A 226,973-nucleotide genomic window follows, 5' to 3' on the forward strand; every position below is an offset into this window, starting at 1 on the left:
GGCGACCCCAAGGGCGTGCATGCCAAGACGCTCGGCCATCCCAGTCATTCCGTGGCGCAGACGCGCACCAGCGCCATTCTCGACTATGGCGACACGGTGCGGTGCGCCCTGTCGATCAACCACGACCACAAGTTCGGGCGCCGGCATCAGGCCTGCGAGTTCCGCATCTGCGGCACCGAGGGCGCCGCCTATCTCAAGCTCGGTCTCAATCTCGATTATCCCCGGGGCGAGGCGGACATTCTGGAAATCTATCCGAAAGGCGGGTCGGACTGGATCGCGGTGCCCTTGACCGGCGAGTGGTTTCCCGACGCCTTTGTCGGGCGCATGGCAAATGTCCAGCGCTTTGCATCCGGCGAAGACGCCGAACTGATCAGTTCGGTCGAGGACGCATGGAACACAATGGCGCTGGTGGAAGCCGCCTATCGTTCGAGTGCGGCGCCGGCGACGCCGATCGCGGAAAGGCCCTGATGGAACAGATCAAGTATTTCGAGGACTACGAGATCGGCTCGACGCGGCTGACCAGCGGCCGCACGATTACCGAGACCGACTTCATCGTCCATGCCGGTCACACCGGCGATTTCTTCCCGCACCACATGGACGCCGAGTTCATGAAGACAACACCGTTCGGCCAGCGCATCGCGCATGGCACGCTGGTGTTCTCGGTCGGCATCGGGCTGACGGCAACGGTCATCAATCCCGTCGCTTTTTCCTATGGCTACGACCGGCTGCGGTTTATCAAGCCCGTGTTCATCGGCGACACGATCCGCACACGCACAACCATCGCGGCCAAGGAGGACGACCCCAAGCGACCGGGTTCCGGACGCGTGATCGAGCGCTGCGAAGTGATCAACCAGCGCGGCGAGGTGGTGCTGGCTGCCGACCACATCTACATCATCGAACGCCAGCCGGCCTGACGCAATGTCCGCCATGCGCCGGTAGCGCGCTTGGTGATGCGCTCCAGACCGAGCAGCAGGACCAGCATTGCCGCCACCAGGATCATGGTGAGTGCCGCCCCGGCAAAGATGTCGCCGCGATCGGTCAGCGAGAAAATCGACACCGGCAGCGCCTGCTCGGCCTCTTTAAGCTTGCCACTGGACAGTGCGGGAACAGACCGCCGGAGGGCCTCGCATTCAAGCAGTTCGCGGACCGCGTAGATTTCGGCGATTTCGGCGCCGTCCATCCCAGCAACATGCGCGACCTTCGTGGGATAAATGGAAACAATGCCTTCCACCTACAATTGGCGAAGCGCGTCCCGGATGGGCATGCGGCTGAAACCAAACTGCCCGGCCGGGTCATCCTGGCGCAATGTGGTGCCGGCCGCCCTCAGCGATCCGCTGGCAATGGGCTCTCGCAGGACATTGGCGACCTGTCCGCCACAGCATGCGGTTTCTCGATCAGGCCTTCCGTGAATCCGCGCAATCGAAGCTCCTGTATCGGTGAGCCTCGGCCTAATGGAAAACCATCGAGGATATAAGTATCCCGTGTGCGAGAACGGTTTGATCTCGAGCAGAAGAGTGGGCCCCGCCCGGCATGGTCCCGGGCAGGAAATCATATTAGTCAATCGACCTTCACGGCGACCACAGCGGCGCAGTCGCCAGCCTTGACCAAGCCTGGAAAATGCCGCGCCGCCAGCATCCCCGACATTTTGGCCCGGATTTCCCGCGGCGCAACGCCGGTGCGGCCGGTGGAATGGATGCGGGCCAGCACCGCGCCTTCTTCGACAGGTTCGCCGAGATCGACCATGGTTTCGATCATGCCGTCGTCCTCGGCGAAGGAGAAGCAATCGCCCGACGGCATGTCGAGCCACTGTGTTCTGCCCGTCTCGACCGCACCATCGACAATGCCGGCATGACGCAGGACATTGAGGATGCCGCGCCGTGCGATCCGCACGGTTTGCGCCCGCGAGGTGCCGCCGCCGCCCAGTTCCGTGCTGACGAAGACCTTGCCCATTTCCTCGGCCGCCGTGTCGTACATGCCGACCGAGTCGATCTCGATCATGCGCATCGAGAATGGTGCCGAGAATGCCGCCACCGCATCGAAGGCTTTCTGTTCCAGCGCCTTGTCGGGCAAGGTGTGTGCGGCGCAGAACGGCACGAAGTCGAGCGTCCTGCCACCGGAATGGAAGTCGAAGACGATGTCGGCGCGGGGGAGCAGTTCGCGCTGGAAATAATCCGCGATCTTCTGCGTCACCGTGCCGTCGGGCCGACCGGGAAAGCTGCGGTTCATGTTGCCCTTGTCGATCGGCGAGGTGCGCGTGCCGGCTCGAAAAGCGGGATAGTTCATCGCCGGCACGATGATCACGGTGCCGCTGACCTGGCTGGGATCGAGCGTGCGTGCGAGCTCGTATAGCGCCAGCGGCCCTTCATACTCGTCGCCATGATTGCCGCCGGTCAGCAGCGCCGCCGGCCCTGTGCCGTTGCGGATGACACAGATCGGGATCATCACCGAGCCCCAGGCCGAATCGTCACGGCTGTAGGGCAAGCGCAGGAAACCATGCTGGACGCCGTCACGATCGAAATCGACGGTCGGCGCGACCGGCGATGGGCGAAGACTTGACATCGGGCTCAATCCTTCACCACCAGCTTGCGCGGCACATTGGCCAGGCACTCCACACCGGTTTCGGTGATCAGGATGGATTCAGTGATCTCCAGCCCCATCGTCTCCAGCCACAGGCCGGTCATGAAATGGAAGGTCATGCCGGGCTTGAGTTCGGTGCGATCGCCGGGGCGCAGGCTCATCGTGCGCTCGCCCCAGTCCGGCGGATAGGAAAGCCCGATCGAATAGCCGGTGCGGTTGTCCTTGACGATCCCGTATTTCTTCAACACGGCGAAGAAGGCATTGGCGATGTCCTCGCAGGCATTGCCCGGCTTTGCGGCGGAAAGGCCGGCTTCCATGCCTTCCAGCGTTGCGTTCTCGGCATCGAGGAATTCCTGCGTCGGCTTGCCGAGGAAGACGGTGCGCGACAATGGGCAATGGTACCTGTTGTAGCAGCCGGCGATCTCGAAGAAAGTGCCCTCGCCCGACTTCATCGGTTTATCGTCCCAGGTCAGGTGCGGCGCGGAGGCGTCGGCGCCCGAGGGCAGCAGGGGCACGATCGCGGGGTAGTCACCGCCAATGCCGTCGACGCCGCGCGTACCGGCATCGTAGATCTCGGCGACGAGATCGTTCTTGCGCATGCCGACTTCGATCTTGTCGACGATGCGCTGGTGCATCGCCTCGACGATGCGAGCGGCCTTGCGCATATAGTCGATCTCGGTTGGGCTCTTCACCGCGCGCTGCCAGTTGACCAGCGCGGTGGCATCGACGAAGCGGGCGTTGGGCAGATGCTTCTGCAGCGAGGCGAAGGCGGCGGCGGAGAACCAGTAATTGTCCATCTCGACGCCGACGGTGAGCTTGCCCCAGCCGCGATCGGTCAGCACACTCGACAGGAAATCCATCGGGTGGCGCTCGGTCGACTGCACATAGTGGTCGGCATAGCCGACGATGTTGCCATCGGCGAGGTAGGCGGTGCGCTTGGCGCCGTTGGCGTCCTGTCCACGGCCATACCAGACCGGCTCGCCCGATGGCGGCACGATGACGGCCTGGTGGACGTAGAAGGACCAGCCGTCATAGCCGGTCAGCCAGGCCATGTTGGAGGGATCGCTGACGATCAAAAGATCGACGCCTTTTGCCTCCATGGCTTTCCGCGTCTTGGCGAGGCGTTCCGCATATTCGCTTCGCGAGAATTTCAGGTTCGGCTGCATTTTGTTGGTCCTCGTTTGTTGGGGCTGGAGCCCGTTTCAACTCCGTTGAATCTGGCTCCAGGGAATTTGTTGATTGAGCATGATCTGCGGGGAAAACCGGTTGCCATTTTCCGGATCATGCTCCTGCGGCCGGCGTCAGCTTTCGAAGATCGTTCCGGCTTTCGCGGCCAGTGCACGGTCGCGGGCGAGCGTGGCGATCGCTGTATCCTGCACGCCCGTGCCGGTCAGATCGGCAATGGTAATGTCGCCGGCCGAGCGCCGGCCGTGCCTCGCGCCGGCGATGATCTGGCCGAGCTCGGTCACCTCCACGTCTCCAGCCATCACGCCCGCCGCGATGGCATGGTGCAATTCGCCCAGGCGCCGCGTCTGTCTCGCGCTATCGGCGACATAGAGATCGGCCATGCGTAGTATCGCCGGCGCTATCTCGTTCTTGTGCTCGGCGTCCGAACCCATGGCGGTGATGTGCTGGCCGGCCGAGACAAACCCTGCCTTGATCAGCGGTTCGGTCGACGGGGTGGTCGTGACGATGATGTCGGCACCGGCAACAGCGTCGGCTGCGTCAGTCTCGGCGCGTACGTCGATGCCAAGCCTTTCGCGTAAGGCGACCGCGGTCACTTCGGCCTTGGCGCCATCGCGCGCCCAGATGCGGGCCTGCGTGATCGGCCGCACCAGCATCAGCGCTTGCAGTTGCAGCCCGGCCTGGACGCCGGCGCCGAAGATCGAGGCGAGCGACGAGTCCGGCCGCGACAGATGCTTGGCCGCGACGGCTCCCGCAGCAGCGGTGCGAACATCGGTGAGATAGCCGTTGTCGAGCAGCAAGGCCTCGACCAACCCTGTCTTCGACGACAGCAGCACCATCATCCCGTTGACGCTGGGCAGGCCAAGTTTGGGATTGTCGAAGAAGCCGGGGCTGATCTTGATGGCGAAGCCATCGATACCAGGCACATAGGCGGTCTTGACATCAACCTCGCCGCGATGCTGCGGGATATCGAGCCGCAGGATCGGCGGCATCGCCACCGGCAGCGTGGCGAGCGCGCGAAAAGCGTTCTCGATGCAGGCGACGGCGTCGAGATCGAGCGTCACGATTGTGCGCAGTTGAGCTTCGGTGAGGATGGTCATCCTGCTCATGCGGCGCGCTCCGAAATCGCTGGCATTTCCCCGCAGACGATTTTCCTGTGCAGTTGCATGTCGATGTTGCGGCCGGAAAGCACAACCACTACCGGCCCCTCCGCCTTGACCTTGCCGGCGAGCAGCGCCGCGATGCCTACCGCACCGGCCCCCTCGACGATCTCGCGTTCCTGTTCATAGGCGTGCCGAATGCCGGCAGCGATTTCGTCCTCGCTGAGCAGGACGACATCGTCGAGCAGGTTACGGCACATGGCGAAAGTCAGCCGGTTGTCGAGGCCGATGCCGCCGCCGAGCGAATCCGCCAGCGTCGGCAGTTCCTCGACCAGCACGGGGCGGCCCGCATCGAGGCTGGCCTTCATTGCCGCCCCNCCCCGCGCGCCATCGACACGCCGACGACTCTTGTTCCGGGACGGATGCCCTTGACGGCGGCCGCCACACCCGAGGCCAACCCACCTCCGGACAGTTGCACCAGCACCAGAGCGGCATCCGGGACCTGCTCCATCACCTCCAGCCCGAGCGTGCCTTGACCGGCAATGATGGCCGGATGATCGAAGGGTGGCAGCATGACAAGCCCCTCCTCCGTCACCAGCCGCTCGACCTCCTGCTGGGCATCGTCCTGGCTGTTGCCGACGATACGGATTTCCGCGCCGAGGCGACGGATTTCGTCCAGCTTATTCTTGGGTACCAGTCGAGACATGCAGATCACAGCACGCATGCCCTCGAGCTTTGCCGCATGCGCAAGCGCACGGCCATGATTGCCGGTCGATGCCGCGACGACGCCGCGCGCCTTCTCCTCGGCATCAAGCGAAGCGACGGCGTTGGAAGCGCCGCGCAGCTTGAAGCTGCCGGTGGTCTGGCGGTGCTCGAGCTTGAGCTGAACCGGAACGCCCAGCCCTTCGGAGAGACTTGCAGAAAGCACGATCGAGGTGCGCTCGATCTTGCCGGCAATTCGCTCGCGCGCGGCACGGATATCGCCAAGGGTCACGGTCGCCATGGTCGTCAACCGCGCGGCAAGGGCAGCGTCATCAGACGGCCGAATTCGGGATGGGCTGTCTCATCACCGGAAAGGCGCAGACAGTTCCAGGCGGTCGCCTGGTTGCTAGTTACCACCGGGCGGCCGATCGCCTGTTCCATGCCGGTGACCGCGAGCGCGCCGCGCAGCGCCGTGCACGACACGAACAGCGCGTCGGCTTGCGGATGCGTCGCCTGACGCGCGAGATCGACGAGGGCTGCCGGGGAAATGCGCGCCATCTCGCGGTCGTCCTCGAAGCCGAGACAGGTGAAGCTTAGGACTTCGAAGCCACGTTCGGCGAAATAGGTCGCCATCGGCCTGGAGGTTTCGACGGTATAGGGCGTGAGGATGCTGATCCGGCGCACGCCGAAGGCGTTCAGCCCGCGCATGCCAGCCATCGGAGGAGTGACAACGGGTATACCGGGTTTGGCGGCCTGGATCGCCGTCTCGATCTCGGCATCGCCAATCACCACCGAGGCCGACGTGCAGGAGTAGCAGATGGCGTCGAGCGGCTCGTCTGGCAGGATCAAGGCAGCGCCCGCCGTCAGCGCCGGCTGCATCTTGCGCAGGTTCTCAGGCGTCGTCGGGTTGGCGTAGGGAATGCGCGCGACATAGACGCCGATGCGTTCGCTCGCCACCATGCGGCGAAAATCCGGCTCGGTCGTGTGGTCGGTGGCCAGGATGATCAGCCCGACACGCCGCTCCAGCGGACGCTCATCGAGCGCTGGCCGGCCGGGCACAAGCTTGATCTCGGACAAGGGCTTCATCTTTTATCTTTCGATCTTGCCGTAGCGGCGTTCCAGCCAGCGCAGCAGCACGACCGAAATCAGGCTGATGGCGAGGAAGAAGGCGCCGACCAGCGTGATCGGCTCAAGGTAGCGATAGTAGGTGTTGGCGACGCTTTTCGCCTGGTTCATCAGTTCCAGCACTGTGATCGCCGAGAGCAGCGGCGTCTCCTTGAACATGGCGATGAAGTAGTTGGCCAGCGCCGGGATCATCGGCGGAATAGCCTGCGGGATGATGATGTGGGACCAGGTCTGCCGCGCGCTGAGGTTGCACGCCTTGGCGGCCTCCCACTGACCACGCGGCACATTGTCGATGCCGGCGCGGTAGACCTCCGCGGTGTAGGTGCCGTAGTGCAGGCCAAGTCCGATGACGCCAGCGACCAGGGGCGGCAATAGAATGCCGATGTCGGGCAAGACGTAGAAGATGAAATAGAGCTGCACCAGGAGCGGTGTGCCGCGGATGAATTCGGCCACCCAACCGACGGTGCGCGACAGCGCCTTGTTGGGCGAGCGGCGCGCCAGCGCGATGCCCAGACCGACGATCGCGGCCAGCACCGAGCCGAGCAGCGTCGCCAGGATGGTGATCTTCACCCCCTGGATCAGCGTCGGCAGGATCTGCCGGACAAAGTCCCAGTCCCAATCCATCAGCGGACCCAATTCATCAGGAATGCTCTGGCCATCAGACGCGCACTCCGTCGAGGCCGCGGGCCATGCGGCGTTCCAGCGAGCGGACACCCCATGAGATGAGCAGCGCCAGGATGAAATAGAGGATGAGAATGGTGGTGAACGGCACCATGGTGTTGCCGGTCTGGGCACGCACCACCTGCGCCTGGAACGTCAGGTCGGCGAGCGAGATCAGCGAGACCACCGATGTCGCCTTGAGCAGCTCGATGGCATTGTTGCCGAAGGTCGGCAGCATCACCAGAAACGCCTGCGGCAGGATGACGTGGCGCATGCCTTGCCAACGGCCGAGATTGAGCGCGATGCAGGCCTCATGCTGTTCGCGGCCGATCGACTGCACGGCGCCGCGCACCACCTCGGCTGCATAGGCGCCCACATTCAAGCCCAGCGCCAACACACCGGCCTGCAGTGGGGTCAGTTCGAAGCCCACCAGCGGCAACACGAAATAGGCGAAGAACAGCTGCACGAAGATCGAGGTGCCGCGGAAAAACTCGATATAGGCCGTGGCCAGGGCCCGTAGCACGAAGAAGCGCGACAGGCGCCCCATGCCGGCGAGAAAGGCCATGATCAGGGCGAGCACCGACCCCATCAGCGTCAGCTCGATGGTGACAAGCGCTCCCTGCAATAACAGGCCGAAATAGCCGGACCACTGGGTCATGGATTAGAAGTTTCCCTACATTGATCGCCAGGCGGACGAGGGGCGGAGCCAATTCTCGGCGCAGCCCCTCCTAGTGCCATGACGACAGCCCTTCGCTGTCGCTTCGGGCGTTCGTTATTCGAAAAAGCCAAGCAATTGGCTTTTCGTCCGCTGAGCGGACCACGCCTCACCCCCGTGAACGGGGAGAAGGAAAAGAGAGCCCCTATTTCGCAGCGCAGAGCTTGTCGCGCGTGGTCGACATAGCCGCCGCCGCCGAGAAGCCGTAGGGCTCGATGATCTTTGCGAACTCACCCGACTTCTTCATCTTGGCGAGTTCGACGTCGAAGGCGTCACGCAACGCCTCGTCGCCCTTCTTGAAGGCGGCGCCGTCACAATAGACCGGCGCGCCCTGCACCGGGGCGATGACTTCGAGGTTCGGATCGGCGGCCTTCTTCATCAGGTCGTTGATCGAAAGCACAGGCAGCGAATAGGCGTCGATGCGGCCGTCCTGCACCATCTTCAGGCCGCTCTGGCCGTCCGGCACGACGATGACGCGTTCGCGTGGCACGCCGGCATTGAGCGCAAGCTTCTCCTCGGTGCCGCCGCCCGGCGCGCCGATGGTGGCGGACGTGTCCTTGGCGACATCCTCGTAGCTCTTGAAGCCTTTCGGATTGCCCTTCTTCACCAGCATCGCCTCGGCGTCGCATAGAACCGGCTCGGAATAGGCAACCGCAGCGCAACGCTCCGGCTTCATGAACAGGCCCGCGGTGACGACGTCGAAGCGGCCGGCTTGCAGGCCGGGAATCATGGCGCCATATTCCGAGATCGAGGCAGCGACATCGGCGACGCCCAGTCGCTTGAATATCTCGCGCGCGACGTCGGGCGCGGCACCCGAAACCTTGCCGTCGGCGGCGACAGCCGTATAGGGCGGCTCATTGGCGATCGCCAAGCGTGCGAAGCCTTGCGACTTCAGCTGTTCGAGCTTGCTGTCGTCGGCCGAACCCGGGATCGAGGCGGCCAGAACCGCCGAAAGCGCGAGACCGGCAACGCCGGCCAGAGTGCCAAGTTTCTTCATTGTTCCCAACTCCTTGTTCTTGTCTTGGTTTGCGTGATCTTAGGACGGCTCAACCGCCCATGGGGACGGCATTGCCGCCTTTGGCATGCGGTCAGACACGGTGTCCGGCCGCGATGATCTTCTTCAGGAACCCTTGCGTGCGCTCCTGCTTGGGATTGCGGAAAATCTCGTCGGGTTTGCCTTCCTCGACTATTCTGCCGCGGTCGAAGAACAGCACCCGGTCGGCGAAGTCGTGGGCGAAACCCATCTCATGGGTGACCAGCAGCATGGTCATGTCGGTCTCGGCGCAGAGCCGCCACAAAACGTTGAGCACCTCCTCGACCAGTTCCGGGTCGAGCGCGGACGTCACCTCGTCGAACAGCATGATCTTCGGCTGCAAAGCGAGCGCACGGGCGATCGCCACGCGCTGCTTCTGACCGCCTGACAGTTGCGCCGGCATCGCCTTCGCCTTGTCGGCCATGCCGACCATCTCGAGCAGTTCCATCGCCCGCTTCTGCGCGGCGGCGCGCGGGGTGCCCTTGGTCAGCATCGGCGCCAGGGTCACATTGTCGATGACGCTCTTGTGCGGAAACAGGTTGAACAGCTGGAAGACCATGCCGGTCTTCTGGCGCATCCGCGCCAGATGGCGCTCGTCGGCCGGCAGCAGCTGACCGTTGCGCTCCATGTGGTAGAGTTGCTCGCCGTCGATCTGGATGTGACCGCCGTCGATGCGCTCCAGCGTCATCAGGATGCGCAGGATCGTCGTCTTGCCCGAGCCGGAGGGGCCGATCAGCGCCAGCTTCTCACGCGGCATGACCTGCATCGACAGGCCGTCCAAAACCTTGAAGCTGCCAAAGCTCTTCGAGATGCTGTCGACTTTGATGATGGGCGCGGTTGCGGACAAATGAATTTCCCCGTGCTGGAGAAGCCTGGTGCCCCTAACGATGCGGAACGCGTCAAATCATGTCAATTGAGAAAATAATATCATGACAATTATTCTGATTGCGCACATTTCCGGTCAGTCACAGCCCGCTTTTTAGACATGCCTTTGTCTTAGGATGCCTTGGTGTAGTTGAGCGGCATGCTCAGATTGCAAGCAGCAGATGCTCCGGATCGCCAAGCAAGAGCTTGGTGACAACGCCGAGACCTGCGCGCAGTTCCCCCTCGGTGGTCGAACCCAGCGAGATGCGCACCGCCGGATGCCAGGGCGTGTCCGAAATACGGAAGGAGGTGCCCGGTGCAATGGCCACGCCTTGCAGCCGGGCCTGGGCGACAAAGCTTTCCTCGGAACGGTCGGCCGGCAGTTGCAGCCAGATATGCAACCCGTCGCGACGGGCACGGTAGTCGACGCCGGCCAGCACCTCGCCAGCGATGTCCTGCCGCCGCCGCAACGCCGCGCGCTGCCACCGCACCAGCTCCATCGCGGTGCCGTCGGTCACCCATTTGGTGGCGATCTCGGCCACCAGCGGTGTCGCCATCCAGTTCGAGACGAGATGCCGGTTGGCGACGGCGGCAACGTAGCGATCGGGCGCGGCGAGATAGCCGATGCGCAAGCCGGGCACGGTGATCTTGGTGAAGGAGGTGACGTAAAGCGTCCGTTCGGGCGCGAAAGCGGCGACCGGCGGCGGCCGATCCTCGACCAACGGACCCAGCACGTCGTTCTCGATGATGGCGATGTCGTGCTTGCGCGCCACCGCCGCGATCTGCTCGCGGCGCACCGCATCCATGAGCGTTGCCGTGGGATTTATGACGGAAGGCTGCACGAAGACGGCGCGGATGTCGGACTGCCGGCAGGCTTCGTCCAGCGCCTCCGGGATCAGGCCATTGCCGTCGATCGGCAGGCCTTGAAGGTTGAAACCGAGATAGCGCGCCAGCGGCACCAGCGTGTGATGGCCGATCGCCTCGGTGGCAACGGTGGAGCCGGGCGGCGCCACGCTCATCAGCGCCACCGTCATGCCGGCGGTGGCGCCATTGGTGAGGCTGATGTTCTGCGCGGAGGCGTCCAGCCCGCACAGCTTCAGCCATTCGACAGCCACGGCACGGTGGCGCGGGAACACCATGTTTGGCCGGAACGACAGTGCCGAACTCGACGGCAGGTTTTCGGCGAGCCAGCCCAGCGCCTGCTTCATCCGTTCCAGGTGCATCGGCTCGCAGACCGGCTTCAGGATCGACAGGTCGATGACTTCGCCCAGGCGCTCCGGCAGATAAGGCGGCTCCGGTTCGCGGCGCTGCGTCTGCACAAAGCTGCCGCGGCCGATCTCGCCCGAAATCAAGCCGCGCCGGATCAGTTCCTCATAGGCACGGCTTACCGTCTGCACTGAAAGCTTGAGGTCGTCGGCCAAGCGGCGATGGGTTGGCAGCCGCGCGCCGTTGGCGAGGCGGCCGTCGTGGATAGCGCGCGCGAACTGGTCGGCCAACGATTGATAGGCAGGCCGCCGGATGAGCGCGGGATCGGGTTGCCACAATGTCATGACTTATTAGAGATCGAAATCAGTGCAATTGACAATCGAAATAATGGGTAATCATGGTAGTCTGTACTAAAAAGTGGATACCGATGACTGCCGCGAAACTCGACGCGATCGACCTCAAAATCCTCGACGCGATTCAGCGTGATGGACGCATCACCAAGTTGGCGTTGGCCGAGCAGGTCGGGCTGTCGCCAACGCCGTGCTGGATGCGGCTGCGCAAGCTGGAAAAGGCCGGGATTGTCTCGGGCTATCATGCCCGGATCGCCATGCGCGTTGTGGCGCCAGTCGCCACCGTGCTGATGGAGGTGACGCTGGCCAGTCACCGCCAGGCCGATTTCGACCGATTCGAGCGCGCCGTCCGCGATGTTCCCGAAATCGTCGCCTGCTGGTCGGTGGGCGGCGGCGTCGACTATGTGCTGAAGGTGATGGCGCGCGACATCGACGCCTATCAGCGGCTGGTCGACGGCTTGCTCGATCGCGAGATCGGCATCGACCGCTACTTCACCTACATCGTCATCAAGACGGTGAAGGATGATATCGCGCTGCCGATAGCGGACCTGCTGCCGGCGTCGACGTAGGCCGGAGAGATCGACTACCCCCTCGTCGCAATAGAGAGACTCTCTCTACGGCCAAGCGTCCAAACAGCCTCTTTGTCTGCCGGTAATAGGTAGTCTCCCCGCATCAAACCGAACCGGGAGGCTTCGACCATGTCCGCGCATTTCGCCCGCTCGCATCGCCACGAAGCGCTCGACCGGCTGGCCGACCGCCGGCTGCTGCGCGAGCTTGCCTATGTCGACGGCCATTGGACGGCAAGCGAGGCAGCCGAGAGTTTCGAGGTCACCGATCCGGCGACCGGCACCACGGTGGCCTTCGTCGCAGCGCTCGATGCCGGCCAGACGGCAAAAGCCATCGACGCCGCGACGCGCGCCTTTCCGGGCTGGCGGGCGCTGCTGCCGCAGGAGCGCTCGAAAATCCTGCGAAAATGGTTCGAGCTGATCATCGCAGCAAAAAACGACCTCGCTCTGCTGATGACGCTCGAGCAGGGCAAGCCGCTCAAGGAGTCGCTCGGCGAAATCGACTATGCCGCCTCTTTCGTGGAGTGGTATGCCGAGGAAGCAAAACGCCTGAACGCTGAGAACGTCACCAGCCATCTGCCGAACGCGGAAATGATGGTGCGGCGCGAACCAATCGGCGTCGTCGGCGTGGTCACGCCGTGGAATTTTCCTTCGGCGATGCTGACCCGCAAGGCAGCCGCCGCGCTTGCCGCCGGCTGCACCATCGTTGCGCATCCGTCTTCTGAGACGCCACTTTCGGCGCTGGCGCTGGCCGAACTCGGCGAACGCGCCGGACTGCCGGCAGGCGTTTTCAACATCGTCACCGGCAAGGCCGCGACGATCGTTGGACGCATTTGCGAAGATGCGCGCGTGCGCGCCCTGAGTTTTACCGGCTCGACCGAGATCGGCCGGCTGATCGCCGCCCAAAGTGCGCCGACGATGAAGCGGCTGGTGATGGAGCTTGGTGGTCACGCGCCGCTGATCGTCTTTGCCGATGCAGATCTCGACAAAGCGGTGACCATCGCCATCGACGCCAAATTCGCCACATCAGGCCAGGACTGCCTTGCGGCCAACCGCATTTATGTCCAGCGTCCGCTCTATGACCGCTTCTGCGCCGCTTTCGCCAAGCGCATCGAGGCGCTGCGGGCCGGCAATGGCCTCGATGACGTCGACATCGGGCCGCTGATGCATGAGCGCGCCGTCAAGAAGGTCGAGGAACAGGTCGCCGACGCCGTGGCCCTCGGCGCGCGTTGCCTCGCCGGCGGCAAGCGCCATCAGGCCGGACCGCTCTTCTACCAGCCGACGCTGCTGGCCGATGTCGCCGAGGACGCGCTGATCATGCGCGAAGAGACCTTTGGTCCGGTCGCCGCCGTCACGCCTTTCGACAGCGAGGACGAAGTCATCGCACGCGCCAATGCGACCGAATATGGCCTGGTCGCCTATCTGGTGACCGAGAACGGCGCGCGCCAGCAGCGCATGGGCCGCGCGCTCGACTACGGCATGGTCGCCATCAACCGTGTGAAGATCACCGGCGCGCCGATCCCGTTCGGTGGCGTCAAGCAGTCCGGCATCGGCCGCGAAGGTTCGCGCCACGGGCTGGAAGCTTTCACCGACCTCAAATACCTCTGCCTCGATGTGGCGTAGGCTCGCACCCGGATCTCTTTCAAGGAGTTAAAAAATGCTCGACCAATCCAACGAACTCGCCGCATGGGATCGCGACCATTTCTTTCATCCCTCAACGCATATGGGCACCCACGCACGCGGAGAATCGCCGACGCGGATCATGGCCGGCGGTGAAGGCGTCACCGTCTGGGACAACAATGGCAGGAAGAGCATCGATGCGTTCGCCGGCCTCTATTGCGTCAATGTCGGCTATGGCCGCCAGAAGATATCAGATGCCATCGCGACCCAGGCGAAGAACCTCGCCTATTACCACGCCTATGTCGGGCACGGCACCGAGGCCTCGATCACGCTCGCCAAGATGATCATCGACCGCGCGCCGAAGGGCATGTCGAGGGTCTATTTCGGCCTCTCCGGTTCGGATGCCAACGAAACCAACATCAAGCTGATCTGGTACTATAACAATGTGCTGGGGCGGCCGGAGAAGAAGAAGATCATCTCGCGCTGGCGCGGCTATCACGGCTCGGGTGTGATGACGGGCTCGCTGACCGGGCTGGACCTGTTTCACAATGCCTTCGACCTGCCGCGCGCACCGATCCTGCACACCGAGGCGCCCTACTATTTCCGCCGCGCCGACCGCTCGATGAGCGAGGAGCAGTTCTCGCGGCATTGCGCCGACAAGCTCGAGGAGATGATCCTCGCCGAAGGACCTGAAACCGTGGCCGCCTTCATCGGCGAGCCGATTCTCGGCACCGGCGGCATCGTGCCGCCCCCCGCAGGCTACTGGGAAAAGATCCAGGCGGTGCTGAAGAAGTACGACGTGCTCCTGGTCGCCGACGAGGTGGTGACCGGCTTCGGCCGACTGGGCACCATGTTCGGCTCCGACCATTATGGCATCAAGCCCGACCTGATCACCATCGCCAAGGGCCTGACCTCGGCCTATGCGCCGCTGTCGGGCGTCATCGTCGCCGACAAGATGTGGCAGGTGCTGGTGCAAGGCTCCGACAAGCTCGGGTCGCTCGGCCATGGCTGGACCTATTCGGCGCATCCGATCTGCGTTGCCGGCGGCGTCGCCAATCTTGAACTGATCGATGAGATGGACCTGGTGCGGAATGCCGGCGAGACCGGCGCTTATTTCCGTGCCGAACTGGCCAAGGCCGTTGGAGGTCACAAACATGTCGGCGAGGTGCGTGGCGACGGCATGCTGGCGGCGGTGGAATTCGTCAAAGACCGCGACGACCGCGTCTTCTTCGATGCTTCGCTGAAGATCGGACCGCAAATTGCCACGGCCCTTGCCGCGAGCGGCGTCATCGGCCGCGCCATGCCGCAGGGCGACATTCTAGGCTTCGCGCCGCCGCTCTGCCTGACCCGCGAAGAAGCCGACATCATCGTTTCGAAGACCGCCGACGCGGTCAAGAGCGTGTTTGCCAATCTCTGAGATCGACCATGAATGCCATGACCAAAACCCTTCCTGCCACCATGGCCGCCGTGCTGCTTACCGGGCACGGCGGTCCGGAAAAACTCGTCTACCGCAGCGATGTCAAAGTGCCCTCGCCTGCTCCTGGTGAGGTGCTGGTGAAAGTCAGCGCCTGCNGAAGATCGGACCGCAAATTGCCACGGCCCTTGCCGCGAGCGGCGTCATCGGCCGCGCCATGCCGCAGGGCGACATCCTCGGCTTTGCGCCGCCGCTGTGCCTGACCCGCGACGAAGCCGACATCGTGGTGGCCAAGACCGCCGATGCCGTGAACAGCGTATTTGCCAATCTCTGAGACCGACCCATGAATGCCATGACCAAAACCCTCCCCGCCACCATGGCCGCCGTGCTGCTCACCGGGCACGGCGGACCGGAAAAGCTCGTCTACCGAACCGACGTGAAAGTGCCTGCGCCCGCGCCAGGTGAAGTGCTGGTGAAAGTCACCGCTTGCGGCATGAATAATACCGATGTCTGGGTGCGCCAGGGCGCCTATGGCACGGAAGAGGACGCGGCCGCCGTTTCGACATGGCGCCGCCAGGGCAACACGCTGACCTTCCCGCGCATCCAGGGCACCGACACTGTCGGCACCATCGTTGCCGTCGGCGAAGGCGTTTCGCCCGATCGAATCGGCGAACGGGTGATGGTCGATTTCTCCATCTACAACCGCGACGACGATTCACTGGCCGACATCGACTATATGGGCCATGGCCGCGACGGTGGTTATGCCGAGTATCAGACCGTGCCGGCCGACAACGCCCATGTTGTCGACACCATTTTGAGCGACGTCGAACTCGCCACCTTCTGCTGCGCCTATCTCACCGGCGAACAGATGCTGGAGCGGGCCAACCTCAAGGCGGGCGAGCGCGTGCTGGTCACCGGCGCGTCGGGCGGCGTCGGCTCCGGCATCGTGCAACTGGCGCGGGCGCGCGGAGCCATTCCTTTTGCTGTCGTGGGCAAAGGCAAGGAAAAGGCGGTGCGCGACATCGGCGCAGAGGCGGTCATCACCCGTGGTGTCGCTGACCTGCCGCAAGCCGTGACCGAGGCGACCGGCGGCCAGCCGATCGATGTGGTCGCCGACCTCGTTGGCGGCGCCATCTTCAACGATCTGCTGCGCATCCTGAGGCCCGAGGGCCGCTACACCACGGCCGGCGCGATCGCAGGTCCGGTCGTCCAGCTCGATCTCAGGACCATGTATCTGAAACAGTTGCAGCTGCACGGCTCGAGCCAGGGCACGCGCGCCGATTTCCGCCGTATCGTTCGCTACATCGAAGAGGGCAAGATCCGGCCGCTTGTCGGCGGCGTCTACAAACTCTCCGATTTCCACCGCGCGCAAGCCGATTTCATCGCCAAGGATTTCGTCGGCAAGCTGGTGGTGGTGCCCGACGCCCTCGCGAGGTGACCTGTCGAAACCTGCATTTCACCTGAAGCTCCCCTCGCCGCTGCTGTCACAACCGCAATGGCTTGCGGACCAGCCGGTAAGCCGCCACAAACGGTGACGCCCGCCGCGCCGTCGGCCCGGGCAGACGGTCACGGGATACAGGCGAGACATGACAGCCCGAATGATACTCCTCGACGCCAAGCCGCTTGGCGTCGAGGATGTCGCCGAGATCGCGCGGCGCAATGCGCGGCTGATCTTGGGCGAGCAGGCGATACGCCGGATCCGGACGAGCCGCGCGCTCATCGAGCAGCTGACGCAACTCGGCAAGCCGATGTACGGCGTCACCACAGGCCTTGGCGCCTGTGTCGACACCCCGCTCGCGCAGGCCGATCTGATCGCCTTCCAGCACAGCGTGCCGCTCAGCCACAGCATGGGCGTCGGCCCGGCCCTTGCGACCGAGGCGGTCCGCGCGCTGATGGCCGCGCGCATTTCGGGCATGGCCGCCGGCGGCACCGGTACTTCCGAACGCGTGGTGATAGGCCTTGTGGCGGCACTCAACGCCGGCGTTCATCCGGTGATCCCGACCTGGGGATCGATCGGAGCTGCGGACCTCGCCCATCTCGGCCACATGGCGCGAGCGCTGCGCGGCGACGGCGAGACGGAGTTCCAGGGCAGGATCATGCCGTCGGCCGAGGCGCTCGCGCTGGCCGGGCTCGAACCGCTCGACCTGCGCGAGAAGGACGGCCATGCCATCATCGTCGCCAACAGCCTGTCGACCGGCACGGCGTGCCTCTGCCTGGAGGATGTCGCCCACCTCATCGACTGGTCGCTGGCCGCGGTGGCGCTCAACCACGAAGCGTTCCGCTCGTCGCTCACCGCCATCGATGAAGCTGCGCTGTCGGCGCGACCAGCGTTCGGCCAGCGGGAGATCGGGGCACGGCTGCGGGCGGAACTCGCAGGAAGCGGGCTGTGGAAGGAGAACGCCGCGCGGCGGCTTCAGGATCCGCTCAGCTATCGCTGCGTGCCGCAGGCATGGGGCGGCCTGTTGCATGCGTTCGAACAGGCAAAGCTGGCAACGGAGATCGAACTGACCCATTCCGGCGACAACCCGGTGATCCTACCTGAGGACGGACGCGTCGTCTCGAACGGCAATTTCGACCTCACCGCGATGACGCTAGCCTGGGAGCAACTCGGCCAGGCGCTTGCGCATTGCGCCGTGGGCACGGCCAATCGCTGCATGAAGCTGATGTCGCCGACCGTGGCGGAACTGCCGCGCTTCCTGTCGGCCAGGGGCGGCAGCCGCCAGGGCTACGCCGAATTACAGAAACCGCTTGCCGCGCTGGAAGCCGAGATCCGGCATCTGGCCAATCCGATTTCGCTCAGCCCGCTTGCCGTATCGGATGGGATCGAGGATCAGTCGTCGATGGCACCACGGGTGGTGGCCAAGACAGCCGAGATTGTCGAACGCCTGCGCTATCTCGTGGCGATGGAGCTGATCTTCGCGGCGACGGGCGTGGAGTTGCGCGGCGTCGTCGCCAGCATGGGCGAAGGACCACGGCGCACCTATGCCGCCGTGCGTGCGCTCGTCAGCCCGCTCGACGACGACCGCGAGATGAGCGCGGACATGACGCGGGTCGCCCGGATGGTGGCGGGTCCCCGAGACTGAGTTCCGGCTTATCGCTGGAAAGGTCCTCTGAGGTTGAGGTTCTCGGCCAGAAGACAGAAGCGGTCGATCAACCGGACAAGGTCTTCGCCCTGCTCGGCGACAACGGCGCCTCGCTCGGCAGGCGAGGTATCGGAGAGAGCCTTCCACAACCGGCCTTGGCGATCGCAGAGATCCGCCAGCTCGGAACATTGGCTAGCGGTCAGTTTCACAAGCTGGCCGGAGGTCACCGGTCCAATGCCTGGAGGCGTGGTTGCTCCAAGGGAAAGATAGGCCGGCGGCACGCTGCCTTTTGCGTTCGTCACCGACTTTCGGCTGATGACATCGAAGATCTGGTCGACGGCCTGCTTGGCGCCGGCGACGCGCGAGGGATGATCCGTATCGGCTGCCGCATGCGGGAGGAGCTCAAGCCTGGCCCCATGCTTCTCGACGAGGCCGAGATAGGGCAGCATCGGCCCGGAAAGGCGTCCGGTCGCGGCATCCTTGAACAGGTCGGCATCGATGGCGGCATGACGCACCCTGCCCGAGGACAAGGCTTCGCCGAGGGCCGCAACGTCGACAAGCTCGCCGCGATCGTAGTTGATCAGCACCGCGCCTCTGTTCATGCGCGACAGGACATCCGCGCCGATGAGCCCGGCATTGGCGTAGCGGCCGGTCTGTGCATCCTGCTTACCCAGGCCGACATGAACACTCAACACATCGGCACCATCAGCCGCATCGACGAGGTCCGCCACATAGACAAAGCCTTCGGCCTCAATCCAGTCCCGATGCCGGGGCCGTGCGTGGATCACCACGCGCATACCGAAGGCCCGGGCCAGTTTGGCGACCTCGCGGCCGATATTGCCGTAGCCGACGATCGCGATCGTCTTGCCTTCGAGCTTTTCGGTCGGGAAATCGCGCAGCTCCCTGCCGGTGTCGAAGGCGCCGCGCGCCACCCGGTTGTGAAGCAAGTCCACCGGGAGATCCGGCAGCACTTTCAGGATCGCCTTCATCACCATCTGCGCCGTGGCGCGGCTGTTGATGCCGGGCGTATTCATCAGCACGGCCGTACCGCCCTCGCCGCTGCCGCCGCCCCAGGAATGCGAGCCCATATTGCCGGTACCGGCGCCGATGCGCACGCCGGCGAGCGGAAAGACGGTTTCGGCGGGCAGGAAGGTCGCGGCGGCGATGACGGCATCATAGCGTCCATCGCCGGCGACTTCGATCAGCTCTTCGCGGGTACTGAGGTCCGGCTGATAGAAGAAATGCACGCGGCCACGCTCAAGCCCTGCTTTGTCGCCAAGCACAGCCCCATGAAAGCGGCCGCCCTTGGCTTCGATATGCGCACGCACCTCCGAAGGGTCGGGCTTTCCGTCGGCATCGAAACGCAGCCCGATCAGATCGCAGACCAGCACGGCGTAGGCGCGTTGGGGATCGACCGGTTCAACGGCGCGGGTGTCGGTATTTGCGATCACGTCGGTTTCCCTCATGCGAGAACGGAGTCCTGCTGGTCCGGCAGGCTTTGAACAATCAGAACCTATCCGCCCGGAACGGCGCGAGATCGATCACCGGCGGCAGACCAGCGGCGAGTTGCGACACGATCTCGCCGTTCAGGTACAGTGCGATGCCGCCATTGGCCCTTGAACGGGCAGGTCGGACGCGCGTAAAATCGCGCTATCTGATTGAGTCTGCTACATTCGTTCGGGCTAATGCCCGGATTGGTCTGGGTATTTCCTTGCACACGGATGCGACCAGCGCGGCCAGGCGCGGCAAATCATTTGCCCATGTGGCGGAAGCCTCCTGGGGCAAGGGCCTCAGCACCTTGCTGCGCATCGTGCGCATGACGCTGCGCCATCCCTGGCAGGTTGCCATCACCCTCATCTCGACCTTTATCGCGGCGACGCTGCAGCTCTTCATTCCGCGTCTCCTGGGGCGCGCCATAGACCAGGCGCAAGGAGTGATGGCGGCCGGTGCCGGCACCGCGGCCGAGCAGGCGCTGTGGAATACGGCGCTGACGCTGTTGGTCGTCAGCATCCTGCGCGGCCTCTTCACCATGGCGCAGAATTACTATGGCGAGGCCGTCGGCCACCGGACAGGCTATGAGCTGCGGCTCGCTTTCTACGAGAAGATCCAGCGGCTGAGCTTTTCCTTCCACGACAAGGTCCATACCGGCGATCTCATCACCCTCGGGCTGCTCGACCTCGACGGCGTGCGCATGTTCTTTTCGACCGGTATCCTGCGCGTGGTGCTGCTTGGCGTGCTGATCGGTGTCGGCGCCTATCTGTTGATCAGCACCGATCTCGTGCTCGGGTTGTTGAGCCTCAGCTTCGTGCCGTTTGTTGCCTGGCGCTCATCGGTGACGCAGCTCCGACTGCGCAGCACCTGGCTGACGCTGCAGGAGCGGCTGTCGGTGCTGAGCCGAGTGATGGACGAGAATCTCGGCGGCATCCGTGTCGTGCGCGCCTTCGCGGCTCAAAGGCATGAACTGGCAAAATTCGACCGTGCCAAACGGGACGCACTGGACCTCGCCAATGAGCGCGTCGAGATCCGCGTCTCGAACACCAGCGCCATGAATTTTTCCTTCCTTGCCGCCATGGGCCTGGTGCTCTGGTTCGGCGGCCAGAAGGTGATCGCGGGTCAGATCAGCGTCGGCACGCTGGCCCAGTTCCTCACCTTCATGACGATATTGCAGATGCCGGTGCGCCAGCTCGGCCTGATGGTCAACTCCTTCGCGCGCGCCTCGACCTGCGGCACGCGGCTGTTCGAACTGCTCGACGCGGAGCTCGACATCGAGGACGCGCCCGACGCAAGGGAGCTCGTCATCACCGAGGGCGTGCTGCGCTTCGACAATGTCGGTTTCCGCTATGAGGGCGCGGGCGAGCGTCCGACGCTTTCCGGCGTTTCCTTCGAAGCCAGGCCCGGCGAAACCGTCGGCATCGTCGGGCCGCCAGGCAGCGGCAAATCGACCATCGCGCATCTGATCCCGCGCTTCTACGACGTGACCTCGGGCGCGATCACCATCGACGGACAAGACATCCGCAAGGTCACGCTGCAATCGCTGCGCAAGGCGGTCGGCGTTGTGCAGCAGGATGCGTTCCTGTTTACCACCTCGATCGAGAACAACATCGCCTACGGCAATCCCTGGGCGCGCGAGACCCGCATCGGCCAGGCCGCCGAATATGCCCAGCTGCACAATTACATCATCGGGCTTCCGGCCGGCTACACCACGGTCGTAGGCGAACGCGGCGCCTCGCTTTCCGGCGGCCAGCGGCAGCGCCTGACCATCGCGCGCAGCCTGATGCTAAGACCATCGGTGCTGGTCTTCGACGATTCCACGGCCGCGGTCGACGCCGGCACCGAGCAGCGGATCCGGGTGGCGATGAAGCGCTTCGCCAGGGATCGCGTGACGCTCATCATTTCGCATCGGCTGAGTTCGCTGATGCATGCCGACCAGATCCTGTTCGTCGAGGGCGGCCGGATCGCGGAACGCGGCACGCATGAGCAATTGCTGGCGCTCGACGGTCGTTACCGCGCGCTTTACGACCTGCAGTTGCGGCCGGACGACGATCGGCTCGAAGGAGCCGCCTGATGTCGACACAGGACGACGAGAAGGAAGACACAAGCCGACGCCCGACCAAGGCCGTCGTCGGCTCGCACCGCGATGAAGAAGAGGTCTTCGGCAAGGCCTACGATCCGCGCATCGTCAGGCGCATCTGGAGCTTCGTCAGACCATATGGGGGCCGGATCTTCATCTCGGTCGCGGCGGTGCTGGTGTTCACGCTGACGCAGTTGGCGATTCCGCTGGTCATCCGCTACGCCATCGATCACGGCATGGCGCCAGGCAGGCTCGACCGTTCAGTGATGATCACCGCGATCGCCGTTTTTGCCGCGATCATCCTCATCAACTATGCCGCCAGCCATGTCCAGGAGAGCGTCGTCGGCAAGGTGGCGGAGAACGTGCTGTCCGACCTGCGCCGCGCCATGTTCAGCCACCTGCAGCGGGTCTCTCTGGGCTTCATGGACAAGACCGAGGTCGGCCGGCTGATGTCGCGCCTGCAGGGCGACGTCAATTCGATGCAGGAATTCCTCGAGACGTCCGTGATGTCGGTTGGCGACATCGTGCTTCTTTTCGGCATCGTCACCGTCCTGTTGTGGCTCGACTTCCGGCTCGGGCTGCTGACGCTGTCGACCATGCCGGCGCTGTTCATCGTGCGCCTGTTCTGGCTGCCGCGCGCCAAGGTCGCCTTCATGGCCGCGCACGAGACCAACTCCATCGCCAACGGGGCGCTGGCCGAAGGCATCCACGGCGTGCGTACGGTGCAGAGCCTGGAGCGCCAGCACGTCAATTTCGATCTCTATGACGAGAAGGTGCTGGCCAATCTCAACGCCCATCTGCGGTCGGCGCGATACGCGCAGGTGATGGTGCCGATCGTAGACACACTGACCGGCATCGCCATGGCGACCGTGATCGTCGTCGGCGGGTCGATGGTGCTGTCGCACAGTCTCGACATCGGCGTGATGGTGGCGTTCCTGTTCTACATCCAGCGCTTCTTCGACCCGATCCGCTCGCTCACCATGCAATACAGCGTCATGCAGCGCGCCATGGCGTCGGGCCAGCGCATCTCAGAAGTGCTCGACGTGCCCGTGGATGTCAGCGACAAGGAAGATGCGGTGGCGCTGTCGCGCGACATGGACGGTTCGGTCGAGTTCCGGAATGTCACCTTCGGCTACCGGCCTAACCAGCCGGTGCTGAAGAACATCTCCTTCCGCGTCAGTCCAGGCGAGACGGTCGCGCTTGTCGGACCGACCGGATCAGGCAAGTCGAGTTCGATGGCGCTGGTGCACCGCTTCTACGATGTCTGGTCGGGTGAGGTCCTGGTCGGCGGCCATGACGTGCGCGACCTGACGCAGGATTCGCTCGGCGATCAGGTTGCCATGGTGCTGCAGGAGCCGTTCCTGTTCTCCGGCACGGTGCTGGAGAACATCCGCTATCACAAGACCGGCGCCAGCCGCGAAGAGGTGGTGCGCGCCGCACAGGCCGTTGGCGCGCATGACTTCATCGAGCAACTGCCTGACGGCTACGACACCGAACTCGAGCAGCGCGGCGGCAATCTCTCGCTCGGCCAGCGCCAACTGATCAGCTTCGCACGGGCGCTGGTGGCCGACGCCAAGATCCTGGTGCTCGACGAAGCCACCGCCAGCATCGATTCCTACACCGAGATGCTGATCCAGAAGGCATTGATCAAGCTGCTCGAAGGGCGCACAGGGTTGGTCATCGCGCACCGGCTGGCGACCATACGGGGCGCCGACCGCATCATCGTGCTGCAGAATGGCGAGATCGTCGAAAGCGGCAACCATGAACAGTTGATGAAGAGAAAAGGTCTCTACGCCCGCCTCTACAACATGAACTACGCTTCCTTCGACGACATTTCCGGGGAGGAAATGGGAACGGACGCTTCGGTCGGCAAAGCGACGTGAGCCGGTGCCGGGTGCGAGGCGACGGATTGCCTGATGCCTCCGACAAGACCTATTTGCGAGATCCCATGACGTGGCCGCCAACGAGTTCCGGCGTCAGGACGTGGCTTTGCCGCTATCAGGCCCAGCAGCATCGCGGCGATCAACACGCCGAGCGACCCGCTGCGCTGTTGCAGCACGCCGCCAAGGCTGGCGCGGGGCCGACGAAGGTGCTGGCGTCACGCCATTTCGGGACGTCTCGACGCCTCGCGGATCGCCTTGTGCACGCCGCGTTGCAAATCCATGAAGGCCGGGGCCTCCATGACCTCTTCCCGGCGCGGGCGTTCGATATCGACGTTGAAGGTCTGCATGATGCGTCCCGGGCCGATCCCCATGACGACGATGCGGTCCGACAGATAAACGGCCTCCTCCACGTCATGCGTGACGAACAGCACCGTGAGCCGGTGCTCCTCCCAGATCTGGGTCAGCAGTTCCTGCATCTGGTGTCGGGTCAACGCATCGAGCGCGCCGAAGGGCTCGTCCATCAGCAGCATTTTGGGGCGATAGGAGAGAGCGCGGGCGATAGCGACGCGCTGCTTCATGCCGCCCGACAGTTCGGACGGGAAGCGATCGGCGCTTTGCGTGAGCTTGACGAGGTCGAGATGCTCGAGCGCGATCTCGCGGCAGGCGGCGCGATCATAGCCGGCGGCCTTCAGGGCAAACTCGATATTCTGCCGCGCCGTCAGCCAGGGGAGCAACGTATAGGACTGGAAGACAACACCACGGTCGAGGCCCGGCTGCAGGATCGGCGCGCCATCGATGCTGAGATCGCCGGCGTCGAAATCCTGCAGTCCCGCGACGATCGACAGCAGCGTGCTCTTGCCGCAGCCCGACGTGCCGACGAGGGAGACGAACTCGTTGTCGGCGAGGTCGAGATTGATGTCCCGCAGCACTTGCGTGCGCCGCTCTCCGGTGCCGAAGCTCTTGTCGAGACCGGCGATGCGCAATTTGGGAACAGTCACCGGCGGTTCCTCATTGCGGGTGGCCTTCCTGTCGGAACAGCACCTTCTCCAGGGCCTTCATGGCCTGGTCGGTGATGAGGCCGAGCACGCCAAGCAGCAGGATGTAACCGATGATGGTGTTTGTCTGGAAATAGCGCTGCGACACGGTAATGCGATAGCCAAGGCCGGATGTCGCCGCGACGAGTTCGGCCAGCACCAGCCAGGTCCATGCCCAGCCGAGGCTGATGCGCAGCGTGTCCCAGATGCCCGGCAAGGCGCTGGGAACGACGATGCGCGTCAGGATCTTGCGGTCCGGCAGACCGAGCGTGCGCCCAAGGCCGATGAAGTCGGTGGGAACCCGTTTCACATTGTCCATGATCATCAGCACCTGCTGGAAAAAAGTGCCGATGAAGATGATCAGGAATTTCTGGGTATCGCCGGTACCAGCCCACAGGATGGAGAGCGGCACGAAGGCGACAACCGGCATGTAGCGGATGAAATCCACCAGCGGCTCGATGGCCGCCTCCCAGGAGCGGAAACTGCCGATCAGCACGCCGATCGGTATGGACAGTGCCGAGGCGAGGAGGAAGCCGATGGAAATGCGGTACATCGAGGCCCTGAGGTCGAGCCACAAGGTGCCGTCGGCGGCGAGCTTGGCGATCTGGGTCGCAACGCTGCCCGGCGACGGCAGGAAGATGGGTTTCACCCATCCCAGCCCGGTCGCCGCCCACCAGGCGAGGCCAAGGCCGACAAAGACGGCCACCGCTATCGCCAGGAAACGCGACCGGGCGATGGGCACGCCGATCCCGGAGGACCGGCGTCGCCTTGCCTGTTTTGCGGCGGGCGCTCGTGCCGGGCGGGCCAAGCCGGTTTTCGCGGGAGGCTCTCCGGACATCCGCGTTACCACCGCGATCCGGATCTCGTCACCGCGCCGCCTTGACGAAGGACGGATCGATCATCTGCTCCGGCGTCACATCGGCCTGCAGAAGCTTGGCGTTCTTGGCGGCCGCTTCGACATCGGCGAATGTCTTGGTGGTAAACTCCCCGGTGAGCGCCGTCTTGTTTTCGGCGAGCGAATAGTAGCGCACCCCGTCGAAAGCGGTGTTGAGGTCCTTGACGTCGGAACCGACCGCCTTGGCGATGATGGCGCGGCCGCCGGGGGTGTCGGCGTTATAGTCCTTGAGCGCGGCGTCCCAGCTCTTGATCATGGCCAGCACCTGGCCGGGTCGCGATTTAATCACCTCGTCGCGCACCACCAGCACGTCGCTGATCAGGCCGGGATCCTCGCCGGCGGTGAACAGCAGCTTGACGTCCTTGTTCTGCGCCATGGCGACAGTGAGGTACGGCTCGTAGGTGACCGCGACCGGCACCTGGCCCGCGATCAGGGCGCCGCCGGCGTCGGCGGCCGGCATCGGAACCGGCTGGATATCGGCGACCGACATGCCGTTCCTGGCCAGCGCGTATTTGAGCAGGATGTCGCTCGTCGTGCCTTCCTCGAAAGCGACCTGCTTGCCCTTGAGATCGGCGATGGAGGTGACATCCTTGCCAGCGACGATGGCGTCGGCGGTCATGGAGACATCGAGCAGCAGCACGATCTTCACCGGCAGACCGGCCGCAACCATGCCCATCGCCGTGTGGGTGGCGATGTTGGCTGCGTCGAGCTGGCCGCTTGCGAGCGCCGCGTTGATATCCTTGTCCTCGGCAAAATTGACGATCTGGACGTCCGACAGACCGTTTGTCTTGAACAGTCCCTTGGCCTCGGCCACGTGCCATTGGCCATATCCAAGCCACGGCTCGATGCCTATCTTGAACGATCCAGCTTCAGGTGTCGTCGGGATGGCAGCATCGGCTGCGTGGGCCACCGGGGCGGTGGCGAGCCCGATCGCGGCGGCCATCACGAGCGCGCGAAATTGTCCTGCTAGGTTAAGCGTCATCTTTCGTTCCCCTTGATGATCAGACCGCTTTTTACCCAGGCATCCGGTCTGGTGAGACTGCGGGGTTCTGCTCTTGCGGCACTGTGCCTCGGCGTCTTGCCCGCCACTTCATGGTTGAAGCGCTAACATATTTCAGCGGCAGCGGCAGCGGATGTCAAGGCTGAAATACATACATGCATATACAAGTTGGAGGAACTCAAATTTCAGGTTGATCCAGCTCGGCGGCTTGCATTGGCTCGTCGCCTTCAGCTCGCTTTGGAAGGCGAGTAGCGGCTGCCGAGCGAGTAGCGGCTGCCGGCATAGGTCAGCTTGCTGATCGTGGCCACGACTGCCCCCGTCCATGTCCTGCGATGCAGGAGAAGGCAGCAACTGCCGACATCGATGCCGAGATGCTGTGCCGTCTCCTTGTCAGCCGGGATCGCGGAGATGATATGCTCGACCTCGGTCACCGGCGTCTTCTGCATCAGGTAGTCATAGGTCGCCGTCTTGGTGAAGTCCTGCTTGTCGTAGTCGGGGATCAGGTCCGGATTGACGAAACGCTCTTCCAGTTGCACCGGCAAGTCGTTCTCGAAATTGACAACGACGGAGTGATAGATCGAAACCCGCTTCGCAAACTCGAACGACAGTGCCAGTTCCTTGGTCGGCATCATCGCTTCGAGAACGAGAACTTCGGAACGATGGCTGTTGCCGCGCTCGACGATCTCCGCCGCGATATTGTTGATCTCGATCAGCGTCGACTGCGGCCGGGGCGGCGCGATGAATGTTCCCACACCTTGCAGCCGGATCAGGAATCCCGCCGAGGTCAGCTCCCGCAGGGCCCGGTGAACCGTCATCCGCGACACGCCCAGTGAGGCCACCAGCTCATGCTCGGACGGCAGCTTGCGGTCCTTGCCCCACCGGCCCGTCCCGATGTTGGTCAGGATGTAGTCCTTCACCTTCTCGTAGAGGGGGCTTGCCGTGTCGGGCAAATCGATCATTTCAAAAACCCTTTCCGGCAGGTTGCCGCATGCGGATGATTGTTTTCAAGCCATCGCTGCTTCCCGCCAACAACCGCTCATAGGCGGCTGGAATGTCGTCCAGACCGATCTCGCAATCCACAAGGGCCAGCAGCGGTTCACTCAGTTCACCCAGCATCCGCACAGCGTCGGGCAATTCGTCCGCGAAAGCATGGCAGCCGAGCAACGCGATCTCGCGTTCGACAAGAACATTGGGGTCGATGTCGAGGCGGCCATGGAAGATGCCGACCATCGCTATCGCGCCACCAGGATCGAGAACGCCGAGTAGCTGGCCGAACGCCGCGACGCTGCCGGTCGCCTCGACGGCCGCCAGCAGCGGGACGCTGGCGGTAGCGGCTGCAACGGCATCGCGGTCGAGACCGACAATCGTGGCGCCCGTCACCCGCGCCACGCGGGCGCAGCGCGCCTGGTTGCGGTCGGCGACAAGCACCGTGCCGGCGAAGGTTCGCGAAAGCAACAGCGCGGCAAGACCGCCGATCGGCCCGCAGCCGACGACCAGAACCGAACCTGCCGTCTTCGGCAGACGCCGCACCGCGTGCAGCGCGACGGCAAGCGGCTCGGCCATCGCCGCGACACGCTCGTCAAGGCTGGCGTCGATTACATGCAGCAGACGTGCGGGCAATACCGCCTGTTCGGCAAAACCCCCGTCGCAGATTTCACCAACGAAGCCCAGCGTGACGCAGAGATGCCGCTTGCCGGCACGGCATTGCGCGCAGTCTCCGCACCAGAAACGGGAATCGGCGACGACCCTGTCGCCGACGGCGATGGTATCGACCCCCTCGCCCAGGGCGATCACCGTGCCGGTCAATTCATGGCCGGCCGTCGAGGGCGACCGGCTTATCCATTGACCGGTGCGGAAATTGTGCAGGTCCGAACCGCAGATGCCGGCGGCATCGACCCTGAGCTTTACCCAGCCTGCATCGGGTATGCCTGGCGCGGCGATGTCCTCGACGCGCAGATCGCCCTGTCCATAAAGTCGTGCCGCCTTCATCGCGATCGTCTCCGCTCAACCGGCGAGGTAGCGGTCGCGGATCTCCGAGACCGCGTTTTCGTGCGAGCTGAAGCCCTCGTAGCGGGCGAGCCGGCGAGCATGCTGCGCCAGTTCCGGATAGGCGGCCGAGGTGACATAGCCGACCGAGGAGCGCTTGACGAAATCCGTCACCGAAAGCGGCCCATAGGTTCGCGCCCAGCGGCTGGTCGGCAGCACCGCATTCGGCCCGAGGACGAAGTTGGCAAGAGTGACCGGCGTATGCGGGCCCATGAGGATTTCGGCCGCCTCGGTGATGGGGCCGAGATGCGCGAACGGCTCCTTCGACAGGATTTCCAGATGTTCGGGCGCGTAGTCGTTGATGAAGCTATAGCTTTCCTCCAGCGACGCCGTCAGCACGATGCCGCCGCGCTTTCCGGTCAGCACCGCCCGCGAGAATTCCACACGCTGTTCGGTCATCCGCGACCAGTGGTCGGGAAGTGCAGCAAGTGCTGCCTCGGCGACCTTGCGGCTGTGCGTCACCAGATAGGCTGAAGAATCCGGCCCGTGCTCGGCTTCGATCAGCAGATCGAGCGCGGCAAGGCCTCCGTCGACACTGTCGTCGGCAAAGATGATGGCTTCCGACGGTCCGGCAGGCAGGCCCGTATTGATGATCGAGGACAGCACGCTCTTGGCCGCCACCACCCAGGGGCTGCCCGGGCCGACAATCTTGAGTGCCGGCTTGACCGTCTCGGTGCCGTAGGCGACGGCGGCAACGGCTTGAGCGCCGCCGCACTTGTAGACGGTCCCGACGCCGGCAAGGCGAGCGGCGACCAGTGTGGCCGCGTCCACCGACCCATCCGGGGTTGGCGGCGTCACGATCGCGATCCGCGGCACGCCGGCAATCACAGCCGGAACCGACGTCATCATCGTCACCGACGGGAAGGCGCCCTTGCCACGCGGCACGTAGAGCGCGACCGATGCGATCGGCGTGTACCTGTCGCCGGCATAGGCGCCTGGCCGGATCTCCTTGAGCCACATGGTTTCCGGCTTCTGCTCCTCATGAAAATGCCTGATATTCTCGATGCCGAACCTGATGCTCTCCACGACATCCTTCTCGACCTTGTCGAAGGCGGCGTCGAACTCCGCTTCCGACACTTTCAGTCCGCCTTCCGCCACATTGGCCTTGTCGAACTCCCTGGCGAAGCGGATCAGGGCGGCGTCACCCTCTTCCCTGACGGCCTGGATGATCGGGCGGACCTTTTCGACGAAGGCCGACAGATCGCCCTCGGCGCGTTTCAGCAGACCGGCCCGTTGCGTGGTATCTAGGGATGACAGATCGTGGAAGCTGATGTCGGACATGGGGTGCTCCTTCTGTTCAGAGCAATGCGCCGGCCGGTCACATTGCGGAAGACTTTGTTCCCGAACTGGGCGAGCCGCCTCAGATCGATGCGAGGAAACCGCCATCCACCGGAATGGACTGGCCGGTAATGTAGGCTGAGGCGTCCGAAGCAAGGAACACGGCGACGCCGTGCAAGTCGCGCAGATCGCCGAAACGATGCTGCGGGATCTTGCCGAGCATGGATTGCCGCCACGCCTCGTTGGCGTAGAACACCTCTGTCATCGCTGTCCTGAAATAACCTGGGGCGATGGCGTTGACCCTGATGCCAAGCTGCGCCCATTCCGCTGCCAGCGCCCGGGTCATGCCGAGCAGGCCCGACTTGGACGAGCCGTATGGCACCGCCGTCGGAATGCCGACTTCTGAAGTCAACGAGCAGAGATTGATGATGGCGCCGGGACGCCCGGCGTCCCGCATCTGCCGTGCCGCCGCCTGAGCGCAGAAGAACGCGCCTTTGAGATTGGTGTCGACGATCCGGTCCCACAGCGGCTCGTCAACGTCGAGCGAGGGCCGGACCTCTTCCAGTCCGGCATTGTTGACGAGAATGTCGAGGCCGCCAAGCAGGCGATCTGCCTCGGCAGCAGCCGTTCGGCACTGGCCGACATCGGTTACGTCAAGCGCAATAGCGTGCGCAACCCCGCCGGCCGCGCGGATGGCCGCCGTCGTCTCGTCAAGCGAGTCCAGGCTACGGGCCGTGACCGCGACGTCGGCGCCGGCCGCGCTCAGCGCCTCGGCGATGCTGCGGCCAATGCCACGGCTGGCGCCGGTGATAAGCGCCTTCCTGCCGCAGAGGTCGAAAAGAGAAGCGTTGCGCATGTGATCCTCCTTGGCCGCTCCTTGGCGCAGAGACTATCAGATCGATTTACATGTACAAGCATGTACAAACAACTTGATTGCGATAGCAGGACGTCATCCGTCGCACGCGCGATCACACAATGGCTCCTCATACAACATGCGACGGGCGGCAGGCCTGTCGTAAATGTCGTGACCTCCCGAAAGCATGCAGGATTGCTGGCGTATCCAACACGAGAGTCTGGGTCTGCCGCGCGTGCAGGATATCGGCCATTGAGAGCTATCGTGCCCCTCAAGCCGGCCGCCTTGTCGTGAAAGCCTCCGTCCATGAACGAAAGCAGCCCGCCCCTGAGCCTCTATCGCGATACGGCTGGCAGCATCGGCAATTACCCCTCCCTTGCCGGCGCGCGGCGGGCGAGGGTCGCCATCGTCGGTGCTGGCTTCACCGGCCTGTCGACCGCCCTGCATCTGGCGGAAGCCGGCGACGACGTCTGCGTGCTCGATGCCTATCAGCCGGGATGGGGAGCGTCGGGCCGGAATGGCGGCCAGGTCAATCCGGGCCTCAAATACGATCCCGACACGATTGAAGCGATGTTCGGCCCCGAGCTCGGGGCGCGGATGATCGACTTCTCCTACGGTGCTCCGGATTTCACCTTCAACCTAATCAAGCGCCTGTCGATCGATTGCGAGGTCCGGCAGAACGGCACCATACGCGCGGCCATCCGGCCGAAGCCGGCAGCCGCGGTGCGGGCCACGGCCAACCAATGCGAGCGGCGGGGGATGCCGGTCGGCTTGCTTGACGCAAAGGCGATGGCGGCGCGAACCGGCACGGACAGATACATGTTCGGCATGTTCGATGCTCGGGGCGGCGACCTCCATCCCTTGAAATACGCGCTTGGCCTGGCGGCCGCCACGCGGAAGGCCGGCGCGCGGATATTTGGCGGCAGCGAGGTTCTCTCGCTCAGCAGGCAGGCCGGGCGCTGGGTCCTCGAGACCGCAAACGGATCCGTCAGCGCCGAGAAGGTCCTTGTCGCGACAAACGGCTATACGGGAAACTTGTGGCCGGGCCTAGAGCAGTCGCTGGTTCCGGTGTTCAGCGCCATCGCGGCGACCGAACCGCTGTCGCCCACGGTCGCGGACGCAATTCTTCCCGAAAGACCGGTCGTCTACGAAGCCGGCAACATCACCGTCTACTACCGCATCAACGCCCAGAACCGGCTCCTGATGGGCGGACGGGGACCGATGAGGCCCATCGGCGATGCTTCCGCCATCCGCTATCTCACCGATTATGCGCTACGGCTCTGGCCGGCGCTTGCTGGAACGGGGTGGACACATGGCTGGAACGGCCGGGTTGCGATCACTAAAGACCATCTTCTGCACGTTCACGAGCCGGAAGACGGCGTGCTGATCTGCCTTGGCTACAATGGCCGCGGTGTTGCCATGGCCTCGGCGATGGGCAATGCGCTGGCAAACCGCCTGCGCGGCGACGAGACCACTCCCTTCCCGATGCCGATATCGGGACTGAAGCCAATCCGGCTCCACCTCTTCTGGCCGCTTGGCGTCAGGGCGGCGATCATTTCGGGCCGGGTGAAGGACCGGTTCGGCCTCTGACGGAAGAGCACGCCGCTATGCTCCGGTCTTAGCAGCGGATAATCTTCGGGCGTGGTCGTCCGTGCATGCGGAGCATCAGCGTCCACTGATTGCGACCGGGCGGCCAGGCGGTGCAATGGAAGTCACCCTGCGGCGCACAGGCGCGTTCGACGGCCGGGCTTCAGACATGCGCCTCAGCGCGCGCCAGGGGTCGGAGCGGGATATGTTCCGAGCACGCTACTCGGCGGCTATCCTGGCGTGCTGCCGGCCGAACAGCGCCACACCGACATCGTCCACGGCGAGGCCAATGCGGGCCCGGATCGCTTCGGATGCCAGCACGCCATCAGCGAAATCCTTCTCCGAGGCGTATACGGCCGTCGGCAGCGCAAAGGCTTCGAAAAAGCCGAAGAGCGGCCGCAGCTGATGCTCGACGATCAATGCATGGCGATCGCCGCCGCCGGTCGCCGCCAACAGCACCGGCTTGCCCCGGAGGGCCGCCGGATCGACGAGATCGAAGAAATGCTTGAACAGACCGGTATAGCTGCCCTTGTAGGTAGGCGAGCCGACCACCAGGACGTCGGCGGCCAGGATCCGCTCGAGGATGGCGCGAGCCTGTACGTCCAAGTCGCGCGTGGCTTTGGCATTGCCAAGGCTGGGACCGAGATCGACGATGTCGTGGGTATTGGCGGCGAGGCCGTATCGTCCGGCGATCTCCGTCACGATATGGTCCACGAAGCCACGGGTCTTGGAGGGCCGCGTGAAGTTGCCGGAGAAGCCGACAATGGCCGGATTGGTCATGATGGATGCCCTGTGATCTTTTCGAACCAGTTCGCCAATGTCCATAGTTTTTATAGACATTGCTGCCGAACAAAAGGAATTCACGGTCGCCGTGTGCCGAAATCGGGAAAGATTTTTTCTCCCGCGGAGCCGCCTTTGAAAAAGCCGCGAGGTTGGCAGCGCGCAAACGTCGTTCGCGATCGCCCGTCTGCATGCCGGATGATGACGTCACCCGATCCAATGTACTTGGCAACTGTCGCACGCGGAGGGCGATGCGACCGTTGGCGAAAAGGGGTGACCATTACCGTTTGTTCGGAACCTGATCGCCCGGCGGCTGTTTTCCGTTCAGTCAAACATGGAGGACGCCATGGCACGCGACAGAACCGAATATGAAACCGGCGCACGGAAGTATCCCGCTAGGACCGGCCCGGATCCGAACGATGATTTCTCGTCTGACGCAGCGGGCAACAAGCCGCCGGCAGGTGGTATGGGGCTTACGCGACCGGCGGATCAGACAAATGAAGAGACACATCAGTCAGAAGGACAGAACCCGCCTCGCAAGGCGACGCCCAGCCCCGCGACGCAGAAGACATCCGGCGCGGGTCCGGCGATCTCCGAGCACTCGAAGGACGCGAAGGCTCCAAGGTCGGGCCGCCAACCCGGCGCCTACGTCAAGGACTGACACGGACGGGCGACGATACCTTCTGACAAGCCTATGCGTCGCGCAGACCCGCCGGTCTGCCGCGCGTTGAACTTTCTTCAGCCGAGGAGACGATCATGCAGACGAAGTCACAAACGGCCGGTGAAGCCGCCAAGCAGCGCCATATCCAGCGCGGCATCGATGCCAAGGACAAATCGAAGCGCAACGGAAAGGCGGAGCACGCCATGCAGGCAGGCGCCCGGACCTATCCCGAGCCGCCCTTCCCCAAGCAACATCAGGCGAAACCCGGGCATGAAGCGGCGATCGAGCCCGCTCCGCTCTACGATGCACCCTACTATGTCGGATCAAAGAAACTCGAAGGGAAGGTGGCTCTCATCACTGGTGGCGACTCGGGCATCGGACGCGCGGTGGCGGTGTTGTTCGCCCGCGAAGGCGCCGACATCGCGATCGTCTACCTGGCCGAGGACAGAGACGCCAAAGACACAAAATCCGCTGTTGAAAAAGAAGGCCGGCGCTGCATCCTGTTGAAGGCCGACGTCAGTGAACGCCAGGACTGCCACGATGCCGTGGCGACCACGGTCGAAGCATTCGGCCGCATCGACGTGCTGGTCAACAACGCCGCCTTCCAGATCCATTCCAGCGACTTCAGCGACCTGACCGAAGAACATTTCGACACGACGCTGAAGACCAATCTCTACGGCTATTTCCATATGGCGCAGGAAGCCGTGCCGCATATGAAGCCGGGCTCGGCGATCGTCAACACGGGTTCGGTAACCGGCATAGAAGGCTCGAAGCAGCTGGTCGACTATTCGATGACCAAGGGCGGCATCCATGCCTTCACGCGAGCGCTTTCGGGCAACCTCATCGCCAAGGGCATCAGGGTGAACGCGGTCGCGCCTGGCCCGGTGTGGACGCCGCTCAATCCGTCCGACAAGGAAGCCGACGACGTCTCGAAATTTGGCGCCGACACGCCGATGAAACGGCCGGCCCAACCGGAGGAACTGGCTCCAGCCTATGTGTTCCTCGCCTCCCCGCACTGCTCAAGTTACATCACCGGCGAGATCCTGCCGATCGTCGGCGGCTACTGAGGTCATCGCAATGTATTTCATTGCCTTGGCGACCGACTATGATGGGACCCTCGCACATGACGGGACGGTCTCCAACAAGACGCTCGCCGCGCTGGAACGGTTCAAGAAAAGTGGCCGCAAACTGCTTCTGGTCACCGGCCGCGAGTTGCCCGACCTTAAGCGCGTGTTTCCCGATGTCGGCCTGTTCGACAAGGTCGTCGCCGAAAACGGCGCCCTGATCTACACACCGGCCAGCGAGGAAGAGCGGGCGATCTCACCATCGCCGGAGCCCGAATTCGTCGCCAGGCTGAAAAAGCAGGGGGTGAAGCCGCTTTCGGTGGGACGGTCAATCGTCGCCACCTGGGAACCGCATCAGGCGACCGTGCTCGAGGTCATCAAGCAGATGGGGCTCGAACTCGAGATCATCTTCAACAAGGGCGCGGTAATGATCCTGCCGAGCGGCGTCAACAAGGCCACCGGGCTGGCGGCAGCACTCGAGGATCTTCACCTGTCGCCGCACAATGTTGTGGGTATCGGCGACGCCGAGAACGATCACGCCTTCCTGAAAGCCTGCGGCTGCAGCGTTGCGGTAGACAATGCCATTCCCGCGGTCAAAAGCACCGCGGACCTGGTCACGCGCGGTGCACGCGGCAAAGGCGTCGAGGAATTGATCGCCAAGCTGATCAAAAGCGACCACGGGATCGTGCCGAAACGTCACGACGGGATTGTCCTGGGATCGTCCGGTGGCGACGACATCTATCTGTCGCCGACCGAAAGCGTGCTCATCGCCGGCAGTTCGGGCATCGGCAAATCCACTTTGGCCACCGCGCTGACAGAACGCTTCGTCGACAGCCGATTTCAGTTTTGCGTCTTCGACCCGGAGGGTGACTATGACGGCCTCGAGGGCGCCGTTCGGCTGGGGGATGCATCGAGCGCGCCGACAAAGGCACAGGTGCTCGACCTGATCGCCAAGGCCGACAGCAATGTCGTCGTCAACGGGCTGGCGCTGCGTGTCAACGAACGGCCTGACTTCTTTGCCGACCTGCTGCCTGGCCTTGGCAGTTTCCGTCGCCGCACCGCAAGGCCGCATTGGCTGGTCATCGACGAAGCGCACCATCTTCTTCCGAAGCGGCGCGACGACACCCGCGCCGTGCTCTCCCTGGAATTGCCGGGCACGATCCTGATCACCGTCCATCCCGAGGCGATTTCGACCGACGCCCTGCGTCTGATGACGGCCGTCATCGCCCTTGGCCCGAAGGCTAAGGACGTGGTGAAGACCTTCTGCCATGAGACCGGCATCGAGCCGCCGAAGGACATTCCCACGCCCAAGGGCGATCGGGTTCTGTTCTGGCGGCCGGGGGCGCGCAAAAAAATCACGACGGTCAAGGTCATAGAACCTCGCCACTCTCTCAAGCGCCACAGCCGCAAATACGCCGAGGGTCAACTCGATGAGACCGGCAGCTTCTATTTCCGCGGTCCCGACGATGCGATGAACCTCAGGGCCCATAATCTGATGATCTTTGCTCAGATGGCCGAAGGCATAGACGACAAGACCTGGGAGTTCCATTTGCGCGCGGGCGACTATTCGAAATGGTTCCGCCACCAGATCAGGGACAAGGACCTCGCCCGCGAAACCGCCGAGGCGGAAAAGGACAGCAAGCTTTCGGCGGACGAGAGCCGCAAACGGGTGCTCGATGCCGTTCGGCGGCGCTACACGGCACCCGCGACTGCGCCCGAGGCGTAACAGCCCGACAGGAGGCGGTCATGAGCGATGACCGGCTGGCAAAGACGATAAAGACGGACGCGGCGAAAATGGACTGTCTTCCCAGCGCGCCAAGGCGAGATCATCCTGCGAACCCGCACGCGCCGGATCATCTTCGTGGCAGGACTGGTCGGCATCCTGACCCTGGCGGCGGTGGTCAGGTTCGCGATCGGTTGAACCTACCTGGCTGCAACAGCCGCCGCGATAGGGCGTATCGGGCAAGGCTGACCGCGCTTGGAACCCGGGCGCCGGCTTGGCGTTCAACCTCCATCGAGAAGGAGAAACGATCATGCCCCGAGGCGAGAAATCCAAATACACCGACAAGCAGGAACGCAAGGCCGATCATATTGCCGAAGGCTACGAGAAGCGTGGCGTCTCCGACAAGGAAGCCGAGCGACGCGCATGGGCGACGGTCAACAAGGACGATGGTGGCGGCAAGAAGGAAGGCGGCTCCGGGCGTGGCAAGCACACGGGGCACCCAGCGGCGCACAAGGGCGGCAAAAGCGGCGGAAAGGCGTCCGCTTCCCGATCGGCCGCCAGCCGGTCCGAATCGGCAAAGAAGGCGGCGGCGACCCGCAAGAGGAACGCCGAACACCACGCCCACTGACCGACCGCGAGGATTGGAACGCCGGCATGAAATCGCGACTCGTCAACGAGGCCAATGGCCAACGGACATTTGTCGTGGTGCTCGACCCCGGCGAGGAAGCGTTCGCGGCGCTGACCAGCTTCGCGGTCGAGCAGAAGATCGGTAGCGCCTCCCTGACGGCGATCGGCGCGTTCCAACTGGCCACCGTCGGTTGGTTCGACCTCGAGGCGAAGACCTATCGAAAAATCCCGGTCGACGAACAATGCGAGGTCCTGAGCGCGATCGGTGATGTCGCGACGGGAGATGATGGCAAGCCAAGCCTTCATGTCCACGCGGTGCTTGGTTTGAGCGACGGCACGACCAAAGGCGGCCATCTGCTCGAAGGCACCGTTCGGCCGACATTGGAAATCACCGTGGTGGAAGCGCCGGGTCACCTGCGCCGCCGCAAGCGAGCTGAATTCGGTGTGGCTTTGATCGATCTCGGTGCCTGAAGCTCCTGCGGCTGGCGGGCTTCGCCGCTGGCGCCGTGCCCCAGAAAGTAAAGGCAATGACGGACAGGTTTGCCCTACCCCTGGACACGCCCCCCATGGAGGCCAAGGCAGCCGACATCCTGCCGGATGGGGAAGGCCTTTGGCAATACGAGCCCAAATGGGACGGGTTTCGCTGCCTCGCCTTCAAAGGCGACACGGATGTCTACTTGCGCGCCAAATCCGGCAAACCTCTCGGCCGTTACTTCCCGGAGCTCGTCGCCGTGCTGCGGCAGGTCGAGGCCCGCAATTTCGTCGTCGATGGCGAGATCGTCATCGAGCTCGAAGGCCAGCTTTCTTTCGACGCGCTACAGATGCGGCTTCACCCAGCCGAAAGCCGCATCCGCAAGCTGAGCGCGCAAACGCCTGCCCGGCTGATCCTGTTCGACATGCCGGTCGCGCCAGGCGACACGATCCTGCTCGGCGAGCCGTTGACGCAACGACGCCTGGCAGTCGAGGGCTTCGTTCGGGACTGCGCCGAGCCTGGGTTGCGGCTCTCGCCCAGCACGACCGATCCGGCGATCGCCAGACGCTGGCTTGAGGAAGCCGGCCATGGTTCCACCGACGGCGTGGTCGCCAAATCGCTGGCCGCCCCCTACCGGCCGGGGGAACGCGCGATGGTCAAGGTCAAACGGCTGCGTACGGCCGACTGCGTGGTTGGAGGATTCCGCTATCTGACCGGCGGCAAGGAGGTCGGCTCGCTCCTGCTCGGCCTTTATGATGAGAGCGGCAAACTCGACCATGTCGGTTTTACCTCGACCATTGGCAGGGATGACCGGGCTGGCGTCACCCGAAAGCTGGAAAAGCTGCGTGGCGGGCCCGGCTTCACCGGCAAGGCGCCGGGTGGGCCTAGCCGCTGGAGCACGCAGCGCAGCGGCGAATGGGAGCCCCTGCGGCCGGAACTGGTGGTGGAGGTCCGCTTCGACCATGTCACCGGCGACAGGTTCCGGCATGGCACCAAACTGTTGCGCTGGCGGCCGGACAAGGCGCCGCGTCAATGCACCATGCAACAGATCCAGTGACGGAGTTCGCGCCGCGGACACGCTTGCGCGTCATTGCGAGATGGCTGGAACAACCGTCCTCACAGCAAGTTGTGCTCCAGCTACACCGCTGGTGGGCTTCACGACAATTGGAGATAAAAAATCATGGCGACTGCGAAGAAAGCGGCAACGAAAGGCCTTGAAGCCCTGTTCCTCGACGGGCTGAAGGACATCTACTACGCCGAGAAGAAAATCCTGAAGGCACTGCCGAAAATGGCAAAAGGCGCCGAATCCGAAGATGTTTCGGCAGCATTCGAGAAACACCTGCAGGAGACCGAGGGCCAGGTCGACCGCCTCGAACAAATCTTCGAACTCCTCGACAAGCCGGCCCGGGGCAAAACCTGTCCGGCCATCGACGGCATCATCGAGGAGGGTTCGGAAATCCTCCAGGAATATAAGGGCGACCCGGCGCTGGATGCTGGGCTGGTCGGGGCGGCGCAGGCCGTCGAACACTACGAGATCGCGCGCTACGGGACGCTGATCGCCTGGGCCGAACAGCTCGGCAAGAGCGACGTGGTCAAACTCCTTAACGAGACCCTCGAGGAGGAGACGGCGACCGACGAGGCACTTTCCAGCCTTGGCGAGGGCGGTGTCAACGAACGTGCCCTGGAACAGGCCGCCTAGCTGGCGAGCTGTTGCCCCGGCGCTTCAGGCGATCCGGGGCAAACTCCCCGGATTTCGGAGAACGACGATGGCCCCCCGCAAAAGAGAGCAACCCGCAGTTCAGAACGAAGACCCGACGGAGACTGAAGGTCCCACGGTAGAGCAGCAGGATTGGGACGCGCTCGCAGGCGCGAGAATCCTTCCGGATGACGTCGAGGTGGAAGACGAGGCCGACGGCGAATTGCCCGAGGAAGATGACGACAACCCCTACCAGGAAAGCGACGAGGCATTGCCCGACGATGTCGAGGAAGCGGTGCTCTCACGCGATCCTTCAAGGGAAGGCGGCCGCTTCGACGAGGAGTGACCAAACGAAGGGCGGATTCCGCTCAGCCGACCGCATGCATCGGGGGCTCTTCGTTCTCGTCAGGATTGGGCAACGGCGCCTCGTCGGGCAATCCTTCCGGCTCCGGTTCGCCGATCGGCTTGGGCTTCCAATTGGGAGCCGGCATGGGTACGTCGCGGTTAGGGTCGGGTTCTCTCGGATCGGGCATCAAATCTGTCTCTCTTTCGGCTTAAGCATGCGGCGTCGACTCTGGCGCAGCACTATCACTCCGGAGCCCGTCCCCAGCGCTCGGGACGGGCACGGAGCTTGCTCGCCAGCTCTCACATCTGTTCATGGGTTCCGCCACGCGTCGTGCCGACGCTGTCGCCGCCTTGTTGGCGCTGATTGTCACCGGCTTCCTGCCGCTGACGTCGGTTCTTATCGTCCATGTTTCTTATGGCTTTGCTGGCCTGCTTTCACGTGTTGTTCGTGGCTACCGCCTTGATTGGGCATCTTCATCTCCATTGAGTTGTGCGAGACGACCACCCGCCTACGGGACGAAAGACGCTGGCGGCCCGGACGTTCCCTCACGTAATAATTCGTGAATCAGACCGCCCATGGGTAAGCCCGATCAGGCGATAAGCTGCTCGATCCTGATGGGAAGATCGCGGATTCGTTTGCCAGTCGCATGGTATACCGCGCTCGCAACGGCGGCCGCCGTGCCGACATTGCCCAGTTCTCCGAGGCCCTTCACGCCTGCCGGATTGACCTCTCGGTCAATCTCCGGAATCAGGATCACTTGGAGATCCTTGATGTCGGCGTTGACCGGCACGAGGTAGTCCTGCAGATCTCGATTGACGTATCGCGCATAGCGGCTGTCTACCTCGGTCGCCTCATGCAGCGCCTGGCCGATGCCCCAGATCATTCCGCCCATCAGTTGGCTGCGCGCCGTGCGCGTGTTCATGATGCAGCCGGCGGCAAAGGCCCCGACAATGCGCGGCACGCGGATTTCCCTGGTAAGGCGATTGATGCGAACTTCGACGAATTCCGCGCCGAATGCATATTTCACCGAATCCTCGTCCTGCTCGCCGCCGTGAAACTCCGGCTGGCCGGCATAGAGCTTCTTGAGCGCTTCGGGGCTCGCCCCCTTGGGCGCATACTCGGCATACTCCTCGATCGCCCCCACCCGCATGGTTTTCAAGACGTCCTCGACCTTTGCCGAAGCGCCGCCCTTGGCAATGATTTTGCCATCGAGGATATCCAGTTCCTCATTGTGGGCGCCGGCAAGCGGACCACCTTCGCCGATCGCCGCGGCAAACAGCTTCGTCCTGATCGCGTCGCAGGCCTTGAGTACCGCCGAACAGACGCTTGCGGTGGAGATAGACCCTCCCGACACGGGCGCCGGAGGCAAGGTGCTGTCGCCCATCTCGACGCTGACCCTGTCCATGGCGACCCCGAGGCGCTCTGCTGCCATCTGGCCGGCGACCGTGCGCACCCCGGTGCCGATTTCATGCGAGCCGCTCTGGACACGTACATCGCCGTCGACGGTCAGCCACACGCGCGCAGCGCAGGGAGCCGATGAGGTCGGATAGATCGCCGTCGCGCAACCCATGCCGATCAACCAGTCGCCGTCGTGCATCGATCCGACCTTGGCGTCCCGCTTCGCCCAGCCGAATGCGTCCGCCGCCTGGTCGTAGCATTGCATCAGCGAGCGGCTCGAGAACGGCTTTCTCCCGATCGGTTCGGCTTTTGGCTCGTTCACCCTTCGGAACTCCACCGGGTCCATGGCCAGCGCCACCGCCATCTCGTCCATGGCATTCTCCAGCGCATAGACGTAAGGCGTTTCGGGAGGCGAACGCATGTAGCCGGGCGTGTTGCGGTCCGCCTGGACCAGCGACACCCGCGTAAGCACCGCGCCGTAATCATACATACGGCCGGTCGCCGACGTTCCCCCGACCACGTAGGGATCGGGTCGCGATGTCACCTCCCAGCCCTCATGCGCGAAAGCTGTTATGCGGCCGTCCTTGTCGGCGCCCATTCGGATCCGGTGTCTGGTCTCGGCGCGATAGGTCTGGGTACCAAACGCCTGCATGCGGCTCACCACGCAACGCACCGGCCGGCCGAGACGCCTTGCAGCGACCGCGACGATCGCCGTGCGGGCCGTCATCGGCCCCTTCGAGCCGAATGCGCCGCCGATGTATGGGCTGACGATGCGCACCTTTGCCGGATCGATCTTCAACTGCCTGGCAAGTTCGGCCTTCCAGCCGGTGACGTTCTGGGAAGGCTCATGGATGGTGAGTTGATCGCCCTGCCACATTGCCGTCGTCGAAAACAGTTCGATCGGGTTGTGGTGCTGCGTCGGTGTCGAATAGCGTGCATCGATCCTGACCGGAGCAGCGGCATAGGCGGCGTCGAAATCGCCAGACTTGACGTCTTCCTTGAACATCGGGCTTTTGCCCGCGGCGGCAACGGTCGTTGCTCCAGGGCTGTCGAAGCCCGCACTCGGTTTCTCCTCGGCGTAGTCGGCGCGGATCAGCAGCGCAGCTTCCTCCGCCGCCTCGAAGGTCTCGGCGACCACCAAGGCAATGATCTGCCCGTCGTGGAAGACCTTCCGGTCATGCAGGGGCGCGATCGAGGCGGCGGCGGTGTTGCCGAATTTCGGCTTGTCCACCGCGTCCATGTCGCCATAGGTCACGATGTCGAGCACGCCCGGCACCGCTCGGGCATTGTCCAGGTGAAGTGCCGTCACCCTGCCCCTGGCGATACTGCTGGTGGCCAGCGCGCCATAGGCGACGTTGGCCGCCGGGAGGTCCGCCGGATAAGTCGCCTGACCGGTCACCTTCAGCCGCCCGTCGATGCGCGGCAGCGGGGCACCCATGTTCTCCTTGGGCTGCGGAGCGGCTGCGTTCATGATCACACCTTCATGTCACGGGTTTCGAGGAGCGCCCGCACCAGCGTCCTTTTGCCAAGCTCGATCTTGAACGCGTTGTGGTCGCGCGGCCTGGCATCGGCGAAAGCCGTCTCCGCGGCCGCCCGCGCCGTTGCCTCATCCAGTATCTTGCCGTGCAGGACCGCTTCCGCTTCCCTCGCCCGCCACGGCACCGTGGCGACGCCGCCAAGTGCTATGCGTGCCTCGCGAACGTTGTTGCCGTCGAGGTCGAGAGCGACCGCCGCGGAAGCCAGGGCGAAGGCATAGGATTCGCGGTCACGGACCTTAAGGTAGCGGGAACGCCGGGTCCAAGGACCCGCGGGCACGTCGATGGCAGTGATGATCTCGTCAGCAGCGAGACCGGTCTCGACATGAGGGGTATCGCCGGGCAAGCGATGCAGGTCGGCGAACCGGATTTCGCGCGCGCCACGCGAACCCTCGACATGGAGGTTGGCGTCAAGGGCAATCAGTGCCTGGGCGAAATCACCATGATAGGTGGCGATGCAGGCGTCACTGACGCCCAGCACCGCGTGTTGCCTATTGAAACCGTCCATTGCCGCGCAGCCCGAACCCGGCTGGCGCTTGTTGCAGGCCCATGAGATCTCCCTGAAATACTCGCACCGCGTCCGTTGCAGCACGTTGCCGGCAAGGCTGGCCATGTTGCGGAGTTGACCGCTGGCTGCCAGCCTGAGGCTGTCGGCAATGACCGGATAATGAAGCCTGACGTCTTTATCGTCAGCCGCCTCGCCCATCCGCACCAGCGCCCCGAAACGAACCCCTTCGGCGGTGACGCGGATTTGCCGAAGCGCCGGCTCGGAGAGACGATTGAGATCGAGGAGGCGGCTCGGTTGGGCAACGTCGAGCTTCATGTAGTCGGCTAGATTGGTGCCGCCAGCGATGAATTGCATGTCTGACTGGGTCGGCGGCCGATCCGGCGCGGCAAAATTCGAAGCGAGGGCGACAGCCGCCGGGATGTTGGCCGGTTGCTCGAGAACGAAAGGACGCATGTCAGGCTCTCCCGGTTTCGTCGCGAGCCTGCACGATCGCCGCCACGATGTTGGGGTATGCGGCGCACCGGCAGATGTTGCCGCTCATATATTCCCGGATATCGGCCTCGGAACCGGCGTGGCCTTCGTTGACGCAGCCTATGGCCGACAGAATCTGGCCCGGCGTGCAATAGCCGCACTGGAAGGCGTCATGGTCGATAAAGGCCTGCTGCATCGGATGCAGGGCGCCGTCGCGCGAGGCGAGCCCCTCCACGGTCGTCACATCCTTGCCCTGCATCATCACCGCGAAGCTCAGGCAGGAGAGGACCCGTTTTCCGTCGACGAGCACGGTGCATGCGCCGCATTGCCCATGGTCGCAGCCTTTTTTCGTCCCGGTCAGCCCAACGTGGTCACGCAAGGCGTCGAGCAGGCTGGTCCTAGTGTCGAGCGAAAGCTCGTAAGCCTGCCTGTTGATACGAAGCGAGGTGACGACCGGCTCCCGGAGCTTGGAACGGGGCGCGGCCACTTCATCCGCCTTGGCCTTAGGAGGCAGGAGCGGTGCGACCGCAGCGGCCGAAACCGTGCCCGTCATGAAACGTCTCCGGCTGAGGCCAATTGGCTTTGAGACGAGGGTTTCGGACATGGCTCCGCTCCTGACTGGTTTCGCCGCTAACCTTTTACTCCGGGCATTGTTCCGAATGCAGCGCGACAAAACCCCTGCCTGATCGCGAAAGGGTGATTTGCTCCCGCGGGTCGGTGAGGCGCGGCTAAAACCGATCGAAGCGGCCGCAACGAGGCTTCTAGAGAGTGGATCGATGTGGGGAAGGCTCGGACTCGCACCGCTGCCGCTGATCCCGGCGGCGGCGACTTGCCGCGACAAGCAAGAAGAACGAAGGTCGAGGCGGCATCCTACTCCATGACATGTGGAGTGTGCCGCTTGTCCTCCTTGGGATCGACGTCAATACGTGCCTTTTTCGGATCGAAGGCGCCATGACGCGCGATGGCCAGGGCCGCGGTATCCGGCGTCTCATATGCCCACATGAAGTCATCGGCCGAGCCGCCGACAGCATGAACGCGCCAATAGCTCGCTGTTCCCTTCAACGGGCATTCGCTGGTGGTGTTGGTCTTCTCGAAGAGGTCGAAATAGATATCCTCGAAGGGGATATAGAATACCGGCTCATGGCCCTCCTCCCGAAGAATTTTCGCACGGTCGCTTGCGGCGACTATCGCGTCGGAGAACCGGACCGTCACCGTGCCGAGGAATGGTTCTATGCTCATGCCGCCGATAGGGCGCCTGGAAATCGCTTCTGAACCTTGCATCTGAATTCTCCTTGGCCAGCGTCTTGATGGTTGGATGACATTTGTCTTCCAAGCGTGAAGTCGAAATGCGCAGCAGTGGATTGAGGTTCCGGTCCCCCCGTAAATCCTGGCTTGTGCAGTCATCAGCCTAGCCGCGCCGGGGAAATCACCGGAGCCTCATCGTTCAGGCCAGCCACGCACGCAGCAGCGGCGTATCGCAATAGGAAATCGGGTTCATTTGGTCGCCGGGGCAGTTGGCTGATCGCCACCGGTCGTCGACTTCGGTCTGGCGTCCTGGTCGACCGGCGGGTTCTTGGTGACGGTGTCGGTGTTGGCCTTCGTCGGCTCGGTGCTGTTGTCACATGCGGTGAGCGCAAGACCCGTTGCCAGGACCAGAAAGGACAGGAACCTCGTCATCGCCATCTCCTCGGGCTGACACTCGACAAACGAGGTTCCGCGATTCTGGTTGCCACCGTGGCCACGCCTTCCAAGGGGGAGCCGTTCCCTTCATCGATTGTTTCCGCGATGTATTCAGTAAGATCGCCCACCTCATCCTGGATGTCCTGCGCCGCGATCCCCTCGTCTTGCGCATCCGCGACGCACTGACTTGCGAGTTCCTCCGCGACATCGATGCCGGACATAGGGATAGACTTGTCAACGACATGTTCTTCGATCCAATCCCCAATGAAGTGGGCTGTTCGATTGACGATCAGGTCGGCGTCCTCGGACAACGCCGCTTCGCGCCTGAGCTTATCCCTGGTTGTCGTTCTCATCGGACACACCCGTTCACTTGACCAATTTCAAACGCCGCTCGGCCGCAAAAGATGCAGGTAAGGAGGAAAATCATGATCGGCCGCACGGCGGGAACGGGTGTCTTTGTCCCGCGTTGTCAGCCACGCTTTGGACATCCTCGAACCCGGTAATGGCTTTGAAACCACAACGAGGTTCTCCGCCGAACGACAAGCAGCCCTCGCTGATCGATGAGGAAGCAGCCAGCCGCGCGGCCTCGACAACCAAGGACGGCAATGCCCCAGCAGGGCGGGAGCCAGGAAGCCGGGGGCGCGACGCCACATGGCCATCTCAAATCACTGGGCTGGGGTGGAAGGACATCTTCTGGCGACTTTGGGAAGAGTTCAACAAGGACCGGGTTCTGCTGGTGGCTGCCGGCGCGACCTTCTATCTCCTGCTCGCCTTGTTTCCCGCCCTGGCGGCCTTCATCTCGATCTATGGCTTCGTCGCGGACCCGGTCACGGTCGCCGACGATGTCGCTTACCTCCAGGGATTGTTACCGCAGGGTGGGCTCGATCTCATCCGCGATCAGCTGCAGGCCTTGGCCCGCCAGAAAGCAGGCGCTCTCGGCACAGGCTTTTTCATTGGGCTGACAATCGCCCTCTGGAGCGCCAACAGCGGCATGAAGGCACTCTTCGACGCGATGAACATCGCCTACGAAGAGCGTGAGAAACGCTCGTTCCTTGTCCTCAATCTGATGTCGATCCTGTTCACGGCCGGAGCCCTGCTCATCGGCATCGTGCTGCTGCTTACGGTGGGTGTTGTTCCGGCGCTGTTGCGCTTTTTCTACCTTGATGCCTGGACAGAAACCGTGGTTGCGGTATCCCGATGGCCCATCCTGGTGGTGTCGATCCTGACCGGCATTTCCTTGCTCTACCGTTTCGGGCCAAGTCGGGAACATGCGAAATGGCGATGGTTGAGCTGGGGAGCGCTTGCGGCAACCGCGGCATGGATCATCGCGTCGTGGCTGTTCTCGTTCTACCTCCAGCATTTTGCCAACTATAACGCGACATACGGCTCGCTCGGTGCCGTGGTCGGCCTGATGATGTGGACATGGATTTCAGTCATCATCCTGATCGCCGGCGCCGCCATCAACGCGGAAATGGAACATCAGACAGCCTGTGACTCGACCACAGGCCCTGCGGTTCCCATGGGTGAGCGCGGCGCGGTCGTCGCCGACACTTTGGGCAAGACTGCGGACTGACGGAACTTTCAGGTAGATTGCGCCATCGCCACCCGCACGAGCGCCAAGGCTCTCCCGCTCAGTCGAGCCTCAAATATTGGCCCGTTGTGTCGGCGTGGGAACGGCCCAGATCCGTGGGCGTTGCAAGGCCATGATCTACACTATTCGCGCGGGCTCTCCAGCCGATGACTCGACCTTGATCCGCCACTATAGAGCACTGTGGGAAAGCCATGGTGTCGATGCGGCCAATATCAAAGGCGACGCCGAGGCGGTGACCGCGGATTTCATAAAATCGGGCCGCCAAAACAACGAACTGGCGACCTTCCTTGCCGAAGCCGATGGAATTTCCCTCGGCTCGCTGGCTTGCCAGATCCAATATCTTCCCTACCCCGATGTCGCATCGTCCAGCCAAGATACCTGATCATGGCGGTGGTGGCGATCGGCCTGTGGCAATAGCGGGGCGTCTGGACCCCCTGGATGACGGGAACCGATCGCCGGTCAGCGCCGCGATCCAAGCGGAACGGATCGTCTCCTTGCCGGTTGTGGAGGAAAGGAGATTTCCAATGTCTGACGGTATCATGTGGCTAATCGTCGTCGCCGGCGGGCCAGCGCTGCTGATCATACTGATCGCCTATGTCCTGGTAACCCACCGTAACCGTGGTCCGGTTGAACGCAGGGAAAGCGACCGCGCTACCGACCAGCTCTACCGCGAGGACGATCGGCGATAGCTTGCGCATTGGGCGGTGTAGGAGGTCGTCGCGGACATGCAACGACCTCCCGCTGGTCTCACCGCATCAAGCACCGCCTCAAGAATGCAAAGAGCCTGTTCCCGCTGATCGTTGCACGGACCCGAGCCGCGGCCCATCGTGCTTTCATGGTGGCACCGACGTGGCAATCACAGACAATGTCGTGGAGTTGCCAGTCGCTCAATTCGAAGAAGCGCTTTGCCTCGCCATATGTGTCGTCCCCCAGACCCGATGCACGCAAGATCGGGTCTTCGAAGGCAACCGCGAGTGCCGATCCTTCCCCACGTGCGATGGCGCGTGCTTCGGGACGCAAATGTTCCGTGCCGGTTAGCGCACCGAGGCATCGTTCGGGATTTTGCTCGAGAAGTTCAGCCCAACGCGCGATGCGTTCATTACGTGTCATTACCGAAAACGGCGCCAGCGGCTCAATCCTGGCGACGGTTTGGAGCTGGTCGAGTGTCTGATGTTTCATGGTCGGCTCCTGTCTGAGAGGGAGAAGCACCCACGCCTTCTGAAGAATTATCGCCCGGCGGAGCTTCGACAAGACGGAGGTTTGACGAATTCGCCACTGGCGACGAACTCCAAAATGATATCGCCGGCAAACAACCGTGGTCAGCTCGCACTACTGCGCCGCCACTTCCTGGCGGAGCCTTCAAACTGAATGCTCGCACGATGCCGTGGCGTCAGAGTTCCAGCAAGGCATAGGGGCGACCGTTCGGTTTGGCCACGTGCATGGCGACGTTGTAGACCTTGGCGCCCCCAGGCGTGTGGCCTTCGTAGGAGCCGCGATGCGCGTGACCGTGCACGACCGCGCTGACCTTGAACCGATCGATCGTCTCGGCAAGGCGTGAAGAGCCAAGAAACGGAAATATCTCCAGCGGTTCACCCTCGACGGTTTCAGCGATCGGCGCGTAGTGGAGGACCACGAGCGTCCGCTTCGCCCGTACCTGGCGCATCGCGTTTTCGAGGCGCATCGCCTCGTTGACACTTTCCGAGACCATCGCCTTGATCGTGGGTTCGCCGAAGGAGCCGAGCATGCGCGATCCGAAGCCGCCAACGAACCCTTTCACGCCGACGAAGCCGACCTCCTCGATTTCGACCGCATGGCCGTCGAGAAGGTGAACATGCGCCTGGCGCAGGATGTTTGCGACGTCGTCCACCGCGCCGGATTCGTAGTCGTGATTGCCGAGCACCGCCACTACCGGGATCGAGCAGTTACGCAGGTCCTCGGCGAGCATCTCCGCCTCACGAGGCTTGCCGAGATTGGTGAGATCTCCCGTCAGGACGAGAATCTCGGCTTCCCTGGATATCTCGCCGAAGAGATCGCGATACGAGGTTCGGGGATCTTCCCTGACATGCAGATCCCCCATGGCGGCAACTTTAAGTGTCCGTGCGCTATCCTTCGGCGCGACGTTCTCCAGGCGGTCAGGCATCACGAAAATCCCCCACACCTCCGACGCCGGCGAAGCCCCATTCCTTGACATCAATCTCGTAGTCGGATTGCGACAGCAGCCGCCCGCGGCAGATCTTCATCCTGGGGGACGGCAATTGCCGTTGCTTTGCGAGGCGGTCGAGCAGTTCATCGAGGAGCCATGCCGGGATGTGATCGCGCTCGCTTGGGTAAATCCATCTGAAGTTGATGAGCTGCATCAGCAGGACCTCCCAATGAACCTCCAGATAGGAAAGCAGCCGGTGCCAATCTATCTGGTCGTGTGCCTTGAGGATCGTGTGGGCGATATCGGCGCCGTCGTGCCGGCCCCTGTCTTGAATGAAGCATTTGGACCAGATGAGTTCGGTCGGTCCGATGATCCGCACACGGCTGCCCAGCAACTCGATCTGTCGGGCATGTTCCAGCCATCGATCGCCGACAGGCATCATGCCGTTGGCCGATCCGAAGATGACGTCGAAGAAATGCCTGCCCTTGAACACCTTGCCAAGCCACCGGTCGTCCTCGATTTCGACGGCATATCCAAGCTCCTTGAAATGGGCGAGGATCCGCGCGTAGTCACCGGCCTTGCAGAAGATATCGAGATCCTTGGTCTGGCGAGTGACGCCGGTATAGGCGCTTACCGCATAGGTTCCAGCAACCAGAAAGGGAATGTCCGTGGCGGTGAGTTCGCGGATCGCTTCCATGTAGAAAACTTCCGCCCCGGCGTGCTTAAGGGTCGGCGCCGCCTTTGCATTGATCAACGGGAGCGAAACCAGAACGTTTTCGCGTGATCGATCCGTGGTCATCAATGATTGCTCCTAGCCCGCCAACCGACAAGTCGGCCGCTGGGACAACAACGTCGACCCCTCCATGGTTCCGCCTTGCGGGCGGGGTGTCCGGTTGGTCACGGAGCGATCCGTTCTGAGCGGCGGAGATTCCGCAGGGAATATGGCCTCAAATGCGATCGAACCCAACCCGATACCCTCGAGATGGGTTCGATGGTGCTTAAACGCCGCAAAGCGCCCCGGCATAGCGCGGCAAGATCGATTTCCGCGATCTCGTCGCTGCGTGCCAGTCAGAGGAACGTGAGCGCTTTCAGGGTCGATTGATTGCGCGTCCGCCGTCGCGATCGATCTCGCCCGGCACGTATTCGCCAGCATTGGCATCGAAGCCGGTCCAGCCATCGGCCTCGTACGATCTGCGGCGTTCGGCCAGGTCCACCGATCGGGATTGCCCCAAAATCTCCTCGGCATTCGGCACAAGTTGGTCCTCAACCCTAGCCGTCACCAAGGTACCGCCGCGGCGTACACCTTCCGCATAGACGTGTGCATCGCGCTCGGGCACCCCCGACTCCGTCAGACCGCCGATGATGCCGCCGGCCGCTCCACCAGCCACGGCGCCGGCAACCGCGCCGGCGGCGGTGGCGGCGAGCCATCCGGCCGCGACCACCGGGCCAACACCCGGAATGGCCATGACGCCCAGTCCCGTGAGCAAGCCCCCGGCGCCGCCGATCACGGCTCCGATTCCGGCACCGCTGCCAGCGTCTTCAGCGGCCTCCGAACGATTTGTGTCGTACCAGTCATCCGAGTTGTTGGCCACGATGCTGATATTGGAATGTGGGACTCCCGTCGCCTCAAGCTCGCCGACCGCATCGGCCGCATCGTCATAATTGTCGAACAGTCCAGTTACCGTCTTCATGTGATTTCTCCTGATCCACGCTCACTTGCTTGCGGCAACGATGTTGCCCTGGTAGTCGAGCCCGACGTTTAGGTTTTCGCCTCCCTTGGCCGCTTGGCCACGCCAGATGCCCTGATCGTCCTTGGTCAGCTTCGATACGTTCGAATATCCCGCATTCTCGATCCGGCTCTTGGCCTGGGATTCGGTGAAGCTGTTTGCGCCGGGGACAAGAGCGGCGGCGTTGGCAGTGTTGTCGGTCTTCACCGCCGGCGTTGTCGCTCCCGTAATGGAATCTTGCCCGGCGGCGATCTTTTCGATCGCCTGCTGGTGCATCTTCAGCGTGCCGACCGTTTGCTGGGCAAAAGTCTTGAGCGCGGCGTTGTCACCCCCGCTTGCATAATCCTCGAACAGCTTGACGGCTTCGTCATGCGCCTTGCGCTGCGCGTCGACATAGGCCGGATCAATCGGCCCCTGCCCGTTCTTGAGCTTATCCAGATCGCCCTGATGCTGAGCATCGAGCGCTGAGGGCACCTTCAGTTTTTGTTCACCGGCGACCGCTTGCAGCTTGGCGTTGGCGGCGCCGTGGTCCCGGATCATCATCTGGGCAAAATCCTTGACGCGCTGGTCCTGGGCCTTGCCCAAGGCAATCTGACTCGAGTCCACTTCAAACTTGCCGCCGACGGCAGCCTTGTCGACAAAATCCTGGGCGCTGTCGGCCGCGAAGGCAGGCATTGCGAGAACCGTGGAAGCAACCGCGAGGGATGCGAGAAGGTGTCGTGTTTTCATTGGCTTTGTCCTTGTCAGTGAGCGAATTTGCGCTGCGTCCTAACAAGCCAAGATGCGCTTTGTTCCGCTCTCCAAGCCCCATGCACCAGACCCCGGCAGAGCCAGAAAACCATGGTGGAGACGAGTGGCTCAGGCGTCGTTATTCCAAATTCCAACGCCAGGTGCACTGGAACAAATCGACCGTCGCGGCGTTAGAGGCCGTCCGCGGAAGGGCTTCGTGGAGCAACAGGGGAAGGTCTTGGAGGGGCGGGTGCGCACAGGCCATTTCAGAAAGCCGATCGTCATTCAACCTGGCCGCATAGACCGCGACAGGGTTGTGGTCTCTGTGTCGGATGCCGCCGAAGTGCTGCTGCGGGACTGGCCGAAGCCGACGTCGGAAAGGCGTCTTGCGGCCATCAAGGCCTGCCTTGCGGTCATGCGTGGCGAAAAGCCTCCAAGGGTTGCACGGCAGGCGTTCATCGTCGCGGCCAAGGACGCCAGGATTCTGCTCGGCGATCAAATTTAGCCCTTGGGCCCATGTGCACCGCAGCCGCTGATTTGGCAGAGCCTGGTTCGAACGAGAGGTCAGTGCCAAGATGTCAATTCCTACACCGGTCTCTGCCAGAGGCGAGATCCAGTCGGGAGAGACGCAGGACAAAACGCCGGGCTTCGATCCTGCCGTTGCTCCGATGGAGACCGATGCCGAGGCGGCGGACACACAAAATCCGCCCCCAACAGAGCCGCCACGTTCCCGCCGGCCGAAATTCGAAAATGAAGCCAGCTTCGCCAACGCGATGCGGCCGGTCGAAGGCGAGCCGGAACCGCGGCCTCGCAGCAACTGGCCGCTGTTGGTCGTTGCAGCCGTCGTTTTGGTAGCGGCCGCGGTTTTTCTGGCGGCGAGCATGCTACGGTGACGGTGACAAGGTCTGCGAGGAAGCGCGGCGACGGCCTATTCGGGAAGATCGGGTGCGCTCTTCATACCGGGAAGTTCGGTCATCGGGCACAGCAGGCGCGGCCGCGCAGGATTAGAGATGTCGAGCTTGTCCCAGGGGATGCGGTATAGGCCGCCGCGACGGCGGAGCCTAAAAAGATCGAGCACGGCCACGCCTATGGCCGAGGCCGAAAGACGCTCGAAAGCAGCGTAGACGCCGACATGGAATTCGGTAACGACGAAATCGTCGCCATCGGGTTCGGCGCGGATTTCCTCGATATAGCCGATGCTCTTGCCCCGCTGCGAAAGCACGCGTCGCCCAGCCAGATGTTCGAGATTGACGATGGTCATCATCAAGCTCCCGGAATGCGTCCGATGACATGATCGCGCAACCAGTCCTGCCAGGCGAAGATCGTGGTCCGACGCACATCGATATCGAACTCGATGTCGACGCCGATATCCTTCACCTTGTGCCAGGCGATCCGATGCGGCTCGCCATGGCGCTTACCACCCAGCTTTGCCGCGAGTTGCGCCATCCATCGTCCCGGCCATGTGCCAAGGCGACGCGCCAAAGTGATGGAGCCGAGTTCGATCGCGACGATCCTTGGGGGCTTGCCCTGGCGCAATTCGGCCACCAACCCGTCGACCTTGCCGATTTTGACCTGGCGGCGGTCGACCACCTGCTTGTCCAGGAGATCACGCAGCAACTCCATCAGGTGCCTCCGAATATCTGCAGCGGGATCGTCACCACGGCCAGCACAAAGCCGAGCGCGATGATGAAGATGACCGCGGCATTCGAGAGAATGCCGTTGCGATGCTCACCGACGTAGCGTTCGTCGTTCAGCAGAAACAGGAATGGAACCACCGTCAACGGCAGGCTGGCTGCCGTCAGCGCCATGGAAAATATGGTGAGCCTCAACGGATCGACACCAAGCATGATCGGGAGGGCCGCAAGCAACAGGGATACCGTATACACGGCGCTGAAGCCTGGATCGTCGCGCGGCTTGCGGTCCTCGCCCCAGGTCCAGCCGAAACCTTGCGCCACGAGGTAAGCCTGTTGCAGCGCGACTTCGAGTGCAGCGCCAAAGCAGGCAATGGCGAGAGAGGCTACGAACAGGATGAAACCCCAGAAGCCGAATACCGGGATCAGCATCAACGGCATTTGGTGATAGTCGTCGACCTGGTTGATGCCGTGCGTCGCCAGCACGAGAGCGGCCACGATCAACACGCCGATCGAAATGGTGCCGCCGAAGGTCATCCCCAGTCCCGCTATGGCCCGATTGGCGCCGAGATAGCTCTTGTCCCACTGGTCCTCGATAGCCCCCGAGGAATAGAACATGAACAGGTAGGGCGATATCGAGGCGCCGAGAATGCTGACCGCCATGAACCAGTAATTGGCGGTATCGTGGGCTGGCAGCGAAGGTACCGCGCCAGCCGCGACCGCCGTCCAATCGGGTTTCAGCATCACGGCCGCGACCACGAAACACAACGTCACCAGGCCCAGCATCGACACGCCTTTCTCGATGAAACCGAACGTGCCTTTCCAGAGCAGCAGCCATGCCAGAAAAGCCACCGGCAGAGCCCACCACTGGAAGCCTATGCCCGAGGCAAGTTCGAGTGCGATGGCAACGCCGCCGATCTCGGCGGAGAGCACCATGAGACTGAGCAGCAAGGTGGCAAGCAACGGCCACACAAAGACGTTGAAACCAAATCTCTCGCGAATGCCGTCGCAGATCGTGTGATGGCTCACCGCGGCGAACCGGCCGGCCATTTCCACCAGAAAGATGATGCAGATGGTGCCGAGGACCACGGCCCAGATCAACTGGAAACCGAAGGTTGCGCCCGCTTGGGCCGCCGTCGCCATCGATCCGACTTCGAGGAAGCCGCCAACGCTGGTCACCACGCCGAGCGATATTTCCACGAGCTTCTTCATGGCTTCGGCGCGAAATATCTGGCATAGGCGGTGGCAAGCGTGCGCGAGCCCTGCCGAAGATCCTGCCTTGCGTTTTGGACCTCCGCTCGACTGTCCGCCTGCAATCCCGCCTCGGCGCGAGCCACCGCGGCCGACAGATGCTTGACCGCTGCCGCCAAAGCAGATTGCTCGGCGGGTTCGGCCGTCCCGGCCGATCGGATTTGTGCCTCGGCGTCGGCCAGGGTCTTGCCGGTCGACCGCAGCGTGCCGGATGTGTATGCGAACGGCGCCGCCCCATCCATCCAGGCATCGAGCACCATCGATACGGTCTGTGCCGCGGAGGCCACCGTTTGTGATTGCTGCTTGATCTGGTCGGAAGACGAGCATCCCGCCAAGACGCCCGTGAGCAACAGCACGCACAAACAACTCAGCCTGGGATAAGGGCCACTAAAGGTCAAAGCCGGCGTTTGATGCGCCACGAGACTGGTCTCCCCGAGCCGATGGAAGTCGCGGTCGGCGTGAATTGATCTAGAGCGCCCGGTTTGCCCGTCAATCAAACGCCACCGCTCGGACAGGCGCCGACCGCGGGACATGAGGACCAGCGACAGTGGCCCGCAGGCCACGACAGAACCAATTCAAGCGGAACAAAGCATCGATTGTGGGATTGGAACAGGGGGGAAAGTGGCGACCCGTCCTGATCGTCGACGTGATGGGCTGCTGGCACAGAGGATTCCGCAATGCCTCGTCTGATAGTCTGGATAGCCATCGTGGCAGTCGTCGTCATTGCGGCTTGGTTGTGGTTCGGCAGCCATAGACCGAGCAACGATGGCGGCAGCCAGCCCGCGCCCCACGCGATCGACCAGAACGGCTAGTTCAATCCTGCTCTATTGGGTCTGTAGGGTTCTCGATCCTGTATTCGTGGACCAGGCCAAGAACCTGTTTTCTCACTGTCTCGCGCGCTTCGGGCTGAATGAAAACCATCAGCCGGTCGACGGTTTCAACGACGGGCCGCGGCAGGTCCGCAACTGCGTCGGTGAGCTCGCTGCCATGTTCATACATGTTGTCCGTCAGCTTCTTGTCCAGATCGGAAAGTATACCCATCACCAAGCTCCATAGCTTTTGCTCTCCATCCTGATAAAGGTCAGTCCAGCGGAGATGTTCCGAGAAGCACGCAAGCTCCTGTCGTCGGTTCGATATGCGAAGCGCGAGCCAGAGCCAGTGGGAAAAACCAGCGGCCAACCAGACCGGGAGCAGAAGAAGCGTCAGACACAACACGGTGGATGACAGACAACGCCCTCGGCTGTGATATGAAGGACGGCGGGACTGTTGACCAAGTTGCGGCTGTTGGCGAGCGGTGAATCACTGCTGCCCCGGCATCTCGGTATTTTCCTTGGGGTCTTTCTTGACTCCCGCGGCCGGTGAGGTGTCGGCCGGAGCGTTGCCGCCCTGGTTCTGTTCAGGCGCTCGTTTCAGGGGCGAGGTGCGCCACCCCATATCGACGTAGAGAAAGCCGATCAGGAAACCGACAATTATGACCCCGGCTATCACCAGCGAGAGTAGTGCGTTGCGTCGTTCCATCCTGCGGCTCCCTTAGCCTGCCGAACAGCCAATGACGAAAATAGTTCCACAGCCAGGTGGCACCGAGGCCGGGCACCGGCCGTCGCCCCAGCAGCGTGGCAACTTAAGGGATCGAGCGCGGCCGGGTCGCGCCAGCGCCGCGCGCTTCGCGGGCTCCGGAAGGTCAAGAAGCGCGAGGTTTGAAATTCGCATTCGCAAGAGCGTCATGAAATCTGCCGTTGCCGATCTGTCGAAACCAGACGCGGCGTCGCTTTGCTGTCGGCTCATGCGCGACNAGCGTCATGAAATCTGCCGTTGCCGATCTGTCGAAACCAGACGCGGCGTCGCTTTGCTGTCGGCTCATGCGCGACTTACGACTCTCGCCGGCGTTACAACCCGACAAGCAACAACGCTGCCCCTAACCACCAGACGGCTTCGGTAATGCCGGTTGCCTCGGCTGCGTGCCTTGCTGGTCCCCGCCGGTACTGGACTGCGGTGTCGGATTGGTATCCGTGGTTGGATTCTTGTCGACCGGCTGGCTGTTCATCGTATCCGTCTTGGATTTGACGGGGTCGGCATTGTTGTTGCACGCCGCCAAAACGAGCAACGCCGACGCCGACCAAATCAACCACATCGCTTTCATGCCGACTTTTCCTGGATGAGTTCGGGTGAAGCAGCCTGCAAGGATCCTATCCGGTCGAACCGGATGGAAAGCCCTTGTTTGACGGCACTTTTAGCCAGCAAATTATCCAGCTCGCTATCGTCGATGGGGCTGCGAACCACCTGACGAATGGCCTTGCACGCCAGCTCGGTCGAGACGAAATCATATCTCCTGCTTCTGGCGGATACATATTGTTCGACCAGCATCTTCACGCGCCTGAGCGCGATTTCATCGGCATATCGCATTTCGTTTCTCCTGCGGCCGAACTGCCGAGTGTGTGGGTTGTTCCCAGATGAACTCAAGACATGACCGCCAAGCTCGTGAGAAAGCCCGCGCCTCCCGGCAGGGGAGCGCGCGGGCTGATCAGGCTGAGGGGAACCCGATCGCGCGGCGTCAAACTAGGGGAGCGACGACGCCGCACGACACCGAACATGGATCGACCTCAGTTGTTCCACTTCGCCGTCCCCGAGTCGTTCGCGCCTGAACGCGCCAAGGGAGTCGACTGGCATGGTCCTCCGGCAGCCAGCATTTCGATCTGGTCCACGCGGAACAATCAGGGACCCCGCTGGTTCGGCCAGAACGGTTTTCGGAGGACATGATGACCAATGCAAAGCTGGCCGTGGTGACGGGCGCATCGAGCGGCATCGGCAAGGAACTTGCCAAACTATGCGCCAAGGACGGCTATAACCTGATCATAGCCGCCGACGAGCCCGCGGTCCAACAGGCGGCCGAGGCTCTGGCTTCGCATAATGTGACTGTTGAAGCCATCGAGGCAGATCTGGCATCCGTCGAGGGCGTCGATCAACTCATCATGCAGATCGGCGATCGCGACATCGACCTTCTGTTCCTGAACGCCGGACGCGGACTCGGCGACGGCTTTCTCGACCAGGATTGGCAGAAAGTTCGCCGGGTCATCGACACCAACATTACCGGCACGGTCTACCTCGCGCATGAACTCGGCGCCAGGATGGCTCGCCGCGGCCGTGGCCGAATTCTGTTCACCGGATCGATTGCCGGCTTCATGCCCGGCACTTTCCAGGCGGTCTACAACGGCACCAAGGCGTTCATCGATTCCTTCTCGATCGCACTGCGCCATGAGATGCAGGACACCGGCGTCACAGTCACGGTGCTGATGCCGGGGGCGACGCAGACGCGGTTCTTCGAACGCGCCGAAATGATGGATACAAAGGTCGGCACCGATGAGAAGGACAATCCGGCCGACGTCGCCAAAACCGGCTATGAGGCGATGATGGCGGGAGAGGAACAAGTGATCAGCGGCTGGAAGAACAAGTTGCAGGTCGCCGCCGCGCATATCACCCCGGCAGGCACGCTGGCCGAACAGCACCGCAAAATGGCCGAGCCGGGTTCGGCGTCCAGAGACTGATCTCTTCCTGTCCGCGAACGCAGGCCCTTTGTGAGTATCGCAAGATAATCGTCGGTGGCAGCCCACTTCGGCTGAACGATGAATTTGCCGACACCTCAAAATAGTCAACGCAGGAGCAACACGATGAAAGCCCTCACATGGCACGGCAAAGGCGATATACGCTGCGATCAGGTGCAGGATCCGTCCATCGAGGATGACCGTGACGTCATCATCAAGGTCACCTGCTGCGCCATTTGCGGCTCGGACCTGCATCTGATGGACGGCTACATGCCGACCATGGAATCGGGCGACGTGCTTGGACACGAGACCATGGGAGAGGTCGTGGAGGTCGGCCGTGGCCATTCCAAGTTCAAGAAGGGCGACCGCATCGTGGTGCCGTTCAACATTTCGTGCGGCGAGTGCTGGTTTTGCCAGAAGGGGCTGTTCTCGCTTTGCGATCGGTCCAATCCCAATGCCAAGCAAGCGGCGGAGGTGATGGGACAATCGCCGGCCGGCCTGTTCGGCTATTCGCATCTGGTCGGCGGCTATTGGGGCGGCCAGGCCGAATATCTGCGCGTTCCATTCGCCGATGTCGGCCCGATCAAGGTGCCGGAAGGCATGGATGACGAGCAGGTGCTGTTTCTTTCCGACATCTTTCCGACCGGCTACATGGCAGCGGAGAACGCCGGCATCGAGCCCGGCGACACGGTCGCGATCTGGGGCTGCGGTCCGGTCGGCCAGTTCGCCATCCAGAGCGCATGGATGCTCGGCGCCGGTAGATCGGAAGAGCACACGTCTNGCTGCCTTCCTCGGCACCGACAGGCCACATGTGCTGCGCGAAGCAATCTACTGTTGCCGCAAGGGCGGCACCATTTCGATCCCCGGCGTGTATATCGGCCTCGTCGATCATATCCCCTTTGGCGCCGCGATGAACAAAGGCCTGACGTTCCGTATGGGCCAGACCCATACGCAACGGTATCTCGAACCGCTTTTGGCCAAGGTCCAGACCGGCGAGATCGACCCGTCCTTCGTGATCACGCACAGGGCCGGCCTCGAAGCCGGGCCTGATCTCTACAAGACGTTTCGCGACAAGCAGGACGGCTGCATCAAGGTGGTCATGCGGCCGCATGGGTGAGCCGTTCATCGGCACGAGAACCGTTTCGTCTTCGCTCGTGCCCTCCCGTTGACGGCGTCGGTGCCGTCGCGGTCGCGGAACTTTCAATCTTGCCGATGATTGAGATCGTTTCGTGCAAGGAAAGGAACCATCATGGCCAAGGAAGATTCTGCCTCGAAACCCGCCGTCCGGTCACCGAACGCCGAGGGCCTGCCGCACCCAAGGAGGGATGCCAGCGACACGGATGCCGGTGCAAAACCGCTGACGCCAAGGACCTCGGGCGCGTCGCGTCCGTCGAGCGTTCCATTGGACAATCCGGTCGCCAACCGAAATGCCGGTCGGCCGCGCCAGGCGAGCACCACGCCCCGGCCCACCGACAAGCCGCTGGATTGATCGCGACGGACTGGCTCTTTAGATCATGACGACTTCTTGGCGCGAAGCGACGCCAGGTCGGCCACGGCAGTGAGGATAGCCGCTTCGCTTGCGGGTTTTGCCACGAATTTGCAGTTTCGGAACCGGGCGGGAAGATCGCCCCGCCCATATCCCGTTACGAACGCGAAAGGAGTGCCGCGAGCCAGCAATATCTCCGCGATCGGCAGGCTCGTTTCGGCGTTAAGTTGAACGTCCAGCAATGCCATGTCGACCTTGTCGGCCTCGACCAGCCGAAGTGCGGCGGCAACGGACGAAACAGGCCCGACCACAGGATAGCCCGCTGCACGCAAGTCAGACGCGACGTCCTCCGCGATCAGCCACTCGTCCTCCACCACCAGAACGCGAGGTCTGTCGCTCACGGCGCGTCCTTGTGGTTTGCCGAAAAAGCGATCTGGACATCGAGGCCGTCCTTGCGGAAGGAGGTGTCGACCTGGCCGCCGAGCCTGTAGCCGATTTCCCCCTTCAACAGGTTCAGGCCGAAGCCGTTGTTCAACGGCTCCTTGACCGGAGGGCCGTCCTTTTCGCGCCAGCCAAGCGTGAAATTATCGCCATCCATCGCCCATCTGACGCCGATCCTGCCTCGAGGCTTGGACAGGGCGCCATACTTGGCCGCATTGGTTGCCAGTTCATGGATGGCCATGCTGAGGGAAAGTCCCTGCTGCGGGCCGAGTCTTACGTCGTCGCCATCGAGTTCGATCCGTTCGATGCCGAACGGCTCGAGTTCCTGGTGGAGCAGTTCCTTGACCGAAGCTTCTTTCCACCTCTCGCGGGTCAGCAGTCCGTAGGCCCGGGACATGGCATGCAGCCGGCCGATCAAGGCCTCCGCGAACTCTTCCTTTGTATCCGAACTGTCCCGCGTCCGGTTGGCGATGCTGGCGATCACCGCCAGCATGTTCTTGACGCGATGGTTGAGCTCCGAGATGAGCACCTGCTGATGCTCTTCCGCCCGCGCCAGGGTGGTAACGTCGACAAGTGTCACCACGACCCCCTGTATCCTGTTGCCCTTGTCCCGATAGGGATTGATTCGGACCATGTGAAACAGACCCCTGGAATCGCGCGCAAGATGGTGGTTCAGGATCTCGCCTGTCTCGAAAACCTTGTCGATGTGCTGCTTCAACTCGGGATAGTCGAGTTGGCTCGACAGATCCGTCAGCGGCCGGCCGACGTCGGAGGGGCGCAGACTGAAGAAGGATGAGGCCGCCGGCGTGAAGGTCCGCACCACAAGACTGCGATCGAGAAAAATGGTCGCGATGTCGGTGCTTTCGAACAGATTGCGCAGATCGCTGTTGGCGTGATCGAGCTCTTCTATCTTGCTGGTCAACTCCGCGTTGATCGTGTTGAGTTCTTCGTTCAGCGACTGCATCTCTTCCTTGGACGCTTCAAGCTCCTCGTTGGTGGATTGCGCCTCTTCGTTGACGGAGACGAGTTCCTCGTTCGACGATTTCACCTCTTCGAGGGCCGTCTCGTATTCCTCTATGGTGGATTGAAGACGCTCTCTTGTGTCTCGCAGTTCCCGCTCGAGATCGGCGGTGCTGTCGCTGTCACGGCTGCCATCGTCCTCATCGGACCGGGCCATGGTCGGGCCAGACGGCTCGAAGAGGACAAGGTAAAGCGGCTCACCATTGCCCCTCTCGGCGAGCGGTTCGATCGTCAGCCTGATCGGTTGGACGCGTTCGTCGTCTTCCTCGACGGCGAGGTTGTCCCGCACAACAGTGCGGCGTGTCGTCGTCGCCTCCCTCAATGCGGCGCGCAGGTCCAACCGAAGCCCGCGGCGCGCCATCGTCAGCAACTGCCGGCTGGGGATGCCTTGCGGCGCTTCGAGGTATCTGCCGGTCCTCGCCGAATAGTAGACGACGTCGCCTTCGGCGTTGACGAGGACATGCGGCGGCGCGAACCGCTCCAGCACCTGCGCCTCGACAGCTTGGCGCAGCGGATATCCGATCGTGCCCTTCTTCAAGCCCGCGGTTTCGGCGGGAAAGACGCCGGAAGGGACATCCCCAATAAGGGCCGGCAGCCTAATATGTGGCGAGGCATGCTCCCGTGCCTGGAAGAGGCGATGTTTCTTGTCGACGGTGGCAAACAGATTTTCGTGCTGCCCGACGCTTTCGGACGTGCCGAGGAAAAGATAGCCACCCGGCTTCAGCGAATAGTGGAAGACAGGAAGAACGCGGCTTTGAATGGCCGGGCCGAAATAGATCAGCAGGTTGCGGCACGAAACCAGATCCATGCGCGAAAAGGGCGGATCGCGGATGACGCTATGCGGCGAGAAGATGCACAGTTCCCGGATCTCGTTGCTGATGACGTAGCTCTCGCCATCGCCGTTGAAAAACCGCTGCTTGCGCTCCGGGGAAAGACCCTGCATCAAGGCTTCGGGATAGCGTGCGGCGCGCGCCACCGCCAGGGCCGGCTCGTCTATGTCGGTGGCGAATATCTGGACGCGCGGAACGGCAGAAAGCGTTTCCATGTGTTCACGCAGCAGGATGCCGATGGAGAACACCTCCTCGCCGGTGGCGCAGCCGGGAACCCAGACCCTAACCGTGTCGGTCGCGGTCTTGCCCTCGAACAGCCTCGGGATGATCTTTCGTTCCAGCAATTCGAAGGCATCGGGATCGCGAAAGAAGTTAGTGACATTGATCAGGAGATCGCGAAACAGGTTCATCACCTCGCGAGGGTCCTTCTTCAGCCAGTCGATATAGGCGCTGATGGACTGAATCTGGGCGATCTGCATGCGCCGCTTGATCCGGCGTAGGAACGTCTTGGTTTTATAGCCTGAAAAGTCGTGGCCGGAGTGGCTGCGTAGAATGCCGTATATCTGTTCGCGGACTTTATCTATGTCGGCCGTATGGTCGTCTTCTTCGTTCGTCAGCCCGTCCAGCGTGTCGAAGCCGCGGGCGTAAGCCTCGAGCTTCGCCCCAATCTCCTCGGCGGGCACGGCAACATCGATGAGCCCGCTGGCAATAGCGCTCTGCGGCATGTCGGGATTGCGCGGACCGTAGCCGTCCGGCGCTTGCGCCACGGTGAGCCCGCCCCGCTCCTTGATGGCCTTCGCACCCAAGGTTCCGTCGGAATCACCTCCCGACAGTACGACGCCGACCGCGTATTCACCCTGGTCTTCGGCGAGTGCGCTGAAGAAGATGTCGATGGGTTTGCGCTCCTGGGTAAGCCCATTGGGCCGCCGCAGGTGCAGCACGCCATTCTCGATGACCAGAGTGACGTTTTCCGGCATCACATAGACATGGTCGGGTTCAACAGCCACGCCGTCCTCGACCACCACGACAGGCATGTCGGTGTAGCGGTCGATGACCTCGTGCAGCAGGCTGTTGCGCTTGGGACTGAGATGCGTGATGATCACGAACGCCATGCCGGGCCGATCGGTGATGCCCTTGAAAAACCCTTCCATTGCGGGAATGCCACCCGCGGACGCTCCAATGCCGACGATGGGGAACTTGATTGATCGGGTTGTCACGGCATGTCCCCCCTTTCGCCCGACCGACATGAAGTCTCTCAAGGTCGGATCGGACAGGACACAACCATATAGCGCGCAGGGAGGATGGAACAAGTCAGCATGCATGACGTTGAACCCGATATCCATGGTGGTTCAATGACAAAACGCTCTGCTGGCCTGAAACTCCTGGCGCCAATGGTGCCGGGGGCGCCTGAATTAATCGAAGGTCTCGATGGGCCCGTCCCGGATCGCATGCTGGCGCTTGCGAAACGATTGCAGGCGGCGCTGGATGACAGGAAAGCGGAAGTGGCTTCTTTGCATCCTAAACTCCGTTCGAAGAAAGGATGACGACGTGCGCGATCTGCGGGGGTTGCATATTCTGATTGTCGAAGACGAATGGTCGATGGCGGGAGATCTTGCGAGGTTTTTCAGCAACATGGGTGCTATCATCCTCGGGCCCGCGGCTACCGTCGAGCAGGCGTCTGAACATACCGATCAAGCCGAAGCTGCGATCCTGGACGTCAATCTTAACGGCCGACGCGTGTTTCCGATCGCCGACAAGTTGATGCGCCGCGGTATCCCGTTCGTATTCTTTAGCGGCGACAACGACATCGCCATCCCCGAGCATCTCCGTTACGCCAGCAATTTGCGGAAATCCTCGGGCAGCAAGGCTGTGTTCAATGCCCTTTTTCCGCCGCAGGGGTCCGAACAAGCGGACATCTCCGTGCCCTCCCCGCCAGACGACGTTTTCACTCTTTTGCCCAAACTGCGCCTCGCGGCGCGTCTTCTGCTGGGGGACGTCAACGCATCGGACCGGCTGGTCGAGAGGACACTCGAGCAAGCGATCCGGGACGTGGACCACCGGCAGCTTGGCCAGTCCACCGAAAACTGGCTCAACGACGTCATGCGAGAAGTGGCAAAAGCCCGCGGCGCAAAGCTGATGCATTGAATTCTCCTGGGCCGAAGCCAAGGCGCTTCCCTGGGGGATTGCTGGATCGCTTTTCTGGCTCAGGGCCCGAAGCAATGGGGCCGTCGATTGTTCCAGCGAATTTCGAGATTTTCTAGGGCCCGCGGCACCGGTCGTAGGCCAGCCTTTCTCAACTCTTGCGATCACGCTCGACGAATTTGTTGAAACGGCTGGATTTTCCGTCGCTGGTCTTGGCCTGATAGAGGAAGGCCAGATCATTCTCGTCGAATATCCGGAAGAACTCGTCCCAATCGATAGGGTCGAATGCTTCCTCGGGCTCGCCAAAGTCGATCCGCAAGATGCCGCCCTCCCCCTTGGTGCGGACCACCGCCGGACGACCTTGTCGCTCCTCGGCCCATTTGCGAATTTCGTCGTGATTGGTGGTCGTCTGGGACTGCGACATTGAAATCTCCCTTGATCATCGGCTTCGCCTTTCGGCGTCACGGCGGCTGTCGAGCGCCCTAACAGCATACCGGCGGCAATGTTCCCGCATTGCGGCCCGATGGCGTTGCGCTTGCTTTCAGACGAAGCCCGCGAAGGGAACTTTGTTGAAGCACAGGGAACAAACCTTTTGCCGAAAAGTTCGGGGCGCCGAGGTCACTTGTCCGAGGAGTCGTCGTGAAACGCATATTGGTTACAGGAGGCTGCGGCTTCATCGGCCGCCACGTCACACAAGAACTCATCGCTCAGGATTATTCAGTTCGTATTCTCGACGCCCTGCTGGAGCAGGTGCATGCAGGCGAAGCAGTCGCGCTTCCCGCCGGTGCCGAACTGATCAAGGGCGACATTCGCGACCGCGAGGCCGTTGCCGAGGCGCTGGAAGGCGTCGACGCTGTCATTCATCTGGCGTCGGAAGTCGGCGTCGGACAATCAATGTACGAGATCGCGCGCTATGTCGGCACCAACGATTTGGGCACGGCGACACTGCTTGAAGCGCTGATCAAGCATCCGGTCGAAAGGATCGTCGTCGCCTCCTCGATGAGCGTCTATGGCGAGGGCCTCTATGCCACGCCCGACGGCCGGCGCATCGACAACGCAAGGCGCAAGACGAGCGACATCAAAAGCGGACAGTGGAATCCGCTGTCGCCGGAAGGCGAACCCCTTTCGCCGCTGCCTACGGATGAAGAAAAACCGGTCGATCTCGCCTCGATCTACGCGCTGACGAAGTACGCCCAGGAACGCGCCGTGCTGATCTTCGGCGAAGCCTACGGCATCGATGCGGTCGCGTTGCGCCTGTTCAATGTCTTCGGTGCCGGCCAGGCGCTATCAAATCCCTATACCGGCGTGCTGGCCAATTTCGCTTCACGTCTCGCCAATGGCCAACGGCCGATGATCTTCGAGGATGGCGAACAGAAGCGCGATTTCGTGCATGTGCATGACGTCGCCCGCGCCTTTCGCCTTGCCCTGCAGCAACGTCAGGCAAAGGGCCACGTCATCAACATCGGCAGCGGCCGCGCCTATGCGATCAGCGAAGTCGCGCGATTACTGGCGGAAGCCATGGGAACCCCGAACCATTCGCCCGAGTTGCTCGGCAAGGCGCGCTCCGGCGACATTCGCAACTGCTTCGCCGATATCTCCAAGGCACGTGAGTTGCTCGGTTTCGAACCCGGCCTGCGATTGGAGAACTCTCTCGGGGATTTCGTTTCCTGGGTGCGCAACACGGCCGCCGTCGACCGCGGCGCCGAAATGAAGCGCGAACTCGAAGAGCGCGGGTTGGTGTCATGAGCCCGGGCGCACGCAACCGACGCGAAGCGCCGGTCGCCATCATCGGCGGCAGCGGCTTCATTGGATCAAACCTGGCCGACAGCCTGTTGTCGGATGGCGAGCCGGTGCTGGTGGTCGATAATCTCAGCCGTCCCGGCGTCGAACAGAACCTGCAATGGCTTGCCCAGAAACACGGTGGCCGTTTAACAGTCGAGACCACCGATGTGCGGGATGCCAATGCCTTGGCGCCAGTTCTGATGAGATCCAAGGCGATTTTCCATCTGGCCGCGCAGACAGCCGTCACCACGAGCCTGGTCCGGCCGGACGAGGATTTCGACATCAACCTTCGCGGCACGTTCAACGTGCTGGAAGCGGCGCGGCTGAGCGGCGAGCGCATCCCGGTGATTTTCGCCAGCACCAACAAGGTTTACGGCAGCCTCCCCGACATCGCAGTTCGCGCGGACGACGACCGCTACATACCTTGCGATAGCGCGATCCAGGCCGGCGGCATCAATGAGGCCCGCGGTCTGGATTTCTGCACACCCTATGGCTGCTCCAAGGGCGCGGCGGACCAGTATGTGCTCGACTACGCCAAATCCTACGGCATGCCCACGGCGGTGCTGCGGATGAGCTGCATCTACGGACCGCGCCAGTTTGGAACCGAGGACCAGGGTTGGGTAGCGCACTTTCTGCTCAGCGCCCTGAGGGGACGGGAAATCACCATCTATGGCGACGGCAGGCAGGTGCGCGACATCCTGCACGTTTCCGATGCGGTCGCCGCCTACAAGGCCGTGCTGGACCGGATCGAGATCACCACGGGCCAGGCATTCAATCTTGGCGGCGGACCAGAAAATGCGCTCAGCCTGCGTATGCTGTTGAGCGAGATCGGCAGCCTGACCGGCCGCGAACTCTCGGTCCGCCACGATGGGGAACGGACCGGCGACCAGCCCTTCTTCGTCGCCGATACCCGCAAGATCGAGACCGCGCTTGGCTGGAAGGCCCAGGTTGCGTGGCGCGAGGGCATTCGCGATCTCGCCGACTGGCTGCAGCGCCACCGGCTCGAGCCCCGCCCCGAAGCCGTGAGGTACGTCGCATGAGAATAGCCCTGGTCAACCCGTCCTGGACATATGACGACAGCATCTATTTCGGCTGCCGCCAACCGCATCTGCCGCTGGAACTAGGCTATTCGAAAGCCCTGCTTGAAGCGGCCGGCCATGAGGTGCTGATGCTGGATGGGCAATTGCAGAAGCTCGATAATTCCGGGCTCTGCGAACGCGTGGTTGATTTCGCACCGGCAATGACGGTCGTCAGCACCGCGCCGACCTATCTGTTCTGGCGCTGCGCACCGCCCGAATTGCGGGTGCCGGCCGACTTCCTCAATCGTCTGGCCGGGCGTGGCGGACGCACGGTCGCGGTCGGCCCACATGGTTCGGCGACGCCGGCGCCGACCTTGCGCAAGCTGGGCGTCGGCATTGTCGTGCGGGGCGAATGCGAGGAAGTCGTCGCGGAACTTGCACGGCGCGACGATTGGAGCGCGGTACCGTCGACCGCCTATCTGCGGGACGCCAAGCTGGTGTCCAACGGAGGCGTCCATGCCAGTTCGTTTGTCGATCACCCGCCGCTGGAATGGCCATCCGACTGGATTGCGGCCCATTCACACCACCATCACCGGTTCGATAACCAACAGCTTGGATTCGGCGCCGAGGTCGAGGCCTCGCGCGGCTGTCCCTACAATTGCAGCTTCTGCGCCAAGATCGATTTCCGCGATGCCTATCGCCGCCGCAACCACGAAGCGGTGGTAACTGAAATCGATCGGCTGATCGCCCAAGGTGTCGGCTACATCTACTTCATCGACGAAATCTTCCTTCCGCAAAAAGCGTTGCTGGAGGCGTTGGTCGGCCGCGATGTGAAATTCGGCGTCCAGACCCGCATCGATCTGTGGAAACCCGAGCTGCTGGAACTGCTGGGCGCGGCAGGCTGCGTGTCCATCGAAGCCGGCCTCGAAAGCCTGACGGTGGAAGGGCGGGCCATGCTGGCGAAGCGTTGCCGGCTGGGCACCGAGGAGCTTGCCGCGCTACTGGTCAAGGCCAGACGCCACGTTCCCTTCGTCCAGGCCAATCTGATCGGCGTCGTCGAGGACGATCCTGCCCTTGTCGATCACTGGCGCGCCCACCTGATCGACAATGGCGTGTGGGCCAATGAACCCGTACCGCTTTATCCATATCCGAGTTCGCCCAGCTATCGCGAGCTTTGGGGCGAACCCGACGACCTTGCCTGGGAGCGCGCCCATGACCATTACCTCGCATCGTTCCAGAAGTTCAGCGACATCCAGGAAAAGCGCCCGCGCCCGCTGGCGGAACTGGAGGCGGCATGTTGCGGACACTGACGCCACGCAAGCGCCGCATCCTGATGACCGTCGACGCCATGGGCGGAGTATGGCGCTACGCGCTTGATCTCGGCCGGGAACTGGTCAATGGCGGCGACAGCGTTGTGTTCGCCGGTCTGGGGCCGCAACCATCCAAGCAACAGGCCGAAGAGGCACGGTCTTTCGCGACGCTCATCTGGCTGAATACGCCTCTGGACTGGATGACCCGCAGCGCCGGCGACCTCGACGGTCTGCCGCTGGAATTGCGTGCGCCCATACGCGACTACGCCATAGACCTTGTCCATCTCAACGGACCGACGCAGGCCGTGGGGTTGGACGCGCCTTGCCCAGTTATAGCGGTCTCGCATTCATGCGTGACGACATGGTTCCATTCCGTCAAGAGACAGGCGTTGGATGGCGCATGGAGCTGGCAGAAAGAGCGCAATAGGCACGGCTTCGACAGGGCAGACGCAGTCATCGCCCCAAGCCGCAGCCATGCCGAGCTGCTCGAGACCTGCTATGGCCCGATCGCACGCCTTCACGTCGTCGGAAATGCCGCACACCCGGTCCCGACAGCAGAAGCCCGCCAGCCGCTCGTCTTCGCCGCCGCCCGCTGGTGGGACGAGGGAAAGAATGTGGCGGTGGTCGACCAGGCCGCCTCGTTGACGCAATGGCCTCTCTTTACAGCCGGTTCGCTTCACGGCCCGAACGGCGAGCGCGCCATCGTCAAGCATGCCGTTCCTCTCGGAGCACTGCCGCATGACGAGGTGCGCTCCTTGATGGCCCGCGCCGGTATTTTCGTGTCTCCGTCGCTCTACGAACCGTTCGGTCTGGCGGCGCTGGAAGCGGCCATGTCGGCAACGCCCCTGGTGCTCTCGGACATCCCGACCTATCGCGAGTTATGGGATGGGGCCGCGATGTTCTTTGACGGGCGCGACCCGCATGATCTCGCTGCCTGCATCAATCGTCTTTCCAGCGATGCCGGGCATAGGCGAGAGCTCGGCCACGCCGCCCTCCGCCGAAGCCGCGGGTACACGCTGGCGAGGCAGGCAGCGGCCATGCGCGATGTCTACGAAAAGGCGGCGCTGGCCGTTGCGGAGCGCTGATCATGCGCTTCTTGTTCTACACCCACTCGCTCGTCTCCGACTGGAACCACGGCAATGCCCATTTCCTTCGAGGCGTCATGCGCGAACTGGTGGCGCGCCGGCATCAGGCCATCGCTCTGGAGCCGGCGGACGGCTGGAGCCGATCGAACCTGCTGGCCGAGAAGGGATCCTTCGCGATCGAACGTTTTCGCAAGGATTTCCCCGAACTGATGCCGGTGACCTATGATGCCGCGTTCGACCATGAAGCCTGGATCGCCGAGGCCGACGTGGTGATTGTCCACGAATGGACCGACCCGAAGCTTGTCGCTCGCATCGGCCGTGCCCGGGCCGATGGCGGCGAATTCACCTTGCTGTTTCACGACACCCATCACCGCGCCGTGTCGGCCACCGAGGCAATCTCGGCGCTCCGCCTGGAACATTATGATGGCGTTCTCGCGTTTGGCGAAGCGCTGCGGGAGAGCTATCTGCGCGCCGGCTGGGGCAAGCGTGTCTTCACCTGGCATGAAGCGGCGGACGATCGCCTATTCAAGCCGCACCCGGAAATCCACGCGACGTCCGACCTGGTCTGGATCGGAAACTGGGGCGACGACGAGCGGACGGCCGAGATCCAGGAGTTCCTGATCGAACCAGTGCGCGATCTCGGTCTTCGGGCCACTGTTCACGGTGTCCGCTATCCCGAGCCGGCACTTGCCGATTTGGCCGCCGCCGGTCTGCGTTACGAAGGGTGGATCGCCAATGCCGACGTGCCGAAGGGGTTCGCCGCGCATCGTGTCACCGTGCACATCCCGCGGCGTCCTTATCGTGAAGGCTTGCCTGGAATTCCGACAATCCGCATGTTCGAGGCACTTGCCTGCGGCATCCCGCTGATTTCAGCGCCTTGGTCCGATGTCGAGCAGCTTTTCAGGCCCGGCGTCGACTTCCTGTTTGCCGAGGATGGATCGCAAATGCGGCAACACCTCCAGGCGGTGTTGGCTGATCCCGATTTTGCGGCCTCCCTGGTGACCTCGGGTCTTGAGACCATCCGCTCACGGCACACCTGCCGCCACCGCGTCGACGAGTTGATCGACGTGCTCAGGCAATGCACGACCCTGCACACCGCCGAGCTGACCTCCGCAAAGGAAGCCGCAGCATGAAGATTGCATTCTATGGATCGAGCCTTTTGTCGTCCTACTGGAACGGCGCCGCGACCTATTACCGAGGGTTGCTGAAGGCGCTTTCGCAACTGGGCTACGAAATCACCTTCTATGAGCCTGACGTATATGACCGGCAAAAGAACCGCGACATCGAGGCGCCTGACTGGTGCTCGGTCGTCGTCTACGAGGCAACCCACCATGCCCTGATGCAGGTGGCGGCGCGTGCCGCCGAGGCCGATATCGTCGTCAAGGCGAGTGGCGTCGGCTTCGAGGACGAGGCGCTGCTGCGCTCCGTGCTCGACCACGCCCGCAGCGACGCGCTCATCGTATTCTGGGACGTCGACGCGCCGGCGACGCTCGCCCAGCTGCGCGACGAGCCGGACCACCCGCTGCATCGTGCGCTGCAAGAAATCGACCTTGTGTTGACCTATGGCGGTGGCGATCCCGTGGTCTGGGCCTATCGTGCCATGGGCGCGAATGAGTGCGTGCCCATCTACAATGCGCTCGATCCCGAAACGCACCACCCGGTCGCCAGCAATGCGCGTTTTGCCTGCGATCTGGCGTTCCTCGGAAACAGGCTGCCGGACCGTGAAGCGCGTGTGGGATCGTTCTTCCTCGATCCTGCAAGCCAGTTGCCGCAACAACGGTTTCTGCTCGGCGGATCTGGGTGGGGCGACAAGCCGCTCCCCGCCAATGTCGGCTGGCTCGGCCATGTCGGGACCCGCGATCACAACGCCTTCAATGTCACGCCAAAGGCGGTGCTGAACATCAGCCGCGACAGCATGGCCGCGAACGGTTTTTCACCCGCCACGCGTGTCTTCGAGGCGGCTGGCGCCGGCGCTTGCCTGATCACCGATGCTTGGCTCGGCGTCGAGCTGTTCCTGAAACCCGACGAGGAGATCCTTGTGGCGCGCGACGGCAGCGATGTCGCCGAAATCATGGAGGCGCTGACCCCCGCCCGGGCAAAGGCGATCGGCCAGGCCGCACTTCGGCGCGTTCTCGCCGATCATACCTACGCATTGCGAGCGGCCGTGGCTGATGCGGTCTTCAAACGGCATTTGACGCAGGGGACCGTGGAGGCGGCCGAATGACCAGGCAGTTGGACATCGTCTTTCTCGGCCTGTCGCTTTCCTCGTCCTGGGGAAACGGCCATGCCACCACTTTTCGAGGTCTGCTGAAAGGTCTCCACCAACTCGGCCATCGCGTGACTTTTCTGGAGCGCGATGTGCCGTGGTACGCCAATCACCGCGATTTGCGCGATCCGGATTTCTGCGCCTTGCGCTACTACGAAACCGTGCACGAACTGCAAAGCGACTACGCACGGTGTCTGCAACAGGCCGATGTCGTGGTGATCGGCTCCTTCGTGCCGGAAGGGCGCGCGGTGATCGACACCGTCGCTTCTCTTAGCAAAGGACAACTCTGCTTTTACGACATCGACACTCCGGTGACCCTGGCGAAGCTGTCGGCGGACGATTGCGACTATCTGAGCTGGCGCCAGATCCCCTACTTCGACATCTATTTCTCTTTTGCCGGCGGGCCGATGCTTGCCGATCTGACACAGACCTTCGGCGCACGCCGCGCCGAGCCGCTCTACTGTTCGGTCGACCCGGAACGACATCACCGCACCGCCGATCCGATCGGCTGGGACCTCGGTTATCTCGGCACCTACAGCGCCGACCGGCAAGCCACGCTCAATGCGCTTCTGCTGGAGCCTGCACGGCGCATGCCGGATCGGCGTTTCGTCGTGGCCGGCTCGCAATATCCGTCCGATATCGACTGGCCCGACAACGTCGAGCGCATCGAACACTTGCCGCCGGCCGATCATGCCGCATTCTACAGCCGTCAGCGCTACACGCTGAACGTCACACGCAGTTCCATGATTGCCGCGGGATGGTCGCCCAGCGTGCGGCTTTTCGAAGCCGCTGCTTGCGGCACGCCGATCATCAGCGACCGCTGGCCAGGCCTCGACAGCTTCTTCCCCGCATCGACGATCCACACAGCCAAGAAGGCGGACGAGATCGTCGCGATCCTGTCCCGGGAATCGACTCGTACACGTCTCGCCATGGCCGACCGGGCACGCGAACTCGTTCTTGCCTCCCACACCGGTGTGGCCAGGGCTCGCGAATTCCTTACGGCGCTTACGCAAAAGGGGGCGGTGGTCCTCGATCTCGATATCGGAAGTGCAGCATGACTGGCAGACAGGAGAAAATCGCGATGCGACAAACAAAAAAAGCGCAAAGGGCAAAGACGGTGCTCGTCGCCGGTGGCGCGGGCTTCCTCGGTTCGCATCTTTGCGAAGCATTGTTACGCGATGGCTGGCGTGTGATCTGCGCCGACAATTTTCTTACCGGTCGCATGGAGAACATCAACGCGATCATGGACCAGCCGGGTTTCCGGTTGATCGAGCAGGATATCTGCCGTCCATTAGACCTTGGCGAGCCGGTGGATCGCATTTTCAACCTGGCATGCGCCGCCTCACCGCCGCGTTACCAGGCCGATCCGATCCACACCACGCGAACCTGTGTCATCGGAACGTTGAACCTGCTCGAACTCGCGGCCCGCAACGACGCGCGATTGCTGCAGGCCTCCACCAGTGAAGTGTATGGCGATCCGGAGCAACATCCGCAGAGGGAGGATTATGTCGGCCATGTGAACTGCACCGGCCCACGCGCCTGTTACGACGAGGGTAAGCGCACGGCCGAGACACTTTGCTTCGATTATCTGCGAGCCGGCAAGGCCGATGTTCGTGTCGCGCGTATCTTCAACACCTACGGGCCGAGAATGGATCCGGCGGACGGCCGCATCGTCTCGAACCTGATCATGCAGGCGCTCGAGAAGCGCCCGTTGACGATTTTCGGCGACGGCATGCAGACGCGATCTTTCTGCTACGTCTCCGATCTGATCGACGGGTTGATGGGTCTTATGGATATCAATCCCAATCCGGGCAAGCCGGTCAATTTGGGTAATCCCGGCGAATTCACCATTGTGCGACTGGCGGCAATGATCAAGGCTATGACCGGCACCAAATCGGATATGACGTTCCTGCCGCTGCCGCAGGATGATCCTCGACGCCGGCAGCCCGACATCTCGCGCGCGAAAGCGCTGCTCGGCTGGACGCCAAGAGTGCCTCTCAACGAGGGGCTCGCCCGAACGATCAGCTATTTCGTCGCGCTTGAAGGCGGCTCGATCGGCGATCAAATGGCAGAACGCTCCACAAGAGCGAGACCCACGTCAGGTGGGCTGCAGAACCTCCCTGCCTGATGCCGGACCACAGCCACATCTTCGCACCGATTGCGCGGAACATCCCCGCAAGCTTGTGGTTTGACGAGAAGACCAGATATGGAGGACCTCCTCATGCACCCCAAGCGATCTCGGACCGATATCGACAAGATGGCGGAACGAGAGACGGCCGCGTATTTGCGGCGAGCCTCTATCACCTATCTGGAATGCTGTGTCAGCCTGATGATGACGCATCTGCAGCGGGAGGAGGTGGCTAGTATTCTCGAGCAGGAAGCAGACATGTTGCGAAGGCTGGACTGACGGCGGCTATCCCCCCCTGGCCTTGCCCAGGAACCGTGTCAGTCCTGCCGCATATCGGTTTGCCGTCTCCTCGAGCCTTGCTTTTTCCCGGCCATTCTCGGATTGAGCGGCCATGCTCCACAGCCCGAGCTGAAACGCCAAATAGCAAGGTTTGAAATAATCGATGAGCCCGGTCTCGATGCGGCTACCCATGCCGCCGATCAACGTCGCCGCCTCGGCTTCGGACAAGTCATATTCTACGCAGGCGCCTGCAATATCCCATTCTATCGGTTGGCAGCCGATCAGATCGTGTCCTCGGCAATGGTCGACAGCATCCGTCTTGATCAGCGTGCCATCGGAACCGACCAGAAACTCCCAGGGATGCAGCCTGCCGTCGATCTCGGCCCGTTCCAACACCTCTGTGGGCGTGTGCTTCGAGAACCAGGTCCGCAGTCTCGCCGCCCGGCTTTCGCCCAAAGCTTCGGAAGCATTGTGAACGGCCATTTCCGCGAGGGCGAGCAATGATGCACCGGCTTCGCAGGTTCGCAGATTGGTCGCGCGCCAGACTAGATAGCGTGTGAACGCCGTGATAAGTCCCTGCCTGGACAGCGGTAGCTGGTCCATCGTCGTGCCATCGGCCCACCGTTCGACCAGAAAACCGTGGCAGAACCCGATGACGTGCGGCCCGAATCCGGCTTGATGCAACATCTTGGCGGCTTGCGTCTTGCGCAGCCCGGTTTCGCCGAGGCCGACAAATTTGACAAGCCAGCGATCTTGACCCGCGGAGGCCAGGAACTTTCGCCGTTCGGTGCCACGTGTGCTCGGTGGCCAGCGCTTTTCGTCGGTATAGTGAAGGGGTCGCCACGCGCCGCCGGATATTTCGGTCAAGCGCAATTTCGGACTGCCGACCGCCTCGGCTACCCAATCGCGCAGTGTTGGACTTTGCGAGCTTTCGGGAAAGGTGCGTTCGAACGTCATCGCCACATGCTTGCGGCAGCGCACCCATGTCTCCCGAACCTCCGGCGACGCTTCGGCGCCCGGATCGCCCGAATGGCTGGGGAACAGGTGAATGCGGTCCGTACCGATGCCCTGTCTTCTCAGCCACGCGACGACGGCATGGACCGAACTTCCCGACAGGCCAGGACCTTCGTCGACGACGGCGAAGCGAGCCGACGGCTCGTTCCTCCAGGCCGCGACCAAACGCGGATCGGCATTGAGGCACCGATCGAAAGGATGCCCGATCGGGCGCACGCTAATGGGCGCCGGCGCACCGATCGCGGCCGCCACCACGGCCGCGAGCCCCAGGCCGATGCTGCGGATGCCGATCACGCATGTGTTCGCATCGAGACCTGATATCCGCGCCGCGCCGAGATAACTCTCTGGATAAAGCGCATAGTGCGCGTAGCCCTCGGCCGAACCGGTCAAAACCTCTGCCTTGCAATCGAGCCCGGCCAGCATTTGGAGAAGTCGCGGGTCGATGCCACCATCCACGGCGAACCCGTTTCGCCACGACCTCGCCACCTCTGCCGCAAGCCCGACCAGTAGCCTGGCGCCTTGCCGTTGCGAAGGCGAATTGGTGTCGACACCCCGGGCCTTGAAGTCGGCATCGGCGAGCCCCTGGACCAGTTCCGACACGCTGACGAACAGCCCGACCAATGCGGCATGGCGCCGGATGCCGCAAGGCAAGCGATCGAGGCCTTGCGCCATTTCGATCGCCGCCTCCTGAAGCTGTCGTGCGTTCTTGGGGCGCTTGTGGTCGCCGTAGACGATCATTAGTCGATTTCCCATGCTTGCCGTGCGGCAACGCGGCGCGTGCAGCTTCGATCCATGCTGCTTCGCGCAATTTTTGACCAAGCCAAGGAACATTCCGGCACGGTGGCGGTTCGGCGCAAGGAACTTACCTTTGAACAGCATAGGGCGGCAGTTTCGTGGGATCGAAAAAAGTTCGTGTTGGTATCGTTGGAGTGGGCAATTGCGCATCCTCCCTGGTGCAGGGCCTTTCCTATTATCGTCATGCTAAAAGCAACGAACCGATCCCGGGGCTGATGCATGCCGATCTCGGTGGCTATCACGTCGACGACATCGAAATTGTCTGTGCGTTCGATGTCGCAAGAAGCAAGGTCGGCCGTGACGTCGCGGATGCGATCTACGCTCCCCCCAACAACACGTTCCGCTTTGCCGACGCGCCAACGACCGGCGTTCGCGTCGAACGCGGGCCGACGCTTGACGGGATCGGCAAATATCTGCGCGACGAAATCGAAGAAGCGTCCGAACCGGTTGCCAATGTCAGCGAGATCCTGCGCGACAGCGGAGCCGATGTGCTGGTCTCCTACCTGCCGGTGGGTTCGGAGGAGGCGACGCACTTCTATGCTGAATGCGCGCTCGAGGCCGGCTGTGCCTTCGTCAATTGCATACCGGTTTTCATCGCCTCGCGTCCGGAATGGCGACGGCGCTTCGAGCAACGCGGGCTGCCGCTGGTCGGCGACGACATCAAGAGCCAGGTCGGCGCCACCATCGTGCACCGGTTGCTGGCCAATCTCTTTCGCGAGCGCGGCGTGCGCATCGATCGCACCTATCAGCTGAATTTCGGCGGCAACACCGATTTTCTCAACATGCTCGAACGCGAGCGGCTGGAATCGAAGAAAATCTCCAAGACGCAATCGGTAACCAGCCAGCTGGATGTTCCCCTGGAACCGGGCAACATCCATGTCGGACCCAGCGATCATGTGCCTTGGCTCACCGATCGCAAATGGGCCTACATCCGCGTCGAAGGGACAACCTTCGGCGGCGTGCCGCTGAATGCCGAGCTCAAGCTGGAGGTGTGGGATTCGCCCAATTCAGCCGGCGTGGTGATCGATGCGGTGCGCTGCGCCAAGCTTGCGCTCGATCGCGGCATTGCCGGGGCGCTGACGGGTCCTTGCAGCTATTTCATGAAATCGCCTCCCGAACAGTTCACCGACGCCGAAGCGCGCCAGCGCACGCTCGCTTTCATCGCCGGCAAGGACGAGCCATTGCTGGATGCCGCGGAATGACGACGACCTTCTTCTTGATCCGCCATGCGGCGCACGACAATGTCGGCTCCTACCTCGCGGGGCGCATGGCCGGCGTATGTCTCGGCGAGGCCGGCAAGGCTCAAGCCGAGCAGCTTGGCGGCCGCATGGCCCGTGAGACCATTGCAGCCATTCTATGCAGCCCGCGCGAGCGCACGCAGGAGACGGCGGTGCCAATCGCTCTCGCTTGCGGTGTCGGCGAAATCGCGATCTGCGCCGAACTCGATGAGATCGACTTCGGCGACTGGTCGGGGAAGACTTTCGACGAATTGAACGGCGATGCCAGTTGGCGCGCGTGGAACGATCAGCGGCAGGAGGCCAGGACTCCGAGCGGCGAAACCATGCTGGATGTCCAGCAGCGCATCGTCTCGCTGATGAACGGCGTCCGCGAGCTGCATCAGAACCAATGTGTCGCCCTGATCAGCCACGCCGATGTGATCAAGGCCGCCGTCTGCAAGGTGCTTGGCTTGCCGGTGGGCGACTGCTTTCGCTTCGACATCGATCCCGCCTCGATCACGACGATCGTATCGGGCGACTGGGGCTCGAAGCTTCTGCGATTGAACGAAGCTGCCTGACGAGGAAATTCCCGATGCGGATGGTCATTTTCGGTCTCACCGTCACGTCTTCATGGGGAAACGGCCATGCCACGTTGTGGCGTGGGCTGATCCGCGCCCTCGCCCGGCTGGGCTGGTCGATCACCTTTTTCGAACGCGACACTCCTTATTATGCCGGGACCCGCGATCTGGATCAGCTCGACGGAGGCAACGTCGTCATCTATCCGGACTGGGAGGACATCCGCCGCGTCGCGGAACGGGCGATGAAGCAAGCGGATGTCGTGGTCGTCACCTCTTACTGTCCCGACGCCGTCGAGGCTTCGCGCCTCGCGCAGCAGGCAAGCCGCGGACTGCGTGTCTTTTACGATCTCGATACTCCAGTCACGCTTGCCCGCGTCGAACAAGGTGAGCGTCCGCCCTATTTCGGACCTGAAGGCCTTGCCGACTACGACCTCGTCCTGAGCTACACCGGCGGCCCGGCAATCGAGGCGCTGAAGACGGTGCTGGGGGCGCGCCGCGTGATGCCGCTCTACGGGCATGTCGATCCGGACCAGCACCGGCCGGCAGAGAAGCGGGCCGAATTCGCCGGTGATCTGTCCTATCTCGGGACCTACGCGGCGGATCGCCAGGCCGGCGTCGAAACGCTTCTGGTCCGCCCGGCCGCGCGCCTGCCCGACCAGCGCTTCATCATCGGCGGCGCACAATATCCGCAGGAATTCCCATGGAGCGACAACATCTTCTTTGTCAGACATCTGCCGCCCGCCGACCATCCGGCGTTCTTCTCCTCGTCGCGACTGACACTGAACGTCACCCGCGAAGCGATGGCGCAAAAGGGCTGGTGCCCGTCGGGACGGCTCTTCGAAGCGGCCGCGTGCGGAGCTGCCATCATCACCGACGCATGGCCAGGGCTTGTGGAATTCTTCGAACCCGGCCGCGAAGTGCTGTTGGCGCGCGACACGGATGATGTTGTCGCGGCACTGCAATTGCCGGAGTTCGAACTCGACGGCATTCGAAGGCGAGCCCGCGAGCGGGTCTTGGGAGAGCACACTTCCGCCAAGCGCGCAGCGGAACTGGACAAAATCCTGGCCGATGCCTTGCGAAACCCAGTCGGCGAACCGATGAAGGAAGCAGTCTGATGTTGGGCATCGTGCCCGCTGCCGGACGCGGCAGCCGCATTCAACCGCTCGGCTTCTCGAAGGAGTTGCTGCCGGTCGGCAGCCGGATCGACGGACAGACCGAACGCCCCTGCGCCGTGAGCGAGTATCTGGTACGACGCATGGTCCAGGCAGGCGTCGACAAGATTTGCTTCATCATCGGATCGGGCAAATCCGACATCCTCGAATATTATGCCGCCGGCTACGGTGAGGCGGCAGCGCTCTTCGTGGTGCAGCCCCAACCCGTTGGTCTCTGCGACGCGATTTTCCGGGCAGCGCCCCTCGTCGCGCCCGACGAGGTCGTCCTCGTCGGGCTTCCAGATACGATCTGGTTTCCCGAGGACGGTTTCTGTCACTTGCCTGACGATCAGCTTTCATTTCTGCTCTTCCCGGTGGATAGCCCGGAATTCTTCGACGCCGTCGTTACCGATGATGACGAGCGGGTGATCGAAGTCCAGGTCAAGCGGCAGGACGCCGCCACGAACTGGGTGTGGGGCGCGTTCAAGATGCCCGGCCATATCCTGCATCGGCTTGCGGCACTCTGGCGCGAGCGGGATGGTCGTGACGAATATATCGGCACGTTGATCAACGCCTACCTTGCGGGCGGAGGTGTGGCCTATGGTGTCAAGGCAGGGTCCGCTTATGTCGATGTCGGTACCTTCAATGGTTATCGCACAGCTCTGCGGTTGCTTGAAAGCGGTGTCCCGTCAGCTCATCACCAGCCCGCAACGATCATGCCCGGCGCGCATTCGCATGTGCCTGTCGTTCCGGGCGAAGGAGCCTGACCATGTTGCATTCCCATGCCGAAATTCGCCGGCGCATCGACGCGCTCGGCCCGTGGTTCCACAACATGGACCTGGCCGGCGTCGAAACCGCGCCCGACCACTTTCTCGGCAACTACCCGCTGATCAAATGGCGCAAATTCGCCGATGCCATACCCGCTGATCTGACCGGCAAGACCGTGCTGGACATTGGCTGCAATGCCGGCTTCTACTCGATCGAGATGAAACGGCGAGGCGCCGCCCGTGTCCTCGGGATCGATTTCGACGAGGCCTATCTGGCGCAGGCCCGCTTTGCCGCCGAGATCGCGGACTGTGATATCGAATTCCAGAAGCTGTCGGTCTACGACGTCGGTGCCCTGCGCGAGACATTCGATGTCGTGCTCTTCATGGGAGTGCTTTACCATCTGCGCCACCCCTTGCTCGCGCTCGACCTAATCCGTGAGCACGTCGCCGGCGACCTGATGATCTTTCAGTCCATGCAGCGCGGCAGCAAGGACCTGCCCGAGTTGGAAGAGAACTATCATTTCTGGACGCATGAGTTGTTCGACCAGCCTCAATTTCCCAAGCTGCATTTCATCGAACACCGCTATGCCGACGATCCGACCAACTGGTGGATACCGAACCGGGCCTGCACCGAAGCGATGCTGCGCAGCGCCGGTTTCGAAATCGTTCTGCATCCCGAGCAGGAGGTCTATTTCTGCCGCGCTGCCGGCGATCCGGCCGGCGGCGGCGCGATATATCCGTCGAAAGGAAAGCTCCATGATTGAAGCCGCGATGATCTGGAACGAGCCCAACAACAAATCGCATTGGGACCCCGAGCTCGACCCCGATTGGAGCCGCTTTGCCAGGATGGCAGTCCTGTCGGCGGACGCGATCGCGTCCGAGAACCCGGCTCTGACAAAAGTGCTTGGCGGCATCTCGCCGATAGACCCCGGCTTTATCACGCGCATGAAGGAATTCGGCGTGCTGGACCATGTCGACGCCGTCGCGGTTCACGGCTTTCCCCTCGACTGGAACCTGTGGCAAATTCAGGAATGGCCGCAGAAGATCGGTGAGATCGCGACCGTCACCGACCTCCCTATCTGGGTCAGCGAAGTCGGCGTATCGACCTTCGGAGCCGAGGAAATACAGGTCTGGGGGCTCAAGCGCACCGCCGAATTGCTGCTCGGCAACGCACCGCGGATCCAGTGGTACAGCCTCTATGACCTTCCGCGTGAATGGGAAGCAACGACGCGGCATCGCGAAGCGGAGGGATCCTCCTATTACCGTCATTTCCACATGGGGCTGCTGCGCCAGGACGGTACGCCGAAGCCGTCGCTGGAAGAATTCCTGCGCTACACACCCGCAATGGGCCTAGTGCAGTGGTTTCATTTCGAGGACCCGCGGCTGGACGATGCCGTCGCCTGGATGAAGCGGCTCGGCGTGACCAATATGCGCACGGGGCTTTCCTGGGCCGACAGTTTCAGGCCGAATGCGTTGGACTGGTTCGACCGACAGATGGAAGCACTCGCCGCTTTCGACGTCACGGTCACCTTCTGCTTCACGCCCGAGCATCGCGGAATGATGCCTCACCACACCAGCCCCCCGCTGGTACCCGAGGAATTCGCCGAGTTCTGCGCAACGATGATCCGCCGCTACGCGCCCGGCATGACGTCCGCCTCGCTCCCGACGCAGCGGGCCTCGGCTGCGTGAGGCTCTCATGCGACCCGATCCGCGATCGTTGGATATCCTGACCGAAGTCGAGGCCGCCTGCTCCGCCGCCAATTCGCTGACTCCGGCAGAACGGCCGGGCCGGCCATGACGCTCACCGTCCTCAATGTCGCCTATCCCCTCGCGCCTGTCGGACCGGATGCGGTCGGGGGTGCCGAACAGGTCCTGACGATGCTCGATCGTGCACTGGTTGGCGCGGGTCATCGGTCCATCGTCGTCGGCTGCCGGGGCTCCAGTGCGAGCGGCACGCTTCTGGAAACACCGGCGGAAGGCGGCGTGCTCGACGAGGCGGCAAAGAGCCGCGCGCAGCAGGCTCATCGAACCGCGATCGCCGCTGCCCGCGCCAGGTGGCCAATCGATGTGGTCCATCTGCATGGCATCGACTTCGATGCCTATCTGCCCGACGATGGCCCGACCTTAGTGACCCTTCACCTGCCGCTGGACTGGTATCCGGCCGGGGTACTGCGCCCGACGCGCGACGACCTGTGGCTTCATGCAGTCTCGGCCGCTCAGCAGAAAACCGCGCCACCCGGCGCCAGACTGGCGCCGCCAATTCCGAATGGAGTAGACATAGAGGCGCTCAGCCTGCTGCAGCCTAAGCGCGACTTCGCACTGGTTCTGAGCCGTATCTGCCCGGAAAAGGGCATCCACCTGGCGCTGGACGCGGCCAAGCAAGCAGGTGTGCCGCTGGTTGTTGGCGGCAAGGTCTATTGCTATGAAACGCACACGCGGTACTTTCGCGACGAGGTCCAAGCTCGCCTCGATGGCCGCCGCCGCTTTCTTGGTCCGCTCGGTTTCACCGCCAAGCGGCGCTTTCTCAACGCAGCACGCTGTCTGGTCATACCGAGCCTCGCCGCCGAGACCAGCTCCCTTGTCGCCATGGAGGCGCTGGCCTGCGGCACACCGGTGATCGCCTTTCCGAATGGTGCGCTTCCGGACGTGATCGAGCACGGCAAGACCGGTTTTCTCGTCAATACGGTCGACGAGATGGCACAAGCCATCGTTGCGGCGTCAAGCCTGGACGCCGGGACATGCCGGGCCGAGGCGCGACGGCGGTTCTCGCTGGAGGGAATGATCTCCTCTTACATGGATGCCTATCAAGCGCTGGCAGGACTTGGCACCGATGCCGGGCGCCTCGCCGTCACGCCGTGAGCAAGCCTGTGTTGCGCGGCGAGATCATCGATGATCCGGCGCAATTCGATACGCTTGCGCCGGATTGGTGGGGATTGTGGGAGCAGAGTTCCTCGGCGACGCCGTTTCAATCTCCCGCGTGGCTGGTGCCATGGTGGCGCACATTCGGGCCCGGCGACCTGGCGACGGTCGCGGTCTGGCGCGGAGGCGACCTGATAGGTCTGGCGCCCCTTTATCTAGAGCACGGAACCGCCGGCTCGAAACTTCTTCCGGTCGGCATTTCGCTCAGCGACTATCTGGATATCCTGTGTGTTCCCGGCATCGAGAACCAGGTCGCAGCCATTGTTGCCGAAAAGATCCTCTCGGTCGGCTGGTCGCAGTGGATCCTGTCGGATTTACCGGAGGGCAGCGCCGCTCTTGCGATTGCGCATCCCGATCTGAAGGCGGGGCGGCCAGCCACTCATGGTGCTTGCCCCGTGCTGGCCATCGCCGGAGACGATACCCTTGCAGGCTGCGTACCCTCCCGACGCCGGCGCCAGTTGCGACGGGCGCAACAGGCCGCATCCAGACGCGGCCGGATCGCGTTGTCGTCGGCACGAGGCGATCCTCAAACCTTCCTCGATCAGTTGATCCGCCTGCACGACGCGCGCTGGGCCGGACACGGAGGTGGCGTGTTGGCCGACGCCGCTGTAGAGGAATTCCACAGGCGCTCATTTCCCTTGCTCGACGCTCGCGGCCTGGTCCGATGCTGGCTTTTGGCAATCGATGGCAGGACGGTCGGGGCCTATTACGGCTTCCACCATCGGGGTCGTGCCTATGCCTATCTCGGGGGCTTCGACCCCGCCTATGCCGAAGAGAGCCCAGGGGCGATCCTGATCGGCCACGCGATCGCGGAATCGATCCGCGAAGGTGCGTGCGAGTTCGATTTCCTGCGCGGCCAGGAAGCCTACAAATATGGCTGGGGCGCCATCGACAGGTGGACGATGCGCCGGGCCTGGACGCGGAGTTGATACCATGCCTGCGACCGGGCCAAAATCCGCTCCGCGCCGCACAACGATCAGATCGGCTGTTGAAGACTGCATGGCGGATGGTGTCTGCGCCGAAGCAGTCGTCGCCAGGCTGGCGCTTCACCTGCAGACGGGGATCAGGGCGGCGGAACTGGCAAAGATCGTGCTGGAAACCATCCCGGCGAATGCGCGAGACGCGGAACGGCTGCAAGAGATAGCCGGGTTGCTTCGCCGCAAGCCAGATGTCTTTGCCACATTGCGAGCGACGGGAGCTGCCGTTCGGCACACACGCGACGAGGGGGAGACCGGTGCCGCCGTCGTCACGCGGCTGGCCTCGAGCTTCGATGCGGCGGCAGCGATTTCGGAGACAGCAAGTGTCCAGCTCGCATCCCTAGGGGATGAGGAAAGGCTCTCAGCCACGACCGACGAAGTCGTCGCCTGGCTCAAGCAGCAGGACTTCTCCGGAACCCACCGGGATATTCTGGACATTGGTTGTGGCATCGGCCGTTTCGAGCATGCGCTTTCCAACTCCTTCAACCGCATGATCGGCATCGACATATCCTCGCGGATGATCTCCATCGCCTCCGAGCGGTGCGCCGCGCTGGGCAATGTCGAGTTGCGACAAACCTCCGGTCTCGATTTGAGCGAATTCGACGACGGCAGTTTCGATTGCGTGCTCGCGGTTGACAGCTTTCCTTATCTGGTTCTGGCCGGCATGGCTGAGGGGCATTTCGATGAGATCGCACGCGTTCTGAAACGGCCTGGCTGGCTCGCCTTGCTGAACTATTCCTATCGCGGATCGCTTTCGTGGGACCGCGCCGACATCGGCCGCCTGGCGGAAGCTCACCAAATGCGGATCGTCATCAACGGCGAGAAGCCGTTTCGGTCATGGGATGGCGAGGTTTTCCTACTTGCTCGAGGCGGCGGAACATTACTGCGCGCCGCCAGTTCGGACGTCGAACCAGAGGCGCCGAAGAGCGGCACCGACCCGAAGGAGGAAAGCATGGCACCCGGCGGCAAGAAACATCGGCCGCGGGAAGCAGCATGGCGATGACCGCGGGCTGGACGGCGATCGCGTCAAGTCCGATCAATATCAGGATCACGCCACCGACCAGGCGCCGAAGGACTGAACGCGGTCGCTCCATGTGCTTGGCCTGCAGCACGGAGGGCCAAGGAAATAAAGCTGTGCAAGGACGGCCGGCAACCCTGCCGGCGGCGGGCATCGCCTTGTAATGTCCGGCATTTGTCACCACACTAAAGTCAAGGACTGCTGGTTATCAAGAGAATATGGATGTCTCATTCGAGCGACGATACCGCGGACCCGCAATTCGGTCTGGCCATGGATCAGGAGATCACTTCTCTCCTGGACGCCATAGAGCAGGAAAAAATCCCGGATCGTCTGACCAGGCTGGCCATGGAGTTGCAAAACGCGCTGGTCGAGAAACGTCGACGTGAGGTGCAGAACTGACTATCTGCGGCTGTCACCCTCTATATCGAGTTGACCATCCGATAGATGATTTCGTCTCTCAATCAATGTCTGCAACGAAGTCTCCCCAAGCAATTCGAGAATATTGGCGCGGGCACGGTTCAGCCGACTTTTTACCGTCCCCACCGCGCAGCCGCATATCTCGGCCGTTTCTTCATAACTCACTCCCAGAACGCCAATCAGCATCAGGACCTCGCGTTGGTGTTCCGGTAGCCTTTGAATGGCGGCGTGGACTTCCTTGCTCTGAACGCTCCATTCCTGGGTGGCTTCCGAAATCGGTCGGGACGACGCGCAGTCGAGCAGGCCTGGCGCTTCCCGGGCAGCGATCTTGACCCGGGTGTAGTAGGTGTTGCGCATGATGGTGAAGAGCCACGACTTCATGCGTGTGCCGGGTTCGAACTTGTCGATGTTGGCGAGACCCTTGGTCAGTGTCTCCTGTACCAGATCGTCGGCATCGTCGGGGACGCGGCAGAAGGTTCGCGCGAAAGCCCGCATGGCGGGTATGAGCTCAACGATGGAAACTTCATTGGTTTCTTGGTCGGCCAAAATGTAGCCTCCGGATGACAATGGTCCAGCTCCCAGAAGAAGAGTGTATGAACGCAGCCCCTGCTAAATGCATGGAAGTTTGGTTCGTTCCTCGCGCTGAAGAGAACTCTTCAGAAATTCGGCGCAGCGCGACATCTCACCCAATCGGTCTATGCCGTCGCCGAGATAGGGATGCCGCCTTGGCGATGCACGCGAGGCGCACCGGTTCTTCACGGGAACAAAGCCGCGCACCGGCAGTTTGACGTCCTGAGTACTTCCACCCCCTCCGGCATCAAACGAGGTATGTCATGGCCAAATCCGCCCGTCGTTCCGCTCGCCAATCGGCAAGTGGACAGGAACCGGATAGCGCGCGCGGAAACGGCGGGGAATTGCACCAGATCGCCGGGGGTGAGACGCCCACTCTGACCACGGCGCTGGGAACACCCGTCTCCGACGATCAAAACACATTGCGGATCGGCGAACGCGGACCAGCGCTGATCGAGGACTCTCATTTTCGGGAGAAGATTTTCCACTTCGACCACGAACGCATTCCCGAAAGGGTCGTTCATGCTCGCGGCTACGGCGCGCATGGTTACTTCGAAACCTACGAGTCTCTGGCCAAATACACACGTGCCGATATTTTCCAGAGGGCCGGCGAAAAGACACCGGCCTTCGTGCGCTTCTCGACGGTTGCCGGCAACAAAGGCTCGTTCGATCTCGCCCGCGACGTCCGCGGCTTCGCGGTCAAGCTATACACCAGGGAAGGCAATTGGGATCTGGTCGGCAACAATATCCCGGTCTTCTTCATCCAGGACGCGATTAAGTTTCCCGATCTGATCCATGCCGCCAAACAAGAGCCGGACCGGGCCTTTCCTCAAGCCCAGACCGCTCACGATAATTTCTGGGACTTCATCAGCCTGATGCCGGAATCGATGCACATGGTGATGTGGATCATGTCGGATCGCGCGATCCCGCGCTCCTTCCGCTTCATGCAGGGCTTTGGCGTGCACACGTTCCGCCTGGTCAACGCGAAAGACGAATCCACCTTCGTCAAATTCATCTGGAAGCCAAAGCTCGGCATGCAATCGGTGGTCTGGAATGAGGCGGTCAAGATCAATGGCGCCGATCCAGACTTTCACCGTCGCGATCTATGGGACGCCATCCAGTCCGGCAATTTCCCGGAATGGGAGTTGACGGTGCAATTGTTCGATCAGACGTTTGCCGACAGCTTCGACTTCGACATTCTGGACGCAACCAAAATTATTCCTGAAGAGGTGCTCGAACCGATCCCGGTCGGGCGGCTGGTGCTTGACCGGATGCCGGATAATTTCTTCGCGGAGACCGAGCAGGTTGCCTTCATGACGCAGAATGTGCCGCCCGGAATTGACTTCTCCAACGATCCGCTTCTGCAGGGCCGCAACTTCTCCTATCTCGATACCCAGTTGAAACGGCTGGGCAGCCCGAACTTTACCCATCTCCCGATCAATGCGCCGAAATGCCCGTTCGCCCATTTCCAACAGGACGGACACATGGCTATGCGCAATCCGGTCGGTCGCGCCAACTATGAACCGAATTCATGGGGGCTGGGACCGCGCGAGGATCCGCAACGCGGCTTTCGTTCCTTCGCCGATGCCGAGGAAGGGCAGAAGGTGCGTCTGCGCGCGGAAAGCTTCGCCGATCACTACAGCCAGGCCCGGCAATTCTTCAACAGCCAGACACCGCCGGAGCAGCGCCACATCGCCATGGCGCTGACCTTCGAATTGAGCAAGGTCCAGGCACCGGCGATCCGCGAACGCATGGTTTCGCATCTGCTCAACATTGATGAAACCCTGGCGACCACCGTCGCCGACAAGCTCGGCATCCGGAATATGCCCGACCCCGCGGAGGCAGCCGTTCCGACGCGCGACGACCTGCCGCCTTCGCCGGCGCTCAGCATCATCGAGAACGGGCCTGACAGTTTCAAGGGCCGCAAAGTCGGCGTCTTGCTTAGCAATGGAACCGACACCGGGCTGTTCGAAGAGCTCCGTTCCGCCATCGAAACGGAAGGCGCGGTGATGGAGGTGATCGCGCCCAAGGTGGGCGGCGTCGATGCGGCTGACGGCAGCCACATCGAGGCGAGGCACATGATCGACGGCGGCCCGTCCGTGTTGTTCGACGCCGTGGTACTGCTTCTCTCCGAGGAGGGTGCCGAGATGCTGCTCGACGAGGCGGCCGCGAGGGACTTCGTGTCAGATGCGTTCGCCCATTGCAAATTCATCGGCTTCACAGCGGCAGCCCAACCTCTCCTGGCAAAGGCGGGCGTAGCTCCCGATGCCGATGAGGGGCTGATCGACCTTGATACCGCAGGTTCCGTGAAGACGTTTATAGAGGCGTGCCGCAAACTGCGGCTGTGGGCACGGGAGACCGCCGTCAAGCTTTGATGCGCAGAGCTATGCGTTGTCACACCGGCGCATGGCTGCAAGGCCCGGTATGCAGCCATGCCCGGGCCCTACGGTTGGCGGGCCTCTCTGGCGGCCTGTTCTCGCTGCCGTTTCAGGACCTCGTCGGTCCCGACCAGCTTCTTTGCTCCGCCTGGAATTGCCGTGGACACCACCGCGGGCGGGTCGCTTGCCGGAAAAGAATCCTCCAACCCTGCCTGCAGTTGATCCTCGAGCGTCTGCGGTTCTTCGGAGCGGCCGGGCGTCCTGCGTGTATCTATCTTCTCCAGCGACTGTTTCTTCTTTGGCGACTCATTGGCTTCCCGGATCAAGGCATAAAGCTGCTCGATCGCGAATTCCTTGATCGTTTCAAAATCGGACCGATCGTCCTGCGTCGCCTCTATCTGGTCGACCATGGCCTTCTCGAACCGCCCAAGGCTTTCACCGCCGCAGGCGTGGGAAAGGCGCAGCAATGCCTCGTGCAGCATCATCGGGGTGAAGTAAGCCGACGCTTCAAGCCTGAGTTGTCGCAGACGATCCGGAGTGGCAGCCTGGAATTTTGACATGGACGGTGTCCTTTCTCTCACGAGCGTGTCAACGACAGTTGATCGCCGATGTTCCACCACGCCTGAACATACTTGATGTCCAGCGACCTACCGGAAACAGCTTGCCGCCCTCTGGAGCAGTCCATTATCTGCGTGACTGGTCATGAGAAGCCGGTTCTCCTGCAAGGGGCCCGACGACGCTTCCAACATGTCACGATTTCTTGTGATGAAGGAACCAACTCGGGATTGACCGGTTCGGACCTCATCCACCGGAGCAATCCTGACATGGCAAATGCAGCAGAAATTCTCGTCGATACACTCATCGCCTGGAACGTCGAGGTGGTGTTCGGCTTGCCGGGAGACGGCATAAACGGCGTCATGGAGGCACTGCGCACCCGGCAGGACAAGATAGCCTTCGTGCAGGTCCGGCACGAAGAGTCGGCCGCCTTCATGGCATGCGCCTATGCCAAATGGACGGGAAAGCTAGGCGTCTGCCTAGCCACATCAGGGCCGGGCGGAACGCATCTTCTGACCGGCCTTTATGACGCCAAGCTCGATCAGGCTCCGGTGCTCGCGATCACAGGCATGCAGTTCCACGACCTGATCGAGACGTTCACCCAGCAGGATGTCGATCTGACGCGCGTGTTCAACGATGTCTCCGTCTATAATGCCCAAGTCGCCGATGCCGCGCACATGGAAAACGTTGCTAGCCTCGCCTGCCGAACCGCGCTGGCGCGCAAGGGCGTCGCCCATCTATCAATTGCCAGCGACATCCAGGAGCAAGAGGCCGACCCCGCCAAGCGCAGCAAGCGCAATCGCCCGGCGCACACGCCGCAGCAAATGTTTTCCGGCCACAGCATGCCGCTGGACGCCGAACTCGACAAAGCTGCCGCCATTCTGAACGAAGCCACGCGGGTGACGATCCTGGCCGGGCGCGGCGCGCTCGGCGCGGCCGCGGAACTTGAACATACCGCGCATCTGCTGCAGGCGCCTGTCGCGAAGGCCTTATTGGGCAAGGCGGTCCTTCCGGACAACCATCCTCACACGACCGGCGGGATCGGCATCCTGGGAACCCTGGCTTCGCAGGAGGCGATGGAAACCTGCGACGCGGTGCTGATCGTCGGCTCCAGCTTCCCCTACATCGAATATTATCCGAAGCCCGGGCACGCCCGTGGTGTCCAGATCGACTGCGACGCGCAGCGGATTGGCCTGCGCTTTCCGGTCGAGGCCGGTCTTGTCGGAGACGCCGCCGAGACATTGCGCGCGCTCAATCAACGTCTGACGCAGAAGCCTTCCGGTGAATTCCTGCAGCGCTCCCAGGAAACCATGAGAAGATGGCGCGAGATGATGAGGCAGTCGGAGGACGCGCGGGCGCAACCGTTGAAGCCGCAAACGATTGCCCGTGCGTTCGGACAAAGACTGGCCGACGACACGATGTTGGCCACCGACTCCGGTCAGAACACGGAGCTTGCCGCCCGCCATGTCGATCTGCGGAGCGGCCAGGCGTTTGGCGTGTCCGGAGCGCTGGCATCCATGGCCAGCGGCCTTGCCTATGCCGTCGCCGCCGGCATAGCATTTCCCGGTCGACCGATCGCAGCTATCGTCGGCGATGGTGGTTTTGCCATGCAACTCGGCGAATTCTCGACGGCTGTGCGCTACAAAATTCCGCTGAAGACGCTGGTCATCAAGAACAACATGCTCAATCAGATCGCCTGGGAGCAGATGATGTTTCTGGGTAACCCGCAATTCGGTTGCGAACTGCAGCCGATCGATTTTGCCATGGCCGCGGAAGCGATGGGCGCGAGCGGTTTTCGCATCGAGCGGGCCGATCAGATCGAAACCGTTCTCGACGAGGCCTTCGCGGCCGAAGGTCCGGTTGTGATCGAAGCACTGGTCGATGCCTATGAGCCACTGATGCCGCCCAAGATGCCGTCGGACTACGCCAAGAACTTCCGCCAGGCCTTGCCACAGACGCCGGGGCACGAACGCATCGAAGAAAATATCGCCCGGGAGCCGGCGAAGTCGATGATGGAGGCCTAGAGCAATACCAGTGAAAGTGCGAAGCAGTCTTGCGTTCAACTTGCAGCCCCGCTGATGTGAATCCGGCCGGCCTGATCTATGGCCGAGCCGCACTGCTCCTGGCCGCGTTCTGGAGAACAAGCGGGCGGCGGCGGGCTTCGCACCTGCCCATCGGCTAGGCCCCGCTCCCGTGGGTGTGCTGAAGAATGGCCGTCCCACATCTTCCAGTTCGCCTTTCTCGGGTGCAGCAGTGTTGCCAAGCATCCTTTTGCAACCAACCGCGTTGTGGCCTTGGCAACGATGGTGGATCCTTCATGGCAGGTTGCGCGCGTCCGTTTACCCGCCTTCGTAAGCGGAAACGACCGCTGATGCCGCTCCCCTTCCCACGGCCGAAACAGTCGGCCGGGACGGCGCCCATGCTGGTCCTGGGCGGATGCAGCGACTGGCAGTCCACGCTCCATCCGCAGGGTGCGAATGCCCGAAGGATATTCGACCTGATCTGGTCCTTCAGTGCCGTTGCGGCGGGCACATGGCTGCTTGTCATGCTGGCCTTGGCGGCAGCGCTTCTGCGTCGCCGACTGGTCGAGACGACGCGCTTGCCATTTGAGATCGATTCCCGACAGGAACGTCGGTTTACGGGCGTTGTCGCAAGCGCCATCGCGTTGGCCGTTCTGGTGCTCGCCATACTGACGACAATGAGCTTTTTCGCGGGCAAATCCATTGCGTCGCTCAGCGGAACGGAAACGCTTACCGTTCGGGTCACCGGGCATCAATGGTGGTGGGAGGTCCGTTACCCCCAAGATGAACCGTGGCAAGCGATCGTCACGGCAAACGAAATCCACATCCCGGTTGGAGAGCCGGTCAAGGTCGAGCTCGATTCGCTCGATGTCATTCATAGCTTCTGGGTGCCAAGCCTTGCCGGCAAACGGGATCTCATCCCGGGCCGGCCAAGCGAGCTCACGCTTATTGCCGATAAACCCGGACTCTATCGCGGCCAATGCGCCGAGTTCTGTGGCTACCAGCACGCCCATATGGCCATCACGGTCGTCGCCGAAAGCCGCAAAGCGTTCGATGCGTGGCGATCCGGGCAAGGGGCCGCCGCGCCGGCGCCCGCCGGTGACGAAGAACACCGCGGCCAACGGGCTTTTCTTTCCACCGGCTGCGCCCTCTGTCACACGATAAGAGGCACACCGGCCAGCGGAACGCTCGGACCTGATCTTACCCATCTTGCAAGCCGACACGCTCTGGCCGCGGATACTCTGGCCATGACCCCCGGGGCGCTTGCTGCCTGGATAGCCGATCCACAGTCCATGAAGCCGGGGGCCAAGATGCCGCGCATTGCCCTCAGCGCCGACGATCTCAATGCCGTCGTCACCTATCTTGGAACCCTGGAATGAGCGGCATTGCGGGAAACCCGGCCGAGCATAAACAGCAGGCCGTGAAAGGCGTACGGGACACCGGCCTGGAAGAGGCGAGGCTGCGCGCCTTTCTGGCGCATGCCTGGAGAACGCCGAGAGGCCTCCACGGCTGGCTGGTCACCGTCGACCACAAGCTGATTGCCCGACGCTATATCGCGACGGCTTTCTTCTTCCTCATCCTTGCAGGTCTGTCCGCCCTTGCGATGCGGTTCCAGCTTGCCCAACCCGAGGCCGGCTACATCGGTCCCGATCTCTACAACCAGCTGTTCACCATGCATGGCACGACGATGATGTTTCTGTTCGCCGTGCCGGTGATGGAGGCGTTCGCCATCTATCTGGTGCCGTTGATGATCGGCACCCGCAATGTCGCCTTCCCGCGCCTCAATGCCTTCAGCTACTGGGTTTATCTTTCCGGCGGGCTGATGATCTGGATCGCTTTTGCCTTCGAAACCGGCGCCGACGCCGGCTGGTTCTCCTACGTTCCGCTCGCCGGGCCTGAATACGGCATCGGCAAGCGCCCCGATTTCTGGGCGCAGATGGTCACTTATACGGAAGTGTCCGCGCTCGCGGTCGCCGTCGAGATCATTGCGACAGTGTTCAAACAACGCGCACCGGGCATGTCGCTGGACCGCATTCCGCTCTATGTCTGGTCGGTCCTCGTCACCGCTTTCGTCATTCTGTTCGCCATGCCCGCGGTGATGGTGTCGAGCACGATGCTGATCCTCGACCGGTTGGTCGGCACGAAGTTCTTCGACCCCGCCGCAGGGGGCGATGCACTTCTGTGGCAGCATCTGTTCTGGTTCTTCGGCCATCCCGAGGTCTACATCATCTTCATTCCGGCGACAGGTTTTGTCTCCACGATCCTGCCGACCTTCGTCCGGCGCCCGGTGTTCGGCTATCTCGGGATCGTGCTGTCGCTGGTCGCGATCGGCTTCCTCTCCTTTGGCCTGTGGGTACACCACATGTTCGCCACCGGTCTGCCGCAGCTCGGCGAGAGTTTCTTCACCGCGTCCTCGATGATGATCGCCATTCCGAGCGGTATTCAGATCTTCTGCTGGATTGCGACGATCTGGGGCGGCCGGCCAATCTTGGCCACGCCCATGCTCTTCGTGCTCGGCTTCATCTTCACTTTCGTGATCGGCGGCCTGACCGGCGTCATGGTCGCCTCGGTGCCGCTCGACCTGCAGGTGCACGATACCTATTTCGTGGTTGCCCATTTCCACTACATGCTGGTCGGCGGCGCCGTCTTTCCCCTGCTCGGCGCCGTCTATTACTGGTTTCCCAAGATCACCGGCCGCATGCTGTCCGAGAGGCTCGGCCGCTGGAATTTCTGGCTGGTCTTCCTCGGCTTCAATCTCACCTTCTTCCCCATGCACATTCTGGGCCTGCAAGGCATGCCGCGCCGCGTCTACACCTATCCGCCGGCGAGTGGCTGGGGCGAGATGAACCTGTTCATCAGCCTCTCGTCGCTGGTGGTGTTCGCCGGCTTTGCTCTTTTCTTCCTGAACATCCTGCTCAGCCTTCGCAACGGCCGCATTGCCGGAGACAATCCCTGGCAAGCGAGCACGCTCGAATGGGCGACGACCTCGCCGCCGCCTTCCTACGACTTTTCGCGGCTGCCGGTGGTAACCCATCGCGAACCGCTCTGGGCGGAGCCCGACACCCTCCCCGTCGTCGAAGGCTTGCGCGTCGATGCCCGCGAGGTGCTGGCCAGCACGGTCGCCGACGCGGTGCCGCGGCTGAGGGTGCCATCGGCCGACAATTCGATTTGGCCGTTGCTGTCGGCCATCGCGGTTGGCGGCGCATTTCTCGCCTCGATCTTCACGCCATGGGCGGTGGTCTGGGGGACGATACCAGCTTCGGTCGGCTTCATCTGCTGGTTCTGGCCGAAAGGCGAACCGGAGGACGAGGAATGAGGCATCGTTCTGTCGCCGATGTCAGCCACCTGCCCACATATGATTTCGGGGCGGCGAGCCCTATGTGGTGGGGAACCCTTGCTTTCATCGCCCTCGAGGCGACAGGTTTTGCGCTGGCGATCGGCTCTTATTTCTATCTGGCCGTGCTGGCCCCGCACTGGCCGATCGGGGTGCCAGCGCCGGATCTGCTGCCGGGCTCTACAGTATTGGCTATTCTGCTCGCGAGCATCGTACCCAACCATATGGTCGACCTTTGGGCGCGCCGTCAGGACCTCGCGAAGGTTCGCCTTGGCATGGTCGTCATGTCGATCGTCGGCATTCTTCCGCTGATCGTTCGCATTTGGGAATTTCCGGCGCTGCGGATTTCCTGGGATCAGAACGCTTACGGGTCGATCGTCTGGTTCCTGCTCGGGCTGCATACGACGCATCTTCTCACCGATGTCGGCGACACCATCGTCCTTGCGGTTCTCATGTTCACGCCAAAAGGCAAGGCGGGCCGCCGCTTCAGCGACGTCTCGGACAACGCCTTCTACTGGGACTTCGTGGTTGTCTCATGGATTGTGCTCTATCTCGTCATCTACTGGGTTCCGAGGATGTGACATGCAGGCGACCCGCACCGGCGTTTCCTGGGCAGGCCTGGTCAGCGGACCAGCCGCGTGGGCGATAACGCTGCAGCTCGATTATTCCATTGCATTCTGGCAATGCCACGCCGGATTTCGTCCCACTGCCTTGTTCTCGCTGACGGGTGCCGCTGTCGCCATGGCAGGCGCGGTGCTGTCGTGGCGCGCCGTTCGCGACCGAAGCCATGGCACGAGCCCGCCCTCGAAGGCGCGCACGCGCGCGTTCCTGGCCAGGACTTCGGTTGGCGTTGGCGCGCTGTTCACCCTCGTGCTGCTGGCACAGACGTTGGCCGGGCTGACCTTCAGCGGGTGCGAGCTGTGAGGATGCCACGGAGCCTGCGATCGGCTATGCGCCGTAGCAGGCGTGCGCTCTGGCTTGCTGCGGTTGCTCCAGCCCCGGCCGTCATCTCCCGGTCGATCGCGGCCTTGCTGGCATCGTTGGCGCTTTGCACGCAACCGCGGGCGGACGAAATCCGGAAGGGTGAATATCTTGCCAGGGCGGCCGACTGCATCGGCTGCCACACATCCAACCCGAGCCGCCCGTTCGCCGGAGGCTATCGCGTGCCGACGCCGTTTGGCGACGTCTATTCCACCAACATCACACCGGATCTCGACACCGGCATCGGACGTTATTCCGCGGACGAGTTCGTGCGGGCCGTGCAGGAAGGGGTGAGGCGCGATGGAGCCAATCTTTATCCCGCCATGCCTTATGACAGCTTCGCCGCGATGAGCCGCGAGGACGTGCTGGCGATCCGGGCCTATCTTCTGGCGCAGCCACCGATCTTCCAGCCGCGCCCGGCAAACATCCTGCCTTTTCCGTTCAACCAGCGCTGGACACTGGTGCTGTGGAAGCTCGCGAACTTGCACAGCGGCGGCTTCGCACCGGATCGGAGCCGAACCGCCGCATGGACCAGAGGGGCCTATCTTGTCGAAGTGCTCGGCCACTGCGGTGCCTGCCACACGCCGCGAAATGCGACATTCGGCATGGATGAAAATCGCGCATTTGCCGGCGGCAATGCCGGCATCTGGCGAGCCTTCAACATCACCAGCGACAAGATCGCAGGCGTGGGCGGCTGGAGCGATGAAGAGCTGTTCCGCTTTCTCAAGACCGGCGCGGTACCAGGAAAGGCGTATGCAAGCGGTCCGATGGCGGAAACGGTCATGAACAGCCTGCAGCATCTTTCGGATGACGACATCCATGCCATGGCCGCCTATCTCAGGGACGTTCCTGCCCAATCCGGAGACGAAAAGCAGCCGCGCTTTTCGTGGGGCAATACGCTGGGGGTCGCGGATAGTGCTGGAAGCAACGGGGCGGCGCAAGGCAGCGGGGCCGCGGCCGGCGGCGATCTCTATCGGTCGCTCTGTTCGGGATGCCACGGGGCGAATGGAGGCGGATCAGCGGACGGCACCGCTCCATCACTGACCCACAACACCTCCCCGGGCGCTGCCATGCCCGACAATGTCGTCATGACGATCCTTGAAGGCGTCAAGGCTGGTGACGTCGCGGGACGCAAATCAATGGCGGCCTTCGGCGGCTGGCTGGACGATGGCCAGGTGGCGATACTTGCAAATTATGTGACCGCGCATTTCGGAAATCCAGACGCCCGCGTTACGGCGGCCGACGTGCGTCAGATGCGGGCAGGCACGTCGACAGGGCGGACAGTCATGATGCTGGCGGGACAGGCGCTGGCGGCCAGTGGCGCCGTATTGCTGCTTGCTCTGCTTACTTTGCTGGCAAAGCGCCTGCGCTCAGCTCATGTGCGCCCATAGAGATAGGCGGTCATTTCGCGCATATACTCTGCAGCAAGAACACCGCCCGATAAGTCGCCCCAGGGAGAAGAGCGACTTCGGGCGGCGCTCCGAGCCTCTGGCTCATTTGTTGCAGTTCTGCACGTTCGACGTCGTGTTGCCGCTGGCGGTGTTGTTGTCGATGTCATTGCCCGCGGCATCCTTGCAGCGGTCGGCCATGCCGTTCGAGTTGGTTGTCGAGTTTGTCGAATTTGTCGTGCTCGGGTCGGCGGGCGTGGTCGTCACACCGGAGCCTGTGCCGACGCCGGTGCCGGTCGTGGTCCCATTGCCACCACTGGTGGCGCCGGAGGTCGAGCCTGAACCATTGCTGGATCCGGTGCCGTTCGACTGTGCCATTGCCGACGTGGCCAGAGCGACCGTAAGCACGGTTGCGGAGAGAAGTTTGGTGATCATTGGAGCATCTCCTTTGGTTGTGTACTGCCTCCATCAAACCTGTCTTTCCCGGATATGTTCCGAATGAAACGCTCTTCAGCGAAATTCTTGCCGGGTGGGATTGTGGTGCCGATGCGGACGCTTTCGACGCGGCTGGGTTTGCTTCCGAGGGTCGGCGATGGGCCTGTCAGCTGACCGGAACGGCAGGTCCGTTCGGACGGGATCACGACCGCGCGCCCGGCACACCACATGATCGGCGTCACCATCATCGAACCATCCGTCAATCCCTTAGTGCCTCGCCAGCTGGACGGTACCCAGTCTTCAAATGTGGATCATATCGGCGCAGGAATATGCGCAGCGGCAGCTCGAACCGAATGTACATCCGCCAAGCGAAAAGAACCGATACGGCTGTGCCGATCACGATGATGAGGTCCGGAGGAATCGGAAACGTGGTCCACACCATCAGAAGCAGCGTTATCGGCAGAGTGTGGATCAGATAAAGCATGTAGGAGGCATCACCGAGAACCGTCCATGCGCTCGGTCGTGCGTCGATCTGCATCGTGCCGAAGACGATCAGCGCCGCCGGGAAACCGTATACCAGCACGCGCTGAAATCCGTTATCGCCAGTGAGAAACTCCATCGTCCCTCCTTGCGGTGCCATCCCAATGAACCCGACAGCTATCATCGCTCCCGCGCCGATCGGCAGGCACCACACTGCCGGTTTCCACTTGGGTGCATAGGCGAGAGCGATGCCAAAGCCGAACTCGATGATCAGCGGGTTGCCAAGAAACTGCAGGACCGGACCAGCCGAGCGAAAGATCATTGCGAGGCCGAAGATTCCGATGAGAGCCGATAGCAGTCGCCGGTCGACGAGAACGATGGTTGCGGCGGCGTAGAAGAGCATTTCGAAGCACAGCGTCCAGGCTGCGGGCAGTGCCGGCGCAGTCATTTTATCTGTAGCGGGCCACAGCAAAAGTGTCGCCACCCCCTCCCGCCAGCCGAAGCCGGTTTTGTAGGCGACGATCGCATAGGGGATGCTGATCAGCAGGTACAGCGGAACGATGCGCCGGAACCGTCTCCAAGCGAAGGATCGCCAAGTCAGGCTAGGTGCCGTCTTGGCAATAATCACCCCTGATATGACAAAAAAGATGTCTACGCCTGCGAAGCCAGCCACCTGAAAATCATGAGGTAAAAGGCCGTTGGACCCAGTGACTTTAACGGCGGTCTGGGCCGCGTGGACATATACGACCATCAGCGCGGCGACGAAGCGAAGTATTTGCAACGACCAGATCAAGGACGAGTCCTGACTATCGGCCGCCAGGCTCTGGTATCGCCCCACCAAGGAATCTCGGCAAGATCATTGGCACCCGCCGAGCGTAATCGTCGTACTCTGGGAAGGTTTTCTGAAGGATAGATTCTTCATTTTTCGCGCGTCTATACTGCAAAAAAAACTGAACCGCACCGAGTGCCACCATCAGCATTGAAAAATGCGAAAGGATCATGCCGAGAACGAATACCCCCTCACAGATGTAAAGCGGATGCCGGACAACCGAATACGGCCCAGTGGTAACCAGCCGACGAGCTGTCGCCATGAGTGAGAAGGATCGACCCAGCCAATAAAGACAGAAAATCGAACTGGCCGTACCGACCAAGACTAGGCAAAGAGCCATCAATTGAGCCGCTTCATTTTGCAACGCCGGTGTCAGGCTCAATGCGAACAGGATCATAAACGTACCAGCTATCGAGGTTACTCTCGGTCCAACTCCCTGCGCAGTTCCCTTTGGAGGAAGGCGGACAATTGTCATCACAAGCTGCAACAACAGAAACACGGTTGATGCCACTTGAGTAACGATGGCGAGCGAACTTGCTGAGGTATCCTGACGGAAATAGAGAAACAGAGGCATCGCGCCGGATGTTGCCAAAACCGCCATGGCGAAGATGATGGCAATTCGGCCAAGAAAATCCTCGTTCAACATTTTCATCCCCTTCCCTAAGCAGTCATTGGAACATGACTTTCGTGCCCCGACAAGAAGATAGTTTCCAAAGCGTTAACGGCTATGCCGTATCAACTTTTGATTAATCTGTCCGGCCTATCGTGGCCAAATGCCGAGCCTTCTTTCCGTGCTTCGTTTCCTGGCGCCGATCTCGATTCTGATTTCAGCAATTACGATGATCGCACTCAATCCACACAGTGCAACGTTTGCGTTTTGGTTGGCGTTGCCTGTGAATGCGGCTGGATGGCCCGCGCGTCCTACAGCAGAGCGGGTTCCGCCGTTCAGTTAAGCTGATTCAGAATTCCAGAGCTGCTCGCCAACACCAAACTTTCATAGATCCCGAGCGCTGTCGTGCAGATCGCCGCGACCGAGATTGGCACGCCGAACGGCACGACGCCTTTGCGGTCGAGATGCTGAACGTAGACGCGGAAGGCGCCGGCGGGCAGCAGGAATGGATTTTTCATGGCTGCTGCAGTGATGAGGGCGAAAACCAGGAGCAGCACGGAAAAAACGGCGAGGTCTTCGCCGCCAGTCAGAAAAGGAACGACCGCCATCAGCTTGACGTCGCCGGCGCCGATCTTGCGCAGGACCCAGAACGGGAACAAGGCAAGAAACAGCACGAGGCCGGCAGACGCGCTCAAGCCCATGTCCCACCAGGATCCTGATCGCAGCACCAGCAACAACAGCGATCCCACACCCAGGCAGAGCAGCAGCAGCACATCGCGATTGGCAATCCTCTGCGTCGTGAAGTCGAGCCACGCAATCCTGGCGAGCAGAGGGATGGCGAGGGCCTTCAACAGCAGTGCTTCGACAAGCAGCATGCTAGCGCTCGATGTTCTGCACGCTCGACGACAGCAGCTTCAGATTGTTGGCGACTGTCGGATCGTTGGGCGCCAGTTCATAGGCCTTGAGAAAATTGCTGCGTGCATCCTGCAGCTTGCCGCGCAGCAGAAAGGAGTAGCCGACATTGTTGTAATATTCGGGCGACGGTCCCATCAGCTTGAACGCGCGGCCATAGGCGCGGTCGGCAAGGTCGAAGCGGTGGATCCGGTCGCAGGAAGCAGCCAAACCCATCCACGCGCCGCCGTCATTGGGCGCCAACTGCGTGGCCTTGAAGAACAAGGCGCCGGAATTGCCGTAGTTTTCGGCGCGGAACTGGTTTTTGGCTTCGGCCACGGCCTGGTCCGATGCGTAATATTCGACATCGCTGACGGTCTTCAATCCATCGAACGTGTCGCCAAACGACGTCACGTCGCCTTTCGACGGTTCGTTGGTGCGCACGACACCGCCAGTGGTGTCTACACCATTTGTCTGGCAGCCGGCTAGGGCTGCCATCAACAGACTTGCGGCGACGACGGTTGCGAGGCGCATTGGCCCTTTCATTTTATCCCCCGAGAGCCCTGCGACTCTATTTTAGAATCAAAGCATATACTTATTCAGAAGAAAATGCCCCTCATACGGATGATAACCGGCAACATGATGACCATCATGACCACGGGGAAGATGCACAATCCCAACGGGATCATCATTTTGACAGGCAAGGCATTGGCCTTCTCCTCAGCGCTCAGAATTCTTTGTCCGCGCATCTCGTCGCTGTAGACGCGCAGCGCATCCGTCAGGCTGGTGCCGAGTTCTTCCGACTGCCTGAACAGCACGGCGAGCGAGCGCGCCTCTTCCAGCCCGATGCGGTCCGCGAGTTCGCGCAGCGCCTCCCGCAACGGCTTGCCGGCGCGCATTTGCAGGTTCATGATCGCAAGCTGGATGCCAAGCCATTTGTGGGTGCCGGCCAGTTCGGCGCCGACACGCTCGACCGCCGCCTCCAAACTCATCCCGGCGTCGGCACAGGTGATCATCATGTCCATGAAATCGGGAAATCCGCGACGATAGACCTGTTTTTGGGCATTCTCGAAGCGATCAAGCAGGATAGCTGGAACCACAATGCAGGCGAGCCCGAACAGAGCCGAACCGGCAAAGGCCATGATAGCGGGGAGTTGGGGCGGGAGTACTCGCACAAGGAGCGCATAGGCAACCAAAAAGCCGATACAGACCGCGCCCAGTCGCGACAAGGTGTAGATGAGCGGAGCACTTGGTTGATAGAACCCGGCGCGAAAAAGCTTCGCCTCTAGCGCATTCGGCTCATTGCGTTCCTTCTCCATCGATCGAAAGTAAGCATCGACCGGACGTTGCGCCGAGATCTTGAGCAATTGTTCCTGACCCGCGAGCGAGCGGTGGTCGACGATGCCTTCCGACGTCAGGCTCTGGGCAACCAGCTTGCGTGTCTGCAACGCCGGCAAGAAGACAAGCGCGCCGAACAGGAACAGCGATACAGCCGCCACGAATACCGCGGTGGAAACCAGGATACTCAGTCCCTGAATGTTCGATAGCAGGTTTATGGCTCGCTCCTGTCAGAAATCGAAATTGACCATGCGATACATGATGAAGTCACCCAGCAGCGCCCATATTCCGAAGGTCACGAACACCGGCGTGATCAGTGGATCGTGCCATATCTGGCCGTAATATGCCGGAGCGGCTAGCTGGAGAATCAGGAACATCACGATCGGAAAAAGCGAGATGATCCACGCGGACACCCGCCCCTCCGACGAAAGCGCCCTGATCTTCATTCTGAGTTTCTGACGTTCGCGCAGAACCGACGAAAGGTTGGCCAGGATCTCGGTCAAATTGCCGCCCGTTTTCGATTGGATCGACAGCGACACCGACAACAGGTGCAGGCCTTCGAAACCGACGCGCTGCGAAAGCTTCCGCACCGCCTGTTCGATACTCAGTCCGAAGGTGATTTCGTCGGAGACAATGCCGAATTCGGTACCGAGCGGATCGGGCATTTCGCGCGCGACCAGACCTACGGCCACCGTTGCCGGGTGCCCCGCCCGCAGTGAACGCACGATCATGTCGAGTGCATTCGGGAGCTGTTTCGCGAATTTCTGGATCCGCTTCCTGCGCGCACGACGCAAAAGGAGAAGTGGCAAGGCAAATCCGGTCACCAGAAAAATCAGGATGCAAGGCAGTACGGAAAAACGCAGAATGAACGAGAACAGCAGCGCAATTGCCAGGGCTGAGAGCAGGAACATCGCGGCGAAAGTCAGCGGGTTTCCGGTAATGCCGGATTGGGTGTAGAGCCTGTTCAGGCCGACCATGCCGAAAAGAAAATCACCCGTATCCGTCAGGCCGCGCTCGCGCAGCAATCCTTGCAAGGTCTTTTCGGCCGGAGCCTCATCGGACAATCGCTTCAGCCGCCGGTTGATCATGCCGGCACGGGATCGGCGATCGGCGAAGGAAAGATACAGCGCCTCGCCGGCGAGAATGACTGCCGCCGCCGCGAGCGTATAAATGAAGTAGAGCAAGGTCTGGCCGGTCGGCATCAGAGCGCAACCTGGGGATTGAAGGCGTCCTTGGCGAAATGGTGCCCGAGCGTTGCCGCTTCCGGGGCAAAACGTGGGCGAACGCCGGTGGCGCGAAATTCTCCGACGATCTGACCGTCAGCCGTCACCTCGCGACGCACGAATGTGTAGATTTCCTGCATCTGGACGACGTTTCCTTCCATACCGGTAATCTCCGATATCGATGTCACGCGCCGGCCGCCGTCGGAGAGGCGCTGTGTCTGCACGATGACGTCGATGGCGGAAGTTATCTGCGCTCTGATGGACTCATGCGTCATCGGCATTCCTGCCATGCCGACCATCTGCTCCAGCCGCGATATCGCATCGCGCGGCGTGTTGGCGTGGATGGTGGTCATCGAGCCTTCATGGCCGGTGTTCATGGCCTGCAGCATGTCGAAAGCTTCCTCGCCACGAACTTCGCCGACGATGATGCGGTCGGGCCGCATGCGCAGCGCGTTCTTGACCAGTTCGCGCTGGCGAACCTCTCCTTTTCCTTCGACACTGGGTGGACGTGTCTCCAGCCGGCCGACATGAGGCTGCTGCAGCTGCAGTTCCGCCGCATCCTCGATGGTGATCAGACGCTCCCTGGACGGGATGTAGCTCGACAGCGCATTAAGCAAGGTCGTCTTGCCGCTGCCCGTGCCGCCCGAAACCAGGATCGATTTGCGCGCCTGCACGGCAATCCGCAACAGTTCGACCATTGGCGGACGGATCGAGTTGAGCGCCACAAGGCGTTCGAGCGAATAGGGGTTCTTGGAGAACTTCCGGATCGACACCAGCGGCCCGTCGACCGAGATCGGCCGCACCGCGATATTGACGCGGGAGCCATCCTCCAGCCGGGCATCGACCATCGGCGAGGATTCATCGACGCGCCGGCCGATGGCGGAAACGATCTTGTTGATGACCCGCAGCAGATGCGCCTCGTCACGAAACCGGATCGCCGTCTCTTCAACCAGACCACGCCGCTCGATGAAGACGCGCTTGTGGGTATTGATCAGGATATCGGTGATCGTGTCGTCCTTGAGCAGCGGTTCGATCGGGCCGAGTCCCAGCATCTCGTCGGCGGTCTCGCTGGTAATTTGATCAAGCTCGCGTGCGTTCAGCGGCACGCTGTGGCTGCGCACGAACTCGCGCACGATTGGGCGGATCTCGTTCAGGATCTCTTCCTTGGACGCGGTTTCGAGCGCGGCGAGATTGAACCGGTCGATCAAATGACGATGCAGTTCGACTTTCAGCGTCAGGAAGTCCTCGCCATGGGGTTCAATATCAGCAACTGGAGAAACCGCCGGAACGATGGGCAGTAAAGTCAGCTGCTCGGCCTTTGTCGCGGCCTGCTGCTCGCTTGGTCCCTTGATAAACCGACCCAGCATAATCCCTTACACCCCTCCAGCGCACATTAGCGGAAACTAAACGTTAACCACCCGACGCACAAGCGCCGGGGCGCCTCACTTGCGGCCAATACTTTCAACATAGTTAAGGAGCGCGCCTGAAAAATATCGTTTTTATTTTAGGCCCCGCGTCGCCAACCATGGCTGAGTGAATAAAGCTTCCAGGAGCGCCGTGTGTCCTTGGTGCTCTAACATCGGCATCCGCTCCATATCTGGCTATAACCCCTTAGATATAAAGGAATATGTTGTGCTGCTAAATTAGTTATGGTTCTATTAGGACGCATGCATAATTGTGAACGAATGGTTAAGGGCGCTTGAAAAATTAGACGAATCAAGCTCTTGCTGAAATTTAAAGCCGCGTTCAACTCCAGAATTCATGTATTGGGAAGTTAAGGAACCGTTAATCCCGTTTGACTCCGCAATTTCTCGGGACCTAGGATCGAGATGACGGGGGATGCTTGGGTATGGAGTTCATCCTTGGCTCTGTCTCGTCGGGTTCAAACCTCCAAAGGGAGAAATTGACATGAAGAAGCTCATGACGATGACCCGGCAGTTCCGCGACGATGAAAACGGCGCTGCCATGGTCGAATACTCTATCCTGATCGGCATCATCGCCGCGGCAACCATCGTTGCGGTCATCGCTATCGGCGGATGGGTCGGCAGCCAGTTCACCGGCCTTTGCGCGAAGCTGAACGGCAAGGGTCTCGACGCTGCTGGCACTGGCAATGGCGCTTGCGTCCCGGCCGCTTGATCGGAAACGCTCTGGCCGGATCGGCCACAAAGGAGTGATAGGCATGAAGCGGCTTATCGAGATAGCCAGGCAGTTCCAGTCCGACGAAACCGGCGCTGCCATGGTGGAATACTCGATCCTGATCGGCATCATCGCAGCGGCATCGATCGTTGCGGTTATTGCCATCGGCGGATGGGTCGGCAGCCAGTTCACCGGCCTTTGCGCCAAGCTTGGCACGAATGGTGTTGCCGGGAGCACTTGCTGAAAACTTCCTGGGCCGGAATCGCTCGATTTCGGCCCAGGATCCTGCACTTTGAAGGGGTTGAAATTCGCCCGGCGGGCGATAGTGGGGTGGGAAGATGCGCGCCAATACGCTTATCATGATTGTCCTCGCCGGCGTGTTCGGCGTGCTGGCGGTGGTGCTCGCCAATATCTGGCTGGCCAGCCAGCGCAATGCCATGGCGAGGACGGAAGACGTCCCGCGCGATACGGTGGTTGTGGCGGCGGTACCTTTGAAATTCGGTGACACGCTGACCGAGGACAAGTTGCGCGAGATCGCCTGGCCGGCGGGCGCGGTTCCGACCGGCGCTTTCAAGACAACGAAAGAAATGCTGGCTGGCGAAGGCATAAAGCAGGCGCTGCAGGCGATCGGCACCAATGAGCCCGTTCTCGCCACCAAGATCACCGGCCCCGGCCAGCGCGCCACGCTCTCGGCGGTGCTTGGCGAAGGCATGAAAGCCGTTTCCATCCGGGTCAACGATGTGCTTGGGGTGGCTGGATTTGTTTTCCCTGGCGATCGCGTCGACGTGCTGCTGACGCGCACGACTCGCGGCGACGACGGGGCAGACAAGAGTTTTGTCGACGTGCTGCTGCAGAGCATGAAGGTGCTCGCAGTCGATCAGGTTGCCGATGTGAGCAAGGATAGCCCGACCGTGGTCAAATCGGTGACGCTGGAAGCCAGCACGAAAGATGCACAAAAGCTCACTCTGGCAGCCGGCGCCGGGCAGTTGTCGCTGGCGCTGCGCCAGGCCGCGGCCAGCAAGGGCGAAACGACGGAGCGTGTGACGCTTTCGGACCTGACTGGCGAAACGCCCGACGACGTGGCCAAGCGACAGGCCGACCTCGACAAGAAAGCGGCCGCGGACGCATTGGCGGAAGCTGAGCGCAAGCGTGCCGAGGACAAGATTGCCGGACTGACCCAGGCCGTGGAGAAGGTGGGAAGCCGCCTTGACGAGTTGGGCAAGGTCAAGCCCGTTCCAGTCGTGGCGTCTACGCCGGAAGTGCGGGAAGTTGTCAAGGAAGTGATCAAATACGTGCAGCCCGAGCCGCCCAAGAACGTGACCGTGGGCGTGTTCCGGGGTGTGAAGCTCGATACATATGACGTGCCGCGACAACCATGATAAGACGCGGCTAGTGAAGTGGGGCTGCCAGCAGTAGCAGCAGTGGGGAGACGGGGATGCAGGGGTTTTGCGTAAGGATGGCTGCGGCCGCGTTGTCCTGTCTGGCGGCGGTGGCGCTATCGAGCCTTTATGCCGATGCAGCCGACCGCTTCATCGACGTGTCGAACCCCAGCGTCCATCGCGTTTTCCTGCCGATGTCGCAATCGGTGACGCTCCAGGTGAATGCCAATCTCGGCGATATCGTCGTCGGCGACGAGAAGATCGCCGATGCTCAGCCAATGACCGACCGCACGCTCTACGTCATCGGCAAGGGCGCCGGCACCACCACGGTCAATCTGTTCTCACCCGACAAACGCTCGCTCGGCGTCATCCAGATCGAGGTCGGCGTCGATGTCAGCGACATGGCGGCGGCAATCCGCCAGGTTTCGCCAAGGTCGCGTATCGAGATCGGCTCGGTCAACGGCCGGGTGCGGCTTGGCGGTCATGTCAAGGACGGCGCCACGCTGGCAGCCATCATGGAAGTGGCGCAGCAATATGGCCCCGACGCCATCATCAATGCCGTCACCGTCGACGACAGCCAGCAGGTCAATCTCGAAGTGCGCGTGCTGGAAGCCAAGCGCAACGCGGGGCGTGATCTCGGCGTGTCGATCGCCAGCACCAACAGCAGAGGCACGACGCTCACCGGAACGGGCATCGCCACCGTCGACAAAGACGGCGAGGTGCTGGGGGCGGCTGGCGTGCTCAGTGGCCTCCTGTCCAATTCCACTCCGTTCGGCGCACTCCTCACTCGCGTCATTGACAGCAACATCAAGGTCGATCTGTACATCGAAGCACTCGAGGCCAAAGGGGTGGTGCGCACGCTTGCCGAGCCCAACCTCACCACGCTTTCCGGCGAACCCGCCAGTTTCAACGCCGGCGGCCAGGTTCCTATTCGCAGCGTCACCAAAGATGGCGTGATCCAGATCGAGTACAAGCAATTCGGCGTCAATCTCCTGTTCACGCCGGTCGTGCTCGCCGACGACAAGATCCACATCCAACTGGCCCCGGAGGTCAGCGACCTGACCGGCTTCACGACAGCCGGCGACCCGATCTTCACCAACCGCAAGCTGGAAACCGTCGTCGAACTACGCGACGGCCAGAGCTTCGCGGTCGGCGGGCTTCTGTCCAGCAAGACGACCAAGCTTCAAAACCAGGTGCCATGGCTCGGCCAGGTGCCGGTCATCGGCACGCTGTTCCGCAATTCGAGCAGCCAGAAGGAAGAGACCGAGCTGGTCGTGATCGTCACCCCGCATATCGTGCGGCCGGTGAAGCCCGGCGAGCAGTTGGCGACACCGTTCGACAAGACGCGGCCAGCCAACGACCCGGAATTCTTCGTGCTCGGCCAGCTCGAAGTGAACAAGGACATGATCCGGAGATATGAAACGGGCGACGGCGTCACCGGCCCCTATGGCCATATGCTGGACTTCAAATCGAAGGACAAGATGCTCTATGTCAAGAAATAGCGCCCTGATCCTCATTCTGTGCGTCGGGTCGCTTTCGGGCTGCGCCGCGGACTATCTGAACCACTACGACTCGGTGACCTTGGCCGCCGGCGACACGCAGAAATACAATTCGATGCTGCAGACGGTCGATCCGCTCAATCCGGCATCCAGGAATACGCATATCGAAGGCGACGGCACGCGCGCCGCCGCCGTTGCCCAAGCCTACAAATATCCACCGCCACCTCCGCCACCGCCAGCGATCACGGTCAATGTCGGCGGGTCGGGCGTGACAAAGCAGTGAGCTGAACGGAAGGATGCGGAGGGCGCCGGGCATGCGAGGGGCCTTGGCGCAGGAAAGCAGAGAGTAAGGTCATGTTGAGGACCATTCGTGCCTTCTGGAACGATCAGCGCGGCGTAGCGATGATCCTCGTGGCGATTATGATACCCGTGCTAATCGGCTTTTCGCTGCTCGCCTTCGATATGAGCCGGGCCACCGGGCTTCACCAACAGCTGCAAAAGGGTATCGACGGTCTTGCATTGGCCGCTGCCGCCGAACTTGACGGGAGGTCGGATTCGATCACTCGAGCCGACCGGGCCGTGACGACCCTACTCGCCAACCAGACCCTGTATTCAGAGCTAGGCGCCGGTCACACTCTCGCTCTGGCAGACGTGACCATCAAATACTTGACCGGGATACCAGCCAGCGACGAAACCACATTGACCAGCGATGGCGTCGATGCAAACGGGGTGAACTGGGCCAGCACCGATCCCAAACTGGTGTCTTTAGCCGAAGTGACGATAAACGCGTCCGGCTTGGCGAAGGGTGCTGGGGCATTCGCAACCATCTTCCCGGCGAGCCTCGTCGGCAGCAAGGACACGATGGACATCCGGGCCCAGGCCGTGGCCGGTTTCGTTCAATCGATCTGTGAAACCGTGCCGATCTTCATGTGCAACCCGTTCGAGACAACCGACCCGTCCACCAGCAAGACAATCCAGCAAGCTTTTGCGTCGGGAGATACTTACGGTCGAGAGTTTCGGATTCTTAAGGCAGACAACGATCCTGGCCCCGGCAATTTCGGACTGATCGACAACAATCTAGCCTCGCTTCGGGATGCCATCGCAGTGGGCTCCGCCGGCACCTGCTATCAACTCGATGCACTGACGACAAAGACCGGCGTCACGCTTGGACAGGTCAATACCGGGCTAAACGTTCGGTTTGACGTTCTCAGCAGTTCGCTGAACAAGCAGGACAAGAACCCGCAGTACCGGCCCGCAAGCAACGTCCGCAAGGGCGCGAAAAGCAACACTTGCAATAAATACGATCCCGTAACGGACGGGTCGGCACTGCCTCTCCCTGACGGCAACAGATATGGCGTCGACAAACCGGGAATGTCCGACAAAATCTCCGCGCAAACATTCTGGAACGCGTACTGGCTGGCCAACCATAAAACGGCCTATACGACATACGTTCCGGCCAACACCAACCCGACTGGCGACAAGACCGCGCCAGCCTCCAGATATGACGTCTACAAGTATGAGATATCGAGCGGCAGCGTAGCGGACCAATCGAACAACCCGACAAAGGAAGTAGGCACGCCGCAGTGCTACAAGGGCACAGGGGTGAGCCCAGATCCCGATCGCCGGCTCCTCAATATGGCGGTCGTCGATTGTCTCGCCAACGCTTCGAAGATCAACGGCCACACACAGCTCAAGCCGGACGGCTATGCCAGCGTGTTCATCAATTCCCCGATCTCAAAGTCGAACAAGAGCGACGATGAAGAATCCACAACCGGCGCGGAGAAGCCTATCAGCCTTGAGATCGTGGATGTAGATGGCGGCTTCGCCAACAATACGCTTGTAGACAAGGCGTTTCGCAACGAAACGCAATTGTACCGGTAGCCCCATGTCGATTAGACAATTCCTCCGGCGGTTCCACCACGACGACCGAGGCTCTGCTTTGGTCGAGATAGCGATCGTCACGCCACTCGTGTTGCTGCTGGCAGCGGGTGTCTTCGAGTTCTCGAACATCTTCAACACGCGCCTGCTTCTCGAAGCTGGCGTAGAGGATGCCTCTCGCTATATGGCGCGCTGCAGCAGTGACTGGAATACTTGTTCAGTGTTGGCAACAAACCTCGCAGTGAACGGGGCCGTCCAGGGCGGTAGTGCGAGGGTTACCGGGTGGACCACGGGTCAAGTCACCATAACGCCAGTACGATCGATCCAGGCGATCGATCCCACGACCGGTACCCAGCTCTATCTCAGCAGCACCGGCACCGTCGTTGTCGTGGAGGTCAGCGCCTCGTATCCGTATCCTACCCTGGGCCTCTGGTCTTATCTCGGCTTTGGTAACGTTAAGCTCACTGTGTTCCATCAGGAGCGTGTCTTGGGATGGTGATCTCGCAAGGCACGTTCTGGAGAAACCAATCCGGCGCGACAATGGTGGAGGCGGCCATCGCCATGCCCATGCTGCTCACCCTGCTGCTTGGTTTTGTCGACTTTGGCTATGCCTTCTACCAATGGAATGCCGGCAACAAAGCGGTGCAGGCTGGCGCCAGGCTGGCGCAGATTTCCGCTCCGATCGCCAGCGGACTTCTGCTCGAGGCAAAAACACCCAGCGACTCGCTGGATGTGGGAAAGGCGGTTCCAGCCAACACTTACAGCTACATCTGTACGGCCAGTGCCGCCGGAGCTGCATCTTGCACCTGTGGAACAGGCGCCACATGCCAGAACCTCAATGTGAACCAGGCAGCTCTCGACTTCATCTTTAACGGCAGCAGCACGCGGCCCGGAATGCTGACATTCCTGCCAACCCTTCTGAAATCCGAGGTCCAAATCCAGTATCAGGCTTCGGGCCTTGGCTACTGGACGCGTCCCAAGGGACCGGTGCCGACGATCACCGTCAGCATCACCAATCACCCGTTCCAGTTCTTCTTCCTGGCCGGTTTTCTCGGTCTCGGAACCATCACCATGCCCTCCATGCTGAGCACGGTCACGGGCGAAGACATGAAAAGCACGTATCCATGAACGCCATCAGCACCAAGGTTACCCCGACCAAGCGAAAGCAGGTCGCGCTGTTTTCCTCCGATGCGAATTTCAAGCGCGATGTGGCGACGCGGCTCGATGCGCTGGCGATCTATGACGTCAGGGTCGCCGAGACGAGCGATTTCCTCAAAGGTCCTCCGGCCGACACGCGTCCGGGCATCGTCATCCTCGATCTCGGCAAGGGCGAATTGCTTGGCAATCCAGGCATCGTCGAGGCGCGCGCGCTGTGGGCCACCGTGCCGCTGATCGCGGTTTCCGACGAGTTGACGTCGGAGCAGACGCGCGTCCTGGTGCGCATGAATGCCTCGGACTGGCTGCACAAGCCGCTTGACGGCAAGGAACTGCTCAACGCCGTCACCTTCCACGACAGCGGCAACCAGGGCGCCAAGAGCCGCATCATCACCTTCATCAGCGCCAGCGGCGGCGCCGGCGCCACCACGCTGGCACTGTCGGCCGCCGAATTCCTGGCCTCGAAATCGACCGAGCGCGCGGCCTCGACCTGCCTAGTCGACCTCGACTTCCAGAGCGCCAATTGCGGCGCCTATCTCAACCTGTTCAACCAGTTCGACCTTGCCGGCATCATCGGCCAGCCGGAACGGCTCGATGTCGAACTGATGGATGTCATCAAGCTGTCGCGGCCTTCCGGCCTGACGCTCTACGCCTTCGAGCGGCCGCAGCTGCCGTTCGAGCCGCAGGGCGCCGATTTCGTCTTCCGGCTGCTCGACCTCGTCGCCTACCGGTTCGACGACATCGTCATTGATCTGCCCAACATCGAAACGCCCTGGCACAATTCCGTGCTGTCGACGAGCGACGAGATCTTCATCGTCTTCGAGCTCAATGTGGCCTCGCTGCGGCAAGGCAAACGGCTCTACAAGAAGATCCGCGAGCTGCGCGGCAATGCCGTCTCGATCACGCTGGTCGCCAACAAGCACAAGCGCAAATGGTTCGGCAACCACTTCTCGCGCAGCGAGCTGGAGAAGATCTTCAAGGCGCCGCACATCAAGTCGGTCGGGCTCGACAATGCCCTGCTGGCCGACGCGCTGAACCGCGCCATGCTGCCGTCCGAAGTGGATGGGCAGGCGCGCTTCAGCAAGGATCTGAAGAAGATGTTCCGCGAGCGGCTCGACGATGCGGCCCGCTAGCGGCCATCGCTTGCGGCTGACAGCCGCCTGCCTCCTCGGCCTGGCGCTGGCGCCCGCGGCCGGACAGACCGCGTGGGCGGACAGCCGCCCGCCTCTGCCGGCCATGGGCCCCAGCCTGCGCAAGACGGTGGCGTTTTCCACCGCCGAGAAGACTGGGACCATCATCATCCGCAAGCAGGAAAAAGCGCTCTACCTGGTGACCGGCAAGGGCGAGGCCCTGCGCTACCGGATCAGTGTCGGACGCGATGGATTTGGCTGGACGGGTACGGTCCAGGTCGGAGCCAAGACCGAGTGGCCGGCGTGGCGACCGCCGAAGGAAATGCGCGCCCGCCAGCCGGAATTGCCTGACATGGTGCCCTCGGGGCCGTACAATCCCCTCGGCGCAAGGGCGCTCTATCTGCTTCGGGACGGCCGCGACACGCTCTATCGCATCCATGGCACCAACGACCCTTCGGGCGTGGGTTTCGACGGCACGTCGGGCTGTTTTCGCCTGACCAATACCGATGTCATCGATCTTTTCAGGCGCGTGCCTGTCGGCACCAAGGTGGTGGTCCAATGACGACGATCAGCGATCCCGACGACCTTGTGATAGCGGTCGAACCACTGTTGCTCGACAGGGAGAAGAGCCGGTCCAGGCTCGCAATTGCCGTCTCTGTCGGCCTGGCGCTGTTTGCCCTCCTGAACGCCACCGCGGCCGTCTATCTCTACCACGGCATCAACGATCTGCGCGCGATCGAGGCGCGGCTGGAGGACCTCGGCCAGTTCGAGCAGCGGATGAGCGCGCGGCTCGACACCGTCAACAATGGATTTCAAAGCCGGTTCGAGGCGCTGGACGACCGGCTGCGGGCGAGCTTCGGCGAGGTCAACGCCAACATCGCCCGGCAGCCACCGGAGATGTCGGGAAATCACGGTGGCGACGAGCCGCGCGTCGTCGAACTGGCCTCACCCGCCGAAGATACGGCGGCGGTCGCCAGCGCCGCCGACGCGGAGCCCGCGATCGAGGAAATGCCGCGGGTAACGCGACGGCGATCGGCTCCGGCGGCGCCTCCCGCGCCGAGCTCCAACTACCAGCGGAGCGTGTCACCGGAAGGCAAGGTCACCTATCACAAGATAAACTAGGTCGGGATAAACTAGGTCGGACTTGGGCGTGGCCGCGTAGCTGCGCTAGAAATCCCGCTGCAGTGCCATGATCCGGACGCGCCGCGATTCAACGCGCATGCCGAGTTCACGGACATAGGCAAGGTGGCAATAGGCGCAGGCGGTGACCCCGATGACCGCCAGCAGGCAGTTCAGCCAGGTGAAGTCCATCATCAGCGAGAACCGAAAGCCACTCGGTGCCGTGAACGCGGCGATGGTGCTGGCAGTCTGCGAGCGGCCGCCGATGAAGATCATCGACGCCGCCAGGATCAAGATGCCATGGTTGGCGAGAAAGAAAGCGGCCGACCTTCTGGCCCGGCTTGCCATCCAGCAGATCCCCAGGGCCGCGCCCAACAAGGCGAAATCCAGGACCATCGACCCTCCCAGATAGACATCGACCTGCTGCCAGACCATGCCCGACGAGGGATGCAAGGCTAGCCAGATCTTCCACATATCCGGGCTTGCGGGGTAGGTTCCGAGCAGGAGCGTCGCCATTCGCTCGGTCGCGAGGATCAGCAGGACACAGGCAGGAAAGGCGAAAAGCACTAGTGGTTGGCGCTTCATGGTACCTCGCAATCTGGCGGACAGATTACGCCCCATGGGTTGCGCAAGGCTTAACGGGGATGGTTCGGCTGAGGCAGGACCGATCAAGCGGCTCGGATCAGGTCGTACAGCCAAGTGCCCCCTTTTGTGTGCCCGACACCCAAATCCCGGACGCTGTCCATGTGATTGCGCCCCTCGACGATGCTGCTCGAAGCCGTCAGGCCCTGCTCCGTCAGGTGATCGGCAAACAATTTGGCCTGCAGGTGAAACGGTTCCGTCTCCCGCTCGCCGACCAGCAGCGTGACCTTTGTCCGCGACGAGTGGGATTTGCTCATCGGCGAATACGCCTCAACTTCCGTGTCGGTCAGGCCTATCAAAGGCTCCAGGAAGGATTGCTGGAGGGGCTTCAAATCGTAGAGCCCGCCGAGCAGAAGTGCCGCCGACGGGGGATGTGCCGACCCCTCGTCGAACAAAAAGGTCGCCAAATGCGCCCCGGCGGAATGACCGCTGACGCTTAGCCGACCGGCATCGCCGCCATGGCTGGCGATATGACCCAGCACCCATTGCCTCGCGCGCCGGACCTGGTCGACGATTGTCGCCATCCTGACGGCAGGCATCAGCGCATAGTCGATCACGACCGCGATTGCCCCGGCGCTCGTCACCGTCTCGGCGATGTAGGAATAGTCGCTTTTGGCGAACATGCGCCAATAGCCGCCATGGATGAAGATGTGCACCGGGAGATCCCTGCGCGCTCCGTCCGGAAAGAACAGGTCGAGGCGTTCGGCCTCGTGCGGACCATAGGCGATGTCCGCCAGCATCGGCAGCGAAGCCCGCGTGACGGCGCTGCGGGCGACGATGTCGGCCACGATGTCATCGAAATCGGCAACGTGGTCGCGGGTGCGAAAAGGGTCCTTCGACATGGAGCCGGCTCAGAAGGTCACAGCGATGTATTTGGCCTCCATGAACTCGGCGATGCCGTGATGCTGGCCCCCTTCCCGCCCGAGGCCACTCTGTTTGACTCCGCCGAAGGGCGCGGCGGGATCCGACATCAGGCCGCGGTTGAGGCCGATCATGCCGGCCTCGATCTCGGCGGCCACCCGCATGCCGCGCGCCACATCGCGGGTGTAGAGATAGGCGGCGAGGCCGAATTCGGTGTTGTTGGCGTGGAAGATGGCCTGCGCCTCGCTCTCGAAGCGGGTGATGGGCGCCACTGGGCCGAAGATCTCCTCATGCGCCATATCGGCGTCCGGCGAGACTTCGGACAAGACGGTCGGCGGATAGAAAAAGCCATCACCTTCAGGCACCGAGCCGCCGCACAGCGCCTTGGCGCCACGGTTGACCGCGTCCTTGACCAGCCGGTCGATCTTGTCGACCGCCTTCTTGGCGATCATGGGTCCACATTCGGTGTCCGCCTTGGTGCCGGCGCCGATCTTGAGCGCAGCCATGCGCTGCGCAAGGCCGTCGGCGAACGCATCGTGGATACCCGACTGGACGTAGATGCGGTTGGCCGCCGTACAGGCTTCGCCGGCATTGCGCATTTTGGCGATCATGGCGCCGTCGATGGCCGCATCGAGATCGGCATCGTCGAAGACGATGAAGGGTGCATTGCCACCAAGCTCCATGGAACAGGAAGTCACATGTTTGGCGGCTTCGGCGAGCAAGGCCCGGCCGATCCCGGTCGAACCGGTGAAGGAGAGCTTCCTGACGCGCGGATCGGCCAGCATGGCCGACGTCAGGGTGCCGGGTGTCGATGTCGTCAGCACGTTCACGACGCCGTCCGGTACGCCGGCTTCGCTGTAGAGCGCGGCCAGCGCATAGGCGGTCAGCGGCGTCTCGCTGGCCGGTTTCAGAATGACCGTGCAGCCTGCCGCCAGTGCCGGTGCGATCTTGCGCGTCGCCATCGCGGCGGGGAAATTCCACGGCGTGATGAGGATGCAGATGCCGATCGGCTGGTAGTCGACGACGATGCGGTTGGCGCCAGACGGGGCGGTGCCGAACTCGCCGGTGATACGAACCGCCTCCTCGGCGTTCCAGCGGAAGAATTCGGCTGCATAGGCGACCTCGCCGCGCGCGTCGCGCAGGGCCTTGCCGTTCTCCAGCGAGATCAGCATGGCAAGCGTCTCCGACCGCTCGACCATCAGCTCGAAACAGCGCCTGAGAATCTCCGAGCGCTTGCGCGGCGCTGTCTGGCGCCACCCCTTGGCGGCCTTGGCCGCTGCCTCGACCGCTGCGGCGGCATCCTCCAGGGTCGCATCGGGGACCGCCGCGATCACCGCGCCGGAGGATGGATCGGTGACCTCAATGAGCCCGCCGTCGGACGACGGCCGCCATTGTCCGCCAATGTAGAGCCGGTGCGGAAAGCCCCGAACGTCGTACGGATCCTGATCGAGAGGGAAGGCATTGTAGGGAAGGTTCATCGTCTTGTTCCTGACGTTCACATGGCGCAGGCGGTGAGATCGCCGTCATAGGCCGCCTGGACAAGGCGGCGCATGGCGGCAAGGTCGAATGGGCGCGGGTTGTTCTTGATCAGGCGATCGATGCCGAGCGCCTGCTCGGCGGTCCAGTCGAGCTTGTCGGCCGGGAGTCCCAAACCGGCCAGCGTCGGGGTGATGCCGATCGCCGCAAACAAGCGCCTGATCTCCTCGATGGTCGCGCCCGCCATTTCGTCGACGCCACGACCATTCGGCTCGAGGCCAAGAGCAATCCCTATCTCGGCGATGTCACCCGCGGCCACACGGCTGTTGTAGCTCATGACATAAGGCATCATTGTCGCCACCCCCAGCCCATGCGGCGTGTGGGTGAGCGCGCCGGCCGGGTATTGCACCGCGTGCGCCGCCGCCGTGCCGGCGGTGCCGAACGCGCAACCCGCAGCCAGCGCTCCCATCATCACGTCGGAGCGCGCCTCGGCGTCGCCGCCGTCGATGCACGCCTTCTCCAAGCTGCGGCCGAGAAGTTTGACGGCCAGCAGCGCGAAATGGTCGGTCAACGGCGTCTTGCCGATGAACACGTGGCGCTGCGGCAGGCTGAAGTCCCCGTCCCGGCGCATGGCCGTGAAGGCCTCGATCGCATGAGTGAGCGCGTCGGCACCGGCAACCGCGGTCAGGCCCGGCGGACAAGTCATTGTCAGTTCGGGGTCGCAGACGGCAACGGCAGCAATAAGATAGGGGCTCGATATGCCGACTTTGAGCGTCCGGTCCGGATCCGATATCACGGCGACAGGCGTCACCTCTGATCCTGTACCAGCCGTGGTCGGCACGGCGATCATCGGCAGGGTCGGCCCCGGGACCTTGAACTCGCCGTAGTAGTGCCGCAGCTCGCCGCCGTGGCTGATCAGCAAGGCGGCACATTTGGCGAAATCGAGACAGCTGCCGCCGCCGATGCCGATCACCATGTCTGGCCGGAAGCCCCTCGCTTCCTTGACGCAGACCGCCACCGAATCGCGCGGCACGTCCGGGAGGACACCGTCGTGAACCAGCACGTCGATTGACGCCGACCGCAGGGATTTCATCATTTCGGCGAACACGCTGGTGCCGGCCAAACGCTGGTCGGTGCAGACCAGGGCGCGGCGGCCATGGCGGCCGGCCACGGCTGGCAGGGCATGACGTTGTCCCGTTCCGAATAGAATTTCACGTGGGAGCCGGAGGGCTGTGAGAAGGCTCATGACAGGCTGCATCCTTGAGGGTGTCGGAGAAACTCGCATTGCAATCCGCACCGAAGGATCCTGAACTGAACGGCGCCGATAAAATCGTATAGGATATAGTATTGCATCGGTCAAACCCTCGTGTTAGCAATCTCCTGTCGAGAGGCGAAAGAATGCAACCTGTCAGCTTGAGCAATAATGGTGAAACGCCCACGGGAGCGGGCCGCATTCAGCGTGCCGGCAGCCTAGCCGAGGACGTCTACGAGGCCATCTTCGCGCAGCTGATGTCGCTGAAGATCGCGCCCGGTTCGCGCATCACCGTCGACAATCTGGTCAAGGAATTCGACGTTTCCCATACGCCGATCCGCGAGGCGCTGGGCCGCCTCGAAGGCGAAGGACTGGTTCTGAAGACGCACCTGATCGGATACCGTGCCGCGCCGCAGATCACGCGGCGCCGTTTCGACGAATTGTACGAAATGCGTCTCCTGCTCGAACCGCACGGCGCGGCGAAAGCCGCTGCCACGATGGATGAGGCCAAACTCGGCACGCTGCTGAAGGCTGCAGGCGTGATGTCGCGCCGCGAGGGCAAGGACGAGCGCCTGCGCTATTCGAACTTCGCCAGGCAGGACGCGATCTTCCATGACAAGATCATGGAATACGCCGAAAACGAGCTCATCCGCGAGACGCTGGGTTATCAACACACGCACTTCCACATTTTCCGCCTGATGTATCATTCCCGCGTGACCGTGGAGGCGCTGGACGAGCATGAGGCGATCCTCGCCGCGTTCGGCTCTGCCGATCCGGATGCCGCCGCGAAAGCAATGCGCGCTCACATCGAGCACTCACGCGATCGCCTGCTGCCGGCCTTCGATTGAGGCCTGAACGAATGTCCGTTACCGCCAATATTGCCGGAGAGGGAGGAAGTGCGCTGCCTGGCGGCAATGCGCCAGGGGTCCTGGAGCCGGTGCTGCGCGCTCAGGGTCTCTCGAAGCAATATGGGCCGGTGACCGTGCTCTCCGACGTCACGCTCGACATCCTGCCGGGCGAAATCCACGCCATCATCGGCGAGAACGGTGCCGGAAAATCCACTTTGATGCGGCTGCTTTCCGGCTATGCCGAGCCGACCCGCGGCACCTTGTCCATGGCTGGTCGGCCGGTGACGTTCGCCAAGCCCGACCAGGCCCAAAAAGCCGGCATTGCCCTCGTCCACCAGGAGATCCTGCTCGCCGAAGCGCTTACGGTGACGGACAATCTATTTCTCGGCCGCGAGCTTTCGCGCCGCCATGTGATGGACGACCGCGCCATGCGGCGCCTGGCAGCCGAAAAGCTGGCACGGATCGGCTGCGCGGTCTCGCCGACCGCGCTGGTGCGCGACATCTCGCTGGCCGACCGCCAGCTGGTCCAGATCGCCCGCGCGCTGCTCGACGACTACAAGGTCGTGATCTTCGACGAGCCGACCGCCGTGCTGACCGACGAGGAAGTGGATCGCCTCCTCGAAATCGTCCGGCAGCTAAAGGCCAACGGCACGGCCGTCCTCTATATCAGCCATCGGCTGGATGAGGTGCAGCAGCTTGCCGACAAGGTGACCGTGCTGCGCGACGGCAGGATGGTCGGCACCTGTCCGGGCACGGCCCTGACCCAGATGGACATGGCACGCCTGATGGTCGGCCGCGAGCTTGCAACGCTCTACCCGCAGAAGAGCGCGCCGTCCGATGAGCCGATGCTGAGCGTGAAAAACGCCACCGTCCCGGGCTACGCCGAAGACGTCTCTTTCACCGTCCACAGGGGCGAAATTCTTGGCTTTGCCGGCATGATCGGCGCGGGCCGCACGGAATTGTTCGAAGGGCTGGTGGGCCTGCGTTCGGCCGACGCCGTGATTGAACTCCAAGGTCGGCCCGTCCGGATCCGCTCGCAACGCGAAGCGATCGATGCAGGCATCGGCTACCTGACCGAGGACCGAAAGAGCAAGGGCCTGCTCCTCGAGGAACGACTGGCGCCCAACCTCACGCTTTCCGCACTTGAACGGTTCCATCCCGCACTGGCTCTCAGCAGACGCCGCGAGTCGGTCGCGCTGACAGAGGCCGTCCGGAGCTACGATATCCGGCTCAAGAGCCCTGGCGTGAAGGCGGGACAGCTTTCCGGCGGCAATCAGCAGAAGCTGCTGCTCGCCAAGGTGCTGCTCACCGACCCCTCTGTGGTCATCATCGATGAACCGACCCGCGGCATAGATATCGCCAACAAGGCTCAGATCTACGCCTTCATCCACGCCATCGTCGGCAGCGGCAAAGCCTGCATCGTCATCTCGTCGGAAATGCAGGAGCTGATTGGCATCTGCGACCGCATCCTCGTCATGCGGGAAGGCCGCCTGACGGGCGAGGTCCAAGGCGCCGAGATGACCGAAAGCAATGTGGCGCTGCTGGCGACAAGCGGCCCGAAACCGAGGCCGAAGGCCGAGGGAGGAACAGAATGGCTGTCATGACCGGATCCCCATCCACGCATCGCGTCGGTGATTTGAACATCACCTGGACCGACGTGGGTCCCTTCCTGGCATTGGCCGCCCTGCTGGTGGTCGGCTTTCTCATCAATCCAGACTTCCTCTCCGCGACCAACCTTGCCAACGTCATCACCCGCAGCGCCTTCATCGCCATCATCGCGGTCGGCGCGACGTTCGTTATCTCGTCGGGAGGGCTCGATCTTTCCGTCGGCTCGATGGCCGCCTTCGTCACCGGCATCACCATCATGTTCATGAACGCCGTGGCGCCACACGCCGGCCTGTGGGCGATCCCGGCTGGAATGCTCGTGGCGATCCTGGTCGGTCTTCTGTGTGGCCTCGCCAATGGCCTGATCGTCACCATAGGCCGGATCGAACCGTTCATTGCGACGCTCGGTACAATGGGCATTTTCCGCGCGTTGATCACCTATCTGACCGACGGCGGCACGATACCGATAGACCGATCGCTGCGCGAAGCCTATCGGCCGGTCTATTTCGGCACCGTCGGTGGTGTCCCTATCCCGATCCTCATATCGGTCGCCGTCGCCGCGATCGCATCGTTCGTCCTCTACAAGATGAAGTATGGGCGCAAATGTGCGGCGGTCGGCGCAAACGAGGACGTCGCGCGCTATTCCGGCATCTCCGTCATCAAGACGCGCACCATTGCTTACATCGTCCAAGGCGTCTGCGTGGCCGTCGCCGCGATCTGCTACGTACCGCGACTGGGTGCCGCAACGCCGACCACCGGGCAGCTTTGGGAACTGCAGGTGATCACCGCCGTGGTGATCGGCGGCACGGCGCTGCGTGGCGGCAAAGGTCATGTCTGGGGAACCGTCGCCGGCGCCGTCATTCTGGAGCTGATCGCCAATCTCATGGTGCTGTCGGACTTCGTCTCCGAGTACCTGGTCGCCGCGGTTCAGGGCGTCATCATCATCATCGCGATGCTCATTCAGAGGTTCTCGAATTCGAAATAGCCCCGCGTCCGGACCACACGGGTGCGTCTTTGCAGGTCCAATCTGGGAGAAGAAAATGTTCAGTAAAAAATGGATGGCTGCGGCCGCGCTCGGCTCGCTGCTGCTGACGGGCCATGCCATGGCCGAGGACAAGAAAGTCATCGCCGTTTCGATACCGGCCGCCGACCACGGCTGGACCGCCGGCGTCGTCTATCACGCGCAGACGGCGGCCAAGGAAATCAACGCGGCTTTCCCCGGTGTCGAGGTCATCGTAAAGACGTCGCCGTCGGCGGCCGATCAGGTGTCGGCGATCGAGGATCTCTCCGCCTCACGCAAGATCGATGCGCTGGTGATCCTTCCTTACTCCTCGGAAGAATTGACCGAGCCGGTCAAGGCCATCAAGGAGAAGGGCACCTTCATCACGGTCGTCGACCGCGGCCTGACCGACCCCACCATCCAGGGCCTCTACGTCGCCGGCGACAACATCGCCGTCGGGCGCAACACCGCGAAATACATGATCGACAAGCTTGGCGGAAAGGGTGACCTGGTTGTCCTGCGCGGCATCCCGACCGTGATCGACGACGAGCGCATCAAGGGCTTCCAGGACGCCATCGCCGGGACCGGCCTCAAGGTTCTCGACATTCAGTACGCTCATTGGAACAGCGACGAAGCCTTCAAGCTGATGCAGGACTACCTCGCCAAATATCCGCATATCGACGCGGTTTGGGCGAACGACGATGACATGCTGCTGGGGGTGATCGAGGCGGTCAAGCAGTCGGGCCGCACCGACATCAAGCTGGCGCTTGGCGGCAACGGCATGAAGGACATCGTCAAGAAGGTCATCGACGGCGACAGCATGACCCCCGTCGAGACTCCCTACCCGCCGTCCATGATCAAGACGGCCATATACATGACCATGGCCAATTTGGTTGGCCAGGCCCCGGTTCGCGGCGCCGTCAAGCTGGACGCGCCGCTGATCACCAAGGACAACGCCAAGGAATACTTCTTCCCCGACTCTCCGTTCTGAAGAACGCAATCAATGCGTGGCGCAGCATGACTCGCCCCGCCCCTTTCACACGACAAGAGGACATGATCATGTCAGGCAAGAAAATATTGATGCTCACCGGCGAGTTCACCGAGGAGTACGAGATCTTCGTCTACCAGCAAGCAATGGAAGCCGTCGGTCACACGGTCCACGTGGTCTGCCCGGACAAGAAGGCCGGAGACCTCATCAAGACCTCCCTGCACGACTTCGAGGGCGACCAGACCTACACCGAAAAGCTCGGCCATTTTCAGGTGATCAACAAGACGTTTGCTGAAGCGGAAAAGCAGCTCGATCAATACCACGCCGTATATTGCGCCGGCGGCCGCGGCCCGGAATACATCCGCACCGACAAACGGGTGCAAGCCATGGTGCGCCACTTCCACGATACCCAGAAGCCGATCTTCACGATCTGCCATGGGGTCCAGATTCTGATTGCCGTGGACGGTGTCGTCCGCGGCAAGAAGGTCGGCGCGCTCGCCGCTTGCGAACCGGAAGTGACGCTGGCCGGCGGCACCTACATCGACCTCTCGCCGACGGAGGCCTATGTCGACGGAACCATGGTGTCGGCCAAGGGATGGACAGCCCTCGCTGCCTTCATCCGCGAATGCCTGAAGGTGCTCGGGACCGAGATTCGCCATAATTAAACAAGGTCGGCGCACGTCAACAATGCGCCGGCTTCTGTTGTGATGAGACGTGCAACCACGAGTCTTTGAAGTAGGCCCTCGGTCGATGAGATCGAGGGCCACCGTCGCCGGTCAATCGAAGAATCCGGCGTCCTCCGCCAGCAAATACTTCCTGGCGCCTTCGGCGTCGATATCGAGGCCTAGCCCCGGTGCTTCCAGCAGATCCACCATGCTGTCCTTCACGATCTGCTTGGGCAGGCCGATGACGATGTCGTTCCACCAGGGGTCCGAGGCACTGGGGTATTCGAACGCCACGTAATTGGCGGGCAAGGTGGCGCAGACGTTGATCAGCGCGCCGAGGCCCAGCAGGCCATTCGCCGTGCCATGCGGCGCCATCAGGATCGAGTGCATATAGGCGTGCTCGGCGACCCATTTGAGCTCGGCAATGCCGCCGATGTCGGCAGGATCGGGGCCGATGACGCGCACCGCCTGCGTCTCGATCAGTTCCTTGAAATTGTGCCTGAGGTAGATCTGCTCGCCGGTATGGATCGGCGTCGAGGTGGAGGTGGTCAGTTCCCGGTAGGCCTGCGGATTGACCCACGGTACATAGTCGCCGGTCAGCATGTCCTCCAGCCACATCAGATTGTACCTCTCGACCGCGCGGGCGAACCTGATCGCATCGGGCAGCATCCAGCCCGGGCCGCAGTCGAGCGCCAGGCTGACCTTGTCGCCCAGCACTTCCTTCATCGCGATCACGCAGTCGAGCATGTGGTTGAAACCGCGTTCGCTGATCACGCCCTGATCCATGGCACCGTGATAGCCGGCCTTCTTCTGCGTCACGCCATAATGGAAGTCCTCGATAGTGTCCTTCATGTTGGAGTGGAACGAGATTCCTTGCTTAACCATGAAGAAGTTCTGCGGCTGCTCCATCATCCATTTGACGTCCGCGGCGTAGTCCTCCGGCCGGTCGCCTGTGCGCTTCTGGCGGATCGAGCCGTTATAGACGCGCACCTTGTCGCGCACCTTGCCGCCGAGCAGCTTGTAGGCCGGCACGCCCGCGGCCTTGCCGGCTATGTCCCAAAGCGCATGTTCGATAGCGCTGACCGCCGCGCCATAAGGCTTGAAAGAACCGCGTTGGCGGATCTTCAACATGACCCGCTCGACATCGGTCGGATCCTCGCCGATCAGCGCCTCTCGGAAATGCAGCACAAATGGCTTGAGATAGGTCTTTGTGAACTCGACTTCGCCCAGACCGTAGAGGCCCTCGTCAGTGACGACGCGAACGATGGGATGCCGCCCGATGACGGCGCAGCGCAGGTCGGTGATTTTCATGGCGCAGCCCTATCTCACGGACGAGAAAGCTGTCGGCGCGAGCAACTGGCTGCTGATATTGGCAACGATCTGCCCGTCGCGCTCGGACTCGTCCCGAGCCCTGTGCCATGCCGGATCGGTGACGAAAGCCGTCCATTTCGCCTCACGCTCGGCCAGTGATTGCCAGGCTAGGAAATAGGTGAGGCGATTGCTGTTTTCGCCGATCGCCGTGGTGAAAAACCCAGCCTGGCGGATGCCATGCCTCTCCCAGATGGCCAGCGTTTGGTCTGAAAAGCGCTTGAGCAAAGCCGGCAGCCTCCCCGGCAGGCAGTCATAGATACGCAGTTCGTAGATCATGGTTTCGTCCGTTTCTTTCTACGCCTCTCCCTTGGGAGAGGTCGACACGAATGGTCGGTCGTCGGCCTGTGAGCCTGGCGGGAATGATGGCAGGGGATCTGGGCTAACTCCAGGTCCGGTCCCAGCTAGATTCATTGTCCCAATGCTCGGTGGATTGCCATATTCCCGTGACACCGGGCTGCACGTGCTGGCTGATCACCTCGTCGACCACATCGTCTATGCCCAGCCCCGGCTTGTCGGGCACGGTGACGAAGCCGTCCTTGACGAGCGGCTTGGGCAGGCCAGTGACGATATCGTCCCACCAGTCGACATCGGCGGAGTGGTATTCGAGCGCCATGAAGTTCTCGGTCGCGGTGGCGACATGCGCGGCGGCCATCGCGGCGATCGGGCTTTCGGCCATATGGATGGCCATGGCGACACCGTGATCCTGCGCCATGTCGCCGATCTTCTTGGTCTCGAGAATACCCCCACTGGTGAGCAGGTCCGGGTGGATGACGGAGAGGCCGCCGCTCTTGAGCAGCGGCTCGAAGCCTTCCCTGAGGTAGATGTCTTCGCCGGTGCACATCGGCACCGTGGTGGCCCCCTGCAATTGCCGGTACTGCTCGGTGTGTTGCCAAGGGATCACATCCTCCAGCCAGGCCGGGGCGTATTTCTCGATGCGACGCGACAGGCGTATGCCGTCCTGCAGCGAGATGTGGCCAACATGGTCGATGGCGAGCGGGATCTCGTATCCAATCACCTCGCGAACCTCGTGGATGTACTGCTCGAGCAGGTCGATCCCCTTTTCGGTGAAATGCAGGCCGGTGAACGGGTGCTGCACGTTCTGCGCGTCGTAGGCGAGATTGCGGGCCTTGCGCTCCTCCAGCGTGCCGCCACGGCCGCGCGGATTAGCATGAAACCCTTCGAGCGCGCCGGCGGGCGCGGACACGGCGCCCGGGACATGGGCGATCTGCATCAAGTCCAGGTCCATCTTGAGGAAGGTGAAACCGCGGTCCATGCGCTGCTTGAGGCGCTTTCCGGTTTCGGTGCCGCTCGGTTGCTCGGCATCGGTATCGCAATAGACGCGCACCTGATCGCGGAACTTGCCGCCGAGCATCTGGTAGATGGGAACGCCATAGGCCTTGCCGGCGATATCCCAGAGCGCGATCTCGACCGCCGAGACGCCGCCGCCCTGCCGACCGTGCCCGCCGAATTGCTTGATGCGGCGAAACAGGCGATCGATGTCGCAGGGGTTCTCGCCAAGCAGCCGGCTCTTCAGCATCAGCGCGTAGGTGGCGCTGGCGCCGTCGCGCACCTCGCCAAGCCCGACGATGCCTTGGTTGGTATAGATCTTGAGCAGCGCCGAGGTGAACGGCGCACCGACGATCTCGGCCACCCGCATGTCGGTGATGCGAAGCTCGGACGGCTTCGAGTTGGTGTTGACCCGGTTGAGGGCCTCGTCGGCTCCATCCGTCTTTGGCATGACTTATCCTCGTTCTGATTTGCGGGTTGTCGCCCGCATGCCGCCGATAACGCTGCTAGCCCAGTTCGATCTCATGGGCTTGCAGGTAATCGCGGTTCATCTCGATGCCGAGACCCGGCCTCAACGAGAGCTTGAGGCTACCGTTCGAAACATCAAGCGGCTTGTCGATAAGATGATCGTACTTGCCCAAATTCCACTCCGACGTTTCGAGCTTGTAGAAGTTCGGAACGGTCATCATCACCTGCGCACCCGCAACCACGTTGATCGGTCCCGCGGCGTCATGGGGCGAGACTGGGATGTAGTAGGCTTCGCACAGAGCGGAAATCTTCTTGAGTTCGGTAATTCCACCGGTCCAGGTGACGTCAGGCATGATGTAGTCGGCGAGCTTGTTCTCGAGAACCGGCACGAAATCCCACTTTGTGTGGCCACGCTCGCCCCAAGAGATAGCGGCACTGACCTTCTCGCGAACCTGCTTGAGGGCGTTAAGGCTCTCGGGCGGGCAGGGCTCCTCGAACCAGTCGATCTGGCCGGCTTCCTCGAGGCTCCGACAGAGGCGAATGGCGGTCGGAACATCGAAGCGGCCATGCGCATCGATGAGGATGTCGATGTCTGGACCCGCCGTTTCGCGGATCAGAGCCGTGAGTTCGGCAGCCTCGCGTTCGTCCTTGCGGGTCATGCCGCCGTCGAGATAGCCGTCCCGCTGTTCGCGCGACACACCGTCGGCATCGCGACCCTGGTGGGGGAAGGGGTCGAACTTGAGAGCAGTATGTCCAGACTCGACGATGTCAAGGATTTCGCGCACCACAGCGTCCTTGCTGGTGAATTTGGCCTGGTTGGGGTGGGTGTAGAGCGCGATCTCATCGCGGACCGGCCCGCCCAACAGTTCGTAGATCGGCTTGCCGAGGACTTTACCCCTGATGTCCCAGAGGGCTATGTCGATCGCGCTCACGCATTCGACCGCGGCGCCGCGGCTACCCATATAGGTGAAGCCGCGGAAGATCTTGTGCCAGAGGCATTCGATACGCGCCGGATCTTCGCCTGTCACGGCGGCTCCGATCTGTCGAAGGATCGTGCAGAGGGCGCGGTTGGCGAGCTTCGTGGTGGTGGTGATCTCTCCCCAGCCGCTCACTCCCTCGTCTGTCGTCACCTCGACGAACAGGAATTCCCCCCAATAGGAAGCACCAGACTTGATCAGCCACGGCCGAACGCTCGTGATTTTCATTTCAACTGCCTTTTCAGTAATGGTCAACCACGCTGTTCCAGACCCGACCCCTCGTCCTATCCGGCCCGAGCGGCGTTGCGTGCACGCATCTGTTCGAGAACATGCCGGCCGGAACCCTCGACATGGCGGGAGATGAGTTCGGCCGCCTTGTCGGCCTCCCCCGCCTTGATGAGCGCAATGAGTTCGCGATGCTCACGAATGATCGCGGCACGCCGCGCGAGCGTGAAATTGAAACGCCGGCTCACCGCTCGCAGCACTTCGCGATGCTTCCACCAGAGCTCGGCGGCATGGCGGTTATAGTGCCGCTGGTACATCACCGTGTGAAATGCGGTATCCAGTTCACTGTGCCTGAACGTGTCGGCGAAATTGTTCTCTTCGATCAGGCCTTGGATACGTTCGAGTTCGGCGATATCCTCGCCGGTGGCCATACCTACAAACCATCGCGTCAAGGCTGGCTCGATCAGAACTCCTATCTCGTAGATATCGCGGACGAAATCCTGATCGATGGGCCTCACACGCGCCCCGCGGTTGGGAGAAAAGATGACGAACCCCTCGCCCCGCAACAGTTGCAGGGCCTCGCGCACGGGATTGGTCGACGTGCCGTGGCGGCGGGCGAGATCGGTGACAACAAGCCGTTCGTTGGCGGCGAGCCGTCCCTCGATGATGTCTTCCCTGATCAGTTCGTAAAGCGAGGCACCCTCGCTGGAGGCTCCGATGGCGTCGATCCCCGGAGGTGGCTTTGCTTTGAAATCGTCTGTTTCGGCCAAGGGCCGGCTCCCCAAATTAATACACAGTCTGTCCGATATCACGCACGGTTCCCACAAACAATGTACGATCTGGTGCGTTGACAGGCAATCCAGGTTCTGAAAACGTACTAAGCGGTCGAGAGGATACACCGTACTGCAAGAACCATCCTCGCGATCGCAGGGCGGAGAACCAGGGAGGATACCTATGACGAGGATCATGCTCGGCAGTGCGGTCCTGCGCGGCACTGTCGTCCGTATTTTGACGGCATCACTTATGTCCACATCGGCGATGGCTGCGCCACCGGTCGACATCAGCAAATGGTCGCCCGAATATGTGCGCTCCATCGCGGGAACACAGGATTTCGACACGGCCGCCGATTGCGCCAAGGTCACCCCGCTGGACTACAAGGGGCGACTGACTTTCTGGTATCAGGGCGTGTTCGAGGGCGATCCCGACCTGCTGCGCCAGTACTACAAGGATTTCTTCGAGACTTTCCGCAAGACCTATCCGAACATCAAGCTCGAGGAACAGGCCCTCACCTATAACGACCTTCTCGACAAATTCCGCACCGCGCTCCTGGGCAATGCCGCGCCGATGGCGGTGCGCCTGCAAATCCTGGGCGGTACCGAATTCGCCTCGAAAGGCTATCTGCAGCCGCTCAAGCCGGAGGATGTGGGCTATTCGACCGAGGATTTCTGGCCCGGCGCCATGAAGGCCGTGACGTGGGATGGGGTCACATACGGCGTTCCAACCAACAACGAGACGATGGCCTTCATCTGGAATGCCGACATCTTCAAGCGTGCGGGTCTCGATCCGGACAAGGCTCCCGCAACCTGGGACGACGTCGTCAAATATTCCAAGCAGATCCACGACAAGCTCGGCATTGCCGGTTACGGCCTCGTGGCTCGCAAGAATGCCGGCAATACACCCTATCGCTTCATGCCGCAGCTGTGGGCCTATGGCGGCGGCGTCTTCGACGAAGCCACCGCGAACCCGACTTACAAGGAGGTGGAGCTCGACAGCCCGCAGAGCAAGGCGGCGCTGGAAGCCTCATACGACATGTATGTCCGAGACAAGTCGGTTCCGGTTTCGGCACTTACCAACCAGCAGGCCGATAACCAGCCTCTGTTCGTCGCCGGCCAGCTAGGCATGATGATCTCGCACCCGTCCGACTACAACGTCATGCTTGACCTGCAGAAGAAGGCGACGGGCACCGACAAGGAAAAGGCGCAGACCGTCATCGACAACATGCGCTACGGCCTGATTCCGACTGGCCCCGACGGCAAGCGCGCCGTCGTGTTCGGCGGCTCGAACATCCACATCCTGAAGCCCGAATATGTCGAGGGCGGCAAGGTGGACGAGCCGGCCGCCAAGGCGATGATCTGCATGTGGACGAGCCCTGAATGGTCGTTGAAGATGGCCTATGCCGGCTCGAACCCGGGCAATCTCAATGGCTTCAAGACCAAATGGATGAAGGAACGTCTGGACCATATCAAGTTCCTCGATGTCACGACCTCGATGCTGCCCTATGGCATACCCTTCCCGGCGCTGCCGGAATCCCCGGAAATTATGAACATCATCGTCCCGGACATGCTGCAGAATGCCCTGACCGGCGCGATGACCGTCGACCAGGCAGCGGACGACGCGGCCAAGAAGGTGAAAGACCTGATGGGCGGGCTCTAGTCCCAATCTGACCTGCGACCCACCGGCTGCGCCGAGAGCGCGGCCGGTTCGTTCCGAAAAAAGGGCACGCCACAGTGACGATCGTGACCGGCAAGGCCGAGGCTCGCCGAAAATCGCAACCCGGCAGGTCCGGCGCGCTGCGGAACATCTGGACCCATCGCGCCGACTACGCATACGTGCTCCCGGCGATCGCCGTGATGCTCGTCGTCATCGCCTATCCAATCTACTACACGATCGAGCTGTCGTTCTATAAGACGCCGCCTGGCCTGCAGCTCCGCGACAAGACCTTCATCGGCTTCAACAATTACACCACCATCCTCACCAGCGATGTGTTCTGGAAAGTAACCTGGAACACCCTGATCTGGACATTCGGATCCACTTTCATCTCCTTTGTCCTGGGGTTTGCCACGGCGCTGGCGCTGCACCGAGACTTTGTCGGCCGCGGCGTCCTGCGCGCCATCCTGATCATCCCCTGGGTGATCAGCGCCGTTGCCGCCTCCTATATCTGGAAGTGGATCTACCATTCGGATTTCGGCATCATCGGCGCTGTGCTGGTCGGCCTCGGATTGACCGACCGGCCACCCAATTTCATCGACAACGTCAGCACGGTGCTGCCCTCCCTGATCGTCGTCAATATCTGGCGCGAGTTTCCGTTCGCCATGATCATGATGATGGCCGGCCTGCAGACGGTCCCCGAGCAATTGTTGCGCGCCGCCAAGGTCGACGGGGCCAGTGCATGGCAGCGCTTCTGGCACGTCACTTTCCCGCACTTGCGCAACGTTTCGGTGGTGACGATCCTGCTGCTCGCGGTGGCCAACTTCAATTCCTTCATCATCCCCTGGATCATGACCGCAGGCGGACCATCGAACGCATCGCATATCTGGATAACCCATATTTACGAGCTCGCCTTCGGCCGCCAGCGCTGGGGCGTGGCATCGGCCTATTCGGTGCTCCTGTTCCTCATCCTGATGACGCTGGGCTATTTCTATGTCCGGGCGCTAAGCGGCAATGAGCGGAAAGAGGGGAGCACATGAGCAGGCTTGCGGAGACAACCTCCCGAGGCAGGCCCCATCGCCGCATGCGCGTCGACGGATGGCGCTGGGCCGGGCGCATCTTCCTCTTGTTCATGCTGATTTACACTGCGGTGCCGATGATCTGGATGCTGATCACCTCGATCAAGTCCGGCTTCGCGGCGACGCAATTCCCGCCGCAGTGGTGGCCAAACGAGCCTACGCTTGCCAGCTACAAGAAGCTGCTCGATCCACAGAACAGCGTCGGCCAGGACTTCCTGCGCTTCTTCTGGAACAGCCTGTTCGTGTCGACCGTCACGACAATCCTTTCGGTGATCGTTGCCGTCCCCGCGGCCTATGCGTTTTCGCGCTTCACCTTCCCCGGCCGGAACTTCCTGTTCTTCGCCGTGCTGCTGCGCAACATGTTCCCGGCGGTGATCTTTCTCGTGCCGCTCTTCATCCTGATGCGCGCGATCGGGCTGGTGAACACGCATGGCTCGCTGATCTTGACCTATCTCACGTTCGGCCTGCCCCTGGCGATCTGGCTGCTCAAGGGTTTTTACGACAACATCCCGGTGCAGCTCGAGCAGGCGGCGCGTATCGATGGGGCAACACGGTTCCAGGCCTTCATCATGATCGTGATGCCGCTCTCGACGCCGGGGATCATCGCCACCGCGATCTATTCCTTCATCGGCGCGTGGAACGAGTACATTTACGCTTACACGTTCCTCTCCAAAAATGAACAGTTGACCCTGCCGGTCGGCATCCAGCGCTTCTTCTCGGAAAACACCACGGACTTTCCGGGCCTGATGGCGGCGAGCTTCATGATGAGTGTGCCTGTCGTGGTGCTGTTCCTCGTCCTGCAGCGATACTTCGTACGCGCCCTGACAGAAGGCGCGGTCAAGCATTAGGGAGTTGCCGATGGCCCACGTGGTCCTCAAAGATCTCGTCAAGACCTATGGCGGCTTCAGGGCGGTCAACGATGTTTCACTGACGGTCAACGACGGCGAGTTCGTTGCGCTTGTCGGCCCTTCAGGCTGCGGCAAGACAACCACGCTCAACCTCGTTGCCGGGCTGACCCCGATCACATCGGGCGACATCCTCATTGGCGACCAGGTGGTCAACGACCTCGACCCCAAGGACCGGGACATCGCAATGGTGTTCCAGAACTACGCGCTTTATCCGCAAAAGTCGGTCTACATGAACCTCGCGTTCCCGCTACAGATGCGCAAACTGCCCAGGGACGAGATCGACAAGAAGGTCAAGGAAGCGGCGCGCGTGCTCGACATGACGCACCTGCTCGAGCGCAAGCCGCGCGAACTTTCGGGCGGGCAGCAGCAGCGTGTGGCGCTGGGCCGTGCGCTCGTGCGCGATCCCGCCGTGTTTCTCATGGACGAGCCGCTCTCCAACCTCGACGCGAAACTGCGCGTACAGATGCGGTCCGAGATCAAGCGCTTCCACCAGGACCTCAAGGCGACGATCATCTATGTGACGCACGACCAGCTCGAAGCCGTCACCATGGCCGACAAGATGGCTGTGATGAACGGTGGCTTCCTGCAGCAATACGATTCACCGGCGCAGGTCTTTGCCCATCCGGTGAACATGTTCGTCGCCAGCTTCATCGGCAGCCCGGCAATGAGCCTCATTCCGCTGGAGACATCGACGGCAAACGGCAACACCGTGTTGACCAGCGCGGAGGGCTGGAGCCTCGGACTCTCGCCGCGCAACGTCCAGAAGGTCACGAGGGCAACGACCAAGAAAATCGTGCTCGGCGCACGCCACTCGACGATCAAGCTCCACAAGAGCTCGGTGCAAGGCAGCATCCCGGCCAAGGTCTACACGGTGGAACCAACCGGAGACGTCACCTTCGTGCAGGCGTTCCTGTCCGGTGCCATCGTCAACGTCAGCGTGCCGCCCAACGTTGCCGTCGCGCCCGACGAGCGGATCTGGCTCGAGTTCGACCAGGAGCGGATGCATCTGTTCGACGGTGAGACCGAGATGGCTCTCGAGGCCGACTGAGACAGGGCGGATGCGTGTGGGACGCGGGCGTGGATGACTACGAAACTTAAGATCACGGCGATCAAATCCTATCCGGCATGGGTGGGAACGCGCAATCAGATGCTGGTGAAGGTCGAGACCGACCAGGGCATTTTCGGCTGGGGCGAGAGCGGCCTGAGCGGCCGCGAGAAGGCCGTGGCCGGCGCGATCGAGCACTATCGCGAGTTTCTCGTCGGCCGCGATCCCATGCAGATCGGGCGGACCTGGCAGGAGATTTATCGCAGCCAGTATTTCGAAGGTGGGCGGGTTCTGCAGGCGGCCATTTCGGCCATCGATATCGCCCTTCACGATATCAAGGGCAAGGCGCTGGGGGTGCCGGTCCATGAGCTGCTGGGCGGCAAACAGCGCGACCGGATCCCCACCTTCGCCTCGACTGGAGACGAGGCCGAGGGCGATGCTGCCATCGAGCGGGCCCGCGAATTGCGCGCACAAGGCTGGCAGGCGATCCGCTTCTTTCCCGTGGGGCAAAACAGCAGGGACGTGTTCGAGCCACGCGAGTCGATCGGCGCTACCGCGACCATGCTGAACAAGGCGCGCCGGGCGCTGGGTAACGATGTCGTCCTCGGCATCGACTATCATCATCGGCTGTCGGTGGCGGAGGCGGCGAGCTTCTGCAACAAACTCGACCGCGGCGTGCTCGATTTTCTCGAGGAGCCGATACGCGACGAGACGCCGGAAGCCTACGAATCCCTGCGCACGATGACCGACATCCCCTTTGCCATTGGCGAGGAATTTGCCAGCAAGTGGCAGTTCCTGCCCTACATCGAGCGCGGCATCCACCAGTTCAACCGGCTCGATATCTGCAATGTCGGCGGGTTCACCGAGGCGATGAAAATCGCCGGCTGGAGCGAGGCGCACTATGTGGACCTGATGCCGCACAATCCGCTTGGTCCAGTATGCACGGCCGCGACGGTGCATCTGGCCGCCGCTGTCCCCAACTTCGCGTGGCTTGAGACCAGGGCTCCCGAAGCAAGGCTTGGCTTCGACAATTCCGAATTTTTCCCGGTGCAACCACGGCTCGACGGCCCCGACTACCCGGTGGGCGATCTGCCGGGGCTCGGCGTCGAGGTCAACGAAGAGGCCGTCCAGGCGCAGAGCTTCCATTTCTGGGAAGCGCCCCACCTCAAGCGCCGCGATGGTTCTGTCACGAACTGGTAGTTCCCTTTCAATCGGAGTCCACAATGACGCACATTTCCGACATCACGCGGCCGCCGAAGGATCTGATCGACGCGCTAAAGGAGATCGGCGCCGCGACGGTTGCCGGCACGCTTGGCCATATGGGCTTCCGCAATCCGCATATGGTCGGCCCGGTGGCGCAGAACCACGGCAGATCGATCGTGGGGCCGGCACTGACGCTGCAGTTCCTGCCGCAACGGCCCGATCTTTTCAACGAGGGAGAATATGCCGATCCGGAAACACAGCTGCACCGGCATGTGCTGTACCACGCACAAGAGGGGGATGTGGTCGTGGTCGATGCGCGCGGCGACATGAGTTCGGGCGTCTTCGGCGATATGATGTCGACGTATTTCAAGGGCAGAGGCGGCGCGGGTATCGTCATCGACGGCTGCATGCGCGACCGGCCCAATGTCGAAAAGCTCGATCTGGCCTTATGGCTGCGCGGCTGGACGCCCAACTACCATGTTCAAACCAGCATCTATCCCAATGCCGTCAACGTTCCGATTGCCTGCGGCGGTGTCACTGTGATCCCCGGCGACATCATCGTCGCCGACGATGATGGGGTGGTGGTGCTGCCCGTTGCGATGGCCGCGAAGGTGATCGAAGAATCCAAGAAGCATCACGATTGGGAGGAGTTCTCACGCATGAAGCTCATGGAGGGCGGCTCGTTGCAACGCTATTATCCGCTGCACCCAAGTGCGACCGAAGAGTACGAGGCCTGGCGGGCAACCAACCCAAAATTTTGATGGACGATCGAGACCCCGAAATTTCTCGTGGAGGGCAAGCGAACCGCCGGGTCTCGGACGGGCGTTAGTCACGCGTTACGGACAGTCCCGCGATGAGCGGAGCGTAGGCGGCGAGCCTGCGCGATACGAACTCCGTGAAAAGCCGAACGCGCTTCGTCTTGCGTGTCTCCCCCTGCGTGAGAACCCAGAGTGTCCCATGCATGGGCAGGTTGGCGCCCGGCACCCTCACCAGCAGGGGGTCGATATCTCCGACAAAGCACGGCAGTTTCGTCATCCCGATCCCTTGCTGCACCGCGATGATCTGCGTCTCGGCATCCGGAGTCCTGAACGGAGCTCCGATGGCGTGAACTTCTCCCTCGCGCGCCCAGTCCGGAATTCCATGATCGTCTATTACGATCCACCGGAGGGGATCAGGCGTGCCCGCACGCAAGGCGGCCAGTCGATTGCGAGACATGTAGACGCCGCTGAACACCTCCGGTCCCTTCAGGCCGTGAAGATTGAGCGGCAGGGTCTTGCGGTCGGCGACAATGCGGATCGCGACGTCGGCCTCTCGGTTAGTCAGATTCGCCACCTCGCCAGTGGTCAAGATTTCCATCTCGATGTCCGGATGCATACGCGCGAAGTCGGCGAGATCCGGCATGAGCAGGTGTGTGGCGAGGAACGGTGGAACTGTCACCCGCAAAAGCCCGCGCGCGCTCTGGTCGCGACCGAAGACGCGCGTCTCCAGCTGGTGCGACGACGCTTCCATCTGGTTCGCGAGTTCGAGGACCTCCTCGCCCGCAGCCGTCAGGCGGTAGCCCGATGGCAGCTTTTCGAACATTTGCGCCCCGAGGCGTTCCTCGAGTTGAGCGATGCGTCGCAGCACGGTCGAGTGATACACCCCGAGGCGCTCGGCGGCGGCCCGTACCGAGCCTCCGCGCGCGGCGGCAAGAAAGTAGCGAACGTCATCCCAGTCAATCATGGTGCATTCCCGCGCCGCCAGCTGCGCCTTCCGAAGCCCATTCTAGCACGCTGAGCTGTCATGCGCGCGGCCGGTGCGGCGTTCAATCTTCTGGCTGGATCGTTTTCGCACCACCGATATGCACGATTCCGCACTCACCGCCCGACTTCGGCGATCCCATCTTCAGGCTCTCGGGTTGACCTACCGCACAGCCAAAGACCCGAGATGGCGAAACGAAGGACGCACGACATGAACAGACTGAATGGAAAGACTGCAGTGATCACCGGCGGCGCCACCGGCATCGGCCGCGCCGCTGCAAAGCGCTTCGTCGAGGAGGGCGCCTTCGTCTTCATCTTCGGCCGCCGGCAGCAAGCGCTCGATGGCGCTGTGGCCGACCTCGGACCCAATGCCCGTGCGGTGAAAGGCTCGGTCTCGGATGAGGCCGACCTCGACCGGCTCTACGCTACGGTCAAGGCCGAGCGCGGGAGCCTCGACATCGTCTTCGCCAATGCCGGGGCTGGAGCCCCGCTTCCGCTCGGCCAGATCACCGCCGAGCACATTGACGAAACCTTCGACACCAATGTGAAGGGTACGATCTTCACGGTCCAGAAGGCGTTGCCCCTGATGGGCCCGGGCGGTTCGATCATCCTGACCGGGTCGAGCGCCGGCACCACGGGCGCCCCGGGGTTCACTGCCTACAGCGCGAGCAAGGCGGCAGTGCGCAACCTCGCGCGGAGCTGGGCGGAAGACCTGAAGGGCACCGGCATCCGCGTAAACGTGCTGTCGCCCGGGGCGACGGCGACCGAACTCGCGAAGGAAGCGCTGGGCGAGGAAGGACAGAAGGCCTTCGCCTCGATCACTCCGCTGCAGCGCATGGCCGATCCGGCGGAAATCGGGGCGGTGGCTGCCTTTCTCGCGTCGTCGGACAGCAGCTTCATGACCGCCAGCGAGGTCGCCGTCGACGGCGGCCTGGCGCAACTCTGACGCCGGTGCGTTCCCGCGCCTGGCCCAAACAACGAAGGATAAAAGATCATGAAAAAGCTACAAGATAAGGTCGCTGTCATCACCGGCGGAACCAGGGATCGGGTTGGCGACAGCCAAGCGCTTCGTTGAAGAAGGCGCGCACGTCGTGATCACCGGACGACGAGAGACAGAGCTGAAGGAGGCCGCAGCCTTCATCGAGAGAAACGTTACGCCGGTCGCAGGCGACGTGTCGCGCTTGGAGGATCTGGACCGGGTCTACGCGGTCGTGAAAGAGGAACACGGCCACATCGACATTCTCTTCGCGAACGCGGGAGCGGGGACAATCGCACCGCTCGCCGCAGCGACAGAGGCCCATTTTGACCAGACCTTCGATGTCAATGTGAAGGGGCTGTTTTTCACGGTACAGAAGGCGCTTCCACTATTCAGTGACGGCGGTTCGATCATTCTGACCTCTTCGGTCTCCAACGTGTTGGGGCTGCCAGGGTTCAGCACCTACGCTGCGAGTAAAGCGGCGGTGCGAAACTTCGCGCGCGCTTGGACACTGGAGCTGAAAGATCGCAAAATTCGCGTGAATTCAATGAGTCCCGGACCAATCGAGACCCCGGCATTGGCGACAACGACGGGCCTTACCCCCGAGCAAGCCGAGCAGGCGGCCGCCCAGTTTGCTTCACAGGTCCCAATGGATCGCAGGGGCAAGCCAGAGGAAATCGCGGCTGCCGTCACGTTCCTTGCCTCTGACGAAAGCTCTTACATCACCGGCGTGGATTTCGCCGTCGATGGAGGCATGGCCCAGGTCTGACCTCGGCACCACACAAGATCGGAGAAACATCATGAGCTACGCAATTATCGGCTTCGGCAATATCGGCCGAGCCCTCGCCAAGGCATTTGCTCGCAAGGGTATCGAGGTATCCGTCGCAACCACGCGCGACCCGGAAAGCTTTACGGCCGACGCGGCCGCGATCGGGCCTACGATCGTCCCCAAAAAGCTGGCGGACGCGGTCAAGGCGGACATCATCTTTTTGGCAGTCCGTTTCGAGTCGCATCCGGATGTCGCGAAGGCGCTGTCCACCTGGAAGGGGAAGACCATCGTCGATGTGACCAATGCCTACGGCGTGCCCCCCGAGGACCTGGGAGGACAGCCTTCTTCCAAGTTCATCGCGCAGGCTTTCGCTGGTGGACGACTGGTCAAGGGCTTCAACCATTTGATCGCTGCCTCCCTTGACCAAGATCCAGCAGTGCATGGTGGCAAGAGAGTCGTGTTCCTGGCGAGCGACGATAACGCTGCCGCAGCGGAGATTGGTACGCTCGCGGAAAATCTCGGCTTCTCGCCGATCAAACTTGGCGGGCTTTCGGAAGGTGGGCTGCTGGTCCAGGCGCGCGGAAATAGTTGGGGTCATCTGATCTTTAAGGACCTGGTCAAGTTCGACTGACGAACACGACGTGCCCACCGGCAGGGTCACGTGATCCGGTCCGAGCGAAATAGGGAAATTCCCATGACTATCGAGAAGACCGTCCAGACCGTGAAGGACTTCTTCGCCGCGATCGGCCGCGGCGACAGGAAGGCTCTGCTGGCGCTGGTCGCCGAAGACATCGAGTGGATCATTCCGGGCGAGGACTGGCCGCTGGCCGGAACGTACCGCGGACACGCGGGGCTGGCGAATTTGCTTGAGACGGCATCCAAGTCGATAGAAACGTCCACTGAACCCCGGGAGTTCATAGCGCTAGGAGACCGGGTTTTGGTCGTCGGCTCCGCGAGGGGAAGGATCAAAGCCACGAACAAGACGTTCGAGGACGACTGGATCTTCGCCATCACGGTCCGGGACGGCAGATTGACCAACATCCGGGAATACGTCGACACACAAGCACTGGCACGTGCCTCGCAGATGGACGCGTCCGGACCGGCGTAGCGCTGGCCATCCGCGGCCATCGGAATGGGGTAGACGGCGGATCAGCGGCGGCTCGCCCCCTCGAATGCTCAATCGAAAGGAGATCTCGATGTACGACCAATCCAAGCTATCCGAGTTGATCCGGTTCGCACGCGCAGATGCGGGCTTCACCGTCATCGACGTCTACCCGGGCGGCGGCGACTGGACCCGCGTCTTCTCAGACATCGTGGGACCCCAAGGACGTGTCTACAGCTTCGTGCCGGCCGAAGTCGCTAATTTCAAGGACGATCCGGTCGGCCGCATGCGGACGCTCGCGAAGGAGCCGGGCCGAGAGAATGTCGAAGCCGTCTCAACGGACCTTGTGGCGATGCCGGAGGTCACGCAGCCAGCTGACGTTATATGGCTGCATCTGTTCTATCACGATCTCCACACCGCTCTGATTCAGGCCAGGGGCTTGACGGCGGCCGACTTCAATCGAGCCGTCTACGAGCGGCTGAACCCCGGTGGTTCCTACGTCATCGTGGACCACGCCGCCGCCGTTGGGGCCGGCACGAGCGAGGCACAGTCGCTGCATCGGATCGAGCCTGCATCCGTTCGCGAGGAGGTGGAGGCGGCCGGTTTCGTCCTGGACGCGGATAGCACCATGCTGGCGAACAAGGACGATCCGCACTCGATCAAAGTGTTCGATCCTTCGATCAAGGGCAAGACCGATCGCTTCGCCTATCGGTTCCTGAGGCTCTGACAGTGAGTGATCCGCCCCGCGGTGGGCTCAGCTCCCGCAACCGTGAAAGCGTTGCCGCTTCCACACGGAGGGGCCTTGGCCGTCCGTTCTCTTGAGCAAAGGTGCGGGCGTAGCGCAGCCCTCTTGAACACGGATCGGAGAGGATTGTGAGGTATCTCACTGCCTATCCGGCGTGATACGCGACACGCGATGCCGAATGCGCTCACGCCCACTCTTTTGTTGCACCAAGCCGGCTACGCGAACGTCCATCAAGGACCGCTCTTTCGCCCGCTTTGAGGTCTCGTTGCCCGCGAGGTAGACTGCTCGCATGACCTTCAGCCTCATCTTCCTCGGGACCTCGGCCAGCGTGCCCTCGGCCGAGCGCAATCACCCGGCGCTGCTCGTTGAAGCCGGCGGTCAACGGGTGCTGGTCGATTGCGGGGAAGGCACCCAGCGTCAGCTTCTGCGCAGCGGCGCCGGATTCAGGCGACTTGATCGCCTGCTCCTCACCCACGCGCATTTCGACCATGTGCTCGGGATTCCAGGTTTGTTCTCGACGCTTCGGCTTCGGCAGAGCGAGAACCATGTGTCCATTCATGGCAGCGCGGACACTCTTGACGTCGTCGCCCGCATGCTCGCTGGCCTTTGGGGTGAGGGACGCGCGCCGATCCCGCTGCAACTCGTGCCGCTTGTCCCCGGACGCGTGTTCGAGGTGGATGAGTTCACCGTCGATTGCTTTCAAGTTCGCCATCGCGACACTGACAGCTATGGTTTCGTCTTCGAGACGCCGGCGCGTCGTCACCTCCGTTCGGAGCGCTTGGTAGCTCTCGGTGTGCCAGACGGTCCGATCCGGAAGGATTTAGCCGAAGGCCGCACAATTTCTCTCCCCGACGGCCGAACGATTGCTCCCGAAGCAGTCCTCGGAACACCCGAGGCTGGCAAGAAGCTGGTCATTGTAGGCGACACCGAAACCACTGATGGAATGGCCGACAAGGTGAGCGGCGCCGACCTGCTTGTCATCGAAGCCACATTCCTGCAACGAGATGCAGCGATGGCGCGCGACTACGGACATCTGACAGCTGCGGAGGCAGCATCGCTGGCAGCGGCCAGCGATGTAAAACAGCTCGTTCTTACGCACATCTCCGGCCGCTATCGCGACGATGAAATTCTCGCGGAAGCCGTTCAGGCGTTTGCGAACAGCCTTGTCGCAACGGATTTCACCACCCTCACCGTCTAAGTGGCAGAGCCATGACATTCAGAATTGGCGTCATCTCGGACACGCACGGCTTGCTGAGGCCGGAGGCGGCGCGTTGCCTGGCCGGGGTCGACCACATCATTCATGGAGGAGACATCGGTCGCCCCGAGATCATCACGGCGCTTCGCTTTATCGCGCCGGTTACCGCGATCAGAGGAAACGTGGACACCGGTGGCTGGGCGCTGCCATACGCGGAAACCGAGCTCGTACGTCTTGCCGGGCGAGCAATCTACGTGCTTCATGATCTCAAGACGCTGCAGATCGACCCGGTTGCCCAAGGCATCGATTTGATCGTGTCCGGTCACTCGCATGTGCCGAGGATGGAGACAGTGGATGGCGTGCTTTATTTGAATCCGGGCAGCGCTGGCCCACGACGGTTTAAGCTGCCTGTCACACTTGCGACGGTCGACATTACTCGAGACAGCATAGAGCCTTCGATATTGAGCTTGGCAAGCGGCTGAACCAATTCAGCGCCGACACCACGCCCGCGACTATATCCGACTGTCTCCTCGATTTTCACAACCACTTGAAATCGCCGTTAAATATTACCAATCGCCGCGCAAATACCGACACCGGGATCCGTCAGAAAATTGCGCTTTTGATTTGAAGGAAAATCGACACAAACAAAATTTTGAGGTTTTCACCAACTATCGAGACCAATCGGACGATTCTTTGCACAATGCGATGATCGACAGCGCGTCCCAACCGCGTAGAAAAGTACCGATCAATGCTCCAACGGCGGTGCCATCTCGGGGCTCACGCAACAGAAGGCAGCATAGGGATCGGCACCATCGCCTTCAAATAACGTTCTCAAGCGGCCAGGCGTCGGGAACCCGATTGCCCGTTGGAAACGGATCGGTTGGGTCGAGCATGTCCTGGTGGATACCTGGTATCCACGCGCTTTCTGAAATGACCGGGACGATTCCGGCTCTGCCCCCAACATCGACCTCCGACTCGATCTGACAGTCAATTCGGAGCCGATTATCAGCCTGCCTACATCGCTGTTGAATAGGAGATATGCGTACGAAGGCAGGTGCATTTGACCTGGGCGGTGGTCTGCTCCGATAGGGGACGGGTCCCTTGCCCTTCCCGGAGCCGCGTCAAGCGCTGCGCGAAATGGAAGCCTTACGCGATTGTCCGCACGACACCGCCGTCGACACGCAAGGACGTGCCTGTTGTCCCCGACGCCTGCTCCGAGCAGACATAGACGACCAGGTTCGCGACCTCTTCAGTTGTCGTGAAGCGATTGAGGAGTGTTGTCGGGCGCAACGTCTTCAGGAACTGCTGCTCGGCTTCCTCTTGCGTAATGCCCTGCGCCTCCGCGGCCGCCTTCATCCAACCGCTCATGATCTCCGAATTCGTTGGACCAGGGAGAACCGAATTGACGGTGACGCCCGTTCCGCCGACCTCCTCGGCCAGTCCCCTCGCGATGGCGAGCTGAGCGGTCTTGGTCATGGCGTAATCGATCATGTCCTTGGGGATTGCGAGCGCAGACTCGCTGCTGATGAAGACGACACGCCCCCAGCCGCGCTTCGCCATGCCCGACGCATAGTGGCGGGAAGCGCGGACGCCGCTCATGACGTTGAGCTCGAAGAGGTCAATCCACTCCTTGTCGGCAATATCGAAGAACGGCTTCGGGCGCCCCGTGCCCACATTGTTGACGAGGATATCCGCATCCGGCACCCGCGCGAACAACTCGGCCGCGCCTTCCGGGGTGGCAAGATCGGCGACGACACCGACGAATTCGCCTTTCGGGAAAAGCGCGTGCAACTCGCGAAGCGTTGCGGCGACCCTGTCCTCGCGGCGACCGTTGATGACGACCGAGGCGCCCGCACGCGCCAACCCTTCGGCAATGGCTCGGCCAATGCCCGCCGTAGACCCAGTAACAACCGCCTTGCGTCCGGTACTATCGATTTCCATGGCACATTTCCTTTCAAGCGTTGGTAGACGCTTCATTTAAGTCATGTGAAAAACATTGATAATAACGCTGATTTCCATAAGACTGATGCCTTGGGAGAATATAATGGACCGATTTCACGAGTTGAATGCCTTTATCGCGGTGGTCGAATCGGGCGGCTTTTCGGCTGCTGCGCGTCGGACCGGCGAGTCACAGCCCGCTGTCAGCAAGGCAATCGCGGCACTCGAGAAACGCCTCGGCGTGGCGCTGTTCAATCGGAGCACCCGCAGCGTGACCCTGACGGAGCAGGGGCAGCGATACTATGACCGGACGAAGCCGCTGGTTGATGAAATCGACGATGCCGATAGCGAACTCACGAGCAGCACGCAGACTGTTTCGGGCCTGATCAGGATCAGCGCGGCCTCCACATTTGGCCGCCTGCATATCCTGCCGCTGATACCCGAGTTGTTGTCGCTTTATCCCGGCCTTCAGGTGGATCTCGTTCTTTCGGATTTCGTGCGAGACATGGTGGAAGATCGGATCGACCTGGCGATCAGGGTGGGGCCTGTCGAAGACTCGGACGCGGTTGTCCGCCGGGTGGCGGTCACGCCCCTCGTTTGCGTCGGATCCAGTCGCTATTTCGAGAAGCATGGGATGCCGAAGTCCCCCGCAGACCTGAGTGGGCACAATTGCCTTCTATACGGTGGCCTGACGGAATTGGCGAAATGGCCGTTTACAGGCCAACACGGACGGTTCAGCGTGACCGTTCGCGGCAGCTTATCGTCCAACAGCGTCGAAACGATCCGGGCTGGAGTTCTAGCCGGAGTCGGAATCGGCCTCTTCGCCAAGGTCTCGCTCGCCGATGAGCTCAATCATCCTGACGTGATCACGATACTCGACGACTTTCTCGACGACGTCAGAGACATCAGCCTCGTCTGGCCGAAGCGTCGGTTCGTGCCGGCACGCGTACGCCGCGCGACCGACTTCTTTGCAGCAGCCGTCCCGCAGCGTCTCTAGCCTAGGCCGAAGTAACGCCTATCGTCATCGGTGGGGAGGCTTCGCCTGCAGCGCGAACAGTGCAAAGCTGTTGACTGACGCGTTCCAAGCAGCCTTCACACCAGCACCTAGCCAGCACTCGACACGCTATGACCGTTGCTCAAGCTTTCTTCAGCAACGGGCCAAATTCGACGACTTCATTGAGTGCTTCAACAATGAGCGGCGGCACCAGGCGCTCGACATGCACTGCCCGGCCGGGCGCTACACGCCGTCACCACGCCGCTACACTGGCCTGCCTGACCTCGATTACCCGTTTCACGACAAGGCCGTCACCGTCACCACATGCGGCCGCATCTGTTTCGACCGAAAGAAGATCAATCTCAGCCTTCTTTGCCGGCCAGACCGTCGGCATCAAACAGGTCGAGGACCATATCTGGCCGGCTTCCTTCATGGATTATGATCTGGAATACTTCGACGATGAGGCATGCAGGCTCGAACCACTCCAAAACCCCTTCGGGCCAAAGTGTTGCCCATGTCTCCGGTATAAACCGTAACCCATGTGTCCGGAACGGACCCGGGGTATCTGACGCATCCGACGGGATTCGAACCTGTGACCTGTGCCTTCGGAGGCAAGGTTCACTCTGTCACAAATTGGAAAATCTTCGACTAAGGTTGTGTCTCCGATAGCAGAAGAACGCCTCTTCGATAGTGGGTCTCGGGATGCAGCGCTCTACCGCTACCAATCCCCGACCGGCGATGGCCCCCCTTTCAATACATCACGAACGAGGCAGTCGATCTTCCATTTCAGTCGAACCATCGGCGTAGGTGGACCTGTCCCTTTCACAGTCGAAACCGCCTTTTGCACGACGTCCGAGCTGAGGCTCTTTTCGCATCGCATACAATCGCCTTTAATTTCGGCTCACAGCTGAGGAGTACGAGATGACAAGGTCGAATGAAGAAGCACTGAAGCGTACAAACCGGAGACACCAGCTTCGCGAAATGGTGCCGTTTGCAGACAGTACGATCTACGAAATGGAACAGCGCGGCGAATTTCCGCGACGCTTCGCTCTAAGCCCGAGATGCGTAGTCTCGCGGCGTCCGTTCAGCGTTTGGGTAGGCCTGAATCACTCCCACTCGATTGTGCCAGGCGGCTTCGACGTGACGTCATACACAACGCGGTTGATGCCGCGGACTTCATTGATGATACGCGTGGCGGCGGCGCCCAGGAAGGCCATGTCGTAGTGGTAGAAGTCAGCCGTCATGCCGTCGACGGAGGTCACGGCGCGTAGCGCACAGACGAATTCGTAGGTCCGGCCGTCGCCCATGACGCCGACAGTCTGCACCGGCAGCAGCACGGCGAAGGCCTGCCAGATAGCGTCATAGAGGCCGGCCTTGCGGATTTCGTCGAGATAGATTGCGTCGGCCTCGCGCAGGATCTCCAGCTTTTCCCGCGTGATGCCGCCCGGGCAGCGGATGGCGAGGCCGGGGCCTGGGAACGGATGGCGTCCGATGAAGCTTTCGGGCAGGCCGAGCTCCTTGCCCAGCGCCCTCACCTCGTCCTTGAACAGTTCGCGCAACGGCTCGACCAGTTGCATGTTCATGCGCTCGGGCAGGCCGCCGACATTGTGGTGCGACTTTATGGTGACCGAGGGGCCGCCGGTGAAGGAGACGCTTTCAATGACGTCGGGATAGAGGGTGCCTTGCGCCAGGAAATCGGCGCCGCCGAGCTTCTTGGCCTCATCCTCGAACACTTCGATGAACAACCGGCCAATGGTCTTGCGCTTCGTTTCCGGGTCGGACTCGCCTTCCAGCTGCGAGATGAACTTGTCCGAGGCATCGACCAGGATCAAAGGCAGATTGTAGTGCTGGCGGAACATCGCCACCACACCAGCGGCCTCGTCCTTGCGCATCAGGCCATGGTCGACGAGGATGCAGGTCAGCTGGTCGCCGACCGCCTCGTGGATCAGAAGGGCAGCCACCGAGGAATCCACGCCGCCCGACAGCGCGCAGATGACCTTGCCTTTGCCGACCTGCTCGCGGATCGCCTCGACCGCGTGCTCGCGATAGGCGCGCATCGTCCAGTCGCCTTCGATGCCGGCGATGTTGTGGACGAAGTTCCTGAGCAGCCTCGCACCATCCGGCGTATGCACCACCTCGGGGTGGAACATGATGCCGTACATCCTGCGCTCGATATTGCCGAAGATGGCGAAGGGCGAGCTTTCCGATTTGCCGAACACCTCGAAGCCCGGCGGCAGGGCGATGACGCGATCGCCATGGCTCATCCACACCTGATGGCGCTGGCCAGTGGCCCAGAGGCCCTCGAACAGCGGACTGTCCTTCTCGATTTCGACAAAGGCGCGACCGAATTCGCGATGGTTGGAGCTTTCAGCGACACCACCCATCTGCACGCACATGGCCATCTGGCCATAGCAGATGCCAAGCACCGGCACGCCGGCATCGAAGACGACCTGTGGCGCGCGCGGGCTGCCGATATCGGAGGTCGAAGCCGGGCCGCCGGACAGGATCACCGCTTTTGGGCTGATGCGCTTGAATGCCGCCTCGGCCGACTGGAACGGCACGATCTCGGAAAACACGCCGGCCTCGCGGATGCGGCGGGCGATGAGCTGCGTAAACTGGCTGCCGAAATCGACAATCAGGACGGTGTCGGTGTGATTGGCTGTCGTCATGGCGAGCCTTTAGAGAAAGAAACGAGTCAGTGCAATGGGTTGCGTCGCCTGACTCTCAGAGCGGTGTCGCCTCGTCACGAGATGAATCCTGCCGGAGCAAGCCCGAACCGATCGCCTGTTCGAGCCGCATGACGGCGTCGGCCAGCTTTTCATCGATGACGTGCAGATATTCGGTCCAGTCGCCGACGTGCCTGAGATCAGCCGCGCCGTCGGAAATGCCGCGGAGCCCGATGAGCGGGATGTCGAAAAGCTGACAGGCGCGCAAGCAGGCGAAGGTCTCCATGTCGACCATGTCGGCTGCGATCGGGTCATACGCCGCGCCGGTAATGACGGCACCGCCGGTCGACAGTGTCGCCTCCTTGATTTCGGGAATACGCAACGGCAACGGTACGATCACCGGGAGGTCGAGAAACGGCGTCGCGCCTTTTTCGAAGCCCAGCGGCGAGGCATCGATGTCGCGATAGCTCACCGAGACGGCCTGGTAGATTTCGGTCTGTTCCAGGGTCCGGCTACCAGCGGAGCCGAGCGATACCACCAGATCGGGCAATGCCTTGTCCGATTTCAACCAGGAGAGTTCAACGCCCAGCCGCACGCCGGCCTCGACCGGGCCCACGCCCGTCATCAGCGGCGTGAACAGCCGCTGCAGATGCGGGCCATACTCGGCCTGCGCCGCCATGACGAAGAGGACATCCTTGCCGCCGATGCGCACGACGTTGCCAGTCATGGCGATCCTCCTGCTTGCGTTAGATTATGACCAACGGCCTGGCCTCTGCCTGCGGCAGCCCCGTGCGACCGCCACGATGAATTCGCCTGCGGCGAACCGGCCACTCACCCAGCGATACCATCGCGGCCTAGCACCGTCATCATCGTCCCGGTCATGGTGGCGATCAGCTTAGCCTCGCCGTCGGTGGCGAAGGCATAGGCCTGGCCGTCGGCAACGATGATGGTGCGGCCCGGTTTGGTCACCGAACCGCGGAACAGAAAACGCTCACCCCGGCCCGGCGCCAGAAGGTTGACCTTGAATTCGATGGTCAGCACGCCGGAATTCTCCGGCATGAGCGAGAACGCCGCATAGCCGCAAGCCGAGTCCAGCGCCGTCGAAATGACGCCGGCATGTAGGAACCCATGCTGCTGGGTCAGCGCCGCCGAATAGGGCATCTCGATCTCGATGATGCCGGGGGTCACCAATGTCAGTTCGGCGCCGATCGTCGCCATCGCCTGCTGGCGTGCGAAGGACGCCCTGACGCGATCCTCATAGTCCGGAGCCGGTACGATCTTTGCTGCCATCGCCGTTGCCTTCACGTTTGCCGGGAAAGCTTATCGCAGAGGCATGAGCGGCAGGCAAATGCTTTTGCTGCACTGCAGCAAACCGCACACCAGCTAGTTCAACCAAAGAAGCGAGGCGTTGAGCAAGGTGGCGAACGCCACCCACGCCGCGTAGGGCACGAAAAGCCAGCAGGCGAGCCGATCGCGGGTCCAGACGCTGGCGATAAACAACACGATGACGGCTAAAAGAAGCATGATGATGACCAGAGCAGTCCCCATTATTTTTGCGCCGAAGAAGGTTGGCGACCACAGGAAATTCAGGACGAGCTGAGCGCCCCAGATCTTCATCGCGGTGCCGGCCGGGTCCCGCAACCATGTTCGCCAGCCGGCCACGGCGATCAGCACATAGAGCAGTGTCCAGGCAGGCGCGAAAACCCAGTTGGGCGGATTGAACGAAGGCTTGGCTAGCGATGCATACCAGGCACCTGGCAAGGTGGCGAAACCGATCAGCAAGCCTCCGCCCAGCACCAGGACGAGGAACAGCAGAAGCGACAGATATCTTTGCAAACATTCACCCTGTGGCGGCGCAACGCCGCTCATCCGCATTTGGGGGCGCTGCGGGCAGCTGTCAACGGCAGCGTCAGTTGGCCCGGCGCATGGCGCAAAAATAGAATCCGTCTGTGCCGCTCAGCGCCGGCGAGAGCGAAATGCCGCCCAGGGCCCCGATTCGTATCGCGGCGGTGTGGCCCGGAAAACGGCTGTCCCAGAGCTGGCGATGATCGACCGAGGCAAAGCCGCCGTGTCGCTCGAGAAACGCGGCGACCTGTTCGCCGTTCTCCTCGTCGAACACGGAGCAGGTTACGTAGACCAGCAGGCCACCGGGTTTGACGTAGGTTCTGGCGGCATCGAGGATCGTCGCCTGCTCGCCCTTGCGGGCGTCAAGCTGTCTCTGCGTCAGCCGCCATTTGGCGTCGGGACGCCGCCGCCAGGTGCCGCTGCCGGTGCAGGGCGCGTCGACCAACACGATGTCCATATAGCCGGCCAGCGGGGCAAGCTCGGCCGGCTTGGTGGCGACCTGCACATTGCGGTTTTCCGAGCGGCGAATGCGGTCGAAGATTGGTGCCAAGCGCGCCTTTTCGGCATCGTGAGCGAAGATCTGACCGTGATTGTCCATCGCCGCCGACAGCGCCAGCGTCTTGCCTCCGGCGCCGGCGCAGAAATCGAGCACCTGCATGCCTGCCGTCGCGCCGGCAAGCGCCGCCGCAATTTGCGACCCCTCGTCCTGGACCTCGAACCAGCCTTTCTGAAAGGCCGGCTCGGCTTGCACATTCGGGTGCCGGCCGTCGCCGTCGATCGGCGGGATGCGGATGCCGTTGGGTGCCATTCGTGCGGCACTGGCACCGGTCTGCGCGAGTTCGGCCAACACTTTGGCGCGATCGGCCTGCAGCGTGTTGACCCGGATGTCTAGCGGCGGACGTGTGGCGAGCGCCGCGCCCTCCTCGACCCATGTGTCGCCAAAGGCCCGCTGGAAAAGCGGTTCGCACCAATCTTGTATGTCGGCGCGAACAGCGGGCGGCGCGTCGGCAAGCCGGCGCTCCGCGATTGCCTTGAGTTCCGTGGCGTCCAGTAGCGGCGGCGCGAACTTGTCACCTTCGAGCGCTGCGTTGAGCGACTGCGCCGTCTGGCTCCATTCGAGCAGCAGCGCCCCGAAGCCGATGGCACGCGGCGTGTCTTCGCCCAGCAACCAACTGGCGGAGCGCTTGTGGCGCAGCGCGTCGTAGACGATGTTGCCGATCGCGGCGCGATCCCCACCGCCGGCGAAGCGATGGGACAGGCCCCAATCCTTCAGCGCGTCGGCCACCGGCCGGTGACGCCGACCAATGTCCTCCAGCACTTCAATGGCCGCAGCCAGCCGTCCGCCCAGTCGCATTCGTCATTCCATCAATCGATCACATTATCCCGATCTGCTCTTAGAGCCTTTCACGTCCGGATTGAACCCCGCCCGGTCTCGCCGCCAGCGCAAGCTGGCAGTGGTCGGCGAAACCTGTCCGACGGTAAATCTTCGCGGCGGTTAGCAGCACTTAGACTAGTAGATGCAAGATCTCTAATGTTCTCAACCGACGGCCGCAAGGATGGCGAGTGGCGCCAGAGCTCTGCTTTCCAAGTTTTTCGGTTGGGAATACTCTTGCCGCCATGATTCGCGGCGCGGAAAACGTGGACCGGCGGATCGTCACGAGGAGAGGGCAATGAAGACTTATCTGGCGGAAGTTCTAGGCACATTTCTGTTGGTGTTCATCGGTACGGCGTCCGTGGTGACGGGCGGCTTCGGCGGCGCGCTGCCGCTTGGCCAGGAAGGCATCGGTCTGGCATTCGGCATTGGCCTCATCGCGGCGGCCTATGCGATCGGCCCGATTTCCGGCGCGCATCTCAATCCGGCGGTGACGCTCGGCGTGTTCCTTGCCGGCCGGCTGCCGGCCAAGGATGTCATCCTCTATTGGATCGCGCAGATCATCGGCGCCATCATCGCCTCGCTGGCGTTGTGGATCATCGTTTCCGGCCAAACCGGCGGCCATACCGGCGGCTTCGGCGCCAATGGCTGGGACGAGACGAAATGGGGCATGAGCTCGGCGTTCCTATGGGAACTGATCGGCACCTTCACCTTCGTCACGGTGATCCTTGGCGTTACCGCTGAAAAGCACTCGACGGCGTTTGCCGGCTTGGTCATCGGCCTGACGCTAGCGGGCATTCACTTCGCCATGATCCCGGTCACCGGTACCTCGGTCAATCCAGCGCGCTCGATCGGCCCGGCGCTGTTTACCGGCGGTGCCGCACTCAGCCAACTCTGGTTGTTCATCGTGGCACCGCTGATCGGCGGCGCCATTGCCGGCGTCATCGCCAAGGCGCGCGTCTTCGAGAAGGATTGATTCCAAGGCCTGAATGCAAAAGGCGCAGGCCACGGCCCGCGCCTTTTTCGAAGGTTCTGAAGCTCGGGTTAGGCCGCGATATCAAACCTGTCGGCGTTCATCACCTTGGTCCATGCCGCAACGAAGTCCCGGGCGAATTTCTGCCCGGCGTCCGCCGATCCGTAGACCTCGGCCAATGCCCGCAGCTGCGCATGCGAACCGAAGATAAGGTCGGCACGGGTGCCGGTCCACCTGACTGCCTTGGTTTTGCGGTCGCGCGCTTCGTATACTTCTTCCGAACCCGGCTCGGACCCGGCGGCCGGATCCCAGACCGTGCTCATGCTGAGCAGGTTGGCGAAGAAGTCGTTGGTCAGCGTACCCGGCCTGTCGGTGAACACGCCGTGCCTTGAGTGCCCGGTGTTGGCGCCAAGCACTCGCAGGCCGCCGACAAGCACGGTCAGTTCCGGCGCGGTCAAGCCCAGCAACTGCGCGCGGTCCACCAGCATGGCTTCAACCGACATGGGCTGCTTGCCCCTGACATAGTTGCGGAAGCCGTCGACTTTCGGCTCGAGCGCGGCAAAGGAGTGGACGTCCGTCTGCTCCTGCGATGCATCCATGCGGCCGGGCGTGAACGGCACCTTCACGACGTTGCCGCCATCCTTCGCGGCCTTCTCGACCGCGGCGACACCGCCGAGCACGATCAGGTCGGCCAGCGAGACCTTCTTGTCGCCGGTCTGCGCGGTGTTGAACTCCGTCTGGATGCCTTCGAGCCTTGCAAGCACCTTCGACAGTTCGGCCGGCTGGTTGACTTCCCAGTCCTTCTGCGGCGCCAACCGGATGCGTGCGCCATTGGCGCCGCCGCGCTTGTCGGAGTTGCGGAATGTCGAAGCCGAGGCCCAGGCGGTCGAGACCAGTTCGGAAACCGACAGGCCGGAGGCCAGGATCTTGGCCTTCAGCGATGCGATGTCCTGCTCGCTGACCAGTTCATGGTCGAGCGCCGGGATCGGGTCCTGCCAGATCAGCTCTTCCTTGGGCACCAACGGGCCGAGATAGCGCACCACCGGACCCATGTCGCGATGGGTCAGCTTGAACCAGGCGCGGGCGAAGGCATCGGCGAACTGATCAGGATGTTCATGGAAACGCCGCGAGACCTTCTCATAGGCGGGGTCGGCCCGCAGCGCGAGGTCGGTGGTCAGCATGGCCGGCGCGTGATGCTTCGAGGGGTTGTGCGCATCCGGCACCGTGCCGGCACCGGCGCCACCCTTCGGCGTCCACTGATGGGCGCCCGCGGGGCTCTTCGTCAGCTCCCATTCGAAATTGAACAGATTGTCGAAGAAGTTGTTGCTCCACTTGGTCGGCGTCGTGGTCCACGTGACTTCGAGACCCGAGGTGATGGCGTCGCCGGCAATGCCTGACGCATGTTTGCTCGACCAGCCGAGGCCCTGCGCCTCGATGCCGGCACCTTCCGGCTCCGCGCCCACTAGCGAGGCATCGCCGGCGCCATGGGTCTTGCCGAAAGTGTGGCCGCCGGCGATCAGCGCCACGGTTTCTTCGTCGTTCATCGCCATGCGCGCGAAGGTTTCCCGGATATCACGGGCCGAGGCCAGCGGATCGGGCTTGCCGTTCGGCCCTTCCGGATTGACGTATATCAGGCCCATCTGCACGGCGCCGAGATGGCCACGAAGCTCACGGTCGCCCGAGTAGCGCTCGTCGCCGAGCCACTTGGTTTCCGAACCCCAGTCCACGTCCTGCTCGGGCTCCCAGACGTCGGCGCGGCCGCCGGCGAAGCCGAAGGTCTTGAAGCCCATCGATTCCAGCGCGACGTTGCCGGTGAGGATCAACAGGTCGGCCCAGGAAATCTTGCGGCCATATTTCTGCTTGACCGGCCAGAGCAGGCGGCGCGCCTTGTCGAGATTGGCGTTGTCAGGCCAGCTGTTGAGCGGCGCGAAACGCTGCTGGCCCGCTCCGGCACCGCCGCGGCCGTCGCCGATGCGATAGGTGCCGGCGCTGTGCCATGCCATGCGGATGAACAGCGGCCCGTAATGGCCGAAGTCGGCGGGCCACCAATCCTGCGAATCCGTCATCACTTGGTGCAGGTCCTTGATGACCGCATCGAGATCGAGGCTGGCGAATTCCTTGGCATAGTCGAAGTCCTCGCCCATCGGGTCCGACAGGTTCGACTGCTGATGGAGAACGCCGAGGTCAAGCTGGTTCGGCCACCAGTCGCGGTTGGTCCGGCCCGCGGATTCATGCGCGACAGGGCATTTGCCCGCGCTGCTGTCGTCGGTTTTCGCGTCCATCTCTCACTCCAATTTTGCCGAGGTTTGATTGCCGAGTTTGATTTTTTGCCGAGATTTTGGGGGCGGCCAGCGGCCCGCGCCAATCTGGAACCATTCCAGCCTAGGCCACGCCGATGATAAAAACAAATTGTCTTTCCTGTTTATTTCGATAGGATTTCCTTATGATGGCCTTGACCGTATGATCGGATTGACAGTTCGCCAGATGCATTATTTCGACGCGCTGGCGCAGACGCTGCATTTCGGGCGTGCGGCGAAACTTGCCGGCGTCAGCCAGCCGGCGCTTTCCTCCCAGATCGCCGAAATGGAGCAACGGCTGAACTGCCGGCTGTTCGAACGCGGCGGCAAGTCGGTGCGCATGACGGACGAAGCGATCGCCCTGTTGCCGCGTATCGAGCGCATCCTGGCTGACATACGTGACGTGGAAACGACGGCCAGGCGCGGCCGCACGGCCATGGAGGGACGCTTCCGGCTGGGCATCATCCCGACTATCGCGCCCTATCTTCTGCCGCGCGCCTTGCCCGAACTGAAGAAGCATTTCCCGGCCTTACTGCTCGAGCTGCGCGAGGCGGTAACCACCTCCCTGGTCGAGGACACCGCATCGCGAAAACTCGACGCCTTCATCGCCGCGCTTCCGCTCGACCATCCAGGACTGATCACCGAGGCGCTCTTTCCCGACCGGTTCTTCCTGGCCGTGCCGTCGGACGATCCGGCCTTTGCCTCGCCGCCGGTTCCACCCGAGAGCCCAGCGCTGGAAAGACTGATGCTGCTGGAAGAAGGCCATTGCCTGCGCGAACAGGCGCTGGCCGTCTGCGGCAATGTGCGGCCGGTGGCGATGGCAAGCTATGGCGCCACCAGCCTGACCACGCTCCTGCAGATGGTGGCGCACGGGCTCGGCGTCACGCTCATCCCCGAAATGGCGACTGGCCCCGCCGGCACCATCCCCGACCTCAAAATCGTGCCGTTCCAGGAGCCGATGCCGCAGCGCATGATCTGCCTAGCCTGGCGAAGCAACAATGCGCGGCACGGCGAATGCGTCGAGCTAGCCAAGATTATTCGGGGACTAGGCCCGGTGCTGTTGCCGGCCTGAGAGGTTGCCCTAACGCTCGTTACAGCACCCGCGACAGGAACTCGCGGGTGCGCGGCGACGCCGGGTTGGCGATCATCTCGCGCGGCGCGCCACCTTCGACGATCACGCCGCCGTCCCTGAAAACGAGCTGGTCGCCGATCTCGCGGGCAAAGCCGACCTCGTGGGTAACGACGACCATCGTCATGCCGCTCACGGCAAGGTCGCGCATGACCTGCAGGACTTCGCCGACCAGTCCGGATCGAGCGCCGAGGTCGGCTCGTCGAAGAGCAGCACCTTGGGCATCATCGCCAGGGCGCGTGCGATCACGACACGCTGCTGCTGGCCCCCGGACAATTCGCGGGGATAGCGGTCGACCTTGTCGGCCAAGCCGACACGCCGTTCAGTCCCCTGCTCGACCTCGCCGTGCGCGACTGGTCACGAACTTCGAAAAAGCTGGCGCGGGAGGTCAACCTGCGCATCGAACTCCTGATCCGCTCCTTCCGCGCCATGGGTTATCCGGAGGACGAAAGCCTGGTCAGGGCCCGCATCACCTATTTCCACCAGATCGGGCAGTGTGCGCTGTCCTTCAAGGAGGACCCGGCGGTGCGCCGCAGCTACCAGCCACTGTTCGGCGAGGTGCTGCTGGGGCCGCTGGTGCAGGAGCCGGGTTCGGCGCCACGGCCGGCGGAAATTCGGCGCGGACGGCGTTAGCGGACGACCTGTCCAGTCAACCCGCTAGGGGTATCGCAATGCCGGCATGGTGACTTCCCAACTGCCAGAAGGGTAGCTGGAACCGCTCGCGCTGCGCTTCGACGGTTTGAAAGCCCGCCGTCCGGATCAGGTGCAATGGATCGCGATTGAGGTGGCAACCCCCGGCGAGCCGGCCCCATATCAGGTTCAGACGCTCTTGCCACCGGCGGCAACGCGGCCCTTCGGCCTGGCCGTGCTCGATGAAGATCAGCCGGCCCGTGGGCTTGAGGATGCGCCGGATCTCGGTCAGCGCCGCCTCGGGGTCCGGAATGGTGCAGAAGGCATAGGTGACGACCACCGTGTCGGCGAAGCTGTCGGCCAAGGGCAGCCTTTCACCACTGGCCCGGATGCAGTCGACATCGAATGGCATGGAACGGCTCTTCGGTTCGGCAAGGCCCAGCATCGTGCCATCGGGATCGACGCCGACCAGCCGCTTCACCCTGGCGGCGTCGTAATAGGGAAGGTTCAGGCCGGAGCCGAAACCGACTTCGACGACGACGCCCCCCGCCCGCGGGATCAGACGCCTTCGCATGTCCGTGAAAGCGTGGGCCGAACAGCCGGCGTGGACGAGGTAGGGAGCAATGCAGCGCGCGTACCAGGAGAGACAGGATTGGCACATGTCTCAGCCTCCTTGCCGTGTGTTGGCGGTACCGACAGGGCGGGTGAGAGTATTGACCAGTGACATTTCTCGCTCCAAGGGAGTCTCATGATCGGGCCCGATCGGCCCGATGCCGTGGGAATGGATAGAAGGCCGGCGTCCCCTCAACGTCCCTGCATGGCCGTGGTCGGATCGATGGAGCGATTGGAATTCCGATTTCTGGGTTTTCCGGAGTTCCGCTTGAACGGCCGGCGGGTGGAACTCGCCCTGCGCAAGGCGGCAGCCCTCCTCATCTATCTCGCCGAGGCCAGCGGGCCGGTGGCGCGCGAGGTCGCCGCCACGTTATTATGGCCAGAAGCCGACGAGCAGGCCACACGCGCCCGCCTTCGACGTACGCTGTACAAAATCCGCATCGCGTTCGGCAGCGAGATCATCGTCGCCACAGGCGTCTCGCTAAGCCTGCACCCGGCGTTGTCCGCCGAGATCGACACCAGGATTTTCGAGCAGGCCTGCAACTCCGGCGCACTCGACAAGGCAGCCGAGATCTACAAAGACGATTATCTCGCCGGCTTCTCGCTGCCGGACTGTCCGCAATTCGAGGAATGGGTCTTCTTTCGGCGAGAGACGTTGCGCGGCCGCCTGGTGCAGGCGCTGGAGCGGCTGGTCGACGCCAAGATGGCCGACGGCCAGCCTCGCGGCGCGGTCGTTCACGCGACACGGCTGGCAGCACTCGACCCCTTGAGCGAAAGCGCGCACCGACATCTGACCCGTGCCCATCTGGCGGCCGGGGACAGGGCGGCGGCCGAGCGGCAGATCGGCACGTGCATCCGGCTCTTGCGGGACGAACTCGGTGTAGCGCCGGACCCCGCCACGCTTGCCATGCTGAGCCGGCCAACTCAGGACGCCGCCCTGGATGTGCCCAGGACGCGCTATGTCGCAGTGGGCGGCATCCACATCGCGTACCAGGTCCTTGGCAGCGGCCCGACGGACATCGTGCTTGTTCCCGGCTTCATTTCGCATGTCGAGCGTATCTGGGAAGACCCGGGTTGCCGCGCCTGGCTGACCGCGGTTTCGCGCCTGGGTCGCCTGATCCTCTTCGACCGGCGCGGCATGGGGCTTTCCGACCGAGCCGGTGCCCGCCCCACGGTCGAGGCGACGGCGCAGGATATTCTGGCGGTCATGAACGCGGCCGGCAGCCGCCGGGCCTTGCTGGTCGGCGCGTCGGAGGGTGGGCCAGGCTGTATCCGTTTTGCGGTCCAGCATCCCGATCGGCTGACGGGCCTTGTCTTGTGGGGCTCGCTCGCGAAGGGCAGCCGCGCACCTGACTATCCCCACGCCTTGACCGTCGCGCAGTATGATCTGTGGAAGCAACGCCTGCTGGCGGGCTGGGGTGGCCCGGCGGAAATCGAAACCTTCGCCCCGAGCCTCGCTGGCGACCGTCAGGCGAGGACCTGGTGGGCCGGATTGCTGAGGGCAGCCTCCAGTCCCGGCGCGCTCGCAGGGCTGCTCGAGGCGTTGCGGGACGCCGATGTCCGTCACCTCCTGGAAAAGGTCTCCGCCCCGACGATGATCCTCCACCGTTCCGGCGACCGCGCCGTGCGCATCGAGGCCGGGCGGTTCCTCGCGTCCAGGATTCCGGGCGCGCGGTTCATCGAGGTCGACGGCGACGACCACTGGTTCTGGGCCGGCGACCGACAGGCGCTGCTCGACGCTATCGGCGAGCTTGTGCGACACGGTTGATCCGGCCTCACGCCGTCTTCTGCGCCACCAGCCCGAGTTCCTCGACCATCGCCTGACGCATCAGGAATTTCTGCGGTTTGCCGGTCACCGTCATCGGCAATTCCGTGCGGAAGCGAATGTGGCGCGGGACCTTGTAATGGGCGATCTGGCCTGCGCAGAAGGCCTTGATCTCCTGCTCGGTGGCGATCTGGCTCGGCTTCAAGACGATCCAGGCGCACAGCTCCTCCCCATATTTGGCGTCCGGGATGCCGAAGACCTGCACTTCCCGCACCTTGGGATGGCGGTAGAGGAATTCCTCGACCTCTCTGGGATAGACGTTCTCACCGCCGCGAATGACCATGTCCTTGACGCGGCCGACAATGTTGCAATAGCCCTCGGCATCGATGGTGGCGAGGTCGCCGGTGTGCATCCAGCCATCGCTATCGATCGCCTCGCGGGTCTTTTCGTCGTCGTCCCAATAGCCCTTCATCACCGAATAGCCGCGCGTACAAAGCTCGCCCGGCGCGCCGACCGCAACGGTGGCGCCGTCGGCGTCGATCGCCTTGACCTCGACATGCGGGTGGATGCGCCCGACAGTCGAGACACGCTTTTCCAGCGGATCGTCGGTGCTGCTCTGGAACGAGACCGGACTGGTCTCGGTCATGCCGTAGGCGATGGTCACTTCAGCCATGTGCATGAGCGACACCACCTTCTTCATCACCTCGACAGGGCATGGCGAACCGGCCATGATGCCCGTGCGTAGGCTGGAGAGATCGAAGGTCGGGAAATCCGGATGGTCGAGCATGCCGACAAACATGGTCGGCACGCCGTAGAGGCCGGTGCAGCGCTCCCGCGCGATCGCCTTCAGCGTCAGGCCCGAATCGAACCCCTCGCAGGGGAAAACCATGGTCGCACCCTTCGACACACAGCCCATCGTGCCCATCGACATGCCGAAGCAGTGATAGAGCGGCACCGGGATGCAGAGCCGGTCGTCGACAGTGAGCTTGATGGCCGAGGTGACGAAATTGCCGTTGTTGACGATGTTGAGATGGGTGAGCGTCGCGCCCTTGGGTGCGCCTGTCGTGCCTGAGGTGAACTGGATGTTTATTGCATCGCCCGGCTTCAGCCCTTCCGAGATGCGGTCAAGGCTATCATGCTCGTCGCGACCGGCCATGGCCAGCACGTCGCCGAAATTGAACATGCCTGGCGAGTTCTCTTCGCCCATACGGATGACGATCCTGAGCGCCGGCAATTTCACGGCCTTCAGCTTGCCGGGTGTCGCCGTGGCGATCTCCGGCGCCAGAGTCTCGATCATGCCGAGATAGTCCGATGTCTTAAAGCTCGCCGCCGTCACCAGTGCCTTGCAGCCAACCTTGTTCAGGGCATATTCCAGCTCGGTCAGCCGGTAGGCCGGATTGATGTTGACCAGGATCAGGCCGATGCGGGCGGTGGCGAACTGCGTCACCAGCCATTCCCAGCGGTTGGGCGCCCAGATGCCGATCCGGTCACTCTTCTGGAGGCCGAGCGCCAAGAAGCCGGCGGCCAGCGCATCCACCGTGTCCGACAATTCGCTCCACGTGAAGCGCTTGTCCTGGCCGACGAACACAGCGGCATCGAGCGTGCCGTACTTGCTGACGGTGTCGGAGAAATGCTCAGGAATGGTCTTGTCGAGCAACGGCACTTTGCGATCGCCCGAGACATGCGCCCTGCCATCGACCGGTGCAATAAAAACGCTGCCGGCGCGCGCGCCGCGTCCGCGCAGATTGGTGGCGTTCTTGAGTTCGTCGAGATTGACCGGCATCGCTGGCTCCTCCGAAGACTGGCCGAACCTATCAGCCTGCCGGGATGCTGGAAATCCCATCGATGGTCCTGGAGCCCCTTCCCTGAGGATCGCTATGCGACCGCTGCCGCCATTTTCGCGACGATGTCGCGCAAAACGGCGTCGTCGGCAGCTGCACGTATCTTCCTTGACGCGACCAGACAGGCCTGCGATTTCAGGACCACGCCATCGCCCAGCACCTTGAGATGGTTGGCGCGCAGCGTCGAGCCCGTGCTGGTGATGTCGACGATGACGTCGGCAAGGCCGGCCGCCGGCGCGCCCTCCGTGGCGCCGAGGCTCTCGACGATGCGATAGACCTGAATACCGTGCTTTTGGGAGAAGAACCGCTGCGTCAGCCGCCAATATTTGGTCGCAATCCGCAGCCTGCGGCCATGGCGCTGCCGGAAGTCGGCGGCGACATCGTCGAGATCGGCCATGGTGTCGACATCGAGCCAGATCTCGGGCACCGCGACCACGACATCGGCATGGCCGAAGCCGAGGCGGGCGACGATCTCGGCCCGCGCTTCCCAGTCGGCGAGACTTTCCCGCACCAGGTCCTCGCCGGTGATGCCGAGATCGACCGCGCCCTGGCCTATTTCGCCCGATATTTCGGAGGCCGACAGGAAGAGCACTTCGACATTGTCCAGGCCCTCGACGCGGGCGTGATACTTACGCTCGTCGCCGGGCAGGCTGACGGCGAGGCCGGCCTTGGCCAACACCTCCAGCGCCTGCTCCTTGAGCCTACCCTTCGAGGGAACGGCGAGCGTGATCATGATGCCACCCCCCGCAACGCCTCGATGCGGTCGAGCCACACCGAAAAGCCGACGCCGGGGATCGCGGTCTTGGCGCCGAGCAGCGTCAGCAACCGGTCGTAGCGCCCGCCACCGGCCAGGGCGCGCTCGCCGTTGGCGGCCGCGATTTCGAAGACGACACCGGTGTAGTAGTCGAGCGGACGGCCGAAAGCGGCGTCGTAGCGGATTTTTTCGGAAGGCAAGCCATGCGCCTCCATCGCCTTGGCGCGGGCCGAGAATTTTTCCAGCGCCGCACCCAGCGAAAGTCCGGCGCCGGCCGCGAAGGTTTCCAACACCTGGGCCGCGCCATCGAGCGGCACGTCGATCGCCAGAAAACCTTTCAGCGCCGCGAAAGCCTCGTTCGACAGCCGCACGCTGCGCAACTCGGCCTTCTCGATCAGCCGCCGCGCGATATCCGACGGCGCGCGCCCGGCCGATTCCGACAAGCCGGCTTCCTCCATGCCGCCGGCAATATGCTGGGAAAGACGCTCCAGATCGCCATCGAGGACAAGCGCCGCGACCGGCCCGGAGAGCTGGCTGTTGCGCGGCGGGTTGGCGAGATCGGCGAGTGCTGCCTCCAGCATAGGCGCCGAGCCGAAGGCGCGGGCCAGCCGCATGCGCCAGCCGCGCGGCAGGCCGAGCGCCGCCAGCACGGCCTCGAAAATAGCCTGGTCGCCAAGCGTGACCGCCAGCGACTGGCCAGGCAGCACTAGCGACAGCAACGCATGGGCGTCGGCGACCGAGCGTGCATCGGCTTCGGCCGTGTCGCGGTCGCCGAGATCCTCGATGCCGGCCTGGAAGAACTCATTGCCGCCCTCGCGGCGCTGGCGAAACACCTCGCCCAGATAGGAATAGCGGCGCGGCGTGCCGGCTTGGCTGGCTATGTGGTCGAGGCAGACGGGGATGGTGAATTCGGGCCGCAGGCAGAGCGTCTGCCCGGTTTCGCTTTCGGTCAGGAAAATGCGGCGGCGCAGATCCTCGCCGGCCATGTCGAGGAAGGGATCGGCCGGCTGCAGCACCGCGACTTCCACCGCATGCGTGTCGCGCGCGGCGAAGAGGGTGATGATGTCGGCTGATATTGCGGGGTAGCGGGTGGTGGTCATGGACTGGATGGGCGCGACGCGCCACCCTTCACACGATCGGCAGCCTGCGCAGCCAAAATCTTCTTCACCTCGGCGACCAGTTCGCCTTCCGCCACCGTCACCTGCGCCGGGCGCGAGGCACGCCATTCCGCGTTATCGGTGATCTCCGCCGACATGCGCGCACCTTCGATCAGGTCCTTGATCTGCAATTCGCCCTTGGCCCGCTCGTCGCCGCCCTGAATGACGGCGATGGGACAACCGCGCCGGTCGGCATATTTGAGCTGCGCCTTCATGCCGGCGCCTCCGAGATACATTTCGGAGCGAATGCCGGCGGCGCGCAATTCGCCAACCATCTTCTGGTAGCGGCCGAGGCTTTCGGTGTCCTTGTCCATGACCAGCACGACAACCGGCGCGATCACGTCGGCGCTGTCGAGCTTGCCGAGATTTTTCAGCGCCGTCATCAGCCTGCTGACGCCGATGGAAAAACCGGTCGCCGGCACCGGTTCGCCACGGAAGCGCGAGACCAGACCGTCATAGCGGCCGCCGCCGCCGACCGAGCCGAACCGCACGATCTGGCCGTCCTCGTTGGGGATTTCGGCCAGAAGCTCGGCCTCGAAGACTGGGCCGGTATAATATTCGAGGCCGCGCACGACTGAACGATCCATGGCGATGCGGTCCTCGGCATATCCGGCAGCCCTGACCAGCGCTTCGATGGTCGCGAGTTCGCCAACGCCCCCCTGGTAGACCGCGTTCCCGCTGACGCTGGCATCCTGGCCCGCCTGCACATTTCGCGCTGTCGCCATAAGAACAGCCTGCGCTTGGGTGTCATTCAGCCCGGCGCCCTTGGCGAAGTCGCCCTCGCCTTCCTTGCCGCCGTCCCAACGCCCCGGGCCAAGCAGAAGCCGGACGCCGTCCGGACCGAGCTTGTCGAGCTTGTCGATGGCGCGCAGCACCGTCAGCCTTCGTCCGGCATTTTCCTCGCCGCCAAGACCGATCGCCTCGAGCACACCGTCCAGCACCTTGCGGTTGTTGACGCGGATGACGTAGTCGCCGCGCTTGATGCCGAGCGCTTCCATCACGTCGGCCATCATCATCGCCATCTCGGCGTCGGCCGCGACGCCCGGCGTACCGATCGTGTCGGCGTCGAACTGCATGAACTGGCGGAAGCGGCCGGGCCCGGGCTTTTCGTTGCGGAACACCCAGCCGGAACGGTAGCTGCGGTAGGGTTTTGGCAGGCGTTCGAAATTCTCGGCGACGAAGCGCGCGGTCGGCGCGGTCAGGTCGTAGCGCAGCGACAGCCATTGGTCGTCGTCGTCCTGGAAAGAGAATACGCCTTCGTTCGGCCGGTCCTGATCGGGCAGGAATTTGCCCAACGCATCGGTATATTCGATCAGCGGCTGGTCGGCCGGTTCGAAGCCATAGAGCTCATAAACCGAGCGGATCGTCGCCATCATCTTCTCGACGGCGCGGATATCCTCGGCGCTACGGTCGGCAAACCCGCGCGGCAGCCGCGCTTTCGTCTTTTCCGATTTGTCGGCCATGGGATTTCGCTCGGTGTTTTCGTGGAGTGTCTAGAGGTCAACGATGTTGCGATTTTCGCAACGGGCGTGTCCTAACCGAAGAGGCCCGGAGCAGCAAGGGTCGGCACCCGGCGCCATCTCCGACGAGCGCGGCAACAGTCGAACCCCTTTGAAACAAAACCGCACCACAAATGAAACAATGCGGCCACGAGCGCGGCATCGTGCCGACACAATCGCGGCCGATATAGCGCACCGAAACGAAGGGGTTCGGGACATGACCAGCGCAACGGAATTTGATGCCCACAGCGAGGCCGGCGAAGTGCCGACGCGCCTGCGCCCGGCGGGCACCCATGCACCGAAGATAGATGGCCAGGCAGCCGGGCCGTTCGATGTGCCGGCAGGCACCAGCAACGAGCCTTCCCTGCGCGACACCTTGGTGACCGGTCTGCTGGTGATCTATCCGACGGTCGCCACGGTGGCGGCAATCGTCGCCGGGCTGTTCCTCGCCAGCGCCAACGGCACCTGAGCTGTCCGCGGCTATTTCGGCCGCTGGAAAGCCTTCCGTTCCTTCTCGACCCCCTTGCGGCAGACGCAGCCTTCGAGGTGATCGTTGACGAGGCCCATCGCCTGCATGAAGGCGTAGACCGTGGTCGGGCCAACGAAGCTCCAGCCGCGCTTCTTCAGCTCCTTCGATATGCGCACCGAGACCGCGGTGGTCGGGTTGGCGCGCAGATGGGCGAGGTCGACGTTCTTGGGCCGCTCCTCCTTGCCGGGTTCGAACTTCCAGAACCAGGCGGCCAGCGAGCCGAACTCATCCACCATCTCGCGGGCGCGTTTGGCGTTGTTGATGGTCGAGACGATCTTGCCGCGATGGCGGATAATGCCGGCGTTGCCGAGCAGGCGCTCGACATCCCGTTCGTTGAAGGCGGCGACCTTGTCGAAGTCGAAGCCAGCGAAGGCCTCGCGAAAATTCTCCCGCTTCCGCAAAATGGTCAGCCACGACAGACCCGACTGAAACCCTTCCAAGCAGATCTTCTCGAACAGCCTGCGGTCGTCGGCCACTGGCCGGCCCCATTCATGGTCATGATAATGCAGGTAATCGGGCAGATTGCCATGCCAGAAGCACCGGACGACACCGTCAGGACCGGCAAGCAGGCCGGTGTTTTCATTGCTCATCCAAGAAGTCCATCCGTTAACGCGCTTGCGCGCTGTCTTTACCGTGGCTTTACCAGATTCCTGAACCGGGCGGTAACCACACCAAAGAGTTTACTGGCAGAACGGCATTTTACGCATTCCGATTCATGTTTCGGTTGGTGCTCGCCGCCAATGATCGCGCAAGCCGGGAGTGTTCTTGCCCGGCGTATTAGACGATCAAGGTGCCTTCCCGATGAAGAGAATTCTGTTTCCCTTGCTCGGCGCCGTGGCTGTGTTTGCCGCCGGCGTCACGCCCTCAACCGCCAATGACCGTTATGCCGACAGGCCACCGGTGATGGTGAGCCCCGACCTTTCCGCGCCTTGGGTGCTGCAGCTCGGCCATGCACCGGGAATCGTGCGGCAGAACCGACAGGCCGTGCAGCAGCCGCGCCAACGCACCCTGCAGCCGGCACAGCCCGACAGCGTACAGACGGCCGCCGTGCAGGCGCCGGCCAAACGCATGGTCATGCGCCGGCAGATCAACCCCGTCTACCTGCCGCAGGAAGTCGCCTATGACGGCGCCCAGAAGCCGGGCACCATCGTCATCGATACCACGCAGAATTTCCTCTACCTAGTCGAGAAAAACGGCAAGGCGCGGCGCTACGGCGTCGGCACCGGCAAGCCCGGCTTCGAATGGTCGGGCACGCACAAGATCACCAACAAGCGCGTCTGGCCGGACTGGCGTCCGCCGGCCGAGATGATCAAGCGCGAAGCGGCCAAGGGCCGCTACCTGCCGACCTATCTGGCCGGCGGCATGGAAAACCCGCTCGGCGCGCGCGCGCTCTATCTCGGCACGACCGAGTACCGAATTCATGGCACCAACCAGCCCTGGACGATCGGCGGCGCTGTATCATCGGGTTGCATCCGGATGCGCAACGAGGACGTGGTCGACCTTTACGAGCGGGTCAATGTCGGAACCACCGTCGAGGTGATATAGTGGCATCGAATCAGCCGGTTAAGCAGTACTGAGCAGGTTTTGGCGCACTGTTGCCCTCAAGCCATAGCGCAGTTTTGCAGGACGTGCTTAGACTGGCAACGACTTAGCGGGGGACGGGTCGTGTGGGGATACGGCCAGTCACGAGAGGGCAGCACGGGTAACCGGGCTGCCCTTTTCGTTTCACGGTGCGACAGGTCGCCCCGGAGGCACGGTGTTTCGTTTTCAGGGCTGATTTCCGGGCCATGCTCTGCTATTGCAGTGCACAATTTCCCCACCAAAGGTTTCGACCCATGTCCCTGTCCGACGACAGCCGTTATCTCAGGGGCGGCCCGGTTGCCCAGCGCATCATCGCCGCCGTGCGCGAGGACGCGACCATTGCCAAGGCCGAGGGCTTTCCGCCCAAACTGATCTCGATCACCGTCGGCGATACCGATGCCGTCGATGTCTATGTGCGCAACCAGCGTGCCAAGGCTCAACTTGCCGGCATCGATTTCGAGGAACGGCGCTTTCCCGCCACAATCACCTCAGGTGAACTCGAAGCAGCCATCCATGGGCTGAATGCCGATCCGCGTGTCACCGGCATCATCATCCAGCGGCCGGTTCCCGCGCATATCCCGATCAAGATGCTGCAGGCGGCCGTGCATCCGCTGAAGGACGTCGAGGGCATGCATCCGGCCTCGATCGGCAACATCGTCTACAACCAGCTCGATCTAGCGCCTTGCACGGCGGCCGCCTCGGTCGAACTGCTCAAGGAAACCGGCCTCAATCTCAAGGGGCTGGAAGTGGTCATCGTCGGCCATTCGGAAATCGTCGGCAAGCCGATCGCCTTCCTGCTGATGAGCGAGGGCGCGACGGTGACGGTCTGCCATCATATGACACGGTCGGTCGCCGCCCATGCGCGGCGCGCGGACGCGCTGTTCGTCGCCGTCGGCAAGCCGCGGCTGATCAAGGCCGATATGGTCAAGCCAGGTGCCGCCGTCATCGACATCGGCATCAATTCGGAGATCGGACCGGACGGCACGAGCCGCATCGTCGGCGACGTCGACACCGACAGCGTCAAGGAAGTGGCCTCGTGGATCACGCCGGTGCCGGGAGGCGTCGGTCCGCTGACGGTGGCGATCCTGCTGCGAAATACCATGGTCGCGCTCAGCCGCCAGCGCGCGCTCTATCAGGCGACATACGGTGTGGCGGACAGGCTGGCTGCGGAGTAGCGCCCGGCCTACTCCGCCGCGACCAGGCTCTCATCCAAAATGCCATCCGGCCTCGGCCCGCCATAGGCCCAGTCGAGCAGTTTGATCGTGTGCACCACCGGCATGCTGGCGGCGGATGCGATCTGCGTGATGCAGCCGATATTGCCGGTGGCGACGATCGAAGCGCCAGTCGCCTCGATATTTTTCACCTTACGATCGCGCAGCCTAGCCGAAATCTCGGATTGCAGGATATTGTAGGTGCCGGCCGAGCCGCAGCAGAGATGGCCTTCGCGCGGCTCGCGCACAATGAAACCGGCCTTGGCGAGCAGCTCCTTCGGCTCGCGGGTGATCTTCTGGCCGTGCTGCATCGAGCAGGCCGAATGATACGCGACCACCGTGCCCGGCTTGCGCACCGGTTCAGGGAGCTCGAGACTTGCCAGATATTCGGTGATGTCCTTGGCCAGCGCCGACACGCGCGCGGCCTTGTCGGCATAGGCCGGATCGAGCCGCAGCATGAAGCCGTAGTCCTTGATCGTCGTGCCGCAGCCCGATGCGGTGATGACGATGGCGTCGAGCCCGCCCCGCTCAATGGAACGCGTCCAGGCATCGACATTCCGCCTAGCCGAGGCAAGGGCGGCTTCCTCCCGCCCCATGTGATGGACCAGCGCGCCGCAGCAGCCCTCGCCCGGCGGCACCACAACCTCGACACCGAGCCGTGTCAGCAGCGAGATGGTGGTGTCGTTGATGGCGGGGTCGAGCACCGATTGCGCGCAGCCGGTCAGGATGGCGACGCGGCCCTTTTTCGCCCCCGGCCCGGCATGGACACCCGGCAAGGCCATTGGCGAGGCCGCGGGGATCGATGCAGGCGCGAGCTTGAGCATTGCGGCGAGCGGCTTCAGCGCCGGGGCTTTTTCGAACAGGCCGATAAACGGCTTGCCCAGCCTCGCAAGCTTGAGCGCGGCGCGGAAGCGCTGGGGATAGGGCAGCACGAAGGCCAGCATGGCGCGGGTCAGCCGGTCGAGCCGCGGCCGCTTGTAAGTTTCCTGGATATGGGCCCGCGCATGGTCGACCAGATGCATGTAGTTCACGCCCGAAGGACAGGTGGTCATGCAGGCCAGGCAGGACAGGCAGCGGTCGATATGGGTGACGATTTCCTTGTCGGCGGGACGGCCGTTTTCCAGCATGTCCTTGATCAGGTAGATGCGCCCGCGCGGTGAATCGAGCTCGTTGCCAAGCGTTGCGTAAGTTGGGCAGGTGGCGGTGCAGAAACCGCAATGCACGCATTTGCGCAGGATCTTTTCGGACTCGGCGACGTCAGGGTCGGCAAGCTGGGCGGGCGAAAAATTGGTCTGCATCTCTGATGTCCTAGGCCATGCGGCCGGGATTGAGGATGTTCTTCGGGTCGAATTCCTGTTTCAGGCGATGGCTGAGCGCTGCAAGCGCCGGCGCCTGCGGCTCGAACACCGGCAGGGCGGAACGATGGGCGGGGGCGGCGCGCACCAACGTCGCGTGGCCGCCGCCATGTTCCCGCAACAGTCCGCGAAGCAGGGTGGCTTCGGGATCACCCTCCTCCATGCGCAGCCACACCAACCCGCCCTGCCAGTCGTAGAAGGCACTGACGGCGGCCTGCATGCGTAGAGTCAGAACCATCAGGTGCCCGCGGGCGGGCGTCATCGAGACCCGCCAGACCGGCTTCTCGCTGCCATCAACGAAGGGCCTGATATCGCGCACGTCGCGCCAGATTGCCTTGGAGGTCTCACCGGAAATTTCCTCCAGCGGCCCGGCCTTGCCGAGCAGGGTCTTCAGCGCGGTGATGCGATAGGCAACGGAGGGGCCAAAGCCCTCGACGCGCAGCAGCGTGGCGGCTTCACTGCCGAGCATCCCGCCGGCAACGCGGGCGGCGATGCGCTCCGGCAGATGGGCAGCGCTCGACACTTCCGCGCTGGAACCAAGGGCCAAGGCCATGGCGGCGCAGGCTGCATCATCGAGCAGGCCACGGACAGCGAGCGTGACTTCGGTCTCGGCCGCAGGCAGCACCTTGAAAGTGACGTCGGTAAAGACGGATAGCGTGCCCCAGCTGTTGGCCATCAGCTTCGACATGTCGTAGCCGGTGACATTCTTGACCACGCGGCCGCCCGATTTGAAGGTCTCGCCCCGGCCGGAGACGACATTGATGCCAAGGATATGATCGCGCGCGGCGCCCGCCTTCAGCCGGCGCGGACCGGACAGGTTGGCGCCGAGCACGCCGCCGATGGTACCTTTGCCCGGCTCGCCGCCGAGCAGCGGGCCGTAGTCCATCGGCTCGAAGGCGAGTTGCTGGCCGTTTTCAACCAGCAGCCTTTCGATCTCGGCCAGCGGCGTGCCTGACTTGGCCGACAGCACCAGTTCCGCGGGTTCATAGAGGGTCACGCCCGAGAGTTTCGACAGGTCGAGCGTGTGCTCGGTCTGCAACGGATGGCCGATGCCGCGCTTGGAGCCGTGGCCGAGAATTTCGAGCGACGTCTCCTCCGCCGCCGCCCAGGCAACGGTGGAGAGGACTTCGGCTGAGGTGGCGGGGGTGAAGATGGTCATAGTCGCACCTGGTTCCGAGGCCCCATCAGCTCAAAACCTCGGAATGTCGGGAAACGCCACCTGCCCGCGATGCACATGCATGCGCCCCAGTTCGGCGCAGCGGCGCAGTTGCGGGAACACCTTTCCGGGATTGAGCAGATGGTTGGGATCGAAGGCGCACTTGACGCGCATTTGCTGGTCGAGATCGACCTGGGTGAACATTTCCGGCATCAGGTCGCGCTTCTCGACCCCGACGCCATGTTCGCCGGTGAGCACGCCACCGACCTTGACACAAAGCCTCAGAATGTCAGCGCCAAAGCTTTCGGCTTTGTCGAGTTCACCAGGCACGTTGGCGTCATAAAGAATCAGGGGATGCAGATTGCCGTCGCCGGCGTGAAAGACATTGGCGACTCCGAGCCCATATTTTTGCGACAGCTGGCGCATGCCGGCCAGCACGCGCGGCAACTCCTTGCGTGGGATCGTGCCGTCCATGCAGTAGTAATCGGGCGAGATGCGGCCAACGGCGGGGAAGGCCGCCTTGCGGCCGGCCCAAAAACTCAGCCGCTCCTGCTCGGACTGCGAGATGCGGCAGGTGGTCGAGCCGTTGCGAATGGCGATCGCCTCGACCGCCGTAATGAGATGATCGACCTCGACGCCCGGCCCGTCGAGTTCGACGATCAGCAGCGCCTCGACATCGAGGGGATAACCGGCATGGACGAAATCCTCCGCGGCATGGATCGCCGGCCGGTCCATCATTTCCATGCCGCCCGGGATGATGCCGGCGCCGATGATGTCGGCGACGCACTGGCCGCCCTGCTCGCTGGTCGGAAAGCCGATCAGCAGCGCCCGCGCCGTCTCCGGCTTTTTCAGGATGCGCACGGTGACCTCGGTGACGACGCCCAGCAGACCTTCCGAACCGGTCATGACGCCGAGCAGGTCATAGCCTTCCGCATCGAGGTGGCCGCCGCCGAGCCGCACCACCTCGCCGCTCATCAGCACCATCTCGATGCCAAGCACATTGTTGGCGGTGAGGCCGTATTTCAGGCAGTGCACGCCGCCGGAATTCTCCGCGACGTTGCCGCCGATCGAGCAGGCGATCTGGGAGGATGGATCGGGGGCGTAGTAAAAGCCCTCCTGCTCGACGGCTGACGTGATGCCGAGATTGGTGACGCCGGGCTGGGCGACAACGATGCGGTTGGGAAAATCGATCTTGAGGATGCGATTGAACCGGCTCATGACGAGCAGAACCGCGTCTTCCAGCGGCAGCGCGCCGCCCGACAGCGAGGTGCCGGATCCCCGCGGCACGACGCGGATGTTGCGGTCGTTGCAGTATCTCAGCAGACGGGAAACCTGCGCCACCGTCTCGGGCAGGACCACCACCAGCGGCACTTGCCGGTAGGCGGTCAGGCCATCACTTTCGAAGGCCCGCATTTCATTGGCCGCGTCGACCACGCCCTCGCCCGGCACAATGATGCGCATGTCGGCGACGATTTCGCTTCGCCGGCGCAGAGTCTCGGCGTTTGGCTTGGGCATGGCAAGGCCGGACATCGGCGCTTCCTCCACTCAACTGGTAAAAATGATTTACCAGCTAGCGACATTTGTTGCAAACCTTGCTTTGATGGCATCCGGGGGCGGATGCAAGCAAGGCTTCCGCAGCGGCAATCTGCCGCTGCACATCTATCGCGCTTCGAAGCTTGGCGCGGTCTATTCGGCCGGATGCTTCGCCGGCTCGGAATGCATCTGTCGGACCCTGCGCACGCCCCACCAGACGAGCAGGATGGCGACCGGCACCGATGCGGCGGTAACGACCTCCGGCGCGAAGGCGTGGCCAAAGACCGACGCGCCCTTGGCGACATAGCCGATGAGGCCCACCACATAGTAGGAGACGGCGGCGACCGAGAGCCCTTCGACGGTCTGCTGCAGGCGCAGTTGCAGCCGGGCGCGGTTGTTCATCGAGGCGAGCAGGTCGCGGTTCTGCTTCTCGACCTCGACATCGACCCAGGTGCGCAACAGCGTGGTGGCACGGGTCAGCTTTCGCGACAGGTTGGCCTGGCGCTCCTCGACCGAGCGGCAGGTGCGCATGGCTGGCGCCATGCGCCGCAGCAGAAAGCCCGCCCAGGTGTCGTAGCCCTGCACTGGCTCCTCATCCAGTGCCTCGAGCCTTTCAGTAACGATGCCGTCATAGGCGCGACTGGCGCCGAAGCGGTAAAGGCTGGAAGCGGCATCAGCCTCCAGTTCGGCGGCAAGCTCCGTCAGGTCGGCGAGCAGCGTCTGGCTGTCGCGGGTCTCGGCCACCTTCATTTCCAGGGTCGTCTGTGCCAAGCGGTCCTCGATGCGGCGGGCGCGGCTGGACAAGGTGAGCGCCAGCGGCAAACCGAGCATGGCAAGCGTGCGGTAGGTCTCGATGTCGATCAGCCGCTGCGACAGCGCGCCGGTGCTGGCCGGGGTCAGACCACGATCAAGGACCAGCATGCGGGTCATGCCATCGCCGTCTTGGCGGAAGTCGGTGACAATAGCCGCGCTGCCGCGCTCGACGAGCGAGTGACAGAGGCTGGTCGGGTCGAAGCCGGCGATCAGCCTCTCGTTCGCCTGCGTCCACTTGCGGATCTCGAGCCGGATGCCCGAGATGACGGTTCCCGGCGGCGAAAAGCCATTGCCGAACGGCGAATCCTCTTGCCCCCGGCCATTCTCGGCCAGCGGCCCTTCCCAGAGATAGGTCGAGAACTCCGTATGCCGCTCCCAGCGCAGCGTGCCCTTGCCCCATTTCATGGCGTGGTGGCGGGCATGACGCTCGGGGGCCGCGATGCCGAGGCGGCGCGACAGTTCCGAAAGCACGGCATGGTCGACCGCGGAGCCTCCCTCGGTCATGAAGGAGAGTTGGACGAGGACGCGCGGCTTCTCGACGAGCGGATGCGGACGGGCATGAACCTCGCCGAGCGCGCCGGGCCGGCCTTCATGCGCCGGAAAGCCCAGGACGCTGCCTTGGCTGCGCGGCTGGAATTCAAGATTGGACGTCTCGTCCGACACGTCTGGTCCCCCTGGTTTCGACCCTTCGTGCAATGGTGCCGTCTTGCGGCAATCGACAAGGCACGTAAACAGCAAAGTTTAGCGCGAGGCGATATGCCGGCGCGATGCGAAAATCGACCGAACCAGACGAATTGGATAAATAATTTGACCAGTTGTCGACAGACGCTTTAATCTGCGCGACATTCATTCCGTCCCCCAGGCGCTGCCTTTGAGCGATATTTTCTCCAGGATCGAGCATTCGCGCACCGCCGACGAAGTCGTGCAGCAGATCGAAAGCCTCATCCTCGAAGGCGTGCTGCGCACCGGCGACCGGCTGCCGGGCGAGCGCGAACTGGCGCGCCAGTTCGATGTATCGCGGCCCATCCTGCGCGATGCGCTGAAGGCGCTCGAAGGACGTGGGTTGCTGACGACCAAGGCCGGCGGCGGCACGCATGTCGCCGACATTATCGGCCAGTTGTTTACCAAGCCCGTGGCGGATCTGATCTCGACGCATCGCAAGGCGGTGACGGACTATTTGGAGTATCGCCGCGAGGTCGAGGGCATAGCCGCCGAATACGCCGCGCGGCGCGCCACACCCGAAGACCTTGCCCTGCTCGACCGCATCATGGCGCGCATGGATGAGGCGCATCGCACCGGCGACTTCGACGACGAGGCAGAAATCGACGTAGAATTCCACCATGCGATCTGCGAATGCGCGCACAACATCCTGCTCTTGCACACGCTGCGCTCCTGCTACCGCCTCTTATCGGAAGGCGTGTTCCAGAACCGGCTGCTGGTGTTCACCGTGCCGGGCGCGCGAGAGGCGCTGCTGGCGCAGCACCGGGCGATTCACACCGCGGTCAGGGCTGGTGATCCGGCCGCCGCCCGCCAGGCGGCGATGGACCACATGACCTATGTCGAGCGCTCGATGGCGGAAGCCGAGCGCAGCGGCGACTGGCAACGCGTGTCGCGGCTGAGGCTAAGGCAGCGCTCGGAAACCGGCGGCAGCGAACCAGCGCGCAGCCGCTCCTAATCAATTCGATCAAGCGGGGACCATCATGAGCGACATTCTGACCATCGCAGACCTCAAGGATCTCGCGCGCCGTCGCGTGCCCAAGATGTTCTTCGACTATGCCGACTCCGGCGCCTGGACCGAGAGCACCTACCGGGCAAACGAGGAAGACTTCCAGAAGATCAAGTTCCGCCAGCGCGTGCTGGTCGACATGAGCAACCGCTCGCTGGAATCGACCATGATCGGCCAGAAAGTGTCGATGCCGGTGGCGCTGGCGCCGACAGGCCTGACCGGCATGCAGCACGCCGACGGCGAGATGCTGGCAGCGCAGGCGGCAGAGGAATTCGGCGTGCCGTTCACGCTTTCGACAATGAGCATCTGCTCGATCGAGGATGTCGCCTCGGTGACGAAGAAACCGTTCTGGTTCCAGCTCTATGTGCTGCGCGACAAGGACTTCGTCCTCAATTTGATCGACCGGGCGAAGGCGGCGAAGTGCTCGGCGCTGGTGCTGACGCTCGACCTGCAGGTCCTCGGCCAGCGCCACAAGGATGTCCGCAACGGACTTTCGGCGCCGCCCAAGATGACGCTCGCCAACATCGCCAACATCGCTGTGCGGCCTGGCTGGTGGATGGGCATGGCTGGCACGAAGCGCCGTACCTTCCGCAACATCGTCGGCCATGCCAAGGGCGTCGGCGACGTGGCTTCGTTGTCGTCCTGGACGACCGAGCAGTTCGATCCGCACCTGTCGTGGAAGGACGTCGCCTGGATCAAGGAGCGCTGGGGTGGCAAACTGATCCTCAAGGGCATCCTCGACAAGGAGGACGCGCTGCTGGCGGCCAACACCGGCGCCGATGCCATCATCGTTTCCAATCATGGCGGGCGCCAGCTCGACGGCGCATCGTCCTCCATCATGGCGCTGGAAGAGATCGCCGATGCGGTCGGCGACAGAATAGAAGTGCATATGGACGGCGGCATCCGCTCCGGCCAGGATGTGTTGAAAGCGCTCTGCCTGGGCGCCAAGGGCACCTATATCGGCCGGCCATTTCTTTACGGCCTAGGCGCGCTCGGCAAGGAAGGGGTTACCAAGGCGCTGGAAATCATCCGCAAGGAGATGGACATTACGCTGGCGCTGTGCGGAAAGCGTCTGGTCACCGACATGGGCAGGGATCAGCTTCGGCGCTAAGTCCGTGACATCTGATCGCGGAGAGACCAGAACCTTGGCGGAACCCGGCATCCATTTCCTCGACGCACGCGGGCCGGACGGCGTGCGTCTCTACGCGATCGGCGACGTGCATGGCCGGCTCGACCTGCTGGCCGCCATGCACGGACAGATCGAGGCCGAGATCGCCAGGGACCTAGTCGCGGACTGGCGCATCATCCATCTCGGCGACTATGTCGACCGAGGACCGGACTCCAAGGGCGTCATCGACTTCCTGATCGAGGCACGCCAACGCGATCAGCGAAACCTGATGCTGGCCGGCAATCACGACATTGGTTTTCTCGACTTTCTCCAGACACCCGACCCCGAAGGGCTCTTCATCCGTTTTGGCGGCATCCAGACCGCGCAATCCTATGGGGTGACGATCAACAACGGCAGCGGCATTTGGTTCGGCAAGGCCGAGTCAGCCACGCGCAAGGGCCATCAAGCCCTGCTCGCGGCCGTGCCGCGAAGCCATATCGACTTCCTGCGGTCGCTGCCGTTCTCGGTGACGTCAGGCGACTTCTTCTTCTGCCATGCCGGCATAAGGCCAGGCATTGCGTTGGAGAAACAGAATCCGCAGGACCTGATCTGGATCCGTGACGTCTTCCACGATCACACCGCTCTCCTTCCGAAGATCGTGGTGCATGGCCACACGCCGGTTCCCGAGGCGGAAGTGATGGCCAACCGCGTCAATGTCGACACGCTTGCCTGGCANGCGAGGGGTGCCTGGGCTTTAGCGTAGGGAGGCGGTGACGCCGTAGCCGTCGACCGCATTGTGGTTGTTGGCTGCATCGGCGGCATAGATGCCAAGGCCGCAAAGCACGATGGCGGACAGCATGGCAAAGGACAGAAGAGCTGCTTTCACGGAGGTCATCTCTTGTTGAGCTTTCTGCATCTGTGCACGAGGCGGTTACCAATGCGTTGAAACGGAAAAATCGCTTCAAAGTTTCGACGATTTCGCGCTTCTAGGCGTGTTCTGTATCGATGGTGTGTCGCACGGGTCACACAAAAGGTTCATCCCCGTTTCACAGCCGATATAGCGCGCGCCTTCTAGGATAGCGTGCGGACACAAGCCAAGGATGAAAGGGTTTTCCCCAGACGGATTCCGGCCCCCGTGCCAATTATGTCACGCGGTAGGACGCGGAAGCGAATGCTTAGATCGTCGCCACCCAGGCACGGGCGATGGCGAGGCCGGCAGCATCGGCGTCAGGGCCGTTGCGGGCCATTTCGCTCTCGAGCTCGCCGGCCCAGTCGGGATGGCGCGCGGCAATGGTCGGCGCGAAGGAGGAACTCCAGTCCTTCACCAGCGGCCGGTCGGCCTCGAAATGGAACTGGAAGCCGTAGACGGCGCGGCCGACCCGAAACGCCTGGTTTTCGGCGACATCGTTGCCGGCGAGCCGCACGGCGTCATCCGGCAGCTCGAACGTGTCGTCGTGCCACTGGAAGATCGGGAACGTTTCCGGCAGTGCAGACAGCACCGGGTCGGCCTTGGCGTCCGGGGTCAACAACACGCCGCGCCAGCCGAATTCATTGGCACCGCCGATGCGGTTCACGCCGCCAAAAGCACGGGCGACGAGTTGACCGCCGAGACAGATGCCGAGCACCGCGCGGTCCTTGCCGGCAAAATCGCGGGTCAGTTCCAACAGCGCCGGGAAATAGGGATATTCTTCGTCGTCCAGCGCATTCTGGCCACCGCCGAGCACCACCATGGCATCATGGCCGGTTGCGTCCCCTGGCAGCGCGTCACCCTTGTAGGGAAGGCGCACGTCGAGATCGGCACCCGCTTCCGCGAGCGCCGCGCCAACCTGGCCAAGACCGGTATTGTCGAAGTTCTGGACCACCAGCACCCGCATGGCACACCCTGCTGACATGAAAACGAGGAACCAGCGATATCATGTCGCCAGTATTGCAGCCAAGATGCGTGTCCCAGGAGAAAACCATGCCACTGCAGAACCGGGTCGATCCGTTCGGCGCCATTCATGCCGTGCCGGAGCGCGGCCTGTTCACTGGCAATCGCGGCATCATCCACGACCCCGAGACAAAGACGCTCCTGAAAAAGCGCTGGGCGCTTCAGGCCTGGATCATCTGCATGTGCCAATTCCGCAATGCGCGGCGCGAGCCGATGGGCCGCAACCGGGCCGGCGGCAAGGCCGGCTGGACCGAATTGTTCTTCCTCGACGAGGTGACGGCGCTCGCCGCCGGGCATCGTCCCTGCTTCTTTTGCCAGCGCGAACGAGCCAGGGATTTTGTCAGCCGCTTCGGCCAAGCCTTCGTCATGGCCGAGCCGCGCGCGCCGCAGGTGGACCAACGGCTGCACAAGGAGCGGTTGGCGTCGGGCGGCAAACGGCCTGCCGTCGCGATGGGCGCGCTTGCCCGCCTGCCCGACGGCGCGATGATCGCAACCGGCGGCGGGACCTACGCCTTGTCCCAGGGCAAGGCGTTGCCATGGTCTTTTGCCGGATACGGCCCGCCAACCAGCCTGGATCGGTTCGAGGACGAGACGCTGGTGCTGTTGACCCCGGAAACGACGGTTGCCATCCTGCGTCGTGGTTTTCAGCCTTTGTGGCATCCTTCCGCCAAGGCTTGACGCCGGCGGCCGCCTCGCCCATTCCTCGGCCATGCGCGCCAACTACAAGATGCAACGTCTGTTCGTGCCCGACGACCTCGGACCGGACATCGAATTCGAACCCGGCCAGCAGCAGAGCCATTATCTCCTGCATGTGCTGCGGCTCGCCGAAGGCGCCGAGATCCTTGTCTTCAACGGCCGCGACGGCGAGTGGTCGGCCGCGATATCAGCGAAATCGAAGCGGTCGGTGCGGCTGAAAGTACTGGGGCTGCAAAGGCCGCAGCCGCCTTTGCCTGACCTGATCTATTGCTTCGCACCGCTGAAGCAGGGCCGGCTGGATTATCTCGTGCAGAAGGCGGTCGAGATGGGCGCCGGCGTCCTGCAGCCGGTCATCACCCAGCATACCCAGGTGGCCAAGCCGTCGATCGATCGCCTGCGCGCCAATGTCGTCGAGGCCGCCGAACAATGCGGCATCCTCGCGGTGCCGGACGTTCGCGAGGCGGAAAAATTCGAGCGCCTGCTGACCGGCTGGGACAAGGAACGCCGGTTGATCTTCTGCGACGAGGACGCCTCGACCAACAACCCACTGCCTGCCTTGCAGACGGTGAAGGAGAAGAAGCTCGCCCTACTGGTCGGGCCCGAGGGCGGCTTTTCCGACGAGGAGCGTAAGATGCTGCGCGCGCTCCCCTTCGTGACCGCCATTCCGCTCGGGCCGCGTATCCTGCGTGCCGACACGGCGGCCGTGGCAGCGCTTGCGGTTATGCAGGCAACAATTGGGGACTGGTAGTGCTCCGTCTCTTGCAAGAGGTGCTTGCAGGGCGTGGCCTTCAATTCCTCTTGACCTGTGGCTCAGGATTTTTCGCTTGATCGGCTACTGACATTTCGTCCATTTAGCGCCGGCGGTGGTTCAACCGCCTTTGAGGGCTTGAGAATGGCGCGCGACACAACCGATTTCCGGCCCATCGAAGGCATAGACGAGCTTGTCGAACACCTGGCCGAAGGCAACAAGCCGCGCGAAAAATGGCGCATCGGCACCGAGCACGAGAAATTCCCCTTCTATGTCGATGGCAACGCACCGGTCCCCTATGGTGGTGAGCGCGGCATCCGCGCCATCCTTGAAGGCATGCAGACCAAGCTTGGCTGGGATCCGATCATGGATGACGGCCGCATCATCGGCTTGGTCGAACCGACGGGCCAGGGGGCAATTTCGCTCGAGCCAGGCGGCCAGTTCGAGCTTTCCGGCGCGCCCTTGGAGACGATCCACCAGACCTGCCGCGAGGGCAACGCTCATCTGGCGCAGGTGCGCGAGATCGCCGAGCCGATGGGCATCCGCTTCCTCGGCCTTGGCGGGAGCCCGAAATGGTCGCTGGCCGAGACCCCGAAAATGCCGAAGTCGCGCTATGAGATCATGACGCGCTACATGCCCAAGGTCGGCACCAAGGGCCTCGACATGATGTACCGCACCTGCACGATCCAGGTGAACCTCGACTTCGAGAGCGAGGCCGACATGCGCCGCAAGATGCAGGTGTCGCTGAAGCTGCAGCCGCTGTCGACCGCACTGTTCGCCAACTCGCCCTTCACCGACAGCCGGCCGAACGGGCTGCAGAGCTGGCGCGGCGACATCTGGCGCGACACCGACAACCAGCGCTCGGGCCTGCTCGAATTCTGCTTCTCGCCCGATTTTGGTTTCGCCGACTATGTCGAATGGGCACTCGACGTGCCGATGTATTTCGTCATTCGCGATGGCCGTTATCATGACATGACGCATATCACCTTCCGCCAGTTCATGGCCGGGGCCGCGCGCAATGAAGTGCCGGACGGGCTGCCGACGATGGGCGACTGGGCGAACCATCTGTCGACGCTGTTCCCGGACGTGCGGCTCAAGCGTTTCCTTGAAATGCGCGGCGCCGATGGCGGTCCCTGGCGGCGCATCTGCGCGCTGCCGGCCTTTTGGGTCGGGCTGCTCTACGACGAGGCGGCACTCGACGCGGCCGAGGCGTTGACGTCGAGCTGGACCTACAAGGAAGTGCTGGCCATGCGCAACGCCGTGCCGGAGCTCGGCATTGCCGCACCCTTCCGCAACACGACGTTGCGCGAGGTCGCCCGCGACGTCATGGCCATTTCGCGCACGGGGTTGAAGAACCGCGGCAAGAAGAACCGTGACGGCTACGACGAAACCTCGTTCCTCAACACGCTCGACGAGGTCGTGGCGCGCGGCACAACCAGTGCGGAGGAGATGCTGTCGGCCTACCACACGCGCTGGGGCGGCTCGATAGAGCCGGTGTTCATGGAGTATGCCTATTAACCGCGAGCCATGGCCGGCGGCAAAAGTAGCTTCAATCGGGCGTTGAAACGAATTAGGCTCTCGTTCGAGGATTTCCCGGAGGAGAAGCCTATGCCTACCTTGTTCGACATGCTGGCGCAGGCCCAGAACGGCAACGGCATGCAGGCGCTTGCCCAGCAATACGGGCTTTCGCTGCAGCAGACGCAGGCGGCGGTCGCCGCACTGCTGCCAGCTTTTTCACAAGGGTTGCAACGCAACACCGCCGATCCCTATGGGCTCGGCGCCTTCATGACGGCGATGGCAAGCGGCCAGCACGCCAAGTATTTCGAGGACGCCACGCGCGCCTTCTCGCCGCAAGGCGTCGATGAGGGCAACGGCATTCTGGGACATCTGTTCGGTTCGAAAGACCTGTCGCGCGCCGTGGCCAGCCAGGCGGCGCAGGCGAGCGGCGTCAGCCAACAGATCCTTCAGCAGATGCTGCCCGCGATCGCCTCGATGGTGATGGGCGGACTGTTCAAGCAGACGACAAACCAGATGCAGGCAGCGGCTGGCCTTGGTGGCGTCGGCGACAATCCACTGGGCGAAATAATCGAGCAGATGATGCGGCAAGGCGGCATGCAGGCACCGGCGCCGCAACAGCGCCCGGCGCCCCACAACCCCATGGACAACCCGTTCGGCAAGGTCTTGCAGGACATGTTCGGCGGCGGCTCGCCGCGGCCGCAAAGCCAGCCGCGGCCGGCACCCAACCCCTATGGCGACAATCCGCTCGGCAAGGTGCTGCAGGACATGTTCGGTGGCGCCGCGCCGCAGCAACCACAAAGTCGGCCCGAGCCCCAGCCGACACAGAGCCCCTACGGCGACATCCCGCTGGGGAAAATCTTCGAGGAGATGCTGCGGCAAGGCGGTGGCGGCGGCCTCGGCATGCCCGGCGGGCAGCCGGCGCCGGAACCTCAAGCGCAGCCGCAGCGGCGCCAGGCACCACAGCCCCAAGCCAATCCGAGCGGGCGGCCAAGGAACCCGTTCGACGACATTTTCGGCAAGATGTTCCAGACCGGGGCCCAGCAGCGCGACGAATACCAGAAGGGCGTGGAAACGATCTTCGACCAGTTCAAGCGGGACATGGACCGGCGGTAGTCGCCCGGCCTTCGGCAAACCTAAAGGAAAAGCCCGGTCCTTGGGGGGACCGGGCAGCGTGCAGGCAGGCCGGCGGGGAACCGGCAGGGAGTGGCGAGCCTGCAGAACCTTGGTCGCGCTGAACCGTGAAAGGATTCAACGGAACCGGAGCTGAACCAATCAGGCCACCTTGCGGGCGATTTCCTCGATCGTTTCCACGCGATCGCTGGCGATCTCACGCAGGATTGCTGTCGGGTCACGGCCAAACGGCACGTCGATTGCAACATACAGGTCGGCGCGCGTCAGGCCGATATCGGCGAGTTCTGCGTCCGACATCTCGCCAAGGCGGTAGAAGGCGCGGCGGTTTTTCCAGGCGCGGTAGGCATTGGAGACAATGTTTGCCACGCGCGTTGCAACGGCCGGACGCGAGGTGATGCGCGAGGTCTCGGTGGCGAAATCGATCGTGGTCATGTCGGTCTCCTTCAGACTCGAACGGACGAAACCCGACGATCGGCGCTGGCGACAGCGACCGTTCCGGTCTCAAATACAATTTTAGAGATGCATGTCGTCGTCCCAAAACCGGTGTCCACTTTTGGGCTACATGCATGGCTTTCATTTGGACAATGCCAATTTGCCATCGACCGATTGATTAATCCAACGAATGTTTCTAATCTTTAGTATCAACAGCAGTGATGGATTGAACCGATGAAAGCGCCGCTCGATCTCGATCAATTGCAGACCTTCATCTCCATTGCCGATACCGGCAGCTTCACCCGCGCGGCGGAAGAAGTGCACCGCACCCAGTCGGCGGTGTCGATGCAGATGCGCCGTCTGGAAGAGCGGATCGGCAAGCCGTTGTTCGAGAAGGAGGGGCGCTCGAACAGGTTGACGGAGGAAGGCGACAAACTGCTCTCCTACGCAAGGCGGCTGCTCTATCTCAACCGCGAAACGCTCGCCGCCTTCGACGACCAACGGCTCGAAGGCACGATCCGCATCGGCACGCCTGACGATTATGCGGACCGATTCCTGCCCGAGATCATGGCACGGTTCACGCGCTCCAATCCGCGCGTCGAACTGACCGTCATCTGCGAACCGACGCCGGGGCTGGTCGAGCACATCAAGCGCGGCAATCTCGATCTGGCGCTGGTGACGCACAATGATGTGCGCGGCCAGTCGGAGGTGGTGCGGCGTGAACCGCTGCTCTGGGTCTCCTCGGCCAACCATGCGACACATGAACAGGAGACGCTGCCGATGGCCTTCGGCCGGCCAAACTGCATCTGGCGGCGCGCCGCGGTCGACGTATTGGACCTGCAGAACCGCGACTACCGCATCCTGTTCACCAGCTTCTCGGCGACCGTGATCACCGCCGCCGTGCTTTCGGGGCTGGCGATCTCGGTGCTGCCGGAATGCGCGCTCAGACCCGGCATGCGGGTTCTGGGCGAGGCCGACGGCTTCGGCGCCCTGCCCGACTGCCGCATCGGCATCATGCGCGGCCAGACCTCGCGGCCGGAGATCGTCGATGCGCTTGCCCGCCACATCTCCGAAAGTCTGGACAACATCTCCGTGCCGCTTGGCGAGGAGACCGGGACGTTCGATTTCGCGGCGCTCGCCTTTGCCAAGATGAAGCGGAGCAAGCCGAACCAGATCCTGCCGGGCTGGTAAAAACCGGGTCATGAATATCGGGCCTGACACGGCCGCCTTGACGTCGGCGTCCAACCGGCCCCCAATCGACCGATGAGCGAAGCAGCATCCGAATCACGCACCAACGCCACCGAATACACGGTGAGCGAAATATCAGGCGCGCTAAAGCGCACGGTCGAGGACGTCTTCGGCAATGTGCGGGTGCGCGGCGAAATCTCAGGCTATCGTGGGCCGCATTCCTCCGGCCATGCTTATTTCGCGCTGAAGGACGACCGTGCGCGGCTCGACGCCGTGGTCTGGAAAGGCACGATGAGCCGGCTGAAATTCCGTCCCGAGGAAGGGATGGAGGTGATCGCCACCGGCAAGCTCACCACCTATCCTGGCAAGTCCAACTACCAGATCGTCATCGACAATCTCGAGCCGGCCGGCGCCGGGGCGCTAATGGCGCTGCTGGAGGAGCGCAAACGCCGGCTGCAGGCGGAGGGGCTTTTCGATGCGGTGCGCAAACGCGGGCTGCCGTTCATGCCACGCGTCATCGGCGTGGTCACCTCGCCGACCGGCTCGGTCATCCGCGACATCATCCACCGCATCAAGGACCGCTTTCCGCTGCATGTGCTGGTCTGGCCCGTGCGGGTTCAAGGTGACACGGCGAGTGCGGAAGTGACTAATGCCGTCACCGGTTTCAACGCGCTGGCATGGGACAGCCCCATTCAGCGCCCCGATCTGCTGATCGTGGCGCGCGGCGGCGGCAGCCTGGAAGATCTATGGGGCTTCAACGACGAGGCACTCGCCCGCGCGGTCGCCGCCTCGGGCATTCCGGTGATTTCGGCTGTCGGCCACGAAACCGACTGGACGCTGATCGACCTTGTCGCGGATGTGCGGGCGCCGACACCGACGGGCGCGGCCGAAATCGCCGTGCCGGTGAAGGCTGACCTCGAAGCGACGCTGGCCAGCCTCGGCGCGCGGCTCAAGGCCGCCGTCTTGCGCAATTTCGAACGCAAGCGGCAGGCAACCCGTGCGGCGGCGCGTGCGCTGCCCTCGCCCGACCAATTGCTGGCGCTGCCGCGCCGGCGCCTGGACGAGGCGACATCGAGGCTCGGTCGTGGCCTGATGGTTTCCACCGAGCGCAAGCGGGCGCGATTCTTCGCTGTAAAACTGACGCCGGCAATGCTGTCGCAGCGGATTGCCGAGGCGCGGCGCGCCAACGAGCGTAACCTTTTGCGGGCGCAAGGGGCGCTGCGCACTCTGGCCAGAAGCCGGCGCGCGGAGCTCAATCGTGCCGCGGATCAGTTGCCAAAATGCGCCAAGGCATCGCTGCGGCGGCACAGGCAGCAATTGGCTTTGCTCCAGGGTCGCATCACCATCGAGCCGACAGCCCGGCGCCAACGTGTGCAGAGGGACCTTCTGACGGCTTTGACGAGACGCGGCGGCCAGGCGATGCTGGTCAGGCTGGAGCGGTTGCGCGGCCGCATCGTCCAGGCCGACCGGCTGATGGCGACGCTTTCGCACAAGGCCGTCCTGGCGCGCGGCTTCGCGCTGGTGAAGGATACCGACGGCGCGGTCATCAAGCAGGCCGCCGACGTGGCGTCGGGGATGGCGCTGTCGCTGGAGTTCGCCGATGGCACGGCGGATGCGGTGGCAACCAGTGGCGCGGCGCGGCCAAAGCCCGTGGCCAGACCGTCGGCAAAGGCAAAGGAACCCGGCAATCAGGGATCCCTGTTCTAAGAGCATGATCGACAATCCGCACCATCTGGCAACGCCGTCCGGCAAGCCGCGCGCGCGAAGCTTCACCATCGGCTTCCACGGAACACCCGGGCCGTTCAACGCGATCACCGACGTGCCCGGGGTCTCTGTCGGCTATGCGACGCTGATAACGGGCGATGGTCCGCTTATCGTCGGCAAGGGGCCGGTACGCACCGGCGTGACCGCAATCCTGCCGAGGCCCCGCGCCGAATTGGCCACGCCGGTCTTCGCGGGCGTTTTCAGCCAGAACGGCAATGGCGAGATGACCGGCTCGCACATCATCGAGGAAACCGGCGCCTTCAACTTCCCGATCACCATCACCAACACGCATTCCTGTGGTGTTGCGCGTGACGGCACGCTGCGCTGGATGAACCGGGTGCTGCCGGCCGCGATCGACAGCGCCTGGGGGCTGCCGGTGGCGGCGGAGACTTATGACGGGTTTCTCAACGACATCAACGGCCACCATCTAACATCGGAGCACGTCGCCGAAGCCCTTGACGGGGCTGCTGGCGGACCGGTCGAGGAAGGCAGCGTCGGCGGCGGCACCGGCATGATCACCTTCGGCTTCAAGGCAGGGTCCGGCACGGCCTCGCGCATCGTCGCATGGCAAGGGCGAACCTACACGGTCGGCGCCTTCGTGCAGTCGAATTTCGGCAAGCGGCATAATTTCACCATTCGTGGCCTGCGCGCCGAGCCCGAACTAACCGAGCCGGCGATCCGCGAAGCCACGTCGCGCGCGGAAAAGGGCTCAATCATCGCGATCATCGCGACCGACGCGCCTTTCCTGCCGCATCAAATGAAGCGATTGGCGCGCCGTGTGCCGCTCGGCGTCGCCTTGACGGGCGGCTTCGGCTATCACAGTTCGGGCGATATCTTCCTCGCCTTCTCGACGGCCAACCCCGCCGCGGCGCTGGGGCTGTCCGGCCGCATCGCCAGTGCCGATTTCATTCCCGATACAGACATCGACGCGTTCTTCGATGCGGTGGTTCAGACGGTGGAGGAATCGATCCTCAACGCTCTTATCGCCAATGACGACATGACCGGGCGCGACGGCAATTTCGTGCCGGCGCTGCCAAAGGCGTGGCTGGAAGAAAAGTTTGGGTGAGAGGGACGGCTGAGACGAAAACGCGGGCCGAAGCCCGCGCGTCTCGAACAGGTTTGACCCCGTAGTTATTCCGCGGCTTTGCTGGAAGCCTGCTGGTTTTCGTCGGCCTCGGCCGCTTCCTCGAGCCGCGAAGCAATCAATTCCTGGATGTCGCCGACTTCCTCCTGGATGTCCTCCAGCGGTATGCCGACCTCGGCAGCCTTGGCGGCGCATTCGCGGGCCAACGTCTCGGCCTGCTTCTCGATCCTGGCGTGGGACTGGCAATGGACCTTTTCGCCGATCCATCCCCGCAAGAACTCGATCGCGTGTTCACTCATACTGCTGTTCCCTGGCGGCAAAGCCGGTTGGTAATTATAAGCGTCGGCATCCCGCGAAGGATGCATGTTCCCATTCGAGCCGAGTCGCGGCCAGCCGGCAAGCCGAAGCCGTCCAGGGTCCACAGAGCCGAAGAAAATCGAGGGGTGAAGAACATTTTCTGATTCTGAAGGACTGTACCGTTGGCGGGATCTTCCCGCTCCGAGCAATTGCTTCTACCTTTTACGGCTTCCAGTCCGTTTCTTAATCTCAATGGCTGTCGCTACAGCCGCCTTATGACGTAGCGCTTGAAGGCGTGAGCCCGCGAAGCCGCCGCTATATAGTGACATCCTCGTCCGATGTCGACTCTCCTCAAGGCTCGTGCAGACGAGCCATGCAAAAGTCGCATGGATCGCTGATCCAGTCAGAAATTTTCGACCCACGGCCTGAGCTCCATTTCCCACGTCCAGGCGCTGCGGTGCTGGCGATGGATGGCGAGATAGGCCTCTGCGATCGCATCCGGAGACAGCCGGCGATCCTGCGGCCCGGGCTCCTGTCCGGAAGCGGCCGAAGCAATGGCGCCGTCGATGATGAAATGCGCGACGTGGATGTTCTTGGGCGCCAGTTCACGGGCCATGGATTGCGCCAGCCCGCGCAATCCAAATTTCGGCATCGCAAAGCCCGCGGAGCCGGCGAACCCCTTCACACTTGCTGTCGCTCCGGTGAAGAGGATCGAGCCCGCCCCTTGAGCGATCAGCCGGCGGGCCGCCTGCTGAGCTACCAGGAACCCGCCATAGGCCCCGACCAGCAAAGCCTGTCGGACAGCCTCGGGATCGAGTTCGGCTATTGGACCGCGAGCGCGGCCGCCGGCGTTGAAAATCACGAGGGAAAGCGGGCCAGCCTTGTCCGCGATATCGAATAGATGCTCGACCGATGCTGGATCCGAGACATCCGTCGCCACGGCTTGCGCGCCGGTTTGCGCTTGCAACGCATCGAGCTTCTCGATGTTTCGGGCGGCCAGGACGACATGGAACCCTTCCCTGGCGAGAAGACGCGCGAGCGAGGCGCTCAATCCGGAGCCCGCCCCTGCTATGACGGTAACGTTGGATGTCATGAGACCCTCTCCTTCTTCCACTGATTTCAACCGCCGACGCATGTTGAACTCTGCCGGATCAGCGCCGCACCGGCAACACGCAGTGCGGAAAGAAAAATGGCCGGGCGCGAAACGGCCCGGCCAAAAAAGAAGGTCGTAACCTTCAGAGGGGAACACCGCTCAATGAGATGGGAGGAAAACACCGAACGGATCTTTCCTTTTTGAGCCGATTCTTCGCCGGATACGACGAATGATTTTCCAAGAATCGGTCGGGATGGCAAAAATCCCGTTCTTTCTTATCCAAGACTCAGACGGCCGGGCTTTCCGGCTCAAGCAGATCCGCATAATGGCGCCGAGCGACATCGGGATGCGAGCGCAGCCGGCTTTTCAGCACATTGGTTCCGACATCGCGAAACAGCGGATTGTCCGGATCGCTGGCCGGCCCGCGCGCCCGAGCCGCCAGGTCCTCGGAAAGGCTAAGCAGCGGTATCGTTGCATCGAGCCTGGCGCTGAAGAAGAACGGCACCGAAATGCGTTCAATGCCTGCCGCCGGCGTCAAGACACGATGCACGGTCGCACGCAAATAGCCGTTTGAGGCCAGTTCGAGCAATTCGCCGATGTTGACGACGAGCGTACCGGGAATGGGGTCCACATCCACCCAGCTTCCGTCATAGTCGACCTGAAGCCCCTTATTGTCATCCTGAAGCAACAACGTCAGGAAACCGCCATCCTTGTGCGCGCCGACACCCTGGTCATCGCCGGTCGCCTCTCGGCCGGGATAGCGCACGATTTTCATGCGGTGGTTTGGCTGCTCGCGGTAGATCGGGTCGAAGGCGTCCTCGGCTTGATCGAGCGACAGCGCGAAGGCTTTCAACAGCCTGATGGCCACTGCTGTTGCCTTGGCCTGCCATGCCAGCAGGGCGGGTTTGAGTTCCGGCAACGCAGCGGGCCACTGGTTCGGGCCCTGCAGCCGCGTCCATGCGGGAATTCCTGGCCCTTGCGCTATGGGCTGACGCTCGACGCCGATGTCGAGCTGCTCGCGCCAATCGGCCTTGCCCTTGGTTAGCTCGCCGCCGGCGCGGGTATAGCCGCGAAACTGCGAGGATTTGACCATTTCGATCGCGAGCTTGTCGGCCTCGGCCAAGGCAAAGAAGCGGCGCGTCGCGGTGAGCACCTCACTGATTTCCGCCCACGAGATGCCATGTCCGGCCAGGTAGAAAAAGCCGATGTCGCGCGAAGCGGAACGCAGATCCGCCAGAAATGTCCGGCGTTCCGACGCGCCTTGTTCAAAGCGGCTCAAGTCGAGCACGGGTACTATTCGGGGCATATGAGGCTCCTTTCCCGGCTTTGTGCGGATGTTATCGTCCGCAAACCAGGACTGTTGGACAGGCGTGCACTTTTCGGCGGTCACAACCGCCAGCAATGCCTGCAAGTGTCATCGACGCCAGATTGCCAAGAAAGAAACGATCGGCCCTTCGAGGCCGCCGCGATGAACAATTTTTGCGCGCGCGCCGGCAAGCTGACAATGACCGCGATCACTCGCGCAGATCGGACCGCCAGCAGGCGCGCGACCTCCACGCCATTGGGCTGCCCTGAGCAGCATGCCGAACAGGTCGCGTGGCTCGTCAGGGTCGGCGAGCATGTCGAGTTCCTGGTAGAGGCCGGTCGTCCGCCTTCATGCCCGGCAGCACGCCGGTTTCCAGCACTGCCTCGATGAAGCCCTGCGACACCATCCGCAGCGCCTTTGCCCGCGCCACGTCGCCGGCACGAATGGCCTGGTCGACCGCCACATAGAGCCTGCTAAGCAGATTGTAGGTCGTACCGATGCCGCCTTCGAACTCGCCGGCATCGCTCAGTCCGGTCATGGCGTGAATCCCGACAAGCCAGGCACCTGCATCAGGTCGCCCGACCTGACCTGCCGCAACCGGCGTCAGGGCAATCTCGCCTAAAGCGATGGTCCCATCCGGATAGGGCTGCCGTCGCTGAACCGGGATTGACGGAACCTGTGTAGGTTGTGTCCAGCCTCGTTGCCCTGGATCAAGTCGGACAGGACGCGGCCCATGCCGGGCCCTATGCCGAAGCCATGGCCGCTCATCCCGGTCGCGATGACGAGGCCATCCACCGCTGCGGCGCGATCGACCACCGGCACTACATCCGGCATCGCATCGATCATGCCGGCCCAGCTTGCCCTGAGCGGCACCGCCTCGAATTGCGGAAAAAGCTCCTTGAACCCATGATCGATGGCGCGAAGGGCCCTGGGCTCCGGGGCAGGATTGAGAACACGCATCCTTTCGAACGGGCTTTCCTTGTCGGCATCCCATTTGCGCGGGGTGAACCAGCTATCCGGATATGCACGCGGCGCCGCCGGCAGGTAGCGCGTGCCGAAAGGATTTGCCTTCAGGGCGGGCAGGTATTTCGGTGCGTGACGCAATGCATCCGGCCCGACATAGAGCAGGTGGCTGCCTCCCGCGGCGAGCGTGTATCCGCCGTCCTTCCTACGCCGGAAGGCGATGCGTTCGTCCGCGGCAGCGCCGGCATGGATTTCGGGCATAGGCGCGGTCGCCGCGACGGTCGTGCGGACACTGAGCTGAGGGATCGAGATGCCATGCGCGCGCAGGAACAGCGACGTCCAGGCGCCGCTGGCGACAAGCACGTTCGAGGTGGCGATGCGCCCTCGTTCGGTCCAGACACCGCTGATCCGCCCTGCGGAGATGTCGAGCATCCGTGCCGCACAGTTCTCGATGATTGTGACACCCTGGCGAGCGGCCAGGCGGGCAAGCGCCGGCACGGCGACCCAGGGCTCGGCACGCATGTCCGACGGCGTGGTCATGGCGCCCCTGAAGGGGCGTGACATGGCCGGGATCAGCTTGGCGGTCTCGCCCTGGTCGAGGAGGCGCGTGTCGACGCCATGGGCCTCGGCGATCTTCAGGAACTTGGCGAAACCGGCCATCTCCTTGTCGGTCCGCGCAAGATAGGTCACGCCCGTCTGCGTCAAGCCTATATCCTCGCCGCACTCCTCCGCCAGTTGGCGCCAGAGACGCAGCGCTTCGATGACGATGGGCAATTCGTCCGCGTCGCGGCCCTGCTGGCGAATCCAGCCCCAATTGCGCGAGGACTGCTCCGCGGCGATGCGTCCCTTCTCCAGCAAGGTCACCGGTATGTTGTGACGGGCCAAGAACAGGGCCGCGGTCACGCCGATGATGCCACCGCCGACAATGACCACATCCGACGTCTTCGGCAGCGGCGCCTGGAACTGGATCGGACTGGCTTCGGTAAAAGGGAAGATCGTCAAAGGACTGTCCTTTTTTCATAAGCGTGCCCCACGCCGATGGCTGGTCCCAGTGGCGCGAAAGTCGCCCGCTTTCGGACACTGGCCAAGCAGGAAGTACGCCGACGAGCACTACACGACCGACCTCGAAAATTTGCGTGCCAGCTCGATAAAATTGTTGACCACCCGTCGAAGCCGCTTCTCGTCGCAGGGCAGCCCTCGGCTTCGTCGACAATCGGGTGGTTAGGGCATGCGAATGCCGGACGAAGCGAAGCGCTCGCTCATACCTGTCGCGACATTCCGGCGGAGGATCGCGAACGTTAGCTTGCCGTCCGATGAGTTCAGGCCAGCCCGAACCGCTCAACCGCACGCATGATGCCGCGCAGCTCCGCGAGGCCTTTCAGCCGGCCGATGAGCGAATAGCCGGGGTTGATCTTCTTCTTGCCGATGTCGTCGGCAAGCAGATGGCCATGATCGGGCCGCATCGGAATTTGCCAGTCGGCTCGGCCTTCTCCGCGACGGCGCTTCTCTTCCTGCATCAAAGCGAGGATGACATGCGCCATGTCAGTGCCGCCCTCGAGATGCTCGGCCTCGTAGAACGAACCGTCCTCCTCGATGGTGATGTTGCGCAGATGGACGAAATGGATGCGGTCGGCGAATTCCTTGACCATGGCGACAATGTCGTTGTCGGCGCGCGTACCGTAGGAGCCGGTGCAGAACGTCAAACCATTTGCCGGGCTGTCGACCGTCTTGAGGATGAAACGCGCATCCTCGGCCGTCGAAACGACGCGCGGCAGGCCATAAAGCGAGAACGGCGGATCATCGGGGTGGATGCACATGCGCACACCCGCCTCTTCGGCCGCCGGGATGATCTCGCGCAGGAACCAGGCAAGGTTGTCGCGCAGTTCCTTAGGCCCAATCGCGTCGTATTCCGCCAGCGCCTCGCGGAAACTGTCCCTGTTATAGCTACGCTCCGTCGCCGGCAGGCCGGCGATCAGATTGCGCTCGATCTGGTCGATCTGCTCCGGTGTCAGCGCCTCAAGGCGCTTCTCGGCCTGGGCGATACGTGACGGCGTATAGCTTGCCGCGCCGTTCTTGCGCTGCAGGACAAACAGATCATAGGCAGCGAAATCGATGGCATCGAAGCGCAAGGCATAACCGGTCGTCGGCAGCCGGTAGGCCAGGTCGGTGCGAGTCCAGTCGACCACAGGCATGAAATTGTAGCAGATCGTCTGGATGCCGGCCTTCGCGAGCGCGCGGATGCTGTCGCGATAATAGCCGGCATAGCGCTCGCGCTCCGGCGCGCCGATCTTGAAGGAATTGTGAACCGGAATGCTCTCGACAACCGACCAGGTCAGCCCAGCCGCCTCGATGACGCGCTTGCGTTCGAGCACATCGGCTTCAGGCCAGGCCCTGCCGTCATAGATCTGGTGAAGCGCTGAAACCACGCCGGTGGCGCCGGCCTGTTTGACATGTTCAAGCGTCACAGGATCATCGGGACCGTACCAGCGCCAGCATTGTTCCATTGCCACTTCCTTTTCCGCGAGAGACCGGCAACCTATTGTTTGACCACGACGAGTGTCAAACTAAGAGCGGCCGGTTTCGATAGCGAAGAAGGAGCTTCCGCGATGACTGATTTTGACGGCAAGGTGGCATTTGTGACAGGAACGACCGGCATCGGTCTGGCAACCGCCAAACGCCTGGCGGCTGGGGGCGCCGCGATCGTCGCCTGCGGGATCGACAGCGCGGCCAATGCCGCCCTGCAGGAAAGCCTCGCCAAATCCGGAGCCGATGCGCTGGTGCAAACGGTTGACGTCTCCGTTTCCGAGCAGGTTCGCGACGCGGTCGCGGCCGGCGTGGCGAAATTCGGCGGCATAGACGTCATCGTCAATTCGGCGGCGGTGCATCCCTACGGAACGGCGACGACAACCGACTGGGAGACCTGGAACCGGGCTATGACGGTCAATGTCGGCTCGATCTATCTGACCGCCCATTTCGGCATCCCGGAAATGATCAAGCGTGGCGGCGGCGCCATCGTCAACGTCGCTTCGGTGCAGGGCTTCGCCTGCCAGCAGAACGTTGCCGCCTATGCCACGACCAAGGGCGCCATCCATACGCTGACACGTTCGCTGGCACTCGACTATGCCGCATCCGGCATAAGGGTCAATTCGGTCAGCCCGGGCTCGATCCGCACACCGATCCTCGAAAAGGCCGCGCGTGGCGACGGCGGCAGCGATGCCGACGTGGAAGAGGCCTACAGGCGCTTCGGCGCGGCCCATCCGCTCGGCCGCATCGGCGAGCCGGAGGAAGTGGCGGAACTCATCGCTTTCCTGTGCTCGTCGAAGGCCGGCTTCTGCACAGGCGCCGACTACAAGATAGATGGCGGCCTCACCGCCGGCATCGGCGTGAAGTAAGACCGTGAAGATCGATCTCGGAACCATCGGGAGCGGTGCATTAACGCAGCCAGTTCGGAACAATCTTTTTTGGTCGAAGTTTTACTCCTTGAAGGGACGAACTCTCCGAAGGAGATTTCCTATGAAACATGTTCTCATTACCAGCATGCTTGCGATCGGGCTCGGCTGCGGGACGGCGATGGCTCAGACGCAGCAGCCGGCCGACAGCCAATCAGGAGCTGACACAAATTGCGCTTCCGGCACGACCAACTGCCAGAAGGGCTCCAAGATGAAGGAGCAGGCGCAGGGCACCAAGTCCCAGACTGATCAGCAGGCTCAGGACAAGACCAAGGTCAAGACAGAGGAGCAGGCACAGGGCAAGACCAAGGCCAAGACGGACGAACAGGCCCAGGGCAAGGCCGGCACCAAGACTGACCAGCAAGCCCAGGACAAAACCAAGGTCCAGACCGACCAGCAGGCACAGGGCAAGGCCGGCACCAAGACTGACCAGCAGGCCCAGGACAAGACAAAGGTCCAGACCGACCAGCAGGCACAGGGCAAGGCCGGCACCACGACGGATCAGCAGGCTCAGGGCAAGACAAAGGTCCAGACTGACCAGCAGGCACAGGGCAAGGCTGGCACCACCACGGATCAGCAAGCTCAGGACAAGACAAAGGTCCAGACCGATCAACAGGCCCAGGGCAAGGCCTCCACGGAGGACAAGACCTCGACCGCTTCCATCAACAATGTGACGGTTGAACAGAAGACCCAGATCACTCATGTGATCAGGGAAACCAAGGTCGAGCCGATCGCCAACGTCGATTTCGACGTCTCCGTCGGCATCGAAGTTCCGCGGCACAAGGTCAGGCTGCATCGCTTGCCGGCTCGCATCGTGAAGCTCGTCCCAGCCTACGAGGCGTACGAATATTTCGTTCTCGCCGACGGCCGGATCGTCATCGTCGATCCGGATACATACAAGATCGTGCTGGTATTGACCTAGGCAATTCCAAGGAAAAGTGCGTAGCGGTTTCCGTTCGGAATTGCGTAAAAACAGAGAGTTAGAGCACAAGATCGTTCAACCCGCCCCGCTGCAGGCGGGTCGGGTTGAGCACTAATGGCGAGATGAATACGGAAAGCTTTCGGTGCAAACCTCAGCGCATGCTCAGGGATTGCGAGGCCGCAATGTCCGCCAGGTGATCGAGTAGCGGTGCTCCGCAAGCGGCGGGATGCTGTGCTCCCATTGCGTTCGCGACGGCCCTGTCATGAGATAGGCCGATCTCGGCTCGACGGTGATGGTTCGACGCTCCCATTTAGACCCATTCTTGCGCCGAAGGCGAAAATCGCAGGGCGCCAGCAGCGAAACGCCCGCGACCTCCTCGAAGTGCGGCTTGTCGCGGTGCCAACCGATACCGGCGCCGGGCCGGTATTCGTTGATCAAGACCTGCGCGAAGGTTTCGGCCGGCCGGCGCGCAAAAGCCCCGACCCTTTCGCGTAAGGGCAATAGAAAATCAGGTATCGCCGGTGCCTCGACCACCTCGCGCCGGTCATAATCGTAGCGAAGGCCAAAACCGACGACACGCCGGTTTGCCAGATGACCATGGAAGTCGAAGGCCTTGAAGGGCAGTGCCTCTAGATGACGGACGAGTTCGACTTCGTCTTGTGGCGTGATCAGTCCGGTCCGGTAGGCGAAACCCTCCGGCAGACCATCCTGAGCGGCACCGAAGAGATCATGCTGGGCCACACGGCCGGCTGTTTTCGATTTGAGCGGCGACATTGTGCCTAGATGGTGAAGGCCGGACAACAAGGCAATATGGGAACCGCGCTCGCCTGCCCTGGACACGTCAAACGGAGCAACGGAACCGCGGGGGCAGCGTGAAAGTTTAGGAATGCCGGTTCCGTCGGAGGCGCCGGATATGTTCCAGCCGTGGAGTGCCGGATGCCGCGCGTTGAAACCGGGGCCTGCTTTTGCGGGGCGATTGCCGCCACCATGGACGGTGAGCCTTTCTGGATATGCTACGATCACGATGACGACTGCCGACGGGCCATCGGCAGTCCACTCACCGTCTGGGTCGGGTATCGGCCGAGCCAGTTCAACCTTTCGAGGGGGACGCCAAAGGCCTTTTCCAAGACGCCGGGTGTTATCCGCACTTTCTGTCCCGACTGCGGGAGTTCGATAGGCTATAGCGACGAAGGGCTGCCGGACGAGCTTTATCTGACGATCGGGTTCTTCGACAAACCCGAAGGGCTGCGGCCACAGGCTCATGCCTATTGGGACCTCAGGCTGCCTTGGCTCGACTTTGCCGACAAGCTGCCGCGCATCGAGCGCTATTCAAGGAAACGCGACGCGAAGTTCGGCAACCCACGCGACCGGTAGCGAGGTCGGGTAGCGGCACGGAACCGCACCACGCCTGGCAGGTTTATTTGGCTGAGCCGTCAGGTGACAGCATGCCGTCAACCGTCATTCGAAACACGCAATACGATCCCGCGACCAAGATCCTCTCTGTCTGGTTCGTGCCGCATGGCAACCGCTATGACTATGAGGACGTCGCCCCGGCTACCTATGGCGCGTTCATGCGCGCTCCTTCGAAAGGCCGCTTCTTCAATAAATTCATCAAGGACCACCACAGATATCGTCGCGTGGCGTGATACCCGGCCCGTCACGCCTTCCTGTTCTCGTCGGCGCTCACCTCATCCGGCGCCGGTTCCCAACCAAAGACACTGCGGCCGCCAAGCAGATGCGACTGGTCGAATTCGCCGGCGACAATTTCCTTGAGGCTGGGACCCGTGACGTATCGCTCGACCTGCCGCGACTGGTCGTCGAGCCGCCTCAAGGCGCCGATTTCCTCTTCGCGACCGAGCCTGGCCTTTTGCACGGCTGACTTCAGGACGCCGATCGTCTCGTCATAAACCTTGAGCGGTACAGGGAACGGATGCCTGTCCTTGCCACCATGCGCCAGCGAAAAACGACCCGGATCCGAAAACCGGCACGGCGCGCCATGCACCACTTCGGCAACGAGGGCGAGTGCCCGCACGGTGCGGGCGCCTACGCCCGGAACCAGGAGAAGCTCGGCAAAATCAGCTGGACCTCGCTCGGCGGCAGCGGCCATGTTGCCGTGAAGGCGATGCATCACGACGTCGCTTTCGCGAACGTCATGATGAGCCGGCATGACCAGGTGCGGCAGCAGGGGCTGCACTGGAGCCGGTGCAGTACCGGGCTCCAGCGCGGCGAACTCCCGAAGGATGCGGTCCGGCCCAAGATCCTGGAGCAGGTCAAGCTGTCCCTGGCGCGAGGCTTCGGCGCGGCGGTCGGTCAGGTTGACGATCTCGCCCTGGTTGGCGCCTTCTATGGCGGCATGCGGCTGGTCGACGAAACTCGTCAAACCTTCGGACAGCCAATGATAGCGGCGCGCCACCTTGCTGTCGCCGTTCATGCCTTGCTGCACCACCACCCAGTTGCCGTCGTCGGTAACGATGAAGCCATGCAGATAGAGGTCGAAGCCGTCCTGAACGGCGGCGCTGTCCACCTTGGCGACAAGCCGGCTGGCGGTCGCAAGGCGGGCTCCGTCGAAGCCGATACGCTCACCGATGGCGGCAAGCTCGTGGGGGGTTTTGCGCGAATGCGCGCCACGGCCGCCGCAGACGTGGATGCCGAGTTCGCCGGACAACGGCGTGAGGCCGCGCTTCAAGGCGCCGACGACGCTGGTGGTGATGCCGGACGAATGCCAATCCATGCCCATGACCGCGCCGAAGGACTGGAACCAGAACGGATGCGCCAGACGCCGCAGCAATTCGTTGCGGCCATAGTGATGGATGATCGCCTCGCACATGACGGCACCGAGACGCGTCATGCGGTCGCCCAGCCATTTCGGCACGCGTCCACCGTGAAGAGGGAGATCCGCACTGCCCGATCGTTGCGCCACGTCTTTGCCTGCTCCAGTGTCCGCGATGGGGACAGATAAGCACTACAGACCCCGCAGGGAAGGCCGATGCTACAGTGGCGTCAAGTCCAGTTCGAGAGAACCGTTTCCATCTCGACTGTCTCGACCTGCTGCGCGAAGCGCTGGTGATAGACGGTAAGCAGCGCGTCATGCGTTGCGTCGGAAGAACTGCACAATGCGTCGGTGACGAGCACCACGCGATAGCCGAAATCGATAGCCCCGAGAACGGTGGCCAGGACGCATACGTCGGTTTCGCCTCCCGTGACGACCAGCGTGTCGATCTCGCGTTCCATCAGAAAGGCCCTGAGGCGCCCTTCGAACCAGGGGGAATAGATGTGCTTGTCGATGACTGCCGCCGGCGGACAGTAAGCTGCCAGCGCCGGCAACAATTCGATCATCTCCGGTCCGATATTGTCGATCGCCATCGAGGCCCAGCGCTCATAATAGCGCTTCCATGTACCAGCGCCTTGTCCCGGCCTTTGCGCAGGCAGGAAGCGCGTGAAGACCGTCTGTTCCGCACGCCTTTCGACCAGCCTCTCAATCTGAGGCAAGACACGGGTTATCCAGGGCGTCGCCCAAGGCGACGGTTCGGCAAACAGCTTCTGCATATCCACACAGACATGCATGCACCGGTCGCCCAATGGGCCATAAGCCAAGCCTGGCATCGACATCAACGCATCTCCGGCCGGCGGTGTTCTCATGATTTCCGGCATTGCCATCCGGATACGCAACGCCGCATGCAAGAACTCGTTCCTGTCGAGCTGGACGAAGGCCAGACCTGCCTCGTCATCCACAATCAAGGACCGCGCCCGAGACCAGCGCCAAGGTCGGCCTGCGGGCCGAACCCGGCATCTGCATTTCTCGACAAGGAAGGGCGGGCGATCTGATCTGCAGCGTTCCGGCGTTCTATTCCGCCGCCAGTGCGGCGACTTCCCGCCGAAACGGCAACGCGTCGCCGATGTCAGGTTCGTCCAGCTCTCGGGCGAAGCGGTGGCCAGCATAGGTTGCCCAGGCGATCGGCCCCGGTGCTTCGGCGTCGCCGATGACCTTGATCGAACGGATGCCGCTGTCGGCCCACTCGTTTTCCCGCGCCTTGAGCTCGCGCCAAACGGCGTCGTCCTGATTGCGTGACGTGACCAGGACGGCGGCATCGGCCGCCAGATCCTGTTTCGCGCCCGTGTAGACGCAGGCCGTCACGACGCCACCTGAAGCGACACTCGTGACGGTCCTGTTGAGCACGATATCGACGCCGAGTTCCACCAGGCGGCGGTGAATGGCTCCTTGCTCCAGCGTGTTGCGTGTCCAGTCCGAGACATAGGCCGACGGCGTCACCAGGGTCACCTTCGTTCCCTGACGCGCCATCAGCTCGGCGAGAACGCCGCCCATGTAATAGTGGTCGTCGTCGAACAGCACGACCTTGCCATCCGGAACCTTGCCGGCCATCAGATCGTCGGGTGAGTAGACCGGCATCGCGGCGTCGATCGGCATCGGCACGACATGGGCACGCGCGACGCCGTCGCGGCGCCAGGTCGATCCGGTGGCAATGGCGACGTTCTGGAAGCCGAACGAGAGGATGTCACCGGCCGACAGCCGGCTTTCGAAATAGATGTCGACATCGGGCATCTGGCTGAGCTGATACTGCCGATAGTCGCGCACCCTGCCCCAGGCCGACAGGCCTGGAAGTTTGCTTTCGCGCGCCACGCGCCCGCCAAGCTCGGTGCCCGCTTCCGCGATGGCAACTTCATAGCCGCGCATGCCTAGCGCACGCGCGGCCTCCAGTCCGGCAGGCCCGGCGCCGACGATCAGCACGCTGTCGCTGTCGCCTTTCGCCTGCATGCGCTCAGGATGCCAGCCTTTGCGCCATTCCTCCATGAAGGTCGGGTTCTGCGTGCAGCGCGAGATCGACATGGTCATGTCGCCGGTGATGCAGATGTTGCAGCCAATGCATTCGCGGATGTCCTCGATACGCCCCTCCTCGACCTTCCTCGGCAGGAAGGGATCGGCGATCGACGGGCGCGCGCAGCCGATGAAGTCGAGCGTGCCCGACCTGATCATCCTGACCATCACGTCGGGCGAGGTGAAGCGGCCGACGCCGACGACCGGCTTCGAGGTCAGCTTCTTGATGCCCGATACCAGGCTTTCCTGCGCCGCCTCGTCCTTGAAGCGTGACGGACCCGAGCAATCCTCCCAGGCGCCGTGCGCGAGATCCCAAAGATCGGGCAGTTCGGCATGCATCTCGATCATGTCGCGGACCTCCGAATTGGCGAAGCCGAGTTCACCGATCATCTCGTCCAACGACAGCCTGAGCGTCAGGCCGCATGTGTCGCCGATCGCGTCGCGCCCTTCCTCGATCAGCTCGCTCATCAACCGCGAACGGTTTTCCAGCGAGCCGCCATATTCGTCGCCGCGCTGGTTGGTGGCCGTCGACAGGAAATGCTGGATGATGCCGAAGCCGTGCGCGCCATAGAGGCAGACAAGGTCGAAACCCGCCTGCTTGGCGCGTTTGAAGGCATTGCGGTGCCAGCGGCGCAGGTCGCGTATGTCCTCTCTGTCCATGGCGCGCGCCTGCACCGGATCGTTGGTGAAGGTGCGGATCGGCAGGGCCGATGGCCCGCGCGGCACCTCCTTGGTGTAGAGGTTGGGGCCGTTGATGCCGGAATAGGCGAGCTGGATGCCGGCCAGCGCCCCGTGCTCGTGCATGGCCTCGGCCATCTTGGCCAAGGCCGGAATGTCGGCGTCGTCCCATAGCCGCAGTTCGATGAAAGGCGTGATCTCGGAGGTATGGTGCATCTCCGTCTGCTCGGTGAAGATGACGCCCCAGCCGCCTTCCGACTTGATGCGGCGCATCTCTGCCGCCGCCGATGGATCGCGATAGCCACCGCCATTGCAGTGCGGAACCTGATAGAAGCGGTTCTTGGCCGTCACCGGACCTATCTTCATCGGCTCGAACAGGATGTCGTAGCGTGGGTCGCGCATGTAGCTTCCTCCCTGCCGGCTCGGCACCGCCGGTGCTGCCGAGACTACTCATAAGTTGGAGCCGGCGCGGGAAAACTACGGATTTCTTCTGTGCCGATTAGGACACGCCTAATCGCGCGCGCCGGCGCGAATTAGTCTGCGTTGAACCGGGGCTGAGCGAAATGCGACTTCAGAGCATCGGCGGCATGATGCTAGACAGCCAGAACCCGACCGAGAGACAGAAAATGGACAGCATCAGAATTCTCGAACGGCTGATCGCATTCCCCACGGTGAGCCGCGACTCGAACCTCGACCTGATCGGTTATACGGCCGACTTGCTCGAAGCAAGCGGCGTTGCCTGCCAGATCGTCCACAGCGCCGACAGGCACAAGGCCAATCTCTTTGCCACCATTGGCCCGGCAGGCAGACCCGGTGTCATGCTGTCCGGCCACACCGACGTGGTTCCCGTGGACGGCCAAGACTGGACGCTGCCTCCATTCGAAATGACCGAGCGCGACGGCAAGCTTTATGGGCGCGGCGCGGCGGATATGAAGGGTTTTGTGGCCTCTGCGCTCGCGACCTGCATCAAGGCCTCCAGGATGGCGCTTCGGACGCCGTTGCATCTGGCGCTCTCATGTGACGAGGAAGTCGGCTGCCTGGGCGTGCGCGACCTGATCGAAATGCTGAGTGCGGCGCCGCAGCGCCCGCTGCTGTGCATCGTCGGGGAGCCGACCAACATGCAGGTGGCGACCGGGCACAAGGGCAAGCTTGCCGCTCGCGCCGTCTGCAGGGGACGCGAAGGCCATTCGGCGCTCGCCCCGCTGGCGCTCAATGCAATCCACCTCGGGTGCGATTTCGTGCGCGCCTTGCGTGACGAACAGGAACGGCTGGCCCGCGACGGCGCCCGCGACGGCGACTACGACATTCCCTACACGACGGTTCATGTCGGCAAGATCAATGCCGGCGTCGCGCTCAACATAGTGCCCAACCTCTGCCACGTCGATTTCGAGATCCGCAACATTGCCGCCGACGACGCCGCCAGCATTCTCGACAGGCTGCGCGCCGCGGCGGTGCGCATTGCCGAGGACGCCGCTTCGACCGCGGCAGAGGCAGCAATCGACATCGAGATCACCAACACCTATCCGGGCCTCGACACGCCGGCCGCATCGGAGGCGGTGGCTTTCGTCAAGTCGCTGACCGGTGCCAACGACACGATGAAAGTCGCGTTCGGCACGGAGGGCGGATTGTTCAGCCGCGATCTCGGCACGCCCGCAGTCGTTTGCGGGCCGGGCTCCATGGCGCAGGGACACAAGCCCGACGAATTTGTCAGCGTCGAACAGCTGCGGCGTTGCGACGCGATGCTGGACAGATTGCTGGAACGGCTCACGGACGGCTGGCCGTGAGCCGCATGGCAGGCCTCACTTCACGATGCGCTCGGTACCGAAGACGCCCTGCTCGACGACGAAGCGGCGACAGTGGTCGATGAAGGCCTGCACCGTCAGCGTGCGATGCTCGGCGTTCGGCAGCGCAATTCCTATGGTCAGCGGCCTGAGGTCGCCCAACAATGGCACAAAGACCAGTAATTTGCCGTCCGGCGACATGGTGTTGAGCGGCCGCATATTGGCGATGCCGTAGCCGAAGCCGTTGGCGACCATCGAGCGCATCACGGCGATGTCGCCGGTGCGCTCGACGATCTTGGGCCGCAGGCCCCTAGGCTGGAAAGCCGACAGGAAATATTCCCTGCTGTAGGGCAGGTCAAGCAGCACCATCGGCTCATCGACCAGCTCCTCGGGCGTGATACCTGCCTTCGCCGCCAGCCGATGCGCGGCCGGCAGCATGACATAGGCCGGCAACTGCATCAGCGGCTCGAAAGTCATGTCTTGCGACAGCTCCAGATCGTAGGTCAGCGCGGCGTCTATCTCGCCACGTTGGAGCATCTCGAACAGTTGCCCCTGGTTGCGCTCGAATTGCCTGACCCGCACATCGGGATAGGCGTCCTCGAATTTCTTGCGCAGCGCCGGCAACACGATCTGAGCGAAAGTGAGTAGGCAGCCGATCGCCAGTGGTCCGCGTACCTTTTCGGCGATATCCCCGGCAATGTCGTGCAGCGCGTCCGCGTCGTTGAGCAGACGCGCGGCTTCCTTGAGGAAGAGGCGCCCGCCCGCCGTCAGCGCCAGCGCATGCGAATGCTTGCGCACGAAAAGCTGCACGCCGAACTCGGCTTCGAGCTGAGCGATCGACGCCGAGATCGATGGCGGCGAGACATTCACCTGCTCGGCCGCCTTGGCGATCGAACCCGCTTCGCCAACGGCGACGAAATATTCGAGTTGTCTTAGGGTGAAGCGAAGCGGCATGGTGGCTATGTTGCCGGTTTGCGGCCGGCGATCAAGTCGCGGCCGCTTCTCAATATTTGATCCAGGTTGTCTTCAGCGCGGTGTACTTGTCGAGCGCGTGCAGCGACAGGTCGCGCCCGAAGCCGGACTGCTTGAAACCGCCGAAGGGAGTCATCGGGCTCAGCGCATCGACGGTGTTCACGGAAACCGTGCCCGCGCGCAGCCTTTCCGCCAGACGATGCGCCCGCGACAGGCTGTCGGTCCACAGCGATGCGGCCAGGCCGTAGACGCTGTCGTTGGCGATGCGAAGCGCCTCGTCTTCGGTGTCGAAGGCGATCACCGACAGGACCGGACCGAATATCTCGTCGCGCGCAAGCGGGTCGTCGGGCGAGACGTCGTCGAAGATCGTGGGCTGCACAAAACTGCCGCGCCCGCCGACGGTAACCCGGTCGCCGCCGGTCACCAGCCGTGCCGACTTCTTGCCGCCATCGACGAAACGCATGACGGTCGCGGCGTGGCGCGCGTCCACCATCGCACCCATCCTGGATGCAGGGTCGAGCGGATCGCCGGGCTGGGTCGCCGTCGCGCGCTGCGCCAGTTTCTCGAGCAGCGCATCCTTGATGCCGCGCTCCACCAGAAGCCGGGAGTTGGCCGAGCATACCTGTCCCTGGTTGAAGAAGATGCTGAAGGCGGCCATGTCAGCTGCCGCGTCCAGATCACCGCAATCGGCGAACACCAGATTGGGGCTCTTGCCACCGGTCTCCAGCCAGACCTGCTTCATGTTCGACTGGCCGGAATATTGCAGGAACATCTTGCCGACAGCGGTCGATCCGGTGAAGGCAAGGCAATCCACGTCCATATGGCGGCCAAGCGCCTGTCCGGCCGTCTCGCCGAGGCCGGGCACCACATTGAGCACGCCGGCGGGCAGGCCTGCTTCCATGGCAAGCTCGGCCAGCCTGAGCGCCGAGAAAGGCGACTGCTCGGCGGGTTTGAGCACCACCGAATTGCCGGCAGCCAGCGCGGGCGCGCATTTCCAGGTTGCCATGTCGAGCGGAAAGTTCCACGGCACGACGGCGCCCACGACCCCAAGCGGCTCCCGCCGTACCAAAGCAAGGTCACCTCGGGCCGTCGGCGCCACCTCGTCATAGACCTTGTCTATCGCTTCGCCGTACCACTGGAAGATCGCCGCCGACCCCGGCACGTCGACGGTCGCTGCGTCCTTGACCAGTTTGCCCATATCAAGAGATTCCAGCAGCGCGAGCTCCTGCAGGTTCTCACGCAGCAATTCCGCCAGCCGCAGCAGCACCTGCTTGCGATGCCGAGGGCTCGCTCTCGACCAGACACCGACCTCAAAACTGCGACGTGCCGCGGCGACGGCAAGGTCGATGTCCTCTTCGCCGCAGGAAGCCACCTCGGCGAGCGTTGCTCCCGTGGCAGGATTGATGCTGGTGAATGTTCTGCCGGAACACGCGGGCAATGCCTTGCCGTCGATGAACGCCCTGTCGCGAAAACGGATAGCCGAGGCTTTGCCGATCCAATCCTTATGACTGAGTTCGTGCATGCCGGCTCCAGATTGTCGAACTACTCATCACCGGGAACGCCGTAGCTTGGCGCACCGGACGGGTTGAGGGCGCGCGTGACATAAGCATCGAGCTGGGGCTTGTAGATGTCCCACAGCATTGCCAGCTGCTCGATCGGACACCCTTCGGTCCAGTCGCAACGCAGGTCGGCGACGGGCCATGACACATCGCGTACCAGTTTCATGCCGGCGGAGCGGACAGGCCCCGCCTCGCCGCCGGCCTCGAGTGCGGCTCGCATGGTGACGATCAGCCGGTCGCCGAGATCGCCTTCGGAGGCGAGAAAGGCGTCCACCATGGCTTGCGGAACCCTATCGCTGGCAAGCAGGTTGCCGCCGCAGGCGACGTCCTCGCCGCGTGCCTCGCTCCAGATGCCAAGCGCTTTCGGTCCCGAATGGATCGCGCTGCCGCCCGCCTTGTCGACCGCCAGGACCTGCCGGTATTCGCTGAAAGCGGCCGTACGCTTCAGGATCGCGACGGCTTCGGCGGCGGAGGCGCCTCGCGCCATCAGTTCCAGCGCCCGTGGCCCGAGCGTCGGGTCCGTGACATTCTGGCTGGCAACGGCGCCGACGCCTGCCTGTGCATAGGCGCAGCGGGCCGCGACCGCGGGAGATGATGAGGATATCGCCACCCCGAACATACCGGTGCGCCGGCACCGTGCGACGATGGAGAAGGTCATGGCGCTCAGTCCGGAATTACGGCCGTGCCGTCGATTTCGACCAGCCATTCCGGCCGCGCCAGGGCCGACACGACAAGGCCGGTCGAAACCGGATAGACGCCCTTGATGTATTCGCCCATCGTCCGGTAGACGGCTTCGCGATGGCGCACATCAGTCAGGTAAATCACCACCTTCACCAGATGCTCCATGGTGCCGCCGCATTCCTCAATGAGCTGCTTGATGTTCTGCATCACCTTGTGCGTCTGCTCGACCGGATCGTGGCTGGCGATATTCGTGGCGGTATCGAGATCCTGCGGGCACTGCCCGCGCAGATAGATCGTCCGGCCACCCCGTGTGACGACTGCCTGACACAGATCGTTGTCGAGCTTCTGCTCGGGATAGGTGTCCTTCGTATTGAAGGTACGAATTCGGGTATGCTTCATCTTGATCTCCATCAGGTCGGGCTCGCGGCAGCCGTCGGCGGCGGTCAGGCGTCCACGGTTTCGCGCTTAGCGGCGGCGTGATAAGCGAGATATTTGCGCTGCGTCGAAATACGGTCGGCCACGTGCTTGGCATCGTGCCACACGCCCCAGATGAAGCTCGATCCCCTGCGTGACTGCCAGGGCAGTCCCAGGAAATAGATCCCCGGCTCGGTCGAGACGCCGCGCTGGTGCCTTGGCCGGCCCTGCTCGTCAAAGGCATCGACCTTGAGCCAGCTGTAATCGGCGGCAAAGCCTGTCGCCCAGATGATCGAACTTATCCCGGCTTCGGCCAGATCGAGCTCGAGGATCGGATTGGTCACGCAGTCCGGGTCAGGGCCGATCCGGCGGGCAGCGGGTTCTTCGGGAAGGTCGAGACCGTTGCGCGCGACATAGGCGTCGGCCTCGTCCAGCAATGCCATCAGATTGGCATCACCGCGGGCGATGTTTTTGGCAAGATCGGGCGCGAAGGTCATGGCACCGTCCTGGTACGCCCTCGTCATGCCGACGAGCGTAAGCCCCTGCCCCGCCAGACGGCGAAAATCGATCGTTTCTCCGCCCCGCGCGCCGCTCACCGCGATCGTGACATGCTCCGTGCCGGGTCCGGGAGTTTCGAGGTCCCATTTGCCGAGAACGCCCAGCCACCAACAGAAGTCGCGGCCGCGATAGGCGCGCGGCGGGCGGTCGTGCGCGCCGACCGAGAGATGGACGCGTTTGCCAGCACGCTGGAGTTCGTCCGCGATCTGGACGCCCGAGGATCCCGCGCCGACCACAAGCACCGCGCCTTTCGGCAATTGCGCGGGATTGCGGTAGGCGCTGGAGTGGATTTGCAGGATGCCGGCATCGGCAGGAACGACGGGCGGGATGACCGGGACCTGGAAAGGGCCAGTCGCCGCGACAACGCTGTTGGCCTCGATCATGCCATCGGACGTCTCGACTCGGAATCCGGGCCGGCCGACATTTCTTTGCACGGACCTGACCTCGACGCCGCAGCGGACCGGCGCATTGATCTGCTTTGCGTAAGCGACAAAATAGTCGGCGACCTCTTCCTTGGAGGGGAAGCCATCGGGGCCTGTCACAGGAAATTCCATGCCCGGAAAGCGGTCGTGCCAGGCCGGGCCATTGGCAACCAGGGAGTCCCACCGCTGCGAGCGCCAGCGCTCGGCGATGCGACCGCGTTCGAGAACGAGATGCGGCACCCCGCATTTGCTCAGGTGCTCGCTCATGGCCACCCCAGCCTGGCCGCCACCAACGACAAGCGTGTCTATCGTCTCAACCGACATGCCCAGTCCTTTTCTGACCATCCGACAGCTCCCGCCGCACGTGATGAAACCGATTTCCGGCGGCCGGCAAACGCAGCCCCGGGAGATCCATTTCTCCGTGTTCCGGACAAGCCGTGCGCCATCCGGTCGCCTCCCTATTGGCGCTCACAAGTAGCAGCACGTGCCGGTGGGCGCCCATAACGAATCTCCGAAGTCACGCGTAACCATTTCCGAATTTCTCATGCCGGTGGTCGCATCTACAGTTTCAGCGGCCGGATCCGCAGCGCCGAATGAGCTGGCGGCGAAGCCGGGCACGTGTCGGCACGGAATCGTTGCGGAACAGGAGCAGCCTCGCAGCGGCCCGTTCGGCAATGCCACGAGCCGGCATTCTCGAGGGGCTGGCATGAAGACTGAGAGCTATGACTATATTGTCGTCGGCGCGGGTTCGGCCGGGTGCGTGGTGGCCAATCGGCTGAGCGCCGATCCGGCGGTCAGGGTGTGCCTGGTAGAGGCAGGCAGCAGCGACAACAGCCCGCGGGTAAGGATTCCGGCGGGCATTCTGTCGCTCTATGGCAACCCGAACTACGACTATTGTTTCGTCGGCGTGCCGCAACCCCATCTCAACAACCGCAGCATTCCGGTCAACCGGGGCAAGGCGCTGGGCGGATCGAGTTCGATCAACTCGATGGTCTATATTCGCGGCGCGGCGCAGGACTATGACGAGTGGGCCGGGCTCGGCTGCGCCGGCTGGGCTTACAACGACGTGCTACCAGTGTTCAGGAAGCTGGAGCGCAACCTGATCGCCCAGGACCCGCGCTATCACGGCGCGGACGGCGAGCTCATGGTCGACAATCCGCGCGATCCGAACGTGCTTTCCGCCATGTTCGTCCTGGCCGGCGAACGTGCCGGCCTGCCCGCCAACGAAGACTTCAATGCAGAGAGCCAGTTCGGCGTCGGGATCTACAACGTCACCCAGAACCGGGGCCAGCGCTTCAGCAGCTTCACCGCCTTCATGCGTCCGGTGCTCCATCGCGGGAACCTCACGCTGCTCAGTGCATGCGAGGTGGTCGACCTTGTCATTGCCGAAGGGCGCGCCACCGGCCTGCGGGTGCGTCACGACGGCGAGCAAAAAATACTCGCGGCCAGCCGCGAGATCGTGCTCTGTGCCGGGGCCATCAACTCGCCCAAGATCCTGATGGCATCCGGCATCGGCCCCGCGGACGAGCTGCGGCAGATCGGCATCACGCCGATTCTCGATCTGCCCGGTGTCGGGAAGAACCTGCAGGACCATGTCGACGGCATGATCACCGTGCGCTCCAGGAGCACCAGGACGCTCGGCCTGTCGTTTGCCAACCTGCCCCGCATCGCGGCAGCGCCTTTCCAGTATTTCGCGCGCCGAAAGGGAATCCTCACGACCAACTATGTCGAGGCCGGCGGCTTTGCGAAGACTCGGCATGCGAACGGCCTGCCCGACATTCAGTTCCACTTCGTGCCGGGCTATCGCAGCCATCGCGGCAGGCTCATCGAATATGGCCACGGCTACGCCATTCACACCTGCGTTCTCAGGCCGAAAAGCGTGGGCGAGATCAGATTGTCACAGGACAGTTCTCGCCGCGACGTTCTCATCGATCACCGCTTCTTCGCGAACGAGGACGACGCCATGGTGCTTGTCGAAGGCATCAAGATCGCGCGCAATATCCTCGCCGCATCCGAGTTCGATGCGGTGCGTGGCAAGGAAATGCTTCCGGGCAAGGATGTCGGTAGCGACGACGAGATCCTAGCCTATCTGCGCGCCGAAGCGCTGACCGTCTACCACCCTGTCGGAACCTGCAAGATGGGGACGGACGCGATGGCGGTCGTTGATCCGGCGACGCTGAAAGTGCGAGGCATGAACGGGCTCCGGGTCGCCGATGCGTCAGTCATGCCGAAGCTGATCGGCGGCAACACGAACGCGCCAAGCATGATGATCGGACAGAAGTGCTCGGAGATGATCCTGGGCTCGGCGCGTCGCGGCGAAAGATAACGATCCGCCCAGCCTTTCAACATCGTAGGGAGTTCAGCATTGGCAACGCCGAGCTGCCTACGACCGTTTGTGTTTCCTCGAGATTGCTCTCAAAGATCCTCATCGATCTCGTCATGCAAGAGGCCGAGGATGCGGCGCTTGAGAGCGATGAACTCGGGTTCGAGGATCACATCCATCGAACGCGGCCTTGGGATGTCGACCTTGATCTCGGCCTTGATCTTGCCGGGCCGGGCCGTCATCACCAGGACGCGATCGCCCAGGACCAGTGCCTCGTCTATATCGTGAGTAACGAACAGCACCGTCTTTTGCTGCCGCTCCCAGACGCGCAACAGCAGTTTTTGCATGGTGCCGCGCGTCTGACTGTCGAGGGCGCCGAAGGGTTCGTCCATCAACAGAACGGCCGGATCGTTGGCAAGGGCGCGCGCGATCGCCACACGCTGCTTCATGCCGCCGGAAAGCTGGGCGGGGTAGTGGTCGGCAAAGGGCGCGAGGCCGACTTCGTCGAGATACTGGTCGACGATCTGCTTGCGCCGCCCCGCCGGCAGGCCCTTGCGCTTGGGTCCATACTCGATGTTGGCGCGCACGGTGAGCCAGGGGAACAAAGTGTAGCTCTGGAACACCATGCCTCTGTCGGGGCCCGGTTCGATCACTTCCCTGCCATCGACCTTGATGCTGCCCGAAGTCGCGTCATTGAGGCCGGCCGCAAGGTAGAGCAGGCTCGATTTGCCGCATCCCGAAGGGCCGACGATGACGCAGAATTCGTTCTTGGCCACCTTCAGCGACACATCGTCCAACGCCAGCACGCCGTTGGCGTCGCCGTAACGCAATGTCACGTCCTCAACGGCCATCGTCGTGCCGGTCGAGCGCGGATCGCCGGTCGTCGCGGCCGTGCCGGCCAGATCGTTCGCCTTGATGGTCTCGCTCATTGCTACCCTTGATCCGACTGCGGTTTGCGAGCTTGCGTTCAAAATCAGGATGCCCATGGCGCGACCCTGGCCCTGATAACACGGAACGCCGTATCGGTGATAAGGCCCAGAAGCCCGATCGCGGCGATTGCCATGAAGATCACATCGACCTGGAAGCCTCGCATCGCCTTCAGGCTGATATAGCCGAGGCCGCTCGACGCGGCGACGAGTTCGGCCACGACCAGATAGGTCCAGGCCCAGCCCATGGTGACGCGAAGCGTGTCGAGGATGGCTGGAAGCGCGGCCGGGAAAATGACGTGCCACACCGCTTCGCTGCGCTTGGTGCCCAGAGTGTAGGAGGCGTTGACCAGGTCCCTGGAGACGCTGCGCGCACAGTCGGAAATCATCACGAGCTGCTGGAAGAAGGTGCCGAAGAAGATGACCGCTATGCGCTGTTCGATACCGATGCCGATCCAAAGGATGAACAGGGGCACGAAGGAGGTCACAGGCAGGTAGCGGATGAAGTTGACCAAGGGCTCCAGCGGCGCCTGCACCACCCGGTAGGTCCCCATCCACAGCCCCAGCGGCACCGAGATCAGCGAGGAGACGATGAAGCCCAGGATCACCACCTTGGCGCTGGTCAAAGTGTGGTAGAAAAGGCTGCCGTCCAGGGACATGCGATAGGTCGTCTGCAGCACGGTTCCCGGCGTCGGCAGGAACATGTTCGGCACCACGCGGCCATAGGACAGCAGCGCCCAGCCGCCGATCACGACCACCCACATCGCCAGCGCGAGTGTCGTTGCCGTGCTGGCGGGAATGTTGGCGAATGGGGTCGTCAGGCGTGTCCACGCCGTCCGCCTCTGTGCCATGGCATGGCCTCCGTTGATTTTCTGAAGCGCGAAGCTCTGGCCTTTTGGGAAACCGGGTTCGGCCAGGCGGACCGACCCCGGCTATCCCGGAGGCTCACTGTTCCCTGATGAAATCGGTGTCGAGGATGGTTTTCGCGTCGATCGTCATCTTGAGCTTGCCGGCCTTGCCCCAGATGTCCTGCGCGAAATTCACCAGCTCGGACGCCTCGCTCTTTTCCGGCGTGCCGAAGAATTCCAGGTTGCGATCACGATCGTAATAGCGCACGCCCTTGGCGCCGGCGGCGAAATCCTCGGGCTTTTCGAGATAGCCGCCAATGCCCTTGGCCATGATCTCATAGGCCTTTTCCGGATTGGTCTTGATGTATTCAACCGCTTTGTAATAGCCCTTGACGAGGGCCTTTACGTCCTCGGGATGCTTTTCGATCAGATCGCATTTGAGGGCGATCACATCCACGATTAAGCCAGGGGTGGTCGTGGAATCGATCAACACCTTTCCCTTGCCGCCCTTGCGGACTTCGGTAAGGTGCGGCTCCCACGTCACGGCGGCGGGAACCTGGCCGGCGATGAAGGCGGTCGCCGCGTCGTCGGCGGTCATGTTGGTAATGGTAACGTCGTCCTCGGTCATGCCTTCCTTTTTCAGGAGCACGTTGAACCAGAATTCGGAAACGGAGCCCTCGTTCAAGGCCACCTGCTGGCCCTTCAAATCCTTGAGCGACTTGATCTCGGGCTGCGTGACGACGCCATCACCGCCGTGGCTGTCGTCGAGCGCAAGAACGTATTTGAAGCAGAGATCGTCCGAGCGGTACTTCATCAGCTCGTCGACGGTGGAGGCGGCGCCATCGAGATCGCCGCCGGCGACCGCAGCCATGTAAAGCGCTGATTCTTCTATGACCTTCAGGTCGACGTCGACGCCGGCCTCCTTGAAGTAACCAAGGTCGCGGGCAAGAAACAGCGGCCCGTAACCTACCCAGGTCGTCATGCCGAGACGGATGGCGCCCGCATCGGCGGGAGCTGCAAGTCCCAGGCCCAGCAGGCCTGCGCCGACCGCGCCCATCAGGCAGTTTCGAAATGTCTTCATTGCCGTGGTTCCCCTATGGCTGTTGCCGGCATCGGCCTCATTCTCGCGGCCTATGCCGGTTGCGTTTCGGCAGCCGCTCTTGTTTGGGCGTCGCCTCCCAGCGAGCCTTGCGTGTTCTAAGGTTCGCAACAGAGCATCCGGGCCGGATCGCAAAAAGAAGTCTTTTTCTGCCCATTGCTTCGTCGAAACCGAAGCGGCTCGATAGCCGATCGGCGGCCTGGCTCTGGATCCTGGCTGGCCCATTTTCCGCAAGGTCGCCGACCGAAGCGGCCTTGATGGCACGGCGCTGGAAAAGACAAGCGCCTCGTGCGCGAACTCGCTCCTGCGGGGCACAGGAACCGACGAGGGCGGCCGACGTTTTCGCCAGATGAACGAAGCTGCCCGCACGGGATTGGAGAGCCTGCCAAAACGCAGGCCCATCGGACTGGAGCCAAGGTGGAACTGAACGGCGGATGTCTTTGCGGCCGGATTCGCTTCAACGTCACAAGCGAACCGAGAGTGCACTATTGCCATTGCGATATGTGCCGGCGCGCGACCGGCAGTGCATTCGCGGTCCTGGCGTGGGTTCCTACGCCAGACCTGACCTGGATCGACGCCACTCCCTCCTATCGCCGATCTTCACCAATCGCCCAAAGGGGGTTCTGTCCTGCCTGCGGATCGCCGCTCAGCCTTGCCTATGACGTTTCGCCCGGGGAAATAGCGCTGCATGTCGGCACATTCGACGACCCAGCGCGGCTGGAGCCTCGGTACAATTACGGATCAGGGCAGCGGCTTGGCTGGGTCTGCTGCGGCGTGGACTTGCCGCACCGCGAAACCGAGGAACGCTGGTAGCTCTGAAGGCAACGCGGATCGCTGGCCGAAAGGGTGGAGATGGATGCGATGAGTATTTTTTATCGGGCGGCCAAGATTGCGGAGCAGGCGCATGCATCGCAGCACGACAAGACAGGAGGACCCTATATCGACCATTGCCGTCGAGTAGTCGACGCCGTCGAAACGATAGACGAGAAAGTTGTCGCCTATCTGCACGACGTCCTGGAAAAAAGCGAAGGCTGGAGCCGAGCCAAGCTCGAGGAGGCGGGCTTTGGACCGACGATCGCCGCTGCGGTCGATGCCATGACACGCAGAGAAGGCGAGGACTATTTCGCATTCGTACGCCGGGCCGCATCGAACCCATTGGCGCTGCCGGTAAAACGGGCGGATCTCACCGACAATATCTGGCAATCACGGCAGATCGGAGCATCCACGGCCAAGTATGAAGAAGCATTGCGCATTCTTGACGACGAGTTCAGCAAGTGAATGCCGGAATACTGGCGGCAATCGCGTCATGGCATCCGACAGGCGCCACTGGTCGATGCCCTGTAGTCGCGCGATGCTAAGATGCATGGGTTACGGAAACCAACTCGTTTGGTAATTTTCGTACCAACGTTTTTTCGTGACACGCTGGGTGGGTGGTTTTATGAATCGACGACCGATCCGCGTCCGGCATGCCTTCTGGTGCGCAATGCCTGGCCGCCTTCGGATCGCTTCCAAGGTGACGCCCATGCGGGAATTGCCGAAAGACATTGACGCCGATGTGGTGATCGAAATCAGCAGATTGCTGGACGACAGCGCGCTTTTCGCGCCTGTCCGCGTTCATGAACTCACAGCAAGGGTAAGGCAGAAAGTGAAGACGGGGTTGCCGGATCGTTCGATCGAAGAGTTGATCGTGGAAATGGCTTCCTTGCGTCGATTGGCCATGGCCTTTGAACTGCCCGGATCGGAAAATGTGGTCCAAATTCCACAGCGGCTCCCACGCTGACCCGCATCAAGGTCACGCGCTGCACCCGGCGGTCAGGAAAAGCGATGCCTCGAACACCTGGGCGCCCGCCTCATTGCGCACCTTGCCGGTATCTTGACCAACTCGCGATCCGGCAGTTCATCGCGAGCGACTTTCTGCGAAATGCGAATGGCTTCCGCCCTCGCCTGTTCTCGCGATTCAAACGGCTGGTCATCGTCGTCGGGTACGAGGCCGTCACCGTTATAGAGGTAGAAATGAGACCGTTTCATTTTCGGGGCAGCCTTGGACACCTCTAGCGTGCTAATACCTGGCGACACTGGTGGTTCCCGCTCCGGCGCTTGCGCCAGAATACGCGCAGGCTGCCGATGATAGGGTCCGCCATCTTCCGAAGGCCTAAGGTCCGGCTGCTATCCTTGCGTCCAGGACATCTGGCGATCGGCGTTTCAACCCCGATCGCCTCGAGGCTATGATGTTAGAGTCTCTCTATCTGCAACTCGGCCAACACGACACTTTGTCGGACGTCGAGAAGGTCTTGTTGGCCGAAACGGTTGTTTTCGGACGCGAGTTCGAAAAGGGGCAAGATGTGGTCAAAGCGGGGTCCCGGCCAACCTATAGCACCATGCTGCTGGATGGCCTGGCGGCACGCTACAAGGTGCTCGAGGGCGGCGGTCGGCAGTTCACGTCCTTGCAGGTGCCCGGCGACTTCGTCGATCTCCACGCCTTTTTGCTCAAGACCATGGATCACGGCATCATCGCGCTGTCGCCTTGCCGGGTGATGTACGCGGATCACAACAAGCTGAAAGCTATTACGGAACAGGCCCCTCATCTGACCCGGCTGTTGTGGCTCGATACGCTGGTCGATGGCGCCATACATCGCGAATGGATCGTGGCAATGGGCCGCCGCTCCAGGACCTCGCATCTGGCCCATCTCATCTGCGAACTGTTCGTACGCCTGCAGGCGGTGAAACGCACCAACGGAATGAGCTTCCACCTACCGCTGTCACAGACTGAAATGGCCGACGTGCTTGGGTTGTCGGTCGTGCACATGAACCGGGTGATCGGCGGCTTGAAAAAGATCAAGGTAGTTAACTGGACGAACCATATGGTCACCATTCTGGACTGGGACCAGCTTGCCAGGCTTGCCGAGTTCGATCCTACCTATCTGAGCATCAACAACGAACCGAGATGAGCAGCCTTAAACTCAGTTACGAGGCGGATTGCTCCACCAACTCAAGCGGCCGGGGTTACGAGCGGGCCTTGTCCTTCCCTACGGGTGGATAGCGCCTGATTTGGCGGCAAGCCGGTCCAGCAGCTTGCGCGATTCATCGATTACGCATCGCGTCTTCAATATCCGAGCGAAGATCGCAATCTGTGCCGCCGCCCTCCGTTGCTATAGGCGCGCACTTTCATTGAGGAAGCAGTCAGGTTCCCACGGGTCCATCGCTATCAGATCCGTTGCGCACCAGTTCGAACGTCACCTTTACCGTAACGAGGGGTTTGCTAGCACCAGCTCGGACATGCAAGCCAACTTCTCGGAAATTGCCGTCAGGCATCTGGTCCTTTACTATTTCGAGCAACGCCTTTGCCGGCTCATCCTCAGCTGCCTCCAAGCTCGGAAGCTCGGTTCCTTCAGTGTCCGGGAAGGAGGTTCCATTGTCGACTAGATCAAAATAATAGCGCGCCATCATTGCCGAACAAGGCGGCGCGACCTTTGTTCCCCTCGACCTAGCCGTATCGCGCGTGCCGGTTAACGCATACTTTTGAATCTTCAGTAGAGGTTACGCCGCCGGTAACAGCGTGAGGATCAACTGGCCAGGGTGTCACGTACCGGCTTCCTGCGTATACAATCCGATAGCTACCGAGATGCGGTCACGCGCCAGACCGTGTTTCCGACATCGTCCGCAATCAACAGCGCGCCCGCCTTGTCGACAGCAACGCCCACGGGTCGCCCATGTGCCTTGTTGTCACTGTCCAGGAAACCGGTGATGACGTCCTGAGGCTTGCCGTTGGGATGACCTCCATTGAACGGTATGAAAACGACCTTATAGCCGTTGAAGCGCTTACGGTTCCAGCTGCCATGTTCGCCGACAAAGGCGCCATTGCGATAGGATTCGGGCAGATTCGTGCCGGTGTAAAATGCCAGGCCCAGGGGCGCGACATGGGAGCTCAGTGCATAGTCCGGAGCGATCGCCTTGGCGACCAGGTCCGGCCGCTGCGGCATCACCCGCGGATCGACATGCTGGCCATAGTAGCTGTAGGGCCAGCCATAAAACGCGCCGTCCTTGACCGAAGTCATGTAGTCGGGAACCAGATTGGGGCCGAGTTCGTCGCGCTCGTTGATGACGGCCCACAGCGCTCCGCTCAGCGGCTCCCAACTCAAACCGTTGGGATTGCGCAGCCCGCTTGCGAAAATGCGCGAACGGCCTGTCGCCCTGTCGACCTCCCAGATCGCGGCGCGATCCTTTTCCGCCTGGATGCCGTTCTCGGTGATGTTGCTGTTGGAGCCGACACCGACATAAAGCAGCGATCCGTCCGGACTGGCGACGAGAGACTTGGTCCAATGATGATCGATCGGGCCGCCGGGCAGAGGCGTCAGCAGGGTGCCTGGCGCGGTGATCTTGGTATCGCCGGATGTGTAGGGATAACGCACGATCGCATCCGTGTTGGCGACGTAGAGATCGTTGCCGACCAGGGCCACGCCGAAGGGCGAATTGAGATGATCGAGGAATACATCCTGCACGTCGGGCACGCCGTCGCCATTCGTATCACGCAACAGCGTGATACGGTTGCTTCCCTCCGTACCGCCGCCCGACGTCGCCATGGACTCGATCCAGCCCATGATCAGGTCCTTCGGACGCTTGATCGCGGCGCCGGGCGGCGCCACGGACTCGACCACGAGAACGTCACCATTCGGCAAGGTGTAGAGCGAGCGTGGATGCTTCAATCCCTTGGCGAATGCCTGGATCTGCAAACCCTTCGCGACCGTTGGTTTCTCGTCCTGTTTCCAGCCGACGACCGAAGCGACATGCATGGGCGGGACAAGATATTGCGTTGGTTCAGGCAGTGTCGGACTTGGGCCGACCTGGCCGCTCGGGTCTGGGTCGTCGTTGCTGCAGGCTGGCAATGCCAAAAGCGATCCGCACAACAGACCGAACCCAAGGGCACGCCGGACGTGAGTGTTCGAAACCCGCAGGGCGTTCATTCGACCACCTCCACGCGAGTGCGGCCGGTGCTCCATCCCAGCAACCGCACGAGAACCAAGACGATCACGGCCGCCGCGGAGAGGATGAGTCCTGCCGGCACGACCGACGTCCACGCGTCGCGGCTGTGCACCAGCGCGTTGAAGAACGACAGCACAAGCACCACCAGGCTGCCGAGCAGATAGGCTCCGTGCGTACGGAGAATTCGACGGGTGAAGAGATCGAAAAGCGCCGCAAGCACCGCAAGAGCGCCCATCACGAGGCCGGCGAACAGCAGCCATGCGGAAAAATCGGCCCACATCATCTCCGCGGTTCGCCAATAGGTGAGGTCAGTCAGCAGCGCACCGATGAAACAAGCATTGGCGACCGCCATCGGTGTCCGATGGATCGGGCGGCCGACGACCACCGGTATCGATCGCGAATTGACCATGGACCTTCTCGCCCTGCTCCGGATGGCATCTGGGCTTCAAACAAACCTGGAGTTGAGATGTTCCGGGAACAGTTTGCGTTCAAGGACTTGTGATTGCCCTGACCAAGGGCGATCGCCGTCGGCGGTGAATGGCGCGAAGCGCGCCGGCATCGTCAGCGCGAGATTAAATTCGTACGTTTCTTACCAAACCTTGGCCCTTTATTGTCAGTCATTGGCAGAGGACTAGATTGACCAGGCGGCATCCCCAAATCATGCCGCAGTGGCCGATGCGGGCTTAGGCAATGTGCCGTCACTGGCATTGTCGCGTCGGCCACTCCCGCAATGCATGCAATACCCGCCATGCAATGCCGACATGATGGCGGTCAGGTGGGCGGACGGTCCTGCCTCGAAGGGTTCTTTGAACCGAGGTCCCCGACCAGCCGACGGTATTGCAGTTCGGGAGGGCCGTAAGATTCTCGTGCCAGCGCCACGAGACCTTTCCGATCCCGGATGGTAATTTCGCCGCGGCGGGCACGGATGTAGCCATGGCTTTCTATTGTCTGAAGCCCCACGGTAACTCCGGGGCGCCTGACGCCCAGCATGACGGAAAGGAATTCGTGGGTTATCATAATCCTGTCGCCGACGGTCCGGTCACTGCACATCAGAAGCCATCTCGCCAGCCGGACCTCCAGGCTGTGTCGTGCGTTGATCGATGCCGTGTAGCTCGTCTGGACGTGGAGATACTGGACGTAGCGCAACAGGAACGGCCGCAAGGTCGGGCTCTCTTCCAAGGCTTCGACAAACGGCGAGGCGCTCATCCGTATCGCTTCGCTCGTCGACTGGATGTAACAATCGAAGCTTGCCAGGTCGTCGCCCATGATCAGCGCCGAACCGGTCATGCCTTCGAAGCCGATTATTCCCACCTCTGATTCCGCCGTTCCCGAAGTCTTGGCGACGACCGATGCGATGCCACTCTCCAGGAAATAGACAGCTTCGATCTTTTTGCCTTCGATCTCCAACGGCGAGCGCAATTCCAGAAAAACACTTTCGAGATGAGGCCGCAGCCGCTCGAAATCGGCCGCGCTCATTCGGCGCAACAACTCGCTCTTGGCCTGCAGAATCTTGTGATCCACGAGACGCTCTCCACTTGGGCAAGAGCGCTGGGATCTCTCGGCCGGCCGCGCCCCTCGAACGAGCGGACGGTGGCAAAACATAAACCGTCCCACCCGGCCAGCACTAGGCAGGCGGCCGCGTCGGTATGAAACCGACAGTAGCTGCTGTGGACAAACCGTAGGTTTTGTCGGCTATCCATCCTTGGCGAGAAGACGAGCTTCCCTGAGGATCGAGGAGCGGTCGAACCCCACCAGCAACACTATGTCTCGTATCTGCTGTTCCGTAGCGCCCGATTCTCGGGCAAGTGTACGCACGGCTTCGGCCGCTAGACCGGGGCGCTCGGGGTCTTTCGCCATGACATCCTAGCCTCACGCTGGGGCAGGAGTGCGATGGTCGCTCCCAAGCGTCAACGCCCGTATCGTGCTGCTGACGACCTCTTTGTGTACGCCTTCGTACCGAACTTGGCGAATCAATTCGCAACACGCCGGTTCGGGTGATTTCAGCGCGCCTCGTTTGTTCGCCAAAAAATCCTTGCAGATCATGGCTATCGCGCGTTCGGAACGCCGCGCCTGTTTGCTGCGTTTGAGCTTGGATGGCTTTCCACGCAGAGGTGAGACCCCATGTTCGATTGGCTGAAGAGCGGCGCGCCAGAACCGCGCAAGGGCATGCCCAGCCCCCGCCTCGACGAAGAGGCTTTCAAGCGTCGCTATGGCGAACAGTTCAACGATCCGGCGTTCGAGCCCCTGGCCGCCGACATCGAGCGAATAACGGAGGTGGCCTGGCAGGCCTACAGGGATTCCAGAAAGAGCCCGCGGACCCGAAAGGCGGGACGTGGCTTTGCCGATCCCGATTACGATCTGGCGGTCGATTGGCTCGAGGCCAGACAAGCAATCGAGCGCGCAAAGCGCATGAATGAGCGGGGCAAACGACGCCGCGTCCTGATCGTGAACGGATCGCCGCGCAGCGAGCACACCTGCCCCGGCGAGATGTCCAAATCCTATCGTTTGGTCGAAATCGCCCGGAAGATTTTCAACACCGGCGGCGCGGAAATCGAGATCCTGGATTTGTCCCGGCTGGCCGCCGAATACGGCCGCAAAATCTACCCCTGCAAGGCCTGCTTCTCCACTGCTGCCGCGCTTTGTCACTGGCCCTGTTCCTGCTATCCAAATCATTCGCTCGGCCAGACGCAGGACTGGATGAACGAGATCTATCCGATGTGGGTTGCTGCCCATGCGGTGATGATCATAACGCCTGTCCACTGGTATCAGGCCACCTCGCCGCTGAAGCTGATGATGGACCGTCTGGTATGCGCCGATGGCGGCAATCCCGATCCTAGTTCCACGCACGGCAAGGAGGCGCGGGAGGCGAAGGCGCTGGAACTCGAGGGATGGGACTATCCCCGGCACCTTGCCGGCCGGCTCTTTTCGGTAATCGTGCATGGCGATACCGAGGGAGCCGAAAACGTCCGGCGCTCTTTATCGGATTGGCTGAAATCGATCGAAATGGTCCCGGCGGGGCCGAAGGCCGAACTCGACCGTTACACCGGTTATTGGAAGCCGTACGCGACCAGCCACGACGACCTCGACGATGACAAGGACCTGCAGGAGGAAGTCCGAAACGCGGCGCGTACGCTTCTGGCCGCGGCGGTTGCTCGGAAGGAGGGCACTTTCGTCGCCGCTGGACAGTCGCTGACCGACCCTCGGCAAAAATGATGTTTGACGGCTTTGCCCTGGAGATCGTCAAGCTTGCGGATGCGATGTTGCGCGTGCGCCATGGTGGGGCTGGCCCGCCAGTGTTGCTCCTGCATGGGCACCCGCGAACCCACACCACATGGCATCGCGTCGCGCCGATACTGGCAAGACGTCACACCGTCATTTGCCCGGACCTGCCGGGTTTTGGGCAATCATCCGTCCCGGCCGATGGCTGGGAAAGCGCGGGATCTTCAAAGCGGGCAAAGGCCGGCATTTGCGTCGCTCTGATGCACAGGCTTGGTTTTGATCGTTTCGCCGTCGCCGGGCATGACCGTGGCGCCCTTACCGCATTCAGGATGGCGATGGATCATCCTGCCAGTATATCGCACCTTGTCGAAATCGATGGCATCCCGGTCCTCGAGCATCTGGAGCGTTGCGACAGCCGCTTTGCGACAGAGTGGTGGCATTGGTTCTTCTTTGCCCAGCCAGACAAGCCCGAGCGCGCCATCAATGTCGATCCGCAGGCGTGGTATGGCGGATCGGCCGAAGCGATGGGCAAAGAAAACTTCGAGGACTACCAGACGGCGATCAACAGTCCGCACGTCGTGCATGGGATGCTCGAGGACTACCGGGCCGCCCTAACGATCGATCGGCGGCACGATGCGGAGGATCGCGCCCAAGGGCTACGGGTCGAATGTCCAACGCTTGTCCTGTGGTCGCTGCGCGACGATCTTGAACGGCTCTATGGTGATGTGCTGGCGATCTGGCGCCCGTGGGCCCGGCACCTGCAAGGCCAAGGCATCGACAGCGGTCACCATGTCGCCGAAGAAGCACCGGACCTGTTGGCGAAGGCCATCCTGGACTTCCTTGCTTGACGGCCCACTGGTTTTGATCTGGCGAAGATGGGACGGGCAGCACAATGGTCGGGCCACGTGCTGCCGGATGACACGCAGCCTTCGTTCCCCGGGAACAAATCTCCCTTTGGAAAATTGTGACGCCGAGGAGAATATCGGAAGCTCCGGGCCGGAAATATCGCGTTGCGACGGAGTTCTCAGCGAGCAGGTATATTGAGAACATTTTGTGACCGAGGGGGGCTCCATGCGGTTCGACAAGGCCGGCTAGACGGCCCCAGGAGTGATCGCGCCAAGGCAAAATGTCGCCGCTTGCCGGGACAGGGGGCCGGCATTGAACGCGCCAAATAGGCTTGGGCAGGGAGGTGTAAGATCGATCCCAATCTGTGGTTCGCCTTTCTCGGCACCGTGATCCTGTTGCAGATGCCACCCGGCCCCGACAGCATGCTGGTCATGGCACGTGGCATCGGGCAAGGCCGTGGCGTGGCGTTGTTCACGGTCGTGGGAATGACATTGGGCGCAGGCACGGTGCAACTGCCGCTGATCGCCTTGGGTGTCTCCTCGCTCCTGCGTGCATCGCCATTGGCATTCGACGCGCTTCGTTGGGCTGGGGCAGCCTATCTGGTCTGGTTGGGCATAAGTTTGCTCTCGGGCACGAAAAGCGATCTGGATGTCGATTGCGTCAAGCGCGTCGGTCCGCTCGCAGCGATGCGGGAAGGTATGATAGCCAACCTCATCAATCCGTGGCCCATGACCTTCATGATCGCGTTCCTGCCCCAGTTCGTCGATCCGAACCGTGGCTCTGTCTGGTTCCAGATGCTGATGCTCGGCGCGACCCAGAAATTGACTGGCGTCTTGGTCCTGGGAACCTATGCGGTTGCTTCTGGTGTGCTCGGCGAATGGGTCATGCGTCGACCCCGCGTGAGACTTTGGCAACAACGGATAGCGGGCTGCTTCATTGTCGGCCTTGGCATTCGAATGGCCGTGGGCGGCGGGGCCGGCAAGTGAAGCGAAAGTCTCCTTCGCAGATCCAACGATGACAAGATCGAAGCAGGTTTCAGACTGGGCATGTTCAGCGAGCGGCGCAGCACGGAAGCCGGATCTCCTGATCGAGTTGGTTGAAACAGGCGGGGATGCCAAGGCAGAAGCGGGCGCTGCTCTCTATCGCTACAATGTGGCCAAGTCCGGCGTCGCGGATCGAATGCCGATCGGCGCCATAGTGCGCGACGCCTCGGGAAAGGTCGTTGGGGGTCTGTGGGGCAGGACTGAGCTTGGACTGTTGTTCCTGGACATGTTTTTCCTGACTGAGGATGTTCGAGGAAAGTCGTATGGCAGCCGGCTTCTGTCAGCCGTGGAAACAGAGGCAAGAAAGCGTGGCTGCGCGCGCGCCGTGGTCGAGACCAGCAGCTTCCAGGCACCTGGCTTCTATGTTCGCCACGGATACGAGGAATTTGGCAGGGTTGAATTTGGCATTCCGGGCACCGCGCGCATCTTCCTGCGAAAAGAGCTCTGAAGACTAGAGCGACAACCCTTTCGCGAGTTGCCTGCGCCGCCGCCAGTCGCATGAGGATGACGGCGGCTCCAGCATCCTCGGCTAGGATTTTTGTTCCGATGGGAGAGAGACCCGTTCCCGTACGGACTGCTCCGTCGTGTCGGCCGCGGACTTGACGATTTCACCAATCTGGTCGGCCACCGTGCCTGCTTGTGTGTCCTGCCGTCCAGCTTCCTGCTTGATCGTCTCATAGGCGTCCGCGGCAACCTGCTTGGCCTGGTCGAGGCCTTGCTCGAGCATGGTCTCCGAGGTGTTGCGAAGCTTCTCGCCATAGGCCCCCAGTTGCTCATCCTCCACTGCGGTATGGGGCAACATGGCGCCTATCGCGGCGCCGATGGCGAGACCGACCGCCGCGACCGCGAGGGGCTGATCGTTCAACAGCTCCTGTGCCGAGCGACTGGCTTTTGCAGCCATGTCGCCAGCCGTCGATCCTGCGCTGGCGGCGTTGCTCGTCAATCCTTCGGCGGCGCCGCTCGCTGCGCCCGTTATGGCCGCGCCCACGCTACTTGCAGCTGACGAGAGCGATTCAGCGGTTCCGGAGAGCGTGCTGCCCAAGCCGCCGCCCTCCGCCTCGTCACGCCCGCTGGGCGGAGTAGGCGCCGTATAGCCGGCCCGGCGACGATTGCCGTTCGACGGACCGCTGCCCAGCATCAGCCAAGCCAGACCTGCGCCCACCATGGTCACGGGCAAGGGATTGTCCCTGACCTGCGTTCTCAGATTGTTGAGCATTGCCGAACTCTCTCCTCCGGAGAAGATGCCGGTGAATTCATCCAGCAATTGTCCCGGGGACATCTTGCCTCGAATGGATTCGGCGGTCTCCACCACCCTGGCGCGCGCGGCCTCCGCCTCGCGTTCGAGTTCGGCTGCGGATTTCTCGGTCATCTCACTTGTTCCTTGATCACAGTCGCGTCGCGCCTGAGCTGTTCTTGGGTTCGGTCGGGAGTAAGTTCGGAAGGCGCCATGCTTGCCATCCCGGTGCGCAGCAGAATGACGCCAAGAATTGCCACCACAACGCCGACCAACAGGGAGGACCACCCGGCCCCCAGCCCTGCCCGCGTCAATGCGATGACCAGGGCCTGAAGCAGCACGAGCAGAGCCGCGAGCAGGCAGATGGCCCCGCCCAGCACCTCGGCGGCGCCAGCTCCCGTCTTGGTAAACTTTTCAGAGAGCTCCGCCCGCAGAAGCCTGGCTTCGGTTTGCACCAGCGTGGTGACGTTTTGGGCCAAGTCGGTCACCAGGGTCGCGAGGCTGGGATTGTCTTGAGTGTTCATCTGTCTTGCTCCCCATACGGCGTGGCCAGATCGTCAACGCCGCCGCCGAATCCTTGCACACCGTCGGCTGACCAGCCGGCAGCTTCGCCGGTCTGCGAGTTAACACCACCCGAGGCACTTCGAGATGCTTCGGGGCTTCTCGGTGGGGAAGCCTTGATGAATCGACCCAGCGCCAATCCGGCCAATACGGACCCGGCAAGCAGGACACCGGGGTTTTGCCGGCCGAAGGACTGCACATCCTCAAGCACCTGGCCAAACGGCTTTTCTTTCAACGAGGAGGAAAGCCGCTCCAGCCCGCCGGCGGCGTCCAGGGCAAATTTCGACGCGGTCCTTTCATCATTGTTGGCCAGATGCTCGCTGGCAGCGCGCAGCGCGCCGCCCAACGCCGTCAAGCTCGATCCGATGTCGCGCTGCGTCTCCTCCGCCTTGTCCGAAATAACCTGCGTGGCTTCCGTCGCGTAGTCGCCAGCCTTGCGGGCCAGTCCGTCGCGAGCATCGTGAAGCAACTCGCTCGCGCGCTGTTTTTCCCGGCCGAGCCTGTCGGAAACGTCGCTTGTCGCCTTGTCGAAATCAGTGGGTTTACGGCCCTGGCCGTCATTGCGTTGCATGGGTCACCTAGTGAAAACCGAGGAAGGAGAGGATCGCGAGCACGACAACGACGAGGCCGATAAGATAGATGACACCGTTCATGGGCACGTTCCTCCTTGGCAGCCCAACTTCATAGAACCTGCGATGTTCCGTCGGCGAAGAGCTTTTTGCGATCCAAGAGCAATGCGGGAAGAACCGGTCGGGAGCGCCGCCAGTCCGTCATCGAGACGAGCTGCCTCGGCCGAGAGTTGCTTCCAAGTCGATTCCACTGAGCCACCGCCGAAGTGCGCTTGAGAGAAATCGCTGGACCAGGATAGGGTCCACCGTTCCCACCCGAATGGCAGGACGGCAATGACCCGCAATCCTATCGAGACACTATCCAGTCGTGCGCGGCGCTGGGCAGTCGGTTTGACCGAGCAGAAGAGCGTCACCGGCACGGACGGCGAGGCTGCCTTCGGCCCTTGGTTGGCGGCGCAACTCCGAAAGGAGACGGCATTTCAGAACGCGGAGGTCTGGACGATCGAGGTCGGACCTCAGGACGGCCGTCACTGCGTGGCGATGCTCCTGCGCGGCACTGGTCGCCCGACCGTGCTCTTGACCGGTCACTACGACACCGTCGGGACAAGCGATTACGGACAGTTGGAGCCTCTGGCCACTCGGCCCGACGCGCTGACAAAGGCGTTGCACGGTTCCCTCGTCGCCGCGAATGCTCCAGCCGCCATCCTGGCGCACCATGATTTCGCGGGCGGCGAATTCCTTGCCGGACGCGGCCTTCTCGACATGAAAGCGGGCCTTGCAGCGGGGCTGGCCGTATGCGCCGAATTTGCCGAAAGCGCAAAGCCGGCTGGAAATCTGCTTTTTATCGCCGTGCCGGACGAGGAGAACAATTCCGCCGGCGCCCGCAAGGCGGCACAGATGCTGCCTGGACTCTGTAAAGAGCGCGACCTCGATTTGCTCGCGGTGATCAATCTCGATGCGATCGCGGATGATGGCGACGGCAGCAAGGGTCGCGTCATCGCTCTGGGAACCGTCGGCAAGCTGCTTCCAGCCGCCTGCGTGGTTGGTGTTCCCACACATAGCGGCTTTCCCTTGAATGGCCTCAATGCCGGCGCTATCGCCGCGGCAATCGCCACGCGGATCGAATGGGCGCCCGAGCTCACCGACATGTGCGGCACCGGACCCGGCACCCCGCCCAGCCTGCTCGGGATTCGGGACGGAAAGACCGGATATGATGTCACGACACCGCGGACCGCCCATGCCACCTTCAATGTGCTGAGTTATCGCCGAGCGCCCAGTGAGGTGCTCGACCGGTTCGACAGCCTATGCGCCGAAGCGGCCTCGCTTCTTTTGCAGGAGCTCCGGCGCCGCGTCTCTGCTCAGCACGAAACAGGTCTGCTTGAGGTGGTGCAATCTATCCCCGTCCATCGGTATGAGACTCTGCTGGCGCGTCTCGAAGAACCGGAGCGGCTGCGGCTCGAAGCTGTTTCTGCTTCGATCGCCGCCGGCGAACAGCCCCTGCCCGAGAAGTGCCGATTGATAACCGAGCAGGCTTGGGAACTCAGCCGCTTGGCCGGGCCAGCCATCGTGACGGGCTTCGGATCGATACCCTATCTGCCGACGAACCTTTCCGCGCAGCCGGCAGCCGCCAGGCTGCGAGCCGCTGCCGTCGAGGTGGCCGACGAGGCAGGGGCTCGCCATGGCAGCGTGGTCACGTGCGCGGACTATTTCGCCGGGATTTCGGACATGAGCTTCTTTGGCGAAGCGGCCGAATCCTCCCTCGACATCGTCGCCCGCAACACGCCAGCCTGGAAAGACAGCGTGCGCTGGCCTCTCACGCGAGCCCTGGCCAACATGCCGACGATCAACATCGGTCCGTGGGGACGCGATTATCACACGCCGCTGGAGCGATTGCATGTCGGCTATGCGTTCGACGTCCTGCCGCAGCTCATTCGCGATGTCTGCGCCAGGCTCCTTCGGCCCGACGCGTCCTGACAGGCACGAACGGCACAAGCGGATGCGGCCGCATTTGGCCGCCGCCTTCTGCCTGTGACGATGACTATTCGGCTGCCTTCCTGTCGAACATCTGCTCACTCTGCGCACCAGAGCTTGGCCGTGGCGGCGAGAGCATTGGCTCCTCGCCCATCGGTGCACCGGGCAACAGGGAGAACTCGCCCTTGCCGTCCATCGACGGGCCTTCGCTCCAGCGTCCCTGCGCCGGTGCGACACCTTCGACGAAACAGTTGATGAACGCATAGGATACGTCTTGATGCTCTTTCTCCCGCGGGAAGGAATTGGGCACCGGCAGAGACGCGGTCAGGCCGCCCATGTCCTCGATCGCCGCCAGCCACTGCTGCTGATGCATGGTGTCGCGCGCGATGAGGAATGACAGCATGTCCTTCATTCCGGCATCGTTGGTCATGTTGTAGAGGCGGGTCGCAAGCACGCGCCCGCTTCCTTCCGCGGTGACGTTGGCGACCATATCGGCGGCAAGATTGCCGCTGGCATAAACATGCGAAGCATTGAAGGGAACACCGTTGGAGTTTTCCGGCAGGGCGGCGAGCCCAGTCGACAAGATATGGCGGAAATTCATCCCGTTGAGGACAGAGCCGCCGACCGCATCGGATGACACGTCCTCCTGCAGTGAAAGCGGTGCCCCTTCGAGATTGAGCGCGACCGCGGTCGCCAGCATCTCGATATGGGCGAGCTCCTCGGTGGCTGTGTTCAACAGCAGGTCGCGGTACTTGGCCGGTCCACGGCACCCCCAGGCTTGAAAGAAATACTGCAAGGCGACACGAATTTCGCCTTCCACTCCGCCTATGGCCTGCTGTAAGGCGCGAGCAAAGATTGGGTTCGGCGTCTCGACTTGAACCGGGAACTGCAATTTCTTGTCGGTGTAATACATGGCTGACTCTCCGTTTGAAGTCAGCCGAACCTCAGCCCGGAAGCATTGTTCCGCCCGAGCAGGCGTTTAATTTGGGAAGAACTGGCAGCGGATCGTCTAGGGTCAGCGGAAACTCAATTGCACGACGACGACGGCCGGTCGAACACGGTCGTGCCGGCCGGCCGGCAGGGCAGGGATCATGCAACCTTGGAAAACAGTGCCACGTCACATCGGGCCAAGCCGTAGCGCCACCGGTGGTCGGTCGCGGCAACCCGGCTTTGGTAAAACAGTGAAAGCTGGCTGCCTTCGATCATCACCGTTGAATGACCGTTCTCGCCCGGCTGGCCTGGCTCGAGCACCGGCCCTATCGACACGTAAGGTCCGGCAACCTCGTCAGCGATGGCGAAAAACACGCGCTGACGATTCCCACGAAGGCCATTTGGAAGAAAACAAGTGGCGTTCAGGAGCACTCGGCCATCCGGCAACTCGACCAGTTGGGCACCTTCTATGCCCCATTCATAGTCGGGATCCTCTCTCGTATTGTGATGAGGGACATCAGCGTGATCGAGGATCTTGCCGATCCGCTTCCACGGACCGAACCACGAATCGGACTGGCTGCGAGCGAGATAGATGTCGGGCTGCGGCACTCTGTTGAATTTCGGCATGGCAGAGTAAACGAGATAGCGCTTGCCCCCAATGACCGCCGGGTGCGGATCGTAAATGCCATCCTCCTCCGTATCGGGGATGGCGAGAATGGCCGGGCTGAGAACCACCCAATGGAAGCCGTCGTTGGAAACCGCATGCTCGCAGCGGCCACCGGATTTCATGAACTCGGTCTGGATGAACATGTGGAAGACGCCACTTTCGTGGATGACGCCCGGAGCCGCGACCCCCGTCCCGTTGATGGGAAGCTCGATCGCCTCGTGCTCGATCCAAGGCCCATAGAGGTCGGGCGCCGTCGCGTGCAGGATTCTCCACGTCTCGGTCGTCACCGTCCCGCTAGAACCGAAGACATGCCACAGCCTGCCATCGAAGACGGGGCATGGGTCCTTGAGGTCATCCACGCTTTGCGGATGGAACAGCGGAAACACGTTGGTGTCGAAATCGATCTTCATCTTAGCCCCGGAATTTGCCCTTGCCCCGGACGCGCCCAATGCCGCGGGCGAATCAAGTTGATGTCCGGGATATTTTATAGCCAGCAAGTGCAACGCAAATACGGCAAAGGCGGTTCTCCACCAGCAAACCTCGTCGGGGGCAGTTCGATGACCCGCCATTTGAGACAGCCAGTCTGCCTCCGCGCGGCCGGCGCTTTGCATTCGTCCAATCCGAAGCGGCGACCGAGCTCTCGTTTCACTTTGGAACAACTCACCTACCCGAAAGTTAGGAGCTGAAACCGAAGTCTAGTTGTCCCTCATCCACGATTAACAAATGTTAGTCGCAACACAAATGACCGTCTATAAAAGGAATATCTCAATGGAAGCAGCCTTGGGCAGGGTAATGGTCAGTAAACAAGCTGACAGGCAAAATCTACTGGTTTGCTTCTCCCATTTAAGGTGGAATTTCGTTCATCAACGCCCGCAGCATATCCTCACTCTCGCATCCATGCAGCAGAGGGTTGTCTACTTTGAAGAACCTGTTTTCGAAGAACTGGCGCAGCCGCTATTGCGGACGAGCGAGGCCTCGCCAAACATTCTGATTGCGACACCAGTGCTCCCGGTCGGCACGTCGGCCGCGAAAGCAGACGCCGCGCAGCGGAGATTTGTTCAGCAGACAATCGCTTCTATGCCGCACAGCCGGCTGATCGCATGGTATTACACGCCAATGGCTCTTCGTTTCACGGAGTACCTCCAGCCGGACATATGCGTCTATGATTGCATGGACGAACTCTCGGCGTTCAAGAATGCGCCGCCCGAACTGAGGCAGATGGAGAAGGCGCTTCTGAACCGCGCCGATCTTGTTTTCACCGGCGGCCTGAGCCTGTTCGAGACCAAGCGCCACCTGCATCACGCGATCTATCCCTTTCCGAGCAGCATCGATGTGAACCACTTTCACAAAGCCAGGAAGCCGGGAAAGGACCCAGCCGATCAGGCCGGCATTCCTCACCCGAGGGTCGGCTATTTCGGCGTCATCGACGAGCGGCTGGACGTCGACCTCGTAGCCCAGGCGGCGGAGACCATGCCGGACGTGCATTTCGTCATGCTTGGCCCGGTGGTCAAGATCGATCCTACAAGCCTGCCGCAAGCCGAGAATCTTCACTGGCTGGGCGGGAAAGCCTACCGCGATCTGCCCGACTACCTGCGCCACTGGGATGCCGGCTGGATGCCGTTCGCCCTCAATGAAGCGACCCGCTTCATCAGCCCGACCAAGACGCCGGAGTTCCTCGCGGCCGGGCTGCCGGTGGTCTCGACGGCGATAGTCGACGTGGTGCGCAGCTACGGCGCTGCCGGACTGGTGGAAATCGCCGACAGCGACGATCTGGAAACCAAGCTCCGCTCGGCTCTTTCGCGACCGCGCCAGATGCTCCGGCGACAAGTCGACGCCTACCTTGCGGATACCTCCTGGGAGCGAACATGGAATGCCATGGCAGCTCACATCGAGCGCGCCCATGAACGCAAGAAAATCGTCCCTCTTCGCAGGAGCGCTTAGCCATGTTCGACTGGCTGGTCGTCGGGGCGGGTTTTGCCGGCAGCGTGCTTGCCGAAAGGATAGCCTCGCAGCGTCACGAAAGCGTCCTGCTGGTCGATCGTCGCGGCCACGTGGGGGGCAATGCGTATGATTGCTATAATGAAGCCGGCATCCTGATCCACCGCTACGGTCCGCATATCTTCCACACCAACAGCCAGGCGATCGTGGACTACCTGTCGCGGTTCACCGAGTGGCGGTCATACGAGCACAGGGTGTTGGCGGCGGTGGACGGGAAACTCGTTCCCATCCCGATTAATCTCGACACGATCAACAGCCTTTATGGGCTGGACCTGACCTCGGCCCAGTTGGAGGAATTCTTTGCGTCGCGACGCGAGACGGTAGAGGACGTTCGCACGGCCGAGGATGTCGTTGTCAGCACGGTGGGCCGCGAGCTCTACGAAAAATTCTTCCGTGGCTACACTCGGAAGCAATGGGGCGTCGATCCCAGTCAGCTGAGCAAATCGGTGACGGCACGAGTGCCGACCAGGACCAACCGTGACGACCGCTATTTCAGCGATAGCTTCCAGAAAATGCCGGCCGGCGGATACACCAGGATGTTTGAACGCATGCTCGACCATCCGAACATCAAGATCATGCTGCAGACCGATTTCCGCGAAATCCGTGAGAAGATCCCGTTCAGGCGGATGATCTATACCGGTCCAATCGACGAATATTTCGGGTGGCAGCTTGGGCATCTTCCCTATCGCTCGCTGCGTTTCGAGCACGTCACCCTGGACCGCGAGCAGTTTCAGCCGGTTGCGGTCGTCAATTATCCGCAGACGCAAGATTACACCCGCATCACGGAGTACAAACATTTGACCGGCCAGCAGAACGCGCGGACCAGCCTGACTTACGAATATCCGACGGATATCGGGGACCCGTACTACCCGGTGCCGCGAGCCGAAAACGAAGCGCTCTACAAGCGCTATGAAGCGCTCTCCGCAACCTGTCCCGACGTGTGGTTTGTCGGCCGCCTGGCAACATACCGCTACTACAACATGGACCAGGTGGTCGGACAGGCCCTGGCTACTTTCGCTCGCATCCAGAAAAGTCTGCCGGAATGGGCGGGCACCGGAAGGACGCCCCTAGGCGGACTGGCGGTGAGTTCTCCCGCACATGGGAGCTGAATTGGCGCCGGCAAATCAGAAGGAGAATTGTGATGGATACAAACTTCACCACGGAGAGCCGTTCGATCTTTATTGTTGGCTTGCGCAACGCCCATGCCATGGAGAACCAAGCGCTGTCGATCATGAAACCACAGGTCGAGCGTATCGAGAATTATCCTGAGGTGGTTGATCGCTTGCGCCGGCACATTCAGGAGACCGAGGGCCAGATCACCCGGATCGAGGCGGTCCTGGAGGGCCTCGATGAAGAGCACTCCACGCTCAAGGACACGGCCCTATCGATTGTTGGCAGCATGGCGGCCATGGGACACTCGATGGCAGGCGACGAGATCATCAAGAACAGCTTGGCGAATTTCGCCTTCGAGAACTACGAGATCGCTGCCTACAATTCGCTCCTGGTGCTCGCCGATGCCGGCGGCTTCCAGCATGCCGAAACGGCCCTCAGGCAGAATCTGAGCGAAGAGGAAGCCATGGCCGATTGGCTGAAGGAAAATCTGAGCGACGTGACCCTGCGGTACGCCAGGTTGCGCGAGGCGGGGGAGACCGCAAAAAGCTGATCCAACGGCGCGGGACGGCATCCACAACCCGCCCACCTTGTTGCCGGCCGCTCCTTCAGCGCGTCCGGTTCGGTGCGAACAGACCTTGCTGCCGAACCAGTTCGTCCGCGACGGGCTGGCGGAGGCGTCGCGTACCATCCGCCTGGATGACCGAAAACAACCCCACCTCCGCATGTCGGGAATTATCCCACCCAGGGTAAGCGGTTATCGGATACAGGCAAATACCCTCGATCGGCGCGTCGAGGCTCATCGCCGCACGCACCTCGTCGCAGACATAGTGGAGCCAAGCAGCCCCGCCCGATCCCTCCGAGCCGGTTTCGGCGATGAACATCGGCTTGCCATATCGATGAGCGACCTCGATCAGCATTTCCGACAGAGCACGGTACTCGTGGTGTCCCATCGGAATGGTCGGCCCATTTATGTACCATTGATTGTGCGGATAGAAGTTCA

At 62.4% G+C, this 226,973-nt stretch carries 230 protein-coding genes and 7 pseudogenes (2 of these 237 running past the window's edge); 123 read left to right on the forward strand and 114 right to left on the reverse strand.

The annotated features are described in order from the left end of the window. A protein-coding gene (locus tag X739_RS152615) for a Gfo/Idh/MocA family oxidoreductase (RefSeq protein WP_023794673.1) crosses the window boundary here: on the forward strand, positions 1-468 show its 3' portion. 609 nt of this gene lie to the left of the window's left edge; 468 of the gene's 1,077 nt are visible here — the last part of the coding sequence; its start codon lies beyond the left edge, outside the window; its stop codon occupies positions 466-468. Next, the gene (locus tag X739_RS152610) at positions 465-914 is read left to right on the forward strand and encodes a MaoC/PaaZ C-terminal domain-containing protein (RefSeq protein WP_031252032.1); all 450 of its coding nucleotides are present in this window, start codon (positions 465-467) and stop codon (positions 912-914) included. The genes X739_RS152615 and X739_RS152610 overlap by 4 nt, the downstream gene beginning before the upstream one ends. On the opposite strand, the gene X739_RS1000000170505 is transcribed toward X739_RS152610, so the two are convergent. The 11 genes and pseudogenes from X739_RS1000000170505 to X739_RS152565 form a co-directional block, all read right to left on the reverse strand. Then, positions 887-1,180 (reverse strand): hypothetical protein, encoded by a 294-nt coding sequence (locus X739_RS1000000170505; protein WP_245273843.1) that lies wholly within the window; start codon positions 1,178-1,180, stop codon positions 887-889. The genes X739_RS152610 and X739_RS1000000170505 overlap by 28 nt on opposite strands. A gap of 377 nt (positions 1,181-1,557) precedes the next feature. Then, positions 1,558-2,559, reverse strand: coding sequence for a N(2)-acetyl-L-2,4-diaminobutanoate deacetylase DoeB (doeB, locus tag X739_RS152605; RefSeq protein WP_023771203.1), 1,002 nt, complete (start codon positions 2,557-2,559; stop codon positions 1,558-1,560). A gap of 5 nt (positions 2,560-2,564) precedes the next feature. Further along, positions 2,565-3,743, reverse strand: a complete 1,179-nt coding sequence (gene doeA, locus X739_RS152600; RefSeq protein ID WP_023794676.1) for an ectoine hydrolase DoeA — start codon at positions 3,741-3,743, stop codon at positions 2,565-2,567. A 135-nt stretch (positions 3,744-3,878) separates the two neighbouring features. Beyond that, positions 3,879-4,871, reverse strand: coding sequence for an ectoine utilization protein EutC (gene eutC, locus X739_RS152595; RefSeq protein ID WP_023794677.1), 993 nt, complete (start codon positions 4,869-4,871; stop codon positions 3,879-3,881). After that, a pseudogene (gene eutB, locus X739_RS01000000166085) lies at positions 4,868-5,865 on the reverse strand (hydroxyectoine utilization dehydratase EutB). Before eutB ends, eutC begins: the two are co-directional and overlap by 4 nt. Before the next feature lie 5 nt (positions 5,866-5,870). Next, positions 5,871-6,650 (reverse strand): ectoine utilization protein EutA, encoded by a 780-nt coding sequence (gene eutA / locus X739_RS152590; RefSeq protein ID WP_023771206.1) that lies wholly within the window; start codon positions 6,648-6,650, stop codon positions 5,871-5,873. Between the two features lie 3 nt (positions 6,651-6,653). Next, positions 6,654-7,313 carry an ectoine/hydroxyectoine ABC transporter permease subunit EhuD gene (ehuD, locus tag X739_RS152585; RefSeq protein WP_015319077.1) on the reverse strand — a complete coding sequence of 220 codons (660 nt, stop codon included), beginning with the start codon at positions 7,311-7,313 and terminating at the stop codon, positions 6,654-6,656. Positions 7,314-7,347: 34 nt separating this feature from the next. Then, complete coding sequence (ehuC, locus tag X739_RS152580) at positions 7,348-8,007, reverse strand: ectoine/hydroxyectoine ABC transporter permease subunit EhuC (protein WP_023794678.1); 660 nt, start codon at positions 8,005-8,007, stop codon at positions 7,348-7,350. Positions 8,008-8,209: 202 nt separating this feature from the next. Beyond that, positions 8,210-9,061: an ectoine/hydroxyectoine ABC transporter substrate-binding protein EhuB gene (gene ehuB, locus X739_RS152575; RefSeq protein ID WP_023782340.1), complete on the reverse strand. Its 852-nt coding sequence runs from the start codon at positions 9,059-9,061 to the stop codon at positions 8,210-8,212. 91 nt (positions 9,062-9,152) lie between these two features. Continuing rightward, positions 9,153-9,944: an ectoine/hydroxyectoine ABC transporter ATP-binding protein EhuA gene (gene ehuA / locus X739_RS152570; protein WP_023782341.1), complete on the reverse strand. Its 792-nt coding sequence runs from the start codon at positions 9,942-9,944 to the stop codon at positions 9,153-9,155. Between the two features lie 181 nt (positions 9,945-10,125). Beyond that, the gene (locus tag X739_RS152565; protein WP_023782342.1) at positions 10,126-11,511 is read right to left on the reverse strand and encodes a PLP-dependent aminotransferase family protein; all 1,386 of its coding nucleotides are present in this window, start codon (positions 11,509-11,511) and stop codon (positions 10,126-10,128) included. Between the two features lie 83 nt (positions 11,512-11,594). Between X739_RS152565 and X739_RS152560 the strand changes: the two genes are divergently transcribed. The 7 genes and pseudogenes from X739_RS152560 (at position 11,595) to hutH (ending at position 18,200) form a co-directional block, all read left to right on the forward strand. After that, positions 11,595-12,086, forward strand: a complete 492-nt coding sequence (locus X739_RS152560; protein WP_023782343.1) for an Lrp/AsnC family transcriptional regulator — start codon at positions 11,595-11,597, stop codon at positions 12,084-12,086. Positions 12,087-12,215: 129 nt separating this feature from the next. Continuing rightward, positions 12,216-13,706, forward strand: a complete 1,491-nt coding sequence (locus X739_RS152555; RefSeq protein WP_023771211.1) for an NAD-dependent succinate-semialdehyde dehydrogenase — start codon at positions 12,216-12,218, stop codon at positions 13,704-13,706. Positions 13,707-13,740: 34 nt separating this feature from the next. Further along, positions 13,741-15,120, forward strand: coding sequence for an aspartate aminotransferase family protein (locus X739_RS152550; protein WP_023794679.1), 1,380 nt, complete (start codon positions 13,741-13,743; stop codon positions 15,118-15,120). A gap of 8 nt (positions 15,121-15,128) precedes the next feature. Continuing rightward, a pseudogene (locus tag X739_RS1000000170515) lies at positions 15,129-15,287 on the forward strand (Zn-dependent oxidoreductase); the annotation flags it as partial. After that, positions 15,278-15,451, forward strand: a pseudogene (locus X739_RS1000000170520) (aspartate aminotransferase family protein); the annotation flags it as partial. The pseudogenes X739_RS1000000170515 and X739_RS1000000170520, both read left to right, overlap by 10 nt. Positions 15,452-15,460: 9 nt before the next feature. Then, positions 15,461-16,555, forward strand: coding sequence for an alcohol dehydrogenase family protein (locus tag X739_RS152545; RefSeq protein WP_023771213.1), 1,095 nt, complete (start codon positions 15,461-15,463; stop codon positions 16,553-16,555). A 148-nt stretch (positions 16,556-16,703) separates the two neighbouring features. Then, the gene (gene hutH / locus X739_RS152540) at positions 16,704-18,200 is read left to right on the forward strand and encodes a histidine ammonia-lyase (protein WP_023794681.1); all 1,497 of its coding nucleotides are present in this window, start codon (positions 16,704-16,706) and stop codon (positions 18,198-18,200) included. An 8-nt stretch (positions 18,201-18,208) separates the two neighbouring features. Here hutH and X739_RS152535 read toward each other — a convergent pair whose 3' ends face one another. Beyond that, on the reverse strand, positions 18,209-19,651 hold the full coding sequence (locus X739_RS152535) for a 2-hydroxyacid dehydrogenase (RefSeq protein WP_023794682.1): 1,443 nt from the start codon (positions 19,649-19,651) through the stop codon (positions 18,209-18,211). Positions 19,652-19,911: 260 nt separating this feature from the next. Between X739_RS152535 and X739_RS152530 the strand changes: the two genes are divergently transcribed. Both X739_RS152530 and X739_RS152525 read left to right on the forward strand, forming a co-directional pair. Continuing rightward, complete coding sequence (locus X739_RS152530; RefSeq protein ID WP_023771216.1) at positions 19,912-21,765, forward strand: ABC transporter ATP-binding protein; 1,854 nt, start codon at positions 19,912-19,914, stop codon at positions 21,763-21,765. Next, entirely contained in the window at positions 21,765-23,654 is a 1,890-nt protein-coding gene (locus tag X739_RS152525) for an ABC transporter ATP-binding protein (protein WP_032924205.1), read from the forward strand. The genes X739_RS152530 and X739_RS152525 overlap by 1 nt, the downstream gene beginning before the upstream one ends. A 215-nt stretch (positions 23,655-23,869) precedes the next feature. On the opposite strand, the gene X739_RS152520 is transcribed toward X739_RS152525, so the two are convergent. The 7 genes from X739_RS152520 to X739_RS152490 all read right to left on the reverse strand — a co-directional run bounded on the left by X739_RS152520 (position 23,870) and on the right by X739_RS152490 (position 30,763). Further along, the gene (locus tag X739_RS152520) at positions 23,870-24,652 is read right to left on the reverse strand and encodes an ABC transporter ATP-binding protein (RefSeq protein WP_023782346.1); all 783 of its coding nucleotides are present in this window, start codon (positions 24,650-24,652) and stop codon (positions 23,870-23,872) included. Positions 24,653-24,662: 10 nt separating this feature from the next. Beyond that, on the reverse strand, positions 24,663-25,430 hold the full coding sequence (locus X739_RS152515) for an ABC transporter permease (RefSeq protein WP_198019188.1): 768 nt from the start codon (positions 25,428-25,430) through the stop codon (positions 24,663-24,665). Between the two features lie 124 nt (positions 25,431-25,554). Continuing rightward, positions 25,555-26,565 carry an ABC transporter substrate-binding protein gene (locus X739_RS152510; protein ID WP_023782347.1) on the reverse strand — a complete coding sequence of 337 codons (1,011 nt, stop codon included), beginning with the start codon at positions 26,563-26,565 and terminating at the stop codon, positions 25,555-25,557. A 245-nt stretch (positions 26,566-26,810) separates the two neighbouring features. Then, on the reverse strand, positions 26,811-27,542 hold the full coding sequence (hutC, locus tag X739_RS152505; protein ID WP_023782348.1) for a histidine utilization repressor: 732 nt from the start codon (positions 27,540-27,542) through the stop codon (positions 26,811-26,813). 1 nt (position 27,543) lies between these two features. Next, on the reverse strand, positions 27,544-28,572 hold the full coding sequence (locus X739_RS152500; RefSeq protein WP_023782349.1) for an alcohol dehydrogenase catalytic domain-containing protein: 1,029 nt from the start codon (positions 28,570-28,572) through the stop codon (positions 27,544-27,546). 15 nt (positions 28,573-28,587) lie between these two features. Beyond that, positions 28,588-29,910: a histidinol dehydrogenase gene (hisD, locus tag X739_RS152495; protein ID WP_023794684.1), complete on the reverse strand. Its 1,323-nt coding sequence runs from the start codon at positions 29,908-29,910 to the stop codon at positions 28,588-28,590. Between the two features lie 79 nt (positions 29,911-29,989). Then, positions 29,990-30,763, reverse strand: a complete 774-nt coding sequence (locus X739_RS152490; protein ID WP_023794685.1) for a glucose 1-dehydrogenase — start codon at positions 30,761-30,763, stop codon at positions 29,990-29,992. A gap of 303 nt (positions 30,764-31,066) precedes the next feature. Here X739_RS152490 and X739_RS152485 point away from each other — a divergent pair, with 303 nt between their 5' ends. Continuing rightward, on the forward strand, positions 31,067-32,350 hold the full coding sequence (locus tag X739_RS152485; protein ID WP_023794686.1) for an FAD-binding oxidoreductase: 1,284 nt from the start codon (positions 31,067-31,069) through the stop codon (positions 32,348-32,350). A gap of 216 nt (positions 32,351-32,566) precedes the next feature. Here the strand turns inward: X739_RS152485 and msuE are convergent, their stop codons facing one another. After that, positions 32,567-33,127 (reverse strand): FMN reductase, encoded by a 561-nt coding sequence (msuE, locus tag X739_RS152480; RefSeq protein ID WP_023794687.1) that lies wholly within the window; start codon positions 33,125-33,127, stop codon positions 32,567-32,569. A gap of 756 nt (positions 33,128-33,883) precedes the next feature. On the opposite strand from msuE, the gene X739_RS152470 reads away from it, so the two are divergent. The 7 genes from X739_RS152470 to X739_RS152440 all read left to right on the forward strand — a co-directional run bounded on the left by X739_RS152470 (position 33,884) and on the right by X739_RS152440 (position 39,716). Further along, a complete protein-coding gene (locus X739_RS152470) occupies positions 33,884-34,855 on the forward strand; it encodes an SDR family oxidoreductase (protein WP_023794689.1) in 972 nt (323 codons plus the stop codon). A gap of 10 nt (positions 34,856-34,865) precedes the next feature. Further along, entirely contained in the window at positions 34,866-36,578 is a 1,713-nt protein-coding gene (locus X739_RS152465) for an HAD-IIB family hydrolase (RefSeq protein ID WP_023794690.1), read from the forward strand. Between the two features lie 307 nt (positions 36,579-36,885). Then, positions 36,886-37,203 carry a hypothetical protein gene (locus X739_RS152460; protein ID WP_023771230.1) on the forward strand — a complete coding sequence of 106 codons (318 nt, stop codon included), beginning with the start codon at positions 36,886-36,888 and terminating at the stop codon, positions 37,201-37,203. A gap of 26 nt (positions 37,204-37,229) precedes the next feature. Further along, on the forward strand, positions 37,230-37,673 hold the full coding sequence (locus tag X739_RS152455) for a PPC domain-containing DNA-binding protein (RefSeq protein WP_023794691.1): 444 nt from the start codon (positions 37,230-37,232) through the stop codon (positions 37,671-37,673). A gap of 56 nt (positions 37,674-37,729) precedes the next feature. Then, positions 37,730-38,731 (forward strand): ATP-dependent DNA ligase, encoded by a 1,002-nt coding sequence (locus X739_RS152450; protein ID WP_023794692.1) that lies wholly within the window; start codon positions 37,730-37,732, stop codon positions 38,729-38,731. 123 nt (positions 38,732-38,854) lie between these two features. Continuing rightward, positions 38,855-39,373, forward strand: coding sequence for a ferritin-like domain-containing protein (locus tag X739_RS152445; protein WP_015319108.1), 519 nt, complete (start codon positions 38,855-38,857; stop codon positions 39,371-39,373). 67 nt (positions 39,374-39,440) lie between these two features. Beyond that, positions 39,441-39,716 carry a hypothetical protein gene (locus X739_RS152440; protein WP_023782357.1) on the forward strand — a complete coding sequence of 92 codons (276 nt, stop codon included), beginning with the start codon at positions 39,441-39,443 and terminating at the stop codon, positions 39,714-39,716. Positions 39,717-39,738: 22 nt separating this feature from the next. Here X739_RS152440 and X739_RS1000000167960 read toward each other — a convergent pair whose 3' ends face one another. From X739_RS1000000167960 to X739_RS152410, 7 genes are all read right to left on the reverse strand, one after another. Continuing rightward, the gene (locus X739_RS1000000167960; RefSeq protein ID WP_015319110.1) at positions 39,739-39,903 is read right to left on the reverse strand and encodes a hypothetical protein; all 165 of its coding nucleotides are present in this window, start codon (positions 39,901-39,903) and stop codon (positions 39,739-39,741) included. A gap of 402 nt (positions 39,904-40,305) precedes the next feature. Beyond that, positions 40,306-42,585, reverse strand: a complete 2,280-nt coding sequence (locus X739_RS152435) for a xanthine dehydrogenase family protein molybdopterin-binding subunit (protein ID WP_023794693.1) — start codon at positions 42,583-42,585, stop codon at positions 40,306-40,308. A gap of 2 nt (positions 42,586-42,587) precedes the next feature. After that, complete coding sequence (locus tag X739_RS152430) at positions 42,588-43,610, reverse strand: xanthine dehydrogenase family protein subunit M (RefSeq protein WP_023794694.1); 1,023 nt, start codon at positions 43,608-43,610, stop codon at positions 42,588-42,590. 1 nt (position 43,611) lies between these two features. Continuing rightward, a complete protein-coding gene (locus tag X739_RS152425; protein ID WP_023782360.1) occupies positions 43,612-44,232 on the reverse strand; it encodes a (2Fe-2S)-binding protein in 621 nt (206 codons plus the stop codon). A 266-nt stretch (positions 44,233-44,498) separates the two neighbouring features. Next, a complete protein-coding gene (locus X739_RS152420; protein ID WP_023771238.1) occupies positions 44,499-44,909 on the reverse strand; it encodes a DUF427 domain-containing protein in 411 nt (136 codons plus the stop codon). A 213-nt stretch (positions 44,910-45,122) separates the two neighbouring features. Further along, positions 45,123-45,305, reverse strand: a complete 183-nt coding sequence (locus X739_RS152415; RefSeq protein ID WP_023794695.1) for an immunogenic protein (bcsp31-1) — start codon at positions 45,303-45,305, stop codon at positions 45,123-45,125. After that, on the reverse strand, positions 45,302-45,661 hold the full coding sequence (locus X739_RS152410; protein WP_023771240.1) for a DUF768 domain-containing protein: 360 nt from the start codon (positions 45,659-45,661) through the stop codon (positions 45,302-45,304). The genes X739_RS152415 and X739_RS152410 overlap by 4 nt, the downstream gene beginning before the upstream one ends. A gap of 149 nt (positions 45,662-45,810) precedes the next feature. Between X739_RS152410 and X739_RS152405 the strand changes: the two genes are divergently transcribed. The 3 genes from X739_RS152405 (at position 45,811) to X739_RS1000000169955 (ending at position 47,588) form a co-directional block, all read left to right on the forward strand. Beyond that, the gene (locus X739_RS152405) at positions 45,811-46,881 is read left to right on the forward strand and encodes a YihY/virulence factor BrkB family protein (protein ID WP_023771241.1); all 1,071 of its coding nucleotides are present in this window, start codon (positions 45,811-45,813) and stop codon (positions 46,879-46,881) included. A 94-nt stretch (positions 46,882-46,975) separates the two neighbouring features. Next, positions 46,976-47,281, forward strand: a complete 306-nt coding sequence (locus X739_RS152400; RefSeq protein ID WP_156939357.1) for a hypothetical protein — start codon at positions 46,976-46,978, stop codon at positions 47,279-47,281. A 142-nt stretch (positions 47,282-47,423) separates the two neighbouring features. Beyond that, positions 47,424-47,588 carry a hypothetical protein gene (locus tag X739_RS1000000169955; protein ID WP_023794696.1) on the forward strand — a complete coding sequence of 55 codons (165 nt, stop codon included), beginning with the start codon at positions 47,424-47,426 and terminating at the stop codon, positions 47,586-47,588. A gap of 58 nt (positions 47,589-47,646) precedes the next feature. Here the strand turns inward: X739_RS1000000169955 and X739_RS152395 are convergent, their stop codons facing one another. From X739_RS152395 to X739_RS152375, 5 genes are all read right to left on the reverse strand, one after another. Beyond that, complete coding sequence (locus X739_RS152395) at positions 47,647-48,078, reverse strand: hypothetical protein (RefSeq protein ID WP_023771244.1); 432 nt, start codon at positions 48,076-48,078, stop codon at positions 47,647-47,649. A gap of 211 nt (positions 48,079-48,289) precedes the next feature. Next, a complete protein-coding gene (locus X739_RS152390; protein ID WP_023771245.1) occupies positions 48,290-49,039 on the reverse strand; it encodes a metallophosphoesterase in 750 nt (249 codons plus the stop codon). After that, a complete protein-coding gene (locus X739_RS152385; RefSeq protein ID WP_023771246.1) occupies positions 49,032-49,841 on the reverse strand; it encodes a nucleotidyltransferase family protein in 810 nt (269 codons plus the stop codon). Before X739_RS152385 ends, X739_RS152390 begins: the two co-directional genes overlap by 8 nt. A gap of 289 nt (positions 49,842-50,130) precedes the next feature. Further along, positions 50,131-50,733 carry a general stress protein gene (locus tag X739_RS152380; protein WP_023771247.1) on the reverse strand — a complete coding sequence of 201 codons (603 nt, stop codon included), beginning with the start codon at positions 50,731-50,733 and terminating at the stop codon, positions 50,131-50,133. Positions 50,734-50,754: 21 nt separating this feature from the next. After that, a complete protein-coding gene (locus tag X739_RS152375; protein ID WP_023794697.1) occupies positions 50,755-51,498 on the reverse strand; it encodes a DUF4142 domain-containing protein in 744 nt (247 codons plus the stop codon). Positions 51,499-51,622: 124 nt separating this feature from the next. Here X739_RS152375 and X739_RS152370 point away from each other — a divergent pair, with 124 nt between their 5' ends. Beyond that, positions 51,623-52,003, forward strand: coding sequence for a DUF982 domain-containing protein (locus X739_RS152370; protein WP_245273844.1), 381 nt, complete (start codon positions 51,623-51,625; stop codon positions 52,001-52,003). A gap of 70 nt (positions 52,004-52,073) precedes the next feature. Beyond that, positions 52,074-52,391 carry a hypothetical protein gene (locus X739_RS1000000170525; RefSeq protein WP_023771250.1) on the forward strand — a complete coding sequence of 106 codons (318 nt, stop codon included), beginning with the start codon at positions 52,074-52,076 and terminating at the stop codon, positions 52,389-52,391. 35 nt (positions 52,392-52,426) lie between these two features. On the opposite strand, the gene X739_RS152360 is transcribed toward X739_RS1000000170525, so the two are convergent. Genes X739_RS152360 through X739_RS152345 form a run of 4 tightly spaced genes read right to left on the reverse strand, consistent with a single transcriptional unit; the run spans position 52,427 to position 54,640 of the window. Then, positions 52,427-52,759 (reverse strand): hypothetical protein, encoded by a 333-nt coding sequence (locus X739_RS152360; protein ID WP_023782363.1) that lies wholly within the window; start codon positions 52,757-52,759, stop codon positions 52,427-52,429. Between the two features lie 2 nt (positions 52,760-52,761). Further along, positions 52,762-53,121 carry a hypothetical protein gene (locus tag X739_RS152355; RefSeq protein WP_015319130.1) on the reverse strand — a complete coding sequence of 120 codons (360 nt, stop codon included), beginning with the start codon at positions 53,119-53,121 and terminating at the stop codon, positions 52,762-52,764. Further along, positions 53,121-54,341 (reverse strand): divalent metal cation transporter, encoded by a 1,221-nt coding sequence (locus X739_RS152350; protein ID WP_023771252.1) that lies wholly within the window; start codon positions 54,339-54,341, stop codon positions 53,121-53,123. Before X739_RS152350 ends, X739_RS152355 begins: the two co-directional genes overlap by 1 nt. Continuing rightward, complete coding sequence (locus X739_RS152345; RefSeq protein ID WP_245273845.1) at positions 54,338-54,640, reverse strand: hypothetical protein; 303 nt, start codon at positions 54,638-54,640, stop codon at positions 54,338-54,340. The genes X739_RS152350 and X739_RS152345 overlap by 4 nt, the downstream gene beginning before the upstream one ends. Before the next feature lie 417 nt (positions 54,641-55,057). On the opposite strand from X739_RS152345, the gene X739_RS1000000171170 reads away from it, so the two are divergent. Further along, positions 55,058-55,192, forward strand: coding sequence for a hypothetical protein (locus X739_RS1000000171170; protein ID WP_023771254.1), 135 nt, complete (start codon positions 55,058-55,060; stop codon positions 55,190-55,192). 1 nt (position 55,193) lies between these two features. On the opposite strand, the gene X739_RS152340 is transcribed toward X739_RS1000000171170, so the two are convergent. The 4 genes from X739_RS152340 to X739_RS152325 all read right to left on the reverse strand — a co-directional run bounded on the left by X739_RS152340 (position 55,194) and on the right by X739_RS152325 (position 56,783). Further along, positions 55,194-55,421, reverse strand: a complete 228-nt coding sequence (locus tag X739_RS152340; RefSeq protein ID WP_023794699.1) for a hypothetical protein — start codon at positions 55,419-55,421, stop codon at positions 55,194-55,196. Positions 55,422-55,679: 258 nt separating this feature from the next. Then, a complete protein-coding gene (locus X739_RS152335) occupies positions 55,680-55,898 on the reverse strand; it encodes a hypothetical protein (protein ID WP_023794700.1) in 219 nt (72 codons plus the stop codon). 397 nt (positions 55,899-56,295) lie between these two features. Then, positions 56,296-56,520 (reverse strand): hypothetical protein, encoded by a 225-nt coding sequence (locus X739_RS152330; RefSeq protein ID WP_023771257.1) that lies wholly within the window; start codon positions 56,518-56,520, stop codon positions 56,296-56,298. Further along, positions 56,517-56,783, reverse strand: a complete 267-nt coding sequence (locus X739_RS152325) for a hypothetical protein (protein WP_023794701.1) — start codon at positions 56,781-56,783, stop codon at positions 56,517-56,519. Before X739_RS152325 ends, X739_RS152330 begins: the two co-directional genes overlap by 4 nt. A 353-nt stretch (positions 56,784-57,136) precedes the next feature. On the opposite strand from X739_RS152325, the gene X739_RS152320 reads away from it, so the two are divergent. The 3 genes and pseudogenes from X739_RS152320 (at position 57,137) to X739_RS152315 (ending at position 59,408) form a co-directional block, all read left to right on the forward strand. Next, positions 57,137-57,922 (forward strand): SDR family NAD(P)-dependent oxidoreductase, encoded by a 786-nt coding sequence (locus tag X739_RS152320; protein WP_031252035.1) that lies wholly within the window; start codon positions 57,137-57,139, stop codon positions 57,920-57,922. A gap of 123 nt (positions 57,923-58,045) precedes the next feature. Next, a pseudogene (locus X739_RS01000000166095) lies at positions 58,046-59,036 on the forward strand (zinc-dependent alcohol dehydrogenase). 132 nt (positions 59,037-59,168) lie between these two features. Beyond that, complete coding sequence (locus tag X739_RS152315; protein ID WP_023771261.1) at positions 59,169-59,408, forward strand: hypothetical protein; 240 nt, start codon at positions 59,169-59,171, stop codon at positions 59,406-59,408. Between the two features lie 23 nt (positions 59,409-59,431). Here the strand turns inward: X739_RS152315 and X739_RS152310 are convergent, their stop codons facing one another. Together X739_RS152310 and X739_RS152305 are read right to left on the reverse strand one after the other, a co-directional pair. Then, positions 59,432-59,806, reverse strand: coding sequence for a response regulator (locus X739_RS152310; RefSeq protein WP_023771262.1), 375 nt, complete (start codon positions 59,804-59,806; stop codon positions 59,432-59,434). Continuing rightward, the gene (locus X739_RS152305; RefSeq protein WP_051410589.1) at positions 59,803-62,943 is read right to left on the reverse strand and encodes a CheR family methyltransferase; all 3,141 of its coding nucleotides are present in this window, start codon (positions 62,941-62,943) and stop codon (positions 59,803-59,805) included. Before X739_RS152305 ends, X739_RS152310 begins: the two co-directional genes overlap by 4 nt. Positions 62,944-63,012: 69 nt before the next feature. On the opposite strand from X739_RS152305, the gene X739_RS1000000169305 reads away from it, so the two are divergent. After that, on the forward strand, positions 63,013-63,240 hold the full coding sequence (locus tag X739_RS1000000169305; protein WP_156939358.1) for a hypothetical protein: 228 nt from the start codon (positions 63,013-63,015) through the stop codon (positions 63,238-63,240). 4 nt (positions 63,241-63,244) lie between these two features. Beyond that, positions 63,245-63,841 carry a response regulator gene (locus tag X739_RS152300; RefSeq protein WP_023782367.1) on the forward strand — a complete coding sequence of 199 codons (597 nt, stop codon included), beginning with the start codon at positions 63,245-63,247 and terminating at the stop codon, positions 63,839-63,841. A 148-nt stretch (positions 63,842-63,989) separates the two neighbouring features. On the opposite strand, the gene X739_RS152295 is transcribed toward X739_RS152300, so the two are convergent. Beyond that, positions 63,990-64,262: a hypothetical protein gene (locus X739_RS152295; protein ID WP_023771266.1), complete on the reverse strand. Its 273-nt coding sequence runs from the start codon at positions 64,260-64,262 to the stop codon at positions 63,990-63,992. 215 nt (positions 64,263-64,477) lie between these two features. On the opposite strand from X739_RS152295, the gene X739_RS152290 reads away from it, so the two are divergent. The 9 genes from X739_RS152290 to X739_RS152250 all read left to right on the forward strand — a co-directional run bounded on the left by X739_RS152290 (position 64,478) and on the right by X739_RS152250 (position 73,707). Beyond that, on the forward strand, positions 64,478-65,584 hold the full coding sequence (locus X739_RS152290) for an NAD-dependent epimerase/dehydratase family protein (protein WP_023794704.1): 1,107 nt from the start codon (positions 64,478-64,480) through the stop codon (positions 65,582-65,584). Continuing rightward, positions 65,581-66,660, forward strand: coding sequence for a GDP-mannose 4,6-dehydratase (locus X739_RS152285; RefSeq protein WP_023794705.1), 1,080 nt, complete (start codon positions 65,581-65,583; stop codon positions 66,658-66,660). The genes X739_RS152290 and X739_RS152285 overlap by 4 nt, the downstream gene beginning before the upstream one ends. Next, positions 66,657-67,949, forward strand: coding sequence for a TIGR04295 family B12-binding domain-containing radical SAM protein (locus tag X739_RS152280; RefSeq protein WP_023794706.1), 1,293 nt, complete (start codon positions 66,657-66,659; stop codon positions 67,947-67,949). The genes X739_RS152285 and X739_RS152280 overlap by 4 nt, the downstream gene beginning before the upstream one ends. Then, on the forward strand, positions 67,934-69,034 hold the full coding sequence (locus X739_RS152275; protein ID WP_023794707.1) for a glycosyltransferase family 4 protein: 1,101 nt from the start codon (positions 67,934-67,936) through the stop codon (positions 69,032-69,034). Before X739_RS152280 ends, X739_RS152275 begins: the two co-directional genes overlap by 16 nt. Before the next feature lie 2 nt (positions 69,035-69,036). Next, the gene (locus tag X739_RS152270) at positions 69,037-70,167 is read left to right on the forward strand and encodes a glycosyltransferase (RefSeq protein WP_023794708.1); all 1,131 of its coding nucleotides are present in this window, start codon (positions 69,037-69,039) and stop codon (positions 70,165-70,167) included. Further along, entirely contained in the window at positions 70,164-71,258 is a 1,095-nt protein-coding gene (locus X739_RS152265) for a glycosyltransferase (RefSeq protein ID WP_023794709.1), read from the forward strand. Before X739_RS152270 ends, X739_RS152265 begins: the two co-directional genes overlap by 4 nt. Continuing rightward, positions 71,255-72,358 carry a glycosyltransferase gene (locus X739_RS152260; protein ID WP_023782372.1) on the forward strand — a complete coding sequence of 368 codons (1,104 nt, stop codon included), beginning with the start codon at positions 71,255-71,257 and terminating at the stop codon, positions 72,356-72,358. The genes X739_RS152265 and X739_RS152260 overlap by 4 nt, the downstream gene beginning before the upstream one ends. Before the next feature lie 23 nt (positions 72,359-72,381). Then, positions 72,382-73,428 (forward strand): UDP-glucuronic acid decarboxylase family protein, encoded by a 1,047-nt coding sequence (locus X739_RS152255; RefSeq protein WP_023771274.1) that lies wholly within the window; start codon positions 72,382-72,384, stop codon positions 73,426-73,428. Between the two features lie 78 nt (positions 73,429-73,506). After that, complete coding sequence (locus X739_RS152250) at positions 73,507-73,707, forward strand: hypothetical protein (protein ID WP_015319152.1); 201 nt, start codon at positions 73,507-73,509, stop codon at positions 73,705-73,707. Between the two features lie 6 nt (positions 73,708-73,713). Here X739_RS152250 and X739_RS152245 read toward each other — a convergent pair whose 3' ends face one another. Then, positions 73,714-75,459 carry a hypothetical protein gene (locus X739_RS152245; protein ID WP_023794710.1) on the reverse strand — a complete coding sequence of 582 codons (1,746 nt, stop codon included), beginning with the start codon at positions 75,457-75,459 and terminating at the stop codon, positions 73,714-73,716. 155 nt (positions 75,460-75,614) lie between these two features. On the opposite strand from X739_RS152245, the gene X739_RS152240 reads away from it, so the two are divergent. The 10 genes from X739_RS152240 to X739_RS1000000167975 all read left to right on the forward strand — a co-directional run bounded on the left by X739_RS152240 (position 75,615) and on the right by X739_RS1000000167975 (position 84,542). After that, the gene (locus X739_RS152240) at positions 75,615-76,718 is read left to right on the forward strand and encodes a myo-inositol-1-phosphate synthase (RefSeq protein WP_023794711.1); all 1,104 of its coding nucleotides are present in this window, start codon (positions 75,615-75,617) and stop codon (positions 76,716-76,718) included. Further along, complete coding sequence (locus X739_RS152235) at positions 76,715-77,311, forward strand: histidine phosphatase family protein (protein ID WP_023782376.1); 597 nt, start codon at positions 76,715-76,717, stop codon at positions 77,309-77,311. Before X739_RS152240 ends, X739_RS152235 begins: the two co-directional genes overlap by 4 nt. A gap of 14 nt (positions 77,312-77,325) precedes the next feature. Then, positions 77,326-78,426, forward strand: coding sequence for a glycosyltransferase (locus X739_RS152230; protein WP_023771278.1), 1,101 nt, complete (start codon positions 77,326-77,328; stop codon positions 78,424-78,426). Beyond that, on the forward strand, positions 78,426-79,229 hold the full coding sequence (locus X739_RS152225) for a sugar phosphate nucleotidyltransferase (RefSeq protein WP_023771279.1): 804 nt from the start codon (positions 78,426-78,428) through the stop codon (positions 79,227-79,229). Before X739_RS152230 ends, X739_RS152225 begins: the two co-directional genes overlap by 1 nt. A 2-nt stretch (positions 79,230-79,231) precedes the next feature. Next, positions 79,232-79,993 (forward strand): TIGR04290 family methyltransferase, encoded by a 762-nt coding sequence (locus X739_RS152220; protein WP_023771280.1) that lies wholly within the window; start codon positions 79,232-79,234, stop codon positions 79,991-79,993. Then, positions 79,986-80,918 (forward strand): beta-xylosidase, encoded by a 933-nt coding sequence (locus X739_RS152215; RefSeq protein ID WP_023771281.1) that lies wholly within the window; start codon positions 79,986-79,988, stop codon positions 80,916-80,918. The genes X739_RS152220 and X739_RS152215 overlap by 8 nt, the downstream gene beginning before the upstream one ends. Positions 80,919-81,107: 189 nt before the next feature. Beyond that, entirely contained in the window at positions 81,108-82,088 is a 981-nt protein-coding gene (locus X739_RS152210) for a glycosyltransferase (protein ID WP_245273846.1), read from the forward strand. After that, positions 82,085-83,077 carry a GNAT family N-acetyltransferase gene (locus X739_RS152205; RefSeq protein WP_023771283.1) on the forward strand — a complete coding sequence of 331 codons (993 nt, stop codon included), beginning with the start codon at positions 82,085-82,087 and terminating at the stop codon, positions 83,075-83,077. The genes X739_RS152210 and X739_RS152205 overlap by 4 nt, the downstream gene beginning before the upstream one ends. 70 nt (positions 83,078-83,147) lie before the next feature. Continuing rightward, complete coding sequence (locus X739_RS152200; RefSeq protein ID WP_245273847.1) at positions 83,148-84,128, forward strand: class I SAM-dependent methyltransferase; 981 nt, start codon at positions 83,148-83,150, stop codon at positions 84,126-84,128. A 237-nt stretch (positions 84,129-84,365) separates the two neighbouring features. After that, positions 84,366-84,542 (forward strand): hypothetical protein, encoded by a 177-nt coding sequence (locus X739_RS1000000167975; protein ID WP_023782381.1) that lies wholly within the window; start codon positions 84,366-84,368, stop codon positions 84,540-84,542. On the opposite strand, the gene X739_RS152195 is transcribed toward X739_RS1000000167975, so the two are convergent. Then, a complete protein-coding gene (locus X739_RS152195) occupies positions 84,543-85,106 on the reverse strand; it encodes a sigma-70 family RNA polymerase sigma factor (RefSeq protein ID WP_023771285.1) in 564 nt (187 codons plus the stop codon). A 287-nt stretch (positions 85,107-85,393) separates the two neighbouring features. On the opposite strand from X739_RS152195, the gene X739_RS152190 reads away from it, so the two are divergent. Continuing rightward, a complete protein-coding gene (locus X739_RS152190; protein WP_023794715.1) occupies positions 85,394-87,505 on the forward strand; it encodes a catalase in 2,112 nt (703 codons plus the stop codon). Positions 87,506-87,573: 68 nt separating this feature from the next. Here the strand turns inward: X739_RS152190 and X739_RS152185 are convergent, their stop codons facing one another. Next, positions 87,574-88,128 carry a hypothetical protein gene (locus tag X739_RS152185; protein WP_245273848.1) on the reverse strand — a complete coding sequence of 185 codons (555 nt, stop codon included), beginning with the start codon at positions 88,126-88,128 and terminating at the stop codon, positions 87,574-87,576. A 204-nt stretch (positions 88,129-88,332) separates the two neighbouring features. On the opposite strand from X739_RS152185, the gene X739_RS152180 reads away from it, so the two are divergent. From X739_RS152180 to X739_RS152160, 6 genes are all read left to right on the forward strand, one after another. Further along, entirely contained in the window at positions 88,333-90,087 is a 1,755-nt protein-coding gene (locus X739_RS152180; protein WP_023794716.1) for a thiamine pyrophosphate-dependent enzyme, read from the forward strand. 395 nt (positions 90,088-90,482) lie between these two features. Next, positions 90,483-91,463 carry a cytochrome c oxidase subunit II gene (coxB, locus tag X739_RS152175; RefSeq protein ID WP_031252038.1) on the forward strand — a complete coding sequence of 327 codons (981 nt, stop codon included), beginning with the start codon at positions 90,483-90,485 and terminating at the stop codon, positions 91,461-91,463. Next, positions 91,460-93,400, forward strand: a complete 1,941-nt coding sequence (gene ctaD / locus X739_RS152170) for a cytochrome c oxidase subunit I (RefSeq protein WP_023794718.1) — start codon at positions 91,460-91,462, stop codon at positions 93,398-93,400. Before coxB ends, ctaD begins: the two co-directional genes overlap by 4 nt. Beyond that, the gene (locus X739_RS152165; protein WP_023794719.1) at positions 93,397-93,999 is read left to right on the forward strand and encodes a cytochrome c oxidase subunit 3; all 603 of its coding nucleotides are present in this window, start codon (positions 93,397-93,399) and stop codon (positions 93,997-93,999) included. Before ctaD ends, X739_RS152165 begins: the two co-directional genes overlap by 4 nt. Before the next feature lies 1 nt (position 94,000). Continuing rightward, positions 94,001-94,342, forward strand: coding sequence for a hypothetical protein (locus X739_RS1000000167105; protein ID WP_023782387.1), 342 nt, complete (start codon positions 94,001-94,003; stop codon positions 94,340-94,342). A 26-nt stretch (positions 94,343-94,368) separates the two neighbouring features. Then, positions 94,369-95,790: a cytochrome c gene (locus X739_RS152160; protein WP_198026140.1), complete on the forward strand. Its 1,422-nt coding sequence runs from the start codon at positions 94,369-94,371 to the stop codon at positions 95,788-95,790. A gap of 102 nt (positions 95,791-95,892) precedes the next feature. Here the strand turns inward: X739_RS152160 and X739_RS152155 are convergent, their stop codons facing one another. The 8 genes from X739_RS152155 to X739_RS152120 form a co-directional block, all read right to left on the reverse strand. Further along, complete coding sequence (locus X739_RS152155) at positions 95,893-96,222, reverse strand: hypothetical protein (protein ID WP_023794721.1); 330 nt, start codon at positions 96,220-96,222, stop codon at positions 95,893-95,895. Between the two features lie 259 nt (positions 96,223-96,481). After that, positions 96,482-97,495 (reverse strand): acyltransferase, encoded by a 1,014-nt coding sequence (locus tag X739_RS152150; RefSeq protein ID WP_084056276.1) that lies wholly within the window; start codon positions 97,493-97,495, stop codon positions 96,482-96,484. 13 nt (positions 97,496-97,508) lie between these two features. Next, positions 97,509-98,183 (reverse strand): isoprenylcysteine carboxylmethyltransferase family protein, encoded by a 675-nt coding sequence (locus X739_RS152145; RefSeq protein ID WP_023794723.1) that lies wholly within the window; start codon positions 98,181-98,183, stop codon positions 97,509-97,511. A 293-nt stretch (positions 98,184-98,476) separates the two neighbouring features. After that, a complete protein-coding gene (locus X739_RS152140; protein ID WP_023794724.1) occupies positions 98,477-99,016 on the reverse strand; it encodes a prepilin peptidase in 540 nt (179 codons plus the stop codon). Between the two features lies 1 nt (position 99,017). After that, complete coding sequence (locus X739_RS152135; RefSeq protein ID WP_051410585.1) at positions 99,018-99,578, reverse strand: tetratricopeptide repeat protein; 561 nt, start codon at positions 99,576-99,578, stop codon at positions 99,018-99,020. Between the two features lie 53 nt (positions 99,579-99,631). Then, entirely contained in the window at positions 99,632-100,582 is a 951-nt protein-coding gene (locus X739_RS152130) for a type II secretion system F family protein (protein WP_023794726.1), read from the reverse strand. A gap of 18 nt (positions 100,583-100,600) precedes the next feature. Beyond that, entirely contained in the window at positions 100,601-101,395 is a 795-nt protein-coding gene (locus X739_RS152125; protein ID WP_245273849.1) for a type II secretion system F family protein, read from the reverse strand. Between the two features lie 176 nt (positions 101,396-101,571). After that, positions 101,572-102,960 (reverse strand): CpaF family protein, encoded by a 1,389-nt coding sequence (locus tag X739_RS152120; RefSeq protein WP_023794728.1) that lies wholly within the window; start codon positions 102,958-102,960, stop codon positions 101,572-101,574. Positions 102,961-103,501: 541 nt separating this feature from the next. Here X739_RS152120 and X739_RS15745 point away from each other — a divergent pair. The 11 genes from X739_RS15745 (at position 103,502) to X739_RS152070 (ending at position 111,892) form a co-directional block, all read left to right on the forward strand. Next, complete coding sequence (locus tag X739_RS15745; RefSeq protein WP_023794729.1) at positions 103,502-103,729, forward strand: Flp family type IVb pilin; 228 nt, start codon at positions 103,502-103,504, stop codon at positions 103,727-103,729. Between the two features lie 43 nt (positions 103,730-103,772). Next, positions 103,773-103,973: a Flp family type IVb pilin gene (locus tag X739_RS152115; protein ID WP_023794730.1), complete on the forward strand. Its 201-nt coding sequence runs from the start codon at positions 103,773-103,775 to the stop codon at positions 103,971-103,973. Positions 103,974-104,067: 94 nt separating this feature from the next. Next, a complete protein-coding gene (gene cpaB, locus X739_RS152110) occupies positions 104,068-105,108 on the forward strand; it encodes a Flp pilus assembly protein CpaB (protein ID WP_023794731.1) in 1,041 nt (346 codons plus the stop codon). 56 nt (positions 105,109-105,164) lie between these two features. Continuing rightward, positions 105,165-106,610, forward strand: coding sequence for a type II and III secretion system protein family protein (locus X739_RS152105; protein ID WP_023794732.1), 1,446 nt, complete (start codon positions 105,165-105,167; stop codon positions 106,608-106,610). After that, positions 106,597-106,890, forward strand: coding sequence for a hypothetical protein (locus tag X739_RS152100; protein WP_023794733.1), 294 nt, complete (start codon positions 106,597-106,599; stop codon positions 106,888-106,890). The genes X739_RS152105 and X739_RS152100 overlap by 14 nt, the downstream gene beginning before the upstream one ends. Positions 106,891-106,961: 71 nt before the next feature. Then, positions 106,962-108,488, forward strand: coding sequence for a pilus assembly protein TadG-related protein (locus X739_RS152095; protein ID WP_023794734.1), 1,527 nt, complete (start codon positions 106,962-106,964; stop codon positions 108,486-108,488). A 58-nt stretch (positions 108,489-108,546) separates the two neighbouring features. Continuing rightward, positions 108,547-108,984 carry a TadE/TadG family type IV pilus assembly protein gene (locus tag X739_RS152090; protein WP_198026141.1) on the forward strand — a complete coding sequence of 146 codons (438 nt, stop codon included), beginning with the start codon at positions 108,547-108,549 and terminating at the stop codon, positions 108,982-108,984. Continuing rightward, positions 108,978-109,613, forward strand: a complete 636-nt coding sequence (locus tag X739_RS152085; protein ID WP_051410586.1) for a TadE/TadG family type IV pilus assembly protein — start codon at positions 108,978-108,980, stop codon at positions 109,611-109,613. The genes X739_RS152090 and X739_RS152085 overlap by 7 nt, the downstream gene beginning before the upstream one ends. Then, positions 109,610-110,773: an AAA family ATPase gene (locus tag X739_RS152080; RefSeq protein WP_023794737.1), complete on the forward strand. Its 1,164-nt coding sequence runs from the start codon at positions 109,610-109,612 to the stop codon at positions 110,771-110,773. Before X739_RS152085 ends, X739_RS152080 begins: the two co-directional genes overlap by 4 nt. Further along, on the forward strand, positions 110,760-111,332 hold the full coding sequence (locus tag X739_RS152075) for a L,D-transpeptidase (protein WP_023794738.1): 573 nt from the start codon (positions 110,760-110,762) through the stop codon (positions 111,330-111,332). The genes X739_RS152080 and X739_RS152075 overlap by 14 nt, the downstream gene beginning before the upstream one ends. Continuing rightward, positions 111,329-111,892, forward strand: a complete 564-nt coding sequence (locus tag X739_RS152070) for a hypothetical protein (protein ID WP_023771310.1) — start codon at positions 111,329-111,331, stop codon at positions 111,890-111,892. Before X739_RS152075 ends, X739_RS152070 begins: the two co-directional genes overlap by 4 nt. Positions 111,893-111,937: 45 nt before the next feature. On the opposite strand, the gene X739_RS152065 is transcribed toward X739_RS152070, so the two are convergent. The 4 genes from X739_RS152065 to X739_RS152050 are packed head-to-tail and all read right to left on the reverse strand — an operon-like array spanning position 111,938 to position 116,114. Further along, positions 111,938-112,561, reverse strand: coding sequence for a hypothetical protein (locus X739_RS152065; protein WP_245273851.1), 624 nt, complete (start codon positions 112,559-112,561; stop codon positions 111,938-111,940). Continuing rightward, entirely contained in the window at positions 112,558-113,373 is an 816-nt protein-coding gene (locus X739_RS152060; protein WP_023782403.1) for an alpha/beta hydrolase, read from the reverse strand. Before X739_RS152060 ends, X739_RS152065 begins: the two co-directional genes overlap by 4 nt. Before the next feature lie 9 nt (positions 113,374-113,382). Further along, a complete protein-coding gene (locus X739_RS152055; protein ID WP_023794739.1) occupies positions 113,383-114,870 on the reverse strand; it encodes an NAD-dependent succinate-semialdehyde dehydrogenase in 1,488 nt (495 codons plus the stop codon). Between the two features lie 17 nt (positions 114,871-114,887). After that, positions 114,888-116,114: an iron-containing alcohol dehydrogenase gene (locus X739_RS152050; RefSeq protein ID WP_023771314.1), complete on the reverse strand. Its 1,227-nt coding sequence runs from the start codon at positions 116,112-116,114 to the stop codon at positions 114,888-114,890. Positions 116,115-116,266: 152 nt separating this feature from the next. On the opposite strand from X739_RS152050, the gene X739_RS152045 reads away from it, so the two are divergent. From X739_RS152045 to X739_RS152025, 5 genes are all read left to right on the forward strand, one after another. After that, positions 116,267-116,968, forward strand: a complete 702-nt coding sequence (locus X739_RS152045) for a GntR family transcriptional regulator (protein ID WP_023771315.1) — start codon at positions 116,267-116,269, stop codon at positions 116,966-116,968. Positions 116,969-116,979: 11 nt separating this feature from the next. Further along, positions 116,980-118,572: a sugar ABC transporter ATP-binding protein gene (locus X739_RS152040; RefSeq protein WP_023794740.1), complete on the forward strand. Its 1,593-nt coding sequence runs from the start codon at positions 116,980-116,982 to the stop codon at positions 118,570-118,572. Next, entirely contained in the window at positions 118,569-119,558 is a 990-nt protein-coding gene (locus X739_RS152035) for an ABC transporter permease (RefSeq protein ID WP_198019192.1), read from the forward strand. The genes X739_RS152040 and X739_RS152035 overlap by 4 nt, the downstream gene beginning before the upstream one ends. Positions 119,559-119,613: 55 nt before the next feature. Further along, positions 119,614-120,564, forward strand: a complete 951-nt coding sequence (locus X739_RS152030) for a substrate-binding domain-containing protein (RefSeq protein WP_023771318.1) — start codon at positions 119,614-119,616, stop codon at positions 120,562-120,564. 68 nt (positions 120,565-120,632) lie between these two features. Then, positions 120,633-121,226 (forward strand): DJ-1/PfpI family protein, encoded by a 594-nt coding sequence (locus X739_RS152025; protein ID WP_015319191.1) that lies wholly within the window; start codon positions 120,633-120,635, stop codon positions 121,224-121,226. A gap of 111 nt (positions 121,227-121,337) precedes the next feature. Here the strand turns inward: X739_RS152025 and X739_RS152020 are convergent, their stop codons facing one another. From X739_RS152020 to X739_RS152000, 5 genes are all read right to left on the reverse strand, one after another. Continuing rightward, entirely contained in the window at positions 121,338-122,537 is a 1,200-nt protein-coding gene (locus X739_RS152020; RefSeq protein ID WP_023771319.1) for a mandelate racemase/muconate lactonizing enzyme family protein, read from the reverse strand. Positions 122,538-122,546: 9 nt separating this feature from the next. Next, positions 122,547-122,873: an NIPSNAP family protein gene (locus X739_RS152015; RefSeq protein WP_023771320.1), complete on the reverse strand. Its 327-nt coding sequence runs from the start codon at positions 122,871-122,873 to the stop codon at positions 122,547-122,549. A 103-nt stretch (positions 122,874-122,976) separates the two neighbouring features. Next, positions 122,977-124,335 (reverse strand): mandelate racemase/muconate lactonizing enzyme family protein, encoded by a 1,359-nt coding sequence (locus X739_RS152010; RefSeq protein ID WP_023794741.1) that lies wholly within the window; start codon positions 124,333-124,335, stop codon positions 122,977-122,979. Between the two features lie 55 nt (positions 124,336-124,390). Beyond that, positions 124,391-125,557, reverse strand: a complete 1,167-nt coding sequence (locus X739_RS152005; RefSeq protein ID WP_015319195.1) for a mandelate racemase/muconate lactonizing enzyme family protein — start codon at positions 125,555-125,557, stop codon at positions 124,391-124,393. A gap of 56 nt (positions 125,558-125,613) precedes the next feature. After that, entirely contained in the window at positions 125,614-126,324 is a 711-nt protein-coding gene (locus X739_RS152000; protein WP_023771322.1) for a GntR family transcriptional regulator, read from the reverse strand. Positions 126,325-126,508: 184 nt separating this feature from the next. Here X739_RS152000 and X739_RS151995 point away from each other — a divergent pair, with 184 nt between their 5' ends. The 6 genes from X739_RS151995 (at position 126,509) to X739_RS151970 (ending at position 132,977) form a co-directional block, all read left to right on the forward strand. Then, complete coding sequence (locus tag X739_RS151995) at positions 126,509-127,987, forward strand: sugar ABC transporter substrate-binding protein (protein ID WP_031240557.1); 1,479 nt, start codon at positions 126,509-126,511, stop codon at positions 127,985-127,987. Between the two features lie 74 nt (positions 127,988-128,061). Next, a complete protein-coding gene (locus X739_RS151990; protein ID WP_023771324.1) occupies positions 128,062-129,021 on the forward strand; it encodes a sugar ABC transporter permease in 960 nt (319 codons plus the stop codon). Beyond that, on the forward strand, positions 129,018-129,908 hold the full coding sequence (locus tag X739_RS151985) for a carbohydrate ABC transporter permease (protein ID WP_023771325.1): 891 nt from the start codon (positions 129,018-129,020) through the stop codon (positions 129,906-129,908). Before X739_RS151990 ends, X739_RS151985 begins: the two co-directional genes overlap by 4 nt. A 10-nt stretch (positions 129,909-129,918) precedes the next feature. Further along, entirely contained in the window at positions 129,919-131,016 is a 1,098-nt protein-coding gene (locus tag X739_RS151980) for an ABC transporter ATP-binding protein (RefSeq protein ID WP_023782408.1), read from the forward strand. 33 nt (positions 131,017-131,049) lie between these two features. Further along, entirely contained in the window at positions 131,050-132,213 is a 1,164-nt protein-coding gene (locus X739_RS151975; RefSeq protein ID WP_023794742.1) for a mandelate racemase/muconate lactonizing enzyme family protein, read from the forward strand. Positions 132,214-132,236: 23 nt separating this feature from the next. Further along, the gene (locus tag X739_RS151970) at positions 132,237-132,977 is read left to right on the forward strand and encodes a ribonuclease activity regulator RraA (RefSeq protein WP_023771328.1); all 741 of its coding nucleotides are present in this window, start codon (positions 132,237-132,239) and stop codon (positions 132,975-132,977) included. 64 nt (positions 132,978-133,041) lie between these two features. On the opposite strand, the gene X739_RS151965 is transcribed toward X739_RS151970, so the two are convergent. Beyond that, positions 133,042-133,938, reverse strand: coding sequence for a LysR family transcriptional regulator (locus tag X739_RS151965; protein ID WP_023771329.1), 897 nt, complete (start codon positions 133,936-133,938; stop codon positions 133,042-133,044). 228 nt (positions 133,939-134,166) lie between these two features. Between X739_RS151965 and X739_RS151960 the strand changes: the two genes are divergently transcribed. The 7 genes and pseudogenes from X739_RS151960 (at position 134,167) to X739_RS151935 (ending at position 139,224) form a co-directional block, all read left to right on the forward strand. Further along, positions 134,167-134,901, forward strand: a complete 735-nt coding sequence (locus X739_RS151960; RefSeq protein ID WP_023771330.1) for an SDR family oxidoreductase — start codon at positions 134,167-134,169, stop codon at positions 134,899-134,901. 48 nt (positions 134,902-134,949) lie between these two features. Continuing rightward, positions 134,950-135,700: pseudogene (locus X739_RS01000000166100) on the forward strand (glucose 1-dehydrogenase). 31 nt (positions 135,701-135,731) lie between these two features. Beyond that, on the forward strand, positions 135,732-136,331 hold the full coding sequence (locus tag X739_RS151955) for an NADPH-dependent F420 reductase (RefSeq protein WP_023771331.1): 600 nt from the start codon (positions 135,732-135,734) through the stop codon (positions 136,329-136,331). 63 nt (positions 136,332-136,394) lie between these two features. Beyond that, positions 136,395-136,808, forward strand: a complete 414-nt coding sequence (locus tag X739_RS151950; RefSeq protein WP_023771332.1) for a nuclear transport factor 2 family protein — start codon at positions 136,395-136,397, stop codon at positions 136,806-136,808. 88 nt (positions 136,809-136,896) lie between these two features. Next, positions 136,897-137,529: a class I SAM-dependent methyltransferase gene (locus X739_RS151945; RefSeq protein ID WP_023794743.1), complete on the forward strand. Its 633-nt coding sequence runs from the start codon at positions 136,897-136,899 to the stop codon at positions 137,527-137,529. Positions 137,530-137,836: 307 nt separating this feature from the next. Next, positions 137,837-138,745 (forward strand): ribonuclease Z, encoded by a 909-nt coding sequence (locus X739_RS151940; protein WP_023771334.1) that lies wholly within the window; start codon positions 137,837-137,839, stop codon positions 138,743-138,745. A gap of 11 nt (positions 138,746-138,756) precedes the next feature. Further along, complete coding sequence (locus X739_RS151935) at positions 138,757-139,224, forward strand: metallophosphoesterase family protein (RefSeq protein WP_023782417.1); 468 nt, start codon at positions 138,757-138,759, stop codon at positions 139,222-139,224. Positions 139,225-139,560: 336 nt separating this feature from the next. Here the strand turns inward: X739_RS151935 and X739_RS1000000170530 are convergent, their stop codons facing one another. Together X739_RS1000000170530 and X739_RS151930 are read right to left on the reverse strand one after the other, a co-directional pair. Further along, positions 139,561-139,782 carry a proline racemase family protein gene (locus X739_RS1000000170530; protein WP_084056278.1) on the reverse strand — a complete coding sequence of 74 codons (222 nt, stop codon included), beginning with the start codon at positions 139,780-139,782 and terminating at the stop codon, positions 139,561-139,563. 106 nt (positions 139,783-139,888) lie between these two features. Then, positions 139,889-140,683 (reverse strand): SDR family oxidoreductase, encoded by a 795-nt coding sequence (locus tag X739_RS151930; RefSeq protein WP_023771335.1) that lies wholly within the window; start codon positions 140,681-140,683, stop codon positions 139,889-139,891. A gap of 103 nt (positions 140,684-140,786) precedes the next feature. On the opposite strand from X739_RS151930, the gene X739_RS151925 reads away from it, so the two are divergent. From X739_RS151925 to X739_RS1000000167990, 3 genes and pseudogenes are all read left to right on the forward strand, one after another. Continuing rightward, the gene (locus X739_RS151925) at positions 140,787-141,677 is read left to right on the forward strand and encodes a LysR family transcriptional regulator (RefSeq protein WP_023794744.1); all 891 of its coding nucleotides are present in this window, start codon (positions 140,787-140,789) and stop codon (positions 141,675-141,677) included. Positions 141,678-141,747: 70 nt separating this feature from the next. Continuing rightward, positions 141,748-142,116, forward strand: coding sequence for an IS3 family transposase (locus X739_RS1000000170535; RefSeq protein WP_245273852.1), 369 nt, complete (start codon positions 141,748-141,750; stop codon positions 142,114-142,116). A 479-nt stretch (positions 142,117-142,595) separates the two neighbouring features. Beyond that, positions 142,596-142,745: pseudogene (locus tag X739_RS1000000167990) on the forward strand (AlpA family phage regulatory protein); the annotation flags it as partial. Positions 142,746-142,780: 35 nt separating this feature from the next. On the opposite strand, the gene guaA reads toward X739_RS1000000167990, so the two are convergent. The 5 genes from guaA to X739_RS151900 form a co-directional block, all read right to left on the reverse strand. Next, positions 142,781-144,343: a glutamine-hydrolyzing GMP synthase gene (gene guaA / locus X739_RS151920; RefSeq protein WP_023771338.1), complete on the reverse strand. Its 1,563-nt coding sequence runs from the start codon at positions 144,341-144,343 to the stop codon at positions 142,781-142,783. A 55-nt stretch (positions 144,344-144,398) separates the two neighbouring features. Then, on the reverse strand, positions 144,399-145,067 hold the full coding sequence (locus X739_RS151915) for a 5'-methylthioadenosine/S-adenosylhomocysteine nucleosidase (RefSeq protein WP_023771339.1): 669 nt from the start codon (positions 145,065-145,067) through the stop codon (positions 144,399-144,401). A gap of 104 nt (positions 145,068-145,171) precedes the next feature. After that, the gene (locus X739_RS151910; RefSeq protein ID WP_023771340.1) at positions 145,172-145,630 is read right to left on the reverse strand and encodes a PaaI family thioesterase; all 459 of its coding nucleotides are present in this window, start codon (positions 145,628-145,630) and stop codon (positions 145,172-145,174) included. A gap of 93 nt (positions 145,631-145,723) precedes the next feature. Beyond that, the gene (locus X739_RS151905) at positions 145,724-146,209 is read right to left on the reverse strand and encodes a TspO/MBR family protein (protein ID WP_051407610.1); all 486 of its coding nucleotides are present in this window, start codon (positions 146,207-146,209) and stop codon (positions 145,724-145,726) included. Positions 146,210-146,249: 40 nt separating this feature from the next. Then, entirely contained in the window at positions 146,250-147,539 is a 1,290-nt protein-coding gene (locus tag X739_RS151900; protein ID WP_023771342.1) for an RsmB/NOP family class I SAM-dependent RNA methyltransferase, read from the reverse strand. Between the two features lie 316 nt (positions 147,540-147,855). On the opposite strand from X739_RS151900, the gene X739_RS151895 reads away from it, so the two are divergent. Next, positions 147,856-148,533 (forward strand): MIP family channel protein, encoded by a 678-nt coding sequence (locus X739_RS151895; protein WP_023771343.1) that lies wholly within the window; start codon positions 147,856-147,858, stop codon positions 148,531-148,533. Between the two features lie 68 nt (positions 148,534-148,601). Here X739_RS151895 and katG read toward each other — a convergent pair whose 3' ends face one another. Next, on the reverse strand, positions 148,602-150,812 hold the full coding sequence (gene katG, locus X739_RS151890) for a catalase/peroxidase HPI (protein WP_023771344.1): 2,211 nt from the start codon (positions 150,810-150,812) through the stop codon (positions 148,602-148,604). Between the two features lie 178 nt (positions 150,813-150,990). Between katG and X739_RS151885 the strand changes: the two genes are divergently transcribed. Continuing rightward, entirely contained in the window at positions 150,991-151,899 is a 909-nt protein-coding gene (locus X739_RS151885) for a hydrogen peroxide-inducible genes activator (RefSeq protein ID WP_023771345.1), read from the forward strand. A 19-nt stretch (positions 151,900-151,918) separates the two neighbouring features. Here X739_RS151885 and X739_RS01000000166105 read toward each other — a convergent pair. Further along, a pseudogene (locus X739_RS01000000166105) lies at positions 151,919-152,277 on the reverse strand (ATP-binding cassette domain-containing protein); the annotation flags it as partial. A 24-nt stretch (positions 152,278-152,301) separates the two neighbouring features. Between X739_RS01000000166105 and X739_RS151880 the strand changes: the two are divergent. Continuing rightward, complete coding sequence (locus X739_RS151880) at positions 152,302-152,589, forward strand: hypothetical protein (RefSeq protein WP_023771348.1); 288 nt, start codon at positions 152,302-152,304, stop codon at positions 152,587-152,589. Positions 152,590-152,605: 16 nt separating this feature from the next. On the opposite strand, the gene X739_RS151875 is transcribed toward X739_RS151880, so the two are convergent. After that, on the reverse strand, positions 152,606-153,247 hold the full coding sequence (locus X739_RS151875) for a class I SAM-dependent methyltransferase (protein ID WP_023771349.1): 642 nt from the start codon (positions 153,245-153,247) through the stop codon (positions 152,606-152,608). A gap of 174 nt (positions 153,248-153,421) precedes the next feature. Between X739_RS151875 and X739_RS151870 the strand changes: the two genes are divergently transcribed. Then, the gene (locus X739_RS151870) at positions 153,422-154,966 is read left to right on the forward strand and encodes an alpha/beta hydrolase (protein WP_023771350.1); all 1,545 of its coding nucleotides are present in this window, start codon (positions 153,422-153,424) and stop codon (positions 154,964-154,966) included. 7 nt (positions 154,967-154,973) lie between these two features. Here the strand turns inward: X739_RS151870 and X739_RS151865 are convergent, their stop codons facing one another. From X739_RS151865 to hisS, 4 genes are all read right to left on the reverse strand, one after another. After that, a complete protein-coding gene (locus X739_RS151865) occupies positions 154,974-156,746 on the reverse strand; it encodes an AMP-binding protein (protein WP_023771351.1) in 1,773 nt (590 codons plus the stop codon). Between the two features lie 92 nt (positions 156,747-156,838). Continuing rightward, on the reverse strand, positions 156,839-157,537 hold the full coding sequence (gene hisG, locus X739_RS151860) for an ATP phosphoribosyltransferase (RefSeq protein WP_023771352.1): 699 nt from the start codon (positions 157,535-157,537) through the stop codon (positions 156,839-156,841). Next, positions 157,534-158,658: an ATP phosphoribosyltransferase regulatory subunit gene (locus tag X739_RS151855; RefSeq protein WP_023794745.1), complete on the reverse strand. Its 1,125-nt coding sequence runs from the start codon at positions 158,656-158,658 to the stop codon at positions 157,534-157,536. Before X739_RS151855 ends, hisG begins: the two co-directional genes overlap by 4 nt. Further along, a complete protein-coding gene (hisS, locus tag X739_RS151850) occupies positions 158,655-160,178 on the reverse strand; it encodes a histidine--tRNA ligase (RefSeq protein ID WP_023771354.1) in 1,524 nt (507 codons plus the stop codon). The genes X739_RS151855 and hisS overlap by 4 nt, the downstream gene beginning before the upstream one ends. A 253-nt stretch (positions 160,179-160,431) precedes the next feature. On the opposite strand from hisS, the gene X739_RS151845 reads away from it, so the two are divergent. Further along, positions 160,432-160,683 (forward strand): hypothetical protein, encoded by a 252-nt coding sequence (locus X739_RS151845; protein WP_023771355.1) that lies wholly within the window; start codon positions 160,432-160,434, stop codon positions 160,681-160,683. A gap of 11 nt (positions 160,684-160,694) precedes the next feature. On the opposite strand, the gene X739_RS151840 is transcribed toward X739_RS151845, so the two are convergent. Next, positions 160,695-161,333, reverse strand: coding sequence for a DNA-3-methyladenine glycosylase I (locus tag X739_RS151840; protein WP_023771356.1), 639 nt, complete (start codon positions 161,331-161,333; stop codon positions 160,695-160,697). Positions 161,334-161,544: 211 nt separating this feature from the next. Between X739_RS151840 and X739_RS151835 the strand changes: the two genes are divergently transcribed. After that, the gene (locus tag X739_RS151835) at positions 161,545-162,288 is read left to right on the forward strand and encodes a L,D-transpeptidase (RefSeq protein ID WP_023771357.1); all 744 of its coding nucleotides are present in this window, start codon (positions 161,545-161,547) and stop codon (positions 162,286-162,288) included. Between the two features lie 290 nt (positions 162,289-162,578). Next, positions 162,579-163,499 (forward strand): bifunctional 5,10-methylenetetrahydrofolate dehydrogenase/5,10-methenyltetrahydrofolate cyclohydrolase, encoded by a 921-nt coding sequence (locus X739_RS151830; RefSeq protein ID WP_023771358.1) that lies wholly within the window; start codon positions 162,579-162,581, stop codon positions 163,497-163,499. An 8-nt stretch (positions 163,500-163,507) separates the two neighbouring features. Here X739_RS151830 and glcF read toward each other — a convergent pair whose 3' ends face one another. The 4 genes from glcF to X739_RS151810 form a co-directional block, all read right to left on the reverse strand. After that, positions 163,508-164,833: a glycolate oxidase subunit GlcF gene (gene glcF / locus X739_RS151825; RefSeq protein ID WP_023794746.1), complete on the reverse strand. Its 1,326-nt coding sequence runs from the start codon at positions 164,831-164,833 to the stop codon at positions 163,508-163,510. Positions 164,834-164,843: 10 nt separating this feature from the next. Next, complete coding sequence (locus X739_RS151820) at positions 164,844-166,049, reverse strand: FAD-binding protein (RefSeq protein WP_023794747.1); 1,206 nt, start codon at positions 166,047-166,049, stop codon at positions 164,844-164,846. 30 nt (positions 166,050-166,079) lie between these two features. Beyond that, positions 166,080-167,576, reverse strand: coding sequence for an FAD-linked oxidase C-terminal domain-containing protein (locus X739_RS151815; protein ID WP_023794748.1), 1,497 nt, complete (start codon positions 167,574-167,576; stop codon positions 166,080-166,082). A 156-nt stretch (positions 167,577-167,732) separates the two neighbouring features. After that, entirely contained in the window at positions 167,733-169,055 is a 1,323-nt protein-coding gene (locus tag X739_RS151810) for a DUF3422 family protein (RefSeq protein ID WP_023771362.1), read from the reverse strand. Positions 169,056-169,263: 208 nt separating this feature from the next. On the opposite strand from X739_RS151810, the gene X739_RS151805 reads away from it, so the two are divergent. From X739_RS151805 to X739_RS151795, 3 genes are read left to right on the forward strand one after another with little or no spacing between them, the layout of a single operon-like run. After that, positions 169,264-170,067, forward strand: coding sequence for an FCD domain-containing protein (locus X739_RS151805; protein ID WP_015316499.1), 804 nt, complete (start codon positions 169,264-169,266; stop codon positions 170,065-170,067). Positions 170,068-170,092: 25 nt separating this feature from the next. Next, entirely contained in the window at positions 170,093-171,229 is a 1,137-nt protein-coding gene (locus tag X739_RS151800; RefSeq protein ID WP_023771364.1) for an alpha-hydroxy acid oxidase, read from the forward strand. Between the two features lie 34 nt (positions 171,230-171,263). Continuing rightward, positions 171,264-171,989: a metallophosphoesterase gene (locus tag X739_RS151795; protein ID WP_023794749.1), complete on the forward strand. Its 726-nt coding sequence runs from the start codon at positions 171,264-171,266 to the stop codon at positions 171,987-171,989. On the opposite strand, the gene X739_RS1000000171175 is transcribed toward X739_RS151795, so the two are convergent. Next, positions 171,981-172,112: a hypothetical protein gene (locus tag X739_RS1000000171175; RefSeq protein ID WP_013893872.1), complete on the reverse strand. Its 132-nt coding sequence runs from the start codon at positions 172,110-172,112 to the stop codon at positions 171,981-171,983. The two genes, X739_RS151795 and X739_RS1000000171175, sit on opposite strands and share 9 nt — an antisense overlap. A 289-nt stretch (positions 172,113-172,401) precedes the next feature. Then, entirely contained in the window at positions 172,402-173,100 is a 699-nt protein-coding gene (locus tag X739_RS151790; protein ID WP_023794750.1) for a type 1 glutamine amidotransferase, read from the reverse strand. 86 nt (positions 173,101-173,186) lie between these two features. Between X739_RS151790 and X739_RS151785 the strand changes: the two genes are divergently transcribed. The 4 genes from X739_RS151785 to X739_RS151770 all read left to right on the forward strand — a co-directional run bounded on the left by X739_RS151785 (position 173,187) and on the right by X739_RS151770 (position 177,231). After that, positions 173,187-173,834 (forward strand): hypothetical protein, encoded by a 648-nt coding sequence (locus X739_RS151785; protein ID WP_023794751.1) that lies wholly within the window; start codon positions 173,187-173,189, stop codon positions 173,832-173,834. A 31-nt stretch (positions 173,835-173,865) separates the two neighbouring features. Beyond that, on the forward strand, positions 173,866-174,600 hold the full coding sequence (locus X739_RS151780) for a 16S rRNA (uracil(1498)-N(3))-methyltransferase (protein ID WP_023771368.1): 735 nt from the start codon (positions 173,866-173,868) through the stop codon (positions 174,598-174,600). Positions 174,601-174,744: 144 nt separating this feature from the next. Then, on the forward strand, positions 174,745-176,118 hold the full coding sequence (locus X739_RS151775; protein ID WP_023782445.1) for a glutamate--cysteine ligase: 1,374 nt from the start codon (positions 174,745-174,747) through the stop codon (positions 176,116-176,118). A 90-nt stretch (positions 176,119-176,208) separates the two neighbouring features. Then, the gene (locus X739_RS151770; protein WP_023794752.1) at positions 176,209-177,231 is read left to right on the forward strand and encodes a DUF937 domain-containing protein; all 1,023 of its coding nucleotides are present in this window, start codon (positions 176,209-176,211) and stop codon (positions 177,229-177,231) included. Positions 177,232-177,390: 159 nt separating this feature from the next. Here the strand turns inward: X739_RS151770 and X739_RS151765 are convergent, their stop codons facing one another. Further along, positions 177,391-177,681 (reverse strand): DUF1127 domain-containing protein, encoded by a 291-nt coding sequence (locus tag X739_RS151765; RefSeq protein WP_023794753.1) that lies wholly within the window; start codon positions 177,679-177,681, stop codon positions 177,391-177,393. Positions 177,682-177,915: 234 nt separating this feature from the next. Here X739_RS151765 and X739_RS151760 point away from each other — a divergent pair, with 234 nt between their 5' ends. From X739_RS151760 to X739_RS151750, 3 genes are all read left to right on the forward strand, one after another. Further along, the gene (locus tag X739_RS151760; protein WP_023782447.1) at positions 177,916-178,872 is read left to right on the forward strand and encodes a LysR substrate-binding domain-containing protein; all 957 of its coding nucleotides are present in this window, start codon (positions 177,916-177,918) and stop codon (positions 178,870-178,872) included. Between the two features lie 72 nt (positions 178,873-178,944). After that, a complete protein-coding gene (xseA, locus tag X739_RS151755) occupies positions 178,945-180,576 on the forward strand; it encodes an exodeoxyribonuclease VII large subunit (RefSeq protein WP_023794754.1) in 1,632 nt (543 codons plus the stop codon). 4 nt (positions 180,577-180,580) lie between these two features. Continuing rightward, positions 180,581-181,699 carry a P1 family peptidase gene (locus X739_RS151750; protein ID WP_023782449.1) on the forward strand — a complete coding sequence of 373 codons (1,119 nt, stop codon included), beginning with the start codon at positions 180,581-180,583 and terminating at the stop codon, positions 181,697-181,699. A gap of 65 nt (positions 181,700-181,764) precedes the next feature. On the opposite strand, the gene X739_RS151745 is transcribed toward X739_RS151750, so the two are convergent. The 7 genes from X739_RS151745 to uxuA all read right to left on the reverse strand — a co-directional run bounded on the left by X739_RS151745 (position 181,765) and on the right by uxuA (position 187,880). Further along, positions 181,765-182,016, reverse strand: a complete 252-nt coding sequence (locus X739_RS151745) for a DUF768 domain-containing protein (protein WP_015316487.1) — start codon at positions 182,014-182,016, stop codon at positions 181,765-181,767. Positions 182,017-182,417: 401 nt separating this feature from the next. After that, positions 182,418-183,107, reverse strand: a complete 690-nt coding sequence (locus X739_RS151740) for an SDR family NAD(P)-dependent oxidoreductase (protein ID WP_023771375.1) — start codon at positions 183,105-183,107, stop codon at positions 182,418-182,420. Between the two features lie 286 nt (positions 183,108-183,393). Then, positions 183,394-184,413: an isopenicillin N synthase family oxygenase gene (locus X739_RS151735; RefSeq protein WP_023771376.1), complete on the reverse strand. Its 1,020-nt coding sequence runs from the start codon at positions 184,411-184,413 to the stop codon at positions 183,394-183,396. Positions 184,414-184,521: 108 nt separating this feature from the next. Beyond that, positions 184,522-184,728, reverse strand: a complete 207-nt coding sequence (locus tag X739_RS1000000168000; RefSeq protein ID WP_023794755.1) for a hypothetical protein — start codon at positions 184,726-184,728, stop codon at positions 184,522-184,524. Continuing rightward, positions 184,712-184,951, reverse strand: a complete 240-nt coding sequence (locus X739_RS151730) for a hypothetical protein (protein ID WP_023771377.1) — start codon at positions 184,949-184,951, stop codon at positions 184,712-184,714. The genes X739_RS1000000168000 and X739_RS151730 overlap by 17 nt, the downstream gene beginning before the upstream one ends. An 80-nt stretch (positions 184,952-185,031) precedes the next feature. Then, the gene (locus X739_RS151725) at positions 185,032-186,378 is read right to left on the reverse strand and encodes an FAD-binding oxidoreductase (RefSeq protein ID WP_023771378.1); all 1,347 of its coding nucleotides are present in this window, start codon (positions 186,376-186,378) and stop codon (positions 185,032-185,034) included. Between the two features lie 317 nt (positions 186,379-186,695). Beyond that, on the reverse strand, positions 186,696-187,880 hold the full coding sequence (uxuA, locus tag X739_RS151720; protein ID WP_023771379.1) for a mannonate dehydratase: 1,185 nt from the start codon (positions 187,878-187,880) through the stop codon (positions 186,696-186,698). Positions 187,881-187,982: 102 nt separating this feature from the next. Here uxuA and X739_RS151715 point away from each other — a divergent pair, with 102 nt between their 5' ends. Together X739_RS151715 and X739_RS151710 are read left to right on the forward strand one after the other, a co-directional pair. After that, positions 187,983-188,768, forward strand: coding sequence for an SDR family oxidoreductase (locus X739_RS151715; protein WP_023771380.1), 786 nt, complete (start codon positions 187,983-187,985; stop codon positions 188,766-188,768). 121 nt (positions 188,769-188,889) lie between these two features. Continuing rightward, positions 188,890-189,747 (forward strand): DUF1236 domain-containing protein, encoded by an 858-nt coding sequence (locus X739_RS151710; protein ID WP_023771381.1) that lies wholly within the window; start codon positions 188,890-188,892, stop codon positions 189,745-189,747. A gap of 162 nt (positions 189,748-189,909) precedes the next feature. Here the strand turns inward: X739_RS151710 and X739_RS151705 are convergent, their stop codons facing one another. After that, positions 189,910-190,521 carry an alpha-ketoglutarate-dependent dioxygenase AlkB gene (locus X739_RS151705; protein ID WP_023794756.1) on the reverse strand — a complete coding sequence of 204 codons (612 nt, stop codon included), beginning with the start codon at positions 190,519-190,521 and terminating at the stop codon, positions 189,910-189,912. Positions 190,522-190,683: 162 nt separating this feature from the next. Between X739_RS151705 and X739_RS151700 the strand changes: the two genes are divergently transcribed. Further along, positions 190,684-191,121 carry a GFA family protein gene (locus X739_RS151700; RefSeq protein ID WP_023771383.1) on the forward strand — a complete coding sequence of 146 codons (438 nt, stop codon included), beginning with the start codon at positions 190,684-190,686 and terminating at the stop codon, positions 191,119-191,121. 71 nt (positions 191,122-191,192) lie between these two features. After that, a complete protein-coding gene (locus X739_RS151695) occupies positions 191,193-191,393 on the forward strand; it encodes a KTSC domain-containing protein (protein ID WP_023771384.1) in 201 nt (66 codons plus the stop codon). 11 nt (positions 191,394-191,404) lie between these two features. Here X739_RS151695 and X739_RS151690 read toward each other — a convergent pair whose 3' ends face one another. The 3 genes from X739_RS151690 to X739_RS151680 all read right to left on the reverse strand — a co-directional run bounded on the left by X739_RS151690 (position 191,405) and on the right by X739_RS151680 (position 195,661). Further along, on the reverse strand, positions 191,405-192,667 hold the full coding sequence (locus X739_RS151690) for a DUF763 domain-containing protein (RefSeq protein WP_023771385.1): 1,263 nt from the start codon (positions 192,665-192,667) through the stop codon (positions 191,405-191,407). A gap of 80 nt (positions 192,668-192,747) precedes the next feature. Further along, positions 192,748-193,356 carry an isochorismatase family cysteine hydrolase gene (locus tag X739_RS151685; protein ID WP_015316470.1) on the reverse strand — a complete coding sequence of 203 codons (609 nt, stop codon included), beginning with the start codon at positions 193,354-193,356 and terminating at the stop codon, positions 192,748-192,750. 235 nt (positions 193,357-193,591) lie between these two features. Next, positions 193,592-195,661: an FAD-dependent oxidoreductase gene (locus tag X739_RS151680; RefSeq protein ID WP_023771386.1), complete on the reverse strand. Its 2,070-nt coding sequence runs from the start codon at positions 195,659-195,661 to the stop codon at positions 193,592-193,594. Between the two features lie 224 nt (positions 195,662-195,885). Between X739_RS151680 and argE the strand changes: the two genes are divergently transcribed. Then, positions 195,886-197,043 (forward strand): acetylornithine deacetylase, encoded by a 1,158-nt coding sequence (argE, locus tag X739_RS151675; protein WP_023771387.1) that lies wholly within the window; start codon positions 195,886-195,888, stop codon positions 197,041-197,043. A gap of 15 nt (positions 197,044-197,058) precedes the next feature. On the opposite strand, the gene X739_RS151670 is transcribed toward argE, so the two are convergent. Genes X739_RS151670 through X739_RS151650 form a run of 5 tightly spaced genes read right to left on the reverse strand, consistent with a single transcriptional unit; the run spans position 197,059 to position 201,970 of the window. Further along, positions 197,059-197,994, reverse strand: a complete 936-nt coding sequence (locus X739_RS151670; RefSeq protein ID WP_015316459.1) for a LysR family transcriptional regulator — start codon at positions 197,992-197,994, stop codon at positions 197,059-197,061. 49 nt (positions 197,995-198,043) lie between these two features. Continuing rightward, positions 198,044-199,534 carry an aldehyde dehydrogenase gene (locus X739_RS151665; RefSeq protein ID WP_023794757.1) on the reverse strand — a complete coding sequence of 497 codons (1,491 nt, stop codon included), beginning with the start codon at positions 199,532-199,534 and terminating at the stop codon, positions 198,044-198,046. Positions 199,535-199,554: 20 nt separating this feature from the next. After that, positions 199,555-200,229: a DUF1028 domain-containing protein gene (locus X739_RS151660; protein WP_023794758.1), complete on the reverse strand. Its 675-nt coding sequence runs from the start codon at positions 200,227-200,229 to the stop codon at positions 199,555-199,557. Positions 200,230-200,234: 5 nt separating this feature from the next. After that, positions 200,235-200,651, reverse strand: coding sequence for a RidA family protein (locus X739_RS151655; RefSeq protein ID WP_023782460.1), 417 nt, complete (start codon positions 200,649-200,651; stop codon positions 200,235-200,237). Positions 200,652-200,695: 44 nt separating this feature from the next. After that, positions 200,696-201,970 (reverse strand): NAD(P)/FAD-dependent oxidoreductase, encoded by a 1,275-nt coding sequence (locus X739_RS151650; protein WP_023794759.1) that lies wholly within the window; start codon positions 201,968-201,970, stop codon positions 200,696-200,698. A gap of 382 nt (positions 201,971-202,352) precedes the next feature. Here X739_RS151650 and X739_RS151645 point away from each other — a divergent pair, with 382 nt between their 5' ends. Then, the gene (locus X739_RS151645) at positions 202,353-203,972 is read left to right on the forward strand and encodes a GMC family oxidoreductase N-terminal domain-containing protein (RefSeq protein ID WP_023794760.1); all 1,620 of its coding nucleotides are present in this window, start codon (positions 202,353-202,355) and stop codon (positions 203,970-203,972) included. Positions 203,973-204,061: 89 nt separating this feature from the next. On the opposite strand, the gene X739_RS151640 is transcribed toward X739_RS151645, so the two are convergent. From X739_RS151640 to X739_RS151630, 3 genes are all read right to left on the reverse strand, one after another. Beyond that, on the reverse strand, positions 204,062-204,820 hold the full coding sequence (locus X739_RS151640) for an ABC transporter ATP-binding protein (protein ID WP_023771394.1): 759 nt from the start codon (positions 204,818-204,820) through the stop codon (positions 204,062-204,064). Positions 204,821-204,942: 122 nt separating this feature from the next. After that, the gene (locus X739_RS151635) at positions 204,943-205,746 is read right to left on the reverse strand and encodes an ABC transporter permease (protein WP_023771395.1); all 804 of its coding nucleotides are present in this window, start codon (positions 205,744-205,746) and stop codon (positions 204,943-204,945) included. 94 nt (positions 205,747-205,840) lie between these two features. Continuing rightward, the gene (locus X739_RS151630; protein WP_023782464.1) at positions 205,841-206,824 is read right to left on the reverse strand and encodes an ABC transporter substrate-binding protein; all 984 of its coding nucleotides are present in this window, start codon (positions 206,822-206,824) and stop codon (positions 205,841-205,843) included. 498 nt (positions 206,825-207,322) lie between these two features. Between X739_RS151630 and X739_RS1000000168005 the strand changes: the two genes are divergently transcribed. From X739_RS1000000168005 to X739_RS151615, 4 genes are all read left to right on the forward strand, one after another. After that, positions 207,323-207,655, forward strand: a complete 333-nt coding sequence (locus X739_RS1000000168005) for a GFA family protein (protein ID WP_280940059.1) — start codon at positions 207,323-207,325, stop codon at positions 207,653-207,655. A 48-nt stretch (positions 207,656-207,703) separates the two neighbouring features. Further along, on the forward strand, positions 207,704-208,120 hold the full coding sequence (locus X739_RS151625; RefSeq protein WP_023771398.1) for an HD domain-containing protein: 417 nt from the start codon (positions 207,704-207,706) through the stop codon (positions 208,118-208,120). A 244-nt stretch (positions 208,121-208,364) separates the two neighbouring features. Continuing rightward, positions 208,365-208,622 (forward strand): hypothetical protein, encoded by a 258-nt coding sequence (locus X739_RS151620; RefSeq protein ID WP_023771399.1) that lies wholly within the window; start codon positions 208,365-208,367, stop codon positions 208,620-208,622. 448 nt (positions 208,623-209,070) lie between these two features. Next, the gene (locus tag X739_RS151615) at positions 209,071-209,790 is read left to right on the forward strand and encodes a Crp/Fnr family transcriptional regulator (protein ID WP_023771400.1); all 720 of its coding nucleotides are present in this window, start codon (positions 209,071-209,073) and stop codon (positions 209,788-209,790) included. Positions 209,791-210,456: 666 nt separating this feature from the next. Here X739_RS151615 and X739_RS151605 read toward each other — a convergent pair. The 3 genes from X739_RS151605 to X739_RS151595 form a co-directional block, all read right to left on the reverse strand. Next, on the reverse strand, positions 210,457-211,803 hold the full coding sequence (locus X739_RS151605; protein WP_023794762.1) for a sorbosone dehydrogenase family protein: 1,347 nt from the start codon (positions 211,801-211,803) through the stop codon (positions 210,457-210,459). After that, positions 211,800-212,231 (reverse strand): DUF2231 domain-containing protein, encoded by a 432-nt coding sequence (locus X739_RS151600; protein ID WP_023771404.1) that lies wholly within the window; start codon positions 212,229-212,231, stop codon positions 211,800-211,802. Before X739_RS151600 ends, X739_RS151605 begins: the two co-directional genes overlap by 4 nt. A 362-nt stretch (positions 212,232-212,593) precedes the next feature. Beyond that, positions 212,594-213,343: a Crp/Fnr family transcriptional regulator gene (locus X739_RS151595; protein ID WP_023771405.1), complete on the reverse strand. Its 750-nt coding sequence runs from the start codon at positions 213,341-213,343 to the stop codon at positions 212,594-212,596. Between the two features lie 600 nt (positions 213,344-213,943). Between X739_RS151595 and X739_RS151590 the strand changes: the two genes are divergently transcribed. The 4 genes from X739_RS151590 to X739_RS151575 all read left to right on the forward strand — a co-directional run bounded on the left by X739_RS151590 (position 213,944) and on the right by X739_RS151575 (position 217,378). Beyond that, positions 213,944-215,035 carry a flavodoxin family protein gene (locus X739_RS151590; protein ID WP_023771407.1) on the forward strand — a complete coding sequence of 364 codons (1,092 nt, stop codon included), beginning with the start codon at positions 213,944-213,946 and terminating at the stop codon, positions 215,033-215,035. Continuing rightward, positions 215,035-215,889 (forward strand): alpha/beta hydrolase, encoded by an 855-nt coding sequence (locus X739_RS151585; protein WP_023771408.1) that lies wholly within the window; start codon positions 215,035-215,037, stop codon positions 215,887-215,889. The genes X739_RS151590 and X739_RS151585 overlap by 1 nt, the downstream gene beginning before the upstream one ends. Before the next feature lie 429 nt (positions 215,890-216,318). Then, a complete protein-coding gene (locus X739_RS151580; protein WP_245273854.1) occupies positions 216,319-216,873 on the forward strand; it encodes a LysE family translocator in 555 nt (184 codons plus the stop codon). A 28-nt stretch (positions 216,874-216,901) separates the two neighbouring features. Continuing rightward, positions 216,902-217,378, forward strand: coding sequence for a GNAT family N-acetyltransferase (locus X739_RS151575; RefSeq protein ID WP_084056256.1), 477 nt, complete (start codon positions 216,902-216,904; stop codon positions 217,376-217,378). Between the two features lie 81 nt (positions 217,379-217,459). Here X739_RS151575 and X739_RS151570 read toward each other — a convergent pair whose 3' ends face one another. The 3 genes from X739_RS151570 to X739_RS151560 are packed head-to-tail and all read right to left on the reverse strand — an operon-like array spanning position 217,460 to position 219,296. Beyond that, positions 217,460-218,299, reverse strand: a complete 840-nt coding sequence (locus X739_RS151570; RefSeq protein WP_023771411.1) for a DUF3618 domain-containing protein — start codon at positions 218,297-218,299, stop codon at positions 217,460-217,462. After that, a complete protein-coding gene (locus tag X739_RS151565) occupies positions 218,296-218,688 on the reverse strand; it encodes a phage holin family protein (RefSeq protein WP_015316434.1) in 393 nt (130 codons plus the stop codon). The genes X739_RS151570 and X739_RS151565 overlap by 4 nt, the downstream gene beginning before the upstream one ends. Next, the gene (locus X739_RS151560; protein WP_023771412.1) at positions 218,685-219,296 is read right to left on the reverse strand and encodes a hypothetical protein; all 612 of its coding nucleotides are present in this window, start codon (positions 219,294-219,296) and stop codon (positions 218,685-218,687) included. Before X739_RS151560 ends, X739_RS151565 begins: the two co-directional genes overlap by 4 nt. 331 nt (positions 219,297-219,627) lie before the next feature. Between X739_RS151560 and X739_RS151555 the strand changes: the two genes are divergently transcribed. After that, positions 219,628-221,268: a M20/M25/M40 family metallo-hydrolase gene (locus X739_RS151555; protein ID WP_023771414.1), complete on the forward strand. Its 1,641-nt coding sequence runs from the start codon at positions 219,628-219,630 to the stop codon at positions 221,266-221,268. A 64-nt stretch (positions 221,269-221,332) separates the two neighbouring features. On the opposite strand, the gene X739_RS151550 is transcribed toward X739_RS151555, so the two are convergent. After that, positions 221,333-222,178 (reverse strand): manganese catalase family protein, encoded by an 846-nt coding sequence (locus X739_RS151550; protein ID WP_023771415.1) that lies wholly within the window; start codon positions 222,176-222,178, stop codon positions 221,333-221,335. 176 nt (positions 222,179-222,354) lie between these two features. Then, on the reverse strand, positions 222,355-223,272 hold the full coding sequence (locus X739_RS151545) for a hypothetical protein (RefSeq protein ID WP_023771416.1): 918 nt from the start codon (positions 223,270-223,272) through the stop codon (positions 222,355-222,357). A 358-nt stretch (positions 223,273-223,630) separates the two neighbouring features. Here X739_RS151545 and X739_RS151540 point away from each other — a divergent pair, with 358 nt between their 5' ends. The 3 genes from X739_RS151540 to X739_RS151530 are packed head-to-tail and all read left to right on the forward strand — an operon-like array spanning position 223,631 to position 226,523. After that, positions 223,631-224,803, forward strand: coding sequence for a glycosyltransferase (locus X739_RS151540; protein ID WP_023771417.1), 1,173 nt, complete (start codon positions 223,631-223,633; stop codon positions 224,801-224,803). A gap of 2 nt (positions 224,804-224,805) precedes the next feature. Beyond that, positions 224,806-225,969, forward strand: a complete 1,164-nt coding sequence (glf, locus tag X739_RS151535) for a UDP-galactopyranose mutase (RefSeq protein ID WP_023771418.1) — start codon at positions 224,806-224,808, stop codon at positions 225,967-225,969. A gap of 32 nt (positions 225,970-226,001) precedes the next feature. After that, the gene (locus X739_RS151530) at positions 226,002-226,523 is read left to right on the forward strand and encodes a ferritin-like domain-containing protein (protein WP_023771419.1); all 522 of its coding nucleotides are present in this window, start codon (positions 226,002-226,004) and stop codon (positions 226,521-226,523) included. A gap of 55 nt (positions 226,524-226,578) precedes the next feature. On the opposite strand, the gene X739_RS151525 is transcribed toward X739_RS151530, so the two are convergent. Continuing rightward, a protein-coding gene (locus tag X739_RS151525) for a hypothetical protein (RefSeq protein WP_023771420.1) crosses the window boundary here: on the reverse strand, positions 226,579-226,973 show its final stretch. It continues 775 nt past the right edge of the window; 395 of the gene's 1,170 nt are visible here — the last part of the coding sequence; the start codon falls outside the window, past its right edge — the gene reads right to left on this strand; the stop codon is at positions 226,579-226,581.

Origin of the sequence: Mesorhizobium sp. LNHC209A00, from assembly GCF_000502915.1 — a bacterium.
In the GTDB taxonomy this organism is placed as follows: Bacteria; Pseudomonadota; Alphaproteobacteria; order Rhizobiales; family Rhizobiaceae; genus Mesorhizobium.

Coding starts and splice junctions, on each gene's coding strand:
- X739_RS152420 (WP_023771238.1), bottom strand. CDS start 44,909: ATGCAAGGTTCAGAAGCGATTTCCAGGCGCCCTATCGGCGGCATGAGC.
- X739_RS151840 (WP_023771356.1), bottom strand. CDS start 161,333: ATGAGCAATGAAAACACCGGCCTGCTTGCCGGTCCTGACGGTGTCGTC.
- X739_RS152105 (WP_023794732.1), top strand. CDS start 105,165: ATGCAGGGGTTTTGCGTAAGGATGGCTGCGGCCGCGTTGTCCTGTCTG.
- X739_RS152165 (WP_023794719.1), top strand. CDS start 93,397: ATGAGGCATCGTTCTGTCGCCGATGTCAGCCACCTGCCCACATATGAT.
- X739_RS151750 (WP_023782449.1), top strand. CDS start 180,581: ATGATCGACAATCCGCACCATCTGGCAACGCCGTCCGGCAAGCCGCGC.
- xseA (WP_023794754.1), top strand. CDS start 178,945: ATGAGCGAAGCAGCATCCGAATCACGCACCAACGCCACCGAATACACG.
- X739_RS1000000169305 (WP_156939358.1), top strand. CDS start 63,013: ATGCATGACGTTGAACCCGATATCCATGGTGGTTCAATGACAAAACGC.
- X739_RS152305 (WP_051410589.1), bottom strand. CDS start 62,943: ATGTCGGTCGGGCGAAAGGGGGGACATGCCGTGACAACCCGATCAATC.
- X739_RS152395 (WP_023771244.1), bottom strand. CDS start 48,078: ATGAAACATCAGACACTCGACCAGCTCCAAACCGTCGCCAGGATTGAG.
- X739_RS151835 (WP_023771357.1), top strand. CDS start 161,545: ATGAAGAGAATTCTGTTTCCCTTGCTCGGCGCCGTGGCTGTGTTTGCC.
- X739_RS151900 (WP_023771342.1), bottom strand. CDS start 147,539: ATGCGACTGGGCGGACGGCTGGCTGCGGCCATTGAAGTGCTGGAGGAC.
- X739_RS152020 (WP_023771319.1), bottom strand. CDS start 122,537: ATGAAAATCACCGACCTGCGCTGCGCCGTCATCGGGCGGCATCCCATC.
- eutC (WP_023794677.1), bottom strand. CDS start 4,871: ATGAGCAGGATGACCATCCTCACCGAAGCTCAACTGCGCACAATCGTG.
- X739_RS152270 (WP_023794708.1), top strand. CDS start 69,037: ATGCGCTTCTTGTTCTACACCCACTCGCTCGTCTCCGACTGGAACCAC.
- msuE (WP_023794687.1), bottom strand. CDS start 33,127: ATGACCAATCCGGCCATTGTCGGCTTCTCCGGCAACTTCACGCGGCCC.
- X739_RS151705 (WP_023794756.1), bottom strand. CDS start 190,521: ATGTCGCCGCTCAAATCGAAAACAGCCGGCCGTGTGGCCCAGCATGAT.
- X739_RS152485 (WP_023794686.1), top strand. CDS start 31,067: ATGAACGAAAGCAGCCCGCCCCTGAGCCTCTATCGCGATACGGCTGGC.
- X739_RS152470 (WP_023794689.1), top strand. CDS start 33,884: ATGCAGACGAAGTCACAAACGGCCGGTGAAGCCGCCAAGCAGCGCCAT.
- X739_RS152390 (WP_023771245.1), bottom strand. CDS start 49,039: ATGCCTGACCGCCTGGAGAACGTCGCGCCGAAGGATAGCGCACGGACA.
- X739_RS152410 (WP_023771240.1), bottom strand. CDS start 45,661: ATGAGAACGACAACCAGGGATAAGCTCAGGCGCGAAGCGGCGTTGTCC.
- X739_RS152200 (WP_245273847.1), top strand. CDS start 83,148: ATGGCGGATGGTGTCTGCGCCGAAGCAGTCGTCGCCAGGCTGGCGCTT.
- X739_RS151550 (WP_023771415.1), bottom strand. CDS start 222,178: ATGTATTACACCGACAAGAAATTGCAGTTCCCGGTTCAAGTCGAGACG.
- X739_RS152275 (WP_023794707.1), top strand. CDS start 67,934: ATGTTGCGGACACTGACGCCACGCAAGCGCCGCATCCTGATGACCGTC.
- X739_RS152145 (WP_023794723.1), bottom strand. CDS start 98,183: ATGAAAATGTTGAACGAGGATTTTCTTGGCCGAATTGCCATCATCTTC.
- X739_RS152040 (WP_023794740.1), top strand. CDS start 116,980: ATGTCCGTTACCGCCAATATTGCCGGAGAGGGAGGAAGTGCGCTGCCT.
- argE (WP_023771387.1), top strand. CDS start 195,886: ATGGACAGCATCAGAATTCTCGAACGGCTGATCGCATTCCCCACGGTG.
- X739_RS152035 (WP_198019192.1), top strand. CDS start 118,569: ATGACCGGATCCCCATCCACGCATCGCGTCGGTGATTTGAACATCACC.
- glf (WP_023771418.1), top strand. CDS start 224,806: ATGTTCGACTGGCTGGTCGTCGGGGCGGGTTTTGCCGGCAGCGTGCTT.
- X739_RS151565 (WP_015316434.1), bottom strand. CDS start 218,688: ATGAACACTCAAGACAATCCCAGCCTCGCGACCCTGGTGACCGACTTG.
- X739_RS152230 (WP_023771278.1), top strand. CDS start 77,326: ATGCGGATGGTCATTTTCGGTCTCACCGTCACGTCTTCATGGGGAAAC.
- X739_RS152250 (WP_015319152.1), top strand. CDS start 73,507: ATGGAGGACCTCCTCATGCACCCCAAGCGATCTCGGACCGATATCGAC.
- X739_RS151710 (WP_023771381.1), top strand. CDS start 188,890: ATGAAACATGTTCTCATTACCAGCATGCTTGCGATCGGGCTCGGCTGC.
- X739_RS152015 (WP_023771320.1), bottom strand. CDS start 122,873: ATGATCTACGAACTGCGTATCTATGACTGCCTGCCGGGGAGGCTGCCG.
- X739_RS152375 (WP_023794697.1), bottom strand. CDS start 51,498: ATGAAAACACGACACCTTCTCGCATCCCTCGCGGTTGCTTCCACGGTT.
- X739_RS151620 (WP_023771399.1), top strand. CDS start 208,365: ATGCGGGAATTGCCGAAAGACATTGACGCCGATGTGGTGATCGAAATC.
- X739_RS152160 (WP_198026140.1), top strand. CDS start 94,369: ATGCGCCGTAGCAGGCGTGCGCTCTGGCTTGCTGCGGTTGCTCCAGCC.
- X739_RS152335 (WP_023794700.1), bottom strand. CDS start 55,898: ATGGAACGACGCAACGCACTACTCTCGCTGGTGATAGCCGGGGTCATA.
- X739_RS152385 (WP_023771246.1), bottom strand. CDS start 49,841: ATGACCACGGATCGATCACGCGAAAACGTTCTGGTTTCGCTCCCGTTG.
- X739_RS152245 (WP_023794710.1), bottom strand. CDS start 75,459: ATGATCGTCTACGGCGACCACAAGCGCCCCAAGAACGCACGACAGCTT.
- X739_RS151740 (WP_023771375.1), bottom strand. CDS start 183,107: ATGACATCCAACGTTACCGTCATAGCAGGGGCGGGCTCCGGATTGAGC.
- X739_RS151865 (WP_023771351.1), bottom strand. CDS start 156,746: ATGCCGGTCAATCTCGACGAACTCAAGAACGCCACCAATCTGCGCGGA.
- X739_RS151955 (WP_023771331.1), top strand. CDS start 135,732: ATGAGCTACGCAATTATCGGCTTCGGCAATATCGGCCGAGCCCTCGCC.
- X739_RS152075 (WP_023794738.1), top strand. CDS start 110,760: ATGCGGCCCGCTAGCGGCCATCGCTTGCGGCTGACAGCCGCCTGCCTC.
- X739_RS151530 (WP_023771419.1), top strand. CDS start 226,002: ATGGATACAAACTTCACCACGGAGAGCCGTTCGATCTTTATTGTTGGC.
- X739_RS151680 (WP_023771386.1), bottom strand. CDS start 195,661: ATGCGCGACCCACGCTACGACATCCTGTTCGAGCCGATGAAGATAGGT.
- X739_RS152440 (WP_023782357.1), top strand. CDS start 39,441: ATGGCCCCCCGCAAAAGAGAGCAACCCGCAGTTCAGAACGAAGACCCG.
- X739_RS152360 (WP_023782363.1), bottom strand. CDS start 52,759: ATGACCATCGTCAATCTCGAACATCTGGCTGGGCGACGCGTGCTTTCG.
- X739_RS151915 (WP_023771339.1), bottom strand. CDS start 145,067: ATGACTGGCAACGTCGTGCGCATCGGCGGCAAGGATGTCCTCTTCGTC.
- X739_RS152025 (WP_015319191.1), top strand. CDS start 120,633: ATGTCAGGCAAGAAAATATTGATGCTCACCGGCGAGTTCACCGAGGAG.
- X739_RS151695 (WP_023771384.1), top strand. CDS start 191,193: ATGCCGTCAACCGTCATTCGAAACACGCAATACGATCCCGCGACCAAG.
- doeA (WP_023794676.1), bottom strand. CDS start 3,743: ATGCAGCCGAACCTGAAATTCTCGCGAAGCGAATATGCGGAACGCCTC.
- X739_RS151815 (WP_023794748.1), bottom strand. CDS start 167,576: ATGTCCGGCCTTGCCATGCCCAAGCCAAACGCCGAGACTCTGCGCCGG.
- X739_RS152005 (WP_015319195.1), bottom strand. CDS start 125,557: ATGAAAATCACGAGCGTTCGGCCGTGGCTGATCAAGTCTGGTGCTTCC.
- X739_RS152285 (WP_023794705.1), top strand. CDS start 65,581: ATGAGCCCGGGCGCACGCAACCGACGCGAAGCGCCGGTCGCCATCATC.
- X739_RS152115 (WP_023794730.1), top strand. CDS start 103,773: ATGAAGCGGCTTATCGAGATAGCCAGGCAGTTCCAGTCCGACGAAACC.
- X739_RS151555 (WP_023771414.1), top strand. CDS start 219,628: ATGACCCGCAATCCTATCGAGACACTATCCAGTCGTGCGCGGCGCTGG.
- X739_RS152155 (WP_023794721.1), bottom strand. CDS start 96,222: ATGATCACCAAACTTCTCTCCGCAACCGTGCTTACGGTCGCTCTGGCC.
- X739_RS151660 (WP_023794758.1), bottom strand. CDS start 200,229: ATGACCTTCTCCATCGTCGCACGGTGCCGGCGCACCGGTATGTTCGGG.
- X739_RS152415 (WP_023794695.1), bottom strand. CDS start 45,305: ATGACGAGGTTCCTGTCCTTTCTGGTCCTGGCAACGGGTCTTGCGCTC.
- X739_RS151905 (WP_051407610.1), bottom strand. CDS start 146,209: ATGAGCGGCGTTGCGCCGCCACAGGGTGAATGTTTGCAAAGATATCTG.
- X739_RS151885 (WP_023771345.1), top strand. CDS start 150,991: ATGATCGGATTGACAGTTCGCCAGATGCATTATTTCGACGCGCTGGCG.
- X739_RS152135 (WP_051410585.1), bottom strand. CDS start 99,578: ATGAAAGGGCCAATGCGCCTCGCAACCGTCGTCGCCGCAAGTCTGTTG.
- X739_RS152450 (WP_023794692.1), top strand. CDS start 37,730: ATGACGGACAGGTTTGCCCTACCCCTGGACACGCCCCCCATGGAGGCC.
- X739_RS151685 (WP_015316470.1), bottom strand. CDS start 193,356: ATGTCGATGCCAGGCTTGGCTTATGGCCCATTGGGCGACCGGTGCATG.
- X739_RS151780 (WP_023771368.1), top strand. CDS start 173,866: ATGCGCGCCAACTACAAGATGCAACGTCTGTTCGTGCCCGACGACCTC.
- X739_RS151945 (WP_023794743.1), top strand. CDS start 136,897: ATGTACGACCAATCCAAGCTATCCGAGTTGATCCGGTTCGCACGCGCA.
- X739_RS151600 (WP_023771404.1), bottom strand. CDS start 212,231: ATGGTCAATTCGCGATCGATACCGGTGGTCGTCGGCCGCCCGATCCAT.
- hutH (WP_023794681.1), top strand. CDS start 16,704: ATGACAGCCCGAATGATACTCCTCGACGCCAAGCCGCTTGGCGTCGAG.
- X739_RS1000000167975 (WP_023782381.1), top strand. CDS start 84,366: ATGTCTCATTCGAGCGACGATACCGCGGACCCGCAATTCGGTCTGGCC.
- X739_RS151785 (WP_023794751.1), top strand. CDS start 173,187: ATGCCACTGCAGAACCGGGTCGATCCGTTCGGCGCCATTCATGCCGTG.
- X739_RS152425 (WP_023782360.1), bottom strand. CDS start 44,232: ATGTCCGAAACCCTCGTCTCAAAGCCAATTGGCCTCAGCCGGAGACGT.
- X739_RS151765 (WP_023794753.1), bottom strand. CDS start 177,681: ATGACCACGATCGATTTCGCCACCGAGACCTCGCGCATCACCTCGCGT.
- X739_RS152465 (WP_023794690.1), top strand. CDS start 34,866: ATGTATTTCATTGCCTTGGCGACCGACTATGATGGGACCCTCGCACAT.
- X739_RS152260 (WP_023782372.1), top strand. CDS start 71,255: ATGACCAGGCAGTTGGACATCGTCTTTCTCGGCCTGTCGCTTTCCTCG.
- X739_RS152220 (WP_023771280.1), top strand. CDS start 79,232: ATGTTGCATTCCCATGCCGAAATTCGCCGGCGCATCGACGCGCTCGGC.
- hisD (WP_023794684.1), bottom strand. CDS start 29,910: ATGTCCGACATCAGCTTCCACGATCTGTCATCCCTAGATACCACGCAA.
- X739_RS151910 (WP_023771340.1), bottom strand. CDS start 145,630: ATGGCAGCAAAGATCGTACCGGCTCCGGACTATGAGGATCGCGTCAGG.
- X739_RS152435 (WP_023794693.1), bottom strand. CDS start 42,585: ATGAACGCAGCCGCTCCGCAGCCCAAGGAGAACATGGGTGCCCCGCTG.
- ehuD (WP_015319077.1), bottom strand. CDS start 7,313: ATGGATTGGGACTGGGACTTTGTCCGGCAGATCCTGCCGACGCTGATC.
- eutA (WP_023771206.1), bottom strand. CDS start 6,650: ATGAAGCCCTTGTCCGAGATCAAGCTTGTGCCCGGCCGGCCAGCGCTC.
- X739_RS151775 (WP_023782445.1), top strand. CDS start 174,745: ATGGCGCGCGACACAACCGATTTCCGGCCCATCGAAGGCATAGACGAG.
- X739_RS152545 (WP_023771213.1), top strand. CDS start 15,461: ATGAATGCCATGACCAAAACCCTCCCCGCCACCATGGCCGCCGTGCTG.
- X739_RS152080 (WP_023794737.1), top strand. CDS start 109,610: ATGAACGCCATCAGCACCAAGGTTACCCCGACCAAGCGAAAGCAGGTC.
- X739_RS152295 (WP_023771266.1), bottom strand. CDS start 64,262: ATGTCGCAGTCCCAGACGACCACCAATCACGACGAAATTCGCAAATGG.
- hisS (WP_023771354.1), bottom strand. CDS start 160,178: ATGGCCGACAAATCGGAAAAGACGAAAGCGCGGCTGCCGCGCGGGTTT.
- X739_RS152045 (WP_023771315.1), top strand. CDS start 116,267: ATGCAACCTGTCAGCTTGAGCAATAATGGTGAAACGCCCACGGGAGCG.
- ctaD (WP_023794718.1), top strand. CDS start 91,460: ATGAGCGGCATTGCGGGAAACCCGGCCGAGCATAAACAGCAGGCCGTG.
- X739_RS152280 (WP_023794706.1), top strand. CDS start 66,657: ATGAGAATAGCCCTGGTCAACCCGTCCTGGACATATGACGACAGCATC.
- X739_RS151560 (WP_023771412.1), bottom strand. CDS start 219,296: ATGCAACGCAATGACGGCCAGGGCCGTAAACCCACTGATTTCGACAAG.
- X739_RS152140 (WP_023794724.1), bottom strand. CDS start 99,016: ATGCTGCTTGTCGAAGCACTGCTGTTGAAGGCCCTCGCCATCCCTCTG.
- X739_RS151985 (WP_023771325.1), top strand. CDS start 129,018: ATGAGCAGGCTTGCGGAGACAACCTCCCGAGGCAGGCCCCATCGCCGC.
- X739_RS151975 (WP_023794742.1), top strand. CDS start 131,050: ATGACTACGAAACTTAAGATCACGGCGATCAAATCCTATCCGGCATGG.
- X739_RS151665 (WP_023794757.1), bottom strand. CDS start 199,534: ATGCACGAACTCAGTCATAAGGATTGGATCGGCAAAGCCTCGGCTATC.
- X739_RS151630 (WP_023782464.1), bottom strand. CDS start 206,824: ATGAAGACATTTCGAAACTGCCTGATGGGCGCGGTCGGCGCAGGCCTG.
- X739_RS15745 (WP_023794729.1), top strand. CDS start 103,502: ATGAAGAAGCTCATGACGATGACCCGGCAGTTCCGCGACGATGAAAAC.
- X739_RS152350 (WP_023771252.1), bottom strand. CDS start 54,341: ATGAAGAAGCTCGTGGAAATATCGCTCGGCGTGGTGACCAGCGTTGGC.
- X739_RS152055 (WP_023794739.1), bottom strand. CDS start 114,870: ATGAACCTTCCCTACAATGCCTTCCCTCTCGATCAGGATCCGTACGAC.
- X739_RS151635 (WP_023771395.1), bottom strand. CDS start 205,746: ATGGCACAGAGGCGGACGGCGTGGACACGCCTGACGACCCCATTCGCC.
- X739_RS151770 (WP_023794752.1), top strand. CDS start 176,209: ATGCCTACCTTGTTCGACATGCTGGCGCAGGCCCAGAACGGCAACGGC.
- X739_RS1000000169955 (WP_023794696.1), top strand. CDS start 47,424: ATGTCTGACGGTATCATGTGGCTAATCGTCGTCGCCGGCGGGCCAGCG.
- ehuB (WP_023782340.1), bottom strand. CDS start 9,061: ATGAAGAAACTTGGCACTCTGGCCGGCGTTGCCGGTCTCGCGCTTTCG.
- uxuA (WP_023771379.1), bottom strand. CDS start 187,880: ATGGAACAATGCTGGCGCTGGTACGGTCCCGATGATCCTGTGACGCTT.
- X739_RS1000000170505 (WP_245273843.1), bottom strand. CDS start 1,180: ATGGACGGCGCCGAAATCGCCGAAATCTACGCGGTCCGCGAACTGCTT.
- X739_RS152070 (WP_023771310.1), top strand. CDS start 111,329: ATGACGACGATCAGCGATCCCGACGACCTTGTGATAGCGGTCGAACCA.
- X739_RS151735 (WP_023771376.1), bottom strand. CDS start 184,413: ATGCCCCGAATAGTACCCGTGCTCGACTTGAGCCGCTTTGAACAAGGC.
- X739_RS151800 (WP_023771364.1), top strand. CDS start 170,093: ATGAGCGACATTCTGACCATCGCAGACCTCAAGGATCTCGCGCGCCGT.
- X739_RS151650 (WP_023794759.1), bottom strand. CDS start 201,970: ATGTCGGTTGAGACGATAGACACGCTTGTCGTTGGTGGCGGCCAGGCT.
- X739_RS151940 (WP_023771334.1), top strand. CDS start 137,837: ATGACCTTCAGCCTCATCTTCCTCGGGACCTCGGCCAGCGTGCCCTCG.
- X739_RS152380 (WP_023771247.1), bottom strand. CDS start 50,733: ATGAAGACGGTAACTGGACTGTTCGACAATTATGACGATGCGGCCGAT.
- X739_RS151980 (WP_023782408.1), top strand. CDS start 129,919: ATGGCCCACGTGGTCCTCAAAGATCTCGTCAAGACCTATGGCGGCTTC.
- X739_RS152345 (WP_245273845.1), bottom strand. CDS start 54,640: ATGGTGCTCGATGCCTGGATGGATGGGGCGGCGCCGTTCGCATACACA.
- X739_RS151875 (WP_023771349.1), bottom strand. CDS start 153,247: ATGTGCCAATCCTGTCTCTCCTGGTACGCGCGCTGCATTGCTCCCTAC.
- X739_RS151925 (WP_023794744.1), top strand. CDS start 140,787: ATGGACCGATTTCACGAGTTGAATGCCTTTATCGCGGTGGTCGAATCG.
- X739_RS151640 (WP_023771394.1), bottom strand. CDS start 204,820: ATGGCCGTTGAGGACGTGACATTGCGTTACGGCGACGCCAACGGCGTG.
- X739_RS152325 (WP_023794701.1), bottom strand. CDS start 56,783: ATGCGATATGCCGATGAAATCGCGCTCAGGCGCGTGAAGATGCTGGTC.
- X739_RS152445 (WP_015319108.1), top strand. CDS start 38,855: ATGGCGACTGCGAAGAAAGCGGCAACGAAAGGCCTTGAAGCCCTGTTC.
- X739_RS152455 (WP_023794691.1), top strand. CDS start 37,230: ATGAAATCGCGACTCGTCAACGAGGCCAATGGCCAACGGACATTTGTC.
- X739_RS152215 (WP_023771281.1), top strand. CDS start 79,986: ATGATTGAAGCCGCGATGATCTGGAACGAGCCCAACAACAAATCGCAT.
- X739_RS151960 (WP_023771330.1), top strand. CDS start 134,167: ATGAACAGACTGAATGGAAAGACTGCAGTGATCACCGGCGGCGCCACC.
- X739_RS151625 (WP_023771398.1), top strand. CDS start 207,704: ATGAGTATTTTTTATCGGGCGGCCAAGATTGCGGAGCAGGCGCATGCA.
- X739_RS152010 (WP_023794741.1), bottom strand. CDS start 124,335: ATGCCAAAGACGGATGGAGCCGACGAGGCCCTCAACCGGGTCAACACC.
- X739_RS151590 (WP_023771407.1), top strand. CDS start 213,944: ATGTTCGATTGGCTGAAGAGCGGCGCGCCAGAACCGCGCAAGGGCATG.
- X739_RS151545 (WP_023771416.1), bottom strand. CDS start 223,272: ATGAAGATCGATTTCGACACCAACGTGTTTCCGCTGTTCCATCCGCAA.
- X739_RS151995 (WP_031240557.1), top strand. CDS start 126,509: ATGACGAGGATCATGCTCGGCAGTGCGGTCCTGCGCGGCACTGTCGTC.
- X739_RS151950 (WP_023771332.1), top strand. CDS start 136,395: ATGACTATCGAGAAGACCGTCCAGACCGTGAAGGACTTCTTCGCCGCG.
- X739_RS1000000167960 (WP_015319110.1), bottom strand. CDS start 39,903: ATGCCCGATCCGAGAGAACCCGACCCTAACCGCGACGTACCCATGCCG.
- X739_RS152490 (WP_023794685.1), bottom strand. CDS start 30,763: ATGCGCAACGCTTCTCTTTTCGACCTCTGCGGCAGGAAGGCGCTTATC.
- X739_RS152120 (WP_023794728.1), bottom strand. CDS start 102,960: ATGCTGGGTCGGTTTATCAAGGGACCAAGCGAGCAGCAGGCCGCGACA.
- X739_RS1000000168000 (WP_023794755.1), bottom strand. CDS start 184,728: ATGCTCGCCGACCCTGACGAGCCACGCGACCTGTTCGGCATGCTGCTC.
- X739_RS152560 (WP_023782343.1), top strand. CDS start 11,595: ATGACTGCCGCGAAACTCGACGCGATCGACCTCAAAATCCTCGACGCG.
- X739_RS152500 (WP_023782349.1), bottom strand. CDS start 28,572: ATGAAGGCGGCACGACTTTATGGACAGGGCGATCTGCGCGTCGAGGAC.
- X739_RS152050 (WP_023771314.1), bottom strand. CDS start 116,114: ATGAGCCTTCTCACAGCCCTCCGGCTCCCACGTGAAATTCTATTCGGA.
- X739_RS152405 (WP_023771241.1), top strand. CDS start 45,811: ATGGCTTTGAAACCACAACGAGGTTCTCCGCCGAACGACAAGCAGCCC.
- X739_RS152180 (WP_023794716.1), top strand. CDS start 88,333: ATGGCAAATGCAGCAGAAATTCTCGTCGATACACTCATCGCCTGGAAC.
- X739_RS151745 (WP_015316487.1), bottom strand. CDS start 182,016: ATGAGTGAACACGCGATCGAGTTCTTGCGGGGATGGATCGGCGAAAAG.
- X739_RS152225 (WP_023771279.1), top strand. CDS start 78,426: ATGTTGGGCATCGTGCCCGCTGCCGGACGCGGCAGCCGCATTCAACCG.
- katG (WP_023771344.1), bottom strand. CDS start 150,812: ATGGACGCGAAAACCGACGACAGCAGCGCGGGCAAATGCCCTGTCGCG.
- X739_RS151670 (WP_015316459.1), bottom strand. CDS start 197,994: ATGCCGCTTCGCTTCACCCTAAGACAACTCGAATATTTCGTCGCCGTT.
- X739_RS151575 (WP_084056256.1), top strand. CDS start 216,902: ATGACAAGATCGAAGCAGGTTTCAGACTGGGCATGTTCAGCGAGCGGC.
- X739_RS152210 (WP_245273846.1), top strand. CDS start 81,108: ATGCTCGATCGTGCACTGGTTGGCGCGGGTCATCGGTCCATCGTCGTC.
- hutC (WP_023782348.1), bottom strand. CDS start 27,542: ATGATCGATTTGCCCGACACGGCAAGCCCCCTCTACGAGAAGGTGAAG.
- doeB (WP_023771203.1), bottom strand. CDS start 2,559: ATGTCAAGTCTTCGCCCATCGCCGGTCGCGCCGACCGTCGATTTCGAT.
- X739_RS151715 (WP_023771380.1), top strand. CDS start 187,983: ATGACTGATTTTGACGGCAAGGTGGCATTTGTGACAGGAACGACCGGC.
- X739_RS151935 (WP_023782417.1), top strand. CDS start 138,757: ATGACATTCAGAATTGGCGTCATCTCGGACACGCACGGCTTGCTGAGG.
- X739_RS151930 (WP_023771335.1), bottom strand. CDS start 140,683: ATGGAAATCGATAGTACCGGACGCAAGGCGGTTGTTACTGGGTCTACG.
- X739_RS152100 (WP_023794733.1), top strand. CDS start 106,597: ATGTCAAGAAATAGCGCCCTGATCCTCATTCTGTGCGTCGGGTCGCTT.
- X739_RS152190 (WP_023794715.1), top strand. CDS start 85,394: ATGGCCAAATCCGCCCGTCGTTCCGCTCGCCAATCGGCAAGTGGACAG.
- X739_RS1000000171170 (WP_023771254.1), top strand. CDS start 55,058: ATGCCTCGTCTGATAGTCTGGATAGCCATCGTGGCAGTCGTCGTCATT.
- X739_RS151605 (WP_023794762.1), bottom strand. CDS start 211,803: ATGAACGCCCTGCGGGTTTCGAACACTCACGTCCGGCGTGCCCTTGGG.
- X739_RS151570 (WP_023771411.1), bottom strand. CDS start 218,299: ATGACCGAGAAATCCGCAGCCGAACTCGAACGCGAGGCGGAGGCCGCG.
- X739_RS151870 (WP_023771350.1), top strand. CDS start 153,422: ATGGAGCGATTGGAATTCCGATTTCTGGGTTTTCCGGAGTTCCGCTTG.
- X739_RS151615 (WP_023771400.1), top strand. CDS start 209,071: ATGTTAGAGTCTCTCTATCTGCAACTCGGCCAACACGACACTTTGTCG.
- cpaB (WP_023794731.1), top strand. CDS start 104,068: ATGCGCGCCAATACGCTTATCATGATTGTCCTCGCCGGCGTGTTCGGC.
- X739_RS152265 (WP_023794709.1), top strand. CDS start 70,164: ATGAAGATTGCATTCTATGGATCGAGCCTTTTGTCGTCCTACTGGAAC.
- X739_RS151540 (WP_023771417.1), top strand. CDS start 223,631: ATGGAAGCAGCCTTGGGCAGGGTAATGGTCAGTAAACAAGCTGACAGG.
- X739_RS152340 (WP_023794699.1), bottom strand. CDS start 55,421: ATGGGTATACTTTCCGATCTGGACAAGAAGCTGACGGACAACATGTAT.
- X739_RS151845 (WP_023771355.1), top strand. CDS start 160,432: ATGACCAGCGCAACGGAATTTGATGCCCACAGCGAGGCCGGCGAAGTG.
- X739_RS151730 (WP_023771377.1), bottom strand. CDS start 184,951: ATGACCGGACTGAGCGATGCCGGCGAGTTCGAAGGCGGCATCGGTACG.
- coxB (WP_031252038.1), top strand. CDS start 90,483: ATGCTGGTCCTGGGCGGATGCAGCGACTGGCAGTCCACGCTCCATCCG.
- X739_RS152255 (WP_023771274.1), top strand. CDS start 72,382: ATGCGACAAACAAAAAAAGCGCAAAGGGCAAAGACGGTGCTCGTCGCC.
- X739_RS152510 (WP_023782347.1), bottom strand. CDS start 26,565: ATGACGCTTAACCTAGCAGGACAATTTCGCGCGCTCGTGATGGCCGCC.
- X739_RS152550 (WP_023794679.1), top strand. CDS start 13,741: ATGCTCGACCAATCCAACGAACTCGCCGCATGGGATCGCGACCATTTC.
- X739_RS151965 (WP_023771329.1), bottom strand. CDS start 133,938: ATGATTGACTGGGATGACGTTCGCTACTTTCTTGCCGCCGCGCGCGGA.
- X739_RS152320 (WP_031252035.1), top strand. CDS start 57,137: ATGACCAATGCAAAGCTGGCCGTGGTGACGGGCGCATCGAGCGGCATC.
- X739_RS151820 (WP_023794747.1), bottom strand. CDS start 166,049: ATGACCATCTTCACCCCCGCCACCTCAGCCGAAGTCCTCTCCACCGTT.
- X739_RS151970 (WP_023771328.1), top strand. CDS start 132,237: ATGACGCACATTTCCGACATCACGCGGCCGCCGAAGGATCTGATCGAC.
- glcF (WP_023794746.1), bottom strand. CDS start 164,833: ATGCAGACCAATTTTTCGCCCGCCCAGCTTGCCGACCCTGACGTCGCC.
- X739_RS152430 (WP_023794694.1), bottom strand. CDS start 43,610: ATGCGTCCTTTCGTTCTCGAGCAACCGGCCAACATCCCGGCGGCTGTC.
- X739_RS152030 (WP_023771318.1), top strand. CDS start 119,614: ATGTTCAGTAAAAAATGGATGGCTGCGGCCGCGCTCGGCTCGCTGCTG.
- X739_RS152555 (WP_023771211.1), top strand. CDS start 12,216: ATGTCCGCGCATTTCGCCCGCTCGCATCGCCACGAAGCGCTCGACCGG.
- X739_RS151760 (WP_023782447.1), top strand. CDS start 177,916: ATGAAAGCGCCGCTCGATCTCGATCAATTGCAGACCTTCATCTCCATT.
- X739_RS152565 (WP_023782342.1), bottom strand. CDS start 11,511: ATGACATTGTGGCAACCCGATCCCGCGCTCATCCGGCGGCCTGCCTAT.
- X739_RS151655 (WP_023782460.1), bottom strand. CDS start 200,651: ATGAAGCATACCCGAATTCGTACCTTCAATACGAAGGACACCTATCCC.
- X739_RS1000000167105 (WP_023782387.1), top strand. CDS start 94,001: ATGCAGGCGACCCGCACCGGCGTTTCCTGGGCAGGCCTGGTCAGCGGA.
- X739_RS151855 (WP_023794745.1), bottom strand. CDS start 158,658: ATGACCACCACCCGCTACCCCGCAATATCAGCCGACATCATCACCCTC.
- X739_RS151895 (WP_023771343.1), top strand. CDS start 147,856: ATGAAGACTTATCTGGCGGAAGTTCTAGGCACATTTCTGTTGGTGTTC.
- X739_RS1000000170525 (WP_023771250.1), top strand. CDS start 52,074: ATGTCAATTCCTACACCGGTCTCTGCCAGAGGCGAGATCCAGTCGGGA.
- X739_RS151790 (WP_023794750.1), bottom strand. CDS start 173,100: ATGCGGGTGCTGGTGGTCCAGAACTTCGACAATACCGGTCTTGGCCAG.
- guaA (WP_023771338.1), bottom strand. CDS start 144,343: ATGACGACAGCCAATCACACCGACACCGTCCTGATTGTCGATTTCGGC.
- X739_RS152460 (WP_023771230.1), top strand. CDS start 36,886: ATGCCCCGAGGCGAGAAATCCAAATACACCGACAAGCAGGAACGCAAG.
- ehuC (WP_023794678.1), bottom strand. CDS start 8,007: ATGACCCAGTGGTCCGGCTATTTCGGCCTGTTATTGCAGGGAGCGCTT.
- X739_RS152095 (WP_023794734.1), top strand. CDS start 106,962: ATGTTGAGGACCATTCGTGCCTTCTGGAACGATCAGCGCGGCGTAGCG.
- X739_RS152330 (WP_023771257.1), bottom strand. CDS start 56,520: ATGAAAGCGATGTGGTTGATTTGGTCGGCGTCGGCGTTGCTCGTTTTG.
- X739_RS152525 (WP_032924205.1), top strand. CDS start 21,765: ATGTCGACACAGGACGACGAGAAGGAAGACACAAGCCGACGCCCGACC.
- X739_RS152315 (WP_023771261.1), top strand. CDS start 59,169: ATGGCCAAGGAAGATTCTGCCTCGAAACCCGCCGTCCGGTCACCGAAC.
- X739_RS151830 (WP_023771358.1), top strand. CDS start 162,579: ATGTCCCTGTCCGACGACAGCCGTTATCTCAGGGGCGGCCCGGTTGCC.
- hisG (WP_023771352.1), bottom strand. CDS start 157,537: ATGATCACGCTCGCCGTTCCCTCGAAGGGTAGGCTCAAGGAGCAGGCG.
- X739_RS152060 (WP_023782403.1), bottom strand. CDS start 113,373: ATGTCGAAGGACCCTTTTCGCACCCGCGACCACGTTGCCGATTTCGAT.
- X739_RS152355 (WP_015319130.1), bottom strand. CDS start 53,121: ATGGAGTTGCTGCGTGATCTCCTGGACAAGCAGGTGGTCGACCGCCGC.
- X739_RS152085 (WP_051410586.1), top strand. CDS start 108,978: ATGGTGATCTCGCAAGGCACGTTCTGGAGAAACCAATCCGGCGCGACA.
- X739_RS151700 (WP_023771383.1), top strand. CDS start 190,684: ATGCCGCGCGTTGAAACCGGGGCCTGCTTTTGCGGGGCGATTGCCGCC.
- X739_RS151580 (WP_245273854.1), top strand. CDS start 216,319: ATGGCACGTGGCATCGGGCAAGGCCGTGGCGTGGCGTTGTTCACGGTC.
- X739_RS151645 (WP_023794760.1), top strand. CDS start 202,353: ATGAAGACTGAGAGCTATGACTATATTGTCGTCGGCGCGGGTTCGGCC.
- X739_RS152235 (WP_023782376.1), top strand. CDS start 76,715: ATGACGACGACCTTCTTCTTGATCCGCCATGCGGCGCACGACAATGTC.
- X739_RS151585 (WP_023771408.1), top strand. CDS start 215,035: ATGTTTGACGGCTTTGCCCTGGAGATCGTCAAGCTTGCGGATGCGATG.